The 180,398-nt window shown below is 54.3% G+C and carries 127 protein-coding genes, 1 tRNA gene and 1 pseudogene; 85 read left to right on the plus strand and 44 right to left on the minus strand.

Annotated features, from left to right (window positions below; translation table 11 throughout):
- The first annotated feature begins 237 nt into the window (after window positions 1–237).
- From NTU47_13360 to NTU47_13370, 3 genes are all read left to right on the plus strand, one after another.
- Window positions 238–1,479: a hypothetical protein gene (locus NTU47_13360; GenBank protein ID MCX6134795.1), complete on the plus strand. Its 1,242-nt coding sequence runs from the start codon at window positions 238–240 to the stop codon at window positions 1,477–1,479.
- 39 nt (window positions 1,480–1,518) lie between these two features.
- Window positions 1,519–2,508: a GTPase ObgE gene (gene obgE, locus NTU47_13365; protein MCX6134796.1), complete on the plus strand. Its 990-nt coding sequence runs from the start codon at window positions 1,519–1,521 to the stop codon at window positions 2,506–2,508.
- 298 nt (window positions 2,509–2,806) lie between these two features.
- Window positions 2,807–3,814 carry an iron ABC transporter permease gene (locus NTU47_13370; protein MCX6134797.1) on the plus strand — a complete coding sequence of 336 codons (1,008 nt, stop codon included), beginning with the start codon at window positions 2,807–2,809 and terminating at the stop codon, window positions 3,812–3,814.
- Between the two features lie 309 nt (window positions 3,815–4,123).
- Here the strand turns inward: NTU47_13370 and NTU47_13375 are convergent, their stop codons facing one another.
- Complete coding sequence (locus tag NTU47_13375; GenBank protein MCX6134798.1) at window positions 4,124–6,112, minus strand: DEAD/DEAH box helicase; 1,989 nt, start codon at window positions 6,110–6,112, stop codon at window positions 4,124–4,126.
- A 124-nt stretch (window positions 6,113–6,236) separates the two neighbouring features.
- Between NTU47_13375 and NTU47_13380 the strand changes: the two genes are divergently transcribed.
- The 10 genes from NTU47_13380 (at window position 6,237) to NTU47_13425 (ending at window position 15,361) form a co-directional block, all read left to right on the plus strand.
- Window positions 6,237–6,309 (plus strand) — tRNA-Met (locus NTU47_13380).
- A gap of 655 nt (window positions 6,310–6,964) precedes the next feature.
- Window positions 6,965–8,056 carry a glycoside hydrolase family 88 protein gene (locus tag NTU47_13385; GenBank protein ID MCX6134799.1) on the plus strand — a complete coding sequence of 364 codons (1,092 nt, stop codon included), beginning with the start codon at window positions 6,965–6,967 and terminating at the stop codon, window positions 8,054–8,056.
- 9 nt (window positions 8,057–8,065) lie between these two features.
- A complete protein-coding gene (locus NTU47_13390) occupies window positions 8,066–8,923 on the plus strand; it encodes a sugar phosphate isomerase/epimerase (protein ID MCX6134800.1) in 858 nt (285 codons plus the stop codon).
- A gap of 525 nt (window positions 8,924–9,448) precedes the next feature.
- A complete protein-coding gene (locus NTU47_13395; protein MCX6134801.1) occupies window positions 9,449–9,790 on the plus strand; it encodes a hypothetical protein in 342 nt (113 codons plus the stop codon).
- A 99-nt stretch (window positions 9,791–9,889) separates the two neighbouring features.
- A complete protein-coding gene (locus NTU47_13400; protein MCX6134802.1) occupies window positions 9,890–10,564 on the plus strand; it encodes a DUF4386 domain-containing protein in 675 nt (224 codons plus the stop codon).
- Between the two features lie 71 nt (window positions 10,565–10,635).
- Entirely contained in the window at window positions 10,636–11,379 is a 744-nt protein-coding gene (locus NTU47_13405) for a DUF4386 domain-containing protein (GenBank protein ID MCX6134803.1), read from the plus strand.
- 2 nt (window positions 11,380–11,381) lie between these two features.
- On the plus strand, window positions 11,382–12,071 hold the full coding sequence (locus tag NTU47_13410; GenBank protein ID MCX6134804.1) for a DUF4386 domain-containing protein: 690 nt from the start codon (window positions 11,382–11,384) through the stop codon (window positions 12,069–12,071).
- Window positions 12,072–12,202: 131 nt separating this feature from the next.
- Entirely contained in the window at window positions 12,203–13,939 is a 1,737-nt protein-coding gene (locus NTU47_13415; GenBank protein MCX6134805.1) for a right-handed parallel beta-helix repeat-containing protein, read from the plus strand.
- Window positions 13,940–14,127: 188 nt separating this feature from the next.
- On the plus strand, window positions 14,128–14,859 hold the full coding sequence (locus NTU47_13420) for a DUF4386 domain-containing protein (GenBank protein ID MCX6134806.1): 732 nt from the start codon (window positions 14,128–14,130) through the stop codon (window positions 14,857–14,859).
- A gap of 1 nt (window position 14,860) precedes the next feature.
- Window positions 14,861–15,361, plus strand: a complete 501-nt coding sequence (locus NTU47_13425; GenBank protein ID MCX6134807.1) for a DUF2938 domain-containing protein — start codon at window positions 14,861–14,863, stop codon at window positions 15,359–15,361.
- Between the two features lie 66 nt (window positions 15,362–15,427).
- Here NTU47_13425 and NTU47_13430 read toward each other — a convergent pair whose 3' ends face one another.
- A complete protein-coding gene (locus NTU47_13430; GenBank protein ID MCX6134808.1) occupies window positions 15,428–16,627 on the minus strand; it encodes a hypothetical protein in 1,200 nt (399 codons plus the stop codon).
- A gap of 382 nt (window positions 16,628–17,009) precedes the next feature.
- Between NTU47_13430 and NTU47_13435 the strand changes: the two genes are divergently transcribed.
- The 6 genes from NTU47_13435 (at window position 17,010) to NTU47_13460 (ending at window position 26,817) form a co-directional block, all read left to right on the plus strand.
- Window positions 17,010–19,277 carry a T9SS type A sorting domain-containing protein gene (locus tag NTU47_13435; protein MCX6134809.1) on the plus strand — a complete coding sequence of 756 codons (2,268 nt, stop codon included), beginning with the start codon at window positions 17,010–17,012 and terminating at the stop codon, window positions 19,275–19,277.
- Between the two features lie 227 nt (window positions 19,278–19,504).
- Window positions 19,505–20,635 carry a hypothetical protein gene (locus NTU47_13440; protein MCX6134810.1) on the plus strand — a complete coding sequence of 377 codons (1,131 nt, stop codon included), beginning with the start codon at window positions 19,505–19,507 and terminating at the stop codon, window positions 20,633–20,635.
- A gap of 150 nt (window positions 20,636–20,785) precedes the next feature.
- Window positions 20,786–22,072 (plus strand): alpha-L-fucosidase, encoded by a 1,287-nt coding sequence (locus NTU47_13445; protein MCX6134811.1) that lies wholly within the window; start codon window positions 20,786–20,788, stop codon window positions 22,070–22,072.
- Window positions 22,073–22,645: 573 nt separating this feature from the next.
- Window positions 22,646–23,104 (plus strand): hypothetical protein, encoded by a 459-nt coding sequence (locus NTU47_13450; GenBank protein MCX6134812.1) that lies wholly within the window; start codon window positions 22,646–22,648, stop codon window positions 23,102–23,104.
- 71 nt (window positions 23,105–23,175) lie between these two features.
- A complete protein-coding gene (locus NTU47_13455; GenBank protein ID MCX6134813.1) occupies window positions 23,176–24,786 on the plus strand; it encodes an NAD(P)-dependent oxidoreductase in 1,611 nt (536 codons plus the stop codon).
- Between the two features lie 24 nt (window positions 24,787–24,810).
- Window positions 24,811–26,817, plus strand: coding sequence for a cache domain-containing protein (locus NTU47_13460; protein MCX6134814.1), 2,007 nt, complete (start codon window positions 24,811–24,813; stop codon window positions 26,815–26,817).
- On the opposite strand, the gene NTU47_13465 is transcribed toward NTU47_13460, so the two are convergent.
- A complete protein-coding gene (locus NTU47_13465) occupies window positions 26,807–27,262 on the minus strand; it encodes a response regulator (protein ID MCX6134815.1) in 456 nt (151 codons plus the stop codon). The two genes, NTU47_13460 and NTU47_13465, sit on opposite strands and share 11 nt — an antisense overlap.
- A 361-nt stretch (window positions 27,263–27,623) precedes the next feature.
- Between NTU47_13465 and NTU47_13470 the strand changes: the two genes are divergently transcribed.
- On the plus strand, window positions 27,624–28,835 hold the full coding sequence (locus NTU47_13470; GenBank protein ID MCX6134816.1) for a sialidase family protein: 1,212 nt from the start codon (window positions 27,624–27,626) through the stop codon (window positions 28,833–28,835).
- Here the strand turns inward: NTU47_13470 and NTU47_13475 are convergent.
- Entirely contained in the window at window positions 28,832–29,461 is a 630-nt protein-coding gene (locus tag NTU47_13475) for a cupin domain-containing protein (GenBank protein ID MCX6134817.1), read from the minus strand. The two genes, NTU47_13470 and NTU47_13475, sit on opposite strands and share 4 nt — an antisense overlap.
- A gap of 940 nt (window positions 29,462–30,401) precedes the next feature.
- Between NTU47_13475 and NTU47_13480 the strand changes: the two genes are divergently transcribed.
- The 5 genes from NTU47_13480 (at window position 30,402) to NTU47_13500 (ending at window position 40,205) form a co-directional block, all read left to right on the plus strand.
- Window positions 30,402–31,661, plus strand: coding sequence for a TolC family protein (locus NTU47_13480; GenBank protein MCX6134818.1), 1,260 nt, complete (start codon window positions 30,402–30,404; stop codon window positions 31,659–31,661).
- A 12-nt stretch (window positions 31,662–31,673) separates the two neighbouring features.
- Window positions 31,674–32,861 carry an efflux RND transporter periplasmic adaptor subunit gene (locus NTU47_13485; protein MCX6134819.1) on the plus strand — a complete coding sequence of 396 codons (1,188 nt, stop codon included), beginning with the start codon at window positions 31,674–31,676 and terminating at the stop codon, window positions 32,859–32,861.
- 2 nt (window positions 32,862–32,863) lie between these two features.
- A complete protein-coding gene (locus tag NTU47_13490) occupies window positions 32,864–35,989 on the plus strand; it encodes a CusA/CzcA family heavy metal efflux RND transporter (GenBank protein ID MCX6134820.1) in 3,126 nt (1,041 codons plus the stop codon).
- 187 nt (window positions 35,990–36,176) lie between these two features.
- Window positions 36,177–37,889: a DUF4091 domain-containing protein gene (locus tag NTU47_13495; GenBank protein ID MCX6134821.1), complete on the plus strand. Its 1,713-nt coding sequence runs from the start codon at window positions 36,177–36,179 to the stop codon at window positions 37,887–37,889.
- Window positions 37,890–38,081: 192 nt separating this feature from the next.
- Complete coding sequence (locus NTU47_13500; GenBank protein ID MCX6134822.1) at window positions 38,082–40,205, plus strand: alpha-glucuronidase family glycosyl hydrolase; 2,124 nt, start codon at window positions 38,082–38,084, stop codon at window positions 40,203–40,205.
- A 169-nt stretch (window positions 40,206–40,374) separates the two neighbouring features.
- Here NTU47_13500 and NTU47_13505 read toward each other — a convergent pair whose 3' ends face one another.
- The gene (locus tag NTU47_13505; GenBank protein MCX6134823.1) at window positions 40,375–42,738 is read right to left on the minus strand and encodes a hypothetical protein; all 2,364 of its coding nucleotides are present in this window, start codon (window positions 42,736–42,738) and stop codon (window positions 40,375–40,377) included.
- A gap of 361 nt (window positions 42,739–43,099) precedes the next feature.
- Here NTU47_13505 and NTU47_13510 point away from each other — a divergent pair, with 361 nt between their 5' ends.
- Genes NTU47_13510 through NTU47_13520 form a run of 3 tightly spaced genes read left to right on the plus strand, consistent with a single transcriptional unit; the run spans window position 43,100 to window position 45,028 of the window.
- Entirely contained in the window at window positions 43,100–43,384 is a 285-nt protein-coding gene (locus NTU47_13510) for a type II toxin-antitoxin system RelE/ParE family toxin (protein ID MCX6134824.1), read from the plus strand.
- Window positions 43,385–43,396: 12 nt separating this feature from the next.
- Entirely contained in the window at window positions 43,397–43,669 is a 273-nt protein-coding gene (locus tag NTU47_13515; protein MCX6134825.1) for a HigA family addiction module antitoxin, read from the plus strand.
- 60 nt (window positions 43,670–43,729) lie between these two features.
- Window positions 43,730–45,028 (plus strand): MFS transporter, encoded by a 1,299-nt coding sequence (locus NTU47_13520; GenBank protein ID MCX6134826.1) that lies wholly within the window; start codon window positions 43,730–43,732, stop codon window positions 45,026–45,028.
- Window positions 45,029–45,115: 87 nt separating this feature from the next.
- On the opposite strand, the gene NTU47_13525 is transcribed toward NTU47_13520, so the two are convergent.
- Window positions 45,116–45,766: a hypothetical protein gene (locus tag NTU47_13525; GenBank protein ID MCX6134827.1), complete on the minus strand. Its 651-nt coding sequence runs from the start codon at window positions 45,764–45,766 to the stop codon at window positions 45,116–45,118.
- A 222-nt stretch (window positions 45,767–45,988) separates the two neighbouring features.
- On the opposite strand from NTU47_13525, the gene NTU47_13530 reads away from it, so the two are divergent.
- From NTU47_13530 to NTU47_13605, 16 genes are all read left to right on the plus strand, one after another.
- A complete protein-coding gene (locus tag NTU47_13530) occupies window positions 45,989–47,086 on the plus strand; it encodes a lactonase family protein (protein MCX6134828.1) in 1,098 nt (365 codons plus the stop codon).
- Window positions 47,087–47,203: 117 nt separating this feature from the next.
- Complete coding sequence (locus NTU47_13535) at window positions 47,204–48,595, plus strand: alpha-L-fucosidase (GenBank protein MCX6134829.1); 1,392 nt, start codon at window positions 47,204–47,206, stop codon at window positions 48,593–48,595.
- Window positions 48,596–48,782: 187 nt separating this feature from the next.
- Window positions 48,783–50,741: a glycoside hydrolase family 97 catalytic domain-containing protein gene (locus NTU47_13540; GenBank protein ID MCX6134830.1), complete on the plus strand. Its 1,959-nt coding sequence runs from the start codon at window positions 48,783–48,785 to the stop codon at window positions 50,739–50,741.
- Window positions 50,742–50,754: 13 nt separating this feature from the next.
- Window positions 50,755–52,890, plus strand: a complete 2,136-nt coding sequence (locus tag NTU47_13545; GenBank protein MCX6134831.1) for a heparinase II/III family protein — start codon at window positions 50,755–50,757, stop codon at window positions 52,888–52,890.
- A gap of 518 nt (window positions 52,891–53,408) precedes the next feature.
- Window positions 53,409–55,079 (plus strand): energy-dependent translational throttle protein EttA, encoded by a 1,671-nt coding sequence (gene ettA, locus NTU47_13550; GenBank protein MCX6134832.1) that lies wholly within the window; start codon window positions 53,409–53,411, stop codon window positions 55,077–55,079.
- Window positions 55,080–55,375: 296 nt separating this feature from the next.
- Window positions 55,376–56,527, plus strand: coding sequence for an ATP-binding protein (locus NTU47_13555; protein MCX6134833.1), 1,152 nt, complete (start codon window positions 55,376–55,378; stop codon window positions 56,525–56,527).
- Window positions 56,524–57,729, plus strand: a complete 1,206-nt coding sequence (gene pelF / locus NTU47_13560) for a GT4 family glycosyltransferase PelF (GenBank protein MCX6134834.1) — start codon at window positions 56,524–56,526, stop codon at window positions 57,727–57,729. The genes NTU47_13555 and pelF (NTU47_13560) overlap by 4 nt, the downstream gene beginning before the upstream one ends.
- 10 nt (window positions 57,730–57,739) lie before the next feature.
- Window positions 57,740–58,654: an NAD-dependent epimerase/dehydratase family protein gene (locus NTU47_13565; protein ID MCX6134835.1), complete on the plus strand. Its 915-nt coding sequence runs from the start codon at window positions 57,740–57,742 to the stop codon at window positions 58,652–58,654.
- The gene (pelF, locus tag NTU47_13570) at window positions 58,651–60,165 is read left to right on the plus strand and encodes a GT4 family glycosyltransferase PelF (GenBank protein ID MCX6134836.1); all 1,515 of its coding nucleotides are present in this window, start codon (window positions 58,651–58,653) and stop codon (window positions 60,163–60,165) included. Before NTU47_13565 ends, pelF (NTU47_13570) begins: the two co-directional genes overlap by 4 nt.
- 259 nt (window positions 60,166–60,424) lie before the next feature.
- The gene (locus NTU47_13575) at window positions 60,425–61,870 is read left to right on the plus strand and encodes a hypothetical protein (protein ID MCX6134837.1); all 1,446 of its coding nucleotides are present in this window, start codon (window positions 60,425–60,427) and stop codon (window positions 61,868–61,870) included.
- A 19-nt stretch (window positions 61,871–61,889) separates the two neighbouring features.
- Window positions 61,890–63,914: a hypothetical protein gene (locus NTU47_13580; protein ID MCX6134838.1), complete on the plus strand. Its 2,025-nt coding sequence runs from the start codon at window positions 61,890–61,892 to the stop codon at window positions 63,912–63,914.
- Window positions 63,915–63,943: 29 nt separating this feature from the next.
- Complete coding sequence (locus NTU47_13585) at window positions 63,944–65,485, plus strand: SpoIIE family protein phosphatase (protein MCX6134839.1); 1,542 nt, start codon at window positions 63,944–63,946, stop codon at window positions 65,483–65,485.
- Window positions 65,486–65,501: 16 nt separating this feature from the next.
- Entirely contained in the window at window positions 65,502–65,876 is a 375-nt protein-coding gene (locus tag NTU47_13590; GenBank protein MCX6134840.1) for a response regulator transcription factor, read from the plus strand.
- Window positions 65,877–65,977: 101 nt separating this feature from the next.
- Window positions 65,978–67,432 (plus strand): GAF domain-containing protein, encoded by a 1,455-nt coding sequence (locus NTU47_13595; protein ID MCX6134841.1) that lies wholly within the window; start codon window positions 65,978–65,980, stop codon window positions 67,430–67,432.
- A gap of 63 nt (window positions 67,433–67,495) precedes the next feature.
- Complete coding sequence (locus NTU47_13600) at window positions 67,496–67,834, plus strand: STAS domain-containing protein (GenBank protein ID MCX6134842.1); 339 nt, start codon at window positions 67,496–67,498, stop codon at window positions 67,832–67,834.
- Window positions 67,835–67,854: 20 nt separating this feature from the next.
- Window positions 67,855–71,826, plus strand: a complete 3,972-nt coding sequence (locus NTU47_13605) for a DUF2194 domain-containing protein (GenBank protein MCX6134843.1) — start codon at window positions 67,855–67,857, stop codon at window positions 71,824–71,826.
- Between the two features lie 164 nt (window positions 71,827–71,990).
- Here the strand turns inward: NTU47_13605 and tnpA are convergent, their stop codons facing one another.
- From tnpA to NTU47_13630, 5 genes are all read right to left on the minus strand, one after another.
- Window positions 71,991–72,446, minus strand: coding sequence for an IS200/IS605 family transposase (gene tnpA, locus NTU47_13610; GenBank protein MCX6134844.1), 456 nt, complete (start codon window positions 72,444–72,446; stop codon window positions 71,991–71,993).
- Between the two features lie 305 nt (window positions 72,447–72,751).
- Window positions 72,752–73,390, minus strand: coding sequence for a peptidylprolyl isomerase (locus NTU47_13615; protein MCX6134845.1), 639 nt, complete (start codon window positions 73,388–73,390; stop codon window positions 72,752–72,754).
- Between the two features lie 114 nt (window positions 73,391–73,504).
- A complete protein-coding gene (locus NTU47_13620) occupies window positions 73,505–74,530 on the minus strand; it encodes a fatty acid desaturase (GenBank protein MCX6134846.1) in 1,026 nt (341 codons plus the stop codon).
- A gap of 144 nt (window positions 74,531–74,674) precedes the next feature.
- Complete coding sequence (locus NTU47_13625) at window positions 74,675–76,300, minus strand: peptide chain release factor 3 (protein ID MCX6134847.1); 1,626 nt, start codon at window positions 76,298–76,300, stop codon at window positions 74,675–74,677.
- 255 nt (window positions 76,301–76,555) lie between these two features.
- Window positions 76,556–78,772 (minus strand): right-handed parallel beta-helix repeat-containing protein, encoded by a 2,217-nt coding sequence (locus tag NTU47_13630; GenBank protein MCX6134848.1) that lies wholly within the window; start codon window positions 78,770–78,772, stop codon window positions 76,556–76,558.
- A gap of 729 nt (window positions 78,773–79,501) precedes the next feature.
- Here NTU47_13630 and NTU47_13635 point away from each other — a divergent pair.
- From NTU47_13635 to NTU47_13650, 4 genes are all read left to right on the plus strand, one after another.
- Window positions 79,502–79,747 carry a hypothetical protein gene (locus tag NTU47_13635; protein ID MCX6134849.1) on the plus strand — a complete coding sequence of 82 codons (246 nt, stop codon included), beginning with the start codon at window positions 79,502–79,504 and terminating at the stop codon, window positions 79,745–79,747.
- Between the two features lie 215 nt (window positions 79,748–79,962).
- Window positions 79,963–80,250 (plus strand): hypothetical protein, encoded by a 288-nt coding sequence (locus NTU47_13640; protein ID MCX6134850.1) that lies wholly within the window; start codon window positions 79,963–79,965, stop codon window positions 80,248–80,250.
- Between the two features lie 233 nt (window positions 80,251–80,483).
- Window positions 80,484–81,377, plus strand: a complete 894-nt coding sequence (locus tag NTU47_13645; GenBank protein MCX6134851.1) for a rhodanese-like domain-containing protein — start codon at window positions 80,484–80,486, stop codon at window positions 81,375–81,377.
- A gap of 42 nt (window positions 81,378–81,419) precedes the next feature.
- Window positions 81,420–81,773, plus strand: a complete 354-nt coding sequence (locus NTU47_13650; GenBank protein ID MCX6134852.1) for a translation initiation factor — start codon at window positions 81,420–81,422, stop codon at window positions 81,771–81,773.
- Window positions 81,774–81,873: 100 nt separating this feature from the next.
- Here NTU47_13650 and NTU47_13655 read toward each other — a convergent pair whose 3' ends face one another.
- Complete coding sequence (locus NTU47_13655; protein ID MCX6134853.1) at window positions 81,874–82,980, minus strand: hypothetical protein; 1,107 nt, start codon at window positions 82,978–82,980, stop codon at window positions 81,874–81,876.
- Window positions 82,981–83,514: 534 nt separating this feature from the next.
- Here NTU47_13655 and NTU47_13660 point away from each other — a divergent pair.
- The 7 genes from NTU47_13660 (at window position 83,515) to NTU47_13690 (ending at window position 96,621) form a co-directional block, all read left to right on the plus strand.
- A complete protein-coding gene (locus tag NTU47_13660; GenBank protein MCX6134854.1) occupies window positions 83,515–84,456 on the plus strand; it encodes a PIG-L family deacetylase in 942 nt (313 codons plus the stop codon).
- Window positions 84,457–84,974: 518 nt separating this feature from the next.
- A complete protein-coding gene (locus tag NTU47_13665; protein ID MCX6134855.1) occupies window positions 84,975–86,183 on the plus strand; it encodes an IPT/TIG domain-containing protein in 1,209 nt (402 codons plus the stop codon).
- 50 nt (window positions 86,184–86,233) lie between these two features.
- The gene (locus tag NTU47_13670; GenBank protein ID MCX6134856.1) at window positions 86,234–87,268 is read left to right on the plus strand and encodes a PorV/PorQ family protein; all 1,035 of its coding nucleotides are present in this window, start codon (window positions 86,234–86,236) and stop codon (window positions 87,266–87,268) included.
- Window positions 87,269–87,329: 61 nt separating this feature from the next.
- Entirely contained in the window at window positions 87,330–90,377 is a 3,048-nt protein-coding gene (locus NTU47_13675; protein MCX6134857.1) for a TonB-dependent receptor, read from the plus strand.
- 35 nt (window positions 90,378–90,412) lie between these two features.
- Window positions 90,413–92,551: a hypothetical protein gene (locus NTU47_13680; GenBank protein MCX6134858.1), complete on the plus strand. Its 2,139-nt coding sequence runs from the start codon at window positions 90,413–90,415 to the stop codon at window positions 92,549–92,551.
- A gap of 199 nt (window positions 92,552–92,750) precedes the next feature.
- Window positions 92,751–95,246 (plus strand): ATP-binding protein, encoded by a 2,496-nt coding sequence (locus NTU47_13685; GenBank protein MCX6134859.1) that lies wholly within the window; start codon window positions 92,751–92,753, stop codon window positions 95,244–95,246.
- Between the two features lie 73 nt (window positions 95,247–95,319).
- The gene (locus tag NTU47_13690) at window positions 95,320–96,621 is read left to right on the plus strand and encodes a hypothetical protein (GenBank protein MCX6134860.1); all 1,302 of its coding nucleotides are present in this window, start codon (window positions 95,320–95,322) and stop codon (window positions 96,619–96,621) included.
- A gap of 73 nt (window positions 96,622–96,694) precedes the next feature.
- On the opposite strand, the gene NTU47_13695 is transcribed toward NTU47_13690, so the two are convergent.
- Window positions 96,695–99,091 (minus strand): alpha/beta hydrolase-fold protein, encoded by a 2,397-nt coding sequence (locus tag NTU47_13695; GenBank protein ID MCX6134861.1) that lies wholly within the window; start codon window positions 99,089–99,091, stop codon window positions 96,695–96,697.
- 184 nt (window positions 99,092–99,275) lie between these two features.
- Between NTU47_13695 and NTU47_13700 the strand changes: the two genes are divergently transcribed.
- The 3 genes from NTU47_13700 (at window position 99,276) to uppP (ending at window position 101,556) form a co-directional block, all read left to right on the plus strand.
- Window positions 99,276–100,106, plus strand: a complete 831-nt coding sequence (locus NTU47_13700; protein ID MCX6134862.1) for a hypothetical protein — start codon at window positions 99,276–99,278, stop codon at window positions 100,104–100,106.
- Window positions 100,107–100,234: 128 nt separating this feature from the next.
- Entirely contained in the window at window positions 100,235–100,600 is a 366-nt protein-coding gene (locus NTU47_13705) for a response regulator (protein ID MCX6134863.1), read from the plus strand.
- A 95-nt stretch (window positions 100,601–100,695) separates the two neighbouring features.
- Window positions 100,696–101,556 carry an undecaprenyl-diphosphatase UppP gene (gene uppP, locus NTU47_13710; protein ID MCX6134864.1) on the plus strand — a complete coding sequence of 287 codons (861 nt, stop codon included), beginning with the start codon at window positions 100,696–100,698 and terminating at the stop codon, window positions 101,554–101,556.
- 46 nt (window positions 101,557–101,602) lie between these two features.
- Here the strand turns inward: uppP and NTU47_13715 are convergent, their stop codons facing one another.
- The gene (locus NTU47_13715; protein MCX6134865.1) at window positions 101,603–105,607 is read right to left on the minus strand and encodes an ATP-binding protein; all 4,005 of its coding nucleotides are present in this window, start codon (window positions 105,605–105,607) and stop codon (window positions 101,603–101,605) included.
- Between the two features lie 322 nt (window positions 105,608–105,929).
- On the opposite strand from NTU47_13715, the gene NTU47_13720 reads away from it, so the two are divergent.
- Window positions 105,930–106,616: a hypothetical protein gene (locus NTU47_13720; protein MCX6134866.1), complete on the plus strand. Its 687-nt coding sequence runs from the start codon at window positions 105,930–105,932 to the stop codon at window positions 106,614–106,616.
- A 26-nt stretch (window positions 106,617–106,642) separates the two neighbouring features.
- On the opposite strand, the gene NTU47_13725 is transcribed toward NTU47_13720, so the two are convergent.
- Genes NTU47_13725 through tsaA form a run of 3 tightly spaced genes read right to left on the minus strand, consistent with a single transcriptional unit; the run spans window position 106,643 to window position 110,381 of the window.
- Window positions 106,643–107,785: a hypothetical protein gene (locus NTU47_13725; GenBank protein MCX6134867.1), complete on the minus strand. Its 1,143-nt coding sequence runs from the start codon at window positions 107,783–107,785 to the stop codon at window positions 106,643–106,645.
- Window positions 107,786–107,829: 44 nt separating this feature from the next.
- A complete protein-coding gene (locus NTU47_13730) occupies window positions 107,830–109,650 on the minus strand; it encodes a U32 family peptidase (protein MCX6134868.1) in 1,821 nt (606 codons plus the stop codon).
- The gene (gene tsaA / locus NTU47_13735; protein MCX6134869.1) at window positions 109,647–110,381 is read right to left on the minus strand and encodes a tRNA (N6-threonylcarbamoyladenosine(37)-N6)-methyltransferase TrmO; all 735 of its coding nucleotides are present in this window, start codon (window positions 110,379–110,381) and stop codon (window positions 109,647–109,649) included. The genes NTU47_13730 and tsaA overlap by 4 nt, the downstream gene beginning before the upstream one ends.
- A 241-nt stretch (window positions 110,382–110,622) precedes the next feature.
- On the opposite strand from tsaA, the gene NTU47_13740 reads away from it, so the two are divergent.
- From NTU47_13740 to NTU47_13750, 3 genes are all read left to right on the plus strand, one after another.
- A complete protein-coding gene (locus NTU47_13740) occupies window positions 110,623–113,241 on the plus strand; it encodes a penicillin acylase family protein (protein ID MCX6134870.1) in 2,619 nt (872 codons plus the stop codon).
- Window positions 113,242–113,512: 271 nt separating this feature from the next.
- The gene (locus NTU47_13745; protein ID MCX6134871.1) at window positions 113,513–114,694 is read left to right on the plus strand and encodes a DUF362 domain-containing protein; all 1,182 of its coding nucleotides are present in this window, start codon (window positions 113,513–113,515) and stop codon (window positions 114,692–114,694) included.
- A 2-nt stretch (window positions 114,695–114,696) separates the two neighbouring features.
- Window positions 114,697–115,569: a hypothetical protein gene (locus NTU47_13750; GenBank protein ID MCX6134872.1), complete on the plus strand. Its 873-nt coding sequence runs from the start codon at window positions 114,697–114,699 to the stop codon at window positions 115,567–115,569.
- A 212-nt stretch (window positions 115,570–115,781) separates the two neighbouring features.
- Here NTU47_13750 and NTU47_13755 read toward each other — a convergent pair whose 3' ends face one another.
- The 10 genes from NTU47_13755 to NTU47_13800 are packed head-to-tail and all read right to left on the minus strand — an operon-like array spanning window position 115,782 to window position 124,912.
- Window positions 115,782–116,414: a flavin reductase family protein gene (locus NTU47_13755; protein ID MCX6134873.1), complete on the minus strand. Its 633-nt coding sequence runs from the start codon at window positions 116,412–116,414 to the stop codon at window positions 115,782–115,784.
- A 20-nt stretch (window positions 116,415–116,434) separates the two neighbouring features.
- Entirely contained in the window at window positions 116,435–117,043 is a 609-nt protein-coding gene (locus NTU47_13760; protein MCX6134874.1) for a hypothetical protein, read from the minus strand.
- A 12-nt stretch (window positions 117,044–117,055) separates the two neighbouring features.
- On the minus strand, window positions 117,056–117,862 hold the full coding sequence (locus NTU47_13765; GenBank protein MCX6134875.1) for a hypothetical protein: 807 nt from the start codon (window positions 117,860–117,862) through the stop codon (window positions 117,056–117,058).
- Window positions 117,852–118,628: a carotenoid biosynthesis protein gene (locus tag NTU47_13770; GenBank protein MCX6134876.1), complete on the minus strand. Its 777-nt coding sequence runs from the start codon at window positions 118,626–118,628 to the stop codon at window positions 117,852–117,854. Before NTU47_13770 ends, NTU47_13765 begins: the two co-directional genes overlap by 11 nt.
- The gene (crtI, locus tag NTU47_13775) at window positions 118,621–120,093 is read right to left on the minus strand and encodes a phytoene desaturase family protein (protein MCX6134877.1); all 1,473 of its coding nucleotides are present in this window, start codon (window positions 120,091–120,093) and stop codon (window positions 118,621–118,623) included. The genes NTU47_13770 and crtI (NTU47_13775) overlap by 8 nt, the downstream gene beginning before the upstream one ends.
- Window positions 120,090–121,064, minus strand: a complete 975-nt coding sequence (locus NTU47_13780; protein MCX6134878.1) for a glycosyltransferase — start codon at window positions 121,062–121,064, stop codon at window positions 120,090–120,092. The genes crtI (NTU47_13775) and NTU47_13780 overlap by 4 nt, the downstream gene beginning before the upstream one ends.
- Entirely contained in the window at window positions 121,018–121,794 is a 777-nt protein-coding gene (locus tag NTU47_13785; GenBank protein MCX6134879.1) for an alpha/beta fold hydrolase, read from the minus strand. The genes NTU47_13780 and NTU47_13785 overlap by 47 nt, the downstream gene beginning before the upstream one ends.
- A complete protein-coding gene (crtI, locus tag NTU47_13790) occupies window positions 121,784–123,259 on the minus strand; it encodes a phytoene desaturase family protein (GenBank protein MCX6134880.1) in 1,476 nt (491 codons plus the stop codon). The genes NTU47_13785 and crtI (NTU47_13790) overlap by 11 nt, the downstream gene beginning before the upstream one ends.
- A 40-nt stretch (window positions 123,260–123,299) precedes the next feature.
- Window positions 123,300–124,376: a phytoene/squalene synthase family protein gene (locus NTU47_13795; protein MCX6134881.1), complete on the minus strand. Its 1,077-nt coding sequence runs from the start codon at window positions 124,374–124,376 to the stop codon at window positions 123,300–123,302.
- Window positions 124,373–124,912, minus strand: coding sequence for an SRPBCC family protein (locus tag NTU47_13800; GenBank protein MCX6134882.1), 540 nt, complete (start codon window positions 124,910–124,912; stop codon window positions 124,373–124,375). Before NTU47_13800 ends, NTU47_13795 begins: the two co-directional genes overlap by 4 nt.
- Window positions 124,913–125,764: 852 nt before the next feature.
- Between NTU47_13800 and NTU47_13805 the strand changes: the two are divergent.
- Both NTU47_13805 and NTU47_13810 read left to right on the plus strand, forming a co-directional pair.
- Window positions 125,765–126,679, plus strand: a pseudogene (locus NTU47_13805) (S8 family peptidase).
- A gap of 2,724 nt (window positions 126,680–129,403) precedes the next feature.
- On the plus strand, window positions 129,404–129,943 hold the full coding sequence (locus NTU47_13810; protein MCX6134883.1) for a T9SS type A sorting domain-containing protein: 540 nt from the start codon (window positions 129,404–129,406) through the stop codon (window positions 129,941–129,943).
- A gap of 77 nt (window positions 129,944–130,020) precedes the next feature.
- On the opposite strand, the gene NTU47_13815 is transcribed toward NTU47_13810, so the two are convergent.
- Window positions 130,021–131,997, minus strand: coding sequence for a heparinase II/III family protein (locus NTU47_13815; GenBank protein MCX6134884.1), 1,977 nt, complete (start codon window positions 131,995–131,997; stop codon window positions 130,021–130,023).
- A 256-nt stretch (window positions 131,998–132,253) separates the two neighbouring features.
- Between NTU47_13815 and NTU47_13820 the strand changes: the two genes are divergently transcribed.
- The 19 genes from NTU47_13820 (at window position 132,254) to NTU47_13910 (ending at window position 165,050) form a co-directional block, all read left to right on the plus strand.
- Complete coding sequence (locus tag NTU47_13820) at window positions 132,254–133,897, plus strand: glycosyl hydrolase family 28 protein (GenBank protein ID MCX6134885.1); 1,644 nt, start codon at window positions 132,254–132,256, stop codon at window positions 133,895–133,897.
- Between the two features lie 352 nt (window positions 133,898–134,249).
- Window positions 134,250–137,216 carry a hypothetical protein gene (locus NTU47_13825; protein ID MCX6134886.1) on the plus strand — a complete coding sequence of 989 codons (2,967 nt, stop codon included), beginning with the start codon at window positions 134,250–134,252 and terminating at the stop codon, window positions 137,214–137,216.
- A 109-nt stretch (window positions 137,217–137,325) separates the two neighbouring features.
- Window positions 137,326–139,176 (plus strand): hypothetical protein, encoded by a 1,851-nt coding sequence (locus NTU47_13830; protein MCX6134887.1) that lies wholly within the window; start codon window positions 137,326–137,328, stop codon window positions 139,174–139,176.
- Window positions 139,177–139,247: 71 nt separating this feature from the next.
- On the plus strand, window positions 139,248–142,172 hold the full coding sequence (locus NTU47_13835; GenBank protein ID MCX6134888.1) for a TonB-dependent receptor: 2,925 nt from the start codon (window positions 139,248–139,250) through the stop codon (window positions 142,170–142,172).
- A 48-nt stretch (window positions 142,173–142,220) separates the two neighbouring features.
- The gene (locus NTU47_13840; GenBank protein MCX6134889.1) at window positions 142,221–143,777 is read left to right on the plus strand and encodes a T9SS type A sorting domain-containing protein; all 1,557 of its coding nucleotides are present in this window, start codon (window positions 142,221–142,223) and stop codon (window positions 143,775–143,777) included.
- A 222-nt stretch (window positions 143,778–143,999) separates the two neighbouring features.
- A complete protein-coding gene (locus tag NTU47_13845) occupies window positions 144,000–145,163 on the plus strand; it encodes a GntR family transcriptional regulator (GenBank protein MCX6134890.1) in 1,164 nt (387 codons plus the stop codon).
- A gap of 95 nt (window positions 145,164–145,258) precedes the next feature.
- On the plus strand, window positions 145,259–147,043 hold the full coding sequence (gene uidA / locus NTU47_13850; GenBank protein MCX6134891.1) for a beta-glucuronidase: 1,785 nt from the start codon (window positions 145,259–145,261) through the stop codon (window positions 147,041–147,043).
- A gap of 15 nt (window positions 147,044–147,058) precedes the next feature.
- Complete coding sequence (locus NTU47_13855) at window positions 147,059–148,750, plus strand: hypothetical protein (GenBank protein ID MCX6134892.1); 1,692 nt, start codon at window positions 147,059–147,061, stop codon at window positions 148,748–148,750.
- A gap of 9 nt (window positions 148,751–148,759) precedes the next feature.
- Entirely contained in the window at window positions 148,760–150,736 is a 1,977-nt protein-coding gene (locus NTU47_13860; GenBank protein ID MCX6134893.1) for a hypothetical protein, read from the plus strand.
- Window positions 150,737–150,770: 34 nt separating this feature from the next.
- The gene (locus tag NTU47_13865; protein MCX6134894.1) at window positions 150,771–152,024 is read left to right on the plus strand and encodes a metallophosphoesterase family protein; all 1,254 of its coding nucleotides are present in this window, start codon (window positions 150,771–150,773) and stop codon (window positions 152,022–152,024) included.
- 23 nt (window positions 152,025–152,047) lie between these two features.
- Entirely contained in the window at window positions 152,048–154,612 is a 2,565-nt protein-coding gene (locus NTU47_13870) for a family 20 glycosylhydrolase (GenBank protein ID MCX6134895.1), read from the plus strand.
- A 190-nt stretch (window positions 154,613–154,802) separates the two neighbouring features.
- Window positions 154,803–156,041 carry a glycoside hydrolase family 127 protein gene (locus tag NTU47_13875; protein MCX6134896.1) on the plus strand — a complete coding sequence of 413 codons (1,239 nt, stop codon included), beginning with the start codon at window positions 154,803–154,805 and terminating at the stop codon, window positions 156,039–156,041.
- Complete coding sequence (locus NTU47_13880; protein MCX6134897.1) at window positions 156,041–157,810, plus strand: glycoside hydrolase family 88 protein; 1,770 nt, start codon at window positions 156,041–156,043, stop codon at window positions 157,808–157,810. The genes NTU47_13875 and NTU47_13880 overlap by 1 nt, the downstream gene beginning before the upstream one ends.
- Window positions 157,811–157,890: 80 nt before the next feature.
- The gene (locus NTU47_13885) at window positions 157,891–158,655 is read left to right on the plus strand and encodes a glucosamine-6-phosphate deaminase (GenBank protein MCX6134898.1); all 765 of its coding nucleotides are present in this window, start codon (window positions 157,891–157,893) and stop codon (window positions 158,653–158,655) included.
- Window positions 158,656–158,729: 74 nt separating this feature from the next.
- Window positions 158,730–160,337 carry an alkaline phosphatase family protein gene (locus tag NTU47_13890; protein MCX6134899.1) on the plus strand — a complete coding sequence of 536 codons (1,608 nt, stop codon included), beginning with the start codon at window positions 158,730–158,732 and terminating at the stop codon, window positions 160,335–160,337.
- A gap of 67 nt (window positions 160,338–160,404) precedes the next feature.
- The gene (locus NTU47_13895) at window positions 160,405–161,544 is read left to right on the plus strand and encodes an oligogalacturonate lyase family protein (GenBank protein ID MCX6134900.1); all 1,140 of its coding nucleotides are present in this window, start codon (window positions 160,405–160,407) and stop codon (window positions 161,542–161,544) included.
- Window positions 161,545–161,609: 65 nt separating this feature from the next.
- Window positions 161,610–162,920 (plus strand): MFS transporter, encoded by a 1,311-nt coding sequence (locus NTU47_13900; GenBank protein MCX6134901.1) that lies wholly within the window; start codon window positions 161,610–161,612, stop codon window positions 162,918–162,920.
- Window positions 162,921–163,113: 193 nt separating this feature from the next.
- Complete coding sequence (locus tag NTU47_13905) at window positions 163,114–163,902, plus strand: phytanoyl-CoA dioxygenase family protein (GenBank protein ID MCX6134902.1); 789 nt, start codon at window positions 163,114–163,116, stop codon at window positions 163,900–163,902.
- Window positions 163,903–164,186: 284 nt separating this feature from the next.
- Window positions 164,187–165,050 (plus strand): hypothetical protein, encoded by an 864-nt coding sequence (locus NTU47_13910; GenBank protein MCX6134903.1) that lies wholly within the window; start codon window positions 164,187–164,189, stop codon window positions 165,048–165,050.
- 96 nt (window positions 165,051–165,146) lie between these two features.
- Here NTU47_13910 and NTU47_13915 read toward each other — a convergent pair whose 3' ends face one another.
- The 16 genes from NTU47_13915 to speY all read right to left on the minus strand — a co-directional run bounded on the left by NTU47_13915 (window position 165,147) and on the right by speY (window position 176,955).
- Window positions 165,147–166,322: an acetate/propionate family kinase gene (locus NTU47_13915; GenBank protein ID MCX6134904.1), complete on the minus strand. Its 1,176-nt coding sequence runs from the start codon at window positions 166,320–166,322 to the stop codon at window positions 165,147–165,149.
- Between the two features lie 204 nt (window positions 166,323–166,526).
- Window positions 166,527–167,318, minus strand: coding sequence for a class II aldolase/adducin family protein (locus NTU47_13920; GenBank protein MCX6134905.1), 792 nt, complete (start codon window positions 167,316–167,318; stop codon window positions 166,527–166,529).
- A 135-nt stretch (window positions 167,319–167,453) separates the two neighbouring features.
- Window positions 167,454–168,026 (minus strand): BMC domain-containing protein, encoded by a 573-nt coding sequence (locus NTU47_13925; GenBank protein MCX6134906.1) that lies wholly within the window; start codon window positions 168,024–168,026, stop codon window positions 167,454–167,456.
- Entirely contained in the window at window positions 168,023–169,324 is a 1,302-nt protein-coding gene (locus tag NTU47_13930) for a 4Fe-4S dicluster domain-containing protein (GenBank protein ID MCX6134907.1), read from the minus strand. Before NTU47_13930 ends, NTU47_13925 begins: the two co-directional genes overlap by 4 nt.
- 16 nt (window positions 169,325–169,340) lie before the next feature.
- Complete coding sequence (locus NTU47_13935; protein ID MCX6134908.1) at window positions 169,341–169,613, minus strand: EutN/CcmL family microcompartment protein; 273 nt, start codon at window positions 169,611–169,613, stop codon at window positions 169,341–169,343.
- Complete coding sequence (locus NTU47_13940; protein ID MCX6134909.1) at window positions 169,613–169,876, minus strand: EutN/CcmL family microcompartment protein; 264 nt, start codon at window positions 169,874–169,876, stop codon at window positions 169,613–169,615. Before NTU47_13940 ends, NTU47_13935 begins: the two co-directional genes overlap by 1 nt.
- A complete protein-coding gene (locus NTU47_13945; GenBank protein MCX6134910.1) occupies window positions 169,873–170,160 on the minus strand; it encodes a EutN/CcmL family microcompartment protein in 288 nt (95 codons plus the stop codon). Before NTU47_13945 ends, NTU47_13940 begins: the two co-directional genes overlap by 4 nt.
- Before the next feature lie 6 nt (window positions 170,161–170,166).
- Window positions 170,167–170,442 carry a BMC domain-containing protein gene (locus NTU47_13950; GenBank protein ID MCX6134911.1) on the minus strand — a complete coding sequence of 92 codons (276 nt, stop codon included), beginning with the start codon at window positions 170,440–170,442 and terminating at the stop codon, window positions 170,167–170,169.
- Window positions 170,443–170,574: 132 nt separating this feature from the next.
- Window positions 170,575–171,999 carry an aldehyde dehydrogenase gene (locus tag NTU47_13955; protein MCX6134912.1) on the minus strand — a complete coding sequence of 475 codons (1,425 nt, stop codon included), beginning with the start codon at window positions 171,997–171,999 and terminating at the stop codon, window positions 170,575–170,577.
- 12 nt (window positions 172,000–172,011) lie between these two features.
- Window positions 172,012–172,314: a BMC domain-containing protein gene (locus NTU47_13960; protein ID MCX6134913.1), complete on the minus strand. Its 303-nt coding sequence runs from the start codon at window positions 172,312–172,314 to the stop codon at window positions 172,012–172,014.
- Between the two features lie 12 nt (window positions 172,315–172,326).
- Window positions 172,327–172,605 carry a BMC domain-containing protein gene (locus tag NTU47_13965; protein MCX6134914.1) on the minus strand — a complete coding sequence of 93 codons (279 nt, stop codon included), beginning with the start codon at window positions 172,603–172,605 and terminating at the stop codon, window positions 172,327–172,329.
- 10 nt (window positions 172,606–172,615) lie between these two features.
- Window positions 172,616–172,936, minus strand: a complete 321-nt coding sequence (locus NTU47_13970; protein ID MCX6134915.1) for a hypothetical protein — start codon at window positions 172,934–172,936, stop codon at window positions 172,616–172,618.
- Window positions 172,933–173,241, minus strand: coding sequence for a EutN/CcmL family microcompartment protein (locus tag NTU47_13975; protein ID MCX6134916.1), 309 nt, complete (start codon window positions 173,239–173,241; stop codon window positions 172,933–172,935). The genes NTU47_13970 and NTU47_13975 overlap by 4 nt, the downstream gene beginning before the upstream one ends.
- Entirely contained in the window at window positions 173,238–173,900 is a 663-nt protein-coding gene (pduL, locus tag NTU47_13980; GenBank protein MCX6134917.1) for a phosphate propanoyltransferase, read from the minus strand. The genes NTU47_13975 and pduL overlap by 4 nt, the downstream gene beginning before the upstream one ends.
- A 605-nt stretch (window positions 173,901–174,505) precedes the next feature.
- A complete protein-coding gene (locus NTU47_13985; GenBank protein ID MCX6134918.1) occupies window positions 174,506–175,645 on the minus strand; it encodes a type III PLP-dependent enzyme in 1,140 nt (379 codons plus the stop codon).
- A 137-nt stretch (window positions 175,646–175,782) separates the two neighbouring features.
- Window positions 175,783–176,955, minus strand: a complete 1,173-nt coding sequence (speY, locus tag NTU47_13990) for a deoxyhypusine synthase (protein MCX6134919.1) — start codon at window positions 176,953–176,955, stop codon at window positions 175,783–175,785.
- A gap of 259 nt (window positions 176,956–177,214) precedes the next feature.
- Here speY and NTU47_13995 point away from each other — a divergent pair, with 259 nt between their 5' ends.
- The gene (locus tag NTU47_13995; protein MCX6134920.1) at window positions 177,215–179,176 is read left to right on the plus strand and encodes a heparinase II/III family protein; all 1,962 of its coding nucleotides are present in this window, start codon (window positions 177,215–177,217) and stop codon (window positions 179,174–179,176) included.
- 106 nt (window positions 179,177–179,282) lie between these two features.
- Entirely contained in the window at window positions 179,283–180,332 is a 1,050-nt protein-coding gene (locus NTU47_14000) for a T9SS type A sorting domain-containing protein (GenBank protein MCX6134921.1), read from the plus strand.
- Window positions 180,333–180,398: the final 66 nt, after the last annotated feature.

Below are 180,398 nucleotides of genomic sequence, written 5' to 3' on the forward strand. Positions count from 1 at the left end.
AGCACAGTATACTGTCCCGACGTCACATCCGCAACTACGGCTTGCTTAAATGCTATACTGAAACGACGTTGTACCTTTTCCATCGCCCGGCTCCTGTTGGTAGGTAATTACTACCTGTCAACTTATTCCCGGACGAGACAACGATTTACTGTTCACTCTTCACTGTTTACTATTCACAACGACCGAACCTCCTGCGTCCCTATGGGCTACATTTTTGAAACCGAAATAGAGCAGATCATGACCGCCGTCCGATCCCGAACCATCGGCGAGGCGGAGAGTATTCGCTTGAAGGACATTCTCTCGGCAGAACTGCATCCCGCAGTAAAGGCCTACTTCAAAGCCCGGGTGCAGCAGATGCTGCAGCAGGAGCGTCAGACGGAAGTCCGCTCGAAGAAATTCCCTTATTCTCTGCGGGAAGTTCTTCGGATGCAGGAACAGATCGACTTGCTGCTCGTGCACAACTATGTGTTCGGCCAGCACGACTTTGCGCTTATGCTGGATCACGCTGTCCATTTCCAATTCAACTTTCTCTGCCGCCCGCAGTGGACGCTGCTCAATTTCATTTTCGAGAACCAGCGCCGCCGTCCCACGTCGGATATCCGGCGAAAGCTCCGGTACTGCGTCGACTATTCGTACTACGCGGAAATCATCAAGCGCTACATCGAAGAGCGCGGGCTCGCGGAAATGACGTATGAAGAGTTCACGGAGCTCCTCGAGAAAATCGACCGGGAAATCGTTCCGCGGCATACGAGCGTCGAGCTGGCGCTCATGACGCGACCGATACTTCGGTTCATCGCGTCTGCCAACCTCACCCCCGGCCAGGAACCGTCCGAGCCGAAGATCCCGATCAACGCGGCGATCGTCTTCTTCGAAGACAAGAAGCTGAACGATATCAAAGAGAGGCTGGAAACCGAACGGGATCGGAACGAAATCACCGGCCTGAGCCTTCGTGAGCTTGCGAGCTTCATTGAAAAGGTCAGGACGAAGAACGAGGATGCCGAAGTCGAGTTCCCCGAGGCGCAGGCTCCGGAGGAACCGGCCGCGAAAACGGAGGAGAGCCCCAAACCGAAAGAACCGGTGACGGAGGCCGTGAAAGCCCCAAAGGCTCCTATCAAGATTTATTCTGATTTCGTCGAAGACGAGCCTTTTCTTCTTCCTCAGCCAGAACAGCCCGACGTCCTGGAAGGGTTCGACGGAGAACCAGTCCCGCCGGGAGAACTTGTGAATCTGCATTCCCTCTTCTCACCATCAGAAGAGAAGACGTTCATCAAGAAGGTGTTCCAGAAGGATGACCTTTTGTTCCGGGAATCGCTGGATCAACTCAACCGCATGGCGGATTGGAAGGAAGCATCGACGTATCTTCAGCAGGTGTTCATCACCAACGATGTCGATCCGTTTTCGGAAGTCGGCATCCTGTTCACGGACAAAGTTCAACGCCGGTTCCTTCCCGGAGAAGACAGCAAGCCCGAAGAGAAGTAACTCTCGCAGTCCCAGTTTCACTACCAGAAAGCAAACTCCATGCAATTCATCGACGAAGCTGTCATCTTTGTGAAGGCCGGTAATGGCGGCAACGGAACGATCAGCTTCCGCCGGGAGAAGTATGTTCCGAAGGGGGGGCCGGACGGCGGCAATGGAGGAAATGGCGGGAACGTCATCATCCGCGCTGACAAGCAGCTCGGCACGTTGCTCGATTTTCGGTACAAGCGTTCATACAAAGCCGAAAGCGGCGAAAATGGGCGGGGAAAAGACCAAACTGGAAAGACCGGTGTGGATGTTGTCCTCAGAGTCCCGTGCGGAACTCTTGTAATGCAGGGATCGGACAGAACAGTCGTCGGGGATCTGCTCCACGAAGGAGATGAGGTTGTTGTCGCCAAGGGGGGCAAAGGGGGGCGCGGCAACGCAGAGTTTGCGACCTCCACCAACCAGGCCCCGAGGATAGCAGAACCCGGGACGCCGGGCGAAGATTGTGAGCTCAATCTCGAACTCAAACTCATCGCCGATGTGGGGCTTGTCGGATTTCCGAACGCAGGCAAATCCACGCTCATCTCAGTCGTCTCAGCTGCGAAACCGAAGATCGCCGACTACCCCTTCACGACGTTGACGCCGAATCTTGGAATTGTCCGCTTCGCGGAAGGGAAGAGCTTCACACTTGCGGACATGCCAGGGCTCATCAAGGGGGCGCATCTGGGGAAAGGGCTAGGTATCCAGTTCCTTCGCCATATCGAGCGGACGAGAGTGCTCGTGTTCCTGATCGAATCCATCAGCGAAGATCCGAAACGTGATTACGAGATCCTGCTCAACGAGCTGGCCAGCTACAACGCAGCGCTGGCGAAAAAGCCGAAGATCGTTGCTCTGACCAAGATCGATCTCTTCGAAGAAAAAGCGCAGAAACGCCTGAAGCGTATTTCATTTGGAAAGAAGATAAAGGTCATGTGCATCTCCTCTGTCTCGAGGGAAGGGCTCCAGCCGCTCCTCGAGGAGATGTGGCACGCTCTGAAACCAACCTAGAGTCCCGTACAGGAGTTGACTTGAACAAGTCAATAAGCGAGTCGGGGATACGTCGAAAAGAGAAGGCACACACCCCTTCCATCCCCTCTCCCCGACACTCCGGCCATCGCACAGAGGGGACTGTTAGCGCTTAGATTGTCGGTTCCAGCGTATCTTGAAACAAACGTCCCCTCTCGTGCGTGGGAATGTGGGCTGTGAGAGGGGAGCTGAGGGGTGTGTGTTTTTTCAGTTCGGTTGCTGACTTAGTCAAGGCTTTTCCGGGACATAACATTAGAGATTGGCTGATCCTTTCCACCCGATGAAACGAACCCCACTGACTCCCCGGAAGACCATCGTCACGCTTGCCGCACTCTCCGGTGTGTTGGTGGTTGTCGCTGCGGGTTCGCTGCTGGTCGGTTCGACCCCCATGTCCGTCTCGGAGTTGTGGCGCGCGCTGACTTCCCCCTCCGATCCGTCGATGGAGATGCAGCGCACCATTATTTTCACCATCAGGCTCCCGCGCGTCCTGCTTGCACTGATCGTTGGCTCGGGCCTGTCAGTGGCAGGAGCTGTGCTTCAGGCGCTTCTGCGAAATCCTCTGGCGGAGCCGTATATACTTGGAATATCGAGTGGTGGGACCGTCGGTGCGCTTGTCGCAATGATGGCGGGTATCGGGGCGGCGCATTTTACCACGCCGTTGTTTTCGTTCGTGGGATCAGGACTTGTGATGCTTCTGGTCTTCGCGCTGGGGCACCGGCGCGGGATCCTCGACACGAACGCTCTTCTCTTGTCGGGAATCATGGTCGGGGCGTTTTTCAGCTCGATTGTGCTTCTCTTCACTGCGCTCGTCAATCAGGACCTTCGCACGACATACCTGTGGCTCATCGGAAACCTGAGTTCGGCAGACATCCAGTCGTTCTGGGTTGTTGCGCCGCTGATTCTACTGGCTTCGGTCGCTCTCTCCACACAAGCCCGTCACTTCAACCTGATTTCCACCGGCGATGAGACCGCGCTGCATCTCGGCGTCGAAGTGGACAGGGTCAAGCGCTTCTCGTACTTGCTCGCGTCTTTTATTACCGGTCTTGCCGTTTCCGTGAGCGGCGTGGTTGGCTTCGTCGGACTTGTGGTGCCTCACGCCTGCCGTCTGATGTTTGGGCCGGACCACCGACTGTTGCTCCCCGCTTCGTTCCTTGCCGGGGCAAGCTATCTTGTCGCCTGTGACCTGCTGTCGAGAGTCGTGCTCGCTCCTTCTGAAATCCCCGTTGGCGTTGTTACTGCAGTTGTCGGTGCCCCGATTTTCATCTATTTACTCAAGAAGAACTGGTAGCTGTAGTTCGGAGACGGAAACGGCGGGTTTCACAACAGTCGTGCGGAAGTCCGTCTGATTGAACGGCAACTCGTATCGATTCAGCGGAGAGCAGATATTGCCAGTGATCTCAAGAATACCAATGCTGATGGAGTGCTCGGTCAATGTGTAGCACACAGATGACACAGAACGGGCACGAGATTGTCACAGATCGATCATCCGTGGAGATCTCACAATAGCATTGATTTCAGTGTGCCATTCTTTGATCTTGATCAGCATTCTCTCGTATTCAACGACTCTTGAGATAGATTCTAGAACGGTGATGCATCATCAGGACTGATCAAATCTTTCCTGTTCTTCAACTTCCCCTGAAGAGGAGATCATTTCCACGGGGCAGGGGGGAAGCGAGCGGAGGAACAGTTGTCCATAGCGTTTCGAAACAACCCTCGAATCGAGTATCGTAATGACACCCCTGTCGGAAGTTGAGCGAATCAAACGCCCCGCGCCTTGCCGGAACTTGATGACAGCTTCAGGAAGTGTGAAGTCCATGAACGGGTTGCCGCCGTTCTGAGTGATGAATTCCGTTCTCGATTCGATGAGCGGGTGATCGGGCACGGCGAACGGCAGCCGCGTGATGATGACGTGCTCGAGTGCTTCCCCGGGAACATCGACCCCCATCCAGAAACTGTCCAGTCCGAACAGAACCGAATTCACATCCCGTTTGAATTCCTCCAGCAGATCGTACCGAGAAGGTCCGCTTCCCTGAACGAGGAGTTGCAGCCCTTCCTGGTGGAATGATCCACGGAGAGCGTGCGCCGTCCGTTTCATCAGCGCTGTGCTTGTAAAGAGGACGAGGGCTTTCCCGCCGCTTCTGAGGACGCTGGAGAGAATCCAGTCGGACAGTTCCCCCTCGTACGTTGCCGCATCCGGAGGCGGGATGTCTCCGGCGATCACCACTTTCATCTGCCTGCGGAAGTTGAACGGAGTATCGAGGATGACTGTTTCCGCAGGCCTTGCGCCGAGGCGGTTCTGGATGTAGGCCAGGGAGCCGGCCACGGCGAGTGTCGCGCTCGTCAGAATCACAGATGTGTTTTCGCGAAACAACATCGGTCCGACGCTGGACGAGATATCTGTCGGCGCTGCGCAGAGTGTGACATTTTTGGAATTCTTTTCCGGAAGTTCGACCCAGTAAGTGAGGCCGGGATCGGGTTGGTCCAGAAATTCCCCGATCAGTACCTTCGCTTCCCAGAGCAAGCGGTGTGCGATAGCAAGCTCTTCTTTGCTCAGCGTGGAATTCTCGTCTGCGACGAGTTCTTTCACCAGATCCTGCAGCTGCTGGAGGGGCGGATCGGCAAGGTTCGCCACTAGGTGTGGGCTCCGCACGCGGACTGTGGAAGAAGAGGCTTTCATTCTACCGGCAGCGCCCACGATTGAGTCGAAGAACGCGCTCAGCCCGATTTCGGCCTCGATGCACAAATCCCGGGCGTATTTCTTCCTGATTTTTGAGAGCAGCCCTTTCTTTGTCCGGGGATTGTAGAGGCGGTGAATTGCATAGAGGACCTGTGCCCGAGAAAGGTCCTTGCCGATTCCCACACCGGCGACCGACTCCAGCGTATGGGCTTCATCGAAGATGACGAAGTCGTTGTCGTAGAGGAATCCCTCTCGCGGAGGTTGAGAAGTGAGCAGTGTGAAGAACAGAGCGTGGTTCATGACGATGAGGTTTGCCTCGCGGGCGCGGGCTTTCGCGCGCTGGAAGAAGCATCCCGTTCCGCATATTTTCTGACTGCAGGCCCCCTGCTCGGACCAAATCAGCTGACGGATTGTCTGGCTCAACGTGAACGGAAGCGAATCGAGGTCGCCGTCGCGTGTGGTTTCTGCCCATTCCCTCAAAAGTTCGAGCTCTGATGCCTCATCTTTCCCGAAGAGTTGCCGTTGGTGGTTTTGCGCATTCTCGAGACGTGTGGTGCAGAGGTAATTCTTGCGTCCTTTCAACAAGGCGGCGTTGAATTCAACCGGGAGAAGTGTTCGTGCTAGCTCGACGTCTTTTCGGAGCAATTGTTCCTGGAGATTCTTCGTGTGCGATGAGATGATCGCTTTGCGATCGCGCAGCACGGCGTGGAGAATTGCGGGAACGAGATAGGCCAGGCTCTTTCCCACTCCCGTCGGGGCCTCGACGATCAAATGGGATCGTGAATCGACTGCAGATGCAATGGCCGTAGCCATTTCGAGCTGTTGCGGTCTGAACTCGAATTCCGGCACCGAGCTGAGCGATCCGCCTTCGGAGAAGATCTTCCTGATATGTTCCTGGATTTCTTTCACAGCTGGAAAATACTGAAAATGCGCTCAAGATGTCGGTTGATCTGGATGCAGATGTGCTGTGAATTGGTGATCAAAACGCGCCTTGACTTGAGCTGAAAAGGGTTGTATATTATTAATCACACATCGCGGGGTGGAGCAATTGGAAGCTCGTCGGGCTCATAACCCGAAGGTTGCAGGTTCAAGTCCTGCCCCCGCTACTAAAAAAGGAAGCGCCCCGCTCGTCGGGGCGTTTCCTTTTTTGTGGGATGAGCAGAAATTCGAATTCAAGCTGAACGTTTTTTGTAAAGTCCCGAGCGACCCTCGTAAACGAACTGAGTGCGAGTCGAGGGGGAGTCGAAGGTGAGCCGAAGGGTCCTGATTACCCGCCGAAGTCCCGGAGGGATGTAGGCGGGCCGCCGTCCTTCGATCCCTCGGCTTCGTCTCAACATGGAACGTTTAGACTTCGCTCGGGATCGAACCCTGAGCGATCCCACAGCAATTTCCAAGAGGAGTCGAAGGGTTCGACTCGTCACATCAAGAAACGATGCGACTCGCTCAGGGCAGGCTACTCCAGGAATGCCGATCGACCAATGTTGATCGGCATTTCCTTTTCACGACAAGTTGCAGGCTGTTTCTCTTCAAGAGTCCAACGGGATCAGGGCTGCATCATGAACTATCAGATTAATATTTCCACCTGGCCTCAAGTTCTTGATTTGGAGAATCCGGGACAGAACGAGAGGAGCGATCCGAGCATTTGGGCTTTTGACCTGATAATTGGCACAGAACAAAAGTATCGATTTCAATTTGAATTTAGTATTTTACACCTGGATGGAGTTATGACGAGGCACAACCGATGGCAAAGGAGTGAATACAATGAATCTATCGTTGGCGCAAGAAAAAGCAAGTAGCGTTTATGAATTCATGAAAAGAGGAAACGCAGGATTGGTACGTGAGACTGCAAATGAAGTCGACCATGATCCTGCCAGTTGGGGTATGGATATCAATGATTGGGACTGGAATGCAGGAGTAGGGATGACTGCAATTTCGGACTACTATGAAAAGACGCACAATCCAGAAGTATTGGAGTACATGAAGAATTGGATTGCCAGGAACAAACACCAGTGTGCGAAGAAAGATCATGTCAACTATTTGACCCCGCTCGCCATCTATCCGGATATGTATTTGAGAACCAAGGAGCCGTACTATCGGGATACTGCGGTCGAGTACGCTGACTGGGTAATGTCAAATGCCGGGAGATCCAAGGATGGTGTGTTCTTTCACGGAGCGTCTGTTTCGGATGAGGTGTGGGCGGATACAGTTTTTATGGCTTTGGTATTTCTTTCACGTACGGCGAAACTCACAGCGAATATCAAAACAGCAGATCAGGTCATCAAGCAATTGCTTTCGCATCTGCAGCTTCTGCAGGATGAGAACACCGGGATTCTCTATCATGGATATCATTGTGTGGGAAACCATCATATGTCGGGTGCCCTCTGGACCAGGGGGAACTCATGGGTGGTGATTGGCGCTCCGATCATCATCGAGACCATACGTGATTTGGTGGAAGTGCCGAAAGAAATCAATACCAGATACAAACACCTGGTGGACGGTATTTTGAAATATCAGGCAGAGAATGGTCTATGGCACACCGTCATGAACAGACCCGATTTTTATCAGGAGACATCCGGCAGTGCCGGTGTTGCAGGAGGTATCATGAAAGCGGTACGTCTCCATCTGCTGGAGCCCGGCACCATGGCAAGTGCCCTCAAAGCCATGGAGGGAGTGATCACAAAAATCAATGCTGAAGGCGCAGTCGAAGGCGTTTCGGGAGGTACGCCGATCATGCCTACGATTGATGCGTACGGCAAACTGACCCGCTATCCGACGCTGTACGGGCAGGGCTTGACACTCCTGTTGTTGAGTGAATACATCTTTCAGGAAAAGGCTCGCACAAAACAAGGTTGAGGCATCGACTTGAGTTTCTCTGTACCCATTCGCATCGGCGTTCGTGCCCACGATTTCGGTCGCTTGCCGGCCGGCGAGCTTGCCGCGAAAATCGCGGCGAGCGATCTGGTCTGCGCACAGCTCGCACTCGGCAAGGCCATCGCCGGACTCAATTTGAAACCTGGCCTTCTAAATCCGGGTCTCGCGTTTGAAATCGGAAGGGCGTTTCAGGAACATGACGTCCAAATCGCGGTGCTCGGCTGCTACGTGAATCCGATTCACCCCGATCCCGCGACGCGGCAATCGCTGCTCGGACTTTTCAAGGAACACCTGCGCTACGCCCGCGATTTCGGGAACGGACTCGTCGCGCTCGAAACCGGTTCGGTCAACGCGGACTATTCACCTCATGCCGAGAACCACGGCGAGGCCGCCTTTCAACAATCGCTTGCGAGCATCGCAGAGCTTGTCGCTGAGGCTGAACACTTCGGCGTCATCGTCGGCATCGAGGCGGTCACATCGCACGTTGTCTCGACGCCGCAAAAGATGAGGCGGATGCTTGATAGCGTTGCGTCGAATAACCTGCAAGTGGTCTTCGATCCGGTGAACCTGCTTTCGCCCGACAATTATCACGAGCAGGAGCGGGTCATTGGCGAATCGCTAGAACTGTTCGGCGACCGGATTGCGGTCATTCATGCGAAAGATTTCGTTGTCGAACACGGCCAGTTCAAAAGTTCAAGTGCGGGTCTTGGAAAGCTGCGGCACGATCTGGTGATGAAATTTGCCGTTACACAAAAGCCAGGAATCAGCATCTTGTTGGAAGATACAAACGAGCAGGCGGCTGAGGGTAGCCGGCAATTCTTGCGGCAGGTTGCAGAACAATGGGGGTGAAATGCGTGAAGCTTGAAAGTCAGAAGAAGACCATCTGTCCCTCTGTTTGTGAACGGTTGCAGGTGTACAGCCGGGTACCACCCATACAACTCCCATAGTGCCTCGTTCCTTCTGAATTCCCCGTTTCTTACCTACTCGAGTCTGAGAACAACACCGCACCTGTTTCTCTTCACATCAATCAAGTGATGCAGCATCGCTGGCGTGTACATCGCTTCCTCTGGGAGAGGCAGGTGGAACGTATTGACCGTTTGCGTTGTTCAAAATGTAGGAATAGGATCATACCTATCTAAGGATAAACCTCGTTCTGTCCTCCGTAGTTGGTCCTCCTTATCCAACCTGATTCGCCGAAATTGTCACGAGAAAGAAGAAAGTGACGCCGAACAGTGAGCGCGGAATCATTGTCGGAGTAATATTCATTCTTTCGGCCACTGTATTGACTCCATACGGCGATTTCCGATAACGTGAAACAATCTCGTTCATATCGTTTCATTTCTCACGCCCACTAACCTAACGGGAGGTAATATCATGAACAAGACTCTTCTCGCCCTCTGCGGCCTCGTATTGCTCGCCGGCTGCACCGCGTCCCAATTCTCTATGTATAAACCAAAGAATGCCGTGACACACTGGAATATCACTGCAAGCCATGGGCCCCTCACCGGCAAGATCTCAATAGCCATCAATGATAGCGTAGTCGTGTCAGAGAAGCCCGCTGCTTTCGCCAACACGATTGATGCGAAGGGAACTTACCAAGGACACGAGGTGCATTTTTTCTCGACGTACAACAACGGAATCCTGGGAATATTTGGAGCTGGCTGGGAAACGACTGTTCTCGTTGACAACGAGCTGGCTGCACGCTTCACACTTTGAGGTCAAACTCTCGTCTTGTCCCGCTTGATACGTTTGACAAAACGAATGGTTCGAACGACACTTGATTCAGAACGCCAATGTCAGATGAAGGAGGATCCCTTGAATTCCACAAGAAGAACAGCGCTTGTTGCGGGCGTGCTCTACCTGCTCACGTTTGTCTCGATCCCGACACTCGCACTCTACGGTTCGATACGCGATCCAAACTACATCGTCGGCCCTGGGCCGGATACTGCAGTGATCATCGGCGGTATTCTTGAGATCATTGTGGCTCTCGCGGGCATCGGCACTGCGGTCGCGCTCTATCCGGTGCTGAAGAAACAGAACGAAGGGGTAGCGTTGGGCCTCGTCGGCTCCCGAGTCCTGGAAGCCGGCACCATCTTCGCTGGCGTCGCGTTCCTCCTGTCGGTCGTGACCTTGCGGCAGGCCGGAGCTGGTGCTGGTGCGTTGGTTACCGGCCACGCGCTGGTCGCCTTGTATGACCGGATATTCCTCATCGGACAAAGCTTCATGCCGGCCGTGAACGACCTGTTACTGGGTTTCCTGCTGTACCAGTCTCGCCTGGTGCCTCGAATCCTTTCGCTGATCGGATTAGTCGGAGGAGTCCTGCTTGTTGCCGGCGATGTCGCCGTGCTGTTTGGTCTGATCGGGCAACATGACCCCTCGACAGCGCTGGCCGCAATTCCGGTCGCGCTATTTGAGTTTTCGCTGGGCGTCTGGCTCATTGCTAAAGGGTTTAATACATCGGCGACGAACGAGCTCTTAAGCGCGGCATAGAAATGAATCATGGAAGGCAGAGGGTTGAATGCCCTCTCCGCCATCCATAGTGTTCAAAAAAGGAAGTGAGCATGACTTCTGATCCAAGACTTCGTAGAACGGAAATATTGGTGGCCTCCCTGTGGCTGGTCACAGCCATTGGCGCCATAGCTGGTGCTGTCCTGATCAATCCCGTAATAAATGTACCAGATTATCTGACCACGGTTTTTCCCAAAAGCGCAACCGTCATAAGCGGAATGCTCGGTTGGTTGATCAATGATATTGGCATTGTATTTATCGGGCTTCTGATGTTTCCGATTTTGAAGAGGCAGAGCGAAAGCATGGCTCTCGGGTATTTGAGTATGAGAATATTCGAGTCCATACTGATGATTGTCGGCGTATTCTTCGCACTGTTGCTCATACCGCTAAGCCAGGAATTCATCAGGGCAGGAGCGAGAGACGTCAGCTCGTATCAAGCAATAGGCTCGGTGCTCAAACAGGCAGAAAATTGGTTCCTGAACATCCTCCAATTAATTTTCCTGGGCCTGGGCGGTATTATTCTTACAACCATTCTGTATCAAACAAAACTCGTTCCGCGGTTTATTTCCGTTGTCGGTATTGTTGGATATGCCGTGTTGTTACCAGCCGCGATACTTGCCTTATTTGGTGTGATTGATCCCACGCCCGGCGGTTCAGCATCGATAGTGGCTGTTCCCGTCGCGACCTTTGAAATCATCCTTATGCCGGTATGGTTGTTTGCAAAAGGATTCAACGTATCTGCAATCGCTTCGACTCCTGCGAGAATAGTCCCAACCTCTGGAGAAACCAACAGCTGACCATGAAAGAAGAAAGTGGAAGCATCGATCCATATAGAACGACAGCAAGAATCGTAGGGGCGGTGTACCTCGCTGGGTTCGTTGTAGGCATTGTGGGGAATACACTCATCCAATCCATTCTTGGCGCGCCGATTCACCTTTCAACAGTTTCCGCGCACAGCATGACGTTGGCAATCGGCGCGGTGCTCTGGCTGATGGCCGTCGCCGGCGATGTTGCTCACGGTGTCCTGATGTTCCCGGTCCTGAAGCAACACAACGAGCGCATAGCGGTCGGATACCTCAGTTTTAGGATCATCGACGCCGTATTCATTGCCGTCATGGTTCTCTTCATGCTTCTTCAGATACCACTGGGGAGGGAGTACCTGAAAGCAGCGGCCGCCGAGGCCCATCATCTTCAAGCCCTGAGCAATGTTTCCGTGCAGGCGAGCCTGTATGCCTACGATATCGCCATGAGCGTTCTTGGGATAGCTGGTTTGATGCTTTGCTACACATTCTACAGGACAAAGTTGATTCCCCGTTGGATAGCCGTCTGGGGCCTCGCTGGATACGCGATCATTTTTTTCGGGATGGTGTCGGAAATCATGGGGTCCGGTCTGGGCCTGGTTTCCTCGATTCCGGGTGGCCTTTGGGAGGTGTTTGTCGGTGTGTGGCTGATCTTCAGAGGATTCTATTCAACTGCAATTGCCTCCTAAAGGTTTTATCAAACGCTAGGTCGACGAAGGGCTGTTGATCTTTGGACAAATCGTAGTGCCCGAGAGGCCTGAAGTAGTTGTACCAGTTAGCTGCAATTGCCTTTCACAGTTTAACAAAAGGAGAAATACCTGTGAAAAACATTTTCCGGTTTCTCTTGTTGGGTTTTCTGGTATCGACCAACATGAGTCGATTGCTTGCCCAATCGGTGCAGACCGCGGTACTGTGCGTTGATGACAATAATCTCTCCTCCACCCAAAACGGCAGTAGACGATATCCATATAATGGCATACAGACAGCAATTGCAAATGCTGCCGACAACGACACTATACTGGTTGCAGTCGGAATTTACGGTAGGATTGACAACATGGGAAAACCGCTGTCAATTTTAGGCGGATATACTGGTGGTACTACTGCTTCTTATAATGCCGGGACAGGTGGAGATTTTTCGATCAGAACCATCGACCCGTCGCTGACAATCATAACTGGCGGGGTTGACAGCATCGGTGTGAACCTGACCCGTTTCAATTTTAATCCGTTCCGTTTCGTATTTGATAATTTCGCTGTGCGCAACAGCAAGAAGGGAATTGTCTTTGATGTAGCTACTTCCTGGCCCCATGTCGATAATGTTACCATATCCAATAATATTATCGAAAGTAACGGTCAACCAGGGGTAATAACATCTGGCGCAGGAGTTTGGGTAGCCGGTAATAATCATCGGGTTCTGAATAACATCATCCGAAACAACCATGGAGGTAGAGGTGCCGGTCTATCCGGGAACTTTACTCCATCCGATTCTTTGTTGGTGGAAGGCAACCTGATTGAAAACAATACCGGCTACGATGATCATGGTGCCGGTGTCTATTTAGGTGGCTATGTAACTATCAGGAGCAATATTATTTCCGGTAATTATCTGCAAAACAGTTATGGCTGGGGTGGAGGGGTTTTGATACTGGGAATTGCTCATATGTCGTTCAATGTTATAAAGGATAATTATTGTCCGACTTATGGAGGAGCGGTTTTCGTGGACGATGGCGGGATCGCTTATATGGATCATGAGTTGATTTACAATAACCGTACTTCACTTTACGGAGCAGGCATTGCAGTGGACAACACTGCCACAGATTCTTCACATGTTTATCTGACAAATTGCACAGTAGTGAATAACTATTCACCTGATACTCTGGGCGGAAATGCGATTTATCTGGATAACTCTTCTTTTGGAACGCTGCGCAATTGTGTTCTTGCAGGAAACGGAGACGATTTCTATATCAATACCAGCAGCGCATTGACCGTTACGTATACATTGAGCCAGGAGGGATTTACGGGTCAGGGAAATTTCAAAGCCGACCCCTTGTTTGCAGATACTTCGAACAAAGATTTTCACCTGAAATCCAAGGGCGGACGATACGCTCCCAAGAGTCAGGCCTGGGTCATTGACGGTGTCCACAGCCCTGCCATTGATGCAGGAGATTTGACTTCCGTCTATAACAATGAGCCGGCTCCGAGCGGAAACAGGATAAATCTCGGCTGTTATGGGAATACGATGTATGCTTCAAAATCTCATCCTGCTGCGGATATTCAGAAAATAACTGCAGACTTGCCAATGCACTTCAGCTTGGGCCAGAACTACCCAAACCCTTTTAACCCGACAACCACCATCTCATTCGGGCTTGCATCAAAATCATTTGTATCGCTGCGAGTATTTAATGTCTTGGGAAGAGAAGTTTCAATACTCGTATCGGAAGAACTCCCTGCCGGAACATACTCGCAAAACTGGAACGCCGCAGGTTTGGCGAGCAGTGTGTATTTCTATTGCCTGCAAACAGGTTCATTCACCGATACCAAGAAACTTCTTTTGCTAAGGTAACGGGCCTGCCCGCCGCGACGAATTCCGCGATGCAGGCGGGCGCCCTGAGGTCTGGCGGGGAGAATCGCGGAGAGGCCTTAATTTGGATGCTCCTCTGGGTTTGTCGGCGGACTCTGAGTATCCGCGTTGATAACCACAATCAAACCAGGACACAATCCAATTACTTCTGAAATTGACAAGGCAATCAATTGATTCTTGAAGAAGAGAACAACAGCATAAATTCAAACAAGAAGACTGCGAGAATCGCCGGCGTCCTCTACTTGCTCGTTGGCATCTTTGGCGGCTTTGCCGAAGGATACGTGGAACCTAAGATGTACGTTGCCGGTAATGCGGCAGTCACGGCTGGAAACGTTGTCGCAAACTCCGGACTTGTCCGCCTGGGCGTCGTCGCTGACCTGTTGGATGGGACGTTCTTTATCATCTTGGCTTTGGTGCTCTACATTCTGTTTCAGCACGTGCACAAGAGTGTGGCAAGGGCAATGCTTGTCTTCGTCGGAATCGCGAGCGCGATCACATGTCTTAGTGCGCTTTTTGAGTTTGAGGGCTTGCGGGTTGCAACCGGTGCCGTCGACATGACCTCGTTGGGCACCGCGGGTTCGAATGCAGTCGTACTGCTCCTGCTCGACGCTCAGCATTATGGGTTGCTCATTGCACAGATCTTCTTTGGCCTGTGGCTGGCCCCGTTGGGATATCTGGCCTACAAATCAGGGTGGTTCCCCAAGACATTGGGCATCGTACTCATTGCGGCGTGCGCCAGCTACCTCGTGGACCTTCTCGCGGCGTTCCTACTCCCCGACGTCGGCAAAGCCATTCACGGTTTTGCAACCATCCTGCCGACCATCGCGGAGCCGTGGATGGTCCTCTACCTGCTCGTGGTTGGTATAAAGACTCAAACAATAGGCCAGGTGACTCATAAATAATATGGCTCTTTCCCTCATCAGTGCAATCATCATTGGGCTTGGCGCGACCCTTACGTTTGATCTTTGGGCGCAGCTTCTCAAGCATGCCTTCAAGATTACTCCTTCCAACATCTGTCTGGTTGGGCGCTGGCTTCGATACATGCCGGAAGGAACCTTTAAGCATTCAAATATTGTGTCTTCTCCACAGAAGAGCGGAGAATGCGCGGTAGGATGGATCGCCCACTACATGATCGGCACCACGTTCGCCATCGTCTTCCTCGCATTAGCAGGCAGCGACTGGCTTCAGCATCCGACGCTGATTCCCGCGATCGTCTTCGGGGTCGTAACGGTCGTTGCGCCATTCTTCATCATGCAACCAGCATTTGGGTTTGGATTTGCTGCATCAAAGACGCCACGTCCTGCGCAGGCAAGGCTACGTACTCTGATGAACCATACAGCGTTTGGGGTGGGTCTATACGTTTTCGCGCTGCTGATCAGCTGGGTGCTACGGGTGTATGCCTAGCGTCGCATTCGAAAGGGGCGAACAAAAGCCGCGTACTTGTTTCATTGTTTGCGCAGAAAGAAAGGGTTACCGCCGTGCCCCGTCGCTCAGCACCGCCTCGATCGCCGCAACTGCTCCACGGTTGTCTCTGATGCCGCTCCAATTGTAGATGCACAGATACCGGCATTTAGGAATCGACAACGTTCGCGTGATCGCTTCATGCCATGCCTGTTCGCCCTCAGTTCCCATGAGCATCCACTCCACCGCACCCCAAAACGGTGCATCGCTCTTCCGCAGAACTCTCTGCACACCCCTGTCTTTTAACGCGTCGCCTGCATGCCTGTAGAAACTCCATCCGGGACAGGAATACCTGTTCAGGGCCGCATCGTACAACAACTCCTCTTCTTTCCAACCACCGACATGTGTAAACAGCTTCTGGCGCGGCACACCGAGCCCTGATGCCAGGGCACAGAGGTCGTCGAGGTGTCGCCGCACAATTTCAGCCACGTCTTTTTCCTGCAGCGGTCCGCTCTTCGCCAAACCGGCCGTCGTGACAGCCGCATAGCCGCTCGCGATGACCCCGCGACCTGGCACCTGATCGCCTTTCAGTTCTACCTGAGGGTCCGCGCTTTCAGGTCGATCAAGAAGATCGTTTCCATTCGGCAAATAGAATGCGTTCACCCCGATTGAACTTTCCCATCCGATTTTGATGCCGAGAAGAAGTGATTTCCTGTCATCAGGCAGATGTTTCCACCACTCGAGGACCAGGGGAACGAGCACTCGCATTTCATCATGGCAGGCTTGTCGATAGGGGGGACTCATGAGATTCGGGGGGGGAAGGACACGGATTTGTTTTCCCCAGTTCCGCCAGGCGATCTTCATCGCATATGCGGAATCCCAGCCGGTCCATTCTACATTCATCCGGTTTCCGGGGTTGTAGCCATCACGTCCACGATCCCACCAGTTCCAGAGGTCGGGGCGCGCGTCCCACCACTGTTCTCCGTCGAGTTGAACGATGATCGGGATATCATACTGTTCCGCAAGAGAGAGGAATCCGAGGACGCGGGACCGGCATTGATCCCTTGACTCATTCAGGTAGGAGAAAATCGCACCGATCCCCAGGCGAACACCGGCTGTGCTCTTCGGGTTTTGGAGCTTCCGAACCTGCTGGAATACCTCTTCGTATTGTTCGCCCGGTATGATGTTGACAACAAGATACTGCTGCCTTGCGATGGCATCGAGTTGGGCGGACAATAGGAGGAAAGGAAAGAGGAGTGCAGTCAGCACACCGTGTCTCCGACGTCGGCGGGTCATAGGCGTCAATGAATGTTTTGTTTTTCGTCTTTATGGTTTCTAACGCAGAGCCGCAGAGGACGCGGAGCAACGCAGAGGTTGTCGATCTTATCGCTCTGCGATTCTCCCCGCCAGACCGCATGGCGGGCTGGTGCGGACTCAGCGTCTCCGCGATATAAGCTACAACAAAACATATTGGAATCAGCACTATTGTAACCATATGGAGAGGAAGAGTCAAATGACTTGCCGGGGGGGGCAGCATTCAATCGTAGATTTGACATTCGTTCCCCGAAATCGCAGATTAGTATTGCATAGATTCCTGCTCCGGCAATCTGACTCAGAGATTTCAAGAGCGACCATGAAAGGGGATAAACCAGTGAAATCACTTCATAGTTTCTCCAACAAAATGCTCGTGATTATATTCGTGATCATTTCTTCAGAGACCATTCACGCGGGAACACGTTACAAAGACATCATTTTTCCTTCTGCCACTGTCACAAAGGGCATTCAATACGGGAGTAACGTCAATATTGATGGATCGAACGCTGCGCTGATGCTGGATCTCTATCAGCCGGCGAATGATACTCTAAAACTCAGGCCGCTCGTTATCTGCTTACACGGCGGGAGTCTGATCGTCGGCGACAGAATCGACATGAGCGCGTTCTGCACCGATTTTGCGAAACGCGGATACGTCGCAGTTTCCATAGACTATAGAGTCGGCATTGAATCTCCGAAGGGCGTCAGGACGATATTGGAGGCTTTGTTGCGCGGAGTTCAGGATACCAAAGCTGCTGTACGTTTCTTCCGTTCAAAAGGTGCACAGTACGGCATTGACACCTCGCAAATCTTCCTTGAGGGATCATCGGCGGGGTCCATGGTCGCGGTGCATTATGCTTACTGGAACCAAGACGAAATCCCGCCGGACATTAATCAGGCGAAGTGGGGAAATATCGAAGGCGCGAGTGGAAATCCGGGATTCTCGACGGCCATCAAGGGAATTGTGAACTACTGCGGATCTATCATCGATCCGACCTGGATCGATAAGGGAGAAGTGCCCGTGGCTAATTTCCACGGTTTGCTGGACACGATTGTCCCTCCGGACAGCGGAGTATCCGGTGATTTTCAAATCAAAATGTTCGGTGGTGTCGCGATTTCCAGAGCTGCGTTGCAGCTCGGAATCTATAACCAGGGATCCTTCTTTCCTCAGATGGGACATGGAGGAAACGAAGACAGTCTCCGTGTGTTCGGTCCGAATTTCTTCTATTCGCTCATGGTCCTCGCCTCTTCCGCGCCGCAGGATCTGACGTCGTTGGCCCTCTCCGCAACATCGGTGAAGGTCTTTCATTATGAAACGTATGCTTTCCTGTCCACGGTGATCGACAAATCAGGGAACAAGATTATTCTGCCGCAACCTATGATACAGTACACATGCGACACCAGGATTGGCACGATATCTCCGTCAGGCATATTCACTCCTGCCGATCGTCCCGACAGCGGATACGTGTTTGCGAAGTTCAACGGCGTGACGACTTCATGTTTCGTGAAGACGTATGACTTCAAGTACTTCATCGTAAAACCGAAACTTGCTGTGATTGACACCCTGAGAACCCTCAAGCTGAGTGTCGATACGTATGATGCAGAAGCGGTCTGGCACAGCGTGCCGACGACGAAGTTCGCATTCGTTTCGACAGATCCTTCAGTAGGGACCGTTGATCCAACGGGCGTATTCACCGGAAAGAAAAGCGGTACCACAAAGATCATTGCCACATTGGGCGGATACAGTGATACCAGTGTCGTAAGGGTCGAAGGTGCGAGTGGTTTGGTCAGTCTCGACCGGCTAGAGAGTTTGAGCGGATGGACTTTTGACGGACTGAATCTGGATTCACTTTCCGTAACGCTTGCAGTGGATCAGAAGTCTGCGGGGAACGCATCCTTTAAGATAGATTACAGGTTCACCTATGATCCTTCAAAGTCGGCCCCCATGGTGTACCTGAACAAAGCCCTTCTTCTCTACGGAATTCCCGATTCCATCTATCTCGATGTAAAATCCGATGGACGCAGGCATAGGCTCTACTATCGTTTTTCGGATACTGAGTCCCGGCTCTTCCGTGCTTTCGGAGCGAAGTTCCTGAACAACGCCCAGATTTTCGATGTCATCAATGCTCCAATGACAGGGTTGTCTTCTCTCTCCGGCACATATGATGCGGTTCCGCCATTGACTCTCGGGAGAATAGAGATACAGCTTGCGGGCGACAATATTCCCGGACAGGCAACTTCAGGGACCATCTATGTGGATAATCTCAGGCTGAAGTATCCCGGTGTTGTCACCGATGTCGAAAAGGCAGCGTTTGCTCCTGCTTCGTTCAGTCTCGACCAGAACTATCCCAACCCGTTCAATCCAAGTACAGCGATCAGCTATCAGCTGCCTGCCCTGAGCGGAGTCGAAGGGTCAGCTAATAGCTTCGTGAAGCTCAAGGTCTTTGATGTACTGGGGAGAGAAGTGGCCTCACTTGTGAACGCGATCCAGAAGCCCGGATCGTATGTTACACGGTGGGATGCTTCGGCATATCCGACCGGTGTGTACCTGTATCGGCTGCAAGCCGGAGACAATGTTCAGACGAAGAAAATGGTCTTGGTAAAGTAGCCGCGAGGAGTCTGGCCGGAGTGCCATTCAGGGCGTCTAATGCCCTTGTACAGAAGAATCCCGATTGGCGAAATCCGGCCGCACAACTGGCCGGCAAACTGGTCGGGATTTCAATTTGAATCCACTATTGTGCCTGCAATTCGAGTCTTGACGCCGACCTCCTTTCTCCAAGCATGCGAGGGCATTTCATGGAACGAAGTCCCAGATGTCTTGCGAAATTGAACAGAATGAACAAGACTCTGCGCCACGAAGAGGCGGATCGTGTTCCGATCAGCGATTTCTTCTGGGGCAGCTTCCTCGACCGCTGGCGCCGTGACCTTGGGCTTGCGAAGGACGCAGACATCTACAAGCACTACGATCTCGACTGGATCGTCACCGTTCCCAATATGGATCCTCATATCAAGCAGTTCGAGTTGCTTGAGGAATCTTCTGAACATGTACTCCTCCGCACCGGATTTGAGGCTGTGATCAAAAAACAGTTTGCCGATCCCATGCCTGCCTTCCTGAGATTTGAAACTGATACGATTGAGAAAATGGATTCCTTCCAATTCGACGATCCCCGGGATGACCGACGGTATTTCAATGCCGGCGACAACCAGATTGCAGGGGTCGGCGATGGTTTCGCGAGGAATTCGCCGGCGTGGCTCGAGACTGTGAAATCACTGCACACCGACTTCCCTGTCTACGGCAGCGTATGCGAAGGACAAGAGATGCTCTGGCGCATTATCGGTTCGGAAAACGTGATGCTCTGGATCTGTCTCTATCCTGACGAACTCGCCAGGTTCATCGAGCGTATCGGCGAGTTTGCACTTGGCATCACAAAGGCTCAGATCAAGGCGGCGGACGGCAGGCTGGATGGGATGGTCATCTGGGGAGATGTTGCCTACACCAAGGACTTATTCTTTTCACCCGACTACTGGCGACGATGTTTCAAACCCGTTGTCAAAGCGATTGTCGATGAATGCCACTCGAACGGCATTCCGGTCATCTATCATGGATGCGGAAATGTCAGTAGGATCTTTCAGGATTTCATCGACATCGGTGTGGACGCCTACAATCCGCTCGAAGCGAAAGCCGGTATGGACGTGGTCGCTTTGCGCCGGCAATACGGACACAAAATTGGATTCTGCGGCAATCTGGACGTCATCACCTGGGCGAACGGCACGCAGGAGGATATCAAGAGAATGGTGCTGAGCAAATTGAACGCCGCGAAAGGGGGCGGATATATCGTCCAATCGGACCACTCTGTGCCAACCAATGTGTCGGGTGAGAACTACGACTTCGTCGTGAAGCTCGTGCGTGAGTATGGCAAGTACCCGCTGAATTTGGGTGAGTACGATATTACTGACATCGGTTGAAAGCAACCAGAACTCACCTCAAAAACCCCCTTGGCGCCTCTTTGCGGCCTTCGCGGTTAGAATACAACCGCCAAGAGCCGCAAAGGCAACATCTCATGTAATCAGAACAATGCATTTTTGAGATTGCTTTCAGCTATATGAGGTTCCGCAATGAAAACGATCACACTTCTGGTAATCTCCCTTCTGATGTTTGCTGTTCGAGGTGTTGCTCAAGAGAACGGAGGATCCACGTCGAAAGATGACCATCTCCAATGGTGGCGCGAGGCACGCTTTGGCATGTTCATTCACTGGGGACCGGTCAGCCTCAAAGGAACGGAGATCAGCTGGTCCCGGGGCGGAGAACGGCGAGGGATCAAGGGGAAGGGGGAGATTCCCGTGGAGGTGTACGACAGCCTCTACAAGCAGTTCAACCCTGTGAAGTTCAAAGCTGACGAATGGGTTTCCATCGCGCGCGCTGCCGGCATGAAATACATGGTACTCACAGCGAAGCACTGCGACGGCTTCTGTCTGTGGCACTCCGGTGTCGACAACTACAGTATCGCCAGCACTCCTTTCAAACGCGATGTGTGCGGTGAACTGGCTGACGCCGCCCACAAGGCGGGCATGAGAGTGGGGTGGTATTACTCTCCCATGGACTGGCGAGATCCGGACTGCCGTACGGAACGAAACAGCATCTACGTGAAACGGATGCAGGGACATCTGCGTGAACTGCTGGGCAACTACGGGCAGATCGATCTGTTGTGGTTTGACACTGACGGCGGACCGGCTCCATGGGATCAGGCTGCGACGTACGGTCTCGTCCGTTCGCTCCAGCCGAAGCTGATCATTAACAACCGGCTGGATATGGGGGGCTATGAAGACTACAGGGCTCAGAACATTGGTCCCAACGCGGACTATCAAACTCCTGAGCAACGAATCGGGGCGTTTGACAATATCCGGCCATGGGAAACCTGCATGACGCTCGGGCAACAGTGGTCGTGGAAACCTCAGGACACAATCAAGACCTTCGCAGAATGCCTGCGTATTCTCGTCCAATGTGTTGCGGGCGATGGGAACCTGCTCCTCAACGTCGGTCCGATGCCAAACGGACAAATTGAACCTCGACAGGTAAAAGTGCTCCGGCAGATGGGAGGGTGGTTGACGAAGTACGGAGAGAGTGTCTACGGGACCCGGGGCGGGCCTTTCCCCAACGGCGCGTGGGGTGGCTCAACGATGAAAGGAAATGCGGTGTACCTTCATATCCTGAAGTGGGAAGGGAACCAGTTGCAGCTGCCGTCGTTGAAAGCTAGAATCATCAGGGGTAAAGCCCTCACCGGCGGCAATGTGAGAATTGAGCAAACCGACGAAGTGACGATCATTCGAATGCCGGTCCGGGAGCAGAACAAAGTCGACACTGTTGTGAAGCTGGAGATGGAAAAGCCTGTTTCTTTTCGTTAACAATGAACCGTCCGATTAGTGATAAAGCTCCTCATGGTTGATTTCCATGTGCATCAGATTTCTATGCACGACAGAGTCTCAAGTGGACTCAGAATTTTCCGGACCACCGGATGATCGCGGAAAAGGTATTCGAAAGAGTTCTCGAAAATGAGAGACTTCCGATTCTCTCGATGGGAAGAAGATTTGAAAATTGACTGGCCTCTGCTGTATTCCTTCCTCAATAGATCCCCCGCGCTGTGTTGTCTGTTTTTAACCGGAGAATTTGATACATTCATTTCAGTGCAGCGCTTATGCAGCACGCCCCCCCACAATCGTGCTGTTGGCTCTCACCTTGCGGCTTTCTCTCCCGCGGAATCTCTATGCACCCGATCTTTCTCGGTTCCCGGGAGGCCACACCTTCTGTTCGAACAGGTTCATGAGGTATGAATGTGATCCGTGGGGTGCGTCTCGCGAAACCTGAAATCGCCCGCTGCCGTCGGACACAGGTACTTGACCCGATGCAAACCTGACACATCAGCACATGAGACAAGAGTTGCATGTTCTTGATTCCAGAGTCCACAAATGGATGCTCCCATGACTTCAACAAGAAATGCTGAAACGACCACTTGGAGCAGTCTCCTCTCCTCGCCGCGGCAGCGGCTGTCACTTCTGCTGTGGCTCGTCGCCGTACATTCCTTCTTTGTCGGCCTCGGGTTGATATTTCTCCCCGATGCCTTGCTTTCCGTCTTTGGGTTTACGCCGGGGGGTGAGCGGTTTTTTCGCGCTCAGGCAGGCGTTTTTCATTTCGTGATGGTGGTGGTGTACGGAATGGCAGCCGTACGGTGCGTGTACTCTCCCGACTCCGTGTATCTCGCAATTGTCGCAAAGCTCATCGCGATGGCATTCTTGATCTGCTACTTTTTGGTTGCAGCGCCACTGTGGATGGTGTTGCTTTCCAGTGTTGTCGACGGAGCCTTCGGCGTTCTCATTGCGTGGGCATTCAGCGCATACCGAAAGAGCATTCCTGCAGGTGCTGCAAGTTCCACCGGTTGAGAACGTACAGCGTCCGTCGGAGATTTCCGCCGCCGATCCCCGAACCTTCTCTGTAGCGGCAAGGAGAGGTCATGAAGCGCACTCCAACGATTATCCTCACCGGAGCGTCCGGCCTGATAGGGCGAACACTCCTCGACGAGTGGAAGAACGACTACAGGATCTTTGCCGTTGCTCGTCGCACGCAGCAGGAATGCGAAGCCCCGGTTCATCCCAACATCGCATGGATGCGGGCGGACATCTCCGATCAGGCGCGCATCAGCGAAGTCTTCAGGGAAATTGCCACTGCAGGCGGAGCGGATTTTGTCTTCCATCTTGCGGCGTTCTACGATTTCAGCGGTGAGCGCCACCCGGAATACTACACAACAAACGTCGTCGGCACACGCAACGTGCTGGAGCTCTCGCAGGAAATCCGCCCCCGCCTGTTTGTCTTCTCAAGCTCCGTCGCTGCGTGTCCATTCCCGCCGCCGAATGAGTTCATCCGCGAAGACACGTCCCCCTCCGGCGATCATATCTACTCCTGGAGCAAGCGTGAAGGCGAGCGACTGATCATGGATCCTCAGAATACGATCCATTCGTGCGTCGTCCGTTTGGGCGCAGTATACACCGACTGGTGCGAATACCCTCCTCTCTATACTATGCTTCAAACCTGGCTGAGCGGGTCCTGGAAGGCGAGGATTCTCGCAGGAAAGGGGGAGAGCGCCGTACCCTATATCCACATGAGGGACATCATCTCCTTCTTCCGGCGTATCATCGAATCCGCTGAGATACTCCCGCAGAAGACCATCGTGCAGGCGTGCACGAATGGTGCGACCTCGCATCGAACGCTCTACCAGCTCGCCACGCGCCATTTCTATGGCGAGGAGCGAAAGCCGATCTTCATGCCACCGGTTGCGATTACTCCCGGACTGCACGCGCTCCGGATGATCGGCAGAGTCACAGGCACCATGCCGTTTGAACAGCCATGGATGCTCCGCTTCATCGATGAGAAACTCAATGTTGATGCCTCACGCACCTACGCTCTCCTCAACTGGACACCCAATCCCCGGCATGCAATTGATCGCAGGATCCGGTATCTGCTGGAACATCTGAAATCGGAACCCCATCTGTGGCACCTGAAGAATTTGCGGGCCTCTCTGAAGGAACGCGATCGAGTGGAACTTCGTATCTATCGCACACTCTCCATACTTGAGGACAGCGTCTCCATCGCCGCAATCAATGCAATTTTCGGCGAACACCAGGATTCCGGTCGCTTTGCAGCGCTCCGCTCTATGGACAAAAACGAAGTCACATGGTTTGTCCGCATGCTCTACAGGCTGCTGTTGACGTCCATCCACACCGGCAACACGCTGCTTCTGTGCAACTATTTTGAAATATCGTCATCGGGAAGATTTGCGGCGGGCTACAGGCCTGACGACCTGATCGAAGTACTCCAGGCTCTGAACAGTGCGATCAACCGCGATACCATCGACTGGGGCGAGCCGCGCCCGCAGAGAACAGCGTTGCATCACTATATAACCATGCCGATTGAACTCGCGATTGACGAAATCGAGTTTCAACGCGAGAGCGCCAAGACAACAGACAGGGAGCCGGCCCCGGGGGGAGAGACTTCACCGGGTCCGGATGATAATGCCCGCCGACAGCTCGAGGAGACGATCTGGAGCTGTCTTGTGATGCGCAAATAACATGCGCACACCGGAGGTACTCCTATGACCCTGAAGTTCAGCACTATTCAAGTTCTCAGCACCACGCTTGTGGTTGCCGTCACGGGGCTTTGTGTCATCCTCGCCGGCTACACCATTATTACGGACGTCGTGGTTGATGAAGCGCAGCTACGGGTTCAGATGGATTTGAACTCTGCCTGGACCGCATTCCGTGATCAGGCCGTGCAACTGCAAGCGAACCTCAGCCTGGTTTCGCAGCAACAACTGGTTCGGAAGGCACTGGCAAATTCAGTGCATCGCAGCGTGACACCACCCAGCCTTGAGGCATTGCGTCTTCAGTCCGGGCTCGACTTTTTGACGCTTGTGGATACGCGGGGGAATGTGATCGCGGGATCAGGGCAATCGGGTACACCCGGGAAACCGGTCCGGCGCGATATTGTGGTTGACAATGCGCTCCGTGGCAAGGTCACGTACGGAACAGTCCTCATCGCGCCGGGTGATCTGCGGCAGAAGAGTGTTGAGCTCGCGGATCGCGCACACATTCCAATCATACCCACAGAACGTTCCGTGCCGACCGATCAAGTGGTCGAAGACCGCGGAATGGCTCTCGAAACGGCAATTCCGGTTCTTGGTCAGGACGACGCAGTGGCGGGCGCACTGTACGGCGGAATCCTGCTCAACCGGCGGTTCTCACTGGTTGACGACATCCGCAGCACGGTCTTTGGAACAGAGAGCTTTGAGAACAAACCGGTGGGAACTGTAACGATTTTCCTGGGGGATGTGCGCATTGCAACCAACGTACTGCAAGCTGACAGCACGCGGGCCATCGGCACGCGTGTCTCGGAAGAGGTGTACCGGATTGTCCTCGAACGCGGGGAGCGGTTCCATGCGCGGGCATTCGTAGTCAACGACTGGTACCTGTCGGCCTACGATCCGATCCGCAATCCGGCAGGGGACATCATCGGCATTCTCTATGTCGGATTGCTGGAAAAAAAGTATCTCGATTTTCGCTCACATTTCGTGAGACAGTTCCTGCTCATCGGAATAATTGCGCTCGTGTTGTCCATCGGATCCGCGCAATACTGTTCCACCAGGACCCGGCGCCCGCTCACGAAGCTTGTGGATGCCACACGCAGGCTCTCTTCGGGTCAGCTTGATACGCGTGTCAACGATGTGCGCGGGAGCAAGGAAGCGCTTGAGCTTGCGCATGCCTTGAACGCAATGGCGGATTCACTCGAGCGGCACGAGCAGAAGTTGAACGATGCTGCAACGCAACTCGAACAGGCATACAAGGAAGCCGACGAGAAGAACCATGCGTACCTTGAAATGCTTGGCTTCGTAACGCATGAGCTGAAGTCCCCTCTTGCTTCCATCGTGTTCGCCCTCGGATCGTTACGTGAGTGCATGCTGGGGCCATTGACCGCGGAGCAGGAGGCGACCCTGAAGGCATGCTCAAGCAGCGCCGACTATCTTAACGCCACGATCGGGAATTTCTTGAACCTGAGCCGCATCGAGGAGGGGGAGATAAGACTCAAGCTCCGCAAGGTTAATATTCGTCGAGATGTCATAGACCACGTCACGGAGCTACTCAGGGAAATGGCAGTTGACAACGAGATGCAGATACGATGCACGATCCCTTCTGACCTGGCGCTGGTCTGCGACCCTGATCTGATGACCTCGGTGTTTCAGAATCTCGTCTCCAACGCCATCAAATACGGCAAGCCGGGTGCCGGAATCTTTGTTTCGGTGACGACCGACCAAGCCTCGGCGATGCATACCTTTGCTGTGTACAATGAGGGGGAGGGATTCGATACAGATGAGCGCAGCAGGCTCTTCACGAAGTTTTCCCGCTTCACGGCGGAAAACTACAGCACAAAATCCGGTACCGGACTTGGCCTCTTTGTGACGAAGAATATTGTCGAAAGACACGGCGGGACCATCTGCGCGGATTCCATGCCCGGATGGTGGGCGAGATTTACATTTACACTGCCGGTTCATATGCCGATTCCTGACGAACCGGAAAGCGAAGATCGCCCGCACGCTACGCCGTAGCGGACTCGTTTGCAGTGTCAGTCTGAGGAGCTTTCCGATCCAGGAACAGTTCTTCGATCTTCGCGAACAGCTCGGATGGTTTGACCGGCTTCTCAATGAAAGCATCGACCGGCATGAGAGCGGTATTGACCCTGCCGCTGAAATCGACAGTTGTCTTCGAGGTAACGCTGGTCAGCATCAGGATCGGAACGCGTTCGAACCGTTTGTAGGGGGAGTCCGGAGCAGCAGTCCTCAACTCTCTGACGACGCGGAATCCGGCAACGAAGTCTTCCATGATGACGTCGAGGATGATCAGGTCGGGCTCAACTTTCTTTATTGCTTCAAGCCCCTCGGTGGCGGATTGAGCTGAGAAGAAGGCGTATCCCTTTGCCTCCGACGCGATCCTGATCACTTTCGCTAGGTTGACATCATCGTCAATCATGAGAATGCGCCGGGGGGGGATCATGTGTTCACTCCTCTCGTTTCGTGTCGCTGTCATCCACGGTTTACTCAAGCTGATCAATCGACAAGCGGTTGGTTCCTCGCCAGCGTGACCGCGCGAACTCGACAATGAGTGGGCAAAAAGGAAAAAGTCGCAGTGCTTTGCGCTCAATGTATATGTGAAGCTAAAGAGAAGCAAGGGGAAAGCAGCGCCCGATCGGCGCAGGTCAATGCTGCTTGAATGCCAGCGGCAAACGGCGATGAAAAACTCAGGAATTGGACGAATCATGAGTACTTCCATGGTTTTCGCGGATTCCGCTTGCAGAAATAGAATAGTGAGTATTCGATGTTTGTTCAAGAAGATGCAATCCACGCGAATGTGTCGTATGCTCGCAACATTGAGGCTCATGAACCTTGCTTTGGCCGTGATCCTTTTGTGCCCGAGCTTGGTCGAATCCCAGGTTGGCACGGAATCCGGGAGTCGCGCCGTCGTCATCAGACACATCCGCATCTACGAATCGCCATCAGAGTACTGCGCCTGGCCGTCGATCGCCAGGACGTCGGGAGGCGATCTCATAGTGCTGTTCACGAAAACGGAGGAGCATCTGGGACCGGACGGCGCGATACTTCTCAGCCGGTCGACGAACAACGGAAAGACATGGCTCCGACCAACGACTGTCCTCGATTCTCCCATCGATGACCGAGAATCGGGGATCACGACTCTTCGCGACGGACGGATCGTGGGTCACTTCTGGTCGACCTTCTGGACGAAGGAGTCGTACGTAAATCTGGCGCGGAACTCCTACGGACGTGATCTACTGGACCGCTGGATCGCGATGGTCGGGAGGGAGGAGTACCGGGCTGAAAGGAAAAACTCCGGAGGCTCGACGGCGATCTCGAGCGATGGTGGACGAACATGGTCGAACTTGAGGGAGGGACACGACTCAGTTCACGGCGGGATCGAGCTGGCGTCAGGGGGGCTGCTGCTTGCCTCGTATCGCGAAAGCCCGGACAGCATCATTGTTCACACGGCCGATTCTGCGTCCGGCCCATGGCGTCGTCTGGCGGCCATCGTATCCCCGCACCCCGAAAGTCTGAGTTTCGGTGAGCCGCACATGCTGCAACTCAAGACGGGGCGTGTGATCATGATGATCCGTGCGACCGCGCGTCCCTACAATGACCGTGATCCACGGTGTGTGTTGTGGGAATCGTACTCAGACGACAACGGGAAGACGTGGGCTGCACCGTTCGCGACACCGCTCTGGGGATTTCCGCCCCACCTTGCTCTGCTCTCTGACGGAAGAGTTCTCTGCACATACGGCTATCGTCGCCCGCCGTACGGCCAACGTGCATGCGTGAGCGATGATGGGGTGAACTGGAGTCTTCGGGACGAAGTGATTCTGCGTGATGACGCGCCGAACAGCGATTTGGGCTACCCGGCTTCAATCGAGCTGGACCGAGGCGTCATACTGACAGTGTACTATCAGCCAAACGTTCCGCTTGGGACAATTCAGAAAATGGATCCGCCGGATCCGCGTCGGACGAAGCCCGGGATTCTTGGTACAATCTGGAAGGTCCCGCCGCGGAAAGAGTTTTAGCGAGGCGCAGGTAACTTCAAGCCGTACTTCTCAGCAATCGCCTTGCGCTCTTCCCGCGCTGTCGGCGAATGAACGATGCCGAATTTCTCAGTCAGGAAATCCCTTTCCTTTTTTTTCTTCTCAGAATTATCCGGGAATCCGTTTTCGGGCGTGAGTTCATGGAATGTCCGCTCCAGGTATTCCTCGAAAGGCTGATTGAAATACATGTCCATGAAGCGCAGGGGTTTGTCCGACGCGTTCCAGAATGTATGAGTGATACCATGCGGACGCAAGTGCCAACCACCCGTTTCCACTTCAACCACGTCATCGCCGATCAGAACACTTGCCCTGCCCTCGAGGACGAACATCAACTCATCCAGTTCTTTATGATGGTGCGGGGAAGGTCCCATGAGTTTTGGGGCCACGGCGCATTCAACGCTCGAAAATCGACCATCGGTCATAGCAGAACGCATCCAAACCCGGATATCCATGCCTCCCTTGTGATCCAAAGGCGGCATCGCCGGCAGCAGAACGGGTTTCAAAGAGTCCCCCGAAGGGGCAGTTTGGATTGCACCCAAGGCGCCTTGCGGCAGACCACCAAACGCTGTGAGGAGACTTGTGGCGAAGAGAAAATCGCGTCTTTCCATTTGACTATGATTCCTTAGAGTTGCCGAATGTTTGGAATGGTTGTTTGTTCAATCAGTTTCCGCTTTCCGCCGGCGTTGTGAGGATTTTCGGTGGCGGGTTGATCACTATGAAACTCAATCCGGAGAACCAAAGTTCCTTAAAACGTAACGCTGTATGTGGCGAACAGCTCACTCGCGACACAGAACCTTGCTGCCTTCGGATCGATGAGATTTGCCTTCAGGGACAAGAAAGTCCGCCATTTTCACAGGTCCGTCGGAACAACGGCGTGGGTTGCCCTTCCTTGATAGTACATTTGGGGCCGGACCTCCATTCGTTCACCAGGCGATTGTTGGGACAGGCCTTAGCCATCGATTTCAATATGCTTCGCCATCTTGTAAACTTATGGGTTTCTGACGAGGTGCATGGACTTCCCATTTATGCGAGAAGCGGCATTGTCGTGAGCACGAGATCTTCTTGCCGATGAGGCCAAATATTTGTAGACTCTTGCCACGATGATTCGGGCTTTTGCAAAACATCTTGCTCCAGTGTCGGCACTCCAGCTCTTTCTTCTGGCTGTTTCCCTTGTATGGTGCTGTGAAGCTGACTGTATCGGGGCCGGTAAAAGTGAGGACTGCGGTTCTCTTGTCTGCATCGTTCTCTCAAAGGAATCGTCGTCAACTCGAGATCTTTCTCCGACCACTGCAGCCGCCTGTTCCTGCGTTTGTCATCTCAAGGCTTTGCCAGGAGCTGAGAGTTTCACCTCTTTTGTGAAGGCCCTCACGCCCATCCCGGTTGTCGGTCTCTATGCGCTGCTTGACCTGCCTTCTGAGCCGATCATTCGTCCTCCCATCGCCGCCTAGATTTCGATTCAACTGATTCGTTCCTTCGCACCGCTCAAACGTGGAAGAATGGGTTTCTCTTCTTCATTGAACCACATCCAATTCATCGTGGAGTACAGTTGTGAAAAACTATCTCCTCTTCCTCACTCTGGGGGTTACCTGCGTTTGTTCGCAGATCTCCGCCCAGACAGTTAAGCTGCTCTCGCTCAGAGAAGCAGTTTCCATCGCCGTCGAACACAATCCCCAAACGCATATCGGCCGCCGGCGTATCGATGCCCAGCGGGGTCAGTACTGGCGCTCGCTCGCGTTGCCTCCGCCATCGATTTCGGTCAACTATGCGTTCATTCCCGTCGGAGCCGGACTCGACCAGTTCAGCGAGCGTACGATAGAATTCGCTCAGGCGTTTGATTTCCCAACCACCATCGCACTGCGCGGGTCGCTTGCATCCTCGGAATTCAGGGTGGCTCAGATTGAGTACTCGGCGACTGAATTGGAAACGATTGCGCAAGTGAAGCGCGCGTATCATCGCGTCCTTGCGAAACAGCAGAAACTCTTCCTTGCGAAGGAGTACCTGACGCTCGCGGAGGATTTTGCCGCTAAATCTTCGGCACGACGCAAAGCGGGGGAAGGGACGCACCTTGAGCAGCTGACAGCGAGCGTGCAGCGGAGCCAGGCGCACAATGCTGTCGAATCAGCGACAAACGAATTCCGGATAGCGAAAGACGAGCTGGAACTCATCCTCGGGGAACGGGACGGCCCCATACAGCATGAACACATCCTGACCGACAGTATGACCTATTCCCCGGAAACGAACACTCTCGAACAGTACTTCGCAATGGCAAAAGCATCAAACACGCAGCTTCGCACGAACGACCTGAGGCGGGATATTGCGTCGACCGGCTACTCGCTGGCATGGTCAGCTCTGCTGCCGAGTTTTTCCGCGTCGTACTTTCGTCAAAAGCGTGACGGTGTTTCCGGACTGTACGGGGTCTCGCTTGGAATGTCCGTCCCGCTCTGGTTCATGTTCGATCAACGGGGACAGATCCAGACTGCGTCGGCAGAAGTGTCCATTGCAGAGCGTCAATCGAGGTTTTCTCAGGATTCTGTGCTTATCGTTGTGAGATCATCTTACTATGAGAAACTCAACAGCGAGCGACAACTTCGCTTGTATCGGACAGAAATCCTGCCGGAGTCGGACGAGATTCTCCGTGTGGCCAAAGCAAGCTATGCGGTCGGCGAGATCACCTACCTGGAATTTCTGCAGGCACAACAAGCGACGCTGCAGGCGAGGAGCACGTACATCGATGTTCTTCTCTCGTACAACGTCGCGTGTACCCGCCTCGAACAAATTGTAGGAACACCACATGAATCGTCTTTGTAAAGGGATATTGCAATGAAGAGAACCAGAAAGTTGTTTGTGGTGCTGACCCTCCTCGTCGTGCTTGCCGGTTGCACCAGGCAGGAAGATCGATCGGGTTCGTCGTCAGAAAAGAGAGCGGGGCCGGTGATGATCACACTTACCCGAAAGAGCGTAAGCGACATCAATGTACAGTTCGTGAGCGCAGAGGTGCAGCCGCTCAGGAAGGAGTTTGTGATCGCTGCCAGGCTTACAGCCCATCAGGACCATGAGGCTCAGGTCGGGACGATGGTCCAGGGGAAGGTCTCAAAAGTTATGGTGAACCTCGGCGACCGTGTCGAGGTCGGCCAGGAACTCATGGAAATCGAGGGAGTGGAGATCGGTGAAATCAAGGCCCGCTTCATCAAGGCCAAAGCCCATCTGGCCTACACCGAAGCCGGTCTGAAACGGCAGCAATCGTTGATGGACCAGAACATCGGCGCACAGAAATCGCTCCTCGAGGCACAAGCGGACTTTGAAAAAGCGAGAGCTGAGTTTGCCGCCGAAGACCGGAGAATTCACTCTGTCGGTCTGAATGACGAGGATGTCGAAAAGTTCATTGACAATTCGTCCGCCAACTCTATTGGACCGCACATCGGCGGAATCCTCCCCGTCAAGTCGCCGATTGCGGGTGTCGTCTTCGAGCGCAATGTCGTCATCGGGCAACTTCTCGATCCGGCAACCACGGCTTTCAAGATCATCAACACATCGACGCTGTGGGTTGACGGCCAGGTGCATGAGGGGGACGTGAGCATGATGAGGGGGCTTTCGGAGATCACCATCGTGGTGCCGTACGTTTCGGGCAGCCCGATTCGGGGACGGCTACTGTATATCGGGGCGACGGTAGATCAGCAAACGCGGATGGTAAAAGTCAGGGCCGTTCTGCAGAATTCACACGGGGCTCTCAAGCCCGGGATGTTCGCCGAGATGCACGTTCCGGTCGGCGACGGCGCGAAAGAAATCGTGATTCCCGGGGAAAGTCTCATCAGGGATGGAACCGATCAGTATGTGTTTGTCGCGGTCAACGACACGACGTTCGAAAAGCGGGATGTCGTTCCGGGTCTTGCTTCGGGTGACTGGGTCCAGGTAAAGAACGGCCTCTCGCGTGGAGAAAGGGTTGTCACAAAAGGCTCGTTCATGCTGAAATCTGAACTGAAGAAGGAAATGTTCGGGGAAGGAGAATAGAGATGCTCGAACAAATCGTCGCTCTCACCCTTCGGCAAAAGGGGTTTGTCCTTCTCTGTGTCGGCGCCCTCGTGCTCGTGGGAGTATTCGCCGGCGTCAGGCTTCCGATTGACGCGTTGCCGGATGTCACCAATGTGCAGGTTGAGATTGTGAGCACTGCCCCGGGGCTCTCGCCGCTCGAGATCGAGCGCTTTGTGACCTCTCCAATCGAGATGGCCATGAGGGGATTGCCTGACGTCGCTCAATTAAGATCTGTGACGAAATTCGGTCTCTCGGTGGTCACGATTGTCTTTCATGATGACGTGGATACGTACTTTGCCCGTCAGTTGGTCTTCCAACGGCTGGAAGACGCCAAGGCGAAAGTCCCCAGCTCGGTGACAGTGGAGATGGGTCCGATCGCGACGGCTCTTGGCGAGATTTACCAATACACGTTGGAAGGAACTATGCCGCCTGATTCCCTCGGTCGTGTAAACTATCTGAGTGATCTGAGAACACTGCAGGATTGGGTCGTTGCGCCGATGCTCAAGAGCGTTTCCGGTGTCAACGACATCAATTCGTTCGGAGGATACTTCAAACAATATCAGGTCGTGGTCTCTCCCGGCAGGCTTTTGCAGCATGACCTCGCACTCGAGAAGGTGTATGAGGCCCTCGAAAAGAACAACCAGAATGTCGGCGGCAATGTATTGAATCGGCACTCCGAACAGCTCATCGTCCGGGGCGTCGGGATGTTGCGGACAGAAGATGACATCCGCAATGTGGTTCTGAAGTCTGAACGAGGGACGCCGATCTTTGTCAAGGATGTTGCCGAGGTGAGAATTGGAGAAGCTGTGCGACAGGGAGCATCAGTGAAGAACGGAAAGGACGAAGTAGTGGGCGGCATTGTGCTGATGCTCAAGGGCAAGAACAGCCGCGAGATTGTGCAGGCCGTGAAATCAAAGGTGAGGGACATCAATGAGGGGAACCTGCTCCCGGCGGGAATCAAGCTCGTTCCGTACTACGACCGGACAGATATTGTCGAACGAAGCGTGAGCACGGTGACAGGCGCACTCATAGAGGGAGCAGTCATTGTGCTCGTGATTCTCTATATCCTGCTCAGGAGTGCCCGAAGCGCGCTCATCGTGGTTGTTGCCTTCCCGTTGTCTCTTCTGTTCACGTGCATCGTCATGAAGTATGGCGGCATGAGTGCCAACCTGATGTCATTGGGGGGGCTGGCGATTTCGATAGGCATGATCATTGATGCCACGATCATCCAGGTGGAAAATGTGCAGCGTAATCTTGGGAGTGTAATCGGCAGGGAGCCGAAACTGACGACCGTTCTGAAATCAGTCCTGGAGGTTCAGAAACCAAGCATCCTCGGTGAACTGATCATCGCGATGACGTTTCTCCCCATCCTCTCCCTGGAAGGGATGGAGGGGAAGATGTTCCAGCCGCTGGCATTGACCGTGGCGATTGCGGTGCTCGCATCGCTGCTGCTTTCGGTTTTCGTCATACCGGTCCTTTGCCTGGTGTTTCTCAAACCGGGAAGCGAGAAAGAAAGTCCCGTGCTGCGACCCATCAAGGGATGGTACAAGGCCGTTTTGAGCTGGAGTTTAGGCAACAAGCGGACCGTCCTCGCGATTGCAGGTGGAAGCCTGGTTCTTGCTGCCATCCTGACAACGCGGCTGGGGACGGAGTTCATACCGATCATGGATGAGGGAGCATTTGATATGGATATCCAGCTCCTCCCAAGCGTTTCGCTCGAGAAATCGATGGAGATCAATCAGCTCATCCAGCAGAAGATAAAAGCGTTCCCCGAACTGGAGACGCTGGTCTCACGAACTGGCCAAACAGGCATCGCGGTCGAAGCGCGGGGCGTTGACAAAACGGGATACACCGGTATCTTCAAGAAGAAATCTGAATGGACCACTGCAAGTACAAAGGAGGAGATCATCGAAAAGATGAGGGGATCTCTTGCGGGCATACCGGGGATAGCATTCAGTTTCAGCCAGCCGATCCAATGCAGGATTGATGAACTGGTCGCGGGGACAAAAGCGCAGCTGATCGTGAAGTTATTCGGTGAAAACATCGAGATCCTCAAGGCACGAGCTGATGAGATCGCGTCAACCTTGAGCAGGGTGAGGGGGGCAACGGATATCGTAGTTGAGCGTGTTGCGGGTCAGCCGTATCTCACGGTCGCCGTGGACAGATCCAAACTGGCTCGGCACGGGCTCAATGCAAGCGATGTCTTGAACGTCATGGAAATCGCCGTGGGGGGGAAGGCGGCCACGCAGCTGTACGAGGAGAATCGGGCGTTCGACGTGACACTCCGTTACCCGGAGGAAAACCGCAATTCGGCTGCGAACATCGGTGACATTCTGGTGGCATGCCCGGACGGTTACAATGTTCCCCTCGACGAGCTTGCGACCATCGAGGTTGTCGACGGTCCTGTCCAGGTCAGCCGCGAAGATGGATTGAGGCGTATCGGCATCGAGCTCAATGTGAAGGGAAGGGACATCGGATCTTTCGTCAGCGAAGCGAAGAATGCGATCAGGCGCGCTGTTGTTCTTCCCCCGGGATACTACGCGACGTGGGGTGGACAATTCGAGAACCAGGAGCGAGCGATGAAGAGACTGATGGTCATCGTGCCGCTGACCATCGCCATGATCTTTGTCCTTCTCTTTTTCACGTTCAGGTCACTCCGTTTGGCATCCCTGGTGATATTCAATCTTCCGTTTGCCCTTATTGGAGGGGTCCTTGCGCTCTATGTTTCCAGGCTTTATCTGTCCGTTCCGGCGTCAGTGGGTTTCATTGTCCTGTTCGGCGTGGCGGTCCTGAACGGAGTGGTTCTGGTCTCCCGCATCATGCAGCTTCGACAGAAGGGGATGGCGGTGTCCGAAGCGATCACCGCGGGTTGTCAGGACAGGCTGCGCCCGGTTCTCCTGACAGCTTCCATTTCGATTTTCAGCCTGATTCCGATGTTGTATGCATCAGGACCCGGATCAGAGATCCAGCATCCCCTGGCAGTTGTAGTCGTCGGCGGCCTGATCACATCCACACTGCTCACGTTGATCGTGATCCCAACCTTGTACGAATGGTTCGAAGGCGGCCGCGAAGAGCAGGGAGAACCGATCGTGAAAGGGCTCAACTGAATCAACTCGGTTCTTTCCACGAAGCACAATCGCGACAGAAGAATCCCGGAGAGCTCCAGCCGGCCCTGCAACCGGCAGTCAAATTGACCGGGATTTTTCGTCATTACCTTCATATCTTCCATCCGCAGCTTACAATGCCCGCGAACTCCCCGATGCTCGGCAGAAATACAACAACATGAGGTGAATGATGAAACAGCAACCAGTGTCCATACTGCTCATGGTGATGAGCTTCTTTCTGGTGTCTCCGGTCGTTTCGGGTGAGCCGCTTCAGCAATCCGCGCCGCAAACCAGACCGGTTGTCGGACTCATCGATGAAGTCCGGGAACTTTACCCCGATACAAAACTTGATCAGCCGGTGAAGCGCCTCACGGTGCACGCGGCAAGAAACACGAGGGCCGGCGTTCATGTGATGATCACAGGACTGAAGGGGACGGAGAGGATCAGGTTCTCTGAGTCAGACAAGAACGGCAAGCCGACGAAGGGACTTGGCTGGTTCAGGATGATCGACGTGCCAGTTCTCGAGAACACGGGTCTCGACCGGAACACGGAAAAATACAGCGGCAAAATCAACCCGTTTGTTATCCGCAGAGCGCCTTTTCGAATCTACGATCCGTTCCGTCCCGTGAGCTCACCGCTTGCCGCCGATTCCACATCCATGGCGCTCCGGATGGAAGTGCCCATCGATCCGACTTTTGCGCCGGGAGAGTATGTTCATCACATCAAACTCGACTTCGGTGATCATGTCGAGTCCCTGGAATTCGTGGTAGTCGTTCATCGCGCTGCAGTGCCTCCCGTGTCCCAATCCACCGTCTCCTACATCAATTGGATCAACATCGACAACATCTGCAGTATTCATGGTGTGGAGAAGTGGAGCGAACCGTTCTGGGACATGCTCGGGAAGTACGCGTACACGATGGCGAGAGGAAGGCAGACCGCGTTCTGGTTCATCTGGCCCGACTACTTCACGTTCGACAGCACGGGAAATGTGGCCGCGTTTCGACCTGACCGGCTCGAACGGTACATCAGGTTGTTTCTCGACGCAGGACTCACGACGATTCACGGTGCCCCGATTGTTGGCCGCCGGAACTGGACAGGTTCCACGGACATGCTCCTCTCAGTCAGCGCAGCCGACGGAAAGGAAGTCGACGCAGTCTCTGAGAAGGGGAAGCGAATGCTCTCGCAGATGGCGGAACACGTTATTGAACTCATGAAGAGGAACAACTGGGATGCACATTGGTTGCAGGGACTCTTCGATGAACCGGAAGACGCATATGTCGATCGCTACCGGGAACTCATCTCGCTGTTCCGGAGATTGAAACCCGACATGCAGATCCTCGAAGCTACGATGACGATGAACGTGACCGGTCTCGTCAACGTCTGGTGTCCGCAGGTCCAGGAATATCAGGCCAACCGGGAATTCTTTGACAAGCGGAAAGCGGCAGGCGACAAGGTGTGGGTGTATACCTGTCTCTCTCCGGGCGGTCCGTGGCTGAACCGGCTGCTTGATGAGGAGCGAATTCGTCAGGTATATATCGGTTGGGCTCTGGCGAAATACGACTTGCAGGGCTACCTGCACTGGGGTCTGAATTTTCACACGCCCAAGCCGTTTGAGGAACTCGTCCGGTTTCATATGGAAGGCCAGTACCTTCCGGCCGGCGATTCACATATTCTCTATCCCGTCCGCGATGGCCCCCTTTCGAGCCACAGGTTCGAAGCGCATCGGATCGGCATGGAAGATTACGAACTTCTCGCTCAACTGAAATCACACGATGCGCCGCGGGCGCAGCGGATCATTGCTCAGGTGCTTCAGGGATTCGACAAGTACAGCAAGGACGTTGCGGCATACCGGAAGACCCGACATCTTCTTCTTGATGCGGTCGATACATACACACAGAGGTGAAGCACAGAGAAAACAAGAAGACCCAACCGCGTGTACGTTTTATATCAACTCGGGGTGAGTCTTTGAGCCGAAAGGGCTTTCAATGACCGGGCGATTTGGCCCTTGCCTTCTCGATGCTGCCTCAGTACTATTGAACCAATTCTCGTCTCCGTGGTTTGTCAGAAATCCTTACCTACCAATATTCGGCTCAACATGAAGACATTGTTCGGAGTCATTTTGCTCCTTCTTCTCTCCGCACGGGAGGCTCCCGCAGATGACGGATACGAATTGTGGTTGAAGTACAGGAAGATCGATGACGAGCTCCTGCTGAAGCAGTATCGGGAGGCCATCGCATGCGTCGTCGTCCCCGGCAAGTCAAAGACTCTCGCGATCATCCGCAATGAACTCAAGAACGGACTAGGCGGGATGCTCGGTGTCGATGTGCGCGTCAGTGCTTCTGCATGCGGAAGTAACGCACTTCTCATTGCAACGCCTGCACGGTCAAGTTTTGTCCAACGCCTGCAGCGCGAGGGAAAACTCCTGACGCTTGGAAACGAGGGGTACCTCCTCACGTCGGTTACGGAAGGCAGGAACAAACTCCTTATCATTGCCGCGAACAGCGACATCGGACTTCTGTACGGGACATTTCATTTCCTGAGAACTCTCCAAACCCGCCAATTGTTCGATCATCTCGAATTCACTTCGGCACCTCGGATCGTAAACCGGTTACTTGACCACTGGGACAATCTGGACGGATCCATCGAGCGCGGCTATGCCGGCAATTCGTTGTGGAAATGGGATGAGCTGCCGCGGAAAATCGACAGCCGCTACAGCGACTACGCGAGAGCAAATGCCTCGATTGGAATCAATGGCTCAGTTGTCAACAATGTCAACGCGAACCCGGAGATTCTGAAAAAGGTCTACCTGAGGAAGGTGGCTGCGCTGGCAAACGTCTTCCGGCCATATGGAATCCGAGTATTCCTTTCAGTCAATTTCTCATCACCAATCAAAGCGAAGTTTGAACAGGAGGGGAACCGAAAGGGGGGCATTGGGGGGTTGCCTACTGCAGACCCGCTTGATCCGGCCGTCAGGTTATGGTGGAAGAATAAGGCGAAGGAGATCTATGCGCTGATACCGGACTTCGGCGGATTCCTGGTGAAGGCAAGCTCGGAAGGTATGCCCGGCCCGCAGGACTATGGCCGCACTCACGCTGAGGGGGCAAACATGCTCGCGGAGGCGTTGAAGCCGTTTCACGGCATTGTCATGTGGCGCGCGTTTGTGTACGACCCCGAAGTCGATCCCGATCGAGTCAAGCGAGCCGCGTGGGAATTCCTGCCGCTCGATGGAAAGTTCCTCCCCAACGTTTTTGTCCAGGCAAAGAACGGTCCTCTCGACTTTCAACCCCGGGAGCCCGTCCAACCGCTTTTTGGTTCAATGACGAAGACGCCAATGATGCTCGAGCTTCAAATCACCCAGGAGTATCTGGGCCATTCGACCCACCTTGTGTATCTTGCGCCGATGTGGAAAGAGTATCTTTATTTTGACTTGTTCGTGAAGGGACCCGGCTCATCACTCGCAAGCGTTGTCGACGGAAGCGTGAGGAAGACCTCCATGACCGGAATAGCAGGCGTGGCAAATACCGGCGATGATCGAAACTGGTGCGGGTATTTCTTCGGACAGGCCAATTGGTTTGCCTTCGGCAGGCTCGCGTGGGATCATTCAATCAGCGCAGAGCAGATTGCGGACGAATGGATCAGGATGACGATCTCAAACGACTCCACAACTCGTTCGACCGTATCATCAATCATGATGGGTTCCTGGGAGGCGTGCATTAACTATATGACTCCGCTTGGATTGCATCATATCATGCAAGTCGATATTCATTACGGACCCGGGCCCCAACACAACACCGGAAGAGAGGACTGGCGGTCGGTCTACTACCATCGGGCGGACAGCGTTGGGTTGGGGTTCGACAGGAGTTCGACAGGCAGCAATGCCGTGGGGCAGTATGCTCCTCCTTTGGGTTCGACGTTCGACAATCTTGAGACGTGCCCCGAAGAATACCTGCTCTGGTTCCACCACGTCAGCTGGAATCATGTCATGAAATCAGGGAGGACGCTGTGGGATGAGCTGTGCGTACAGTACTTTTCCGGGACAGACTATGTGCGCGGAATGTACGATAAATGGCTTTTGCTCCGGGGCGGAGTCGATGCCGAATTGTTCTCAAGCGTCAAACAGAAGTTGGAGAAGCAACTGATTGATGCCGCGATATGGAGGGATGCGTGCCTCACGTATTTTCAGAGCTTCAGCAAGAAACCTATTCCAGGTCAGCACTGAGTCCGAAGCCTGCGTGCGAATGGAATGCTATCATCGTGTTGAAATGACCGCGGGACTTAACACCAGTCCCAATCTCGATCGAATGCACTTGCTTCAATCTCCGGGTCCCGCCCGGGAAAACACCGCGCCCTGACCCCCGGGGCCGTCTCCGTTCTCAATGAACGGAGGATCACTTGCCCCCGACCTCTACCGCATCCCCCCTTGTTTTAAACGTCACAAGCACACCGGCCGAAACTGAACCCTTGAAGTCGCAGCTAAACTGGATCTCGTGTTTGCCGGTTTGGACCGTGGGAACCGGAGCGGTTGCGTGAACAGTTCTGATCTGCCGCCCTTTTGCGTCATACACGCGCGCCGTGCTTGTCCCTTCACACAGCAGAGTCTGGCCGTACGTGAGCTCGACAGGAAACATCATCGCTACAGTGCGATCCAGCTCGATTGTGGGATTGGCGACGATGCCGCTGTCTCCGACAACGCGGAGCTTGAACTGCAGGGACTGCTTCTGGTCAGGATTCTGAAATTCCCAGCGTGAAGACGTCGGCTCGCCTGGTTGGCGGAAAACTCTTTCGTGCCGGAATCCCTGCGATTCATGGTAAGCGTAGAGTTTCCATTGCCCGCCGCCGATTGACTCAAGGTGAAATTCGTTTCTTGGATTTTTCAGCAACCCGCGCTGCGCGGCAGAGAATGCGCCCTGCCGTCGCGCCGATTCCCACTCGCGAATCGCATCGAGAATAATACCTGTGTCCGGGTTCTTTCTCACAGCATCGATCCCCGTTGCCAACGCGAACCCTGCATTGAAGCCGGCCGCACGGGCCAGCATCCACTCGATATCGGAAAGAGATGTTGTCTCCGTCAGGAGGTACCATCCCAGCATGTTGGGGAGATAGTTCCGCTCGAAAAGCGCTTGGTTGTTAATGCGGTACTCTTGCATGCTTTCGCGAAATCCCTCATACCACGGCTCACCCCAATTGCAGTATGAATTGATGTGCCAGTAGAAGTGCTTCGAGTTGCTTGTGCCGTTGATGACAGTATGGTCGAGATTGTCGTAGAAGTCTTTCGGGAAAAGCCCGTAAGCATAGTCTCCCTGTCCGGTGGAGGCGCAGCCTTCATGACCGTCGAAGTCCATCTGACCCAGCCCTGTGAGATTGAATGTCTTTGCCAGATTCCGTGCAATCTCGCCCTGTAGATCCATCTTGGGGAAGAAGACCTGATAGGGGTGATCGAGAAGCTTGCCGACCTCGGCTCCCTTGGTATGCGCCGATCTTTTCGTGCCAAACGCACCGCGCTGACAATCGATCAGTATCCAGGGTGACTGGGAAGAAACCGCGCGGTAGCGAATGATTTCCTGGTCAATCACGACTGCGTGGAGCCAATTTGCTTTTTCGTTGGCAAAGTACTCGGGTGATGCAACGGGGATTTCGTTCGCGGCAGTATCAATGGTGCTCGTGAGCAGGCTGCTCCCCGTTTTCGCGAGGCGGGGATCCGGTATGGGCGTGACATACGGATCGTGGGTCTGGATGAACGTTGTCAGCGTGTGCGCTCCGAGCCGAATGCCAAGTGCCTTTGCTTTGTCCACGCATCTGCGTAGTCCGGCGGCGCCGCTCGGAAAGACCTTCGTGCTCACCTCATAATGTCCCCAACTCGCGAACGGTTCCATGTGATACAACGTCATCAGGCCGCCCCGTTTTGTGCAGGCAAGAAGCTCGTCGATGGTCTGTTCGTCGAAATCCGCAATCAGATACGAGCGTCCCTGCTCGGGCGATTTCTTGAACCACACACCGTCGATCATCGGATGCGGCAGTCCCTCCGCGATCTCAATCTCGCCAATCCGGTCGAGTGCGCTCGGTTCCGGACAGCCGAAGAGTGCAATCTTCGAGCCCACAACGGTTTCGCCCTGAAGGGGATCTATGGGCATGTTGGGAAAATTGCCGAGCCAGACATCTGCTTTCCTCGGCTTTGCTCGATTCAGACTATAACATTGAAGAACGCTTCCCCACGGTCTTGGTTCGGCGGCACGGCCCCGGGACATGTCAAACCCTTCCGCATTGTCCGGATAGCTTCCGATTGTCTTGGGATTGAGGGCCTGTATGCCGATTGCGAACCGGTCATCACGGACGACACCGACGATTTCTCCAACAGTCCTGGTGATACTCGTCGGAAATGGCCCCCAAATGATTGCATCGATTGAATCGACAGGCGTTGCTCGGATGACTTCAAAGGACAGGTGTGTCCTATAAGAAACCACTTTGACATCCACAGACGCGCCGCTTCGCCCAAACCGGACGTTGAACACATTCTGTGAAATCGATCTCACGGCTGACGGCTCTTCCACGCGTTTCCCCATTCGTATCGTGAGGAATGGTGATGGCTGCTTCGCTGCGAGATACTCTTGTTGATGGACGATATCAAAGAGGCTTGTCACCCGTCCGGTCTGATCAACGTTCAGCCGGAACTCGGACGTGGTGTACTGTGCTTGCGAGGAGGCCGCGTGCAAGAGGAACGTGGTGCACGCCAGAAGGAATACGATTCTTTTCATTGAACACGTCCTGAGGATATGGCGATTTGCCTGACCTTGGGTAGATTGGGGATAGGGCCGGGAGTGCAAGCGAAGAGCGGGTATGTTTCAACATCCTGTCGCTGCCGCCGTCTCCGCACTGCGCTATGGTCTGCAGAATGATACGGAAGCACGAGCTGAAAGGCAAAGGGGCGTCAGCTCAGTCTCCTCGACTCGTCCCGATAAAAGGAGATCGACTTGTCCTTGAAACAAATAGCAGGGAATCTGGCGGCCCCTTGCGCGCAGACGATCTGAACCGGAGCGATGAGGGGCGTTCATCTTTCCTCTGCCCGCACGTACCGCTTGCACATACAGTGTTAAATCGGTATCTTGAGTCATGATCTTGAACTTCGCTGACAAAGCGACTGAGGATGTGTATAATGGGCTCGACTCGAAATCCGGACGCCGGATTCCACAGGCAGTGTGGAGAGCGGCGATGCGAAAACTCGATATGCTCAACGCAGCGTATGAGCTTCGGGATCTTCTCGTACCTCCGGCAAACAGACTCGAAGCTCTGAAAGGGAAGTGGAAGGGGTATCATTCGATCCGGATCAACGAGCAGTATCGCATCGTATTCAAGTGGATTGAAGGCAACGCCAAAGACGTTTTGATCACTGACTATCATTGAAGGACAATCACGATGATTCCGAAGAACCGCAAGCCAACGCATCCGGGAGAAATCCTGCTTGAGGAGTTCTTGAAACCTGCCAGTATGAGTCAGGTGGAACTCGCCCGCCAGATGGGCGTTCCCATCCAGCGTATCAACACGCTGATCAACGGAAAGCGTGACATGACAGCCGAGACAGCCATCCTGCTCTCGCGCGCGCTGAAGACTACTTCTGAGTTCTGGATGAACCTCCAGGTGGCTTGTGATTTGTACGATGCTCAGCGCGCGTTGGAAAATGCCGCCTGAGTAATCCTAATATTCTACAAGATCGTTGAGACCTGTTTTCGGACGACATAAAGGTGCATAGTGTTTGAATGGTTTTTTGGACCGGAGGTGGGGGAGAAGCGGGGTGTCCTTCGGCAAAATATTGCTGCAAACATCATCGACGGCGGGATGTACGCGTTTGGGATCAGTTTCGTGTCGATCCAGACGGTGATCCCTGTCATGGTCAAGCGCATCAGCGGCAGCGATTTTGCGGTTGGTCTGGTGCTGGTTCTCTGGGCGGCCGGCTTCAATTTCCCTCAGATTTTTATCGCCAGCCGCGCCCAACGTTTTCCTTACAAGATGCGGTTGTTTCTGCAGACTGCAGTTGTCCAGCGTATCCCCTGGCTGATGCTCGCGCTCCTGTCGTTCTTCATTCTCGGCCGGCTGAGTCCGACAGCCGGCACGTTCTTTTTCTTCCTCCTGTTCACGCTCGCGGCTGTCACAGGCAGTCTCTGTTTTCCAATCTGGTTCGACCTGATCGCCAAGCTCACACCTGTGGAGCTTCGGGGTCGGCTTTTTGCAGCCCGGAATCTGCTCGGGGGGATACTCGGTGTTTTCGCCGGACTGGTCGTGGAGAGGGTGCTTGCAGAGATTGCGTATCCGCTCAGTTATGGAGTCTTATTCTCGATTGCCTTCGTCTTCATGGTGGGGTCTTACTGGGCATTGACGAAGTTGAAGGAGGAGGTCCCGTCGGCCGTCGCCGAAGAAGTCCATATTCTTGAATACTACCGCAACCTGCCGAAAATACTGAAGGAGCAGAAGAACTTTCGCAATTTCCTGATTTCGGACGCGCTGCTGATTGCAGCGACGATGGCCGGTGCATTCTATGCCGTTCACGCGATTCAGAAATTCTCTTTGAGCGATTCTTCGGCCGGCCTCTTCACGGTGATGATCATGTGCAGCACGATCGTCGGGAACATGTTTTTCGGATACATTGCTGACCACTACGGTCACAAAGTGAATCTGATTCTTGCGGCTGCATCGACGGCTCTATCGTGCTTCATGGCGCTGCTGGCTCCCGGCCAGTGGTTGTACGCCCTCGTCTTTGTCGGGATGGCGTTTCAGATAGGTCTGAGCGGGATCTCGCGGCTATCAATCGTTGCAGAGCTGTGTTCCGAGGAAGAGCGTCCAACGTATGTCGCCCTCACAAACTTTGTCACCTCGCCGTTCATTCTCTTCGGTCTCGTTGCCGGCGGTATCGCGGGCCGGTACGGATATGACGCGGTGTTTCTCATCTCGGGTCTGCTGGCTGTTGCTTCGGGGCTGTGGATGGCATTCAGGGTGGAGGAACCGCGGGAGAATGTGCGAAGGCCGTTCGTTCAATCTGCGCAATACGAGTAACCGGATTCACCCACGCATCGCTCTTTCAGTGTTTGAGCTCCGCAAACGTCCTTTCGTTCGAGTCGTACCCCGTTTCAGCACAGCTGATCAGTCGGCAGATCCATCGATCTTGATGTTCCGAAACTCGCCGGTATCATCAAAGGAACCGAAGCCCACACGGCCGCGAACAATCGCCGTGTCGATTGCCTGCAGTGCAGGAATCCGGGATCCGTCCATGTATACTGCAATGCGGCCGCTCCTTCCGTCTCGCTCAACACGCACGCGGTGCCATGCGAAGTCCGTGAGTTGAGGTTGTGCCGTCCCCGAATCGATACGCACACGATCTGCATTGTTCACTAGAAAGATTCCATTGTGAACGTTGTCGCTGACTCCGGCAAGGTGGACATAGTAGAAACGAGAGGGGGATTCGTACCCTACGATGATGTCGAGGTCCCGGCGCACAACGTCCGGTGACGCAGTCGATCGTATTTCTGCTTCGACAGACGCATGGCGAAGAGGTATTGTTTTCAGGATGGCAAGTGCGGCCGGTCGGCGGATGGGACCCGATGGAGTCCCTGCCTTTGAGAGTATCAGCTTGCCGGCGTTGATGCGCCAGGTTCCCGATCCGTCCAGATGCCACCTCGCGATATTCCGGGCTCTTAACAGACTTGGACGAACGGTGATTAGTTGCCTCGCGTCGGTGTAATCCGGACAGAGTGTGTACATCAGCATGAGTGCAAAGAGCGTCGATGCTTTCACAGGAAGGCCTTTCCAGAATTGACTGAATACAATATGGCATCAAAAAACGATCTCCTCAAGCCCGTACTATTCAGATCGGATCGTCCCCAAAACCCGCCTGTTGAGACTGTTTCAATGAGAAAAAAATGGTACCATTCGCACGACGCTCCACCACGACGATATTCTTGAAAGGGTCTTCAGTCTATGACCGGTATCTGTGTTTCGAGGACTTTTTGTATCTATATGTTGTTTGTTGCATGCACGATCGTGTCTCCTGCGAAAGTAGGGAACAATCCCACCCTCAGAAACCGAACATCTCCCTCGGGTGCGGACGGTCTTCTGTATGTATCTCTCGATGCTGAACACAGCATCGCTCTCTACAGAATTGATCAGGATCGGGGAGATCTTCGTTTCGTCAAGAAGATCACCGTCGGCGGAGAACCGGGCTCCCTTGCGGTGGACCCGTCGCGCAGCTATCTCTACGCCGCCATTAGATCCACCAACAGTATTTCGTCATTCCGTATCAATGCGCAAGACGGAGATTTGACGCTCATCAATACCATCCATGTTGCCGGAAATCCGGTCTATGTTGGTACCGACAAGACGGGAAAATTTCTCCTGACCGCCTACTTTGCAGAGAGTAAAGCCGCGATCTATCGGATTGGGCCTGAGGGCGCCGTTCGGGATAGTGCAGTCCAGGTCCTTGACACAGAGCAGAATGCGCATGCGCTCCAAACGGATCCGTCGAACCGGTTTCTCTTCATTCCGTGCAGGACGGGCGAAACGATTCTGCAATTCAGATTCAACGCCGTCGGAGGTACGCTGACACCGAATGCCCCGGACAGAACAATGACCCTGCCGAAAACAGGACCCCGTCATTTCACTTTCCACCCGTCGCTGAATGTTGTCTATTTCGCCAATGAATTTGGTAGCAGCGTTACTGCCTATCGTCTCGACAATGCGAACGGAAGCCTCTCAGAGCTTCAGACCATTTCTACACTGCCGGCAGAGTCTGTTGGAACAAACACGGGGGCCGATATTCATATCACGCCGGATGGACGATTTCTGTATGCCTCCAACCGCGGCCACGAAAGCATCGCTGCATTTTCGGTTGACGCTGCCACAGGCCGATTGACATCGGGTGGATTTTCCCCAACTGAAAAAACTCCCCGTTCGTTCGCTCTTGATCCAACCGGGAGGTTTTTGTATGCTTGCGGTCAGGGCTCGGGCAAAATCGCCGCGTACCGCATCAATAGCAAGAATGGGGAATTAACGCGCTTTAATACATATGATGCCGGCAAGAATCCTGTCTGGATTCTCACTATGTCAGCGAGCCGATGAACCGGGCACAAGCCGGCATTGACAAGCGAACACTTGGTCTTTCAGGGAAGTGCTTCGTAACCTGAGCATGTTTCACATTCGCCGTGACTTACAAGAGTGTCAGAAAGGATGGATGATATGATTGATCGTCGCAATATTCTCGGGAACTTCCGATTCCATGGAGTAAATTCTATTCTGCTGAGCGCGTTGATCCTCACGATGGGAGCGAACCTGGCGTTCGCTCAAAACCCCGCCCAAGATACAAAAATGAAATGGTTCCGAGAGGCAAAATTCGGTTTGTTCATTCACTGGGGGCTCTATGCCATTCCTGCAGGCGAATGGAAGGGACAGAGGATCGCCGGTATCGGGGAGTGGATCATGAACCGCGCCAAGATTCCTGTGAAGGAATATGAACAACTCGCCGGGCAATTCAACCCTGTGAAGTTCAATGCCGATGATATCGTGAAGCTGGCCGAAGATGCTGGAATGAAGTACATCGTCATCACAAGCAAGCATCACGACGGATTCGCGATCTACCATTCCAAGGTTAGCAAATACAATGTCGTCGATGCCACTCCATTCAAGCGGGACATTCTGAAGGAACTCGCCGATGCCTGCGCGAAACGCGGTATAAGACTCGGGTTCTATTACTCGCAGGCACAGGATTGGCACGAGCCGAACGGGGCCGGCAACACGTGGGATTTTGGAATCGATTCGTTGAAGAACTTCGATCAATATCTGCGTGACAAGGCGGAACCTCAGGTGAAGGAAATCCTGACAGGATACGGACCGGTATGTCTGATCTGGTTCGACACGCCGCGGATGATGAACAAAGATAGGGCACAGCGATTCGTCGATATCCTTCGTGACCTGCAGCCGGCGTGCCTGATCGACGGACGGCTTGGCATGGCCGGTGACTATCGATCCATGGGCGACAACCGGATCCCGAACGAAGTCGTGAAGGAAGATTGGGAAGTGCCCGCGACGCTCAACGACACGTGGGGGTACAAAAGCTATGATGAAAACTGGAAGAGCCCTCAGGACTTGACGTTCAAACTGGTGGACATCGTGAGCAAGGGCGGCAACTATTTGCTCAACATCGGCCCAACTGCTGAGGGCCTTGTTCCTCAGCCGAGTCAGGATAACCTGCGTGCAGTAGGTCGCTGGCTGAAAGTCAACGGCGAATCGATCTACGGCGCCGGACCCACTCCCTTCGGCGGCGAATTTGGCTCACCGCATCCTGATACGACGAAGCGAGACTCCCGGGGAAACAAGCTCTTTGATGCAAAAAACGAGTGGCGTTGCACAACGAAACCGGGGAAGCTGTTTTTGCATCTTTTCAAATGGCCGGCCGGTTCATTCGAGTTGAACGGATTGAATGGAAAGGCTGCAAAGGCGTACTTCCTCGCCGATCCGTCACGGAGAACTTTGTCATTCAAGCAGGAGAGCGACAAGGTGACAGTCACCCTTCCTTCGGACGCGCTGGACAAGATGGATACGGTCGTTGTCTTCGAGTTGGCGTCCAACTGAAGGGCAGTTGAATAATAAAAGCGCAGGCTCATCGGGAACTCTACTCCCGATGATACGTTGCAGTCTGCGTGCACATCAGTTCGTGAGCAGAGCCCACGAACAGCGTGCGGGCTCTGATCCCGATGATATGTTGGCAGCAGGAGGAATCGCGAGCACGCCGCCCCCGATTATGGAAGGAAGAAAGTCCATGCAGAAGGCAATTTTCACACTTGCTCTTACTGTTGCACTGATGAGTGCTTTTCCCGGCCCCGAAATTGGATTGGCACAATCTCAGTCGAGAGAGCAACGCTCGAGGCGCCTCATTCGGGTCGTGCCGATGAAACAGATCGATGTCAGAAGCCCCAACGGGAGCGTGACGTTTTCTCTTCTGCCGAATGCCGAACGCCTGACATTTACCGTCAAGATGGAAAATGCAACGGTGCTGGATCCATCTCCGATTGTCATGAAAGTCGACGGATATGATTTGTCATCAGGAGTCCTCTTCGATACTCTTCTTTCGTACACGGGTGAAGAATTCTATCCTTGGTACGGAGCTCACAGCGTAGCCGCGAGCAAATACAACGGCGCGAGAATCGGATTGCGGCACGACCTCTCCGTCACCGCGTACACACTCGAAGTTCGCGCATTTGACGATGGCATTGCATTTCGTCACGTCATTCCCGGTTCTGACTCCGCAGCACGGGCGCCTGATGAGTACACGACCTTCCTGGTCCCTCAAAGTTCCACTGTCTGGTATCACGACATGGACGGCCACTATGAGGCCGAGTACGTGAAACAAGATATCGCCCAGGTCCCGCCGGGTCAGTGGGCCGGACCGCCGGTGACATTCAAGTTGCCGAATGAAGCCGGCTACGCGGCGATCATGGAAGCGAACCTTGTCAATTACAGCGGAATGGGATTGGAGGCTGACGGCCGAAGAGGGTGGATAGTCGGACTCGGGCATCGTCAACCGCTGAGTTATCCTTTTGAACTCCGCTATGGCAGGGACGAAGGCAAGCGTCTCGGCAGACCGGCAGCCATCAATGGCGAGATTACCACGCCGTGGAGAGTGGTCATGGTTGGTCACGACCTGAACACTCTCGTCAACAGCACAATTCTGCCGAATCTTTCCTCTCCTCCGGATCCGAAGCTCTTTCCTCAGGGGATCAAGACTTCATGGATCAAACCCGGAAGGGCAGCGTGGCGGTACGTCGATGGGGGAGATACCTCGTTTGAGGGTCTCAAGGAGTTTTCTCGTTCTGCAGGCAAACTCGGCTTTGAACATCATGTGATCGAGGGCGTCTGGAGCAAATGGACAATAGAACAGCAGAAAGAAATGGTCGATTTTTCCCGCAAGCAAGGCGTGGGTGTTTGGTTTTGGAAGCACAGCAAAGAGCTAAGGACCCCCCAAGAGCGCGAAGAGTTCTTCAGGATGCTTCATGATCTGGGTGTGGTCGGTGCTAAGATCGATTTCTTCGATCACGAGGCCAAAGAAGTGATCGACGTCTACGAGCAAATGCTGCGCGAGGCAGCAGAGCATCAGATATTGATTGTATTTCATGGTGCAAACAAACCTACAGGCCGGGACCGGACGTGGCCGAACGAGCTTGTCCGTGAAGGAATCCGCGGCATGGAGTCGAGCCGCTTGATGGAGCGAGCCAGACATCAAACAATCTTGCCGTTTACGCGCTACCTGGCTGGACCCGCAGACTACACTTCCATGATCTTCAGCGAACGAAGACGGAACACAAGCTGGGCTCATCAGATTGCCACTATGGCTGTGTTTTCCAGTCCGTTACTCACGATTGCCGCCCACCCGGACAGCATTTTGCGAAACCCGGCCGTCGAGGTGATCAAGGGCATGCCTTCGGTGTGGGACGAGACGATTGTCTTGCCGTCGTCGAGAATTGGTGAGCTTGTGGTGTACGCCCGACGAAGTGGTATGACGTGGTACCTCGCCCTTATGAACGGCGGCGTCGCTCAGACCGTGCGCGTGCCGCTCTCGTTCCTCGGCGAAGGAGCGTACAAGGGGGATCTTGTCCGGGATGATCAAAAGAATTCGGGGGCGGTGAAAACAGAAACATTGGATCTTCGCCGCAATTCTGATCTCAAGATTGAAATGGGCGATGGCGGCGGCTTCGTCGGCCGATTCTCAAAGAAGCAATAATAAGAGGACCACAATGACTTTTCGAACAAATCACTGCTCATCATTCAGGGCTCTCACTGTGATCTGCACTCTCATCGTCCTCCTGGCTGCATCGCTTCACGCTCAGGTGACGACACAAGATCTTTCCAGAGCAATCAGTATAGAGAAGCTCCAGCATCCGTACCTCTATTTTGCCAACGAGGACAAACCTGCCATCCTCAGAAGGATTCAAACAGATCCCGAGAGCAAGGCAATCATGGCCGGCTTGCTGGCAGAGGGACATCGTCTCCTGTACGTGCCGGTGAAGGATCCGCCGCCGGCAAGAGTCAAACACCCGAGGTATGCTGCAAGTGGTGATGAAGCGAACGCGTACGCAGGGAACATCGCGGATGGCGCCGTCAAACTGGCCTTTCTCTATCAGATGACAGGCGAGATCCGGTATGCGAAGAAGGCTATCGAGTTCGCTGTGGCACTGTGCGATCTCGAGAACTGGGTCCAGCAGGCCCACACATTTGACATTATCTATCCCCGCGTGTGGCCCTGGAATGTTCCTGATGACCGGGTTGTGTTCTCCTACGACATAACTTCCTCCGGCAGAGCCATCTCGGTGGCAACTGTGTATGACTGGGTGTATCCTGTCCTGACGAAATGGGAACGCGACAAGCTGCGGAACGGACTTCTCGAGAAAGCGATCACGCGAGTGCGTGGAAACTATGATTTTTTCTGGTGGTCATCTGCGTATCGGTGCAACTGGTCGGCGATCTGCTATTCAGGCCTTGGTGTCAGCTCCCTTGCGTTGCTCAAGGAAAATCCCGTGCTCGTCGATGTCGTGGCGGAGGCATATAACAGGATTGGCCTGACCTATGATCAGATCGGTGACGATGGAGGGTGGCAGGAGGGGAGGGGCTACTACGGGTATTTGATGAGGGTCAGCGTTGAATTTGTGGATGTGCTCAAGCGGCTCTCGGGAGGAAAATTCAACCTGTTCAATCACAAGAAGATCAGCAGTCACCCATTGGATTTTCCGCTCTACAGTCTGACGGCAAACTTCGAAGATGGTGGGGCGGGGCCCATCGGTCCAACGGCGGTGGTCAACAAGCTGGCTCAGGAAAGCGGAAGTCCGACTGCGGCCTGGTACAGACAACAGTACTTTGGTGAAGGCACGGCGATCATGGATATCCTCTGGCCGAGGCCGGCAGTTGTTCCAGTCGAGCCGCTTGAAAAATCGAAACTCTTCAAGAGCATCAATTGGGCCATACTGCGAAGCAGCTTCTCAGATCCTTCGACGGTCACCATTGCCTGCAAGGCAGGATACAACGACGACCCTCATCACGGCCACCTTGATTGCGGCAACTTCATTCTGACATGGCACGACATACCCTTCATCCGCGATCTTGGAAGCATGCGGTACGATGAAATCTATTTCAACGAAGAACGCTGGCTATATCCCTTCGCATCGAGCGAAGGTCACAATCTGATTTTCGTTAATGGCGAACAGCAAATCCCAGCGAAGCTCAAGGACCAGCCCTGGAAGCCGGGAATAGGCGGCGAAATCCTGAAATTTGAGACCAGTGCTCGGCGGGACTATGTGCTGATGGATCCAACCAGGGCGTACCCGGGCAAGGAACTTAAGACATGGAGAAGGAGCATTGTTCTCGACAAGCCGTCAACAACGTTGATTCTCGATGAAGTAGAAGCTTCCCCCGGTGCAACGATTCAGGCGCGGTTCTTTCCGGCTGCCGCCGGGAGACAGGGGCGTCCGGGACGAGAAACTTCCCGCGTGCCTCTTCCGGTCGGAGTGGATCATAGAGTGTTTCGGGATCACGCCCTTCTGTCGGCCGAGCGGCATACGATGGCATTGATCCCACTTGTTCTTGACAACGATTTCGAAATCATCGAAGACAAGATCGCTGCGGTCCCGGTAACAGAAGATGCTGAATTGACATGGCTTCCCTATCTGGAAGCGGTAACAAAGGCTAAGTCGCGGTCCTCGGTGATCGCTACCGTCTTCCTTCCGGTGCGCGACCCGGAAGATGCTGAGCAGGCCGTAAGATCAGCCAGAATCAGAAGAATCGGTGACCGCCAGATTGAGATCACGATCACGCGGGAGAGAGCCGCTTTCAAGTGGCTTTTTGAGAAAGAGAAGGACGGATTCGTTCTGAAGAACTGACCGGTGAAATGGCACAACAGAAGATGAAGGAACGACCATGAACCAAACCCGTCGGGCCTTCTCGCTCAAGTCGGTGATTGCCGGAATGTAGTACGTCCGGGAAGCCGGATGAAAGCGGGGCGAGGCGGGAGCGCTATTCCACATGAGCAACTCGCCGTTCGAAGAGAAACTCGCGGCAGCCCACACGAACGACGCCGCTGCGATCGCCGCGCGCAAACGTTTCGGAGTCGTCCCTCCTTAGTCATTTCTGTCGGGCTTCACCGCGACGCAGGGAGCCCTGTGCCCGTGCGAATCGCTTTCGGTTGGTCACACTAATTCGCATATTACTAGAAGGCATCTCAAAAACACTTCAGTAAGATGAGAATTTCACGCAAAGCCGCAAAGTAAAGAATCTTCAACTCAAGATCTTGCCTTCGCTGTCTTGGCGTCTTTGCGTGAGCATTTTTGAGAGAGGTTCTAGTGTAAACATCAGAATCACTCCTGCGCCTTCTCTTCAATCAATCAGAACAACTATTGCAATGAGCGACAACAAGATAATTTTCTCGATGATCGGCGTTGGCAAAGTCCACAAGCCGAACAAGCAGGTACTCAAAGACATCTACCTGTCATTCTATTATGGGGCAAAGATCGGAGTCCTGGGTCTCAACGGGTCCGGGAAGAGTACCCTGCTGCGCATCATCGCCGGTGTGGACAAGGATTATCTGGGCCAGGTGACGTCCCAGAAAGGAATCACATTCGACTATCTTCCTCAGGAGCCGGAACTCGATCAGTCAAAGACGGTCAAGGAGATTGTCGAGGAGGGGGCTGCCGAGACCGTCGCTCTTCTTAAACAGTACGAAGCTGTCAACGCCGCTCTCGGGGAGCCGGATGCGGATTTCGACAAGCTTCTCGAGAAGCAGGCGAAGCTCCAGGAACGGATCGACCATCTCAATGCCTGGGATCTCGAAAGCAAGCTCGAGATGGCGATGGATGCTCTTCGATGTCCCCCCGGTGACACCCCGGTCAAAATCCTTTCCGGCGGAGAGCGGCGTCGCGTCGCGCTGTGCAGACTTCTCTTGAAGGAACCGGATGTGCTCCTGCTCGACGAACCGACGAACCATCTGGATGCAGAATCGGTCGCGTGGCTTGAACATCATCTTGGCCAGTACAAGGGGACCGTCATCGCCGTAACGCACGACCGTTACTTCCTGGACAATGTCGCAGGATGGATCCTGGAACTCGACAGGGGAGAGGGGATCCCGTTCCAGGGGAACTACTCGTCATGGTTGGAGCAGAAGAAAGCCCGTCTCGAACTTGAAGAAAAGCAGGAAAGCAAGCGGCATCGGGTTCTCGCCCGTGAATTGGAGTGGGTGCGTCTCAACCCCAAAGGGCGTCATGCCAAGAGCAAAGCACGTATCGCAGCGTACGAAAAGATGCTTGAAGAACAGGGGGACAAGCGGGACGAAGAGATGGAAATATATATCCCGCCCGGTCCGAGATTGGGAGACGTCGTCATCGAGGCAAAGAACGTTTCGAAGGCGTACGGCGACAATCTGTTGTGTGAAGAGATGACATTTTCTCTTCCCCGCGGCGGCATCATCGGTGTGATCGGCCCCAACGGCGCGGGAAAGACAACGCTCTTCCGGATGATCACGGGACAGGAGAAACCCGACTCGGGGAGTATTGTCGTCGGCGAGACGGTGAAGCTGGCATACGTCGATCAGAGCCGTCCGCTCGATCCGAACAAGACGATCTGGCAGGAGATTTCGGGGGGAGAGGAAGTTCTTCAACTGGGCAATCGCGAAGTCAATTCGCGCGGCTATGTATCCCGGTTCAACTTCAGTGGAACCGATCAGCAGAAGCCGACCGGCGTTCTGTCGGGCGGAGAAAGAAACCGCGTGCATCTTGCCAAGGTGCTCAAGGATGGGGCCAACGTGCTGCTGTTGGACGAACCGACGAACGACCTCGATGTCAATACGCTCCGGGCTTTGGAAGAAGCCGTGACGAACTTTGCCGGATGCGCCGTTATCATCTCCCACGACCGCTGGTTCCTCGATCGCGTCGTAACCCATGTTCTGGCGTTTGAAGGAGAGAGCAAGGTGCTTTGGTTTGACGGAAACTACACCGAATACGAAGCGTACCGGAAGGAACGGCTGGGAATCGCTGCAGATCAGCCGCACCGGATCAAGTACAAGAGACTGGTGAGGTAGAAGATCGGCTTCACTCGGACCTGCGTTTCTCGATGGCAGATGGGTGCTCTCTGTCTCCTTGAATTCATCGTACCAGTTGTAATTCGTTGAAGTTCTATACCGATTGTCTTATATTTTTGTGAGATCGATGTACTCCCCTGCTGCAGACTATGAGGGTCTTTGGATCACAGCCGCCAATACTCCGCTCCATGGATATAAGACACTCTCTCGCATCGCTCTGTCTTCTCGCAACCTGCTTTCACTGTAGCACAACTATTTCCGACCGCGAAGTCCCCCCCCGGAAAGCCATCCAATCAGTGAAGAATTTCGCGGTTCAGTTCTCCGGCGAATACAGGCTGGCGGATTTCAGTCACTATGATCTTGTGATCATGGATCCCGACCAATCCCGCAACAGGGAAGCCGATTCACTTGCGGTCCGGAAGATACTGCCCGTTGCCTATCTGAACATCGGCGAGGCCGAAGAATACCGCTGGTATTATTCGGATATCAAGCATGAATGGCTGCTGGGAAAGAATCCAAACTGGGAAGGCCATTTCTACATTGACGTGAATAATCCTGATTGGCAGAAGCTTGTCCTTGACAAGATCCTGCCGAGGATATACCGCTCGGAGTACGCCGGCGTGTTTCTCGACATGATCGACATCGCCAGCCCGGAGCTCTATCCGGCAAGCCGGGAAGGTGTGATAAAGCTGATCTCCAGGATTCGATCGGCCTATCCCGACAAGATCATTCTGCTGAACAACGGGTTGTTTCTTGCTGGGAGCGTGAACGAAATCATAGACGGGATCTGTGTCGAAAGTGTGTTTGCCACGTACGATTTCGGCACGAAGAAGTACTTCCTTCGTCCTGAGGCAGAGTCTGTACCGCGCGCCAAAGAGCTTCAGGAGCTTCAGAGTCGGCTGAAGACCAGAATCTTTGTCATCGACTATGCTGTACAGGGTGATACGGCTACGCAGTCGTTTGTGCGTACCAGGGCGCTTGAGTACGGTCTCACGCCGTTTGTCAAATCGCCAGTGAAGGAATCAGTCAAGACCGTGATTACCGAGAAGATTATTGATTGCAGCCTTGAAACAATGAAGGACGTGCGACGGTGGATCGTGGATGTTCTCTCGGCACAGGCCGTGCCTGAGGATGTCCTCAGCGACGTGGTCCTCGCATCCAGTGAAGCCGTGACGAACGCCGTTGTCCATGGTTACGAAGAGACACGCAGGGGTCGGGTGGATTTGAAGATACAGATCTCGGACAGTTCTGTCTCGCTGACAATCCGGGACTATGGTTCGGGTCTCGGACGGAAACCGTATGCGCCGCCCGACACTTCACTTCCCCACGAAGGCGGGTACGGTGTCTATCTTCTTCACTCGCTCATGGATGAAGTCGAAATAGTATCGCTCGACAAAGGAACAGAGGTTCGGATGCAGAAGGTGATCAAACCGGATACGAAATCATGACGGATGTCTGCCTCATACTGGAAGGGACATATCCTTTCAAGACCGGCGGCGTGACGACCTGGATACGCGCTCTTGTCAACGGTCTTCCAGATATAGCGTTTTCCGTCGCTCATATCTACCATGGGGAAATGCCGACGCTTCCAAAGGTACCGGTTCCCCAGAACCTGAAGACCATCGCGCTCATTCCATTGAACGAAATGGAATCTGCGGTATCGATGTCTGATTTGGTCGACCTGCTGCCGGAAGCGAGACTCTATCACTCGCTCTCCACCGGTTTCGCGGGACTCCTCGGAACGGAAATGAAGCGCCGCAGCGGCCTTCCGTTCGTCCTCACTGAACACGGGATCTACTGGCACGAAGTCTCTCTGGGGGCCGATGAACTTGAATGCGGTTTCAAGATCGTCAATACAGAAAACGGTGAACTGCAGTTGGGACGAACCTGGGAGACATGGCGCCAGACGTTTGAGGACTTCGCCCGGCAGGCGTATGCATCGGCGGACGTCATCACGACAGTATGCTCGTTCAATCAATCATTGCAGCGCTCTCTCGGTGCGCCTGAGGCCAGGATGCAGGTCATTTCGAATGGTGTTGATGTTTCCCGAAACGGCGCGCACGCTTCCGTCGGAAAGAAATCAGACGGGAAGATACGGATTGCCCTGGTTGGCCGGGTGACTCCGATCAAGGATGTCAAAACGTTCATCCGTGCTGCCGCAGTTGTGAAAGAACGAATTCCCCGAACGGAGTTTCTGGTCATCGGTCCGCTTGATCACGATGCCCGCTACACGGCGGAGTGCATGGAACTCGCGGAACGTCTCCATCTGGACACGCTCGAGTTTACGGGCGAAGCTGACATGGCGAACCACTATTCAGCGATCGATATCACGGTGTTGACGAGCATCAGCGAAGCGCAGCCGTACGCGGTCCTCGAGTCCTTTGCTCATGGCATACCAGTCGTCGTAACGGATGTCGGCGGTTGCCCCGAGCTTGTGAATGGGCACGGGACTTCGAAGAGCCGAGCTGGCACGCTCTGCCCGGTCGGAGATCACATGCGGATTGCAGAGGCGATTATCGAACTGAGCACCAACACGTCGCTCTATCAAGAGTATGCGCTGGAAGGGCTGAGGCGCGCAAAAGAGCTGTATGCAGAGAAGCCCGTGATCGCATCATACAGCCGCATTTATGAACGTCTGCTGAAAGAATAGGAACGATGCCATGAAAATTCTCGTCACCGGCGGGGCAGGTTTCATTGGAAGCAATATCGTTGAGCACTTTCACCAGACAGACGAGGTTGTCGTGCTTGACAATCTGCGGTCAGGGTTTGAACGCAATCTCGCCCCATTCCGGGTCACGTTCATACACGGAAGCGTGACCGATCGGTCTGCGGTTGAACAGGCCGCACGGGGGGTGGACTACATCTTTCACCTCGCAGCGATGGTCAGTGTTCCGGAGTCGGTTGAAAACCCGCGGGAGACTGTTGACATCAACGTGCACGGAACGCTGAATGTCCTCGAAGCAGCAAGAACGCACGGAGTGAAGAAGGTCGTCATTTCATCATCTGCGGCAATCTACGGTGACAACCCGGTTGTGCCGAAAGTCGAATCGATGATCCCGGAGCCGAAGAGTCCGTACGCGGTCACGAAGCTTGACGCCGAGTACTACGCAAAGATGTACACCAATGAATTTGCCACGCCTGTTGTGTGTCTCCGGTATTTCAATGTTTTTGGTCCGAGACAGAATCCGAAGTCGCAATACGCTGCTGCTGTCCCGATCATTATCGACAAGGCACTGCGAAACCAGGACATAACGATCTACGGCGATGGCGAACAGACGAGGGACTTTGTGTTTGTGAAGGACGTGGTGGCCGCGAATGTCCTCGCGGCGCGTTCGGCTGCAACCGGTGTCTACAACATCGCGTGCGGAGGCAGAATCACGATCAATGACCTTGCGAAGACCATCATCGCTCTGACGAAGTCTTCGTCCGCCATCGTCTACGCGGCGGAACGGGCTGGTGACGTGAAACACTCGCAGGCCGATATCGGACGCGCCGTCGGAATCGGCTTTCAGCCGAAGTACACGCTTGAAACAGGATTGAACCCCACGATCGAATACCTCACCAGCAAACTATGACGAACGGCAGGCTTTCTGTCCTCCTGCTGACAGAAGGCACATATCCGTATGCCGGCGGCGGGGTGAGCACCTGGTGCGATTTGCTTTGCCGCGAACTGAGCGACGTTGATTTCTTTGTTGTCGCAGTCACAGGCACACCGATCGCCGCCCTGAAGTACAAGATCCCGGAAAATGTCCAGTATGTGCGTCAGGTTCCATTGTGGGGAAGCGAGGAACCGTCTGAGTACGTGCGTCCTGACACCGCTTTCGCGGACGTCTATCTCAATCGGGTCGAAACGACGCCGCAGGTAATCCGGCACTTGTTTATCCCGGTCTTCGAGAAATTCCTTCGTGAAATGTTCTCCGCCGCGTCTCTCAAGTCGCTCGATCCGAACGTCATCCATCAGCTGTACCGCTATTTCCAGCAGTACGAGTACAAGCGCACGATTCAGTCGCCGCAAGTGTGGAAGACGTTTCTGGGGACCATACAGCATCAATGTGAGATTTCCAGCGTCCCGGATGAAGAGCGCCCGACACTCTTCGATCTGACAACCGCGATGCGATGGCTCTATAACTACCTGATGCCGCTCAATGCGTTCGTGCCGAAAACCGATCTTGCTCATGCGACGATCGCGGGCGTTTCCAATCTTCCTGCGATTGCTGCCAAACTGGAGTATGGCACGCCGATTATCGTGACCGATCACGGCATCTATATCCGCGAGCGGTATATCGCCATTTCGGCAGGGAAGTTCACGCCGTTCGCGAAACGGTTCATGGTGAATTTGTCTTCCTACGCGACGCGACTGCTGTATTCGACGGCGGACCAGATTTCACCGGTCTGCAACTACAACCATCGCTGGGAAACCCGCTTCGACGCCGATGCAGCCCGGATCAAGACGATCTACAACGGTATCGATCCGGCGATCTTCGTCCCGAAAGAGAAACCCGAAAAAACGCGAAACCGTCCGACGGTTGTTGCCGCCGCGAGGATTTTCCCGCTGAAGGACATCGAAACGATGATCCGTTCATGTTCGGTTGTCCGCGAACACATACCCGATGTTCAGTACATTGTGTACGGCCCTTTCGATGTCGACCCCCCGTATACAAAGCGTTGCGTGGACCTGATCAGTGAGCTGCAGCTTCACGAGAATTTCCGGTTTGCGGGTTTCCACAGCAAACCCCATGAGTTGTATCATGAAGGAGACATCAGCATCCTCTCGAGCATTTCCGAAGGATTTCCCTATACGGTACTCGAATCGATGGCATGTGCACGCCCCGTTGTCGCAACGGACGTCGGAGGTGTGCGCGAAGCACTCGAAGGTTTCGGTTTCATCGTCAAGCCCAGGGATGCTCAGGCTTTGGGGGAGGGCGTCATCAAGCTGCTTCAGGATCACGAACTCCGGGAACGGCTCGGCACGATGGGAAGGGAGCAGGTCCTCTTGCGCTTCAGGAACTCTCAGACCATGAATACCTACCGAAAGTCGTACGCGAGCCTTTCCCTGGCTGCTGCGCAAACGGTAATCCCCAATTAATGGCTTCAATGTTGATACCAGGATCGTTATCGACAGCACGAACGACATAGCGACGCAATCACCGGCCGACGTTTCAGCTGCGATCTCTGCGAATGAACGCGGTGACATTGCCTTGACCATCGAACACGAGCTTGAAGCCGTGGCAGTCGATGTTCGCGGAATCATCGGCAAGCCCGTCGATTCCTAGGCTGTTGCCGCTGCTTTGGAGAGTCTCGGATTCCGGGACGTCGATGCGCGTGACCGATTCAAGAAGAAGAACGTGTTCGATCTGGCCGAGGTTGTGTACGCTTTCATCCTCGACAAGAAAATTGGCGCTCACAAGAAGCAGGAAAAAGTCAGACGGAAGAAGAAGCTCACGGAAAAGATACTCCGCTTTTTCCGCTACTATGGTGAAGGTGCAGTGACCGCGATGCCGATGATAGGCCAGATTGTGTGCATCCTGGTTCTCAGGTATTCTCTGTGGGCGTGGGTTGATTTTACGGAGGCTCAGGCCACGATTGTGGCGCTCGGAACCCTCCTCAGTTTCATCGTCACAGGCGGGTTCATCCAGAGCATCGGCCGGGAAGGAATACGTCTCGTAGGAAGCGAAAACTATTTTCTTGCTGAGAAGATCTGCTGGAAGCTTGTCGCACAAGGAACGTTCACCGTCCTTGGTGTCGCAATCGCGATATTCCTCGCCAATCTGGTGATCCCTCTGTACGACACCAGGCTCACGCTCGTCAGCCTGATGTACTACGTGCTTCTCTCCGAAATCTGGTTGTATTCATCTGTGGCGGTCGTTCTGAGCCGCCCGATGTCCGTTCTTGCCGTCACGTTGGCGGGGGTCGTACCGGTCTATTGTATCATGGAGTACACCTCGCTCGGCATTTACCTCGCCCATTGGAGCGGCATGGGTTTCGCGCTCATCCTGATCATGCTCTACACGATGATTGTCTTTCGGCGAACAGCGGAAAGCACGATTCCGGAGTTGAAATCGGGCAGGCTTCCCAAACCCTCCGTCCGTGCCTATCTCATTGCCCCCTATTTCGTGTACGGGGTATTTTATTTCCTCAATATTTTCATAGATCGGTTTGTCAGCTGGTCGGCTCCGAGTCCAGAGCCACCGCCGTATATGTTCTGGTTCCGCACCTCGTATGAATTGGGGCTGGACTGGGCCTTGATTTCGCTTGTCTTCACGCTCGCGTTGCTGGAGTATATCATTCACGAGTTTTCTCATTTTCAGATCCCGGCTCAAAAGGCGGTGAAGTGCGTCCGGGTAGAGGACTATATCGGGTTCTTCAGACGATTCTATAGAAAATTTCTCTTCCTCGTCGCCGTGGTTGCCGTCATTGATATTCTCGTGACCTATTTTGGTGTGATGTATTTCCGGCAATTCAGCGAAATCAAGGAGGTCCGCGAATTCTTCAGCAGCCCGACGACGTATCTCGTTTTCTACGCTGCTTCCGTCGGATACCTTCTTATCGCCATCGGACTCTATAATGGTTTATTCTTCTTCACGTTGTCGCGGCCGGAGTTTGTTCTGCGGTCGATTATCCCCGCGACCGCGGTCAATCTGCTGGTTGCCCTGATAGCAAGCAGATGCATTCATTATGAATATGGAGTCCTGGGATTGGTCGCCGGAGGCGCCACGTTTGCGGTGCTTTCCACGCGTTACGCGCAGGAATTTTTCCGCAACCTTGACTATTACTACTACGCGGCGTACTAGTGTTGTGTCATGGAGATACTTGGAAAGACAACCCAATGATTCTACAAAACGCCGGATCACTTCTTCGGGCAAGCATCAGGTGTTGACCGAATACCATAATTTGCTCGTCAGCGGGGTCATCAGGATCCTCATAGGGTGTGCTGTGCTCTTTGGCCTCGTGCCTCGGCTCCTGCTGCCGTCGATTTTTGCTGATCAACCATGGCGTCGACGAGCCGCGGGTTTTCTCATCGCGGGCACCCTCGTTGTCGTGACTGCTCACCTGCTCGTGCTTGCGACGATGTACGACGGTGTTGCCCTTGCCACGGTCTGCCTGGGAATGTTGGTAGTGCGTGTGTGGTATTCGGTTTCCCGCCGATCGGTGCACGGTTTTGAGAGCCTTTTCTCGAATCTCCTTCGAATGCTGGACGTTGTATCATGGACGTATTGTAAGGAGTGGGGAAGACGCTGGTTCAAGTCTGTGGGGGAACGCATCGATGCTTTCCACGTACTTTCTGTGGTTGTCCTCGCAGCCGTCATCGCTGCGACGGGGCTTATTCGATTGGTGCCGGTGTGGAGTCACGCCGCCCCATTCTCCATCGAATACTATGAGACCCTCGAACAGGTCAAACGTCTTCAGATTAACCAGATGTACGGCGGTGGATATCGCGTGCCGTTGGGGCTCGCCATGCTCGCACAGACATTAAGCTTCTTGTCGCAGGTGAATATAGCGATCGTTCTTCATTTCCTCGGGGCGGTATCGTCCATGATGCTGGCCGGTTCAATTGCGTATGTGGTGTACCGTGCCACGTCGTCTTTGCAGGGCTCAATCATCGGGGCGGCTCTTTTTGGTTTGTCCAGCAATTTCCTGCCGATGGATTTGCGCCATCAGGTGGAAGCGGATAGTCTCGTGCTTGCGAGCGCATTTCTGCTGCCGTCGTTGTCACTCTTTGCAGAGTATTGCGTCGAGCCGCAGCTCCGTACGCTTGCCGCTGCAATCGCCGGCCTGTTCTGTGCGCTGACTATCAGCCTGTTTGTCGGGACCTTCGCTCTGGTCGGGGTATTCATCATTCTTATCGGCGCATTGTTTTTCGCATACCGGCTACCGTGGCTGCGCGGCACACGGCTGTTGGCGATGATCGGCGTCGCGGTCGCGCTGTTGATCGGGGGCGCACTCTTCGTGAGAGCACTGCAGGGATATGAGGGATTCAAGAACACGGTGCAAGTGCTCATGTATGACCAGCATGTCAACAGGTACTTTTCATTGTACGAGGGTTTGCCGCATCTCTTCGTGTTGATGAGTGCAGTGCTCTTCGGTGTCACGATGCTTCTCAGCGTATGCCGTTTCTCGGAGAAGTCGCTCCATCTCCAATTGTTTTCGTGGGGGGCTCTCGGCATTGCGCTTCTGCTTCTCGCCCAATACCTTCCTGAAGAATGGGCTGCTGCTGTCCCATTCAGTCAAATCTGTTTCCTTCTGTCGGTCGTGACGGCAATAACCTTCGGGATCACCGTGGGATGGGGCATCAGGTTTGGGAACGAAGCGCTGGGGCATCTTCGGGCCCGTGGGTGGATGAGAGACTCCTGGCGGCTGCTGGTACTCGGAGCCGCACTCTGTTGTCTATGGCTCTACTCGCCGGCGCAGCGGGTGACATTTGAATACACTGCAGAACCCGATGGTTTCGCGAAAAGCCTCTATCTCATCGAACAGAAATACATGCCGTATCAGTGGACGGTGGTTTCACACCGGGGAACCGCTCTAAGCGGGATGAACCGCGGCCGATTTCTCGATTACGGATATTTCTACAGCAGCTTCGATCCGGAAACTTACAAGCATGGGACGAAGGGGGCAGTCCCGACGCCGTTGCTCTTTATCTTTGTCGAACGAACACACGAGAAATCGAATATTGCCACTGAGTTGGCCACTGTGAACATTGGTTCAGCTGCAAACATCAAGCACTGGCTGGATACATATCAGAAAAACCATTATGATCTTAAGGTCTTCTACAGCGACGAGGAAGTAATCGTCTACAAGCTTGAAGACATGACCGTCAACGCGCTGAGAGGATAGCGTGCCGACGAAATCCGACGTGAATCCCTATGATGGTTAGCTCGCTTCTGAAAAAGCAGCTCACGGCGTTCTTGAGCAGCGTGAGCAAACACAACAGCGTCGCCTTCTGTCTGACGGATGCGCTGCTGCAGCCTGTTGTGAGCACGGAGAATTTCCATCCTGAGAGTCTTGCACGATCTGCGGCATCCGGTGGAAGGCTGTTGAAAACCGGCTCCGGCAACAAGGAGGTTTCGTTGAGGCTCTTTGCAGAGAAAGCAGCTGGATGCCCGGACACGGTGATGGTGGAAGCCGTTGTTGATCTCGCGGCGGACGGGATCGGATACTTCGTCAAGAGCGAAGCGGAGATCCAGACGCTTTCGGAAGAACTGCTGGAACGGTACCAGGAACTCCACGTTTTGTATGATGTGATCGAAGATGTAAGCACAGTGTTTGACAAGAATGAGATTTGCAGAATAATCCTGGCAAAGGCAGTTCATTCGCTCAACGTCGGTTTCGGCACGGTGGTGCTGATGGACGGAACCGGCCTGGCGATTCAGGCCAGGGAAACCGACCCGAAATCGACATTGGCTTTCAGTGAGGATGATTGCCTTTCCTATGCGAGAGATATCGTCTCGAGCAGAAAACATCTGATCCTCGAGCGAACGGAGCAGAACAACCAATCTGTCCTCGGTGTGCCTATCGATGTCGATAACAGGGCAATCGGCGCCATCGTCCTCCTTGCCAAAACCGGCGGAGAGATGTTCACGTCCGGCGACCGGATTTCGCTGACCGCGTTGGCCGGCTATCTCGGTGTTGCTGTGAACACGGCCCGTCTGGTGGCGGAAGCGCGCGAGGCAGAAGGGCTTCGGCACGAAATTGAATTTGCCCAGCAAATTCAGCAGAGCCTCCTGCCGGATCGTGTTCCGGAATTCGCGAGGCTCGATGTCGCAGCACTCTGCCTCCCCTCAGCCCAGGTCGGCGGAGACCTCTTCGGATTCATCAAGCTGGATTCTCAACAGTGGGCGCTTATCGTAGCTGATGTTGCGGGGCATGGCCTGGGTGCGGCATTCATCATGGCATCGTTGCGAAGCATTCTCAGGTCAGAGGCCAAACCCGGAGTCAGCGCGGCCGACATCCTCAAGAACTCGAACAACCTGCTCAATGAGGACACGCGCGGAAACGATGTCTTCGCGACGGTATTCGTTGGATTGTATTCCGAGGAGGATAATTCTCTCAGGTATTCAAACGCCGGACATCCCCCGGCGCTTCTGTGGAAGGCGGCGACACAGGAGTTTCTCGAATTGGCAGAGGGGGGAGTTGTCCTCGGCCTTTTCAGTGATGAGACGTACGAAGAAAAACTCACGCACCTTCAAACGGACGATATCCTCGTGCTGTTCACGGATGGAATTGTAGAATCAAAGAGTGACGACGGGCTTCTCTATGGTGACGACCGGTTGCGGGACGTCATCAAAACCAACGCGAGGTCGTCATCAGAAGAACTGATGAAGGCAATCCTTGAATCGGTTGACCGGTTTCGGAACGGCGCCCGCCAGCGTGATGATGTGACGATACTCATTTTCAAATCTCGATAAGGGAGTTCCAGAAGCCATGGCCGGGAAATCAATACTCATTGTCGATGATGACAGCACCATACGAAGACTGCTGATGTATCATCTGGAAAAAGCCGGATATGATGTTTCCATTGCGGAAGACGGTGTCGAAGGACTGGCGAAAGTCGAAAGCCTGAGGCCAAACGTCGTTGTCACGGACCTTATGATGGCCTTCAAGGACGGGTTCGAACTGGCGCGCGATATCCGGAGCCGCAAGGAGTTCGATGAGATCGCCATTATCGTCCTCACCGCCCGTGACCACCTGAGCGACGTCGACGAGCTGCTTGCGTCGGGGGTCAATTGCGTGATGAAGAAACCATTCAATCCACAAGAGCTGACCAAAACAGTACGGGAGCTCACCGGGGAAAAGTAGTTGCTTCGATTCGGACCACTATGTTCGACAACATGTTTTCAAAAAAACCGCAAGTAAAGCCGGCACGTCCTGAGAGCGATTTCTGGCGCAGAGTGGCGTTGTTGCCATTAGAGAGCCAGTCCGCCGAGGCGTCATACAAATTTTTGCTCAATGTGCTCGACGGCATACTCATAAGTCCGGCCTACTATGTCTACGTCGTATCATCAGGCGGTGATGTTCTTGGCCTTGAACATATGGACCTTCGGCTCGATCGTCCGGAGTCTGCGAAAGCCCTGGGAAAGGACCCTGACCTGATCGAGCTGCTCCAGAGCCCGGAAGCGCAGTTGCGGTTCGACCCCGATTTCAAGACACTTCGGTTTGTCGAAGTTTGGGCCGGTTCATTTCTCAATCTTCCGCTCATCGGCCATGACGGAAAGTATGTCGGGAGCATATTTGCGGGGCCGGCATTGGCCCGTCCGTTTGACAAAACGGCCGCCGCCCTGCTCAAAGACTACTCGCTCGCGATGGGTGCGAGCGTCCAGAAGATTCGCTCAATCACGAGGCTTCAGGAGGATCTTCGGATCGCGGCCACACGCGCTCGTGTCACGCAGAGGGTGCTCGGATCAGCGCTTGAGGTGGATCGGTTTGTCTCGTTGCTCCTGGATCTTGCCCTGACCGCAAGCAAGACGGAGGCCGGGTTCGTTGCCATAGCAGGGAACGATATGCTGACGGTCCGGGCATCGAAAAACCTTCCCGATGCGTTCCTCTCGCAAATCAATCTTTCTTCGGAGGGAGGCCTTTTTGAATGGTCGCTGGATGCGGACGACGTTCTGATACTGCAGGATTTCGAGTTCATCGCGAAGTTCGGCATTCGATCGATTCTTGCCGTACCTCTCGTCGAAAACAAACAGCTTCACGGTGTTTTTGCACTCATCAACTTCGCATCGAGCAAAACGTTCGAAGAGCAGAGTCTGACGATACTCAGAAGCTTCTGTGACCAGATCAAACTCGTCATACAGAATTCCAAGTTGTTTGAGGATTTTACCCAGAGTTATCTTGGTACCCTGAAGGCGTTGAGCGAATCCTACGATGTGCGATCACCCTACGGAGCGGGCCACTCGCACAAGGTTGCTGCAACGGCATTGGAAATCGGGAAGGCGCTTGGCCTGAAAACAGAGGACCTCGGCCATCTCGAGCTGGCGGCACGCATACACGATGTAGGCATGTGCGGTGTCGTTGAGATCAAGACGGGCTTCCGTGCCGATTTCAATCATCCCACCATCGGAGCAAGCCTGGTGGAGGTCCTGCCGATCTCTTCCGATGTCACCGAGGCCATCCGGACGCACCACGAATGGTATGACGGCTGGGGATATCCGGAAGGATTGAAAGGGGAGGCGATTCCACTGCTCGGAAGAATCCTTGCTGTTGCGGAATATTATGAAGAAATTCAGTCAGGGGATCTTCAGGAAAAACTTCGAACGCCTGAAGCGATGGACGAAGAATTTGATACCCGCAGCGGAACGCAGTTCGACCCCAGGGTTATTGGTGCATTGAAACAGATTCTGCAGAAGCGCTGAGCACACACCGGGACGCATCCGAAGTGCCATCGGCAGCTTTGAATTGAACAATCGAGGAACATCATGGAATTCACCGCACACCAACAAGGAGACGTCGCGATCGTCGTTCTCCATGGAGAACTTGACGTTGCGCTTGCTCCTCGGCTGAAAGCCTTGCTGAAGGATACCATTGAACAGGGGAACAAGAAGATCGTCGTCGATATGAAGAACGTTCTCTTTGTCGACAGCTCCTGCCTCGGCGTCATGGTCAATGCACACAAATTGGCCGTCTCCCTTCACGCGGCGATAAAATTCGCCCAATCAAGCGAGCAGGTGCGGAAGATTTTCGAATTGACGCGGACGGACAAACACCTTTCTTTTCATGCGACAATCGATGAAGCAATAAAAAGCTTTGAGTCGTGATCAGAAGGCGGCCTTGCGCCATGCGCGTACATCGATCAATCGGCATCTGGTTCATTCTCTTCTCGTTACAATCCGCTTTCGTTTCCTGGAACCCCGGCGCGGCACAATCTCTTTCCAATTCAGGTGTCAATCGTCCGCTTAAGACCTCAGCCCTGGTGTTGTACGACACGACGGAAGAGTACGGCATGTACTGTTTCGCTCAAACGCTGATCTCGCTTCGGTACGCACGCCTTCCTTTCCATTCCTACAACCTGGCCCGATCGAGCGACCTCCCGTCACTTGATGAATACACGTCGGTCCTTATCACAACGGAGACCGTGTGGAAGCTGAATGAACAAGCGTGTGCGAACCTGACCCGCTACGTTCGTGACGGAGGAGCAGTGGTGGTGTTGTTCCGCGGATGGAACCCGAATCTTGAAGACCTGTTCGGCATCGCCTACAGCACAGCCCCCACAGTCATCGGTGAAAGAAGCCGCGGACTTGTGTTTACGAAAGAACTCCTCCCCGGTATCAACAATATCTCGATCAATGACCGGCTGCTCACCGATATTTCGCGTTTCGATGTCCAGCTGGACAGCACGGTCAGCGTGTTTGCCAGGACCTACATCGGCGATCATCCTGCGGCCTGGTTCCGGCGTTATGGCCGGGGCAAAGTGCTCTTCTGGGACACGTCGCTGCTCACGACGCGAATCTACAGAGGATACATCCTCGCTTCGATCGGGTGCGTTCAGCCCTGGACGTCGGCGCTGTTGTTGAATGTGTCCAATGTCTCACTCGACGATTTCCCCCTCCCCTCGCCGAACGAAAAAATTGAGCCGATCAAATCCGAGTTTAACGAGACGGCGTCGGAGTTTTATTCCTTCCGCTGGTTCCCCGACTTGGTGAAGCTGGGGAGGCAATTTGGTCTCCGCTACACCGCCGGGCTTATCTTCAACTACAGTGAAATGACGAAGCCGCCGTACGCTTTCAACGAGTGGTCACGGAGCCAGATTACTCTCGCCGGCAAGCCGATGAATTCCTCCGTCTGGGTCGCGCGTCAGGCCTCGCGGACAATAGAGCTGGCCTTTCATGGCTATAACCATCAGCCATTGACCCTGTCGAGGTGGGGTTCAAAAGAGAACATGACGCTGGCGCTTCAGGCGGCCAGGAGGCGGTGGGAGATGGACAACCTGGGTCCGGAACCGCTTGGTTACATTCCGCCGATGAACATCATTGATTCTGTCGGGTTGCGCGCACTTGTCGATGTCTTTCCGGGTATCCGGGTTGTCGGCGGCCAGTTCATGGGAAATTTCGATCTTGGCCAGGCGCGGGAATTTGGCCCCGATCCCTGGAACGAACATGTGATCGACGTCCCGCGGACGACGAGCGGTTACGAGATGGATGATTTCAACAAGATGATGACAATCTCGATGATTCATTCCGTCGGTGTCTGGAATCACTTTATTCACCCTGACGACGTGATTCCCACATCGGGCCGGTACCAGGAAAGCGTCCGTGAAGATCACAATACGGATGTCGCGGGTTGGTATAATGAGCCGAAGAAAAACGGGCTCTACTATCGGTTTCAGGAGTGGTTGAAATTCGTCCGGGATTACTATCCATGGCTGCGCAGCTTTACGCTGACGGAGGCCCGTGACGCGGTGATGGAGTACGCATCCGCATCCGCTTCCGTGGCATCGGAAGGCAAGATCGTTCGCTTCACCAGCAGCCTGACCCCCGCTCACTTCATGTTCTACCTCCCGGATAACAATCCAATTGAGCACGTTGAAGGAGGAGAAATACTGCACGCTGAAAATCTTGCCTTCACAGATTACTACATCCTGAAGTCGACAAGGCCGACGATGACGCTCACGCTGAGAGATTCGGTCGGCTCGGTGACCCTGAAGGGACCGGAGCAGGGGAACCTCTACAGCATTGATCGATCGGGGCGCAATGATATCTTACCTCCGTCCCTATCCGTCGCAGGAAAGACCATTGCACCCGCAGCACCGAAAACGATGATTCAACAGGTGGACGACCTGATCGGTGCGGGCAAACAGCAGGATGCGATCGCCGTGCTGGAGACTTCGCTGCGTGACAATTCCAATGATGTTGAGTTGTGGAAAAGGCTCCGACAATTGTATGATTGGAATAATCTGTCAGACAAAGCCATCAAGTCGGGCGAGAACATCGTCCGGCTTGCGCCAAACGACCGCGCGGCGTTGAAGAACCTTGCTCAGCGATACGTGGGGGCAAACAGGCAGAGAGAAGCTATTCCATTGTATGAAAAACTCCTGCGAGCTGATTCCAAAGACATGGCGACACTGAAAGCGCTGGCGCAGAATTATGTCTGGGCAAATCGGCAGAAAGACGCAATACCATTGTACGAAAGACTGGTGAAGCGTGAGCCTGGAAACACCACTCTCCGCAAGACGCTGGCAGACCTTTGTTTTTGGAATTCCATGAACGACGAGGGTATCCGCCAGTATGAGCAGATTCTGCTGATCGAAAAATCCGACACGGCGACGATGAGGCTTCTCGGGGAAAAGTACCTCGAAGCGAACCGCCAGGCCGACGCCATTCGTATCTACGAAGGGCTCCTGCCGTACGAGCAGAGAAGCTCCGCTCTTAGGAAACGTCTGGCTCAATTGTATCTATGGAATAACGCGGGCGGCAAAGCGATCGAACAATACGAATCGATCGTGGCCTCGAACAAAACAGATCGTGAAGCTCGAAGATCCCTTGCGCGAATGTACCTGGAGAACAGCTCGCTCGACAAGGCGATTCCTCAGTATGAACGGATCATCCATGACGAACCAAACGATGTTGCCTCGCTGAAGCGCCTCGGAGAACTCTATCTCTGGAAGGAACGCCAGCAGGAGGCGGTCCCGATCTTTCAAAGAATAGTGCAGGCCGAACCAGACAGTATTCCATCCCGCGTGATGCTGGGTCGTCTTTGTGTGTGGACGAAGAACCCCGGGGGCGGAAAAGCCGAGTTCGTTGAGGTGTTGCGGCGGGATCCAAGGAACAGGGAAGCGCTCACATTGCTGGCCGATATTGAGCGGGGCGAAGGGGAGTGGTACGCCGCCAGTTCGCGCTATGGCGAAATCCTCATGATCGATCCATCCAATCGGGAAGCCAGGATAGGGATCGAGGAGATTCGTCGTGACCATGGCCTTCTCCTGAAATCATCGTATGAGCGGACCGAGGATTCGAATGATCTCGTGCGTGAACAAGTGCCTCTCGCCGCGGGAATGATTCAGGGAAAGAAATGGAACCTGGGCCTCCATGCGCTTCGGCAGAGCGTCCTTGACAGAAGACTCGCGCTCACAGAAGTCGGTTACGGCCTGGGAATGACCGGGCAGTATCTCTTGATGCAAGGGATGTCGCTTTCTGGATCTGTGATCGCCACGTCCTATGAGTCCAACTGGACCCCGGTATCGTTGTCGCTCCAGGTCGATAACGTGCTGACGCCGCGGGTCACCACCGCGTTGAAGCTCCAGCGGTTCGAGACGACTGAAGGCGTTCAGGCAATCAGGACAAGAATCTACGTGAGCAGAGTTGCAGGTGAGTTGTTCTACCAGACCACGGACAGGTTGAGCATCTCGGGGGCGGCGGAGGTGAATTCGTATTCTGACGACAACACCAAGACGACAGTCGCCAGCTTCATGACATATAAAGTACGTTTGGGCGCACCGTCGATCACGCTTCTCGCGAACTACGCCTATCAGGATACCAGGGTAATCTATCGTACTTCAATTCCGTACTGGACTCCATCGCTTCTCTCCACAACATCAACGGGTGTGAATGTTGTGCAGGACCTGTTTGCGGGGTTGACGGTCGAGGCCGCGTATTTGCATACACTGCAGGCGGGGGTCTTCTCCAGCAACGTCCGCGGCCGAATTACACTCAGGCCGTCGATGTTTTCGCAGATAGTGGTCGAGTACGAAAGACTCGGCTCAACAGTCTACTCACAAAACACGGTTAGAGCGGTGCTGCAGTATCGGTACTAACAATGCGTTCTGCAAGTACTCACTCGAAGGCGCGAAGAAAGTCAGGACCATGCGCTTGTATCGTGAGACGATTTTCTTGCGAGGGGTCAGATATCGGAGGTCGGGGCACCGCTCCGACCCAGATCCTAAAGGTGCTCTACGGACTCTGGAGAGTCTAAGTATCATCAGTCCCATACATACCTCTCGTCGAAGTTCACTCCATATTCCTTCAGGAATGACCGATACTCATCCTGAAACGTCTTTTTCCTGTGGTGACCCTCCTGCCCAACGATGTACTGTTTCACTCGTTCCATCTCTGACTCCCCAACCGAAAACATACCATATCCGTTCTGCCACGCAAATTTCGCAAGCATTCTTCCTTTTGTCTTTATCCATTTGGAAGATCCACGTTTGATATCGCCGACGAACGATGCTATCGAGTGATTGCGCGAAAGAGAACAAAGAATGTGCACATGGTCGACGGCTCCGCCGACGGTTAAGACTGGGCATTCCAGTTCATTGCACGTACCGCCGAGATAGGCATGCAATTCGTCGCGAATTTTCTTGTCTGCCAGGAATGGGTATCGATTCTTTGTTGAGAAGACAATGTGGACCAATACCTTGGCGAGTGATTGTGGCATATGCTCCTCAAATATTCAACCCCTTCAGGGTTGTGGTAGTACTCGATGAGTGAGAACCGAGGGCGACGCCCTCGGTTAGAATATCTATCCCCTTCGGGGATGGTTTGAACCGATACAAGGCACGAGGCAGGCCAATCTTGGTTCCTCTTTCTCCTATGTCTCTATCTCAAACAGTGAGGTAGCCGACCCCGAAGGGGTCAGATATCGGAGGTCGGGGCACCGCCCCGACCCAGATCATCAAGGTGCTCTTCTAACCCTGAAGGGGTTAGATATCGTCACTCCCGGTCATACCTTTACTCTCTGACCTACCGTGGCGGATTTGATTTCTCGCCTGCGAGCCGAACAATGGAAGAAATCCGCACAAGCGGCACCAACGCCTGCCCTTCCGCCGGCGACATCTGAATCCGGCGAACGATGTCCATCCCCTGTGTCACGCGGCCAAAGGCCGCAAACCCCTGGCCATCCGGGTTTCTTTTCCCTCCAATATCAAGTTCGGGTTGATCGCCGATGCAGATAAAGAAGGAAGATGTGGCCGAGTTTGGTTCCGATCTCGCCATCGAAATTACGCCGTCGGTGTGCCGGAGTCCTGTTATGCTTGTCCGCTCGAGCGCGATCGGGGGGAAACTGCTGTTCTCTTTCCATGGATGAACAACGGCCTGGATCACCTGGATCTTCACAGGGTTCTGCTCGTTGTCGGGGCGAACTGTTCTCATGAAACATCCGCCGTTGAAGGAGCCGCTGTCCACATAGCGGAGAAAATTGGCCGCCGTTGCAGGGGCCTTGTCCGGATACAGTTCTGCAATGATCGTTCCTTCCTCCGTCTCGATACGTATCGAATATGGCAAGCCCTTGTCTTGCGCAAATACCGTGGATTGCAACACAAGCAGAGCGAGCACAAGCAGACTCTGAACATACGCTACCAGGCAGCGTCTTGTTGTCTTCATTCGTTCTCCTCGACTAGTGCGATAGAAGTGTGCGTCATGAAATTCACAACTGATCCGGGACCGACAGAGCTCACGAATTGCCGCACAAAGTTCGCTTCACAACGTGAGCCCTCGCTATCCTGGCAAAGGTGCAACGTGCTGATAGCCGGGGTCTTCAACCTGCTTCCGCTGAATAGCGGCGATTTCTCTCCACGTGGCGACGATCCCGCGCGGAGCGGGGGGCATGTCGTGCAGGATTGTCCGGCGCAGCTTCGCCAGGTTGTAACACGGCACAGCTGCATACATATGATGCTCGATGTGGTAGTTCATGTGCCAGTAGAGAAACTGCACCACAGGGTTCAAGGTAAACGTACGGCAGCAGAGCCGGAAGTCGGGCACGTTGTCCTGCAAGCCGATGTGTTGAGTGTTGTTGCACAGGAAGAAGAGCCAGCTGCCGTAGAACGGGGCAAGAGTTGTCAGGACCGGCAGCAGCCACCAGCCGTAGTAGAACGAAATCACCAGGACGATGCCGTGCACGGCAAGATGTATGCGCGCCCAACGAATGACGGGGCGGCCTCTGTCGGGCTGGTCGGCGGGGAAAAGAGCTGTTTCCCATTGCCCCACGAACCTGCCGCGGGAGTGGCGCAGAGTGGTTTTCAGCGTCTCGAAGCTGCCCTTGACATTGACGAATCCGGTCTGGAAAAAATGTTTTACCGTCAACCGGATCGGAAGAACGACCTCAAGATCGTCCGGCGGATGCAGTGTAAACTGATGATGCCGCATGTGGCTGCTGTAGAATTGCTCAAAGTTGACCCAGCTGATCAACGAGAAGATCCGCACAAACAGACCGTTGAGCCACTGTGTTTCGAAAACGCACCCGTGCACCAATTCATGTACGGCGTTGATGGCGAATGAAGCCACGGTACCATGGAGAAAAAACAACAGCACGACGGTCCACCATGGCCAGGCTGACGCGGCATACAACGCCGCGCTCCCCGTCAACGTCAGGAGTCCCAGATATCTCAGCGTTTGAAGAAGACCTTTAAAATTGCTTTTGGTGTTCAGGCTCGCGAGGGTTTGAGTGTCAAGCGGTGTGCGATACCATCTGACACGTGCGATGCCTCTGCTTTTCACCGGTTGATCATTCGGCGGGCGTGTCATGTGCTTAAACGGGTTCTCGAAAATGCCATGGTCACTTGCGGAATGTGGGATGGGAGAGTTCTTGCTGAGAAGATCTCGCGCGATCACCATTGGGAAATATTCTACATCTCAACGCAGAGGCGCGGAGATTGCTCAGGCCTGCACCTAGCTCTTTCCCCACTGACTGATGCTCTGAACCACGTCTGTATCGGTCTTGAACTCCGATGTAAGATGAAACTCAATCTCGGGGAACATTTCCCTTGCGGACTTGATCGACCAGGTTCCCTCGGCGAGGTAAACGGGATGATCATCTTTGTCATATGCGATGTGGTGGTCCTGGAGTGAGAGGAATCGGCGCAATTGCTCGCGGTTTGCAGACGTGAACCAGAAAGCTTTGTAGATGTTCATTGGACGCAAATCGCAATCCGCTCCGTACTCGTGGAGCAATCTGAACTTGATCACCTCAAATTGCATTTCGCCGACGGCGCCGACGATTTTTGTATGGCCGTGCTGCTGGATGAAAAGCTGGGCAACACCTTCATCGGTGAGCTGCCGGATACCCTTGTCGATTTGCTTGGCTTTGAACGGATTCCTGTTGATAAGTTGCCTGAATATTTCCGGAGAAAATCTCGGGATTCCTCTGAAACTGAACTGTTCCCCCTCTGTCAGCGTATCGCCTATCTTGAACGTGCCGGTATCGTAGAGTCCCACCACGTCTCCCGGCCACGCCTCCTCGATGACACTCTTCTCGTTCGCCATGAAACTTGTGGGGTTGGTGAACCGAAGTTCTTTGTTGAGGCGCGTGTGATAGTAATAGCTGTTCCGCTTGAACGTACCCGAGCACACCCGGCAAAATGCCATGCGATTACGGTGATTGGGATCGAGATTCGCGTGGATTTTGAATACAAATCCGCTGAATGTGTTCTCCGCCGGTTGTACTTCTCTTGTGGTTGTCTGCCTTGGCTGCGGAGGAGGAGCAAGCGCAACGAACGTATCAAGCAACTCCTTGACCCCGAAATTATTGAGAGCGCTTCCGAAGAACACCGGCGCAAGGTACGCCGAGCGGTAATGCCCTTCGTCGAACGGTTCGTAGGCGCCTTCGATCAGCGTAATGTCCTCGCGGAGCCGGGCGGCAGAGGTCTCACCAAGATGCTCGTCCAGGAGCGGACTCGCAAGATCGTTCACGGCGACTAATGAATCCGAAATGCCTGTCTCGTTGGGAGAGAAGAGTTCCAGTGTGTTTTCATGCAGGTTGTATACCCCCTGAAAGCGCGACCCCATGCCGATGGGCCACGTGAGCGGCCGCGTGTGGATGCCGAGTTCACGCTCGAGTTCGTCAAGAAGCGAGAACGGGTCCCGGCCTTCCCTGTCCATCTTGTTGATAAACACGATCACCGGTGTGCTCCGCATCCGGCAGACGTCCATGAGCTTGCGCGTCTGTTCTTCGACTCCCTTCGCGCAATCGATCACGAGGATCACGCTGTCCACGGCCGTGAGGGTCCTGTAGGTGTCTTCGGCGAAGTCCTTGTGACCCGGCGTATCCAGAATATTGACCTTGTACCCTCCGTATTCGAAGCCCATCACCGAGGTCGCTACAGAGATGCCCCGCTGCTTCTCGATTTCCATGAAGTCGGAGGTGGCCGTCTTCCTGATCTTGTTGCTCTTCACAGCGCCTGCCGTGTGGATCGCGCCGCCAAACAACAATAGTTTTTCCGTGAGCGTGGTTTTGCCAGCGTCCGGGTGACTGATAATACCGAAAGTTCGTCGTCGGTTAAGTTCGCTCTGATTCATCAATGTCGGTTTGGGATATGGAACAGAATGTTCAATGGATCGATACAATGCGGGCACACATCGTGCCCGAAAGCCGGAGGAAACACTACGTTGGAGTAAGAGCTCTGTGTAACGAAGAAGTGGTCATCTGTTTACAAGATACGGAGAATTCAGCAGAGAGCCAAGCTACCGCGCTTTCGTTACGATACTCAATGGGGAGAAGATATCTCAACAAAGCCGATAAATCTCCGCTCCCTCCTCTAAGGGTCGCTGACTCTATTTGCGATCCCCAGGCTTGCGCGGCCCGATTTGCTCGAACGGAATGCGCTTAAATCCTGGCAGCTCTTTGTATACCACGGAGTTGTCTTTCAGCCGGAAGTCCAGCTGCGCCGCATCGACAAATCCCGGGTCCTTGTCGGTGATGTAGTTCTCGCCAAACTCGGTCTGCGCGTATTGTCCGACCAGGCGGAATGTCTCTTCGTGCTTCACGAGCACGTTGTTGCCAAACACGTTGCGCCGCGGACGCATTCCCACGTATGTGCGCCCGTCGGGAAGGAGGTCGAGCCAGTCCTTCAACAGCGGATACCGCTCGCTGTAGGGAGGCTTACGTATATCCACGTCCTTGGTAAGTCGACGCGTGTATATTCCCTTCTCTCCGAAGAAGTAGGGGATTGAGCTGATGCCGAAATCGTACCACATGGATTTGAGCTGGTATGCCGGCCCGTATCCTTCTATGAAAATGTTGTTCTTCACCACAATGTCGTGCCCGCCGTTGCTGTAGACGGTACCGTACGAGGCGACCCTATAGAAGATATTTCCTTCGATGCGAACGTCGCAGGTGGCATCGTCGCAATAGACCCCCATCATCCACTTGCGGTCCGGCCGGCCGACATGATGGAAGAAATTCCATCGCACGACATTCCCCTGATCGCTGGGATCGCGGCCCAGGTACCAGGCTGATGCGTCGTTGGAGTTGAGAGCGACATGATGGATGTGGTTGTATTCGAATACATGATCGTTGCCGTGGACCAGCATCGCCTGGAGGTCGGCGTTGTATATCTCGTTGTGAGCTACCAGATTACCGCAGCCGTCCACGATCACACCGGCCGCTCCTGCCTTGTTTCTGCGGTTGAAATCGTGAATGCGGCAATCCGTCACCACGTTCCCGCCGGGCACAAGGTTCTTCTTGCTCCCGCCGCCGAGTATGATCCCTCCGGATCCGGTATTGTACACCTCGCATCCTTCGATGACATGGTGCTCGCCGGCATTCCGGTCCCAAACGGTATTGCGGTACATGTGCGAATGGAAACTCCCGACCTCGCGTGAGGACGGAACACCCTCATAGTCGTCGGCAGTGATGTGCGGGAACGTCTGCCGCGCACCCTGCCCCAGCATGATGCCTACAGTCCCGACATTGCGGACGACACAATTCACGATCCGGTTGTTGGTTCCTCCCTCAAGAGAGACCCCGAGCCCTCTCCCGTTTTCGATGACGAGGTCCCGCAGAGTACAATACGAAGTGTTGTCGAGGGCGATCAACGGCTGTTCCAGGATCGAGACTGTCACCCGTGTTGCAGCGATGTCACCCGGGGGCCAGAGGAACAGCATCCCGGAAGCCGTATCAACATACCATTCGCCCCGTTGGTCCAGTTCTTCAAGCACGTTGAGAGCGACGTACTGGTTGAAGTTTTGCCCGCTGGCAAGACTGTACATGTGAGGAGAACTAAGTGTCACTTCTTGCTGCACCGTATCGATGGAAGCAATGCGGATCTTGTCATCGGAGAACCCGTGGTTGAAGAACCCCTGCAGCCAGACATCGGAAACACCGGCCCAGCGCGCATGCCGTTTGTCAGTGTAGCGGAATTTCCCGCCGCGGTTCGAGTAGTCTCCGTCTCGGGGCATCGAGCCCGGGTCGATGATGGTGCCGAGATCAATTGCGCCTGTGTTGGGATAGCGCGCCAACTGCATTACGGAATCGTTCCAGAAAAGCTCCATCGGTGCCGGGACCACCGGGAGTCCATGACCGAATTGCCGATGTTTGCCGAAGTCGCGAATGCCCAACGCGCGGAGGTCTGCCTGGAGAACATGCTGCCGCGATTCAACCGGCAGACGCCGAAGTGTACCAGGATCAGACGCAGGGTGAAAGGACGAAGAAGGGATGGTGATGCCGCCGGAGAGGCGCACCGGCTCGATACCATATGCGGCGTATGTCACGGGGGCGCCGGGCGAGCCGGCGTCGTCCCTGGTGAGTTCGAATGTGCTTGCCAGGGAATACGTGCCGTCGCGGAGCCAGACGATGAAGGCCCGGCGTGTCGCTGCCGGCGTTGACTGGTGATATGTGCGGGCTGCAGTCCGCCCGCGCTCGAGAGTTTGGAACGGCCTCTCAATGCTGCCTGGGTTGCCGTCATCCCCTTTGGGAGAGACAAATACTTCCTGGGCATGAACGCGTGCTGCTATGAATAAGGAAAGAAGAAGCGAGAAAAAAAGTCTCATGGCATGTCCTGTTCGAAGACTGAGGAAGTGGAGCGGCAGATCAATGTATGGGGAAGGCGTTGGGAAATCAAGATGAGTCGACCGGCGCGTCCGCCTGTTTCACAGGATAGGAGATCCAGATGAGGAGCGATAGATCAAAGAGCCGACCCGGTATCGGTCGCCTTTGTCGCATAGCTCATCATTGCCCGTCGATAGCTTGGAAGTGGTCAAAACACTCCGAAAGAGAGCCTCGCTCAGACATCGAACATGTACATCCGAACATAAAGCGTGGCTGCCTTGCAATTGAAGCGGAAAGGGTCTAAACTGTAAACAGAGGATTTTCCCCCTGTTCTCGCCATCGACTGAAGGGCGAGGCTTCTTAGGCTCGCAGGGGTCGTCCCGTCAAACAGCGCACGTCGTAAGCCTACCTCGAGTCCCGCACCTACGCTGCATTTCCACTGGTCCATGGCCAGTCACCAGTCTTTTATGTCCTCGTCTCGCAACTGCAAAGGCATTTCGTTATGTCTCAACGCAGGTGACGCGGACCTTACACCGGGTTCATTGAAAAGAGGCGGATTGCCCTTGAAGCCCAAAAGAAATCTCTACACCGCTAGTTTGAGCACGGCCGATTGGGGGAAACAGGCATGGCTTTTCCTTGCACATCTTCGTCCCCACGCCAGACCGGGGTGGTGGACGCTGAAGCGATGGGTTGAAATCATGTGGTTCAGGAAGTTGGGTGTGTGATCAATTATGAATGAATCCATTGTAATATTAAGGGCAGCAGGCTGTTTCATAGAGCTCATCCACCGCAATTCAAATCCGACTGTATGGGTCGTCAGGCAATGGAAGAAGAGCCTCTGGTTCAAAACGCTCATCTCATCTGATTGGTTTATCGATGCCGAACAAGCGATGTCGTTCGCGAAAAAAATGAAGCGGGATCACGACACACAGGGTGGCTCTTCTGTCGCAAAGGAGATACTTCGACGTGCGAAATAGCGATTTTCAACCGAAACTCCATAGGGGGAGTACACCCCACGAGGAAATGCAGCTGGGATCTGAAGGCAGACCGGGCGATCGATTGGCCGCAATGGCAATGGAGGCCTCAGGTTTCTCTGTTCTGGCGGTTATAGAGAAGCTCCGGTCTCCTGACCGGTTGCCTGTATTTCCATAACGAAGCAACCCGTTGACGATGGATGTATGAGAGGAGAAGCATGAGTAGATTTGAAATGCGCGGTCCTGATCTTTACGATTCGCATCACCGCATTGTAGCTACGACGAGGGGCAGGGCGATTTACGACGGCAACAACCAGAGAGTCGGATCAATTCGCGGCGACACTCTGCTCGATACGGACGACAGGATCATGGCCACCATTCGAGGTTCAGATATCTACGATTCAGACAGCACCAAGGTTGGTTCGCTCTCTGACGTTCAGGCGTCGATCAAAGGGGCAGTGGCAGGAATTCTCCACGTCGCAATTTGGTACTGCTTCGTACGGTAGCTCGGTTTATTCTTCCATTGTGAGAAAGGACGCTCGCCCCGGAAGGCAGGGTCCACCTCTTTCGTGCCTTGATAGTGTCCTCTGCGTTGTTCTGAAAATGCCGATCGACCAATGTTGATCGGCATTTTCTGTTCCTGCGCGCATGGAGTCCTTCCACAAAACAACGAATAGGGGCACCCTATTCTCGGTTTGTGTGTTATATTGGAAATGCAGTCCTGACCAGAGAGGCTCCCATGAAGATCATTCCACTCGTTTTTCTTTCTGTCATGTTCTTTGCTGTTGCAGCACATTGCGCTTCAACGGGGCCCTCGGAAGAACCCGGCCTGCTTGTCCGCACGGAGTGGTTGGCACAACATCTCGGCGACAAAGACATAGTAATTCTTCATGCCCACTGGACAAACAGCAGCTACAAGCAGGGGCACATCCCCGGCGCGCGGTTCCTCTGGCTCTATGCGCTCGCAAAGAACACTCCGGAGCGAAGCACCGAACTTCCTTCCATTCAGGAGGCACGTGCGGTACTCAAAGATCTTGGCATTACACGGAAGTCCAGGATCGTCGTCTATGTTGAAGGGCAGAATACGGCGATGGCCAGCAGGATGATTCTTACCCTTGCCTATTTCGGACTCGAAGATCGTGTCGTGCTCTTGGACGGAGGACTTGACGCATGGAAGAAAGAAGGGCGACCTGTCTCGAAAGAGATCCCGAAGTTCAAGCCAGGGACCTACGTCCCCAAACCGCACACCGGCGTCGTGCGGGACGCGGAATGGGTGCGCGCTCATCTAACTGATCCGAACGTCACGATTATTGATGCGCGGGCCCGGCGATACTACGATGGTTCAACCGGTACTTCTCCCGGCCACCTGCCGCATGCCGTGAGCATTCCGGCCTCGAGCGTCGCTGATTCGACGAACCGGATGATCAGTCTGGATTCGCTGCGATCAGTCTTTGGAAGGGCGGGAGTCAAACCCGGCAGCCGCCTCGTCGCCTATTGTCATGTCGGTCAGTCAGCGACCCTGGTGTACTTAGCCGCGCGAATGATTGGATATGATGTCAGCGTGTACGATGGTTCTTTTGAGGATTGGGCCGACCGTGAGCTCCCGGTCGAAGCACCTCCTGCGAAGAAGTAGTTGCTCTTACTCAAAGACCAAGGATGAAGATCAAGGCGTTCTATGGAAGAGAAATCACAGAAGACCCGGAAGACACTCACGTCGCTTTCTGATCTCGGGCAGATCCTTACGGAGGCTGAACGGAAACAGTTCTCTGCCGAAGTCAAAAAGCCCGAGCACGACGGACGAAACAAGACCGTTCGGGTCAGGCTGGACACGAAGGGAAGGAAGGGAAAAGCCGTAACGCTCGTGGAAGGGCTCCAGCACAATCCGACAACGATGGAGGAGATAGCAAGGGTCCTGAAACAGCATTGTGGCGCCGGAGGTACGATGAAGAAGGGAAACATTGAGATCCAGGGAGATCAGCGCGAGAGAGTGGCGCAAAAACTCCGGGAAATGAATTACGTTGTCAGGTAGCTGGCGAACCAAAGCCGTCCAGCCTTTGGGCTCTAAGATTCCCCGCGCTCGTCACGAGCTCCGCTCCTGACTCCAAGATCGTGAACGAATCCGCCCACCCTCATCGCAAATCCCTGCAATTGTATTCGATATCCACAAGATCGAATTTCGCGTAGGAAAACTCCCCGCCGGGTGTATGCCAGATTGCTTCTCCGTACGATGCGACCTTCCTGCCGTCAAAATCTTTGTAGTTCCGCACGGGAGTCGACCAGGGATAACTGAGATAGGTCTTCCCGTCGCCCGAGAGAAACCTGTCGTTCGAAATGAAATTGACCAACGCGCCCGCCTCGTTGAATGAGAGCATGGCGGCAATTGTATACCCCTGGTTCGTGAAGAACGCCTTCACAGTCAGTGAATCGATCTCTTCCCACTGAATGGTCGTGTCGATGAGCGCGGCCGGCGCCAGGATGCACATGTCGTTGAACATCGTCACCGTTTCTCCCTGGTTCATCTTCTCGCCTCGTGCATCCACCACCTGAATCGCGGAAGCGACCTTGATCTGCATGGTCGCGCTGTTCCCGATATAGGCATGCAGTCCGTCAAAAGCAATTCCGAACAAGGTCGATTCGATGTAGAAGAGCCGCGCGGGGTCATCATAGAAGTTGTGTTGTCGCACAGAGACGTCCGTCCAGGAACTCTCAAGGGTCCTCCGCATGGAGCCATGGTTCACCGCCCTGAAATTGAAAACCTTCGGTTTGCCGACCGCACCGGCGTAACGCAAGTACTTCTGAACAGGTGCCGGCACGTGACGCATGTCCATTTCGGTGAGCAGCGATGTCTCGTGCCGGACGCCTACCCTCGTCAGTACCTCGGCTTTGTAGCGATTCAGATAGCTGGTAGGAAGGCTGTTCAGGAACGAAATGATTACCGGCACCAGGATGATGACGTTCATGATCGTGCCGAATTTCGCATCAGTCCAGCTCAGGACGATCAGAAATTGCGAAAGGGCAATTGCAGCGGCTGACACAATCCACCACGATTCCAGGCGAAGAAGAAGGCAGGCAAACGCACCGATGAACAACAGGGCTGTCACGAGCCAGAATGCCCCTGCGGGCTTCGAAATGTCCTGTGTGAGCTGGCTGACGTCTGCCAGTTGAAACGCTTTGGAAAATCCGAGGAGGTGGATCAGGCCGTGGATGATGAGGAGAGAAAACAAGAACAGTCTCATTGCAGCATTCCTTCATGAGTTATAGAGTAGCGCGGAGGAAAAAATATACAGGTCAATGTCACCAACGTCAATTGGTTTTCCAGGATGGAGAGGAAATACGCAGGGACGTATCGGCTGAAGCCGCCTAAAAAGTAGAACGCGGCAGGGCCAGGTGTCCAATGAGCACCGTGGTTCTGAACCAGCCCACCACATCAAAAAAAGTGTGAGACGGCTGTAAACAAAGCCGGCACCAACTCACGGTTTGAACTGGTCTTGGACAGCGATGTTGTAGTGTACCTGACAGGGGAAAATGCGCCTGATTTCCCTGCGTTTGACCAACGACACAATTCTGGCAAAACCGGTTTGCGCTGAGATTACTTCACAAGTTGAATATGCCTCAAAGGGTTGTTCACCGATTGTCCGGCGCTTGCATTTCCGGCGATACTCCTGTACTATTTTTCAAAGCAATTCCCGGTAGGTCCCTCTGTCGTTTGATGTCCAGATTGTCGGTTTGACGTCGCACGTTCGAATATCCACGAGTTTCGGAGTCCAACCATGCACCCCACCACCGTATCCAAGTTTCGGGTCTTGCTGAGACCGTTGATGTTCGCCGGCTTCATTGCCATCATTGCTCCGTCCTTGCTGTTCGGCGGCGATACGCTCCGCGTGTTGATCATCGTTGGTCATCCTGATGAAGCCGAAGAGTACGCGGGAGGCACCGCCGCCATGATGTCTCAGGCCGGACATCGGGTCAAGTTCCTTTCTATCACGAACGGCGATGTGGGTCACTGGAGCATGACAAAAGAGCAACTTGCCAAACGCCGCCATGCAGAAGCCCTCGAAGCAGGCAGGATTCTCGGCGTGTCATACGAGATCTTTCCCTATCACGACGGCGAAGTTGAGAACTCAGTTGAGTTGAGGAAGCGGGTCGTGCGTGCCATCCGGGAATGGCGCGCGGACGTTGTGATGAGCATTAAGCCGATGTTCGGAGGAGGACACCCGGACGAAATGGCGTCTGGCATCGCTGTGCAGCAGGGGGCTGGACTCGCGTCTGCCCCTTTGTTCATGCCTGAGGTTCCCGCTCTGAAGAAGAGGCCGTTGTATATTCACATTCGCGACTATTACAGTAAGACCTTTCCGCACAAACCAGATCTGGTGATTCCGATCGATGCGACCCTTGAACTGAAACTCAAGTCATTCGATGCTCACGCGTCGCAATTCTATGAGTTCGCTCCATGGCAAAAGGGAATTCTCAACGAGGTGCCAATAGGGTGGGAGGGAAAGAGAGAATTTCTCAAGAAGCACTATCTTGATGACCTGGCGATCAGCGACGAGATGCGCGAGTGGCTGATCAAGTGGTACGGGCGTGAGCAGGGGCAGTCGTTTCAGTACGCGGAAGAATTTGAATTTCCCCACTACAGCCGGAAGACGGACAAAGCGGAGTTGATGAGGATCTTTCCTGTCCTGAACTCGGGGATTGCGAAGGAAAGTAAATAGCACATGATATCTGATGGGCTGGTTGTGAGCTTCGGAGCGATCGGAAAGATGCTATTGATTGCAGGGGATTGAGAGAAGAAATTGCCCTTTGCTACTTCGCCGTTCCCCTGCCCGATCTCGGAGGGCAGATCGAGTTGCAGCTCCGTTTCTCACGGACTGTCGATCTGAGAATCTGAGCGATTCTCCGTTTTCGTCACTTCCAATAAACGATAGTAAGTTGTCAATCGTGCGAATTTGGGCCAAAAGTCTCACCTGAAGCGGCCCGCGAACTACGGATTTGTGGGTCTCTGTCGGGTTTTTCCGTCCCTCGTGGTTGGCACAGGCGTTGTAGGAAGTCCCTAATCATCCTTTTACGAAATGCCAGGCCGACGAACTCAAATGCCGGCTATTCCAGCGAATTGACAGAATGACCTGGCGATCACATCGTTCCCACCTGACTAGTGTGCTGGTCCGAATTGAAAACGAGTTCCAGAACCGACAATCCCCCATTTCCTGAATCCCAAAAGGCAGGTATTCCAATGCTTTCCTTCTCCAGAGCAACAACATTTCTGTTTCTTGCCGCCCTCGGACTTCTGTTTCTGAGCAGCTGCACGAAAACGGAGGACTTTAGTCTGTACGATTCGAATGCTTCGTACAATCCCCAACCGACGATCACTGGCATCACCCCCGCCGGGGGCGCGGTTGCAGGTATGGATACAGTTGTCGTGCAAGGCTCAAACTTCTCCGCCTCGGTGTCGGAGAACTCGGTATTCTTCAATGCATCTCCTGCCGCGCTCCTGAGCTCGACGAGCACGCAGATTATGCTCCGAGCGCCGCTGGTGCCGAGCGACAGTATCGGTGTCAGGGTCGCGGTCTCAAGTTCCGTTCAATTCAGCAACACGTATCTCTTCTCCTTGAAAGCAGGGGTGAAGACGTGGGGGAGTCTTCAGGCGACTGAGACCTCTACATCGATAGCGACTGACGCGTCAGGGAATCTCTACTCGGGAATTTCGCTCACCGCAGTCGAAGGTGGCATTATCAAGATCACGCCTGCGGGTGTCCGATCAACCTACACTCCTCCCACGTCGGGTGTGGTTTCGTGGACGAGCCTGAAAATGGGACCAGGCGGATATCTGTACGCTGCACGAAATTTCAGGGCGTTGTATCGCTTCTCGCCTGGAGGCGGATCATCAGGAGCAGTGTGGCAGGCTTTCCCGGTCGGCGTCGCAATCAATGATATTGATTTTGACCAAAGCGGAAACGTGTGGGGAGGCGGCAACAATTCCAACATTTACTGCGTCACACAAGCCAAGGTGATCACAACTACTCCGTTTGTCGGGACCGTGCGCTGCGTGCGGGTCTACAACGGCTCCCTTTACTTCTCAGCCAAGACGGAAGCAGGGGAAAAAATCTGGCGGGCGCAGATCTCAGGTACCACGCTGGGAACACCTGAAGTCTATTTCGATTTCGCAGCCACTTATCCGGCTAACATACCTCTATCAATCACGTTCTCTTCTGATGGTATCATGTATGTGGGAACAGATTCTCAGGAGGGCCTCCTGATCGTGAACGCCAGCAAGACAGTGAGTGCTCCGTTTGGAGCCTACAAGGCCATGTTTGGAACCGGGCTCGCCTATCTCACATGGGGGAGTTCAGATGATCTTTATGCAAGCACCTCCAACGGACTTCTCGTGAAGTTCTATGTGCGGGGAAAGAAAAGCGCACCGTACTACGGCAGTACGCTGTAATGCACACAGACGTTTCTATGCCAAAGCGACATCAAGTGAGGACATTCTCAATGAGACAACTTGCGTTTATTCTTGTGTTGGTTCTTCTCGTCTGCTGCGGTTTCGTCCAGAACATTTTTGCCCAGCAGAAACTGGCCCAGACAGGATTCAATTTCCTGAACGTGGGCACCGACGCCCGCGCGACGGCAATGGGAGAAGCGTTCACGACCGTCCAGGGGTCGTCGACAGCCCTCTTCTACAATCCTGCCGGACTCGCAGGGATCAGCAAGTTCATGGACTTTTCCACGAACCAGCTGAAGTGGATCGCAGACATCAAGTACCTTTCCGGTGCCGTCGCTGTTGCCCCCTACGGAGGGGAATACGGCGTGGTGGGTATCAGCGTTATGACCATCAACTACGGGAATTTCAAATTCACCCGTGTTGCTAACAATGAGCAAGGGTATGAGGACGTCGACAGCTATCCCATGCCCAACGCATACGTCGTGGGAATCGGGTATGGTAAAGAACTCTCGAACCAGTTTTCAGTCGGCGGCCAGGCAAAATATGCCTATCAGAGCCTTGGCAAGAGCCTGGTTCCGGTCTACAAACAGACAACAACGAGCTCTGGCGTGGTCAAGACCGATACATCATACGACCTGCGTGACTACAATGTGGGAACGATTGCGTTTGATTTCGGGACAATCTACAAGACCGGTCTCAAGAGCCTTGCGTTCGGGGTATCGATCAACAATTTTTCGCGTGAAATCCGATATGAGCGCGAGAGCTTTCAGCTGCCGCTAACGTTCAAGATCGGCCTTTCCATGAACCTGATGGACCTGGTTCCGGACCTGGCAGACGATCATTCGCTCTTTGTCTCCATCGATGCGGTTCATCCGCGTGCATACGTTGAGTATCTGAATATTGGCGGAGAGTATGTGTTCGGGAAGACTGTCGCCCTGAGGGCTGGCTACATAAGTCACCATGCGGATTACAGCCTGACGGCCGGTATTGGCGTACAGAAATTCGGGGTTGCTGTGGATTACTCGTTCATGCCCCACAAAGTTTTCAGCGATATCCAACGGATTTCTGTGAGGTTTTCCTTCTAAGGTTGCTGCCGGGCATGCCGGAGCAATTCAATCGGGTGTTACGTATTAGAGGAGTGCTACCATGAGGAAAGGTACATTGATAGTGATAGCGACAATGCTCTGTGTCGCCGCGACGCTTACTGCCGGGCAGCATGGCAAGATCGCCGGTCGTGTGACCGATGCGGAAAACGGGCAACCGCTCCCCGGCGTCGATGTCATGATCGAGGGAACGACGGTCGGGACGGCGACCAATGTCGACGGCTACTACATGATCCTGAATGTCCCCCCGGGGCAGTATTCGCTCCGGTTCAGCATGATTGGTTATGCGAAGACCACGATCAAAAATGTCCGCGTCGAGATTGATATCACGACGACCATCGATACGAAGCTGAGCGCGACGGCTCTCGTCACCGGGGAAATTGTCGTTACAGCGCAGCGGCCGATCGTGACGAAGGACGTCTCAGCGAGCCGGTTCAACATTGAGACCAAGACCGTCGAGGCCATGCCGATTCAGACGGTTACGGAGGTACTGGTGCTGCAAGCGGGGATTAAGAAAGGAGATGACGGAATTGTCGTTCGCGGCGGTGGAACGAATCAGACAATTTTTGTCGTCGACGGCTTCATCATGAACGACGAACGGTCAAACGTTCCCTATGCAGCCGTCGGGCTATCGGCTACAAAAGAGCTGCAGGTTCAGACAGGAGGCTTCAATGCGGAGTACGGTAACGTCCGGTCGGGTGTTGTCAATGTCGTGACCAAGGACGGAGACCGGAGCCGGTACAATGGCACAGCCAACGTCCGGTACAAGCCAGCCGCACCGAAGCATTTCGGGCTCTCACTCTATGATCCGAATTCATTTTTCAACCGCCCGTACACAGATCCGACGGTGTGCTGGACCGGCACGAAAAACGGCGCCTGGGATCTTGACACGCAGAGCGAGTACCCGTACTTCCAGGGGTGGAACGCCGTGTCCCTCGCGACCTTGCAGGACAAGGATCCAAAGAACGACCTTACTCCCGAAGGCGCAAAGCGATTGTGGGAGTGGCAGCGACGCCGCTCAGGCGAGATCACGAAACCGGACTACACCATCGATGTCGGCTTTGGCGGCCCGATGCCTGTGGTGAGTGAAATGCTCGGCAATCTCCGGTTCTACCTGTCGCATTTCAACGAGCGGGAAATGTTCATCTATCCTCTCTCGAGGGATGCGTACACCGACAATCACACGCAAGTGAAACTGACGTCTGATATTACCTCCACAATGAAGCTCACAATGATGGGACTCTACGGTGAATCGAATTCTGTGTCGCCGTATGAGTGGACAACAGCTCCGACCGGGTATCTCATGCGAAGCCAGTATGAAGTGGCGAGTCTTCTCAGCAGCAGCGACGGGATGAACGCATTGTATATGCCTGATCGGTACAGCCCCAGCTCTGTCTACCGCACCACATTCGGCGCAACACTGACGCATATGCTCAGTCCGGTGACCTTTTACGAAGTGGCAGTCCAGCGCAACCAGAGCAGATACAACACATTTCAGTCGGCCACACGCGACACTTCAAAAGTCTACCAGCCGGTTCCGGGCATCTACGTGGATGAGTCGCCCAACGGGTACTGGGGCTATAGCACGGGCGCGATCGACGGCGTCATGAGCACAGGCGGATGGATGAACCTCGGACGGGACAAGAGCGTGAACTCCACGACTTCGATACGGGGGAGCATCACAACACAGTTCGACAAGTACAATCAGGTGAAGGCGGGATTTCAGTGGACGTACGACGATCTCGACATCAACTCCGGCACCTACAGTCCTTCGATGTCGACCTGGACGAGGAGTATGATCTATCATGTGTTCCCGTGGAGAATCGGCGTCTATGCACAGGATAAGCTCGAGTTCCAGGGTTTCATTGCGAATGTCGGACTTCGACTCGACTATTCGAATCCCAACAGCGACGCTTTTGATCTTTCCCCGTACGATATGCTCCTGAGTCAGGGACTGGGCAACGGGATCGAACAGAATGCTGCGAAGGAGAAAGCGAAAGCCGAGTTCTACATAAGCCCGAGGCTTGGAATTTCCCATCCGATCACCGAGAATTCAAAGTTGTACTTCAACTACGGCCACTTCCTCTCCGAGCCGTCCTCAACGTTCCGTTTCCGTCTGCAGAGGGAGTCGAATGGCCTCGTGACGTATATGGGCAATCCGAACATGAAACTCGAGAAGACGGTTTCGTACGAACTTGGGTTTGAGCAGAATGTTCTCGATATGTTCCTCGTGAACCTGGCGGCGTACTATAAGGACATTACCAATCAGCCTGGATGGATCTACTACCAGAACATCAACAGCTCGGTGCACTATTACCAGGCCACAAACAACAACTACGCTGATATCCGAGGATTTGAAGTGACACTCACGAAGATCGGCGGCTCGTGGATTACAGGATTCATCAATTACACGTATGACGTCGGATCGTCGGGGTATTTCGATCTTACATCCTATTACCAGGATGTAAACCAACAGCGGGCCTATTTACAGCTGAATCCGTACCAATCGAGGCCTCACCCGCAGCCGTACGCGAGGGCCAACTTGACGCTGCGCACGCCGGACGATTTCGGTCCCTCAGTTCTCGGCATGCGCCCGCTGGAAGGGTGGAGCGTGAATATCCTCGCAGGCTGGACAGCAGGGAGCTACGGCACGTACAATCCAAACTCCATCCCCGGCGTTGTCGACAACGTGCAATGGAAAGACAACTTCAACAGCGATGTGCGCTTCATGAAGAGCATCCGCATGTATGATCTCGAGTTCCAGGTTTATCTCGACATCCAGAATGTCTTCAATATCAAGCAGCTCAGCTACGCGGGCTTCGTGAACTCGTACGATTACCAGGACTACCTTGCCTCACTGTGCTTCCCGTGGATGGAAGGCGACAAGAGCGGAAGCGACCGGATCGGCACTATTCGGCCCGATGACGTTCGGTACGAACCTCTTGAACCGAATCCGAACAATGATCCGGCAGTGTCGGCCCGCAACCAGGTACGGAAAGACAAGAAATCGTATATCGACATGCCTAACAACACGTCGGTGACATTCCTGAATCCACGAAGCTATATGTTTGGCGTCAGAGTCAGTTTCTGACCACGCTCTTTGAATCGACAATAGGGAGAACCGCGATGTTTCGCAATCGTACATACCTACTCATCCTCGCATGCCTGCTGTATTCGACAACCTCTTTGGTGTCGCAGGTGCCGGAGACCCAGAAGCGCTACGTCCGCGTCGGAACTTTGCAGAGCCGCTTCACCGCCTATGGTTCGGAGCGCGCCTGGAACGACGTGTTCTATGAAGGGCTCATGTGGCCCGCAGACTACGCGTATCAGGACAATGCCGTGATCGAACGGCAGTGGATCGGGTGTATGGATTTCACCGATTCCAAGGGACAGCGCTGGGACAATTACGGCGTCTATTTTGCCCAGACCTATGCCGGCAGCGCCTTGTTCCCGATGGTCCACAAGCAGACTGCGAAGATCGATCTTCCGACTGTCTACGTGGACGGCACAGACATCAACGCCCCGTACAAAGGAGAAATTGACGAGATCGACCCGAACCAGATTCCCGACCGCATTGTGACCAACATCATCAATACCTCGATGGGCGTTACGATGACGCGCCGGATCCTGGCATTCAGCCAGCAATACCACGACAACTACTTCATCAAAGAATATACGTTCAAGAATACCGGCTATGTCGACGCAACGAACAAGAAGGTCCTGAACGCACCTGTGAAGGGGCTCAGGTTCGGTCTCGGTGTCCGCTACAGTGTCGGCCGCGAAGGATCGTTCAAAATCGCCGACGGCCAGGACTGGGGCAAGCATACATGGGTGACGAAACGCGGCGAGGATTACGCGGCGCACGCGACCGAAAAGTTGACCGAATCCAGCCCCATCCCTCAATGGCTCCGCGCGGGCTATGCCTGGGCAGGCCAATCGGCGATCAACACATTTGATAATCTTGGTGGGCCCGACAGGAACGGAAGCGGCCGGCTCTGTGCTCCGCAGTTCGCCGGTATGGTTGCCCTCCACGTCGACAAGAGCGCGACCAACAAGGCTGATGACCCTGCCCAGCCCGGCACACTCGGCTGGCACGCGGGAGACACCTATCCGAGTCTCGGCGATATGACAATCGGGACCGCGACGTTTCATACCGATCTCTACAAGATGCTGAGCGGAATTCCCTACAAAGGTCTCGGAAGTCCGACCGAACGCATGGACGAGGTGTACATGGCCACCAAGCCTGACCCGTGGATCATCCACGGAGACGGCGGCGGCACAAACGTATGGACCAATTACGGACCGTTCGATTTGAATCCGGGCGACAGCGTTGTGATCGTTATCGCCGAAGGAGTTGCCGGATTGAGTCGGGACGCGTGCTGGCAAATCGGCATGCGCTGGAAGAAGGCGTACGACAACACGAGCGACAAGGGGCCGTTCACGCTGCCAAACGGATCGACGACCACAGACAAAGATATTTATAAGGACACCTGGTTCTACACAGGCAGAGATTCCATCATGCAGACGTTCAGCCGGGCGAAGCGCAACTACGAACTGGGTTATCAGATTCCTCAACCGCCTTTGCCGCCCCCGCTGTTCAATATCGTTTCAGGCGGCGACAGGATCTCGCTCTCGTGGGATCATAGTCCGTCAAAGAACGCCGCCGGCTTCGGCGGATACAAGATATTCCGAGCAACCGGGAAGCCCGACACGACGTTCAAGGAAATCGCGAGCCTGGGAGCGACGGCGACCAGTTTCGACGACGTCACGGCGCAGCGGGGATTCAGCTACTACTATTACATCTCCGCCTTCAGCGACGGGAGCAACAATACGTCAGGAGGGCCGAATCCAACCGGTCGGCTTCTGAGCAGCAGGTTCTACACAAAGACGAATCAACCTGCGTACCTGCGGAGGAAAGCCGGGGAGAGCTTGGCTGGAATCCGAATCGTTCCGAATCCATATAACATCGCGGCTCCCGGTATGCAATATCCGGGTGAGCCCGACAAGATCATGTTCCTCAATATCCCGGGTCACTGCACGATCAAGATCTATACCGAGAACGGAGACCTCGTCAATACGATCAATCACGAGAACGGCAGCGGAGACGAGACATGGAATTCAATTACATCGTCCCGCCAGGTGGTCGTGAGCGGCGTCTACATCGTCCACTTCACCGTGACGGCCGACTTTCTCGATCCCGTAACAAATGAGCTGAAGTACAAGCAAGGGGACACCTCGTATCAGAAACTCGTGATTATTCGTTAGCAGGAACAACCTCTGTTATCAATAATGCCAGCGCCTCCGGAAGGGGGCGCTTGTGTTTTGGTGTGAAAGCCCGAAAAGAGCCGTACAGCCTGCATAAGGATGATGTTGCAGGAGAGGAAACTGACAGCTACTATTCGGTCAACCATCACGGGGGAAACAGTTCTTGAAACTTCCACAACCACACGCTTTCTGACGCGCAATGCGAACACGATCCTGGTTTGTCACAATTCTGATACTTCTGGCACTCTGCAGCTACCTGCTCTACTACTTCTATGATGTGGAACGGGGCCGTGCCATTGAGGGGGTCGTCAGCCACCAGAGAATTTATGCGCGGCAAGCAGCAAACAGCCTGAACGAGTTGGTCGACAAATGGAATAGTGTGCTCTCGTACCTTTCCCACGACAGGAACATCATTCTCATGAACGAAGAGGGAAAGGATGAACTCACGAAGTTGAGGGGAGTGCTGCGGGTCGAGATGAAGAGTATCACGCGTGTCGACAGCAGCGGGACCATCACCTATACCGCCCCGTACTACCCCAACTCAGTGGGCGCCAACATCTCCAAGCAGAAACACATTGCAAAAATTCTCGCCGATCACAAGCCTGTCGTGAGCGATGTGTTTGACGCTGTTCAGGGTTTTCAGGCAATAGCGATTCACTACCCCGTCTTCAAAGGCGGTGTGTTCGACGGTACGATAGCACTCGTGGTGGACTTTGGAGAGGTTGGGAGACGCATTCTTGGAGATATCGAGATGAGTGGCTCGGGATATGCGTGGATGTTGAGCAGTGAAGGGATCGAGCTGTATTGTCCGGTGACCGGGCATATCGGAAAGTCGATCCGCGAGACGGCGAAGGGATTTCCAGACCTGTTGCGTGTGGCCGACAGTATGCTCGCCGGCAAGGAGGGGATGGCGACCTATGTGTATGACGCGTCTGTCGGCAAAGTGCGGGCTGGAAAAAGGATAGCCTATTATCTCCCGGTTCATATCAATGATACCATCTGGCCGCTGGCCGTCGTATACTCCGAGGAGGAAATCACCACATCTCTGGCCGAGTTCAGCAAGAAGTTGGCGATCATCGTCGGTTGTATTTTTGTTGGCGGAGTATTCATTTCATATTTCGGTATCAAGGCCTGGGTAGTTGTAAAGGAATCGGAAGCCCGACGGAAAGCCGAGGAGCAACTCAAGGAGAGCGAAGAGCGGTACCGCAATCTGTACGCAAACGCTGCGATCGGCATTTGCCGTTTGACACCGCAGGGGAAGATCCTCTTCGCAAATCCGCATCTTGTCCGTATGCTCGGCTTTGAGACGTTTGAAAACCTCGCCGCATCCGATACCGAGGAGGGGGGATCCTCGTTGGGTCAGGATCGTCAGTCATTGTTGAATCTGCTTCACGGCACACAAGAGGTGCGGGGCCTTGAATCGAAGTGGCATAAAAAGGATGGTGCGGAAATATTCGTCCGTCAAAACGTCTGGTTGGTGTACAACGACGACGGGTCAGTTGCATACTATGATATCACCGCTGAGGATATCACGGAGCAGAAGAGGCTCCAGGAACAATTGCTTCAATCGCAGAAAATGGAAGCAATTGGGCAACTGGCTGGCGGAGTGGCGCATGATTTCAACAACATGATCGGCGTTATTCTCGGCTATGCCGCGATGATCGGAAAAGGCCTCAAGCCATCCGACCCGGCGCACCGAAGCATACAGTCAATCATCGCAGCGGCCGACCGCTCTGCAAACCTGGCAAAGCAACTGCTTGCATTTGCCCGGAAGCAGGTCATCACACCTGTTGCCCTCAACCTGAACGATGAACTCGTATCGATCGAGAGAATGGTGGGGCGGCTGATCGGCGAAGACGTCACGATCAAGCTCATTCTCGCCGAGGACCTGTGGACTATCAAAATGGACCCGGGTCAGATAGATCAGGTTGTTACGAATCTCTGCACGAACGCCCGCGATGCCATACAAAATACCGGTACCATCACGATAGAAACGTCCAACCTCTCCATCGTGAGCGACTCGAGGAACGATCACAGCGCCGTGACGCCGGGAGAGTATGTTGTCTTGACATGTTCCGACACCGGGGAGGGTATTGATCCGGCTTTACTGGAGCACATCTTCGAACCGTTCTTTAGTACGAAGCCCAAAGGCAAAGGCACCGGGTTGGGTTTGGCGACGGTCTTCGGCATCATCAAACAGAACAACGGCACTATCGATGTTCGGAGCGAAAAGGGGAAGGGGACCGTATTCAAAGTACTTTTGCCTCGCTTCATCGGTGAAGTGGAAATACAGAAAGAAGCTGTGAGTGAATTGTCGATTGATGGAAGCGAAACCGTCCTCGTCGTCGAAGATGAAGAAGACCTTCTCGCTATCATCGTTTCGGCATTGCAGTCGCATGGCTATGCGACATTCTGCACCTCGTCGCCCCGACGGGCACTCGAGATCTGTGCCGATCAGAAAGGGAAGATTGATTTGCTGGTGACCGACGTGATCATGCCGGAAATGAACGGGAAACAGCTGCAGAAGCGAATTAAAGAAGTGGTCCCTGCGATTCAAACCCTCTTTATCTCAGGATACACTGCAGATATCGTTGCCGAAAGAGGAATTCTGGAAAAAGAGACGAATTTTCTCCAGAAACCCTTCACTCCCGACACGCTTGTCAGGAAGGTTCGGTCGATTCTGACTCAATCGTGAGAAGTCGTTCAATGTGAGAAATGAGAATCGTTGACCTCATAACTTCAGGATGGTTCTCCGCTCCGGCGACAAGATGAAAGATCCCCCGTCCTTAGCGGTGATGCATCCAGGGTCTATTCTGTCGGCGTTGTTCATCGTTCTTTGTCTGTTGGGCCTCTCTGCAGCTGTTGCGCAGGGTCCCGTACAGACGCAGGGGATGAGGAGTATTCGCGAATTTGGTGTCCTGCCGACAAACACACCCGAAAAGAACCGCGCAGCGTTGCAGGCAGCGATCGACTCGGCATCAGCGCTGGGGGCTGCACTGTTTGTTGAACCCACTGACGAGCCGTACCCTGTTGCCAGCGGACTCGTGCTACGCAAAAACGTTTCGCTTGTTGGTGTCCATGGACCGGTGGGGAGAGGGACGCGCCATGCAGGCAAGCCTCAGCCGGTCGGCAGTGTATTCCGGATCGAAGACGGCGAAAAACCGTTTATCACTGTGGAATCCGCTGCACAGCTCCGGGGGCTACAGTTCTGGTACCCGGATCAGACTCTGACAGATCCGGCCAGGATTATCAAATACCCGCCGACGATACAAGTCTCCCAAACCCATCCGGCGCAGGGCGTGACTCTCTCCTGTCTCACGTTCTTCGGGGAGTACATCGCGATGGACTTCAACGCTGCCGCCAGTGTCCCGTGCGAGCAGATTCTTTTCGAACACTGCTACGGGTATCCGCTCAGCGGTGAGTTCATCCGCATCGACCACTGCTATGACATCCCGCGCATCCTGCATTGTCATGTGAATCCTGCTAATCAGCGTTTGATCCAAGGTGATTACAGCCGGGCTGTCATCGATGCGGTGGTGGCTTCGGGGACTTTCTCGTACGCAATAAATCACACCGACAATGCCGTCTTGATGGATGTCTTCACGTTCGGCGTGTACGGCGGTGCCTATCTTGGTCCCCAAACCTACGGACAGATGACGAGCTTCAACTTCGACTGCGTCACTATCGGAGTTCATAAGGTGGGAGAAGGATCGTTCAACCGGACTTGGCTGATTTCTCAGGGTTCAATCATTGCCAATGTCGGTCGCGCGGTGAGGGAAATTCATCCATTCGTTGTCGAGGGGGAGGGGCACACGTCGGTCTCGAATGTCGAGGCGTTCTCGGGCCCCAACGGTGCACTGACCACGATCGGTAAGTCCATGGACTTCCTGCTTGTCAGGGGAAGCAAGAAACTGACGATAAGCATGTCAGGCTGCCGGATGCGCAATTATGTATCGGACGAGCCAATCACAATGTTGAACAGGCGGGCTGTCGTCCAGGCGGTCGGGTGCATCGACAAGCACGAACAGCCGTTCAATGTGAGAGGTGATAGCGGAAGTCCCGGACGCTAGTCTGCAAAAGGGAGATAGACAAGTTCTTGAGAAGGCGTAAGGACGCACGCAGTGGTGATTGTGACATCAGGATTTATTTGAGCAGAAGCGCCTTCTTTGTGAGAATTGTTTTATCCGCTTTCAATCGGTAGAAGTAGATACCGCTGGGCAATCCCGCCGCATCCCAGCATACCGTGTAGGTGCCGGGATTTTGCACTGTCCTTACCAGGGTCGTCACTTGCCTGCCAAGAACATCGAAGACCGAAATCTCAATGAAGTCCCTGGCTGACAGCTGATAGCTGACGGCTGTTCGCGGATTGAATGGGTTCGGGTAGTTCTGTGAAAGTTCAATGCTCTGCGGCAGGTCGGCAAAGGTACCCTGAATGCTTGTCGCAAGTGCCGTAAATTCGTAGATGTCACCTGACCGAATCGGCTTGATCGTCTTCAGCGTGAACACACTGCCCGCCGCCGGGAGAATCGCCCTATCATCTCCCGAAAAGAATATCTCCCAGGTGATTATCAACTGGCCGCGTTGGTTCTTCTCCAGGATGTACACCTCATCGAAACGGCTGATCCTCCCGTCGCCATCCAACTCGCCGAGCACCACATCAGACCGATGGCTTTCGGTAGTGTTCCATACGGTGAAGTACAACGGCGTCGCGGCCGACCCGAGGTACGAGCTTGATGTATCCACAACCTGGTTCGCGATCCTGATCTCGTAATCCGACGGGTAGGCGACCCCCTTGATCGTATCGGATCCTGCGTACACCGTTGGAACTGAGATAAGAGATGTGAGCGTGCTCGCCCCCTTCGTCCATCGCGTCGAATCCCTGTTGTTCACCACACTCGGTGGATCGTAAACAGAGAGCCTCAGTCCGTCAAACGAAGGCCCCTCGGTTCCGTCGCCGACGTAGGCGATTTTCTGAAGGGCAACAGAGTTTTTCGAAACATCGAAGACGCTGTACGCCTTCTGCGATCCGGATGAGTCGTCAAATACTACGCGATACACATGGCCTGTCAATTGGCCCGGGTTCACCACGTTTGCAGTGACTTTCCCGTCGCTCACTCCGGCGACGTGCTTCGCCGTGCCGATCGATTGCCGGTCGTTCTGAACCCGAACCGGAGGCGAGACAATCTGAGACGAGAGAGTTCCGTCTGAACAGGTAATCTTCAACAGATATGAGAGCGCATTGGCCGTCGCCTGCGAGTTCCAGGAGTATGATCCCGTGTTGGGCAGGTCGGAGGCGATTGCCTGCCACGATCTGCCATCGTCACTGCTCCCGAAGATCGAAGCCCGGATTGGATCTCCCTCCGGATCTTCGGCACTCCATGTAACACGGTATGTACCGGAGATTGTCTCGCCTTTCTGTGGAGCGAGAAATACAATATCCGGCGGGCTGTTGCCCGGGTTATCGACGATGATACGCTGTGATTGAACGACCCCGTACGAGGTGTCGCCGAAGATCTGCGTGCGGACAAGATATCGCGTCCCGTCTCGGAACGCCCGGGTATTCCAGTCGTACACCGAGTCCCTGCCGGCTGTAAAGAGCAGCGTCTGCCAGGAAACTCCGCCATCGCTGCTGCATTCCACCATCGTCTTCAGAGTATCCGGCGCCTGTCCGCCGGACCAAGCCAAGCGGACGGTTCCTGCAGCCTTGCCAGGTATGGAAGAGCTCCAACGAACGGAAATGCTCTTCGACGGAATCTGGAACTTCGACCAGTGAAGCGGCAGCGCACGGATCATGTGTTCGTCTGCATTCCACCAATTGTGCTGGGACGTTGTTGAGAACAGCAGATCCGGGAAGGCGTTTCGGATCCCGATGGAGTTCAAGAAAACTTCGAATTGGCGGTTGGAGCTGAGGTTGCTTGGCGAGATCGCAGCGCTGTGCAGCAAAAATTGGATCGGACGTATGCGGGCGAAATATGGTTCGCCGGCGGCGATCATCTGATTGAAGTTGAACATGGAGACCGTTCCGTCATACGAACCGGCGGAGGAGAACCGTTCGGGGTTTCGCCAGATCAGGTTCACCATATGGAGGCCCCCGAGCGAGAACCCGTCTACGCCTCTGAACCATCGCCCCGGCAGTGTTCGATACTGCTGATCGATAAAAGGAATCAGCGTATTCAGGACAAACGAATAGTCTGCTTCGCTTGCCGGTCCGGACATCGCCGTAAACCCCGGCATCACGAGGATCAGCTTTCCCATGACGTTTTGTGCGACCAGGGTGTCCGCAATGCCCTGAATGTTCCTCCCGCCGCGGCTGGCATCTTCTGTTCGGTCCATCCATTCATCGACCGCACCACGAAACAAATAGACCACCGGGTATCGCTGGCTCGACTGGTCGTAGCCGTCCGGAAGATAGACATTGAATTGCCAGCTGCCAACGCCCGGCACAGAGAGCGACCGCAGTTCGACGTGACTCGTTTGAGCGTACAGCGAACAGGCCAACAGCATCGCCATCAGAATACTGGTTCTTCGTGTTGTCTTCATATCAAGCAGAATGTATGCATTCTTTCTCAAAGCACAAAGCGTGGGATCGATCGGCCCGATGCTCGTGTCAGATTTGCGACAGTTCTCTTGTTTCGCTATGTTAACTTCTGATACAGCACACGGGACGTCGGTAACGATCGGGTTTTCTTCAGCGCCACCTATGAATCGAAACACAAACAAATCCTTGGTATATTTTTTTATTGTCCTCGTTCTCGCCGGATGCAGTTGGCGGGAGGAGAAAACTTCGTCGTATCCCAACGGCCAGATAAAAATCAGGTGGTACGAACGTATGATCGGACCGTACCGGACGATCAAGGATGGAAAGTACGAGTCATTCTATCCGACGGGTGCCCGGCAGGCTGCCGGCGAATTCAAGAATGGCGACAGCGTTGGTGTGTGGGAGGAATGGTATCTCTACGGAGGAAAGCGGTTCGAGAAAACGTACGGTCCCCGGGGAAGAGTCACCGGAAGGAGCGTGGCGTGGATGCCAAACGGCGACACGCTCGAAGTACACACTTGCAATGAATCGGGAGAGCTGGAGGGAAGGCATGTCGTGTACTGGCCCGACACAGGCGAGATGCGGGAGGAGGGGGAATTCAGAGGGGGAAAGCGCCAGGGACTTTGGCAGGCGTGGTATCGCAACGGGCGAAGCAAATACGCGCGAGAGTACGAAGCGGGTCGGAGTGTCGGGACCTGGACAGAGTTCGGACAGGATGGTCATGTCGCGTCTCTTCGCGAATACCAAAGAGATCTGCCACCAGAGCTGGCACGCGTGTGGAGATCAGCAGCGGTGGAAGGAGTGCCCATCGGTACCTCCAGGGATTTCCAGCGCCGCGAGCGCACGGTTGATACCATACCGGCACAAGAACGTGTCTATGGTGAGCTGAGACAGCGCGGTCAGGAATGGATAGTTCCGTTCAAGTGGATTTCGCCTCGTTTTGAGGCCTTCTACAAACCACGCCTCGACACGCTCATAGTCTGGAAACCCGCTCCACCTCCGGAGTTGTTGCACTAACGTGTTGCCTTTCAGAGGCGACTAGCGTAGCTTTGGAGCGTGGTTGAGGTCAGCATTGCTGTTCGCGGCAGCCATGAATGTCTCACGGGGTCTGTACTATCAGAGTTCCAAAGCTGAGGAGGAGCCAGATGGCGACGATCCTTATCATCGAAGACGACGAAGCACAACGCCTGGGTCTCCAGAAATCGCTCAGAAGTGCCGGCTACACTGTTGTTGCGGCGGCGGATGGCGCATCCGGAATCGAAATGGCGAAGGACCTTTCGCCCGACCTGATTATTTGCGATATCGATATGCCCGGACTCAACGGATTCCAGACACTCCAGGCACTGAAAGCCGATGATCAGACCAGGGACCTTCCGTTCGTTTTCCTGACCGGGAGCTCGGACGCAATGGCAGGGAGGCTTGGGAGAAAGCTCGGGGCCGAAGAGTTCATCGAGAAACCGTTTTCCTTCTCCAAGCTGCTCGCCGTTGTCACGACGAGGCTGAAGCACTGAAGACCCCTTGAGTTTTCTCCTCGAAGGGTCTCTGTTCCGGCAATCCTTGTTCAAAACAGAAAACCTAACCAGAACGTGCACAACGCGGAAGCAGCATGCTCATCCTGAAAGCGATCCTTCTCGGCGTGGTTCAAGGCCTCACAGAATTCATCCCGATCTCAAGTTCCGCGCATCTTGTCATCATCCCGTGGATGTTCCGGTGGGATGACCCTGCACTCGAAAGCCTGACGTTCGATGTGGCCCTTCACCTTGGAACATTGGCGGCCTTGCTCGCATTCTTCGCAAAGGATTGGGCGCGGATCATCCGGGCAGGGGTTTCGAGCATTGCAGAGAGAAGAATCGGTGAGGACATCGATCGGCGGCTTGCCTGGTTCCTCGTCATTGCGACAATACCAGGCGGATTTGTCGGACTGCTGCTCGAAAAGAAGATTGAGCACTGGTTCCACCCAGCCGAGGGTCCCATCCAGAGCACCGCGATGATTGCCATGGCCGTGCTCATCGCATTGCTCGGTGCTTTTCTGTTTATTGCCGAGAAGCTGGCCGCCCACCGGCGGAGAATGAATCAGGTGACATTCAGGGACTCGATCATCATCGGGTTGGCTCAGGCGATGGCGATATTTCCGGGCGTGTCGCGTTCCGGAAGTACCATCACGGCGGGAATGGCCCTGGGGTTGGAGCGCGAGACCGCAGCCCGGTTCTCATTTCTGCTGTCTGCCCCGATCATTGCGGGTGCGGGAATGAAGAGCCTCTACAAAATCTACCAGGGGATGCAGGACGGTTCGATTTCGGGTTCAGACTTTAATCTCTTCATCATCGGCTTTGCCGCGGCGGCTCTCAGCGGGTACGTCTGCATCAAATATCTTCTCCGCTTTCTCCAGAATCATCCGACGAACGTGTTTGTGTACTACAGGTGGGTGTTGGCGCTCGTGGTACTCATTGTTGCGTTGATGACGTGAGTGGCAGGTCAGATGCTCCGACCGTCGTGCTGCTGCGAAGTGCTTGTCACGAACGGGCAAGTGCTTTCTGTATCCTCTTCAGCAGTGTCTCCGCTGTGAACGGCTTCTGTATCAGGGCTACGCCTTCTTCAAGAATTCCGCTGTGGCTGATGACTTCGTCGGAGTATCCGGACATGTAGACGACTTTGAGATCGGGGAACTCGCGCGCCAGCGTCGCGTACAGCTCACGGCCATTCATCACCGGCATGACGACGTCGGTCAGCATGAGATCGACGTGGATGCCGGATTCTCTGAAAAACTTCAGGCACTTGTCCACCGTCGCGAATTCCTGAACGTTGTAGCCGCTTTCATCCAGGATCGTGTGCGCGAACTGGCGAACGAGATCATCATCCTCCATGACGACGATTGTCGCCGTTCCCGTGAGCATTGTTTCTTGCGCGGGAACGGTATCGCTCTTCGCAGGCAGAGATGCCTCAGCGGCCGGGAAATAGATCGTGAAGGATGTCCCAACCCCTACGGTGCTGTCCACCCAGATATGTCCGTTGTGCTGCTTGATGATTCCATAAACAGTCGCGAGGCCGAGCCCTGTTCCTTTGCTCTTGTCTTTCGTTGTGAAAAAAGGCTCGAAAATGTGATCAACCACTTCAGCGGGAATTCCCTTGCCTGAGTCGGTGACCACCAGCGCGGCGTAGTTACCTGGCTTCAGGGCTCCATACGCACCTGTTTCACCCGGCGACACCGAGGCGTTGGTAGTCTCGACGGTCACGACACCGCCATCGGCCATTGCGTCCTGAGCGTTCACCAGCAGGTTGATCAGGATTTGATCGATCTGGGATGCGTCTCCTCTCATATTGCAGAGATCATCGCTGAGTTCGTAGCGTATCTCCACGTCCTCCCTGATTGTCCTCTGGAGGATGGGGGAAAAATCGGCAATAATCCGGTTCAGATTCATGACTCTCGACTCCATGACCTGACGCCGGCTGAAGGAGAGGAGCTGTTTTGTCAGGAGCGCCGCTTTTTCCGCTGCCCGCCTGATTGTTGTGATTCGCTTGAGCGGCACTTCCTTGGCCGCGAGTTCCTTCTGCAGCATTTCTGCGTAACCAAGTATCGGAATCAGCAGGTTGTTGAAGTCGTGGGCGATCCCCCCTGCGAGCTGTCCGACAGCCTCCATTTTCTGTACCTGACGCAGTTCCTCCTCCACGCGGCGATGTTCCCGCTCAGTCTTCTTTTGATCGGAAACGTCCGCGACCATCGCGAGCGAACCCTGGTATTCCCCGCCCTCATCGAGAATCGGCGTTGCGGATATCACAGTCGAGACTCTCGAACCATCCGGCCGGATAAACTCAAGCTCATACCTGGCTCCCAATCCATCCCGGTGACGTTTTCTCGTCTCGGCAAGAGCCGCCTTGCTCGATTCGTCAAGGAATACGAGAATGTCTGATCCGATCAGGCTCTCAACCGGGCAACCGAGGATTTCGGCCATCTTTGGATTTGCAAAGACCGTGACGTTGCCAGCATCTGTCATCCAGATGCCTTCCTGCGCGGTATCGACGATTTTCTGGTATTGCTCGCGGCTTCTGCGAAGGTCCTCCATCGCAGAGCTCAACTGCATCGTCCGCTCTTCAACCCGTTGTTCCAGGTTGCTCTGGATGATGCGCAGCTCCTCTTCTGTCCCCTTGCGAATTTCGATCTCTTCCTTCAATGCTCCTGTCTTTTCATACACGATCTTCTGGAGAAATTCCTGCCTCGCATGCAGCGTCGCCGTTCGCCACCGGTAGCCTGCGATGATGAGAGAAATGACAAGCAGCGAGGAAAGAAGCGTGAACAGTTTCGTCTCATAGAAATACGGCAGGACGGTGAATGAGAGAGATGCCCCTTCGTGATTCCAGATACCCTCAGCATTGGCAGCGATGACCCTGAATCGATAGGTGCCGTGATCGATGTTTGCGAAGGAAATGCTCCGACGAAGGAAGGGGAGGTCGCGCCAGTCTTCGTCGATTCCATCCAATCGATAGCGCATTTTCACCTTCGGAATAGACTCAAACGTCAATGCACTGAAGCCGATGTCAATGCTCTTTGTTCCAGCCGGTATCTCCACCGGTTCCGCATATGGTACCTCCCTTCCATCGACGACCAGGTGCTCGATTCGAACAGGAGGCGCGTGGGAACTCGTCGGTACCAGTGTTGGCGCGACTACGACCAGGCCATTCATCGATGCATAGAGGATTGTGCCGTCGTCGCCGCGCGAGGATGAATGCATTCCGGCGCCGTTGAATTCTATGTCGTTGAGTCCGTCCAATGGTCCGTAGACCCGTGGGTCGATCCTCGTTTTCTTTCCGGCGACCGCGTCCAGAAGCTCCTGTTTGCTGATTGACTGAAGCTCGTGCTCGGCGTTAATCCAGAGCTTTCCTTTCGCGTCTTCCATGATGCTCAGGATATTCGGTCCAAGTTCCATCGAGTACCGCTCGAAACTAATCACCGAGTCCCCTTGGATGAGATGAAGTCCGCTTCCGTACGATCCAAACCAAACCCTGCCGGTGTCAGCGTACATCGACCAGGCAGAAAACTTGCCGGCGGTACCTGCTCCCCTGAAGGCCCGCAGGGAATCCCCCCGAACTCTGAAAATGGATCCGGCGCAGACCCAGATATCCCCATTGGTATCCTCTTGAATCGAGTTCACCCGCCGATTTGCCTGCGCTGTGAATTCTGGGAATTGAGTGAATTTGGTTCCATCGTAACAAGTGAGCCCATTAGTTGTCCCGACCCACACGCGTTGTTGGTGATCCTCAAGAATCGCGCGGGGAGAACCGCCCGGATACCCGCTTTCGTGACTGAGGTCCTGGTACGTGCGTCCCGACATGCGAACAAGCCCGCCAGGGTTTCCACCAAACCATGTGCTGCCATCCGACATCTCCCGTACGGCGGTGATCAATTCCGACGGCATCCCGTCCCTTTTTTTCAGAATGGTCCGGACCGTTCCGTGCTGAAGGTTGACCGTTGGTCCGGCTTCCGTGCCCACCCAAATCGAACCGTCGCGTACGCGTGTGACAGACCAGACGTGATTGTCGGGAATCCCTTCTGCCTTGCCGATTGTCCATGTGAAGGACCTCCGTAAGCGCAACAGTCCTCCGCCTGTGGCTATCCAGATTTCCTTTTCCTGACCGGCGGCGATCTGGCGCGAGTTAAGAAACGCTCCCTGCAATCTCTCCAGGCCGCGAACCGGTGTCAAGAGACCGCGCTCCAGCCGCTCGACACCGTATCCGTACGATGTGAGGAGGAAGACGCCGGGTGATTCCTCATAAAACATGGTAACTCGACGTCTGTAATCATACTTTCTTGACTTCCATCGCAGGTTGTTCGGATTCACTGTGACCTTGTAGATCAACTCGTCTCCTCCGATCATCAAAGTCCCATCGGTCCCGATACCAATCCTTCCGATGCTCTTCGGCGATTCTCCAACGAGGATCGCCTTCTTCACGCCTTCATCTGTGACTATGTAGAGAGAACTGCTAGCCAGTAAGATTCTCCCCGGTCGATCCTGACAGATGTCGTTGACTACGCCCTGAAATGATTTGACCTTGGTGAGTGGCCCTCCGTCAGAGACGTAAAGTCCTTCGGTTGATCCAACCCAGAATCTACCTCTGTCGTCTAGAAACGTTTTGCGAATGAGGCTGTAACGCAATTCGGGGGGAACATCTTTGACGGAAAACACTCCGTCTTTGTACCAAACAAGTCCACCGAAGTCGACGCCGAACCAGATCCGTCCGTCCTTATCTTCACAGAGATTGCTGATGATATCTCCGCTCATCTCTGGCGTGTTCACCGAATTGAAGAAGCGAAACGTCGCGCCGTCGAACCGTGCAAGTCCTTTGACCGTGGCAACCCAGACGTAGCCGTCGCGTGTCTGGAGGACCGAACGTATGTCGTTGTTCGGCAGCCCGTTATCTGTTCGCCAGCTCTCGTAGACGTAGGCTGGGCCGGAACTGTTCGCGTCCTGAGCGCGAAGGATGACCGCCAGAAGGGTTAATATGATGAGAATGGATTGTCGCATTGTGAGACAAGCAGTAAATGAAAAAACAAATCTTTTGTCTGGCATGCAAGATCACTCGCGCGCAATTCCCGATCTGGGACGGATTGCAGATGAAACACGAAGGGGCAAACATATGAGGAGTGATTCTGTCAAGAGTGCGGATCCCATTGGCGGGGGATGCGCCTGCACGGGATGTATTCCTGCCCTGCCGCAAGCATGGTGGAATTGATTCTTCTCGTCAAGATTGACTTTCCTCCGCAGGTTCGCTATGTTCGCGGGTCCCGGATTGGAAGCAATCAATGGGTGCGCAGAGAAAACAGGCAGCGAAACTGAAGAAAAACCTATGAACCTGAGCCCGCAACCGGTCCCGCTGGAAGACCCACCTGCAGAATCAAATATGCTGGCCGAGATCGGCGTGTTCGTCGGAACGCTTGCTCTCGCCTACTGGTCGGGCTGGTCAACGAAAGATCTGATCTGGAGCCTCTGGCTTTCCAGCCTGTGTCTCGGATACCTGGCCGTAGCTGTGAACGGAGTGCGTCGGGCTATGCGTCCCGGGCTCACAACTCTCGAACGTACGTTCTCAGTGATGGGCCTGATTGGAGCGCTTCTTGTCTTTTCGATACACTTCGGCCCATTCCATTATATCTACGCATCGATACTCGACCTTCTCATGCCGCTGATGGATCATCCGGGCAGGGTCTACATTGGAAAGCTCACATGGAGGGGAGGGGTCTGGTTCTCGTTCTGGGAAACTCTGGGTATCGCGATCGTACGCTATTGGCCGATTGCGGCGATGAACGCGTGGCGTGATCGATCGATTTTTCTGTCAGACACCGCGGCAAATACCAACCTTGGTCCCTACAAGGCAATTCTCCGGCTTCATTTTCTTGTAATGGGCTTGGGAGCTTGCTACGGACTGGGTCTGGATTCATTCCCTGTCTATGCCCTTGTCTTCACCGTACTCTACTCGCCTGCAATCCTCTGGAAGAAGATCTTCAACAGACGCCCGCCGACGAAGAAATCTGAATGAGTATTCCTGCCTGCGAGTGACCTGCTTTACTTCACCTCCGTCACCAGGGGCAGGTCGATCCACGCAAGACCGACATCCCGGTGCATGTGACTGGCCGCTCCATCGGGTATCCCTTTGCCGGCGTAGCCATCGTAGAACAGGGCGAGTCGGTTCCCCGCTCTGACCACCGATGGAAGACCGATGATCTCTTTTGACCAGGTGCAATTCGATCCGTCCAGGACCACTGCTTTGTCGTCCGGATTCCACTTCTCGGGGTCCTTCGTCCAGTAAACCCAGATAGCATCCGTGTATTCCAATCCGTTTTTCAATCCGACATGATTGGTGAAAAGGAACCACGTTCCTGTTTGTTCCTGGTAAAACAGGGATGTATTCTCGATCTGCTCGGTCTGCGGGAGAATCGGCTGAAGGTCAATCGACCAAGGTTTGTCGAGATCTCGTGTCCGGGCAATTCCGACAGTGCGCAGAATGGGGCTGTCCGTCGAAGCGCTGAAGAACATCAGGAATTCTTTCTTGCCCGGGATAACGTGTCCGGGACTGGCGGTGGCGGAGTAATAAGTCTCCGGTCTCGGACTGAACGGTGTGATGTCGTAACGTTTTTTCCAGGGACCGTCAGGAGCGGAGCCTTCGGCTTTCATAGTGAGATACGGAAATGCCGGCACAAGGTCCGGCGGGGGAGAAGTGTGCGGCGTGCCCAGATAGAACATGTGCCACCTCTTCCCATTGAAGAATGTCACGCCATAAGAGGCTGAGGCTGCGTCGTTCCGGCCCGCGGCGCCGAAGTCCAAGGCGGGCCCCCGTGCTTTCCATTCCGTTGCATTGGAACTGGTGGCAAGGCAGGCGAGCCACCCTTGGGCTCCCGCTCCGTCGTAATGCATATAGTATGTCCCTTTATGCTGCCAGACCCAGATGTCGCGTGCACCCAGAGAATCGCAACCTCGGGGGCCGCGTCCGTGCTTGAAGACAATCCCTTGATCTTTCGCCGCGAGCAGATGGCGAGCAGAGGGGCGGCTGTCAGGATAGAGAATTGGCTGATTGATAATGCTGATGCTCGTTCCGGGCGTTCCCTTCGCAGCTGCTGGCTGAGCAGGGCATCGAACGACAATGAAGATGAGAACGAAACTGAGAGCACTTAACGAGCAGAGTGAATTCCTTCGGTGTGACGTTGTCATTTTGCACCTTCCGGGAAGTCCCACGGTGGCGGGAGGTCGGCAATTCAGGGTGATATGATTTTCATGACGCAGTTGTCGCAATCAAACTCCAGCTTGTACTTTGTTCTTCCGTCAGAAAGAAAAAGTTCTTCTGCGCTTCCTCGTTCTCCGCGGCACAGATCAAATTGATACTTGAGGCAGTGCCGTGTCGTCATGAGGACTTTCCCCGAAGCATCGGTCTGAAGCTCAACTCCCTTTTCGATTCCCTTCACGCCGTGACGACTGTAGAATTGAGCAGCTTTCTCATTGACGACATTCGCTGAGTAGTCGAGCTTCTGAGCGGGATAGGGGACGTCGTTGGGCACGATGGACAAGGACAAACGGGGACGCTGTTCCGCGCGTTTCGATACCAGCGAGCCCATGCAGTCTCTTCTCAGCTGGTTCAATACTGCGATCGGAAGAAAGAAGACTTCACCCGATGCAAGCATGACTTCGGCGGCCGTGAAATCGGTCTCCCCGAGTTTGGAAAGCTGAGTATGTATGGTTTGTCTTGCCGCTTCAGGGTTTCTCGCCTCTTCCTTCGCGTGCGCCAGATACGCTACGGCTTCAATCCCGTCCTCATCGATAGCACGGAGCTGAAAGCCCTTCTCGTTCTCTTCGAACAAGAGCCTGACAGCGATCTTTCTCGCCGACGTATCTGACTTAAGCTGCTGGATGAATTCATGGTCGAAGTTACGGTACAACACCACGCCGGGTTGAATCCCTTCCATGGAATCTGGGGCTACCCGGTTCCCATTTACGCTGTTAATCCGGACTCCCATGAGCTCATCATCATGATCGAAGAAACAGACACCGTCACCATTGTGCAGATCGCAGGACGCCTCCAGAACAAACGAGCCTTTGTCGGCGGATGTAATAGTCCCAACGAGTTTGCCCACTGATTTCGGTGTATGGAGGGAGACGATTTCGGGCCTGCGACCACGGATGAAATAGTCTGTGCTCCCGCGGCTGAATGTTTTTTCCGGATCGGCGTCGAAGAAAAAGGTCGTCTTGCCGGAGGACTGGCGAGACAGCGAGCCGCGTCCTTCAATGACTTCGTCCAGTTTGGAGCGGTAGAATGCCGTGATGTTCTTTACATACGAAGCCTCCTTCAGTCTGCCTTCGATCTTGAAGGAGGTCACTCCGGCATCCACAAGCTCAGTGAGGTAAGCTGACAAGTTGAGGTCTTTGAGCGAGAGTACGTGCTGGTTATCCGCAAGCACATTCCCGCGGCTGTCGGTCAACGTGTATGGGAGCCGGCACATCTGCCCGCATTCTCCCCGGTTCGCGCTCCTTCCCTGAGCCACCTGACTGAAATAGCAGAGTCCGCTAAGACTTACACAGAGCGCCCCATGAACAAAGAACTCCAGATCAATGGTTGTGGCTTTCCTGATGTCGCGGATTTGCTTGAGTGACAGCTCCCGTGCGAGGATGACACGCTGCAAGCCCACCTGTTCGAGGAAACGGATTTTCTCGACGTCGTAATTATGGGTCTGTGTGCTGGCGAAGAGAGGGATGGGGGGAAGACCGAGCTCCAGCAATCCCATGTCCTGAATGATGAGGGCGTCGGCGCCGCAATCGTGGAGTTGCTGTATGAGACTGCGGGCTTCTTCGAGCTCGTTGTCGTACAGGATCGTGTTGAGTGTGATATAGACACGCGCCCAGTACTTGTGGGCATAGGAAATCAGCTCGGCGATATCGCTCAAAGTATTGCCGGCGGCGGCACGTGCGCCGAATTTGGGCGCGCCGATGTAGACGGCGTCGGCGCCATGATTGACAGCAGCGCGACCGCACTCGAGGTCACGGGCGGGAGCCAGGAGCTCCAGGGGTATTCGAACAGCGCTCACGATTTCCTCCGTTTGTCCGCTGCACGATCAACACCGATGATCCGGACCGCCTTTCCCTCAATTCGATATTGAAATCTCCACCTCTTCACTGCAATCACCGCTGAGCCGTCGTCGATGATTTTGATCCTTCTATATACATGTGGATGTGGATCGTGCGATAGTATCCCGGTCAGGTAGCTTGTGAGTTCGCTGCTTTCGCTCTCCTTCAACCGGAGAAGCTGGTCCCGGACATCTTGTGAGAACGAGACCTGGAAAAGGGGTGCACTTTGCTCGTTTGATTCTTGAATCCATCCGGCGCGCGCTGCCGGTTGCGATTCGGCGTGTGGAAGGTACGGTTTGATGTCGAGGACCGGCGTTCCGTCAAGCATGTCAGGATTCTCAATTCGCACAGTTCGTCCCTTGATACTCAAGAGTCTGCAAAGAGACAAGCCGATGGGATTTGGACGGTGAGGCGTGCGGGTCGCGAAAAGGCCGCGTTTTGTCCTGCCTCCGTGAGGTGGAAGGACTTTCGGTTTCCAATTCTTGTTTTTGTGGAACCAGAAGAGCACCCAGATATAGTCGAAGCCCGAGAGATCTTCGAGGGCCTGTTCGAAATTGCAGCCCTCGTTGAGAGTGATGATTCCGACGGTGTTCTCCTTCGCCGTGGCAGGTTGTCGGGGCGCCCCGTACTTGGTTTTGAACGGAGTACGAATGACACCAATTGGCTTTGTCTGGAGTGTCGGCTGATGCATACAATCAAGATAAGAGAAAATGGTCTGGATATCGAGCCCTCAGCATATTCGTTACTCTGATCCTGAGAGTCGATTTGTCGTCTTTGGCGGGTCGTGGAATTTCAATGTTTCTTGCTTCCTGCTCAGGGTAGCGACTTGTTGCCTTTCTGTCTGAACTGCTGTAGCTTTGAGGTGCTCACTTTGGGCGAGAGTGAAAAACAACTGTGGTACACGGATTGTACAAATCGACGGAGGTGTTGCCGTGAAAAAGCCAGCGATTCCGGCCGCGCTACTGCTCACCCTGGCATGCCTTCTTACTACGAACGCAGGCGCAGGAGAACTTTCTACCGGAGCGGATAGTGTCCTGGTTGTGCGCGACAAGTGGGGGATTCCTCACATCATCGCTGGGAACGAGCAGTCGCTTTTCTATGGAGCGGGATTTGCTGCGGCTGAAGATCGGTTGTTGCAGATGGTTCTTGTCCGATATTCAATTCAGGGTCGACTCGCGGAATTTTTCGGCTCAGGCTTCGTCGTCCGGGACAAAAGAATCCGGACTCTTGGTTACTACCGCCACGCGGAGCAATCACTGCCATTCTTGTCAGATACAACGCGCCTTCTGCTTCAAGCATATGCTGACGGAGTCAATGCGTACATCGCGACGCATCCGGAACACATGGCGGAGGTGTTTCAGAAGTACGGGATGCGTCCCGAGAAATGGACGGCAGCCGATGGAATCGCGTGTCTTCTTCGAATGGCCGAGAGGTTCGATGGGGGTTGGGCCGGCGAAGTGGATGCGTTGCGAGGATATGAGGAACTGGAGAAAACGCTCGGGAGAGAACAAGCTCTTCGTCAACTGGAACAGTCGCGAAAGCGCGTCGATGATTCTTCTGCCGTCGTCTCACGTGAGGAGTACAATCGATACTCTCCTGCCCTCCTGAAACCGCCTGCAACGAACGCACTCCGGAAAGGAGCCGGCGACCCCTCCGCAGGCTGGACGCCACCAAACATGAGCCACAATTGGTGCGTTGATGGATCGAGATCGACGACAGGATTCCCTATTCTCGAGTCAGATCCTCAAATCACCGTTGAGTCTCCGGCGACCTGGTACGAGTTTCATCTGCAGGGGGGGCGGTTCAATGTGCGAGGGATCGGCATGCCCGGCTCACCCGCGATGCTGATCGGGTACAACGACCAGGTGGGGTGGGGGCTCACAGCTCTCGGATCTGACAATGCTGACCTTTTTCAGGAGCAGATGAGGGAAGGGAGTACAACCGAATACAAATGGAAGGACACGTTCGAGAAGTTCGAAGAGCGGAGTGAAGTCGTGAAAGTGAAGAATGCCGCCAACATCGTACTCGTGGTCAAATCCACCCGGCACGGCCCGGTCGTGAATGAGTTCTTCACCGGTTTGAAGAGGAACGAGGTGTTTGCTCTGCGCTATGTCGTGACGGCGGAGCCTGCAACCGATGTGGAGGGCTTGCTGGAAATGATGGCAGCACACGGCTGGACGGCATTCAGACGTGGAATGGCAAAATACCGATCGCCGGGCGCTCATCTTATTTACGCCGACAAGTTTGGGAACATCGCCTACCAGACCCTCGCGCGACTTCCTCTCAGGGCTCATGAAGCAGGGATCCCGTTCCGGGGTTGGACCGGTGATGAAGAATGGAAGGGAGTCATTCCGTTTGATCAGATGCCGAGGATGCTCAATCCGCTTGCGGGATTCATCAGCACCGCGAACAATTGCCCCATAGGGTCGTGGTTCCCGTACTACGTCGGTGGCAGCATCGGAGACAACGCCCGCAGCTGGCGATTGAAGGAACTGCTCGGCGGCGACAAGCAATTCTCTCCGGGGGATTTTTTCGAGTTACACCGTGACGCAATCAATCCGATTGCACGCGATTTTGTATTCTTCGCTCTCATGGCCGTGAAAGAGGAGAAGCCGACGAGCCCCGATGTTCTAGACGCGGCGCGTCTTCTCTCGGGCTGGGACTATCAGATGCATACTTCCTTTGCCGGATACTTGTTGGTGTCCAGCATCCCTACGCTGATCAACAGGAGCTTGAGGGGGACACCACTTGAAAACAAATACCTGGGAGCAAGTGCGGGCCTCATCCAGCTCTTTCGGGATCTTGAAGCCCACTACGATACCACACACGCACTCTTGCCCGATACAAGTGTGCGCTCATGGCTAGTTACGCAACTCGGCGAGTGTTATCGGAATAGCGGAATCGCGGCGAGCGGTTCACGCCCCTTCACTCTTACACATTCGATGCCGTATCAGGGGAACCTGGAGGGGTTGGGATCTCTCTGGCCGGCGTACGACCTTACGTCGCCCCCCCTGACGTGCGGTGTGGTTGAAACGATCTGGTCTCAGTTGGGGAACAGCTATTCCCAGCTAGTCAACTTTGCCCAGATCGACTCTTCGTTCTCGTTCATTCCCCCCGGCAATTCCGAGGTACCCGCCTCCCGGCATTTCAATGACCAGATCGGCTTGTGGGTGGCAGGTTCAATGCACGCTGCCCCGCTTACGCTCGCTGCGGTACTCCCACTCAAGGAAACCCAATACTACGTTCGCTCTACGCCTACCTCTATTCCTCGGGCGGCGAGCGAGGTGCCGCTGGCCCATCACATGGAGGACAGTTACCCCAATCCTTTCAATGCGAGCACGACGATTCGATACCAGGTAGCCGAAGCCATTCACGTGGAGATAAAGATCTTCAACGGTCTGGGCCAGCAAGTTGACCTGCTGGTAAATATGAACAAGCAACCGGGCGAGTACCTTGTCCGATGGACTGCTGATTTGCCCAGCGGAGTCTACTATTCACGAATGACCGCGGGGAATTACACTCAGACGAAAAAACTCATTCTGCTCAGATAATGGTCTCTCTCGTCGTCTGAGGTCGGAACGATGTGTCGTAAGAATGAGCGTTGATGTCTGCTTCCTGATGTCGATGAACCTCGACGTTCGTCACACACCCGTTGCCTTTCTCGCGAATCTGAAGTAGCTTTGCCGAGGCAATGATTCTTGCCAGTTGCATCCCTCAGCACCGTAACCGATTCAGCGCGATGCCTGCCCGCGCGCCCGAATGATCAAGGATCGCTTTCTGGCAGAATGCCCGGATTGACTCTCTCTATAGATGGAGGTTGTCATGCACCCTCAAAAGCCCAGACACATCGATCGCCGCGAATTCGTCAAAATGGTCACCGTAGGAGGTATCGCGGCTGCGATTCCGGCAGTCACGCCCGGTGGCCTGTTGGCTCAGCAGAAGACACCTCCCCCAAAACCATCCACGAACATCAAGGATGCGCTGAAAGTCCCGCGCAATGCTGCTTCGATGCCCGGAAAAATGCCCGGAGCCGTCGTGCAGGCATATCATGATCGGTCAATAGCGAACGACAAGGTCGATCTTCAGGTGGTCGATGCGATGGTGCAGAAGGGGCTGATGGAACTAACAGGCGCTTCAACGGCAGCAGCGGCATGGAAAATGTTCGTGACCCCCGAAGATGTGATTGGGTTGAAGGTGAATCCCGTCGCCGGGAAGACTCTGTCGACGAGCCTGGAGATTACACACGCGATCATTCGTCAGCTGGAAGAGGCGGGCGTTCCGAAAAAGAACATCGTCATATGGGACCGCAGAGAGTTTGAGCTCGAAGATGTTGGTTTCACGGCGGCGAATTTCCCCGGGATCAGGATCGTCGGTACGGAGCGGAAGGATGCAAAGGGGTCGTATACGGACGACAAGGGTGTGTTGTACGGCAAACAGATGATTGATGAATCGTGGTACTACTGGGCGGATGTCGACGGAAAGTACGACGCCGAAACTTTGCCGTATTTGGTGAATGAAGGGAAGTTCTCGTACTTCGGAACGATCTGCACGAAGGACGTCACGAAAATCATCAACATCCCGATTCTCAAGAACGCCGGACCGACGGTGACGCTCGCCCTGAAAAACCTCGCGTTCGGATGTATTTCAAATACCGGCAGGCTTCACAAGGACCTTTGGGCCGAAACGTGCGCGGAAGTGCCGGCATTTGCTCCGGTTCGCGACAAGGTTGTGCTCAATATCGTCGACGGGATCAAAGGATGCTACAATGGCGGCCCCGGAGCCGATCCGAAGTTCTTCACGGAGTACAAGACTGTGCTCGTCGGCACCGACCCCGTCGCCGTTGACAGAATCGGATACGAGATCGTCCTGAAAAAAAGGCTCGAGGAAAAAGTCCAGAAGGCTGAATCGCCGAACGGTCGAAGATTTATGGAGCTTGCCCGTGATCTTGGTCTCGGCGTTGCTGACCTCGAAAAGATCACGCTTCAGAAACTGAATCTCTCGTGAGCATGACATTCCTGCGTTCCACGACACTTGTTGGATTTCTCACAGTTGCGGCGGGCATCTGCTTCGCGGAGGACGTGCCTGTGCTCACGCCGCGGGATTTTCCCTCTGGCGTCATCGTCAAAACCGAATACTATTCGGGGAAGGCGCTCTTCGGATACATTGACGGGGGAGCGGAGCTGTACCTTGAGTACAAGTTCCAGAAGCTCGGCAGGCAGGAAATCAGACTGAGAAATGAATTGATCGTTGCAGAGATCTATCAGATGGCAGGACCGTACGAGGCGTTCGGGATTTTTTCCATCCAGCGCTTTAAATGCATCCCTGTCGACTCCGCTTCTCCATATACATGCCAATCCCGGTACCAACTTCAGGCTGTTCTCGGCGATTGCTACCTGAGCATCGTCAATGAGAGCGGTTCCACCGCGGCACAGCGTGCGGCCGTGGAAATATTCAAATCCTACAAGGCGAAAATCAAACCCCAGACAATCCCGCTGCCTTCATTATTCCATTCTGCAATTCTGGCCAAAAACCTCAGCAAACTGACTGTAATATGCGGGACACTGGGAATACAGAATGGAATCTCTGAATGGGAGCCGCTTTTTCAAGGAGTTTCCAGATTTTCTTTGACGTTTCTGCCAATCGAACGGGGAAACGACCGTTTGACGATTGTTCATATTCGTTTTCCTACCGCACGTGACGAATCGGAGTTCCGCCGTCTCTCCGGCTTCGGTGATTCGCCGATCGGGTCAATTCAGAGCCGGCAAACCGGGGATACTCTCCGGACGATTCGACGAGTGAATGAAGTGGAAGTCATGCTCGTAGAATCCCCGGTTTCTTTCCCGGACCGTGAATCCTTCGTGCGGCTGCTTGCTCAATAAAAAGTTCTCTCTTAGCCCGCCAGTGGAGAGGTCTGCCCGATGAACTGGAAGCCGGGGGCGAAGACGTCGATACCGGGACTCGATTTGGTTGGAAAGATCTCACGAGGGCAAGTCACTTCGAAACAAGATCCCCGCCCGAACGCAATCGCAACACGTTTCGGGTGGGGATTAGTGTATTGGGGTTCGACCCGTTTTGCAGTTTGCGAAGTCTGTCAGTGGAGTTCTTTCGGCTCAGTCCCCGGCTTCGCATACGAGAGGCGGGCAATTCTATTTGTGCTGTGGTATCCATCCAGGCCGCTCACGGCAATGCTGCCCGCTTTTTCAAGATCGATATAACCATCCTCACCCACCATGCCTTCGGGGATCATGATCTCGACGATCTCGCCGACCACGAAGACCGTGCCGTTTGCCGCGATCTCATGTTCCTCCCGATATGCAGCCCCGATCCTGATTGCGGCCTCGTTCACATAAGGGGCCGTGTGATTTCCTGAAAACTCCGGTGTGAGTCCACAGGCGTCGAATTCGGAAACATCTTCGGGATACCGCGCTGACGTCTGATGAGCTTTTCGAAATATTCCCTCAGTGACATGGTTCACTGTGAAACAACCGGTGCGCCTGATGTTGCGATAGGTATGCCGTTCGTCGGGGAGGGGACGCATAAGGAGCGCGAGCAACGGAGGATTTGCCCCGACGTGGATCACCGAGCTGAAGAGTGAGAGGTTTGTTTTTCCTTCGGCGTTGATCGTGCCGATCAACGAGGCGCTCTTGAATCCTGAAACCGAATTGATCAGGTTTGCCCTGAACTGCTTCTCATACCCCAGTATGTCGTCTGTTCGAATGTGCATGGCCGAGCTGCCTCTCTGCGTCAGAAATTCCAGGTCATCCCAACACCGACGGACCCGCCCATAAGGTTTCCGATCTGCGGGTAGAGATTGATCGACGCATTGTTCTCATGGATGAAATACATGGCTGTATCGAACACCAGCAGGAACGCTCCTTGAAGCAGCAAACTGTTTCCATATCCCCGCAGCCGCTCTCCGTTCTCGGAACTCTTTGCGCGCTCTTTCAAATAGAGTGCAGTGGCCATATATGCAGCATCGAGTCCGGCATTCAGCAGGAGGAGGTTCTGAAGTGAGCCGAACTCTTTCAGAATGTCCCGGTTCGACATTGCAGAAGGATCCAATGCTGCCGCATTAAGGTATCCGAAGGTGGCAATCCCAAGATTGACGACGTTCCACATTGCATTGAATTGATGAACATACCTAGCTTCACCGGTCGCCTTCTGATTTCCATAGGCGCCCAGAAGTATATTCCCCACCGCCCAGGAACCGAGGACAATCATTCCGCTCTTGTTGATGGTGTTTCTCTCCTGTTGAAATGATTGCATCGCAATGGAGCTCTGCGCCGCGGCCGGAACTGCCACGAAGAGAAAAAGCAAAGCGATCGCGCTCATGAACGTACGATTATTCTTCATGCTTTCCTTTCGTTAAGACTTCCCCTTTTTCTCAAGCTTCCGCTCCAGAGGGGAGAGAAACATTTCGTGGATCCATTGTGCTCGCGGCTCGGCCGACAGAGCCTTGAGATAGCTCGCTCGTGCTTCGGCTGGTCTGTCGGTCTGTTCGCACGCCCACCCGGCCCAGACGAGTGCGTCAAGGTATCCCCAGTCGGGTCGGCTCCACACTTCTTCTGTCAGACCTTCGAAGAGCATGATGGAGCGTTTGAGACTGGCAAGGGCCTCGTTTTTGTCACCTCCGAAAATCGACGGCGTGTTGAGCTTTGCGATGCCGCGTACCAGCCAGGCACGCGGGTTGGCGGAATCGAGCCGGACGGCTTCCTCGGCGCTGGATTTCGCCCTCGGTCCGGCGGTGATGGCATTCAGCGGATTCCGGGCGATCCGATACCCCTGGACCATCGAAAACAGCGCCTGGCCTTCCGACCATTGCTTGTGCTCATCCATGATTGACTCGACTTTCTCGAGAGCAGGATCGAGAAATCGATCGTACAGTCCGCTTTCCTTGTCCCCAACACCAAGCCGAACAAGCTCGTACTCCGACTGCGCGAGGAAATACAGCGTTTCTCTCCCCGGAGATTGCAGATGGGCGGACTTGAGCATCTCGTGCGCTCTGGTCACCATCGCTTTGTCGTTGAGAGCGTTGCCATCGCGAAGCAGAATCTTGGCTTGTGTAATAGCTGTGCGAATGTCGGCTTGTGCGGCCGCGATTCCCCCCGGAACAGCGACGAACAGCAATGCCATGAACAGGTGAGCGAGCAGAAAGAGAACTCTAGCCTTCATGCTTCAATCCCCGACTCTGCAATTGAGAAACGAGAGACTGTGCATCGGTTGCCATGTGAAGCCATTCATCTTTAAAGAGCCCTAGGTCGAGCATCGTCAGCGCTGCGCCGATGAGAGCGGGCAGCCACAATCCGTTTACGGCGGCGACGAACGTGAAGAAGACAATAACGCTCAAACCGCTTTTCTTCGCCCACGCGCTGTTCATAGGCCGCTGATGCAGGAAAAGAAGAAGAACGAGACTGATACCGAACCAGCCGGCGAAATTCGAAAGCGGGATTCCATAGTACCATCCCCCGCCTTGCCAGTGCCAGTACGACAGGGGCCCCGCAGCAAGAGGATCAATCACGAGATCGATTGACGTCATCCAGGCAGCTCCGAGGATCGCCCGGGTCACGAGGCCAAGCTTGAGCCGTGAGGTCGAGTGCCAGACATACGCAAGGAGAATAATCCACGCGGCAGAGATCGCAATCGGCACATTGAAGAGAGCGAACCCGAGGGCGCCGGTGTATTGATACGATCCAAATACCAATCCTGTGGCGACGCCGAGGACCTCAGCCATGAAAGCGGCAACAGACGCGCATCCAAGGACCAGCGCGTGCGTTCGCTCTGCACTGAGCAGCGAAATCAGCGCCGCAACCCAGAGGAATGCCGCGGCCGTCCATCCGTCGCCAGGGGAAGGGGCCGAACTGATGCTGTAGGTCGCAACTCCGCCGATCCAGAGCACGATGTAGAAGACCACGAGGGCTGTCAATGCCCGACTACGCATAGCCGTCTCCTGCAATCATTCTGCAAGTGATCTTTGCCGAAAGAAGCACCATGGGAGTACCTCCGCCCGGATGCGAGCTGCCGCCCACGTAGTAGAGACCTCTGACGCTCCGATCACGGTTCGCAGGGCGGAAGAACGCTGATTTCCATCCGTGTGACGCCAAACCATAAATTGACCCGCCGGGCATCGCGTAGCGTTCGGCGAACCGCGCCGGGGTCCAGGCTTCGCGGAATGCGATATGATCTTCGAGGCGCGGGAAGCCGCTGGAAAGAAGCCGACCATAGACGCGCGCCCACGCTTGCTCTGTCGCCTCACTATCCCATCGAGCGCCTTCAACCGCAGGCGCATTGGCCATGATAAAGAGGCTTTCGCCGTTTGCAGGAGCGACCGTCGGGTCCGTCCGGCTTGGAATGTTGACGTAGACCGTCGGGTCATCCGGAAACCGCTGCCCGTCGAACAACTGGCTGAACTCCTGCTTGTAGTCCGAGGAGAAGTAGACGTTGTGATGGTGAAGGTCAGGGAGCTTCTTCTTCAATCCGACGAGGAACACCAAACCGGAAAGCGATCGCTTGTGCTGCGGTGTGGGAAGAGATTTCGCCCGGCCAAGCAATTGTGGGGCGGTGGAAGCGTCGCCGTTCATGATGACGATGTCGGCCGTGAGGGTTCTGCCGTCCGAGAGTTCCACTCCTTTGACCTCGCCCGATCTCTCTTCAATGTGTACTACCTGAGAGGATGTAAAGAGCTCCACGTTGTGCTTGCGAAGAAGCTCCGTAAGTGCACGGACCAGCATGTACAATCCCCCCTTGAAGTACCACCCGCCAAATGCGTGTTCGATGTACGGTATAACCGCAAGTGTTGCCGGCGCACGATACGGGGATGAGCCAACATATGTCGGATATCGGTTGTAAAGCTGCTGCAAGTGTGGACTGTGAAAATGGGCCTTCATCGTACGGTCGTAGTTCCCCCATCCGTACCGGACCGGGAAATGGCGTAATGCCTTGAGCTGCGCGAACTCTGGCTTCTCGTAGGGGCTTCTCGAGAGAAAAGTTTCACGCGAAAGCTCGTACAACCGGGCGCCGAGTCCGAGGAATCTCCAGAATCCGTCGATGTCGCGTCGATCGAGATTTCTCACCGTTGAAAGCCATTCCGGAAGGGAGGTGGAGTGGGCGAACTTCGTTCCGTCCGGGTAAACATAATTCGCGTGGGGTGCAATCCTTTCCAGCGTGACATGATCGGAAAGCCGGGATCCTGCCACGGCAAAGAGCTCTTCAAAAATCTCCGGCATCGTGACGAGTGAAGGGCCGGTGTCGAAGCGATAGCCCTCCTTCTCGAACACGTTCATTTTTCCGCCGGGTGTGGGTCCCTGTTCGCACACCCTCACCTGCCATCCCTGCGCGGCGAGCCGGAGCGAGAGCGCGAGTCCACCCAATCCTGCTCCGATCACAATGGCATGTCGTTGTTTCATGGTTTTGCAGTCCCTTCTGTGACAGCTCCGCGTGTGATGTGTGATGAATAAGTCCGGCCTTTCCAGTCAACGCCCCCGTGCGACCAGCGCCACCATGAGCGAATCCCGACAGCGAGGAGAAACGATTCGGCGACCGGATGAAGGAGAAACGACCAGACGGGGTCACCGAAGCGAATCGCGAGCAGCAATCGCATCCCGAGCACAAGAAGAGCTGCTCCAAGCACCGCTCCGCCTCCAGGTCCCGACCCGGCAAATGGAAGTGCAAGAAAAGGGAGTAGGTAGAGCGCAAAGTGAAGGGAAAGGAAGATCCAGAATACTGCTTTGGACCGGAATCCGGGATAGAAATTCTTTTGAAATCCCTGCCAGATCGCGCCCAGGCCGTCGTACATACGAACGCGGACGATTTCAGAGCCGTCAAGACCAAGTCCTCGTTCTCCCAGCTCGCGCCATCTGCGGGCGAGGGCTGTGTCCTCAAACAATTCCTGCCGCACCAAGGAATGACCGCCGAGTCGCCGGTACGCGGCGCGTTCGACAAGGATGCACGCTCCGTGAGCGAGTCCGAGCCGGGGATTGTTCGAGATCAGTGATCCGGGCGAAGGAAACAGTGTGAAGACGAAAAAATTGAGCATCGGCATGAGGAGCCGTTCAGCGAAATCGTTCAGTTCAAACTCCGGCCAGGCGGAAAGGAAAGTGAGTCTTCGCTTTCTCGCGGTTTCCACCAGTGCGAGCGCTCCGTTCGGTTTGAGCCGCGCATCGGCGTCGAGGAAAAGCATCCACGGAGCCTGCGCTCGTTCTGAGAGCCGCATACATGCATGTGGTTTACCGCACCAGCCTGCGGGGAGCGGAGAGCCGCTGATGAGCTGCACCCGTTGATCTGATTGTGAAAGAGCCCGCACAATATCCGCTGTGCCATCCTCAGAGCCATCATCGTAGACGAGCACTTCCTGCACGACAGGGCCCTGCTGCAGCACACTCCGAACGCATTCTGTAATAGTCAGGGCTTCGTTCCGGGCAGGTATCAGGACCGAGAGCGAATTTCCTGAACCTCTCTGCTCCAGGCCAAAGCATGGTCCAGAGGTCGATTGATCGTTTCACTGCGGCGAAGGTCCGCTCTCCCTGAACGAGGGTGATGGGGACGTTCACATCCGCAAACTGGCGGTAGTTGTTGTTCTCATCGAGCATCTGGAGGTAACGGTAGACAGTATCGTGATTCACCCCGGCAAAAGAAGAAGTGAGATGTGAATCGACTGTCCGCTTGTGCTGCAGAGCGCTGTTTGTAAGAGATCGACCCAGATGTGAAGCGAATGTTGCGTCATAGGCGCGTCGGCCGAATTGTCCCCGCAGGAAGAGTCCGAAGTACCACGGCATATAGGCGAATGGATCGATCATCACGAGCCGGTCGATGCTCTGCTGCATCCTGCGAGCAAGGTGCAGACCCACGATAGCGCCGCTGCAATTGCCGACGAGCGTGAACCTGTCTAAATGTAGTTCGCGCAGAGCGTTGGCGACCTGTTCTGCGACAGCATCAAGTGTCCAAACGCGTGGCGCCGGTGATTGGCGATAGCCCGGCAGGTCCAGGCTCCAGAATGAAATCGAGTCCGGCCGAAATCGCTGAAGAGGTTGAAATGTCCGATGATCGCCGGCCCATCCATGGAGGCCGACAACGGTCTTCGGTCCTGAGCCGTACCGTTCAGACAGCATGAGCCTTGATCCTCTCTGCTGTCATTGCGCCGCCGAGGACAACCATCGGCATACCTGTTCCCGGCGTCGTGCTCGCGCCGACGAAATACAATCCCTTGATGTCAGGGGCGTAGTTCTTCGCCCGGAAGGGTCCCATCTGGAAAAGAGTGTGCGCAGCCCCGAAGGCAGAGCCGTCATACAATCCGAACCGGTTTCGCCACTCCTCAGGAGTCCACACTTCCTCGACGAGAAAGTCCGATTCACTGAGCCGAATGTTGTGTGACGCCAGCCGCCGGAAGACCTCTGTCCGGGATTCACGAGTAACTTGAGCCCAATCCACGCTGCCGATCTGGCTCAGCACCGGCGTCGGCACAAGAACGAAGATGAGCGTTGTGCCCGGGGGAGCGAGCGACGGATCGCTTTTTGAAGGTGCGCTCACATAGAATGGAAGATCAGTCGGCATCTCTCCCGTGTCCAGGAGCTGTGCGAATCCCAAACGTGAGTCGTTAGGAAGGTAAATACTATGATGGGGGAGATTGGGAATCTCACCCAGAACGCCCCAGTAGAACGTGATCACGCCGGGAGTCATGCGCCATTTCTTTGCCGCTGAATCGTTTTTCTCCTCGTTTTCCAGGAGACGCGTGAGGGTTGTCGGGACATCGACATTCGAAACGACCGTTCCGAACGGAAGAAACTCCCCCCCCTGCGTGAGAATGCCTGTCACCCGGCCGTTCTCCACCTGGATTTTCTTCACGGGTGTTGAGCACCGGATATCGACTCCGATTTCTTCTGCGAGTTTGCATGTGGCTTCGACGAGCGCATAGATGCCTCCTTTTGGGAGCCAGAGTCCGTATGCGAGTTCGCCGAACGGGAGAATCGAAAACAATCCGGGGAGTTGGAACGGTGACCCTCCGAGGTACATGGCGTATGAACCAAGGGCCTGTCGTACGCGCGGGTTCTTGAAGTACTTCCTCAGCTCACCTTCGAACGAGCGGAACAACGAGAGTTTTGAGAGGTCGCGCCATTTCAGTGACCCAAACCAGCCCAGCGGGGAGTCAGCGTTGTTGGTCACGAGACCTTCGAACGAGACACGGAACTGTTCAGAGGCATTCCGAAGAAAGCGCGTCAGGGCAGGACCGGATCCCGGTTCAATCCGCTCAATTTCGCGGACCAGGGCGTCGAACTGGCTCGAGAGGGTAAATCGTTCCCCGTCCCGCCAGAGAAATGTGATCGACGGATCGATGGGAAGGAGCGTCACATAATCTTCGAGCTTCCGGCCCGCAGCGCGAAACAGGTCTTCAAAAACCCAGGGGTAGTTCAGCAGCGAGGGGCCTGTATCGAACGAGAAACCATTCCGTGCGAGGCGGTTGGCGCGGCCCCCGGCACTCTCCTGCGCCTCGAAGATCGTGACATCATGGCCGTCCAGCCGCAGATGAATCGCGGTGCTCAGTCCGCCAAGTCCCGCACCGATTATTGCGATCTTCATCGTGGACTCCCGTATTTCAAGACAACGTTCAGCATGTAGTTCAGAACATGAATGCGAGTGGTATTCTCCAGTACTTGCTCGGAGGCAACGCACGCAGTTTCTGCATCAGCGGAACGGATTCGCGATGGTAGAGGCTTCGGTCCGATGAATCGAGTCGGCGGTTGAGAGCCCGGTAGACTTCGATGCATGCCCTGATTGCGGGAATGCAATCGGGGGAGAAGGCTGAAAGATCCCGTTCTGCTTCGGTGTAATATCCATCGGCGATCTGAGCGAAGCGGCTGAGCGCCCGCCGGACAGAGGACGCGCGATGCGGTTCATACAATGTGTCTGGCGTCAGCCCCTCGGCAGAGAGCATGTCGATGGGCAGATACAATCGGCCGCGCCTCTTGTCGTCGCCGACGTCACGGAGAAAGTTCGTCAGCTGCAAAGCGATGCCGAGGTTTCGGGAAGCCTTGAGCGCTCTGGCAAATTCCGAATGTTCGGAGGGACCATACACGTAGGCCAGAAAATAACCGACGACGGTCGCGCTTCCGTAAACATATGATTCGATGAGGTCGTCCATCGTTTGGAACGGTTCCGGCTCGGCGTCACGCTTCATAGCGTCGAGAAAAGACCGATAATATTCTGGCGGTATGCCGTACCGCTGGACGACGTGTCCAAACGCTGCGGCAAAAACGGGAACTCCGTCAGCGAGCGCCTCGCGGAGGGTCGGGTACTCGAGCGAGCGTTCATACGCCTCCGCCCAGAGGTTGAGCCGTTCGAGGCGCTCCGCCGGACTCAGCCTGAATGTGTCCACGATCTCGTCCGGATACCGGACGGCGGCATAGATCACTTCCACCGCCCGCCGTTTTTCGCGCGGGAGGAAGCGGGTGACGATGAAGAAGCTCGAGCTGTACCGGCGCAGGACGTTGCGCGCGCCGTTGGCAACCGTCAGCCAGAGCGATCGATCATCGCTGCGGGCCAATGCTGCAGTGCGCAGCCGGTTGTCGAGCTGCTCCCATGCCAGCTCCGTCCATTCAGCCTGAGAATTGGAGGAAGTGCTCTGCGGGATATCCTCGTGGATGGAATGGCGAGTGGAGGCTTGAGTCCCGTGAATATACATGTTCGGCGTTGTCATGATGCTTTCTTTCTCCTGGAGGCACGAATGGTACGGCGGTTTGTGGAACGCGTGGGAGCCGCGATGGTGTCCGGAACAGGGGCGTCCGGAAAGATCTTTTCGAGAGTCGCCCTGCGGAATGCGAAGATGGTGTCGAGCTGCCGCTTCACGAACAACGCGTGGGCGATCGTACCGAAGATTCCGAACGGCAGGGCATAGTGAACCTCGTCTGTCATGATGGTTCCGTCGTCGGTTTCTGTGAATGAATGCGTATGATGCCAGTAGGCGTAGGGCCCGCGCAGCTGGAGATCGGCAAACCGGCGATTCGGCTCATATGCCGTGATCAGCGTCGTCCACCGCAGCGGTATTCCTGATACACTGATGGTGTAGTCGATGACCGCCGATTCTTTCATGACGATCGGGGAAGGAGTGATCAGTTGAAACCGAAGGGACGACGGTGTCATCGTCGCAAGGTTCTCCGGCCGGGAGAAAAACGCGAACAGTTCGTCACTCGATTGGCGGAACAGCTGCTGCCGTTTCAGATGGTGGATTGTCATGCTCTCTTTCTACGGTGGTTTCAAATATCTTTCAGGATTGGCCCGAGCGCTCTACATAAACGTTATGCACGATTTGCACGATTTAAGATACGGAGAGGGGAGGACAAAGGCAAGTGTTTTTGCGGGGAACGGGCCGGCCTGCAATCCCGGCCGTGGGTTGTGGGGGTCGATATGGACCCATCCTTTCAGAATAGCCCTGATTCAGGCGCAATGCAGGCACCTCTGCTTTTCGGTGTGCAATACTGCCGGATTCTCGATTTCGACATTCACTTCCTGAACAAATGGCAGCGATATTTCTTCGTTCCACGCTTGCCAGTTTGTTCTTTCCCGCGTATTTTGGCGTCGCAGATCCAGCGGATTTGTCCCTTCGCAGCACCGTATTCAGTTTTCTCACAAATAGCCTGGTGACCCTCCTACCGACCGTCAACAACGGGATGCCTGAATCCGTACGGTCTGTTCGGGAACTGATCATCAACAAGTAATGCCACAATACAGCCAACAAGTGAATCGGTTCAGTCAAGGAGCTTCGACATGAACGCACGATCCCTTTTCTTCGCAATCCTTGTTACCTCCTTCTTCGCGCAAGCCCAGTCACAACAATTAAAGACGATGATGATCGACGGGAAAGAAGCTGTCGCCGGTGAGCTGATCATCAAACTCAAACCTCAGAATGCTGCAGCAAAAACACCACAGGTCGCAGCCAAGGCAAACCTCCTGCTGCAGTGCGGCGCTGTGATAAAGACGGAGTGGATGACGGGCACTGAGTTGTGGAAGGTGAGCCAGGAGGACATGGAGAGAGTGCTCGACCTGCTCAAGAACAATCCCCTCGTTGAGTATGTCTATCCTAACTACATGTGCGTGAAAGGCACGGGGAATCCGGGAATAATCCCAAATGATCCGGAGTTCAACAAGCAGTGGCACCTGCTCAATACGGGACAAAACGGAGGAAATCCGGGAGCGGACATCCGCGCAACGGAGGCGTGGACCATCACGACGGGAGATTCAACTGTCGTTGTCGCTGTCCTCGACTCCGGTGTTGACATCGATCATCCTGACCTGAAGAAGAACATCTGGGTAAACAAGAAGGAGATCCCGGGAAACGGTATTGACGACGACGGCAACGGGTTCATTGATGACGTGAATGGATGGGATTTCGTCGCCAATGACAACAACCCCCGGGCAAAGGGCAATTTCCACGGCACAGCGGTCGCCGGATTGATTGCCGCAGTACAGAACAACGGTATCGGTGTCTCGGGTGTTGCTCCATTCGTGAAGATTATGCCGGTGAGAATGCTGGACTCCACTGCAACGGGCGCGGTGGGAAGTGCGCTAAGTGCGTATGAGTATGCCATCAAGGCCGGGGCAAAGATTCTGAACTGCAGTTTTGGAGCGGACTATCATAACCCTGCTGAGGAAGACATGCTCAGGGTAGCAAACGAACGCGACATTCTTGTTGTGGCTTCAGCAGGCAACATCGCCCAAGATCTTGATCGCATGGTCTTTGTCAGGCCTGCCTCGGTCGATCTTCCCAATATTGTTGCCGTTGGAGCCTCGGACAATTCGGACAACCTCAGCTCGTTTTCATCCTACGGCCAAAACGTAGTGGCCGTTGTTGCTCCGGGGGATGTGACCTACACAACATCGATGAATGGAGGGTACACATTTTTTTCCGGCACCTCGGCTTCAGCGCCGGTGGCATCCGGCGTGGCGGCTCTGATCAGGAGTGCGTTCCCGATCCTGACAGCTGCACAAGTCCGTCAGCAAATGATACTGAGTTCCGATTTGGCCTCCCCTTCTCTCTACAAGCGTTCGCTTTCCAACGGCAGGGTCAATGCCTACAAAGCGGTGCAAGGACTCTACTTCACTCCATTTCAGTTGTTACCGAAATCGGTCAATTTTGGAATCCAGAAGATCGGGACAACAGGGACGGAGCGTCCCGTCATTCTGAAAAATCCTTCCAACGATCCGCTGACGATCGATTCTCTCATAGTAACTCCTTGTTTCAGTTTCAGCCGATCGGACTCCATGGCAAGAACTCTGCGCGGAGTCCGGGTTGCAGCAAGGGATTCAGTTGCCGTCAACATTTACTTCACTCCCTCGGCTGTTGCGATTCATGAGGGAGTGTTCAGGATGTATCACAAGAACACCTATGGGCAGCTCGTTGTGCTGCAATCATCACTGGAAGGGCAAGGCATACGGGAGGGGACAGCGGTCTTGACGAAAAACGTCTCGGGGCATTGGACCAAACAGGATTCTCCCTATCTTATCAGCAATGATGTCGAGGTCTCAGGGGAGTTGGTGATTGATCCCGGGGCCAAAATCATCTTTGGGGGACCGTTCTTTCTCGCCTGCACGGACAATAACAGACTTATTGTGAAGGGGACGCCAACAGATAGTGTGCTCCTGACTGCAGAAAACCAGCAAGTGGGATGGAGCGGGATCGTTCTTTTTAAAACAATGCCTGGCAACGTGATTTTCGAATACACGAACATCCAATATGCGAAGACGAAACCAGGCGACATCCTGGTTGGCGGTGTTACGCGCAACCGATGGGGGGGAGCGATAGCAAGCAAAGAATCTTCCCCCATCATAAGGAATTGCAGATTCTCTGAGAACACTTGCGACGACGGGGGAGGGGGAGCGATTTCGATCACCTTCGGAAGACCCGTGATTGAGAATTGCCTTTTCAGAAACAATGTCGCTCATACGGGTGCTATCTCTTTCTCATATGGTGAGACGGGAATCTACAACAACCTGCTCCTCGTCAACAATCGAAGCAACAGTTTCTGTTCGGCTTTCTATTTCTCGGGCGGTACCGGCTTCTATACGATCAACAACAGTACCGTTTACGGCAGTGTTTCGTGCAATAATACAATAGCGATTGACGTCGGGGTGAGAGTTGTCTTCAACAACTCAATATTCTACAAGAACACCGCAAGCTTCCTTGCTGGCGTGGGTTGGATATATGGAGGCCGACCTGCAGAGCTTGCTTTCAACTACTGCGATGTGGACACTTCTTCAGTGGCCCGATGCGCCGAAACCTATCCGGCCGACTATGGCATGAACAAGGTGACGTGGGGTCCGGGGTCATTTGCGGGCGATCCGAAATTTGTGAATGTGGCAGCGGGAGATTTCAGGCTCGCACCGAACTCCCCCGCTATCGACGCGGGCACACCTGATCCATCAGGGTTGGGTCTGGATCCGACGGACTTTGCAGGGAACGACAGGATCGCAAACGGGAGGATTGACCTCGGAGTCTATGAAATGGCTGCGAACGCGGTCAGAGTACCGCTCCCGCCTCTCGGTGTCTTACCTCTCGATAATTCAACAAGAATCATGTTGAAACCGACGCTGCTGTGGACCAAAGCGGATCGTGCGAGGACATATCGCCTGCAGGTATCACTGACTCCAGCGTTCACTGCTCCGCTGGTACATGATTTTGAAATTGACATAGACACCATGCAGACAATCGGTCCGCTTCAAAACTCCACGACATACTACTGGCGGGTAGGTGCAGCAAACAACGGTGGAGCCAGCAGCTGGTCCCAGCTGAGGCAATTCACTACGACAAGCGTGACAGTAGCACCGCAGCCCCCCGCGCTTCTTTCTCCGTTGGGTGGCTCTTCGTACGGCTCACTCGTTTCGCCCTCTCCCACGTTCAAGTGGACAGAGTCAACCGATGCCAAGACGCACAGGCTGCAGATCTCGACTCATTCTGAGTATTGGGTCAAACCGTATCTGGTATTTGATTCGGCGATGGCGGGGACAGAGAAATCAGTGAACCTGCCGCCGGGTGCCACGTACTACTGGCGAGTGGCGGCCGAAGGAGAAGGGGGAATAGCATGGTCTACGGTCGCGAACTTCATGTCAGTTGTTTTGCCGCCCCCACCGCCCCTGCTATGGGACCCGTCAGATAGCGCGAAAAACGTCAATATTGCCCCGTCGATGCGGTGGGCCGGTATGCTGGCAGATCGCTATCACCTCCAGGTGTCGACGGTTCCAACCTTTGCCCGAACGGTGGTGGACGATTCTACCTCAACAGGCACAGGCCGGTATTGTCTCCTTCCTTCACCCGGGACTCTCTACTATTGGCGTGTGCGGGCATGCAACGCCGCCGGATGGAGCGCGTTCTCGGTGACAAGGACCTTCACAACGGCTTCAACAGGTCCGGTTCCTCTGCAAGTGAATCTGTGGACACCAAGTGACGGGGCCAAGAACGTCCGACCTTACGAGTCAATTCAAGGGGTCCCTTTGCAGGATGCAGCCACCTATCATATGCAAATTGCCACAGACTCGTTGCTGTCCGTCAGAATCGTCGACGATTCAACCTTGACCTCTCCTTGGCTGAGTACCGGAAAGCTCCCGTCAGGGACGAAGTATTTCTGGCGCATGCGGGCGAAGAATGTGTTTGGATGGGGTCCGTATTCTCCGGTATGGCGATTCACGACGGTTTTGACGACGCCAGCGTTGTTGGCTCCTGCCGACGGTGCGATGAACCTCCAACTGACCAGTACGTTCAGCTGGAACGCGGTTTCAGGAGCTACCGGGTATCAGCTGGACGTCTCGAAGGTGCAAACATTCTCGCCACTCACACTATCCGATTCGGCTCTCACCACCAATTCAAAGGCCGTTGGACCTCTCTCGCTGAACACAACCTACTTCTGGCGAGTCCGAGCCAAGAACGACGGCGGGTGGGGGGATTATTCGTTAACGAGAGCGTTCAGCACCATCCGGACGACATCGGTGGAACAGATCGGAAGCGGCATACCAACGGAATACGGTTTGAGCCAGAACTATCCCAACCCATTCAATCCAACTACGACAATCCAGTTTGATTTGCCGAAGTCGGGGTTTGTGTCTCTGAAGGTGTTCGATCTCCTTGGCCGTCAGGCAGCGACGCTGATTTCAGAGGAGTTGGATGCGGGCTACTACAGAAGCGTCTGGCGGGCGAACGTGCCGAGCGGCGTGTATTTCTACCGCATACAGGCGGGGGAGTTCAGTCAGACGAAGAGGCTGATTCTATTGAAGTAATGCCGTGCCGATGTTGCCTGGCTGGCAGGTGACATGCTACGCGGAACCGTTCAGGTGTCGTGGACGGCTCCGCGTTTCTATTTCCGTTTGAATGTGAAGTCGAGTGTCCCGGTCATCCCTGGATGAACGACGCTGAACACGATCCGCTGTACGGATTCCCCCCACTCGTTTCGAAGCTCCTCATCCGCGATTTTCACGGTCTCGATCTTTTGAGTGACAATTGACGGATCAAACCCGATCTCAATCTGAGTGGCTGTTGTTGCTCCTTTGCCATTGCCGAGGTTGACCACAAGGACCCCTGGTTTGCTCCTGAGCGTTTTGCCGCAAGTCATGAACGTCATAAGCAGTTCCTTCCCCGGGGCATTGAGCGAATAACTCTCCCGGAGGAGAACCGTTCCCGTTCTCCGATCCAGCCTCAGCGTCCGATTCCACTTCGCGGTGTTTGCATCAGAAGGATACGCTCCAGCGATATCGAGCGAGAACACCGCGGAGTCATCGTTGGCGTGGTACTGAACATCCCGCGCGGCGTATTGCTTCCCGTCCTTCTGCATCACTCCGTTAATCGTCGGGAGATTGTGGAAGGCCGACTGCATCGTCCAGATGTCGTACCGGCTGCTGCTGAATGTCTTGGCATTGTAACCTTCGGGTCCGACGTCAATGATGAACGGTTTGCCATCGACATACAAGAGAAAATTCCCGACGTCGTTGTGGTTGTGACTCTTTCCGTTGTGGAGACCCTGGGCAGCCAGATAGAATCCCTCAGACGTGTTTGCACGTTCTCTTGCCGCGAAGAACTGAGTCTGCGGAAGCCACACGTCCCGCAGAAGCGGTCGTTTGGGAGTTTGATTCCGAATCACATCAGCGTTGAAGAGAAAAAGAAGCTGCCGCGTCATGCTGCCGCGAATGCCAGTGGTGAAGATCCCCTGCCGGAGAGCCAACGCTCCACCCAGTTCGGAAAGGTAATCGTCGTGCACGTCGCGTCCAAACAGAACTGCCAGAGAAGACGGGAAGGGGATTTTCACGGGAGAGTCAGAAATGGTCACAAAGTAATCGTCAGCCACGTGCGTCCGGTAAATGTAACGTCCCATCTCACGGATGAGCGGGTGTGACATCAATGGGCTTGTGGTTCCCGTCGCACTGCCGAGGAGTACAAGTGACTCATAGAGAGAACCAACTGAGTGGTTCCAGTAGTTGGGGCCCTCATCGACGCCCCCATCGTCAGGATAGCTGTTCACGAATCGGTCGAGTATCATCGCGATCCTGGAAACAGCGCGTTGACGCGTTTCATCGTTCTCTTCAACGAGCAAGACAGCGGCAAGCCAGTTTGAGCAGATCCAGGATGTCCAGTTGTTGATGGAGCGCCCCGGCTGTTCCTTCCCCGGCGTCATCATCCACCAAAAATCGTCCCGCTGCATGCAGGGTGTCAGCAGCCTCGCGTTCAACTCGTGTTTGATTCGTTCGGGCAGCAAAGGAGATACCTTGGACAACCCATCGCCGAGCAGGTAGTACGTCCATGCCAGAAGGTTCGCCGTTTCGCCGCAGTAGAGATCGACGACTGGACTTGACTTGTCCGGGAGGCCGGGCGATGACTGAAGGGCGCTGAGATGAGCCGGAACGACCCACGAAGACTCCTCGCTCAGAAGCCAGATGCCTTCGGCTATCTTGTCGAGAAACCGGCCTTTGCCTTCCAGGCACTCCGCGAGGACGAGACTCTGAAGTTTCTGCCGTCTTTCACGATAGGGTCTGTCATACTCAGTGCGGATTCCTTTGCGGACGTATGTAAGGTACATCGCGGCGGTAAGATCCGGCCATTGATACTGCAATGCTTCGTCGCCTCTCCCGATATATGACTTCTTGAGAGCTTCAGGGAGAGCTTCCCAGGATGCTCTTTCTGACGCTTTGGGAAAGGGATGCCAGCTCGATTGGGTCGCGAGTGTTTTTCGGAGGTAATCAGTAGTATACGATTTGCTGAGCAGATCACGTTTCTTTCCAACGATCACACCTGTTGTCATGAAGCAAAGCAACAGCAGGTGAATCAATCGTACCAGGTGCATCTGAATTGGTTGTATCCTGTTCTCATTGCGCAATGAGGGGTCTCCCTGGGTTGTTGAACGGATTCCAATCAGAAAATAGTCTTTGTCGGAGCCATCGGCAAGCAAGAAAGAGAGGCCGTCACGATTGCTGATATTGACAAACGGAGCTCCGGCATTCCAATAGTCTTGACTTCGGTAACGGCATTTGTTTTCTTATTCCTCCGCTTGTGCCTCAATGCAAACCGCTAGCGGGCACCGGTGCAGGAAATCGAAGCACATGATCCAGACTGAAAACAAACAGGGAAGTGAGTCGTCCATGAAGCTGATGATCAGAATTCAACTTGCCGCGCTTCTCCTGGCATCGTATTCCTTCGCACAGCAGGATTCACGAGCCTTCAGTGTTGTGGACTTTGGCGCCAGGGGGGATGGGACGACACTCAATACTGCATCCATCCAGCGCGCTGTGGACAAGTGTGCTGAATCAGGCGGGGTAGTCGTAGTACCTCCAGGCATCTTCCTGACCGGTTCGATCGAAATGAAGAGCAATGTCGAGCTTTACCTGCAGAAGGGAACGACCATCCTCGGGAGCAGCCGACTCTCCGATTACACCGAGCACAGGCCCCAACTCCGGTCGTACAACGACTCATTCCTCAGGCACAGTCTCTTCTATGCAGAGCGGCGGACGAACATCGCGATCAAAGGCGAGGGGGTCATCGACGGAAAAGGGGAGCAATTCAAGGTCATCTCAAAAGAGAAACCCGCACGGTACAAGAACCGGCCGTACTTGATCCGATTCGTGGAATGTACAGAAGTGAAGATCGAAGGCATCATGCTGCAGCGTCCGGCGTGCTGGACACAGCAGTACCTTGCCTGCGAGAACCTCGTCATCCACGGCATCCGTGTCTACAGCCACGCAAACAAGAACAATGACATGATGGACATCGACGGGTGCAGAAATGTCGTCATCTCGGATTGCGTCGGTGACACGGATGATGACGCCATCACGCTGAAGAGCACATCCGAACGGATCACGGAGAACGTGACGATAACGAATTGCGTGGTGAGCAGCCACTGCAACGCGTTGAAGACGGGGACGGAATCCACAGGAGGATTCCGGAATATCGTGATCTCCAATATCATCGTAAAACCGTCCGAGGCTGACTCCGTGATGACCGGAAAACGTGGAGGAATCGCCGGTATTGCATTGACCAATGTCGATGGCGGCATCATGGATGGGATTTCTATTTCGAATGTCATCATCGACGGCCCCGAAGTTCCGATATTCATCCGGCTGGGGAATCGCGGAAGAGTACACTACGAAGGCGCGCCCGTGCCCCCCGTTGGAACGACCAGGAACATCAGCATCAGCGACGTCATCGCGAAGAACGCGAAGTCGACCGGCTGTTCGATCACGGGGATTCCGAATCACTCGCTGGAGAATATCTCCTTGAGGAATATCCGGATCTCATTTGCCGGGGGCGCGTCGGAGAAGTCGGGTGAAACTCCGAAGGAATTGGAAGACCAGTATCCTGAATCGACCATGTGGGGCCAGCTACCGGCGTACGGATTCTACGTCCGGCACGTGAAGGGATTGACCTTGTCAGGTGTTGATCTTGTGTACGAACGGGAAGACGTGCGCCCGGCGCTTCTGTTGATTGATGTGGCCGACGCAAGAATCTCAGGCTTCAGTCCGATGATCTCCTTGCAGGCCGAGGCAGCCATTGTTCTGGAGAATGTGAACACCGTGATGATCTCAGGATCGAGCGTGAAAACACCGACTCTCAATTTCATCAAATTGTCGGGTGGCCCGACCGGCAAGATTTCAGTCATCGGCAATGATCTGACGAATGTGAAGAACCTCTGTCCGCCGGTGGACAGGCTCGATGAGATACTCTTCTCCTCGTCCAACAGAATGAAATAGGATTCAAGCACCTGCATAGATTCTCCTTCTCGAAACTGGCAATTCGTAGTGTCCGACCGTCGTCGGATTGCCAGATTTGAACATTAATAAAACGTCCCCACTCAAAATCCCCTTGACAGAGTAGTCGTTTCCTGATATCTTCTACCTAGTATATAGTTTATACCAACTATATACCAACTCATGCCGTAGCTTTTCCTTTTCTCCACTGACCAATCGAAAATAGAGCGTCTTCCTGGCTTTCACACCGTGCAGTTTCAGGAAGCCAACTCACCTCACTATGACAACTCCTCCTGTTCTACCCATATTTTTTCGAGTGGTCCTGATTGCCTTGTTCCTGAGCTGTCAGAGCATTGTGGTCTTATCGCAGGCCAATCAGTCCCCCTATAGGTTTGATTTTGGACCGATCACGAGTGTGACTTGGAATGAGTCTGTTCGCGTTACGGCCGAGACAAAATACACGAAAGAGCGCGGTTATGGTCTCCTGACGGATTCACTTCAGCAGTTTTCCAAGTCGACTCTCCAACTTACACTCGGTACAGAGATATCAGACGGTCTCAAGAAGAACGGTGCCATCAGTTTTCGGATCGACGCGCCGAAAGGAAAGTACTTCGTAGAGATCATGATGGAGGGGGGGACCCGCGAGATCTGGGAAGGATCTATCTCGGTCAACGGGAAGGTGATCGTTCATCGCATCTCTTCGTTCGGATACAGCGCAGAGAGTGACTATGCCCCGCCGTACTGGGCCGTGATCCGACCGGTCGAGAATGAATCGGGCGAAATCACAGTCAGCATCGCAGCCGACAAGCAGCCCAGCTCGGTTGCAGGCATCGTGCTCTACGCTGCAGAACCTGGTCCGATTCAGTTTGTCGATGGTGTCTTCAAGAAAAGCGCGGACGCCAAAGCACCGAACATTGATCTTGCTCTCAAGCTTATTAATGCCGGCAAGATCCGGGATGCGATGCGCATTGTCGATGCCATCCCCGACCAATGGCGTTATGAGAGAGCTCACCTTCTTTTTGCTGCAGCCTCGCGGATCGAAACGGAATCGCCGCACCAGTTCGTCGAAGCGGCAAAAGCATTGATCGAAGAGGAGTATCGCAACAACCCCTCCCCGCGGTACCGGCTTGACCTGCGCCTCGCCGAGCTCTATCTTCGGTCTGACCGTCATTTCAAACAAGCCGGATGGCAATGGGCGCGCGATGCTCACAGTCTTGGGATTTTCGGTAACTGCGAAGTGTCCGCGATCTCGTCTTCAGAAATCTCCTCACTTCCACATCACCCTCTCTGGTTCGCGGCAACGTGGCACATGGCGAAGACCTGTTACATGCTCTGGGTGGAACAAGGCGCCAAAGGTATGATCGAGAGGGCCGATTCGCTGTTCAGAATCATCGGCAACCTCTATCCCCGCAGCGATCTCGTGAAGATGTACTTGAATGAGTACGAAGCACCGGGTTCGGGTATGAAGCGCGCGGCGGGGGTTCCCGAGTGGGCGGAGCTTCAGAGAATCGCAGTGAGCCAACTGAAAGACGTCATCCACTACTGGTCGGAAGCCCGGCAGGCGGAAGACGGGGAGTTTGGCGGGAAGTATGACGATGATGTCGAGATGATGCGATGGTGGCCCTTTGCGCGCGTAGGCGTGGATGATTCCATAACGCTTGCGGGCATGAAGCGGCTCGTGGATGGAATGTGGAACAGCAGTTGGATCGAGAACGGATGGTCGAAAAAAGTGCGGGATGTCGAGCACTCGTCCGAGCCGGTTGCCGACACGCAGCCGATGATGATCGGATTCGACTACGGGAACCCGGTCTATGTCGAGCGATGCATGCAGAGCCTCAAACTGGCGATGGAGCTCTGGACCGGCAAGAACGCGTACGGTCACCGTCACTTCAAGTCGACCTGGTATTCCTCCACGGAGGTTGATACTGAGAAGCCGAAGGATTGTGATGTTTCGTACAATACGCGCACGGTGAAAGCGATCCGGTGGCTCGCGTGGTACAACCGGCATCCCGAGGCTTTGAAATTTCTCAAGGAGTGGGGAGACGCGTGGCTTGAAGACTGCATGCGGACCGACAAAGGAAAACCGAAAGGAATCGTCCCGGCTGCGATCCGGTTTTCGGACGACGCTATCGGCGGACACGCCGACAACTGGCATCACCCGGGCATGTACTGGAACTACTACGATTATCACGGGGCGACCGACATGCTCATGGAGTTCATGACAAACTACCAGTTGTTTCATGACCCGAAGTACCTTCAGCCGATCGAAATGTCCCTGGAACTGGTGAAGAAGCACCAGGGTCTCCGCGAAGTTCCCAAAGAGACCGGATCGGAAGAATGGGCGGCGTACATGATGATGCGCTCGGGCGGCTTCTGGGACGTTGCCGAACTCTGGCGTCTCGCGACCTCGAATACGAAGTATGACGACCTGCTCAGGCAAAAAGGATCCGCTTACATCAAGTTTCGACTGACCTCAGATGACCAGTATTTGCGCGATGAACTGACCGCCATGCTCAAGGATGCCCGGGAAAACCTGCCTCTCATCACGACGGAAGGGTACTTCACCGACCGAATTGAGATCCGGAACCTTCGTGACCGTGAAGATCGCGGTGCTGGTGTTTTGGAATCGATGTATCTGGGCGCTCCAACTGTTGATCTCTTCTTTCCCTTCAGTCCCATTTTCTGGAGCGGCTTTGATACCACGTTCTCGGCCCTCGTCTTGAACGCATCACCGACAGGTCTGACGGCAAAGATGTTCAACCACGCAGCAACCGTTCAGCAGGGGCGGATTTCGTTTCTCCAGCTCAGCCCGGGTCGCTACATTTTGACCAAGGGAATCGATGCTGACCATGACGGTACATTTGAGACGGTTACACATACGGAGACGTTGGACATCGCTCAAAGAAATTTCTCCTTGCCGGTCTCTTCAGCGCCCGGGAAGGAAGAACTGTTGGTTGTGAAGCAGCTTGCCGGGGCAGCTCAACCGGAAACCGCCATGTGCGATCTTGCAGTGACGGCGTCGGAACTGCGCGTTGTGAAGAAATCAGTCTCCGAAGTCGAGGTCACCCTTCCGGTGCATAACATCGGTACGCTGGGTGCCGCGAACGTTTTGGTGGAACTCATGTCACATGGAGCCGCCTTGAAGGTGCTTTCACGGACGACTGTTGCGAAGATCGATGCTCCGCTTGACATGGTTCCAAAGAGCCAGCGAGTTTCCTTCACGCTCCCCGCGCTGCAAGGCCGGTACACGATACGTGTCAGCCTTCCATCGGGTGGCCAGGAAATTACTGACGTAAACAACTCAGTGTCGTTCTCATTGTAAGAATATGAACCGCCAAGAACCTCAAGGCCCTGAAGAACTCACGGGTCATCTGAAAACGAAGACAATACTTTCTTCTTGGCGTTCTCTGCGCCTTGGCGGTTTGATCCTTGTGGGAACGACCCTCCTGATAGCCCAGACTCATACTGCGATGGTTGATCTCCGGGGCGAGTATGCAAAGACGCTCATCGAATTGTCGAACACGATCGTCTCCCAACAGGTGAAGGAACCGACCGATTCGAACTTCGGTGCCATTCGATGCGTCCATTGCAATGTCTATCATACACGAGCGTCAGAATCTGTTTTCCCCCTTTTCGTTTCCTACTCAATTACTCATGATAAGAAATACCTGGACGCTGCCGTCAACACAGGCAACTGGCTGATCAGGCAGCAACTTCCGGATGGAAGCTGGAAAGAGACTCCTGAAGATTGGACCGGAACGACGACCGATCAACTCTTGATGCTGGCTGAGACCTACGAGGGGATCCGCCCGAGTCTCTCTGGTGCAGAGCAATCTGCGTGGTTGACGTCGATGCGCAAGGCGGCTGACTACCTCATGAAGATCATGACGCCCGAGTGGGCGAGCATCAATTACGTTGCAACCACCACCGCGACGCTTGTGCGCGTCAATCGCGTTGTGCCCGATCCGAAATATGTGCTGCGTGCGAAGGAACTCGCTCACCGGACAATTTCAAAAATGGACGAGGATGGGTTTCTGACGGGTGAGGGAGGACGAGAGCACGACAACAAGTACGGAGTCGATCTCGGATACAATATGGAGATGTCTCTCTGGGGCTTGGGGTACTACGCCAGGATGGCTAAGGACACGGTTGTAGAAAGTGCAGTCCGCTCTTCACTCCGCACTCACGTGTACTTCATCTACCCGGACGGTTCGCTGGACGCATCCTGGGGGATCCGGTCGAACAAGTGGACGACGTATGGAAGCGCGACGTCGGACGGGTGCCAGGTTCTTTTTACCCTGTTCGCCGCCGACCAGCCCTTTTATGCGACCGCCGCGTACAAGAATCTGGAGTATCTCCGGACCAACATTACGAACGGTTTCATTGGCTACGGTCCCCAGTACTCCGAATTGTTCAACAAACCTCCTTGTGTCTATCCGACCTTCACGAAAGCGAAGAACCTCGCGCTCGCCTATACTCTCGAATCAGGCGCGTTGCGGACTCTCTCGCCGCTTCCTACAGACAAGTCAGGGTGGCTGAAGTACTTCCCTACCGTCCAGGTGGCAGAGGTCCGGACAAAGAATTTCATGGTTTCCATCCCCGCCTATCGGTATAAGGATATCGAGAGGAAAGACAAGAGCAAATACATGTTCCGGCCCACTGGCGGATCCATCTCGAACCTGTGGGTGGAAGGATACGGCTTGCTTCAGGCGTCAAGCCAGACGTTTTACGCCCGCTGGGAACCGATGAGTTTTCCGGAAGTGGACACGGTGATTACCCTCACGCCGCGTATCGAGTTCAGAACAAAAGGGCGCTACTTCACCAACTTGTTTGAATTCGATGGAGTCATGACAACCTCCAGCGAAAGCGACGGATCGCATAGTGTGAAGACAAGCGGCGAATTGAGGGACAAAACCTGGTATGCAGGAGGGATTGCGTACCGGCTCACGCACACGATTCGTGACAATGATCTGGTTAAAACGGTCGAACTGACATACCACGATGCCTGGGAGAGCGTGCAGATCGTGGAGCCGTTCATTCAGTGGCCTGGAATGACTGTCACAATGATCGACGAAAAGACCGTGCTCATCAAAACCCCCCGGAGACAATTTGAGCTCAAAATCATTGAAGGCGACGCACGGTTGGTCCTGGGGAGGGAAGCGGCCCACTACTGGTCGCCGTACCCGGCACTGAAAGCGTATCCGGTGGAGCTTGAAATTGAGAAGCCCGCGACAGGATTCAAACAAAGAGTTTCGTACCGCATCTCGATTGTCGGAGAGTGAAGAAAGCAAACGCTCTCTGGTGCCAATTGAACAATAGAACAGTACTCAGAAAATGATATGAGGGCAATGTTATGAGGCGAACGTCTACAGAAAGAAAACAATCAACAACTCTGCTCCGACCACTTGGCCTGATGAGCAGTGTGAGCCGGGTAATGCTCGGTCTTCTGCTGCTGTGTTCGGTTTCATCTTCGGCCTTTGGTCAGGGGTATGGAACGATCACCGGCCGGATCTATGATGGTGCGGACGGTACTGCGCTCCCGGGTGCGAACGTGCTTGTGAAGGGGACTGCCAAGGGTGCGGCGACGAACAACGACGGGAAGTTCAGAATCAACCAGATTGCGCAGGGGAAGATCACACTCGTGGTTCGCTACCTCGGATACGAGACCGCCGAGCGTGAGGTGATTGTGAAGGCGGATCAGACGGAGGATCTTGAGGTTGCTCTGAAGTCGACGGTGATCCAGCAAAACGAAGTTGTGGTGACTGCCCAGATGAAAGGGCAGCAGGCGGCGATCAACCAGCAGCTTACTTCCATGACAATCTCGAACGTTGTTGCTCGCGACCGGATACAGGAATTGCCTGACAACAACGCCGCGGAGTCTATTGGGCGGTTGCCCGGAGTGTCCATCCAACGTGACGCAGGTGAAGGATCGAAAGTAATCATGCGCGGGATGTCGCCGAAATACAACCCGATAACCATCGAGGGCCAGAAGATTCCCGCCACAGACGCTGTCGATCGGTCCGTCGACCTGACGATGATTTCCTCTGAGATGCTGTCGGGCATCGAAGTCACGAAAGCGAACACGCCGGACAAGGACGGCGATGCTATCGGGGGAACGGTGAATTTCGAAATGAAGAAAGCGGACGCAGGGTGGCAGACACGCGCACGACTTGAGGGGGGGTACTCAAGTCAAGACAAGAGTTATCAGAATTTCCGCGGCAGCCTGAGCGCGAGCAACAGGTTCTTCAATGACGCCCTTGGCGTTCTGATGGAGGGGAACTTTCAGCGCGCCCATCGTCCCTCGGATGAATTCGCGGCCTCCTATTCGGTCAACAACACGGTCGTCAAAATCGACAACACCTCGCTCGTCGATCGATTTGAGACCCGCGATCGATTCGGGGGCAACATGATTCTCGATTACGGGTTCAGCAAGGGATTTATCAAGATGAGCACGTTGTACAGCCGCACAGAGCGGGATGAGACCCAACGGAGAGTCAGGTACCAAATCTCAACATCAATCACTGAAAACTCATTGCGGAAACGGTTTGTTAATATCGATCTTTTGACAAATGTTCTTGCCGGCGAGTACAATTTCGATTTCATGAAAGCGAACTGGAGCACGAACTACGCATCGACCCGCCAGGAGACCCCGTTCCAGCACGATTCACGTTTTGAGGAGCAGGGAGCATTCAACTCTCAGGTTGTCGATCAGGGCCCGGAGAAAGCGATTGCCCAGGCGAAGAACAGGCTCGATCTTTCGTACTTCCGGTATGACTACATCACCCAGCAATGGATCAAGGACGGCGATTTCGCGGGGCAGCTCGACTTCACGGTGCCGATGACGCTTGCGCCGGATATGTGGGCGAAGATCAAATTCGGCGGCAAGTACAAGGACAAGAGACGAGACGTCGACAACGCAGGGCTGGAGACGGAATCGAACGGGCCGGGGAACATCCTCATGAAACAATTTCCGGGGCGTTTCATCAAGACCACGGACGGAAGGGACCTGATGAGCTACATGAACTTCGTCGACGACAGCTTCAAGGCCGAGAATTTTCTCAATGGGCGCTACAATTTCCTGAATGCCCTGTCGGTCGATAAGCTGCAGTCGTTCTACGAAGAGTTCAAAGACTACAGACGTCCTTCAGACCGCAGGCGCTTCTACTTCGTTGACTATCTCGCCGAATTGGACGACTATCTGGCCGGCGAAAAGGTCACCGCCGCATATGCGATGGCCGAGATCAAGTGGGGCACATGGGTGACGGTCATGCCCGGTGTGCGCTACGAGAGGACGGTGAACTGGTATCAGACAAGATTTGGAGAGGTCACAAGAGATGCGACGACCGGCGATGTAATCGCACGTTCCGGCCAGGACACGGTCGGTACGTTGAGTTATGAAGACGTGCTTCCCATGCTCCATCTCCGTTTCAATTTCACCGAATGGGCAGACCTCCGTCTGGCTGTCACGAAGTCAATTTCGAGGCCTGACTATCAAAACCTTGTTCCGCGGAGGAAGATCGACGGCGATGCTCTCGAAGCATATTACGGGAACCCTTACATTGGGCGCATCAAGGCGGTCAACTATGATGCAGCGCTCTCGTTTTACGACGGCCGTCTGGGTCTCCTCGGCGTTGGCGGCTTCTACAAAATTGTCAGGGATATCGACTACATCAAGCAGGGGCTTATCAAGTTCTATGACAAGGCCGATCCGACGAGGTTCACGACCTATAAGCTGTTCCAGCCGGACAACCTCCCCTATGATTCGAGGGTGTACGGCTTCGAATGCGAAATCCAGACAAACTTTCAGTTCCTGCCGAGTCCGCTCGACGGCATTCTCCTGAACATCAATTTCTCAAGGATCTTTTCAAAAACGCTTCTTCCCTACACGGACTACAGTCAACGTGATCCATTCCCTCCGTTCAGGCCGGTTGCCAAGGACACATCCCGCGTTATCCCGATGCCGGGACAATCCGACCGCATCGCGAACGTGACCGTCGGCTATGAAAAGGGCAAATTCTCAGCCAGGCTGTCTCTCATCTATCAGTCCAATGCGCTAGCGGTTATCGGTGAAACGGCGGAGGTCGACGGATATACAGACGATTACAAACGATGGGATCTGACGCTGCAGTACAAACTCCCATGGCATTCATCTGTCATGTTGTCCATCAACAATTTGACGAACCTTCCCGACCGATCATATACGTCGGCGATGCGGTATCCGACAGAGGAGAAGTACTTCGGCTGGACCGCTGAACTTGGAATTCGATTTGAACTCTAGATATCTCACTAACTCACGTTGCATCAATTCCATCATAAGGAGGTTTCCATGAAACAGAGGCACCTTTTTTCAGCCATCGGCATACTCGCAGTCGTGTTGGCGATCTGTACAATCCCCGCCAACGCGCAGCGAATTATCAACGTCCCGCAAGGAATCGGGACGCTGGAACAGACGATCCACGGCGATTCTCTGAACCGCAAAACACAGCCCACAGTGTATGTTCTCCAACGTGGTGGTTACTACGGAACACTGACGTCAGTTGTTAACTTTGATCAACTGAACATCCGTGCAGCATACGGGACGGGAGCAATGCCGATCGTGCGTCCGGCAATCCCGGCCACGGGCAGCGCGTCGCGTCCCTTTGCACCCAAAGGCAATCTGACAATTTCCAATCTTTATATTGTAGGCAAGGACGACAATCAGACAGCTCCGGTCCTCATTACTGACGTTATCCGCCCGACGGCGGGGGGATTGCGTCTCGTGATCGACTCGTGTCATCTAGATCAGGATGGCTCTTCCGCGATTCGCCTGGACAACGCAAACAACAAGGTCTTCATCACTAACTCAATCTTCAGCAACATGGGTGACCAGAACAGTCTGAATGGCAGAATCCTTGACACCCGTGGAACGAACCAGGATACGCTCGTGATCGAGAATTGCATCATCTACAACATCACGGAAAAGTTGGTCCGCACCGGTACTGAAGGTGCCACCGGATTCATGGGCTACTACAGAATCAACCAAAACACGATCGTCAACTGCCCGAATAATACGATGTTCAATTTCGGCAAGGTTAAGACCGGTTTCTACACGAACAACTTGCTGGTCAATTCAGCCTGCATCGGCGACACATCAACGCCGGGCGGAATGTTGATGGCGGATCCACGAACCGATACGCCGCAGAGCCTGACGATTACGAACAACAATTGGTACATCGACACGGCGATCATGAACCTCTACAAGACCATCAAGCCGCCATTCTCGTTGTTCACGCCGCGGCGCAGGAACCTGATGGACACGACGGTTATTCGGATCTCCGCGACGACACGCTCCAAGAATGACACCATCGCGGTCGCATTCGCAACCGGCCTCACGGTCCCGACAGCCACCGTGCTCTCCATGCACGACACGTCGAAGTCTCAAATAACCAACCAGAAGACCAACCTGCCGGCAGCTCCGGGCTCCATCGAGTTCGGCCAGACCCACTATGCTCTCAATCTCAGCTACCCGACCACTTCACCGCTCTATACCGCAGGAACAAAGGGGCAGAGGATTGGCTCGTGGTTGGATTGGAAGATCGCAATGGGAATCGGCGACGGTGGGCATGTGGACGGCATCCCGGCGCAGTATGCTCTCGACCAGAACTACCCGAACCCGTTCAATCCGTCGACAGCTATCAGCTATCGGCTATCAGCGAACAGCCGGGTATCATTGAAGGTATTTGATCTCCTCGGCAGAGAAATCGCGACGCTGGTGAATGGGACGTTCTCGGCTGGTTCGCACACTGTGCAATGGGATGCTTCGTCGCAACCGAGCGGTGTCTATATGTACCGCCTGCAAGTGAACGGCGCATCGCAGACGAAGAAGATGGTTCTCACGAAGTAAGCTGAGGTGCTCTCAGAACCCGTTGTCACTCCCGACTTGCCCCGAAGTTGTTTGTTCGGGGATGCTCCAATCGGCCTGCCCGCCTTCGTGAACTAGATGAGGCAGGCGGGGAGTCCAGAACGCGTTGTCTGGATTCCCGCCTACTACGAGCGGGAATGACAACTGGACATTGAGAGGGTTTTAAGATGTCCTGTAATCCTATTCGGAAGAGCTGGAAAACCAATGGCAAAAGAAATTGATTTTGGACTTCGCACGCCCCTGTACGAGCAGATCGTCAATGACATCAGGGGCAAGGTGGAGCGGGGCGAGCTGAAGCCGGGCGAGCAGATCTGGACACAGCAGGAGCTCGCGGCCAAGTACGGCGTCAGCCTCATTACTGTCAAGAACGCACTCGCCTATCTCGTCAACGAGGGGATCCTCTACACGCGTGTGGGCAGGGGAACCTATGTAGCCGAGAAACAAACGAGGAAAATCAATCTCTCTCCGAACAAGACGCTCGGACTGGTGCTGCGCGATCTGAAGCACCCGTACTTTTCTTTGATCGTGCACAGCGTCGAAGAACGGGCGTACGAGCTCGGATTCAACGTGCTGCTCTCCAGCTCTTCCAATGATATTGAGAAAGAAGAAAACCAGATCAACCACTTCACGTCCATGGGAGTGGATGGACTGATCATCGCATCGCTGTCGCTGGAGTACCGGGCAACCGACTATATTCAGCAGCTGCACAAAGAGAACTTCCCCTACATCATGGTCTCGTATATTCACGACCCGGAGTACTGGTACGTCGGGTCAGATCATGAGCAGGGGGGATACCTGGCGACCGAACACCTGATCAACGTCGGCTACAAATCCATCGGATACGTCCACGTTGGCAAGGGGAACCTGTTGAGCGAGGTTCGAAAGAACGGTTACTATCGGGCTCTCACCGAGCACGACATGCCATTTCTTGCGGACAGTGTTCATGTTCTTGGCTCAACGGAGGAAGACGCAGCAGCCGACCGGTTTCAGCTCGGGTATCAGTTTGGCAGACGGTTCCCAGATCTCAAGAACAGGCCGGACGCGCTCTTTTTCTATAACGACGTGGTGGCTCTCGGCTTCCTCCAGGGCGCCGGCGAAAAGCAGATCAGAGTGCCCGAGGATGTCGCCATCGTCGGATTCGATGACACGGTCATAGCTCGGTATGCGTCCGTTCCTCTCACGACGATTCATCAACCGGTAGATCAAATCGGGAGGCTGGCTGTAGAGATTCTTCAGAAGCGTCTTGAGAAGGGGGACGTTGGAAACAGGACCATTTTCAAACCAACGCTGGTTATCAGAGAATCATGCGGTGCGAAGAAAAGAACAATGGTAAACCAGCGCGAATCCGGCGTTCCGGCAATGGAGTGATGGATGATGCAAACCCGCTGAAGTGTTTCGACCGCTTTTCAGGATTCTGTTGCTCTCAAGTATGTTCCATGAAATTGAAACGATAGAGATGAAGTATGCTATATCCTCAAACGAATAAGAACCGAACAACACTCGATATCTCTGGTATCTGGAAATTCAAGGTCGACCCGGAGGAGGTTGGCGAAAAGAAAGAATGGTTCAGAGGCCTCGACACCGATATCGAAATCGCCGTTCCGGGCAGCTGGAACGAGCAGCTCGAAGAACTCGGCCTCCTGCACTATGTCGGAATCGGTTGGTACGGTACGACGATCTGCATTCCGTCGGAGTTCTCCGGCCGCCGCATCTGGTTGCGGGTTGGCTCAGCGGACTACTCAACCAAAGTCTGGGTCAACGGAACCTTGGTTGGGATCAACGGAAGGGGGTTCCTCCCGTTCGAATTCGAGGTGACGCCGTTTGTGATCGCCGGCAAGGATGCCCTTATTGTGTTGTCAGTAGACTGCCGCCTGACAAACGAGACAATCCCGCAGGGCATCCTGACGCAGGACTACACAGACGAGAAACGACTGCGGGAAGAGACATTCCCGCCGGCCCGTTTCGATTTCTCTCCCTTCGGCGGAATCCATCGGCCGGTAAGCCTTTATGCAACGTCGGTCAGTTACATCCATGACATCAAGGTCGATACGGCGATCCTCCCCGGCCAAAAGGGGACACTCTATGCTCGTGTCGTGGCAAAGGAAGCGGAGGGGATGACCCTTTCTGCACGGATTACGGGGGGATCAGAACATCCGAGCACCACCGCGATCATTCAGAAGGAAGAGACCTCGATCGACCTTCATTTCGACAATTGCCGCTATTGGTCTCCGGCGGATCCGTTCCTCTATCATCTCGTCCTCGAGCTGATGAACAAAGGGGAGGTCGTCGATACTTACACGCTGGACGTCGGTGTGCGCGAAGTGAAAGTGAGCGGAAACTCCCTGCTGCTCAACGGGGAACCGGTGTACTTGCAGGGCTTCGGCAAGCATGAAGATTTCGCGGTCACTGGAAAAGGTCTCGTGCTCCCCGTGGTGGTGAAAGATTTCCAGCTGATGAAGTGGGTTCACGCCAATTCGTTCCGCACGTCCCACTATCCATATGCAGAAGAAATCCTCGCGATGGCAGATCGCCAGGGGTTTCTTGTGATCGACGAAGTGCCTGCGGTCAGTCTCGACATGCGGCATGTCAATGAGCAGACCCTCAAGAATCACAAGGAGTTCATCCGGAAGCTGTTCGACCGCGATCACAACCATCCGTCGGTTATCATGTGGGCCTTGGGCAACGAGCCAAACCTCGTGGGCGAAAATGGATATTACAACGGTTCAGGGAAGAATTACTGGAAAGAGGTCTTTTCCTTCGCGCGGACGCTCGACCCATCGCGTCCGATGATAGTTCCCAACTGTCAACGCGCCGGCCTCGAAGACCCGGTGTTTGAATTCAGCGACATCCTGGCGATCAACAGGTATTACGGCTGGTACGAGTATCCGGGACGTCTTGATTTCGCCGTCAAAGTACTGGAGACGGAGATGGATGCGCTCCATTCCAAGTACGGCAAACCGATGATGATGACGGAATTCGGAGCTGACACGATGCCGGGTCTGCACTCGACATCTGACCAGCTTTTCACTGAACAATACCAGGAAAAACTGCTCGAGATGTACATCAGGCTTCTTCGTTCAAAACCGTACACGGTGGGCGAACACGTGTGGAATTTTGCCGACTTCCGGACGCCGCAGCATTTTCGGCGGGTGCTGCTGAATATGAAGGGAGTATTCACCCGGGCGCGTCAACCAAAACTCGCTGCGTTCAAACTCAAATCACTGTGGACAGACCTAGAGAAGAAATAACGGCGCGGGAAGAATATGTTCGGAATATCTCTCATTGACCTGCTGGTTATCCTCGTCTACGTCGGCGGAGTTGTCTGGCTTGGCTGGCACATGAAGAAACACGTCACCAACTCGGGTGACTATTTCATGGGAAACAGGCGCGGCAGCAAGATCATGATGATCATGAACGCGCTCGGAGCTGGCACACACACAGACCAGGCCATCGCGGTCTCCGGAGCGACCTACGGGATTGGACTTGCGGGCATCTGGTATCAGTGGGTGTACCTGTTTTCAACCCCTTTTTACTGGCTCCTTGCCCCCATTTATCGGCGGGTTCGCTACATCACCACAGGTGATTTCTTCGAGGAGCGATTCGGGTCGAAGCTCGGTTCCGCCTACGCCGTGATGGGTTTGACGTATTTCACGCTCGAGGTCGGACTGATTCTCAAAGGGACCGGATCGGCCATCGATGCGATTACGGGGGGGCAAATCCCCGCCGAAGTCGTGGTGATCCTGCTTACTGTTTTCTTCCTGGCCTATAGTGTGTTGGGCGGATTGGTCTCGGCGCTCTTCATCAATCTGCTCCAGGGGTCTTTCATTTTTGTCCTCTCGTTCCTGTTGATTCCGTTTGCGCTTGCTGCAGGGGGCGGACTGACTGCGATGAAGGCGAAGCTTCCAGAGTATATGTTCAGCTTCGTCGCTCCGCACGAAGTCACGCTTTTCTTCATCGTCATGGCGGTGCTCAACGGCCTTGTTGGCGTTGTGGTCTTGCCTCATCATATGGGTGTTGGCGGGGCGGGGAAATCGGAGATGGGCTGCAGATCGGGGTTCACGTTCGGCAATTTCGTGAAGCGGTTTGCGACTCTCGGGTGGGCTTATGTCGGCGTTCTTGCCGCAGTTCTCTATCCCGGGCTGACGATGGCGAATCGCGAGATGGCGTTCGGCACCGCGGTGACAAACCTCCTGCCTCACGGTCTCATTGGATTGATGATCGCTGCCATGGCGGCCATGGTTCTCGCTGCGTCGCACAACTACATGGTGGGCGGATCTGCACTGTTCACGCGCAATTTCTACAAGAAATACATGAAGCGCGATTCATCGGACGCGAATGATCTGAAAGTAGCGCGCATCGCCGCTCTTGTGGTTGTCGTGGGGGGGGTCGTGCTGGCCCTGACGCTTTCAAGTGTTGTGCAGGGAATAAAGTATGTGTGGCAGTTCACCGCTTTCTTCGGCATCGCGTTCTGGATGGGTGTGATCTGGCGCGGCGCCAACAGATACGGAGTGTGGGCGAGCCTTGTGACGACGGCCGGTGTTTCCTTGTTTACCGGACTGGTCCTTCACTGGCCGCTGGAATACCAGATCGCCGCATATTTACCATCTGGGATTCTGGTCCTCGTGCTTGTAAGCCTGTTGACGAAGCCGGAACCGGAACGCCAGCTTGAGAAATTCTTCACACTGCTGCATACACCGGTTGGAGAGGAATACCGGCTGAAGGAAAAGGGCATTCCCATCATGCTCGAAGGAGAATCTATCGCGGGAATACCGGAGGGGGCAGGGAACGGCACTCTGGAGGAACAGGGGCACAGCTTGCTTCTTGTTGATCTCTTGTCGTTGCACAAGAAATTCAGCTTCACCAGGTACAGCGTCGATGTGAAGGGATTTCTCTGGGCAGTGCTCTTTGTCGCTGCGATACTGGCCGCAGGGGTCTTGACGACCTACATTGGCTAGCTGGCTGGCATGAACCTGCTCAGTCGGCAGAATCGAACAACAATCGCAACCATGGACGTGAAACGCGTGAGAACAATTGTGAGAGATGGCCTTGTTGCCGGAGCACTGCTCCTGGCATCGTTCGCAGTAAGCAGCGCCAGGCAAGAACAAGTATCGCTGCATGATGAATGTTATGAGAGCCTCTCTGTGCTGTCGAAAGCGTTGCTCGACTTGCAGCGAATTGAGAAAGGTGATAAGGAATTTGGTGCTCTCAATTGCCCGGCTTGCGGAGTTCTTCACACCCGCGCTGCCGAAGCAGTCTATCCCTTTGCCGTCATGTTCAAGCATACGAGCGACAGGAAATATCGGGATGCTGCGATCCGGGTTGGCAATTGGCTCATCCGCCAACAGCAGCCGGAGGGGCAATGGATCGAGACGCCGTGGGCCTGGACCGGGACAACAGCCGATCAACTTCTCATGATGGTGCGGGCATTTCCGATTCTGAGTCCGGCTCTCTCGGCAGAAGAAGTCCTGAGATGGAAGGGTTCAATCAAGTCTGCTGCAGATTACCTCGTTCGTGTTATGAGTCCCGATTTTGCGAGCATCAATTACTGTCCCACTTCGGCGGCCGCGCTGGCAATGACCGGAGCCCTGATCCCGGATGCTGCGTATCGCGAAAAAGCGCGACTGCTGGCTCACTGGACAGTTGCGAAGATGGACGAAGATGGGTTCATCCAGGGTGAAGCGGCGCGATCATTCGGTGTGAAATATGGGGTGGATCTCGGCTATGAAATGGACATGTCCCTCTGGGGTCTTGCATTGTATGCCCGGGAAACAAGGGACCAGGATGTCGAGCAAGCCGTTCGGCGGTCTCTCGCGAAGAACCTTCCATTTGTGTACCCCAACGGCGCGATCGACGGTTCCTGGGGAAGCCGGTGCTATAAGTGGACGACGTTTGGGAGCAAGACTGCGGACGGTCCCCAGATTCTCTTCAGCCTGTTTGCTCAGGAAGACCCCCGGTACGCGACCGCTGCTATACGGAATCTGCGCTACCTTCGCACGATGATGCGTGACGGATTGATCGGCAACGGGCCGCATTTCTGGAGAGTATTCTCTGATCAGCTGTGCAACTATCCCACGTTCGCTCGTGCGAAGAATCTGGCCCTTGCCGTGGAGCTTGGATTTCAGGGCATGTCGTCCATGCCTGCTCTCCCGTCTGAAGTCCCCGGCTGGCTAAGGTACTATCCTACAGTGAACATGGCGCTTGCTCGCTCTGCTAATTTCATGGTGACCATTGCAGGGTATGGATACAAGGATCTCACCAACACGAATGGTGGACAGTATAACCAGCACCCCACCGGAGGCTCTGCGTGTAACGTATGGGTGAAGGATTATGGCTTCCTTCAGACGTCGAGTCAGACTACCTATGTTCGGGGAGAGACGATGCATATGCCCATCGTGAAGGACACTGTGATCTGTCTGACGCCCCGGATCGAGTTTTCCGACACGAACGGCTATTTCACGAACCTGTATGAATTTGAAGGAAGGATGAGTACGCACTCCTCCCGCGATACTGTTGCATGGATATCCACCACCGGAGAGCTCAAGAATGAACGATGGTTTCCGGGTGGCGTTGGATACACCTGGTCGCATGCGATATTCGATAATGCGATCGAGAAGACGGTCACGCTCCGGTTCCATGATCGCCAGCCCGTTGTACGGATCGTCGAGCCGATCGTGGAAGAAGAAGGAATGACGTTTGAATATGTCTCCCCGCGCACAGTCATCATAGTCGGAGCAAAGCGGAAGTTCTTATTTGAGATTCTGGTTGGAGACGTTCAAGCGAAACAAGGGGAACGCGCCTCCCGCTATCTTTTCCCATTCCCCGCCATGAAATGCCACCCTCTGGTCATGGAAGTCCATCCCCCGAAGGACGGATTTGACCAGAAGATCAAGTATCGTCTGACAGTGATGGACGCAGCAACGAAGAGTTCAAACCCCCGATAGCCTGAAACAGATGTCATCGATCAAGAGGAAAGAAATGACCATGATGAAAAAGATGGTGCACGCTGCATTAGTTTTCTTTTTGCTTTCAACATCGGTCCTCGCGCAATCGGGGAAGGATCGGTATGTGCCTGAACGGGTAATACTGAACCTGACGGAGAAGCCAGCCACCAGCGTTGCAGTAACATGGAGAACGGTGGCTGAGTCGGCAAGCCAGATGGTAGAATGTGCCGAGTCGACAGACGGTGTGCAGTTCGAGAAGCTGAAGAAAATGACGCCGGCCAAACGCGAACGTCTTGAGGCGGACAAGAGTGGAACGGTGTTTCACTACTCAGTGGTTCTCGCAGATCTGAAGCCCGGAGTGAAATATGTCTACAGGGTCGGCGGAGACTCGGTCTGGAGCGAATGGAACCAGTTCACCACCGCGCGTGCATCGGCTGAGCCGTTTAAGTTTGTCTGGTTCGGCGACCCACAGGACGACATCAAGGAACACGTCTCTCGCATTTTTCAGGAAGCCTTCAAGACTATCCCCGACGCGTCTTTTTGGACATTTTCGGGGGATATGACATCAGAGCCCGAAGACTATCGGTATGCCGAACTCTTCTATGCTGCCGGGTTTGTGTTCAGAATAGTGCCGAGCATGATGGTCCCGGGGAATCACGACATGGCCTACAAGATGGAAAACGGGAAGATCGCTCTGGATGAGAGGGGAAGAAAGGACCGGGTGAAATCCATTTCTCCCATGTGGAGGCCGCATTTTACGCTTCCGGAGAATGGGGTGCCGGGTCTCGAGGAAACTTCATATTTCGTCGACTACCAGGGGGTCCGGTTGATCATGATAAACAGCAACGACAGGCTTGAGGACCAGGCCGCCTGGATGGAAAAACTTCTCTCTCAGAATCCGAACAAATGGACGATCGTTTCATTCCATCATCCCCTGTACTCCTACGGCCGGGTGCGCGATGAACGATCGACCCGCGTTGCCTTCCTGCCGCTCTTTGACAAATATCATGTCGATCTGGTGTTGACCGGTCACGACCACACCTACGCCCGGAGCTTCAAGCTGAAAAATGGAAACGTCGTGCCTGACAATCAACAAGGGACTGTGTACCTTGTCTCATCATCAGGGCCGAAGTTCTACGTTGCGAACCCGCTTTATCAGTCGCTGATGGCCAAAACAGCGGTGGACAAATCGTTGTTCCAGGTCGTTGCTGTTGATGGAAACAAGCTCTCTCTGAAAGCATACTCCGCTGCGGGTGTGCTTTTCGATTCGTTTGAACTGGTGAAATGAAGCATGAGCCGGAGGCCCGCGTAATGAGATTTCCTAAAAGAGTGCTGGTGCTGGCGTTGGTACTATGCTCGTTCTCTCTGGTGACGAGTGGGCAGCAGCATGCCATGCCGGTGCCCCGTATCATCCCAACACCTCAGCACTTCATCCGGAAGAATCTGCAGTTCGCTCTTACCAAGGGAACGGCGATTGTTTTGGAGTCGAATTCGCGGCAGGACCGTTTTGCGGCGTTGCAGATCAACGAAGAACTCGCGCGGTGGAAATCCCGGGCGTTGCCTGTGACGGATGCGAAGGAATTGCGGCAACTCCCCGCGAAGTTCATTTTCGTGGGCAATGCTGTATCTCAGACCGGCCGGCGACTCTTGAGCGAGCGCAAGGGAACGCTGCCTCCGGAAATGGCGGAAGAAGGCTACTTCCTTGATGTTGATGCGAAGGGAGTTGTCATCCTTGCTGCGTCGGATCGAGGGAGGTTCTACGGAGTGATGACGTTGCTGCAACTGATGCGGCGTGAAAAGAACTCCGTCGTGATTGACGGTGCAACTGTAACTGATTTCCCCCTCTATAAGCAGCGCGGCATTTCTGACGACATAAGCCGCGGGCAGGTCTCAACCCTCGCGAACTTCAAGAAGATCATCCGTTTCCTTGCACGGTACAAGATGAACACGTTCTCACCGTACATAGAAGACATGTTTACATTCAAGAACCATCCGTTGATTGGCAGAGGCAGAGGAGCATTGACTGCCGCTGAATTGAGAGAACTGGATGCGTATGCCGGGCAGTATCACGTCACAACAGCCCCTATTTTCCAAACTCTCGGCCATGCCGAAAACCTGTTGGCGATTCCTGAATACCTCGGCTACGCAGAATACCCGGGCGGGAGGACGCTCAACGTTTCGGATGAGAAGACCTACACGCTGCTCGATGAGATGATCGGCGAGATTGCCGGCTCCTACAGCGGTCCCTATTTCAATATGGCGGCAGATGAGACACGCGACGTCGGTCTTGGGGCGAGCAAAGAGCGTGTAGCGAAACTTGGATTGCCGAAAGTGCTGGCCGATCATTACACGCGTGTGGCAGCCATCATCCGGAAATACGGCAAAACGCCGATGATCTATGGCGACATTATTCTCAAGAATCCTGAAATCCTTCAGATGATTCCGAAAGACATCGTCATCGTGGACTGGAACTACGATCCACAGTATCAGTATGACACTCCGGGTCTGCTGAAGCGTGCCGGTTTCCCGGTTGTGGTTTCCCCGGCTGTGCGCAACTACCGCGGCCCGTTCCTCGATTTCCTGAATTCGTTTGAGAACATTCAACGCTTCAGCCGGGCCGGATACGATGAGAAGACAGAAGGTCTGCTGATCTCGAGCTGGAATGATTACGGCGGTGAGGAGCTTCGTGAGTTGAACTACTATGGCTACGCCTGGGGAGCTGAATGCGCATGGCAGCCTTTGAAACCTGATGTCGCATCGTTCAGTGAAGCGTTCTTCAGGTATTTCTTTGGGACACATGAGACAGAATCCGTCCGGGCGGCCTATGCGATTCTCTCCAGCCCCTCCAACAATTACACCTGGTATGAACTGTGGCGCAATCCTATGCTGCCGTTCATGCCGCCGGCCCCGCTCAAGGGGCATTCGGCCGTTATTATGGAGCGGCTTCAGAGCATTGAATCGACAATGCCGCTCGTCATTTCTCTTCTGAAGAAAGCGGAAACCGTTGTACACGACAACAATGATCATCTCAGATATTTGGATTTCGTCGCCCGATTGAATCTCTGGTTTTCGAAAAAAGTGCAGGTGGGGGAGAAGGTGCGGGAGTTGAGCCGGTGGGCTTCCTCATCGCCGCGGAAGGATTCGGTGGCGGCTGCCATCGTTTCTCTGTGTGAAAGTGTCATTGGTGATCTCAAGCCACTCAGTCTCGAGTTCGATCGGCTGTGGAAAATATCGAACAGGCCCGAGGGATTGGAGTATCTGCTCATGCGCCACGACCGCCAGAAGGCTTTCTGGCAGGAGAAGGTCGATCAGGTGAAAAGCGGTGTGTTTTGGGTGGAGCCTGAGATTGAAAGCTCCTGGATATATCATGCCGACGTGAAAACGGGTTCGCAGCCGCCGGCACGCGTTCAGCAAGCGTACTTCCGGAAGACGTTTTCCGTTCCGAAAGGGACAAAGTCCGCCACCATTCAGCTCATCGGCGATACGTATGTGAAATTGGCGGTAAACGGTCACGAGGCAGGTGAAGTATATGTGAGGAGGTCCAACTCGATCAGCGCAGAGCACCAGAGGATCAAGATATTCAACATACTGCCTCTTCTGACCGATTCGGTGAATGTCCTCACGGCAGAGGCCCGGGATTATTCGGTTGCTGGTTCATCCGGTTTGAACATCTACGGCGAGCTGCGCTTTGCCGATGGATCAATACAGAAGATCACAAGCGATACAACATGGAAGGTGTCAGCTTCCGTTGGCTCCCAATGGAAAACCGTTTCATTTGACGACTCGTTATGGCCGCATGCCGTCGTGAAACCGTATCCATACGCCGTTGATCGTCCCGACTTCGCGACCGGGCGGGCGTCGTGGATTGAGCAGTAGGAAAGAAAGTGAGACGTAAGAAGTTAGACGGGAGACGAGTTGGCGGTTCAGAAGTCAGTACACCCCGAGCGAGCGTTTTTCGCGAGTCGAGGGGAAATCAGAATCCAGAATCCAGAAATCAGAAGACAGAATCTAGAATCCAGAAATGAAATTCCAGCTAATCGCCAACAGTTAACCCCGGAGGACTCAGATGCGATTTACAGCCGCAGCAATGATTTGTTTGACGATGGCAGGAACTGTTATTGCCCAGGAGAAGTATCCAGCCAAAGAAGAGATCCTCCAGGCGATCCGTGAATGCGCACGGTACGGATCTGAGGTGCTTCTCGATGAGAACGGGAAATCACGATGTGATTACAGCATCATGGATGGGAAATGGTTCGACTATGAACCGGCCTGGCATACGGGTCAGCTCATTAACGGTTTGGTGGAAGCGTACAAGGTGACGAAAGACGAGAAGTGGCTGGCAGCCGCGAAGAAGGCAGGCGATTGGTGGGTCGGCCTGGAAATCAAAGATCATCCGAAGCTCAAAGGGATGGTGCGTGCAATTCATGGTGATGGGATAGATTTCATCGTTTGCGCGACCGTCACCGATGGCACGCCGGGACTTTTCAATCTGTACCGCGTCACGAAGGAAAAAAAATACGCCGACGTTCCCACGGGTGCCGGTGAATGGATGCTGCAGAACTTCTACCTTCCCAAAGAAGGAATGCTGTATGACATGGCGGATCCGAAGACCGGCGAAGTGCTGAAGGAGAACAGCCCGTTCTGGCCTGACAAGAAGAAACAGACGCTGAATGAAGTCGCCCGGGTGAACAACGAGGGGTCCATCTACAAGGACATGTACGAATACACGGGCAATGAGAAGTACAAGACGGTGTTTCTCAATCTGTGCCGGAGCCTGGTGGAAAAACAGGGGCCCGAAGGTCTCTGGATGCAGTTCTCGCCGAACGATGCTTCAAAAGGGAGCTTCCATCCGAGGTTCAACTTGTGGAATGCGGAATCGCTTATCGAAGGCTTCGTGTTGACCGGGGACAAATCGTTCCTCCAGGCTGCCCTGAAAACATTGAAGTTCTACACGAAGTACCAGAAGAAAGACGGAACGATCTATTACGAGAATAATCTCGATGGCAGCTCCAACCAGAATTCTGTCAGCGGTTCAACCGTCGCTATGGCGGGACTGCTCTGGATCAGGCTGCAGCAGCTCGGAGTTGGAGACGAGTTCAAAGAGAACATTGAGCGAACAGCGAAGTGGATCATAGCAAATCGGTTTGCATCCGATCACCCGGACAAGAATCTCGCAGGCGCGACAATGAACATCCGGACACGCAGCAAAGGGGGAAAACTCTATCTGACGCAACGAGACCTCGGGACTTCCTTCAGCCTGAGATTCCTCGCAGCCTACCATAACTATCGGTACGGGGGCGAGTAATGACTCGCTGGGCATCATATGTCGGCGGGATCTGCTGTATCGCACTCGTATCTACATCCGGGCAGGTTGCGACAAAACCATCAGCCGAACGGGCCGCTCGCGCAATCATCGACCGGGTTATGCACGAGACTGCCTTCGAGTTTCAATCAGTTCCGCTCAAGCCCACGCTGGACATACAGGTCCTGGATTTTGGCAGCCTTTTCGGTTCCGCGTCCAAAGGTGTTGCGTTCGCCATGAGCTCAATCCTGGCGGAGAGCGATACGACGATGGCGTTCGGACTGAGTCGTGACCTGCCGTTGACGATCAGGCTGAATGGCGCGACCGTCTATTCCGCCAACAAGTCCGCCTCGTTCGCGTTCCATGAGATCGGCTACGAGCTTTTTCGGTTCAATGACACGATACGTCTGCCGCTGAAAAGAGGAGAAAACCTTATTCTCATCAAAGCCGGGCTCTCCGCCGGACGCAATGTGGCTTATCTCAGAGAGCTTGCGAGGCCTGGACTGAGGCCTTCGACCAGTTTCGACCTCGCGCATGTTGATCCGGTTTTCAAGGGAAAGCCATGGACGTTTATCGGAGTGTTCGTGAATACCAGAGGAAATCCGTTGGCCGACTCTCTTCCACCGGAGTCGGGATACAAAAGCACCTACTCATACGGCGGTGCTGATTTGTCCTGGCGCTTCCCAGCGCAGCGGATGGTACAAGATTTCCGCATTAAGCCTGATGCTACTTACCGCCGGGAATCGTATGCGGAATGGCAATACCCGAACGGAACAGTGATGCTCTCACTGCTGGACTTCGCCTCCGCCGCCAGGGACACTTCTGTAAGCTCGTTTGTCAGGGCTTGCTGTTCGTTCACTCTCGACAATTTCGAACTGTTCAAGAGTCAGTACGAGCGGCTCCATGCATTCAGAGGGGCCAATCACAAGCTCATCAGGAGCGGTATGCTGGACGATACGGGGGCCCCGGCACTGCCGTTTGTGGAGCTTCTGCTTCGAACGCACGATCAGCGTCTGCAACCTCTCGTCGCCGATGTCGCAACGTATGTCTCCAAAGGCCAGGTCCGACTTCAAGACGGAACATTATGCCGGTACGAAAAATATCCCGGCACGGTATGGGCGGATGATCTCTTTATGAGCGCTCCGTACCTGATGCGTATGGGTCTCGTTACCGGCGACAGGCAGTATTTTGACGATGCTGCACAGCAGGTGGTCAGGTTCAACAAGTATTTGCTCGACAAGAAGACCGGCCTCTACAGGCATGGATGGTACGATCTCGAGAAACGGCAGGCATCGGTTTCGTGGGGGCGGGCGAACGGTTGGGTGATCTGGGCGACATCGGAGGTTCTCAGGTTTCTTCCGGAATCGCACCCGCTGCGGACCGGGATCGTCAACATCTATCGCAATCATCTGAAAGCTCTTGTGTCCTATCAGGCATCGTCTGGTTTGTGGCACCAGGTGCTGGACCGTCCCGATTCCTACGAAGAGACTTCCTGTACCGCAATGTACCTGATCGGTATTGCAAGGGGGCTCCGCTCCGGGATTCTCGATTCAAGTTTTGTTGGACCCATGGAGAAGGCCTGGACGGGATTGCAGTCCCGCATCAGCAGCGACGGAATCGTGAGGGACATATGCCGCGGCACGGAAATGAGCGAGGATCTTGAATACTATTTCAAGAGGGAGCGGTTCGACAATGATCCGCGCGGTCTGGGTGCCGTGATATCCGCCTGCACGGAAATGATGCAATTCGGCAAAAGGGAAACGACAAAGTGACGACGGCGGAAATGACATATCGGGCGAGACGTAACATTGCCCGGAAATTCTAACAATAACAAAGGAAGCACAGAACTACCATGGCATATCGAGAGAAATCATTTGAAAGCGTGAAGGTGCACATTTACGACAGTCGCGACGAGATGGGCAAAGCTGCAGCGGCACATGTGGTGGGGCTCATACGCCAGGTGCTGAAAGAAAAAGGAACGGCAAACGTGGTATTTGCCGCCGCCCCTTCTCAAAACGAATTCCTTTCGTATTTGACCAAGTCCAGCGATGTGGATTGGTCTCGCGTGGTCGGGTTTCACATGGACGAGTACATCGGCCTGCCTGCAACCTCAGATCAGTTCTTCAGCCTCTATCTGCAGAATCACCTTTTTTCAAAAGTCGGGATGAAGCAGGTGCACATACTTGATTCTCAGGCCGTCGATCCGGCAAAGGAATGTGAACGCTATGCGGCCCTGTTGCGTGAGAACCCTACCGACATCGGCTGCATGGGAATAGGCGAAAACGGGCATATAGCGTTCAATGACCCGCCAGTCGCTGACTTCGCTGACAAGTACCTGGTGAAAATTGCGGAGTTGGACGAACCATGTCGCCAGCAACAAGTCAACGACGGGTGCTTTCCCACCATCCAGGACGTGCCTCCGCGCGCCCTGACACTCACCATCCCTGCTTTGATGTCCGCGCAGTACCTGAGCGTGGTGGCACCCTCGGACCGTAAGGCGCGTGCTGTGCGTGAGTCGATGCTCGGTCCGGTGACGACGAAGGTGCCCGCGTCGGTTTTGCGCCGCCACGCTCGAGTTTCGCTGTTCATCGATGAACATGCGGCCTCGTTCTTGTAGACCCATGAATGACGCTTGGCGCCGTCTCATTGATTCCCGTTTCATCTTACTTGAATGTCCTGGGAGACCCCTCGTTGAAAAAACATGTAATTCACACTTTGCTTTCCTTTCTTATACTCGTTTCGTTCGGACAGGCTTCGGAAGTTCCGAAGCTGATCGTCCTTATTTCCATAGATCAAATGCGGGCGGATCACCTGGAGCGGTACGCGAAAGAATATTCCGCGGGATTCAGGCGGCTGACCACAGAGGGAGTGTGGTACTCGAATGCCGGCCTGGGCTATGCGAATACCTCCACAGCCCCCGGCCATGCTACGATGGCGACAGGTGTCTATCCGTGGAAGAGCGGGATCGTGGGAAACAGTTTCATCGACAGAAAAGCCAACCGAAGGGTGTATTCTGTTGAAGATTCCACCGCGATGCCGGTGGAAGGTGAAGGCGGAAAGAGATCCCCCAACAATTTGTTGACGACGGCTGTTGGCGACTGGCTGAAAGGGGCATCAAAGCGGTCGAGAGTCGTTTCCATTTCGTACAAGGACCGGCCCGCAGTCCTTATGGGGGGCAAGAAAGCGGATTATGCTTTTTGGTATGACCGGACGAACGGGCATATGGTGACTTCTACGTACTATACAAGCGCTCTTCCGGAATGGGCAAGAGGTTTCAATGCGGGCAATTGGGTTGAAAGGAACCTTCCCGCTGTGTGGACCAAACTCAAAGCTGACTCTGTCTACGGACGATACGGTCCCGATGCCATGGAGGGAGAATACCTTTGGGACGGAAGCACAAGTTTCCCGCATGCGTTCACACCGGCCAAGAGGTTCAGCCAAGCATTCGATTCACCGTATGGGAATACGATGCTGCTCGATTTTGCCCGCGTGGCATTGCGCGGCGAACAACTCGGCAAGCGTGGGGTCACCGACCTGCTCTGCGTTTCCCTTTCTTCCACTGACAACATTGGCAGCATGTTTGGGTCCAATAGCCACGAAATGATCGACAACCTTATTCGACTCGATCTGGCTATAGATACGTTCCTTACCGAGCTCGCTTCCGCGTATGGGAGGGACAACCTGCTCGTTCTCCTCGTAGGAGATCACGGTGTGATGCCTCTTCCGGAATATGTCACGACTGTCGAGCACAAATTCGCCAGGCGTTTCGACAACAAGAAAGAGATTCAGCAAAAACTGAGGCAGCTCGATTCGTTGCTACGCATCGAACTGAAAGCCCCGGAGACGGTTGTCAAGGAGGGGTTCATCAACTATTCATTGATGAACGAGGCAGGTGCTGATCCGCGGGTAATCGAACGAAGGGTGCGCGATGTCGTTCTGAGCGTTGACGGAGTTGCGGATGTGTATTTCTGCACCGAGCTGCTTGATCCCAAAACGCCTCAGCGCCTGTTCCTGGAGGCATATCGCCACAGTCTATATCCGGGCCGGGTCCCGGATTTCTTCATTCGCGATTGTGAAAACTGTCTCGTCACTGATGCGAAAACGGGGACGTCCCATGGATCTCCCTACTCCTACGATGCCCATGTACCGCTCGTATTCTGGGGAGCGCACTATGCAGCCAAGAGAATCGATCGCCCGGTTCACACGGTGGACATTGCTCCGACGCTTGCAAAGATCCTCAATATTCAGGCTCCATCGGGGCTTGACGGAGTAATCCTTGAAGAGTTCGGAAACAAGTAGGTGCCACGCACCTGCACAGAAAAAGAAGAAAGGTCGTAGAAGGATGGTCCGCGGAGTTATTGGGCTTTTGTTCTCTGTATTGATCACAGCCACTGTGATGGCTCAACCAGGCAAAATATTCCCCGCCGAATGGAGGGAATTCCCTTCGCTTGTGACAGACTATACGGTGGTGCAGCTCACCACCGACAAGGCAGAAGATATTCGGCTGTATTTCTACAACGACGGGATTGTCCCGGCCGCTAATTCTGTTGTATTTTCCTCCACACGAACCGGACGCGACAATCTGTTCCTGATCAATCTCAATGACGGACATATCACGCAGGTCACCGACGGTCGGCGTATTCAGGGTGGAAGTGCCGTAATTTCTATCCAGAAGAATGAAGTATACTACTTCGATTCAGGAGCCCTCTGTGCGACAGACCTGTCGACATTCAAATCCAGGAAACTTGGCTACGCGATACCCGCAGGCTATGCGACATCCTCAAGCCTGACGATCACGGATGATGGCGAGTGGCTCGGGATCGGGATTGTGGAATCAACGAACAGCGGCAAGAAGTACCCCACCGATTTTGATCGCATGAGAGCGAAAATGGACTCGCGTCCCTGGAGCGAGATTTTGCTCGTACGAACAAGCAGCGGCGAGGTGCGAAAGGTGCACAGAGAGAAGCAGTGGATCAGCCATGTCATGGTCCATCCGCAGAATCCGAATCTAGTCAGCTATTGCCATGAAGGGCCCTGGGAAATCGTCGATCAACGGCTGTGGTTTGTCAACGCAGACGGATCTGACAACCATCCCGTTCGAGTTGAAGCACGGACAGAGGACCGGGTCGGCCATGAATACTGGTTCCCAGATGGGAAACGCATGGGTTATCAGGTCTCCACCGACTGGCCGCGCAAGGGGATCGGGATCCTCGATATCGCTACAGGGCATTACAAGGAATACTACAATGCGACCGACCGGCACACAGAGGTGAACTACGGCTGCGATCTGTTTGTCGGGGACGGGAGGGCGGAGATTCCGTGGATCAATCTCTATACGATCTCGGGAGATTCACTTGTCTGCAGGCATGTTTTCCGGCACGATGATGATTTCAAGCGAAGTATGGACGATCCGCATCCGTCGTTTCTGGCAAAGTCGGCTGATATTCTCTTCACGAGCAACCGTGACGGGAACACAAATGTATATCTGCTTCGAAAGAAGAAGTAGGGAGTGGCAGCGCTCTTCGGTTCCGATCAGGATTCATTCACCTCGAGAGGATAGAAAGAACCAGCATGGCGAAAACGACCCGGGCAATTCAATCCTTGCGTTGGTGGATCGGAGGCATGTTGTTCGCCTCGACGGTGATCAACTACATCGATCGCCAGACCCTTTCCGTGCTCGCCCCGTTCTTGAAGACGCAGTACGGGTGGACGAACGAAGACTATGCTCTCATCGTCATCGCGTTTCGTGTTGCCTACGCGATCGGCCAGACAGTCCTCGGCAGGTTCATGGATCGGGTCGGGACGCGCCTGGGGCTTACCATCACTGTAACCTGGTACTCTATTGTTGCCATGCTCACATCGCTTGCCACGGGACTGAGGAGTTTCGCCTTCTTTCGTTTTCTTCTGGGAATGGGTGAATCCGCAAATTGGCCTGCGGCAACGAAAGCGGTTTCGGAGTGGTTCCCGAAGAAAGAGCGTGGCTGGGCTGTCGCGCTTTTCGACAGCGGCTCCTCGATTGGCGCGGCCATCGCTCCGTCGCTCGTCATCTGGCTCTATCATTCATTTGGAGACTGGCGACCTGCATTCCTGATTACCGGGACGCTCGGCTTTCTCTGGCTTATCGTGTGGCGAATGATGTACTATCGCCCCGAAGAACACCCGCGCATCAGTCAAGATGAATTGAAGATGATCCTTGCCGATCGCGATGTCCCTGATTCAGTTGAAACGACACTCGCCCCGGTAACGAATGAAGCCCGTCCATCCTGGTGGACCCTCTTGAGGTACCGCCAGACGTGGGGTATCATTGTGGCGCGGGCAATGACCGACCCGGTCTGGTTCTTCATCGCAGACTGGTTCATGATTTTCCTCGTGTCCAAGGGCTTCTCTCCTGAAGATACGCTCGTTGCGTTCTGGATTCCCTTCGTTGCGGCTGATCTTGGCAACTTTGCAGGGGGCGGATTCTCGAGCTATCTCATCAAGCGGGGTTGGCCCGTCGGCCGCGCCCGGAAAGCAGTGGTGGCCTTCGGTGCAATAGGAATGACGATGCTCGTTCCCACCGTGTTTGTGTCGAGTCTGTTTGCCATCGCCGGACTGTTTGCCCTGGCGACATTCGCGTATGCTACTTTTTGCACGATGGTGCTCGTTTTCCCGTCGGACCTGTATCACAGCGACTCCGTTGCCACTGTGAGCGGCTTGAGCGGCACGGCTGCCGGAGCGTTGACGATTCTCTCAACCTTTCTCATCGGATGGATAGCCGATCATTACACATTTACGCCGATCCTTATTGCCGCGAGTGCGTTTCCCCTCATCGGAGCCGTGCTTGTCTTTGTGCTGATCCGAAATACAAAACACAGCGGAAAGGGCGTCCTGCTGCGAATCTAGGTTCGTCGGGGCTACCTCGTTCATCCTCCATCCCATATGCCCCCATTGGTGAAACGGCCTCGCACTTCTCAGACCGGAACTTCACGGTGTTCCCCGATGTTCTTTCTCCAAGACGATCGCTCGGAAACGTCCTGTGCGACCCCAATCCCAGGTGTTGTTCCAATTGTGTAGTCCCTACTCCAGAGGAGGACTTGTGAATCACTATCCACTTACCGAAGATCAAATCAGTTTCTATCAGGAGAATGGCTACGTTCGTCTGGATAACGTCCTGACAATGGACGAGGTGGATGTGCTTCGGAAGGTTGTCGCCCAGGCCGTGGAGGACAAAAACAAGTACAATTTAAACCTCGGTCCGCGCACTGATGAAGGATATTCAAAGGTCTTCCTTCAAATGGTGAACCTTTGGGAGCGATATCCGGTGCTCGAGGACTATGTTCACAACACCCGCGTTGCCGAAATTGCGCGGCGGCTGACACGTTCAAAATTCGTCCGGCTCTGGCACGATCAAGCGCTTATTAAATATCCCAAAGACAGCAAGGCAACCGCATGGCACCAGGACACGGTCTATTGGCCGATGAACGAGGCAGGGGGGCTTTCCTGCTGGATGGCGCTCGATGAAGTGACAGTTGAACGAGGATGCATGTGGTTTGTCCCCGGGTCGCATAAGCTCGGACCGCTTCCCCCGGTTGATCTCGGCAATGTTTCTCCCGATAACCTTGACGCTGTGCTTCCGGAGTCATTCCGCGGCGTGAAGCCGGTCGCGATTGAATTGAAGCCAGGCAGCTGCACGTTTCACAACGGTCTTACATTCCACTACGCCGGACCGAACATCACGGAAATCCCCCGTCGGGCGATGGTGACAATCTTCATGCCGGGGGGGACGACGTACAGGAAGCACACGCACATCATTGGAGATCGCAGCAATCTTCAACCGGGAGAAGAGTTTCACGGGCCGCTCTTTCCGGTTCTTGCCCGCGACTAAGCAGCCAATGATTGCTTTCGTTGGCACCATGTAGGCCAAAACACGCTGCGCGTTTTTGGAAAGGGCGCGTGCGAAGCCAGGTTGAGCAAGCGCCTTCGGATTTCCCGCCAAATTTCCGTATCTTCAGTGAAGACCAGTCAACTCCCCGCAGCACTCCTCTTGTCCAGAACCGGGTGTCCATAGAATTCCGACTCAGTCAGGAATGGAGCTACGTGACGTCGAACGAAACATGCTGTTTCGTTGGTTGTGTGCGGGCGGTCGACTCATAGAAAGGGCAAAATTATATGCGTATCAACTTTATTGTCACGTTAGCCGTTCTTCTTGTGTTTGCAGGCTGCGGCCAGTCGGAACTCGAAAACAAGAACAAGGAACTCACGAAGCAGTTAGAGGCGAAGGATCAATACATCGAAGAAGTCACTTCGGCGATCAACGAGATTCATAATCAGCTCGAGAGCACTTGGGCGATGGAGAACAAGGTCCTCCAGCAATCCTCTGCCAGGGAAGGAGCCAAGCCGCCGACCCATCTGCAAGTGAAGCAGCAAATCCTGAGTCGGATCTCCGATATCGATTCCATACTTGCGGCCAATAGGAAAAAGCTTTCAAATCTTCAGCTTCGACTGAAGAACGCTGCCATCCAGTATGCCGGACTTCAGAAGATGGTAGAAGACCTGAAGACGACTCTGGAAGAGCGCGAGAAGACCCTTGCCGACCTGCAAGCCCGTGTGACATCTCTCGAATCTGTGGTTTCCGAGAAGACGCGGGTCATCGCCGCACGCGAAGCTACGATTGATGATCAATCCAATCAATTGAACGAGCGAACCCGGCAATTAAATACCGTGTACTTTGTTGTCGGGAAGAAGGATGACTTGAAGGCGAAGGGGATTATCACGGACGAAGGCGGTTTCCTGTGGGGACTGCTTGGTTCGACGTCGGTGCTGGCGGGGAACTTCAATGCCGATCTGTTCCAGAAGTTGGACAAGACAAAAGAAGCACAGATCGATGTCCCGGGCAAGATCGCTGAAATCATTCCGAAGCGTGATGCAGGATCGTTTTCGACGGAAGAGATCACGGGAGGACACACGATTCTGAAGATCGTCAATCCTGAACAGTTTTGGAAGGTGAACCGGCTGGTGATCATCTCGAAGTAGTTTCGACAATGCTCTTGGTATGAACAATGCGCCCGGCCAGAAGGTCGGGCGCTGTTATTTCTGAGAAGCAGATGGAATCGAGGATGGGCTGCGCCCCTATGATCGTTTGTGTTCCAGGTACCGTTTCACTTCGGTGGCCACGACCAGCTCTTCGTTCGTCGGTATGACCGCAAGTTTGATTCTCGAAGAGTCGTGGGAAATGAGCCCTTCAGGGGGATTCGAATTGTTCTTTTCCTCGTCGAGCACGATCCCGAGGTTCTCCATGTTTGAGGCGATTGCTTTCCGTATGCGGACGGACTTTTCCCCTGCACCGGCGGTGAACACGATGCAGTCTGCACCATTCAGTGCCACCAGGTACTCTCCAATGTATCTCTTCACGTTGTACACAAACGTGTTGAACGCGAGCTCGCATCGCTTGTCTCCGTTGTCCATCCCTTGCTCGATATCCCGGAAGTCGCCGCTGGTTCCCGAGATTCCGTAGATCCCTCCTTTGGACATCAGGATCTTGCCAATCTGTTGCACTGACAGATTCTCCTGTTCCATAAGATACAACAGTCCAAATGGGTCAAGATCGCCCACTCGTTTCGCGTTCGGCAACCCGCTTTGCGGGCTCATCCCCATCGAGGTATCGATCGACCAGCCGTCTTTGATCGCACAGATGGAAGAGCTCCCGCCGAGGTGGCAGGAAATGACTTTCTGCGCGCCAAATAGCTCCTTCGCCCGCATTCCGATGTATCGGTGAGAGGCCCCGTGGAATCCGTATTTGCGAATCCCATGCTTTTCGTAATACTCATAAGGGATTGCATAGAGGTACGCCTCGGGCGGAACGTTGACGTGGAAATGGGTTTCGAAGAGGCCTATGCGCGGAATCGATGGAAGGAGGCTCTGAAATACAGATATCGCCAGCAGGTAGATGTCTGTATGGACGGGTGCGAGCGAGCGATAGGCCTCCATCGCTTTGAGCACATCGTCCGATAGTTCAACGCATCCTGTGACACCTTTTGCGTGGACAGTTTTGAAACCAACGGCGGCGAGGTCGTCAATGAGGTGTGCATCTTTCATCGACCTCAAGGTCAGGTTAACAGCTGCAGGGTAGTCGGGCACGGGCTGCGTGAATACCATCTTCTCTCCGCCGGCACGATTGAATGTGTAGATCCCTTCCTTGTCGCCGATTCGTTCCACGTTCGCCTGGAACAGGACCTGCATGGTAGTGAGATCGTACAGCTTGCACTTGAACGAGGTGCTGCCCGGGTTTGCAATGAGAAGGGTCATAGAGTGTCACCGTTGCGAAAGTACTGAAAGCATACCGGACGGAGGCCCAAGCACGAAATCCTGAATCCGAAATCTCAAACAAATTCGAAATCCGAAGCACCAATCCACAGGCAATGCGTTTTGAATTTCGACATTGATTTTTAGGATTTGTTTTGAATTTCGATATTCGGATTTCGGATTTGCGGGATACGTATTGTCTTGGTGTCAGCGTTTCGAAAGCTTTGATATCACCTGTTCCGCAATCTGACGAATCTTCTGTTCGCTGACGGCTTCGTTCGAAGATTTCGGCTCATATGACTCCGAATGGCTGCTCGGCATCGGCGTCGCATCGCAAGAGGTTATGCGCCCCGGCAGGTTGAACTTGTCGCGCAGCGTCATCAAGCGGTCGCGTTCTCGTTCGGGAAGGACGTTCATGTTCCCCAACTGGATGGCTTTCCAGACGATATTTGCAGTGTGCTCGAGCGTCTCGAGTTTGTGATACGCGTTGAGAAGATCACTGCCGAGCGTCAGCGTGCCATGATTCTGAAGGAGAATGGCATCAGAGTTCTGTATGAGGTCGCGAATGCTGTCTGGAATCTCCATGGTTGAAGGGAGTCCGTACGGTGCCAGGGGGACGGCACCAATCACGATGATTGCTTCAGGAAGAACGCACTTGTTGAGGGGTATTCCGGCCACTGCAAAACTTGTGGCGTAGGGGGGATGTGCGTGGACGACTGCCTTGACGTCGGGACGTGTCTTGTATACCTCCAGGTGCATCATCACTTCGCTCGAAGGGCGGAACTTCGAGTGACCGGAGACGGCTTTTCCCGACCGGTCGACCTTGATGATCATGTCCGTGGTCATGAATCCTTTGCTCACACCTGTCGGCGTTGTGAGCAATTCGCGGTCGTTCAGGACGGCCGTGATATTACCGTCGTTTGCCGCCACATACCCGCGGGCCCAGATTCGCTTGCCAATTTCGACAAAAAGCCTTCGCAGTTCCTGTTCATCCTGCATCGCTTCGTTTCCTTCCAACTATGAATAACAGCTCACGCAAAGTCGCCAAGATGCAAAGAAGGACTTCTTACTTTTCTAGCGGCTTTGTGTCTTTGCGTGAGAATCTCGTCTTGTCAAAGTGCTCTCTGATGGGTTCTATATCAAATCTCGTAGAACGTCTTCGTGTGGATTCTTGATGAGCACATAGCCCGCCAGCATGCCGTCTTGCCTCACCGCTTCTACCGCCGGTTGCACCGCAGCTTCCAAGGCGGCTATGTCACCCGTCATTACGACGATTCCCTTCCCGCCAACCGCCATAGCGACATGAACTCTTATGAGGTCGAGGTCGGCTTCCTTGACAGCGCAATCGGCAGCCTTGATCGCCGATGCGACGGAAAAGGTTTCGATGATCAGCATAGCCGGGATTTTCGAACCGAGTTTTGTCTCGAAAAGCGTCGTGCCGCTGATTGCCGGGAAGACCCGCGGATCGACCCTCGGTATAACAGTCAGGTTGACGACAGAGAACCCTCCGACTTCGCGTGCGACGTTGATAGCGGTTTCGACGTCGCCTACCGCTCCACGCAAGATCATCAGATACTTACCCGAGCAGATCGACCGCGCAACCAGCTTCTCCACGTGTGCTTGTTTCAGCACCTCATCCTGGACGTGGTAACCCTTGTAGATGCTTGCCAACTCAATGATGCCGAGCGCGTCTCTTGTTTCCATCATGCTCTCTCGATAGTAATTTCATCGGCCGAAATCTTCTTCACAATGCCGTCGATTGACGCGTGCACGGTGCAGGAGATCTCCGAAGATGCATTGCCGATCACATCATACCTTTTCACACGGTCGCCTTCCCTCACCGCCGGTCGAGCCGGGGTCCCGGCGTGCTGCCGAAGGGGTACACGGACAACGATCGGATGTATATCAAGCTGCCTGAGGGGACCCTCGTCCCGGAACATGTTGACGTCGAGCCGCTGCTTCAGCTTCGCCACCGGCACTTTGCGGTAGTCGAACATCGGATGGACAGCCGGTTGCTCTCCGCTCCCCGCCGGTTTCTGAGACTTCGCCAACCGCTTGTCAATGAGTGTTGCTCCCTTGGGATCCAAACCTTCCGGACAAGCGTACATCGTGCAAAGATTGCACTCGCAGCAGGAGAGATTCCCCGGGTTTGTCAGCGGCAGATCCTTACGCGTGAACATCCGGTTGCGCATCGCCAATTCAGGCCGAACGGGATGGCCGAGCAGGTATCTCGGACACAATTCAGTGCAGAACGAACATTGATCGCATCCCGCCTTCGCAATGATGTCTACTGCGTGATCCGAACTGAACCGACGATACATCGTGACGCAATGGTGGTCGGCCGGCAGAACGATGAGCGCAGATGTTCTTTTCGATACGACCTTGCTGAGGTTTTCCTCGAGGATGCCCATCATCAAACCGCCTGATCGTACCACATACTCTTCGGCGGTTATCTTGAAATGCGAGAGGACCTCCGCGTACGACGTCCCGACCGGCACCTCGACGGTGGCGGGCTGTTCGATCGCCCCGGCGACGGAGACGAATTTGGTTACCACCGGCTTGTGCGTGCCGATATTGTAAAGCGTTTCGACGTTCTGAACGACGCATCCGACGGAAAGGGGGAGGGCGCCTGGCGGGACGATTCTCCCGGTGGTCATGTAGATGAGCGTTACTTCATCCCCCGCGGGATAGACATCTTCGATCGGCTGAACCCTGCAATTGCCCGAAACCTTTGATTCAAGCAGCCGGATTTCTTCGTGATGCTTCTCTTTGATCCCGATGATTCCTTCCCGGGCGCCTGTGAGCTGCATCGCATCATTGAATCCTTCGAGCACCCTGTCGGCGTGTCTCCGAAGGATCTGCATATCTTTGTGCAGCAGCGGTTCGCATTCCGCCGCGTTCATGATAATCGTGTCGGGGTTGGAATTCAGCTTGACGTGAGTGGGGAACCCCGCTCCACCGGCACCGATAATACCGCAATTCTGAATCTCCTTGATGGTCAACAACAAGCTCCTGCCGCTGCTATTCTGTGTACTCGATCTTGTCAACGATTGCCATGATCAGCGTTCTGATCGGCGCGAAATCAATATGGAAGACGTCCCGTGCGACACCCGGAGCGCCGCCGCACACAACGATGTCACCGATGTTGGCACCCACATAGTCGATGGCGACCCATTCTGCTCCTTTGGGCTTCCCGTCGGGATTGACGGGTTGGACAACGTAGACGGTCTTGCCGTCATACGCCTTATGTTTCGCTGACGAGATAACTTTCTTTTCGACTCGTGCGAGGAACATCAGGCAATCTCCTCCACCAATTCGACGATGCTCGCATTGACCGGCGCGAAGCCGGTTTCAAACGCCTGTGTCGCGTCCGTGCTGGTCACGTACACAACCGTGTCCCCCCCCGTGGCGAGGTTCAACGGATCCGCGGCCACGAGCGGAAGATCAGTCGCTTTCAAGTCCGACGAGACCGGCTGGACAATGCAGAGACGGCACCCTTTGAGTTCGGGTGCCTTCTTCGACGCCCAGACGACCCCGATCACGATCCCAAGCTTCATTTCCGGCCTTGAGCGGAGTGCGTGATCTGAAGATCGTCGATGATGGCCATAATGACCGCGTCGATCGGCGCGTTCTTGGTTGCCTCGGTCATCCGGGCGGAAGACCCGTACGAGAGAAGAACGAAGCACCCCTCGCCTGCCTGCACCGCGTCGACGGCGACATGGTACGTGCTCAGAGGTTTCCCCTTGTGGTCAACTTCTTTGCACAAGAGGAGTTTCTTCCCGTTGAGGTTCTCGTCCTTCTGCGTCGAAATGACTGTTCCGACTACTTTCGCGAATATCATGGGTCCTCAGCCTTTGAGTGACTTGTCGATCTCTTCAACCGGACGCGGGATAACCAGATGGGAAACGACCTCCCCGATCTTGGAAGCGGCATCTGCGCCGGCTTCGATTGCAGAACGGACGGACGCGACGTCTCCTTCGATCAGAAACGAAACATATCCGCTTCCGACTTGGCGCCATTCCACCAGTTCCACGTTGGCCGCTTTGATCGCCGCGTCTGCACCCTGGATCAACGGTGCAAATCCTTTTGTTTCCAGTATCCCGATTGCGCTTTTTGCTGCCATGGTGTTATCTCCTTGCTTCGATGATGAATTGATTCAAACTCTGTTGAAGAATCACGCAAAGCCGCAAAGTCTTCAATTCCGATCCGCGCGGTTCTTTGCGTCCTTTGCGCCTTTGCGTGAAATTTCCCGCGACTATACAAACCGCAGTGCGCCGTGCGTCATAATGCGGCGCTTGCGGACGAAATTCAACGGAGTACAAATTCCCTCTCCGGTCGGTGTGGCAATGGTGTGGGAGAAGTACCCTTCGCCCAGGTCTCCGCCGTCGCCCCGAAGCGTCCCGCCGTTGATGGTTTGAACATCACAGTCCATTACGCGCGTGTACGTCGTGGCGCGGTTCATATCCCGCGTAAAAATGCCGGCCGTGTGCCTGAAGCCGTGCTCTGCCTTCAGCGACGCCTGCAGCCCGTCTTCAAAGTCCTTGACCCTGACGACCGGGATGCACGAGGTCATCTGTTCGGCAACCACCCAGGGATGCTGCCGGTCGGTTTCGCCAAAGAGGAGCGGCACTTCGTCGGAGAGATTGAGCCCGATTGCTTCCCCGAGCACATTCGCATTTCGCCCGACGTAATCGCGGCCGATGAGCCAGTGCTTGCCCGACAGGTGCAGAGCGATCTTTGCCAGCGCGTCCATTTGGTTCGTGGTCAACCGCACGTTTCCAGCCTTCTGCATCTCGCCCATGAACTGCTCGAAGACGGATTCGACAACGAAGATCTCCTTTTCTGCTATGCAGAGGACGTTGTTGTCGTAACTGGCGCTTTGTGTGATCTCGCTCGCAGCGAGAGCCAGATCGGCCGTCTCGTCAATCAGCACCGGAGGATTTCCAGGTCCGGCTGCGATGACTTTCTTGGGGCAATTCATCGCCATCGCAACCATCTCAGGTCCGCCCGTGACCGAAAGAAGATCGACATGTTCATGATTGAAGAGTGTTTTGGCGGTCTCGAGCGTTGGTTCTGCGACGCAGGTGACAAGATTCTCGGGAGCCCCTGCCTTCACCATATACTGATTTGCGAGCTGTATGACTCTGGCGTTAACCCGTTTGGCGGCTGGATGCGGATTGAACGCGATCGTGTTTCCTCCTGCGAGCTGAATGATGATATTGTTGATCATCGTGGGACCGGGGTGCGTCGCCGGGGTAATGTTGCCGATGACGCCGAATGGTGCGTATTCATCCAATGCCAGACCGTTGCGGCCAGACCATGCCTGCGGATCCAGATACTCGACGCCGGGGCTGTTTTTTGCAGCGTTGACGAGTTTCGCAGTCTTGTGATTGACGCGTCCCATTCGGGTCTCTTCAACCGTCATTCTCGCAAGCTCGTCTTTGTGGTCCATCGTCATCTGCCGGACCGCATCAGTGATCTTTTTCCGGCACTGTTTGCTGCGAGTCTTGTACGATTGAAAAGCCTCGTACGCCGCTTCGACCGCATCATTCATGTCGTTGAAGACACCCCAGTCACCTTTCCCGCCCGCCGGGGAGGCCGTCGGGGCATCAAGCTGCTGAACAACCTGGCGTACAACCTGCTCCACCAGTTCTTTTAATTGAGCATCATTGATGTTCACTCTGGACCTCGATTATTTTCCACCCTTTTTTCCGGACGTCAGCGGTTCGATAGGAAACTGTTCGGCCAGTTTGTCCGAAGGACGCGGAATGACAAGCGAGCATGCGACGTTGCCGATACCCTTCGCAGCAGTCACGCCGGCATCGACCGCCGCCTTCACCGCCGCAACTTCTCCCCGCATCACAATGCACACTCTGCCGCCGCCGACCTTGATCCACTTGCCGAGTTTCACGTTTGCCGACTTGACTGCGGCATCAGCTGCCTGAACGGCAGATGTAAAACCAACCGTTTCGATTATTCCCAATGCATCGATCATTGTTCCGTCTCCTTATTTTTCGATTCCGAGTAATGCAAACACGTCTTCGTGCGCCGAAGGAATGATATTCGTGCTGACCAATTCTCCCACCTTTGCTGCTGCCTCAGCGCCAGCTTCCACAGCCGAACGAACAGCGCCGACTTCCCCGCGGACGAGAACAGTCACGAACGCGCTCCCGATCTCGACTCTCTTGACAAACTCCACGTTCGCCGTCTTGAGCATGGCGTCGATGGCCTGTATAGCTCCGGTGTTTCCGCGCGTTTCGACAAAACCCAAGGCTACTCGCGACATTGGACCTCCTTTAGTTTGTTTTTGGTATGTTCTTCAGTATCAGATTCTTTTTCCTCATGAGATCTCTCGCTCCGGGCGTGACCACCGTCCCGGTTGGCACAGCGATCTCTTTGACTTCCGGCGTGAGCGACAGCAGGTGGCTCTCAAGGAGAACCGGGCTCCGAAAACCGCTCATGTCGATGACATAGACAGAGGCACTCGGGGGAGAGGCCGGTTTGAGAGCACTCATCTTCGGTGGACCGAAATCCACCTTGACTCCACGCCTTGAAAGCTCGGCCAGGACTTCGGCCACGACTTTGTTCACCAGTTCTTCAATTGACAGGTTTGTCACTTTTTGGCACCTGGGTTACTCTTTCTATAGACGTACGTTGATCCTTCCGAAACGGAATCAACGATGCCCACGATGGTATTGTCGGTTGCCACGTTGGCCGTTCTCGATGTCATTCGTGCGGAGGAAGACGCGCAGAGAAGCACGACGTCTCCGTCGCCCGCATTGACTGTGTCGATACAGGCCGCAGTTTTCCCCGTATCCGAAAGTGTTTCGTCAAGATAGCTCACGACGAGAATCGGCAGCCCCTCGACGTTTCCTTCCTTCCTGGTTGAGACAACCTTTCCGATGACTTTTCCTATCTTCATCTGTCATTTCCCATTTTGCCCAAGAATTCGACAAATGTCTCATCCCTGACATTTGCCGCGTTGGCATCGTCTGTATCAAGATGTATCTGAATTTTCCAGTTGTCATTCGTTCGCACAAGAACGTTTTCAAACGTCGTTGGCTTTTCCCCGCCGATACGCACTTTGCAGTACTCGCCCTCCTTCACGCCAAGTCGTGCGGCATCGTTCGTCGTCATGTGGAGATGCCGGTTGGCGACGATCGCGCACTTTTCCAGGTACACCGATCCGTTCGGACCTACCAGGGTCAACGGCGCTGCGTCGTTGAGGTTCCCCGAGTTGGTGACAGGAGGGTCGATGCCAAGGAACACCGCGTCCGTGAGAGAGACTTCAACCTGGTCATAGTTTCTGAGAGGTCCAAGAATGCGGACGCCAGGGATGCTCCGTAACTTTGGCCCAACGACTGTCAATGTGTGGATCGATGCAAACTCCCCCGGCTGATAGAGCGGACGCATCGATTCAAACTCAGTGTTGTCGCCGAAGAGCTGATGGAAAGTCTTTGAAGTGAGGTGGATATGGCGGTTTGAGATACCGAGCGGGATGCGCAGAGACTGCAACCCCGAATCCGGCGTTGAATTCCCACCCCTCGGTTCGGATTGTAGAACGGCGTGAATAGACTTCACTATGACGTCAATGAGTTCTTCTTGCGGAACTGTACCAGTCCCGCTCGCGCAAGAGCAGTGCTCATTTTTGTTCAATCTCTGAAACTCCTGCCGTGTTCGTGAACAGGCGGTGACAGTACGGTGCGGGGAGGACAACTGTGGACGATAGATTATTCAACATGCAGACACTGAATTCGTCCGCTTCCAATCTGTCAATGTATAAGCTAAAAGTCAACCCGGACGAGATCAGATTCTCGCGCGCGGTGACGCAGATTGTTGAGTGTGAGAAATAATCGGACGATGTCAGATTCTGCAATGCGCTTTTTCAGTCAGGAAACGGTTTCCCTTCGTCGAAGGTGGCGTTTCACTAACGCAACGGCGTTTCGCTCTACTCGGATTCACTGGTTGATGCAGCAGTTGATAATCGAGTAGGTGTGTTGCGATTGGGAAGGGAGGATGAGAAAATAAGAAGGGCTGTCCCAAATGTAGGTCGAAATGTCATTTCGACCACGACGAGAATTCTGAATTCGACGCAATTGAAAGAATCTCTGCAGCAACTCTAGAGGTCAATGGTACTTTTGGGACAGCCCCATTTCTCCCCTTGGCGAAAATGATGAGACACTGCGTCAGAAGTTCTTGTGCACGATCTTCGCCGGATCAAATCCGTTGAACCGCGTCGTCGATGCTGTGCCGTAGGCGCCGATGTTGACGGTGTACAGAAAGTCGCCCACTTCCAGATTCGCGGGGAGTTCCGCCGAGAGAGTGATCTTGTCGAAGCTGTCGCACGTTGGTCCAACCACTGCACAAATCTCCGGCGGGCCTTCTTTGAAGGCGTGGAAATTTGGAATCCAGTGGTCGTACACCACGCCGGAGTAGGAATGATACACACCGTCATTGATGTGGTAGAAAATCTTGCCGGCTCTCCGGGCTTTCCCGACGATCTCCGCAACGAGCGACGCGGAGGTGGCTGCGATGAATCGTCCCGGTTCAGCAAGGATTTCGATGTCTTCCGGAAAGAGGCGCTCGAACTCTGAGTTCAACAAGTTCGCCAGTTTCGCGAAGTCAGGAACCTGCGGGTCGTACGGAACCGGGAATCCGCCGCCGATGTCCAGCAGGTTCAACCCGTACCCTTTCTTCCGCGCGTCATTGAAAAGTTCGGACGCGATCGACAGCGCCGCGGTGTAATTGTCGAAGTTGGTGCACTGACTGCCGACGTGGAAACTGATTCCCTCGACCTTCAGCCCCGCGTTGAATGCTTCGTCAATCAGGTCGGCCGCTTCTCCAGGCTCGACGCCGAACTTCGTACTCATCTCCACCTGTGATCCCGTATCCGGCACTTTGACACGAATGACGAGTCCGGCGGTGTTACAGTGTTCTTTCAGTTTCTTCACTTCTGCGGAATTGTCGTACGTCACCAGCGGCTTGTACTGCTTGATCTTCGCCAGTGTGTGGCGATCCTTGATGGTGTTGGAGAAGATGATCTTGTCCCAGACAAAGTACTTCTTCTGCTGCTTTTCGAAGTGCTTGATGTATTGATAGACCTGCATGAACTCATTGTACGACGCGACGTCGAAGCTTGAACCTTCCTTGAAGAGGGTCTCGATGATCTGCTGTGTCGAGTTCGCCTTCACCGCGTAGTAGCACTGGACCCTCGGAAGATGCTTCTTGAAGGTCCGATAATTAGCCCGAATGATATCGTGATCAATGATGCAGACCGGCGTGCCGTCTTCCGCGGCAAAGTTCAAGAGTTCATTTTCTGAGATCAAGAGTTTCTCCATTAGTCCGTGAAAGGGAAAATCCTAAGCCCATGTATCGAAGCACCGGCCAGGGTTCCCTTCGTGCTTCAGATGTCGAGTTTATTTAGAGTTTCGTGTTTCGAATTTCCGATCTTGACGGCGTGCCATCAAGGCTTCAGAGTCTTCATCATCCCGGACAGCTCACCAACTTCCTGATTGTTCTCCAGATAAGAATCGATGAGCTTTTGACGGAGTTCGTCGCCGCGTTCATACAGCCGCTTCAGCTTCTTCGGCTTCGTTGTCTGGATCACGTATGCAGCGAGGAGCGGGAACGCCACCGTCACGTCAACGTAGGCAGTCACCGTTTCTTCGAGTTTGGTCGGATCGATCTTGCCCCAGCTGACCGCTTCGCTCGGCGGTGCGCCGGAGAGTCCGCCGGTGTCGGGGCGTGCATCGGTGATGTTGATGTCATAGTCCTGTCCTGCCTCGGGAATCATCAGCACTTCCTGGATTTGCGGCTCTGTCTGCAGCAGGAAGTTCTTGGGGCTGCCTCCGCCGATCAAGAGAACGCCGGTTTTCCCCTTCTCGTATCTTTTGGCATTCAGGATGATCGCCGTTGAATCATTCACGTCGATGCTGGGGTTGATCTTCAGCTTGAAATGATCCTTCAGCCCCTTCGCTTCGGCCAGTAGTTCCAGTCCGGCTACGTTCATACCGATCGTCGAATCGCCGGGAGAGGAGGTGAAGACCGGAATGCCGTTGCGATAGGCTGCCGCCAGAACGCTCACTTCTCCGAGCTTGTTCTTCTTTTCATACTCGTTGACGACCTTGCCGAGATGGTGGTAGAATTCTCTCGTTCCCATCTCCTTCTGAAATTCGGGGCGCAGCATGATCTTGCGCAGCACCCGGTCGGTCGCCATGAGGACGTCCTGGTAATCGAACAGGATGTCGTAAATTCTCGTGACGCCTTTGTCGCGCAGATCTGCGTCGTCGACGTTGTGGCTCCCTCGGTACATCGGCATGTTGAACGCGAAATGGAGGTCGTGATACATGTTCGCGCCGGTGGCGACGAACCAATCGACGAACCCGTGGTTCATCAATGGAATGATCGTTGACGGCCCGAGGCCGGCAGGGGTCAGCGCCCCCGCAATGCTGACACCGATCGTAACGTCTTTCTGAGAATACTTGTCGCGCATCAGTTGACACGCCGCACGCAATCTCCCGCCGTTGTAGGCGTCCATGTTGTCGATAATCGAAGGCAGGTCGCTCTTCTTCGTCACGGCCTTCGGAAGAACGCGTTTGCCGGATAAGTACTCATTCTTGCTGTGATGGTGTTTCATCTTGTGGTCCATTCTTCTGCCTTTCGTTCGATGATGCCCGTCACCCGAAGGTGCCGATCATTTTCTGTTTTTGATATTGGATGGCCCAAAAATAGCGTGAAATGAGACGATATGCAATGGGTTTTGAGTGTCGCCAGCTAACAGCTAATCGCTAAAAGCTAACAGCCGGCGCCTGATTGCTCTGTTGCCTTTCTTCCCGATCTGCAGTAGCTTTCCCCGGTCATTAATTCCTCTCTGCCGACATCCCGAAAGTCGAAGAATGAAACTGATCACCAAAATTGTTCTGCTTCTTCTCCTCGTTCACCTGGTCGCTTCATTGCTCTGCGCGCAGGAGAAGCACCTTCTGGGCGGAGCGGTCAGTGCTGAACAGCTCAAGAAGTCCATCGCCTCGACCGCCGCCTGGCACCCTTTTCCGAAGCAGTCTGAAAGGGGAGAGTGGTCACGGATCAGTGAACCGCTCAGGAAGGCCTACATTGCACAAGCCGAATTGTATCTGAACGCTTCCTGGCAGACTCCTAAAGCGACCGACTTCCTGGAGTATGTCCGGAACGGCAACAGATCGAGGTACCAGGCAATATCGTACGGCCGGCGGGAACAGCTGGCAGCGCTTGTTCTGGGAGAATGCATGGAAGGGAAGGGGCGCTTCCTCGATGATATCATGAACGGAGTCTGGACGATTTGTGAAGAGACCTACTGGGGTGTGCCCGCTCACGTAGGCTTACAAAAGAGAGGACCGGGGCTGCCTGATGTGTCCGAACCGACAGTCGATTTGTTTGCCGCCGAAACGGGGATGCTGATCGCATGGACCTACTACCTCGTCGGTGACGAACTGGCCCGTATCTCACCTCTCGTTACCGAACGGATGCGTACAGAAGTCCAACGACGCATACTCTCAGTCAATCTTGCCCGGGATGATTTCTGGTGGATGGGATTTAACGCTACCGTCAATAACTGGAATCCGTGGATCTGCTCCAACTGGCTCACAGCTGTATTGGTGTTCGAGGATGATCCTGACCGCAGGGCCGCATCCGTGCACAAGATCCTGCGCTGCCTGGATAATTTTCTTGACCCGTATCCACACGATGGCGGATGTGACGAGGGCCCGGCGTACTGGGGCCGCGCAGGCGGTTCGCTCTTTGACTGTCTGGAACTGCTCCAAAGCGCTTCCAACAATGCCATCAACGTTTTCGACAAGCCGTTGATCAAAGAAATCGGGCGGTACATCTATCGGGCATACATTCACGACGAGTACTTCATCAACTTTGCTGACGCGCCGGCGAAGCAGGATGCTGACGCGAACCTGATATTCCGGTATGGGAAGAGCATTCAGGACCAAACCATGATGCAGTTCGCTTCCTACCTCGCCCGGCGGCAAAACCTCGGTGCCAGTGCGCAGAAGGGGCAGTTCGGATCGCTCGGACGGATTCTCCCGGTGATATTCACTGCGAACGAAATGACCGGGATGGAACCACGCGAGCCCCTCCTGCGGGACTTCTGGCTCCCCGAGCTGCAGGTCATGGGGGGACGTTCATCCGACAAAACAGTCAAAGGTTTCTACGTGGCTGCGCAGGGGGGCCACAACGCCGAGAGTCACAATCACAACGATGTGGGAAATTTCATTATCTACCACGATGGGGGCCCCGTCATTATCGACGTGGGCGTTGAGACGTACACCGCCAAAACCTTTGGCAAAGACCGGTACTCTCTCTGGACGATGCAGTCTGCGTATCATAACCTCCCCACGATCAACGGTATCATGCAAAAGGAGGGACGCGAGTATAGCGCGTCCAATGTCCGGTACACATCGGACGATGAAAAGACTCTTTTCCGCGCCGACATTGCGCGGGCGTATCCGCCGGAAGCAAAAGTGAAAGTGTGGGAACGAAGCGTTCAGCTGAACCGCGGAAAAGACGTGGTCATCACAGATCGCTATGAGCTGGAAGAAATGCGTCAGCCCGTTATGGTCAGTCTGATGACAGTGTGCACTCCAACCGATGATAAACGAGGAACGGTTCATCTCCTCCCCGGGAGCGATCAGAGCAATCGTCGACCGATCTCCCTTTCGTATGACAAAGACAGGTTCTCCGTACGCATCGATACAATCCCGATCGAAGACCCGAGACTCCTCTCGAGTTGGGGGAACACAATCTACAGGATTCTGCTCACGGCGAAGGGAAGAGCGCTTGCAGACGAGTTTTCGTTCAGGTTCAGAGAGGAGTGATAGCTCCAATACTCTCCGCGCAGTTTCCTGAGCATATCATGAAGAGCTTTCCTATATTCTCATGAAGAAAACGCCAGTTCGTCATTACCACATTCGGAGGAGTAGCATGAAGATCATTGCTCGAATTTCTCTTTTCCTGTTTCTGTTTGTCGTCGCCGCTTCGTCCCTTCACGCACAACTCCTTATGAGTGATGAGTTCAGTGCCGCCGCCGGGACAGTCCTGACCTCTGCCGGCTGGACAATCAGCGGTACTACCACTACCAACCCGCTGACGGTTGGTTCGTCCGGAAGCCTGACATTTGCCGGGTACCCGGGCTCTGGTGTCGGCAACGCCCTGCCGATGGCCAACACAGGGCAGGATGTCTACAGGGGGTTTACGACCGTCAATTCCGGAAGCGTGTATCTCTCGTTCATGATCAATGTGTCGGCCGCTCTCACCGGAGATTACTTCATTGCGCTTTCTCCTTCGGCTTCGCAGACGAACTACTACGCTCGTGTGCACATCAAGAGCTCGGGGGCCGGCTTCAGTTTCGGAATCAACAAGAGCAACGAAGTGTCCGGCGGTTCGCTCTATGGAAACACGGTCTACAACCTCAATACAACGTATCTCGCAGTCCTCAAGTACTCGTTTGCGGGACCCGCGGCAGACACTCTCAATGATCCCATCAACCTTTACGTATTTGCCTCGGGAACAAGCATCGCGGCGGAGCCATCGACTGCCGAAATCAACGCGTATGTGAACACGACCAAGACCGATGCTGTGGATCTGGCGTACGTCACGCTGAGACAGGGGACTGCCACGTCCGCACCAACCCTCGTGCTCGACGGCATCCGTGTCAGCAGGTCGTGGGCGTCGCTTCTGACGGGCTTGGAGTCCGTCGAAAACGGGCTGCCGTCACGCATTGCTCTCTCGCAGAACTACCCGAATCCGTTCAATCCGAGCACGACAATCAACTATCAACTGCCTAAGGCTTCCAACGTGTCGCTGCAGATCTTCAACGCACTCGGTCAGCGTGTCGCGACACTGGCGGAAGGGAACAAAGAAGCCGGCTTCCACATGGTTCAATGGAATGCGGGCGTACCAAGCGGAGTATACTTCTATCGTCTGCAGGCTGGTCAGTACGTGGAAACAAAGGCGATGACGGTACTGAAATAGTCCGGGCCGATTCTGCGGCCAGGCCGGTCGGAACTTTCAGCGGGCTTGGCCGTTACTATTCTGATC

The sequence above is a fragment of the Ignavibacteriales bacterium genome, from assembly GCA_026390595.1.
In the GTDB taxonomy this organism is placed as follows: Bacteria; Bacteroidota; Ignavibacteria; order UBA10030; family UBA10030; genus UBA9647.

Excerpts from the sequence above, each read along its gene's own strand:
- NTU47_13360 (MCX6134795.1), top strand. The coding sequence starts at position 238 with ATGACCGCCGTCCGATCCCGAACCATCGGCGAGGCGGAGAGTATTCGC.
- obgE (MCX6134796.1), top strand. The coding sequence starts at position 1,519 with ATGCAATTCATCGACGAAGCTGTCATCTTTGTGAAGGCCGGTAATGGC.
- NTU47_13370 (MCX6134797.1), top strand. The coding sequence starts at position 2,807 with ATGAAACGAACCCCACTGACTCCCCGGAAGACCATCGTCACGCTTGCC.
- NTU47_13385 (MCX6134799.1), top strand. The coding sequence starts at position 6,965 with ATGAATCTATCGTTGGCGCAAGAAAAAGCAAGTAGCGTTTATGAATTC.
- NTU47_13395 (MCX6134801.1), top strand. The coding sequence starts at position 9,449 with ATGAACAAGACTCTTCTCGCCCTCTGCGGCCTCGTATTGCTCGCCGGC.
- NTU47_13405 (MCX6134803.1), top strand. The coding sequence starts at position 10,636 with ATGACTTCTGATCCAAGACTTCGTAGAACGGAAATATTGGTGGCCTCC.
- NTU47_13410 (MCX6134804.1), top strand. The coding sequence starts at position 11,382 with ATGAAAGAAGAAAGTGGAAGCATCGATCCATATAGAACGACAGCAAGA.
- NTU47_13425 (MCX6134807.1), top strand. The coding sequence starts at position 14,861 with ATGGCTCTTTCCCTCATCAGTGCAATCATCATTGGGCTTGGCGCGACC.
- NTU47_13440 (MCX6134810.1), top strand. The coding sequence starts at position 19,505 with ATGAACAAGACTCTGCGCCACGAAGAGGCGGATCGTGTTCCGATCAGC.
- NTU47_13445 (MCX6134811.1), top strand. The coding sequence starts at position 20,786 with ATGAAAACGATCACACTTCTGGTAATCTCCCTTCTGATGTTTGCTGTT.
- NTU47_13450 (MCX6134812.1), top strand. The coding sequence starts at position 22,646 with ATGACTTCAACAAGAAATGCTGAAACGACCACTTGGAGCAGTCTCCTC.
- NTU47_13455 (MCX6134813.1), top strand. The coding sequence starts at position 23,176 with ATGAAGCGCACTCCAACGATTATCCTCACCGGAGCGTCCGGCCTGATA.
- NTU47_13460 (MCX6134814.1), top strand. The coding sequence starts at position 24,811 with ATGACCCTGAAGTTCAGCACTATTCAAGTTCTCAGCACCACGCTTGTG.
- NTU47_13465 (MCX6134815.1), bottom strand. The coding sequence starts at position 27,262 with ATGATCCCCCCCCGGCGCATTCTCATGATTGACGATGATGTCAACCTA.
- NTU47_13470 (MCX6134816.1), top strand. The coding sequence starts at position 27,624 with ATGCTCGCAACATTGAGGCTCATGAACCTTGCTTTGGCCGTGATCCTT.
- NTU47_13475 (MCX6134817.1), bottom strand. The coding sequence starts at position 29,461 with ATGGAAAGACGCGATTTTCTCTTCGCCACAAGTCTCCTCACAGCGTTT.
- NTU47_13485 (MCX6134819.1), top strand. The coding sequence starts at position 31,674 with ATGAAGAGAACCAGAAAGTTGTTTGTGGTGCTGACCCTCCTCGTCGTG.
- NTU47_13490 (MCX6134820.1), top strand. The coding sequence starts at position 32,864 with ATGCTCGAACAAATCGTCGCTCTCACCCTTCGGCAAAAGGGGTTTGTC.
- NTU47_13495 (MCX6134821.1), top strand. The coding sequence starts at position 36,177 with ATGAAACAGCAACCAGTGTCCATACTGCTCATGGTGATGAGCTTCTTT.
- NTU47_13500 (MCX6134822.1), top strand. The coding sequence starts at position 38,082 with ATGAAGACATTGTTCGGAGTCATTTTGCTCCTTCTTCTCTCCGCACGG.
- NTU47_13505 (MCX6134823.1), bottom strand. The coding sequence starts at position 42,738 with ATGAAAAGAATCGTATTCCTTCTGGCGTGCACCACGTTCCTCTTGCAC.
- NTU47_13515 (MCX6134825.1), top strand. The coding sequence starts at position 43,397 with ATGATTCCGAAGAACCGCAAGCCAACGCATCCGGGAGAAATCCTGCTT.
- NTU47_13530 (MCX6134828.1), top strand. The coding sequence starts at position 45,989 with ATGTTGTTTGTTGCATGCACGATCGTGTCTCCTGCGAAAGTAGGGAAC.
- NTU47_13535 (MCX6134829.1), top strand. The coding sequence starts at position 47,204 with ATGATTGATCGTCGCAATATTCTCGGGAACTTCCGATTCCATGGAGTA.
- NTU47_13540 (MCX6134830.1), top strand. The coding sequence starts at position 48,783 with ATGCAGAAGGCAATTTTCACACTTGCTCTTACTGTTGCACTGATGAGT.
- NTU47_13545 (MCX6134831.1), top strand. The coding sequence starts at position 50,755 with ATGACTTTTCGAACAAATCACTGCTCATCATTCAGGGCTCTCACTGTG.
- ettA (MCX6134832.1), top strand. The coding sequence starts at position 53,409 with ATGAGCGACAACAAGATAATTTTCTCGATGATCGGCGTTGGCAAAGTC.
- pelF (MCX6134834.1), top strand. The coding sequence starts at position 56,524 with ATGACGGATGTCTGCCTCATACTGGAAGGGACATATCCTTTCAAGACC.
- NTU47_13565 (MCX6134835.1), top strand. The coding sequence starts at position 57,740 with ATGAAAATTCTCGTCACCGGCGGGGCAGGTTTCATTGGAAGCAATATC.
- pelF (MCX6134836.1), top strand. The coding sequence starts at position 58,651 with ATGACGAACGGCAGGCTTTCTGTCCTCCTGCTGACAGAAGGCACATAT.
- NTU47_13585 (MCX6134839.1), top strand. The coding sequence starts at position 63,944 with ATGATGGTTAGCTCGCTTCTGAAAAAGCAGCTCACGGCGTTCTTGAGC.
- NTU47_13590 (MCX6134840.1), top strand. The coding sequence starts at position 65,502 with ATGGCCGGGAAATCAATACTCATTGTCGATGATGACAGCACCATACGA.
- NTU47_13600 (MCX6134842.1), top strand. The coding sequence starts at position 67,496 with ATGGAATTCACCGCACACCAACAAGGAGACGTCGCGATCGTCGTTCTC.
- NTU47_13605 (MCX6134843.1), top strand. The coding sequence starts at position 67,855 with ATGCGCGTACATCGATCAATCGGCATCTGGTTCATTCTCTTCTCGTTA.
- tnpA (MCX6134844.1), bottom strand. The coding sequence starts at position 72,446 with ATGCCACAATCACTCGCCAAGGTATTGGTCCACATTGTCTTCTCAACA.
- NTU47_13615 (MCX6134845.1), bottom strand. The coding sequence starts at position 73,390 with ATGAAGACAACAAGACGCTGCCTGGTAGCGTATGTTCAGAGTCTGCTT.
- NTU47_13620 (MCX6134846.1), bottom strand. The coding sequence starts at position 74,530 with ATGACACGCCCGCCGAATGATCAACCGGTGAAAAGCAGAGGCATCGCA.
- NTU47_13625 (MCX6134847.1), bottom strand. The coding sequence starts at position 76,300 with ATGAATCAGAGCGAACTTAACCGACGACGAACTTTCGGTATTATCAGT.
- NTU47_13630 (MCX6134848.1), bottom strand. The coding sequence starts at position 78,772 with ATGAGACTTTTTTTCTCGCTTCTTCTTTCCTTATTCATAGCAGCACGC.
- NTU47_13635 (MCX6134849.1), top strand. The coding sequence starts at position 79,502 with ATGAATGAATCCATTGTAATATTAAGGGCAGCAGGCTGTTTCATAGAG.
- NTU47_13640 (MCX6134850.1), top strand. The coding sequence starts at position 79,963 with ATGAGTAGATTTGAAATGCGCGGTCCTGATCTTTACGATTCGCATCAC.
- NTU47_13645 (MCX6134851.1), top strand. The coding sequence starts at position 80,484 with ATGAAGATCATTCCACTCGTTTTTCTTTCTGTCATGTTCTTTGCTGTT.
- NTU47_13650 (MCX6134852.1), top strand. The coding sequence starts at position 81,420 with ATGGAAGAGAAATCACAGAAGACCCGGAAGACACTCACGTCGCTTTCT.
- NTU47_13655 (MCX6134853.1), bottom strand. The coding sequence starts at position 82,980 with ATGAGACTGTTCTTGTTTTCTCTCCTCATCATCCACGGCCTGATCCAC.
- NTU47_13660 (MCX6134854.1), top strand. The coding sequence starts at position 83,515 with ATGCACCCCACCACCGTATCCAAGTTTCGGGTCTTGCTGAGACCGTTG.
- NTU47_13665 (MCX6134855.1), top strand. The coding sequence starts at position 84,975 with ATGCTTTCCTTCTCCAGAGCAACAACATTTCTGTTTCTTGCCGCCCTC.
- NTU47_13670 (MCX6134856.1), top strand. The coding sequence starts at position 86,234 with ATGAGACAACTTGCGTTTATTCTTGTGTTGGTTCTTCTCGTCTGCTGC.
- NTU47_13675 (MCX6134857.1), top strand. The coding sequence starts at position 87,330 with ATGAGGAAAGGTACATTGATAGTGATAGCGACAATGCTCTGTGTCGCC.
- NTU47_13680 (MCX6134858.1), top strand. The coding sequence starts at position 90,413 with ATGTTTCGCAATCGTACATACCTACTCATCCTCGCATGCCTGCTGTAT.
- NTU47_13685 (MCX6134859.1), top strand. The coding sequence starts at position 92,751 with ATGCGAACACGATCCTGGTTTGTCACAATTCTGATACTTCTGGCACTC.
- NTU47_13690 (MCX6134860.1), top strand. The coding sequence starts at position 95,320 with ATGAAAGATCCCCCGTCCTTAGCGGTGATGCATCCAGGGTCTATTCTG.
- NTU47_13695 (MCX6134861.1), bottom strand. The coding sequence starts at position 99,091 with ATGAAGACAACACGAAGAACCAGTATTCTGATGGCGATGCTGTTGGCC.
- NTU47_13705 (MCX6134863.1), top strand. The coding sequence starts at position 100,235 with ATGGCGACGATCCTTATCATCGAAGACGACGAAGCACAACGCCTGGGT.
- uppP (MCX6134864.1), top strand. The coding sequence starts at position 100,696 with ATGCTCATCCTGAAAGCGATCCTTCTCGGCGTGGTTCAAGGCCTCACA.
- NTU47_13715 (MCX6134865.1), bottom strand. The coding sequence starts at position 105,607 with ATGCGACAATCCATTCTCATCATATTAACCCTTCTGGCGGTCATCCTT.
- NTU47_13720 (MCX6134866.1), top strand. The coding sequence starts at position 105,930 with ATGAACCTGAGCCCGCAACCGGTCCCGCTGGAAGACCCACCTGCAGAA.
- NTU47_13725 (MCX6134867.1), bottom strand. The coding sequence starts at position 107,785 with ATGACAACGTCACACCGAAGGAATTCACTCTGCTCGTTAAGTGCTCTC.
- tsaA (MCX6134869.1), bottom strand. The coding sequence starts at position 110,381 with ATGCATCAGCCGACACTCCAGACAAAGCCAATTGGTGTCATTCGTACT.
- NTU47_13745 (MCX6134871.1), top strand. The coding sequence starts at position 113,513 with ATGCACCCTCAAAAGCCCAGACACATCGATCGCCGCGAATTCGTCAAA.
- NTU47_13750 (MCX6134872.1), top strand. The coding sequence starts at position 114,697 with ATGACATTCCTGCGTTCCACGACACTTGTTGGATTTCTCACAGTTGCG.
- NTU47_13755 (MCX6134873.1), bottom strand. The coding sequence starts at position 116,414 with ATGCACATTCGAACAGACGACATACTGGGGTATGAGAAGCAGTTCAGG.
- NTU47_13760 (MCX6134874.1), bottom strand. The coding sequence starts at position 117,043 with ATGAAGAATAATCGTACGTTCATGAGCGCGATCGCTTTGCTTTTTCTC.
- NTU47_13765 (MCX6134875.1), bottom strand. The coding sequence starts at position 117,862 with ATGAAGGCTAGAGTTCTCTTTCTGCTCGCTCACCTGTTCATGGCATTG.
- NTU47_13770 (MCX6134876.1), bottom strand. The coding sequence starts at position 118,628 with ATGCGTAGTCGGGCATTGACAGCCCTCGTGGTCTTCTACATCGTGCTC.
- crtI (MCX6134877.1), bottom strand. The coding sequence starts at position 120,093 with ATGAAACAACGACATGCCATTGTGATCGGAGCAGGATTGGGTGGACTC.
- NTU47_13785 (MCX6134879.1), bottom strand. The coding sequence starts at position 121,794 with ATGCTGTCTGAACGGTACGGCTCAGGACCGAAGACCGTTGTCGGCCTC.
- crtI (MCX6134880.1), bottom strand. The coding sequence starts at position 123,259 with ATGAAGATCGCAATAATCGGTGCGGGACTTGGCGGACTGAGCACCGCG.
- NTU47_13795 (MCX6134881.1), bottom strand. The coding sequence starts at position 124,376 with ATGACAACGCCGAACATGTATATTCACGGGACTCAAGCCTCCACTCGC.
- NTU47_13800 (MCX6134882.1), bottom strand. The coding sequence starts at position 124,912 with ATGACAATCCACCATCTGAAACGGCAGCAGCTGTTCCGCCAATCGAGT.
- NTU47_13810 (MCX6134883.1), top strand. The coding sequence starts at position 129,404 with ATGAACCTCCAACTGACCAGTACGTTCAGCTGGAACGCGGTTTCAGGA.
- NTU47_13815 (MCX6134884.1), bottom strand. The coding sequence starts at position 131,997 with ATGCACCTGGTACGATTGATTCACCTGCTGTTGCTTTGCTTCATGACA.
- NTU47_13820 (MCX6134885.1), top strand. The coding sequence starts at position 132,254 with ATGATCCAGACTGAAAACAAACAGGGAAGTGAGTCGTCCATGAAGCTG.
- NTU47_13835 (MCX6134888.1), top strand. The coding sequence starts at position 139,248 with ATGAGGCGAACGTCTACAGAAAGAAAACAATCAACAACTCTGCTCCGA.
- NTU47_13840 (MCX6134889.1), top strand. The coding sequence starts at position 142,221 with ATGAAACAGAGGCACCTTTTTTCAGCCATCGGCATACTCGCAGTCGTG.
- NTU47_13845 (MCX6134890.1), top strand. The coding sequence starts at position 144,000 with ATGGCAAAAGAAATTGATTTTGGACTTCGCACGCCCCTGTACGAGCAG.
- uidA (MCX6134891.1), top strand. The coding sequence starts at position 145,259 with ATGCTATATCCTCAAACGAATAAGAACCGAACAACACTCGATATCTCT.
- NTU47_13855 (MCX6134892.1), top strand. The coding sequence starts at position 147,059 with ATGTTCGGAATATCTCTCATTGACCTGCTGGTTATCCTCGTCTACGTC.
- NTU47_13860 (MCX6134893.1), top strand. The coding sequence starts at position 148,760 with ATGAACCTGCTCAGTCGGCAGAATCGAACAACAATCGCAACCATGGAC.
- NTU47_13865 (MCX6134894.1), top strand. The coding sequence starts at position 150,771 with ATGACCATGATGAAAAAGATGGTGCACGCTGCATTAGTTTTCTTTTTG.
- NTU47_13870 (MCX6134895.1), top strand. The coding sequence starts at position 152,048 with ATGAGATTTCCTAAAAGAGTGCTGGTGCTGGCGTTGGTACTATGCTCG.
- NTU47_13875 (MCX6134896.1), top strand. The coding sequence starts at position 154,803 with ATGCGATTTACAGCCGCAGCAATGATTTGTTTGACGATGGCAGGAACT.
- NTU47_13880 (MCX6134897.1), top strand. The coding sequence starts at position 156,041 with ATGACTCGCTGGGCATCATATGTCGGCGGGATCTGCTGTATCGCACTC.
- NTU47_13885 (MCX6134898.1), top strand. The coding sequence starts at position 157,891 with ATGGCATATCGAGAGAAATCATTTGAAAGCGTGAAGGTGCACATTTAC.
- NTU47_13900 (MCX6134901.1), top strand. The coding sequence starts at position 161,610 with ATGGCGAAAACGACCCGGGCAATTCAATCCTTGCGTTGGTGGATCGGA.
- NTU47_13910 (MCX6134903.1), top strand. The coding sequence starts at position 164,187 with ATGCGTATCAACTTTATTGTCACGTTAGCCGTTCTTCTTGTGTTTGCA.
- NTU47_13915 (MCX6134904.1), bottom strand. The coding sequence starts at position 166,322 with ATGACCCTTCTCATTGCAAACCCGGGCAGCACCTCGTTCAAGTGCAAG.
- NTU47_13920 (MCX6134905.1), bottom strand. The coding sequence starts at position 167,318 with ATGCAGGATGAACAGGAACTGCGAAGGCTTTTTGTCGAAATTGGCAAG.
- NTU47_13925 (MCX6134906.1), bottom strand. The coding sequence starts at position 168,026 with ATGATGGAAACAAGAGACGCGCTCGGCATCATTGAGTTGGCAAGCATC.
- NTU47_13935 (MCX6134908.1), bottom strand. The coding sequence starts at position 169,613 with ATGTTCCTCGCACGAGTCGAAAAGAAAGTTATCTCGTCAGCGAAACAT.
- NTU47_13940 (MCX6134909.1), bottom strand. The coding sequence starts at position 169,876 with ATGAAGCTTGGGATCGTGATCGGGGTCGTCTGGGCGTCGAAGAAGGCA.
- NTU47_13945 (MCX6134910.1), bottom strand. The coding sequence starts at position 170,160 with ATGATATTCGCGAAAGTAGTCGGAACAGTCATTTCGACGCAGAAGGAC.
- NTU47_13950 (MCX6134911.1), bottom strand. The coding sequence starts at position 170,442 with ATGGCAGCAAAAAGCGCAATCGGGATACTGGAAACAAAAGGATTTGCA.
- NTU47_13960 (MCX6134913.1), bottom strand. The coding sequence starts at position 172,314 with ATGATCGATGCATTGGGAATAATCGAAACGGTTGGTTTTACATCTGCC.
- NTU47_13965 (MCX6134914.1), bottom strand. The coding sequence starts at position 172,605 with ATGTCGCGAGTAGCCTTGGGTTTTGTCGAAACGCGCGGAAACACCGGA.
- NTU47_13975 (MCX6134916.1), bottom strand. The coding sequence starts at position 173,241 with ATGAAGATAGGAAAAGTCATCGGAAAGGTTGTCTCAACCAGGAAGGAA.
- speY (MCX6134919.1), bottom strand. The coding sequence starts at position 176,955 with ATGAAACACCATCACAGCAAGAATGAGTACTTATCCGGCAAACGCGTT.
- NTU47_13995 (MCX6134920.1), top strand. The coding sequence starts at position 177,215 with ATGAAACTGATCACCAAAATTGTTCTGCTTCTTCTCCTCGTTCACCTG.
- NTU47_14000 (MCX6134921.1), top strand. The coding sequence starts at position 179,283 with ATGAAGATCATTGCTCGAATTTCTCTTTTCCTGTTTCTGTTTGTCGTC.